Annotated in this window: 207 protein-coding genes, 4 tRNA genes, 2 pseudogenes and 4 riboswitches (1 of these 217 cut by a window edge); of the genes and pseudogenes, 85 read left to right on the top strand and 128 right to left on the bottom strand. The window is 68.8% G+C overall.

All coding sequences use genetic code 11. The features are described 5' to 3' along the window. From B141_RS0103545 to B141_RS0103505, 9 genes are all read right to left on the bottom strand, one after another. On the bottom strand, positions 1-2,111 hold the 5' portion of the coding sequence (locus tag B141_RS0103545) for an ATP-binding protein (protein ID WP_020573795.1). 1,057 nt of this gene lie to the left of the window's left edge; 2,111 of the gene's 3,168 nt are visible here — the first part of the coding sequence; its start codon is at positions 2,109-2,111; its stop codon lies beyond the left edge, outside the window. Between the two features lie 57 nt (positions 2,112-2,168). Beyond that, entirely contained in the window at positions 2,169-2,546 is a 378-nt protein-coding gene (locus B141_RS50535; RefSeq protein WP_020573794.1) for a hypothetical protein, read from the bottom strand. A 66-nt stretch (positions 2,547-2,612) separates the two neighbouring features. Then, complete coding sequence (locus B141_RS38695) at positions 2,613-7,067, bottom strand: HAD-IC family P-type ATPase (protein ID WP_020573793.1); 4,455 nt, start codon at positions 7,065-7,067, stop codon at positions 2,613-2,615. 20 nt (positions 7,068-7,087) lie between these two features. Next, positions 7,088-8,494: a glutamate decarboxylase gene (gad, locus tag B141_RS0103530; RefSeq protein ID WP_051113945.1), complete on the bottom strand. Its 1,407-nt coding sequence runs from the start codon at positions 8,492-8,494 to the stop codon at positions 7,088-7,090. Positions 8,495-8,764: 270 nt separating this feature from the next. Further along, complete coding sequence (locus B141_RS0103525) at positions 8,765-9,754, bottom strand: ABC transporter permease (RefSeq protein WP_020573791.1); 990 nt, start codon at positions 9,752-9,754, stop codon at positions 8,765-8,767. 31 nt (positions 9,755-9,785) lie between these two features. Continuing rightward, positions 9,786-10,682 carry a carbohydrate ABC transporter permease gene (locus tag B141_RS0103520; protein WP_020573790.1) on the bottom strand — a complete coding sequence of 299 codons (897 nt, stop codon included), beginning with the start codon at positions 10,680-10,682 and terminating at the stop codon, positions 9,786-9,788. Positions 10,683-10,752: 70 nt separating this feature from the next. After that, the gene (locus B141_RS0103515) at positions 10,753-12,543 is read right to left on the bottom strand and encodes a type 2 periplasmic-binding domain-containing protein (protein ID WP_020573789.1); all 1,791 of its coding nucleotides are present in this window, start codon (positions 12,541-12,543) and stop codon (positions 10,753-10,755) included. Between the two features lie 309 nt (positions 12,544-12,852). After that, positions 12,853-13,578 carry a GntR family transcriptional regulator gene (locus tag B141_RS0103510; RefSeq protein WP_026256870.1) on the bottom strand — a complete coding sequence of 242 codons (726 nt, stop codon included), beginning with the start codon at positions 13,576-13,578 and terminating at the stop codon, positions 12,853-12,855. A gap of 211 nt (positions 13,579-13,789) precedes the next feature. After that, on the bottom strand, positions 13,790-15,403 hold the full coding sequence (locus B141_RS0103505; RefSeq protein ID WP_020573787.1) for a GxGYxYP domain-containing protein: 1,614 nt from the start codon (positions 15,401-15,403) through the stop codon (positions 13,790-13,792). 199 nt (positions 15,404-15,602) lie between these two features. Next, a riboswitch (cobalamin riboswitch) is annotated at positions 15,603-15,850 on the top strand. 141 nt (positions 15,851-15,991) lie between these two features. Between B141_RS0103505 and B141_RS0103500 the strand changes: the two genes are divergently transcribed. Next, the gene (locus tag B141_RS0103500) at positions 15,992-18,883 is read left to right on the top strand and encodes a ribonucleoside-diphosphate reductase subunit alpha (protein WP_020573786.1); all 2,892 of its coding nucleotides are present in this window, start codon (positions 15,992-15,994) and stop codon (positions 18,881-18,883) included. 23 nt (positions 18,884-18,906) lie between these two features. Next, complete coding sequence (locus tag B141_RS0103495; protein WP_020573785.1) at positions 18,907-19,998, top strand: ribonucleotide-diphosphate reductase subunit beta; 1,092 nt, start codon at positions 18,907-18,909, stop codon at positions 19,996-19,998. 120 nt (positions 19,999-20,118) lie between these two features. Here the strand turns inward: B141_RS0103495 and B141_RS0103490 are convergent, their stop codons facing one another. Then, positions 20,119-21,114 carry a zinc-binding alcohol dehydrogenase family protein gene (locus B141_RS0103490; protein WP_026256869.1) on the bottom strand — a complete coding sequence of 332 codons (996 nt, stop codon included), beginning with the start codon at positions 21,112-21,114 and terminating at the stop codon, positions 20,119-20,121. Between the two features lie 55 nt (positions 21,115-21,169). On the opposite strand from B141_RS0103490, the gene B141_RS0103485 reads away from it, so the two are divergent. The 4 genes from B141_RS0103485 to B141_RS0103470 all read left to right on the top strand — a co-directional run bounded on the left by B141_RS0103485 (position 21,170) and on the right by B141_RS0103470 (position 24,662). Further along, positions 21,170-21,919 (top strand): arginase family protein, encoded by a 750-nt coding sequence (locus B141_RS0103485; protein WP_020573783.1) that lies wholly within the window; start codon positions 21,170-21,172, stop codon positions 21,917-21,919. A 12-nt stretch (positions 21,920-21,931) separates the two neighbouring features. Then, complete coding sequence (locus B141_RS0103480; protein ID WP_020573782.1) at positions 21,932-22,654, top strand: (2Fe-2S)-binding protein; 723 nt, start codon at positions 21,932-21,934, stop codon at positions 22,652-22,654. 171 nt (positions 22,655-22,825) lie between these two features. Further along, positions 22,826-23,731 (top strand): phosphotransferase enzyme family protein, encoded by a 906-nt coding sequence (locus B141_RS0103475; RefSeq protein ID WP_020573781.1) that lies wholly within the window; start codon positions 22,826-22,828, stop codon positions 23,729-23,731. Positions 23,732-23,837: 106 nt separating this feature from the next. Then, positions 23,838-24,662, top strand: coding sequence for a hypothetical protein (locus tag B141_RS0103470; protein ID WP_020573780.1), 825 nt, complete (start codon positions 23,838-23,840; stop codon positions 24,660-24,662). A 56-nt stretch (positions 24,663-24,718) separates the two neighbouring features. Here the strand turns inward: B141_RS0103470 and B141_RS0103465 are convergent, their stop codons facing one another. Together B141_RS0103465 and B141_RS38690 are read right to left on the bottom strand one after the other, a co-directional pair. After that, on the bottom strand, positions 24,719-25,525 hold the full coding sequence (locus B141_RS0103465; RefSeq protein ID WP_020573779.1) for a TrmH family RNA methyltransferase: 807 nt from the start codon (positions 25,523-25,525) through the stop codon (positions 24,719-24,721). Further along, positions 25,491-26,408 carry an AraC family transcriptional regulator gene (locus B141_RS38690; protein WP_020573778.1) on the bottom strand — a complete coding sequence of 306 codons (918 nt, stop codon included), beginning with the start codon at positions 26,406-26,408 and terminating at the stop codon, positions 25,491-25,493. Before B141_RS38690 ends, B141_RS0103465 begins: the two co-directional genes overlap by 35 nt. 110 nt (positions 26,409-26,518) lie before the next feature. Between B141_RS38690 and B141_RS0103455 the strand changes: the two genes are divergently transcribed. Both B141_RS0103455 and B141_RS0103450 read left to right on the top strand, forming a co-directional pair. Next, positions 26,519-26,929 (top strand): DUF2000 domain-containing protein, encoded by a 411-nt coding sequence (locus tag B141_RS0103455; protein ID WP_020573777.1) that lies wholly within the window; start codon positions 26,519-26,521, stop codon positions 26,927-26,929. A 26-nt stretch (positions 26,930-26,955) separates the two neighbouring features. Continuing rightward, the gene (locus B141_RS0103450; RefSeq protein WP_020573776.1) at positions 26,956-27,522 is read left to right on the top strand and encodes a YbaK/EbsC family protein; all 567 of its coding nucleotides are present in this window, start codon (positions 26,956-26,958) and stop codon (positions 27,520-27,522) included. A gap of 36 nt (positions 27,523-27,558) precedes the next feature. On the opposite strand, the gene B141_RS0103445 is transcribed toward B141_RS0103450, so the two are convergent. The 6 genes from B141_RS0103445 to B141_RS0103420 all read right to left on the bottom strand — a co-directional run bounded on the left by B141_RS0103445 (position 27,559) and on the right by B141_RS0103420 (position 32,460). Then, a complete protein-coding gene (locus tag B141_RS0103445) occupies positions 27,559-27,996 on the bottom strand; it encodes a cupin domain-containing protein (protein ID WP_020573775.1) in 438 nt (145 codons plus the stop codon). A gap of 4 nt (positions 27,997-28,000) precedes the next feature. Then, entirely contained in the window at positions 28,001-29,032 is a 1,032-nt protein-coding gene (locus B141_RS38685; protein WP_020573774.1) for a M48 family metallopeptidase, read from the bottom strand. 141 nt (positions 29,033-29,173) lie between these two features. Next, positions 29,174-29,932 (bottom strand): sulfite exporter TauE/SafE family protein, encoded by a 759-nt coding sequence (locus B141_RS0103435; RefSeq protein WP_020573773.1) that lies wholly within the window; start codon positions 29,930-29,932, stop codon positions 29,174-29,176. Further along, positions 29,929-31,107 (bottom strand): SPFH domain-containing protein, encoded by a 1,179-nt coding sequence (locus B141_RS38680; RefSeq protein WP_157180773.1) that lies wholly within the window; start codon positions 31,105-31,107, stop codon positions 29,929-29,931. The genes B141_RS0103435 and B141_RS38680 overlap by 4 nt, the downstream gene beginning before the upstream one ends. Next, a complete protein-coding gene (locus B141_RS0103425; protein WP_020573771.1) occupies positions 31,095-31,568 on the bottom strand; it encodes an NfeD family protein in 474 nt (157 codons plus the stop codon). The genes B141_RS38680 and B141_RS0103425 overlap by 13 nt, the downstream gene beginning before the upstream one ends. Before the next feature lie 109 nt (positions 31,569-31,677). Further along, on the bottom strand, positions 31,678-32,460 hold the full coding sequence (locus tag B141_RS0103420; RefSeq protein WP_020573770.1) for an ABC transporter ATP-binding protein: 783 nt from the start codon (positions 32,458-32,460) through the stop codon (positions 31,678-31,680). 100 nt (positions 32,461-32,560) lie between these two features. Between B141_RS0103420 and B141_RS0103415 the strand changes: the two genes are divergently transcribed. Further along, complete coding sequence (locus B141_RS0103415) at positions 32,561-33,289, top strand: hypothetical protein (RefSeq protein ID WP_020573769.1); 729 nt, start codon at positions 32,561-32,563, stop codon at positions 33,287-33,289. Positions 33,290-33,361: 72 nt separating this feature from the next. Here the strand turns inward: B141_RS0103415 and melA are convergent, their stop codons facing one another. Continuing rightward, the gene (gene melA / locus B141_RS0103410) at positions 33,362-34,915 is read right to left on the bottom strand and encodes an alpha-glucosidase/alpha-galactosidase (RefSeq protein WP_020573768.1); all 1,554 of its coding nucleotides are present in this window, start codon (positions 34,913-34,915) and stop codon (positions 33,362-33,364) included. Positions 34,916-35,030: 115 nt separating this feature from the next. Between melA and B141_RS48970 the strand changes: the two genes are divergently transcribed. Together B141_RS48970 and B141_RS0103400 are read left to right on the top strand one after the other, a co-directional pair. Beyond that, positions 35,031-35,261 carry a hypothetical protein gene (locus B141_RS48970; protein WP_157180772.1) on the top strand — a complete coding sequence of 77 codons (231 nt, stop codon included), beginning with the start codon at positions 35,031-35,033 and terminating at the stop codon, positions 35,259-35,261. After that, entirely contained in the window at positions 35,258-35,824 is a 567-nt protein-coding gene (locus tag B141_RS0103400) for a hypothetical protein (RefSeq protein ID WP_020573766.1), read from the top strand. Before B141_RS48970 ends, B141_RS0103400 begins: the two co-directional genes overlap by 4 nt. A 607-nt stretch (positions 35,825-36,431) precedes the next feature. Here the strand turns inward: B141_RS0103400 and B141_RS51200 are convergent. The 3 genes from B141_RS51200 to B141_RS0103385 form a co-directional block, all read right to left on the bottom strand. Then, on the bottom strand, positions 36,432-37,076 hold the full coding sequence (locus B141_RS51200; RefSeq protein ID WP_020573765.1) for an HNH endonuclease: 645 nt from the start codon (positions 37,074-37,076) through the stop codon (positions 36,432-36,434). A 90-nt stretch (positions 37,077-37,166) separates the two neighbouring features. After that, the gene (locus B141_RS51195; protein WP_020573764.1) at positions 37,167-38,135 is read right to left on the bottom strand and encodes a DUF222 domain-containing protein; all 969 of its coding nucleotides are present in this window, start codon (positions 38,133-38,135) and stop codon (positions 37,167-37,169) included. A 477-nt stretch (positions 38,136-38,612) separates the two neighbouring features. Beyond that, complete coding sequence (locus B141_RS0103385) at positions 38,613-39,356, bottom strand: DUF427 domain-containing protein (RefSeq protein ID WP_020573762.1); 744 nt, start codon at positions 39,354-39,356, stop codon at positions 38,613-38,615. A gap of 111 nt (positions 39,357-39,467) precedes the next feature. Here B141_RS0103385 and B141_RS0103380 point away from each other — a divergent pair, with 111 nt between their 5' ends. The 3 genes from B141_RS0103380 to B141_RS0103370 all read left to right on the top strand — a co-directional run bounded on the left by B141_RS0103380 (position 39,468) and on the right by B141_RS0103370 (position 42,908). After that, positions 39,468-40,220, top strand: a complete 753-nt coding sequence (locus B141_RS0103380; protein ID WP_020573761.1) for an SDR family oxidoreductase — start codon at positions 39,468-39,470, stop codon at positions 40,218-40,220. A gap of 34 nt (positions 40,221-40,254) precedes the next feature. Then, positions 40,255-41,460, top strand: coding sequence for a phosphoserine phosphatase SerB (gene serB, locus B141_RS0103375; RefSeq protein WP_020573760.1), 1,206 nt, complete (start codon positions 40,255-40,257; stop codon positions 41,458-41,460). Positions 41,461-41,654: 194 nt separating this feature from the next. Continuing rightward, positions 41,655-42,908 carry a DUF418 domain-containing protein gene (locus B141_RS0103370; protein ID WP_157180771.1) on the top strand — a complete coding sequence of 418 codons (1,254 nt, stop codon included), beginning with the start codon at positions 41,655-41,657 and terminating at the stop codon, positions 42,906-42,908. 54 nt (positions 42,909-42,962) lie between these two features. On the opposite strand, the gene B141_RS48965 is transcribed toward B141_RS0103370, so the two are convergent. Continuing rightward, positions 42,963-43,469, bottom strand: coding sequence for a SixA phosphatase family protein (locus B141_RS48965; RefSeq protein ID WP_026256864.1), 507 nt, complete (start codon positions 43,467-43,469; stop codon positions 42,963-42,965). A 180-nt stretch (positions 43,470-43,649) separates the two neighbouring features. Between B141_RS48965 and B141_RS0103360 the strand changes: the two genes are divergently transcribed. Then, positions 43,650-44,633, top strand: coding sequence for a GNAT family N-acetyltransferase (locus B141_RS0103360; RefSeq protein WP_020573757.1), 984 nt, complete (start codon positions 43,650-43,652; stop codon positions 44,631-44,633). Between the two features lie 227 nt (positions 44,634-44,860). On the opposite strand, the gene B141_RS0103350 is transcribed toward B141_RS0103360, so the two are convergent. The 11 genes from B141_RS0103350 to B141_RS0103300 form a co-directional block, all read right to left on the bottom strand. Then, positions 44,861-45,511, bottom strand: coding sequence for a LysE family translocator (locus B141_RS0103350; RefSeq protein ID WP_020573755.1), 651 nt, complete (start codon positions 45,509-45,511; stop codon positions 44,861-44,863). An 89-nt stretch (positions 45,512-45,600) separates the two neighbouring features. Further along, the gene (ribH, locus tag B141_RS0103345; protein ID WP_020573754.1) at positions 45,601-46,089 is read right to left on the bottom strand and encodes a 6,7-dimethyl-8-ribityllumazine synthase; all 489 of its coding nucleotides are present in this window, start codon (positions 46,087-46,089) and stop codon (positions 45,601-45,603) included. Then, the gene (locus B141_RS0103340; RefSeq protein ID WP_020573753.1) at positions 46,086-47,348 is read right to left on the bottom strand and encodes a bifunctional 3,4-dihydroxy-2-butanone-4-phosphate synthase/GTP cyclohydrolase II; all 1,263 of its coding nucleotides are present in this window, start codon (positions 47,346-47,348) and stop codon (positions 46,086-46,088) included. Before B141_RS0103340 ends, ribH begins: the two co-directional genes overlap by 4 nt. A 76-nt stretch (positions 47,349-47,424) precedes the next feature. Continuing rightward, on the bottom strand, positions 47,425-48,129 hold the full coding sequence (pnuC, locus tag B141_RS0103335; protein WP_020573752.1) for a nicotinamide riboside transporter PnuC: 705 nt from the start codon (positions 48,127-48,129) through the stop codon (positions 47,425-47,427). Further along, positions 48,126-48,740, bottom strand: a complete 615-nt coding sequence (locus B141_RS0103330) for a riboflavin synthase (RefSeq protein ID WP_020573751.1) — start codon at positions 48,738-48,740, stop codon at positions 48,126-48,128. Before B141_RS0103330 ends, pnuC begins: the two co-directional genes overlap by 4 nt. A gap of 120 nt (positions 48,741-48,860) precedes the next feature. Beyond that, positions 48,861-49,005: riboswitch (FMN riboswitch) on the bottom strand. A 226-nt stretch (positions 49,006-49,231) separates the two neighbouring features. Then, positions 49,232-52,582 (bottom strand): S8 family serine peptidase, encoded by a 3,351-nt coding sequence (locus tag B141_RS0103325; protein ID WP_026256863.1) that lies wholly within the window; start codon positions 52,580-52,582, stop codon positions 49,232-49,234. A gap of 221 nt (positions 52,583-52,803) precedes the next feature. Then, positions 52,804-53,490 carry a ribulose-phosphate 3-epimerase gene (gene rpe / locus B141_RS0103320; protein ID WP_020573749.1) on the bottom strand — a complete coding sequence of 229 codons (687 nt, stop codon included), beginning with the start codon at positions 53,488-53,490 and terminating at the stop codon, positions 52,804-52,806. A 12-nt stretch (positions 53,491-53,502) separates the two neighbouring features. After that, on the bottom strand, positions 53,503-54,843 hold the full coding sequence (locus tag B141_RS0103315) for an RsmB/NOP family class I SAM-dependent RNA methyltransferase (protein WP_020573748.1): 1,341 nt from the start codon (positions 54,841-54,843) through the stop codon (positions 53,503-53,505). Positions 54,844-54,917: 74 nt separating this feature from the next. After that, positions 54,918-55,844 (bottom strand): methionyl-tRNA formyltransferase, encoded by a 927-nt coding sequence (gene fmt / locus B141_RS0103310; RefSeq protein WP_026256862.1) that lies wholly within the window; start codon positions 55,842-55,844, stop codon positions 54,918-54,920. Continuing rightward, entirely contained in the window at positions 55,845-56,390 is a 546-nt protein-coding gene (gene def / locus B141_RS0103305; RefSeq protein WP_020573746.1) for a peptide deformylase, read from the bottom strand. Between the two features lie 80 nt (positions 56,391-56,470). Beyond that, positions 56,471-57,082, bottom strand: a complete 612-nt coding sequence (locus B141_RS0103300) for a hypothetical protein (RefSeq protein ID WP_020573745.1) — start codon at positions 57,080-57,082, stop codon at positions 56,471-56,473. A 95-nt stretch (positions 57,083-57,177) separates the two neighbouring features. On the opposite strand from B141_RS0103300, the gene B141_RS0103295 reads away from it, so the two are divergent. Both B141_RS0103295 and B141_RS0103290 read left to right on the top strand, forming a co-directional pair. After that, on the top strand, positions 57,178-57,726 hold the full coding sequence (locus B141_RS0103295) for an NUDIX hydrolase (protein ID WP_020573744.1): 549 nt from the start codon (positions 57,178-57,180) through the stop codon (positions 57,724-57,726). 144 nt (positions 57,727-57,870) lie between these two features. After that, positions 57,871-58,155: an isoamylase early set domain-containing protein gene (locus B141_RS0103290; protein ID WP_020573743.1), complete on the top strand. Its 285-nt coding sequence runs from the start codon at positions 57,871-57,873 to the stop codon at positions 58,153-58,155. A 42-nt stretch (positions 58,156-58,197) separates the two neighbouring features. Here B141_RS0103290 and B141_RS0103285 read toward each other — a convergent pair whose 3' ends face one another. The 12 genes from B141_RS0103285 to B141_RS0103230 form a co-directional block, all read right to left on the bottom strand. Continuing rightward, positions 58,198-58,893, bottom strand: coding sequence for an HAD family hydrolase (locus B141_RS0103285; protein ID WP_020573742.1), 696 nt, complete (start codon positions 58,891-58,893; stop codon positions 58,198-58,200). 102 nt (positions 58,894-58,995) lie between these two features. After that, positions 58,996-61,038 carry a primosomal protein N' gene (locus B141_RS0103280; protein WP_020573741.1) on the bottom strand — a complete coding sequence of 681 codons (2,043 nt, stop codon included), beginning with the start codon at positions 61,036-61,038 and terminating at the stop codon, positions 58,996-58,998. A 167-nt stretch (positions 61,039-61,205) separates the two neighbouring features. Further along, a complete protein-coding gene (gene metK / locus B141_RS0103275; RefSeq protein WP_020573740.1) occupies positions 61,206-62,402 on the bottom strand; it encodes a methionine adenosyltransferase in 1,197 nt (398 codons plus the stop codon). Between the two features lie 130 nt (positions 62,403-62,532). Further along, on the bottom strand, positions 62,533-63,540 hold the full coding sequence (locus B141_RS0103270) for an Rv2578c family radical SAM protein (RefSeq protein ID WP_020573739.1): 1,008 nt from the start codon (positions 63,538-63,540) through the stop codon (positions 62,533-62,535). A gap of 63 nt (positions 63,541-63,603) precedes the next feature. Continuing rightward, positions 63,604-63,837 (bottom strand): hypothetical protein, encoded by a 234-nt coding sequence (locus tag B141_RS0103265; protein ID WP_157180770.1) that lies wholly within the window; start codon positions 63,835-63,837, stop codon positions 63,604-63,606. Between the two features lie 157 nt (positions 63,838-63,994). After that, entirely contained in the window at positions 63,995-65,245 is a 1,251-nt protein-coding gene (gene coaBC, locus B141_RS0103260; RefSeq protein WP_040420391.1) for a bifunctional phosphopantothenoylcysteine decarboxylase/phosphopantothenate--cysteine ligase CoaBC, read from the bottom strand. 41 nt (positions 65,246-65,286) lie between these two features. Beyond that, positions 65,287-65,577 (bottom strand): DNA-directed RNA polymerase subunit omega, encoded by a 291-nt coding sequence (gene rpoZ, locus B141_RS0103255; protein ID WP_020573736.1) that lies wholly within the window; start codon positions 65,575-65,577, stop codon positions 65,287-65,289. 2 nt (positions 65,578-65,579) lie between these two features. Then, on the bottom strand, positions 65,580-66,191 hold the full coding sequence (gene gmk, locus B141_RS0103250) for a guanylate kinase (protein WP_020573735.1): 612 nt from the start codon (positions 66,189-66,191) through the stop codon (positions 65,580-65,582). 4 nt (positions 66,192-66,195) lie between these two features. After that, a complete protein-coding gene (gene mihF / locus B141_RS46985; protein ID WP_084678071.1) occupies positions 66,196-66,516 on the bottom strand; it encodes an integration host factor, actinobacterial type in 321 nt (106 codons plus the stop codon). A gap of 296 nt (positions 66,517-66,812) precedes the next feature. Beyond that, positions 66,813-67,181 (bottom strand): hypothetical protein, encoded by a 369-nt coding sequence (locus B141_RS45230; protein WP_020573733.1) that lies wholly within the window; start codon positions 67,179-67,181, stop codon positions 66,813-66,815. A 146-nt stretch (positions 67,182-67,327) separates the two neighbouring features. Next, on the bottom strand, positions 67,328-68,119 hold the full coding sequence (gene cysQ, locus B141_RS0103235; RefSeq protein ID WP_020573732.1) for a 3'(2'),5'-bisphosphate nucleotidase CysQ: 792 nt from the start codon (positions 68,117-68,119) through the stop codon (positions 67,328-67,330). A 69-nt stretch (positions 68,120-68,188) separates the two neighbouring features. Next, positions 68,189-69,220 (bottom strand): NAD(P)-dependent alcohol dehydrogenase, encoded by a 1,032-nt coding sequence (locus B141_RS0103230; RefSeq protein WP_020573731.1) that lies wholly within the window; start codon positions 69,218-69,220, stop codon positions 68,189-68,191. A 233-nt stretch (positions 69,221-69,453) separates the two neighbouring features. Here B141_RS0103230 and B141_RS0103225 point away from each other — a divergent pair, with 233 nt between their 5' ends. Continuing rightward, a complete protein-coding gene (locus B141_RS0103225) occupies positions 69,454-70,608 on the top strand; it encodes a winged helix DNA-binding domain-containing protein (RefSeq protein ID WP_020573730.1) in 1,155 nt (384 codons plus the stop codon). 12 nt (positions 70,609-70,620) lie between these two features. Here B141_RS0103225 and pyrF read toward each other — a convergent pair whose 3' ends face one another. The 7 genes from pyrF to pyrR form a co-directional block, all read right to left on the bottom strand. Beyond that, positions 70,621-71,454: an orotidine-5'-phosphate decarboxylase gene (pyrF, locus tag B141_RS0103220; protein WP_020573729.1), complete on the bottom strand. Its 834-nt coding sequence runs from the start codon at positions 71,452-71,454 to the stop codon at positions 70,621-70,623. A gap of 273 nt (positions 71,455-71,727) precedes the next feature. Further along, positions 71,728-71,862 (bottom strand): hypothetical protein, encoded by a 135-nt coding sequence (locus B141_RS52125; RefSeq protein WP_272944058.1) that lies wholly within the window; start codon positions 71,860-71,862, stop codon positions 71,728-71,730. A 23-nt stretch (positions 71,863-71,885) separates the two neighbouring features. Continuing rightward, positions 71,886-75,182 (bottom strand): carbamoyl-phosphate synthase large subunit, encoded by a 3,297-nt coding sequence (gene carB, locus B141_RS0103205; protein WP_020573726.1) that lies wholly within the window; start codon positions 75,180-75,182, stop codon positions 71,886-71,888. Positions 75,183-75,225: 43 nt separating this feature from the next. Then, on the bottom strand, positions 75,226-76,368 hold the full coding sequence (gene carA, locus B141_RS0103200; protein ID WP_026256858.1) for a glutamine-hydrolyzing carbamoyl-phosphate synthase small subunit: 1,143 nt from the start codon (positions 76,366-76,368) through the stop codon (positions 75,226-75,228). A gap of 59 nt (positions 76,369-76,427) precedes the next feature. After that, complete coding sequence (locus B141_RS0103195) at positions 76,428-77,717, bottom strand: dihydroorotase (protein ID WP_020573724.1); 1,290 nt, start codon at positions 77,715-77,717, stop codon at positions 76,428-76,430. Next, complete coding sequence (locus B141_RS38665; protein WP_020573723.1) at positions 77,714-78,676, bottom strand: aspartate carbamoyltransferase catalytic subunit; 963 nt, start codon at positions 78,674-78,676, stop codon at positions 77,714-77,716. Before B141_RS38665 ends, B141_RS0103195 begins: the two co-directional genes overlap by 4 nt. After that, a complete protein-coding gene (gene pyrR, locus B141_RS0103185) occupies positions 78,673-79,245 on the bottom strand; it encodes a bifunctional pyr operon transcriptional regulator/uracil phosphoribosyltransferase PyrR (protein ID WP_026256857.1) in 573 nt (190 codons plus the stop codon). Before pyrR ends, B141_RS38665 begins: the two co-directional genes overlap by 4 nt. Positions 79,246-79,578: 333 nt before the next feature. Here pyrR and bldD point away from each other — a divergent pair, with 333 nt between their 5' ends. Next, complete coding sequence (gene bldD / locus B141_RS0103180) at positions 79,579-80,082, top strand: transcriptional regulator BldD (RefSeq protein WP_020573721.1); 504 nt, start codon at positions 79,579-79,581, stop codon at positions 80,080-80,082. Between the two features lie 106 nt (positions 80,083-80,188). On the opposite strand, the gene nusB is transcribed toward bldD, so the two are convergent. The 4 genes from nusB to aroQ all read right to left on the bottom strand — a co-directional run bounded on the left by nusB (position 80,189) and on the right by aroQ (position 82,853). Beyond that, positions 80,189-80,599, bottom strand: coding sequence for a transcription antitermination factor NusB (gene nusB / locus B141_RS0103175; protein ID WP_020573720.1), 411 nt, complete (start codon positions 80,597-80,599; stop codon positions 80,189-80,191). Continuing rightward, positions 80,599-81,156: an elongation factor P gene (gene efp / locus B141_RS0103170; protein ID WP_020573719.1), complete on the bottom strand. Its 558-nt coding sequence runs from the start codon at positions 81,154-81,156 to the stop codon at positions 80,599-80,601. The genes nusB and efp overlap by 1 nt, the downstream gene beginning before the upstream one ends. A gap of 93 nt (positions 81,157-81,249) precedes the next feature. Continuing rightward, on the bottom strand, positions 81,250-82,335 hold the full coding sequence (locus B141_RS0103165; protein ID WP_020573718.1) for a M24 family metallopeptidase: 1,086 nt from the start codon (positions 82,333-82,335) through the stop codon (positions 81,250-81,252). A gap of 86 nt (positions 82,336-82,421) precedes the next feature. Then, a complete protein-coding gene (gene aroQ, locus B141_RS0103160; protein WP_020573717.1) occupies positions 82,422-82,853 on the bottom strand; it encodes a type II 3-dehydroquinate dehydratase in 432 nt (143 codons plus the stop codon). Between the two features lie 109 nt (positions 82,854-82,962). Between aroQ and B141_RS38660 the strand changes: the two genes are divergently transcribed. Continuing rightward, positions 82,963-83,451: a ribosomal protein L7/L12 gene (locus B141_RS38660; protein ID WP_202805645.1), complete on the top strand. Its 489-nt coding sequence runs from the start codon at positions 82,963-82,965 to the stop codon at positions 83,449-83,451. 182 nt (positions 83,452-83,633) lie between these two features. Beyond that, positions 83,634-83,894 carry a Prokaryotic metallothionein gene (locus B141_RS0103145; RefSeq protein ID WP_020573715.1) on the top strand — a complete coding sequence of 87 codons (261 nt, stop codon included), beginning with the start codon at positions 83,634-83,636 and terminating at the stop codon, positions 83,892-83,894. A 6-nt stretch (positions 83,895-83,900) separates the two neighbouring features. On the opposite strand, the gene aroB is transcribed toward B141_RS0103145, so the two are convergent. The 11 genes from aroB to B141_RS0103090 form a co-directional block, all read right to left on the bottom strand. Next, positions 83,901-85,001, bottom strand: a complete 1,101-nt coding sequence (gene aroB, locus B141_RS0103140) for a 3-dehydroquinate synthase (RefSeq protein ID WP_020573714.1) — start codon at positions 84,999-85,001, stop codon at positions 83,901-83,903. After that, positions 84,998-85,498, bottom strand: a complete 501-nt coding sequence (locus B141_RS0103135) for a shikimate kinase (protein WP_020573713.1) — start codon at positions 85,496-85,498, stop codon at positions 84,998-85,000. Before B141_RS0103135 ends, aroB begins: the two co-directional genes overlap by 4 nt. Continuing rightward, positions 85,498-86,676, bottom strand: coding sequence for a chorismate synthase (gene aroC / locus B141_RS0103130; RefSeq protein ID WP_020573712.1), 1,179 nt, complete (start codon positions 86,674-86,676; stop codon positions 85,498-85,500). Before aroC ends, B141_RS0103135 begins: the two co-directional genes overlap by 1 nt. 84 nt (positions 86,677-86,760) lie before the next feature. Beyond that, on the bottom strand, positions 86,761-87,477 hold the full coding sequence (locus B141_RS0103125; RefSeq protein ID WP_020573711.1) for a prepilin peptidase: 717 nt from the start codon (positions 87,475-87,477) through the stop codon (positions 86,761-86,763). A gap of 226 nt (positions 87,478-87,703) precedes the next feature. After that, entirely contained in the window at positions 87,704-89,230 is a 1,527-nt protein-coding gene (locus B141_RS38655; RefSeq protein WP_085944428.1) for an FAD-binding oxidoreductase, read from the bottom strand. Between the two features lie 38 nt (positions 89,231-89,268). Then, entirely contained in the window at positions 89,269-90,114 is an 846-nt protein-coding gene (locus B141_RS0103115; protein WP_020573709.1) for a shikimate dehydrogenase, read from the bottom strand. A gap of 19 nt (positions 90,115-90,133) precedes the next feature. Continuing rightward, on the bottom strand, positions 90,134-91,237 hold the full coding sequence (mltG, locus tag B141_RS38650; RefSeq protein ID WP_020573708.1) for an endolytic transglycosylase MltG: 1,104 nt from the start codon (positions 91,235-91,237) through the stop codon (positions 90,134-90,136). Then, complete coding sequence (ruvX, locus tag B141_RS38645; RefSeq protein WP_020573707.1) at positions 91,234-91,737, bottom strand: Holliday junction resolvase RuvX; 504 nt, start codon at positions 91,735-91,737, stop codon at positions 91,234-91,236. The genes mltG and ruvX overlap by 4 nt, the downstream gene beginning before the upstream one ends. Positions 91,738-91,753: 16 nt before the next feature. Then, on the bottom strand, positions 91,754-94,432 hold the full coding sequence (alaS, locus tag B141_RS0103100) for an alanine--tRNA ligase (protein ID WP_020573706.1): 2,679 nt from the start codon (positions 94,430-94,432) through the stop codon (positions 91,754-91,756). After that, complete coding sequence (locus B141_RS38640) at positions 94,432-94,731, bottom strand: DUF6167 family protein (protein ID WP_020573705.1); 300 nt, start codon at positions 94,729-94,731, stop codon at positions 94,432-94,434. Before B141_RS38640 ends, alaS begins: the two co-directional genes overlap by 1 nt. Next, on the bottom strand, positions 94,728-95,147 hold the full coding sequence (locus B141_RS0103090) for a DUF948 domain-containing protein (protein WP_020573704.1): 420 nt from the start codon (positions 95,145-95,147) through the stop codon (positions 94,728-94,730). Before B141_RS0103090 ends, B141_RS38640 begins: the two co-directional genes overlap by 4 nt. A gap of 229 nt (positions 95,148-95,376) precedes the next feature. Here B141_RS0103090 and B141_RS0103085 point away from each other — a divergent pair, with 229 nt between their 5' ends. After that, positions 95,377-95,673 (top strand): FitA-like ribbon-helix-helix domain-containing protein, encoded by a 297-nt coding sequence (locus B141_RS0103085; RefSeq protein ID WP_202805644.1) that lies wholly within the window; start codon positions 95,377-95,379, stop codon positions 95,671-95,673. Beyond that, positions 95,670-96,077 carry a type II toxin-antitoxin system VapC family toxin gene (locus tag B141_RS0103080; protein WP_020573702.1) on the top strand — a complete coding sequence of 136 codons (408 nt, stop codon included), beginning with the start codon at positions 95,670-95,672 and terminating at the stop codon, positions 96,075-96,077. Before B141_RS0103085 ends, B141_RS0103080 begins: the two co-directional genes overlap by 4 nt. Before the next feature lie 4 nt (positions 96,078-96,081). Here B141_RS0103080 and B141_RS0103075 read toward each other — a convergent pair whose 3' ends face one another. From B141_RS0103075 to B141_RS0103035, 9 genes are all read right to left on the bottom strand, one after another. After that, entirely contained in the window at positions 96,082-97,458 is a 1,377-nt protein-coding gene (locus B141_RS0103075; protein ID WP_020573701.1) for a replication-associated recombination protein A, read from the bottom strand. Positions 97,459-97,592: 134 nt separating this feature from the next. After that, a complete protein-coding gene (locus tag B141_RS0103070) occupies positions 97,593-98,711 on the bottom strand; it encodes an ABC transporter ATP-binding protein (RefSeq protein ID WP_040420419.1) in 1,119 nt (372 codons plus the stop codon). A gap of 14 nt (positions 98,712-98,725) precedes the next feature. Beyond that, positions 98,726-99,772, bottom strand: coding sequence for an ABC transporter ATP-binding protein (locus tag B141_RS0103065; protein ID WP_020573699.1), 1,047 nt, complete (start codon positions 99,770-99,772; stop codon positions 98,726-98,728). A 2-nt stretch (positions 99,773-99,774) separates the two neighbouring features. Next, positions 99,775-100,767 (bottom strand): ABC transporter permease, encoded by a 993-nt coding sequence (locus B141_RS0103060; RefSeq protein ID WP_020573698.1) that lies wholly within the window; start codon positions 100,765-100,767, stop codon positions 99,775-99,777. Positions 100,768-100,856: 89 nt separating this feature from the next. Further along, positions 100,857-102,644, bottom strand: a complete 1,788-nt coding sequence (locus B141_RS0103055) for an ABC transporter substrate-binding protein (RefSeq protein ID WP_026256856.1) — start codon at positions 102,642-102,644, stop codon at positions 100,857-100,859. Between the two features lie 41 nt (positions 102,645-102,685). Beyond that, entirely contained in the window at positions 102,686-103,600 is a 915-nt protein-coding gene (locus tag B141_RS0103050; RefSeq protein WP_202805643.1) for an ABC transporter permease, read from the bottom strand. 276 nt (positions 103,601-103,876) lie between these two features. After that, positions 103,877-105,724, bottom strand: coding sequence for an aspartate--tRNA ligase (gene aspS / locus B141_RS0103045; protein ID WP_020573695.1), 1,848 nt, complete (start codon positions 105,722-105,724; stop codon positions 103,877-103,879). Next, positions 105,721-107,004: a histidine--tRNA ligase gene (hisS, locus tag B141_RS0103040; protein WP_020573694.1), complete on the bottom strand. Its 1,284-nt coding sequence runs from the start codon at positions 107,002-107,004 to the stop codon at positions 105,721-105,723. Before hisS ends, aspS begins: the two co-directional genes overlap by 4 nt. Before the next feature lie 8 nt (positions 107,005-107,012). Continuing rightward, on the bottom strand, positions 107,013-107,837 hold the full coding sequence (locus tag B141_RS0103035; RefSeq protein WP_020573693.1) for an MBL fold metallo-hydrolase: 825 nt from the start codon (positions 107,835-107,837) through the stop codon (positions 107,013-107,015). Positions 107,838-108,090: 253 nt separating this feature from the next. Between B141_RS0103035 and B141_RS0103030 the strand changes: the two genes are divergently transcribed. Then, a complete protein-coding gene (locus B141_RS0103030; RefSeq protein WP_020573692.1) occupies positions 108,091-108,924 on the top strand; it encodes a peptidylprolyl isomerase in 834 nt (277 codons plus the stop codon). Then, on the top strand, positions 108,921-110,183 hold the full coding sequence (locus B141_RS0103025) for a DUF349 domain-containing protein (RefSeq protein ID WP_020573691.1): 1,263 nt from the start codon (positions 108,921-108,923) through the stop codon (positions 110,181-110,183). The genes B141_RS0103030 and B141_RS0103025 overlap by 4 nt, the downstream gene beginning before the upstream one ends. 348 nt (positions 110,184-110,531) lie before the next feature. Here the strand turns inward: B141_RS0103025 and B141_RS0103020 are convergent, their stop codons facing one another. From B141_RS0103020 to pgsA, 16 genes are all read right to left on the bottom strand, one after another. After that, positions 110,532-112,760, bottom strand: coding sequence for a RelA/SpoT family protein (locus B141_RS0103020; protein WP_202805654.1), 2,229 nt, complete (start codon positions 112,758-112,760; stop codon positions 110,532-110,534). 469 nt (positions 112,761-113,229) lie between these two features. Continuing rightward, on the bottom strand, positions 113,230-113,772 hold the full coding sequence (locus tag B141_RS0103015; RefSeq protein ID WP_020573689.1) for an adenine phosphoribosyltransferase: 543 nt from the start codon (positions 113,770-113,772) through the stop codon (positions 113,230-113,232). Next, complete coding sequence (secF, locus tag B141_RS0103010; protein ID WP_020573688.1) at positions 113,769-114,959, bottom strand: protein translocase subunit SecF; 1,191 nt, start codon at positions 114,957-114,959, stop codon at positions 113,769-113,771. The genes B141_RS0103015 and secF overlap by 4 nt, the downstream gene beginning before the upstream one ends. A 1-nt stretch (position 114,960) precedes the next feature. Continuing rightward, positions 114,961-116,697: a protein translocase subunit SecD gene (secD, locus tag B141_RS0103005; protein ID WP_020573687.1), complete on the bottom strand. Its 1,737-nt coding sequence runs from the start codon at positions 116,695-116,697 to the stop codon at positions 114,961-114,963. 29 nt (positions 116,698-116,726) lie between these two features. Beyond that, on the bottom strand, positions 116,727-117,080 hold the full coding sequence (yajC, locus tag B141_RS38635) for a preprotein translocase subunit YajC (RefSeq protein ID WP_020573686.1): 354 nt from the start codon (positions 117,078-117,080) through the stop codon (positions 116,727-116,729). Positions 117,081-117,233: 153 nt separating this feature from the next. Further along, on the bottom strand, positions 117,234-118,340 hold the full coding sequence (ruvB, locus tag B141_RS0102995; protein ID WP_020573685.1) for a Holliday junction branch migration DNA helicase RuvB: 1,107 nt from the start codon (positions 118,338-118,340) through the stop codon (positions 117,234-117,236). A gap of 40 nt (positions 118,341-118,380) precedes the next feature. Continuing rightward, on the bottom strand, positions 118,381-119,004 hold the full coding sequence (ruvA, locus tag B141_RS0102990) for a Holliday junction branch migration protein RuvA (protein ID WP_020573684.1): 624 nt from the start codon (positions 119,002-119,004) through the stop codon (positions 118,381-118,383). After that, complete coding sequence (gene ruvC, locus B141_RS0102985; protein WP_020573683.1) at positions 119,001-119,585, bottom strand: crossover junction endodeoxyribonuclease RuvC; 585 nt, start codon at positions 119,583-119,585, stop codon at positions 119,001-119,003. Before ruvC ends, ruvA begins: the two co-directional genes overlap by 4 nt. 156 nt (positions 119,586-119,741) lie before the next feature. Continuing rightward, positions 119,742-121,418, bottom strand: coding sequence for a serine/threonine-protein kinase (locus B141_RS38630; RefSeq protein ID WP_051113942.1), 1,677 nt, complete (start codon positions 121,416-121,418; stop codon positions 119,742-119,744). Between the two features lie 547 nt (positions 121,419-121,965). Then, complete coding sequence (locus B141_RS0102975; protein ID WP_020573682.1) at positions 121,966-122,727, bottom strand: YebC/PmpR family DNA-binding transcriptional regulator; 762 nt, start codon at positions 122,725-122,727, stop codon at positions 121,966-121,968. Between the two features lie 6 nt (positions 122,728-122,733). Next, positions 122,734-123,363, bottom strand: a complete 630-nt coding sequence (gene pdxT / locus B141_RS0102970) for a pyridoxal 5'-phosphate synthase glutaminase subunit PdxT (protein ID WP_020573681.1) — start codon at positions 123,361-123,363, stop codon at positions 122,734-122,736. 218 nt (positions 123,364-123,581) lie between these two features. Next, on the bottom strand, positions 123,582-124,538 hold the full coding sequence (pdxS, locus tag B141_RS0102965; protein WP_020573680.1) for a pyridoxal 5'-phosphate synthase lyase subunit PdxS: 957 nt from the start codon (positions 124,536-124,538) through the stop codon (positions 123,582-123,584). 155 nt (positions 124,539-124,693) lie between these two features. Further along, positions 124,694-125,224, bottom strand: a complete 531-nt coding sequence (locus tag B141_RS0102960; RefSeq protein WP_026256854.1) for a LemA family protein — start codon at positions 125,222-125,224, stop codon at positions 124,694-124,696. Further along, a complete protein-coding gene (locus tag B141_RS0102955) occupies positions 125,221-126,384 on the bottom strand; it encodes a glycosyltransferase family 4 protein (RefSeq protein ID WP_020573678.1) in 1,164 nt (387 codons plus the stop codon). Before B141_RS0102955 ends, B141_RS0102960 begins: the two co-directional genes overlap by 4 nt. Then, entirely contained in the window at positions 126,381-127,370 is a 990-nt protein-coding gene (locus tag B141_RS0102950; protein ID WP_020573677.1) for a phosphatidylinositol mannoside acyltransferase, read from the bottom strand. The genes B141_RS0102955 and B141_RS0102950 overlap by 4 nt, the downstream gene beginning before the upstream one ends. Then, positions 127,367-127,981 carry a phosphatidylinositol phosphate synthase gene (gene pgsA / locus B141_RS0102945; protein WP_020573676.1) on the bottom strand — a complete coding sequence of 205 codons (615 nt, stop codon included), beginning with the start codon at positions 127,979-127,981 and terminating at the stop codon, positions 127,367-127,369. The genes B141_RS0102950 and pgsA overlap by 4 nt, the downstream gene beginning before the upstream one ends. 332 nt (positions 127,982-128,313) lie before the next feature. On the opposite strand from pgsA, the gene B141_RS0102940 reads away from it, so the two are divergent. From B141_RS0102940 to B141_RS0102920, 5 genes are all read left to right on the top strand, one after another. Continuing rightward, positions 128,314-130,479 carry an elongation factor G-like protein EF-G2 gene (locus B141_RS0102940; RefSeq protein WP_020573675.1) on the top strand — a complete coding sequence of 722 codons (2,166 nt, stop codon included), beginning with the start codon at positions 128,314-128,316 and terminating at the stop codon, positions 130,477-130,479. A gap of 218 nt (positions 130,480-130,697) precedes the next feature. Further along, entirely contained in the window at positions 130,698-131,720 is a 1,023-nt protein-coding gene (locus B141_RS0102935) for a hypothetical protein (RefSeq protein ID WP_157180768.1), read from the top strand. Further along, positions 131,704-132,795 carry a hypothetical protein gene (locus B141_RS0102930; protein WP_157180767.1) on the top strand — a complete coding sequence of 364 codons (1,092 nt, stop codon included), beginning with the start codon at positions 131,704-131,706 and terminating at the stop codon, positions 132,793-132,795. The genes B141_RS0102935 and B141_RS0102930 overlap by 17 nt, the downstream gene beginning before the upstream one ends. Positions 132,796-132,858: 63 nt before the next feature. Further along, a complete protein-coding gene (locus tag B141_RS0102925) occupies positions 132,859-133,272 on the top strand; it encodes an HIT family protein (RefSeq protein ID WP_020573672.1) in 414 nt (137 codons plus the stop codon). A gap of 43 nt (positions 133,273-133,315) precedes the next feature. After that, positions 133,316-134,278: an alpha/beta fold hydrolase gene (locus B141_RS0102920; RefSeq protein ID WP_020573671.1), complete on the top strand. Its 963-nt coding sequence runs from the start codon at positions 133,316-133,318 to the stop codon at positions 134,276-134,278. Positions 134,279-134,366: 88 nt separating this feature from the next. On the opposite strand, the gene B141_RS0102915 is transcribed toward B141_RS0102920, so the two are convergent. The 5 genes from B141_RS0102915 to B141_RS0102895 form a co-directional block, all read right to left on the bottom strand. Continuing rightward, positions 134,367-136,415, bottom strand: coding sequence for a glycoside hydrolase family 84 protein (locus tag B141_RS0102915; RefSeq protein WP_202805642.1), 2,049 nt, complete (start codon positions 136,413-136,415; stop codon positions 134,367-134,369). Positions 136,416-136,479: 64 nt separating this feature from the next. Next, positions 136,480-137,022: an HIT domain-containing protein gene (locus B141_RS0102910; protein ID WP_020573669.1), complete on the bottom strand. Its 543-nt coding sequence runs from the start codon at positions 137,020-137,022 to the stop codon at positions 136,480-136,482. Positions 137,023-137,079: 57 nt separating this feature from the next. After that, complete coding sequence (locus tag B141_RS38625) at positions 137,080-137,985, bottom strand: carbohydrate kinase family protein (protein ID WP_020573668.1); 906 nt, start codon at positions 137,983-137,985, stop codon at positions 137,080-137,082. A gap of 7 nt (positions 137,986-137,992) precedes the next feature. Continuing rightward, the gene (gene thrS / locus B141_RS0102900; protein WP_020573667.1) at positions 137,993-139,963 is read right to left on the bottom strand and encodes a threonine--tRNA ligase; all 1,971 of its coding nucleotides are present in this window, start codon (positions 139,961-139,963) and stop codon (positions 137,993-137,995) included. Positions 139,964-140,069: 106 nt separating this feature from the next. Continuing rightward, positions 140,070-141,305, bottom strand: coding sequence for a hypothetical protein (locus B141_RS0102895; RefSeq protein WP_020573666.1), 1,236 nt, complete (start codon positions 141,303-141,305; stop codon positions 140,070-140,072). A gap of 142 nt (positions 141,306-141,447) precedes the next feature. On the opposite strand from B141_RS0102895, the gene yaaA reads away from it, so the two are divergent. Beyond that, positions 141,448-142,248 carry a peroxide stress protein YaaA gene (yaaA, locus tag B141_RS0102890; protein WP_020573665.1) on the top strand — a complete coding sequence of 267 codons (801 nt, stop codon included), beginning with the start codon at positions 141,448-141,450 and terminating at the stop codon, positions 142,246-142,248. 30 nt (positions 142,249-142,278) lie between these two features. Here yaaA and B141_RS45225 read toward each other — a convergent pair whose 3' ends face one another. Genes B141_RS45225 through B141_RS0102875 form a run of 3 tightly spaced genes read right to left on the bottom strand, consistent with a single transcriptional unit; the run spans position 142,279 to position 145,417 of the window. Next, positions 142,279-142,761, bottom strand: coding sequence for a nucleotide exchange factor GrpE (locus tag B141_RS45225; protein WP_020573664.1), 483 nt, complete (start codon positions 142,759-142,761; stop codon positions 142,279-142,281). Positions 142,762-142,763: 2 nt separating this feature from the next. Then, positions 142,764-143,861 carry a tetratricopeptide repeat protein gene (locus tag B141_RS0102880; RefSeq protein WP_026256853.1) on the bottom strand — a complete coding sequence of 366 codons (1,098 nt, stop codon included), beginning with the start codon at positions 143,859-143,861 and terminating at the stop codon, positions 142,764-142,766. An 8-nt stretch (positions 143,862-143,869) separates the two neighbouring features. Then, on the bottom strand, positions 143,870-145,417 hold the full coding sequence (locus tag B141_RS0102875; protein ID WP_020573663.1) for an Hsp70 family protein: 1,548 nt from the start codon (positions 145,415-145,417) through the stop codon (positions 143,870-143,872). Positions 145,418-145,783: 366 nt separating this feature from the next. Here B141_RS0102875 and B141_RS0102870 point away from each other — a divergent pair, with 366 nt between their 5' ends. The 3 genes from B141_RS0102870 (at position 145,784) to B141_RS0102860 (ending at position 149,776) form a co-directional block, all read left to right on the top strand. Then, the gene (locus B141_RS0102870) at positions 145,784-148,735 is read left to right on the top strand and encodes a tetratricopeptide repeat protein (protein ID WP_157180766.1); all 2,952 of its coding nucleotides are present in this window, start codon (positions 145,784-145,786) and stop codon (positions 148,733-148,735) included. A 174-nt stretch (positions 148,736-148,909) separates the two neighbouring features. Further along, on the top strand, positions 148,910-149,338 hold the full coding sequence (locus tag B141_RS0102865; RefSeq protein ID WP_020573661.1) for a PPOX class F420-dependent oxidoreductase: 429 nt from the start codon (positions 148,910-148,912) through the stop codon (positions 149,336-149,338). A 63-nt stretch (positions 149,339-149,401) separates the two neighbouring features. Further along, entirely contained in the window at positions 149,402-149,776 is a 375-nt protein-coding gene (locus B141_RS0102860; RefSeq protein ID WP_040420413.1) for a VOC family protein, read from the top strand. 57 nt (positions 149,777-149,833) lie between these two features. Here B141_RS0102860 and B141_RS0102855 read toward each other — a convergent pair whose 3' ends face one another. Next, positions 149,834-150,211, bottom strand: a complete 378-nt coding sequence (locus tag B141_RS0102855) for an ester cyclase (RefSeq protein ID WP_020573659.1) — start codon at positions 150,209-150,211, stop codon at positions 149,834-149,836. Positions 150,212-150,337: 126 nt separating this feature from the next. Here B141_RS0102855 and B141_RS0102850 point away from each other — a divergent pair, with 126 nt between their 5' ends. Then, positions 150,338-150,961 (top strand): TetR/AcrR family transcriptional regulator, encoded by a 624-nt coding sequence (locus B141_RS0102850; RefSeq protein WP_020573658.1) that lies wholly within the window; start codon positions 150,338-150,340, stop codon positions 150,959-150,961. 209 nt (positions 150,962-151,170) lie between these two features. Here B141_RS0102850 and B141_RS0102845 read toward each other — a convergent pair whose 3' ends face one another. The 7 genes and pseudogenes from B141_RS0102845 to B141_RS0102815 form a co-directional block, all read right to left on the bottom strand. Beyond that, positions 151,171-153,927 carry a bifunctional YncE family protein/alkaline phosphatase family protein gene (locus tag B141_RS0102845; RefSeq protein WP_020573657.1) on the bottom strand — a complete coding sequence of 919 codons (2,757 nt, stop codon included), beginning with the start codon at positions 153,925-153,927 and terminating at the stop codon, positions 151,171-151,173. Positions 153,928-153,930: 3 nt separating this feature from the next. Continuing rightward, on the bottom strand, positions 153,931-155,286 hold the full coding sequence (locus B141_RS0102840; protein ID WP_020573656.1) for an ABC transporter permease: 1,356 nt from the start codon (positions 155,284-155,286) through the stop codon (positions 153,931-153,933). A 64-nt stretch (positions 155,287-155,350) separates the two neighbouring features. After that, entirely contained in the window at positions 155,351-156,322 is a 972-nt protein-coding gene (locus tag B141_RS0102835; RefSeq protein ID WP_026256851.1) for an ABC transporter ATP-binding protein, read from the bottom strand. Positions 156,323-156,670: 348 nt separating this feature from the next. Further along, positions 156,671-156,928, bottom strand: a complete 258-nt coding sequence (locus B141_RS0102830) for a hypothetical protein (protein WP_169512895.1) — start codon at positions 156,926-156,928, stop codon at positions 156,671-156,673. A 271-nt stretch (positions 156,929-157,199) separates the two neighbouring features. After that, a pseudogene (locus B141_RS51190) lies at positions 157,200-157,664 on the bottom strand (DUF5946 family protein). Positions 157,665-157,745: 81 nt separating this feature from the next. After that, entirely contained in the window at positions 157,746-158,588 is an 843-nt protein-coding gene (locus B141_RS0102820; RefSeq protein WP_020573652.1) for a protein phosphatase 2C domain-containing protein, read from the bottom strand. A gap of 23 nt (positions 158,589-158,611) precedes the next feature. Next, on the bottom strand, positions 158,612-159,337 hold the full coding sequence (locus B141_RS0102815; protein WP_020573651.1) for a tyrosine-protein phosphatase: 726 nt from the start codon (positions 159,335-159,337) through the stop codon (positions 158,612-158,614). A 429-nt stretch (positions 159,338-159,766) separates the two neighbouring features. Between B141_RS0102815 and ilvD the strand changes: the two genes are divergently transcribed. Next, positions 159,767-161,617 (top strand): dihydroxy-acid dehydratase, encoded by a 1,851-nt coding sequence (gene ilvD / locus B141_RS0102805; protein WP_020573649.1) that lies wholly within the window; start codon positions 159,767-159,769, stop codon positions 161,615-161,617. Here the strand turns inward: ilvD and B141_RS48960 are convergent, their stop codons facing one another. Next, entirely contained in the window at positions 161,618-162,172 is a 555-nt protein-coding gene (locus tag B141_RS48960; protein WP_272944055.1) for a phosphotransferase family protein, read from the bottom strand. A gap of 192 nt (positions 162,173-162,364) precedes the next feature. Here B141_RS48960 and B141_RS48955 point away from each other — a divergent pair, with 192 nt between their 5' ends. Together B141_RS48955 and B141_RS52665 are read left to right on the top strand one after the other, a co-directional pair. Beyond that, positions 162,365-162,694, top strand: a complete 330-nt coding sequence (locus B141_RS48955) for a hypothetical protein (RefSeq protein WP_020573647.1) — start codon at positions 162,365-162,367, stop codon at positions 162,692-162,694. A gap of 805 nt (positions 162,695-163,499) precedes the next feature. Beyond that, a complete protein-coding gene (locus B141_RS52665; protein ID WP_420313571.1) occupies positions 163,500-163,772 on the top strand; it encodes a tyrosine-type recombinase/integrase in 273 nt (90 codons plus the stop codon). Positions 163,773-163,849: 77 nt separating this feature from the next. On the opposite strand, the gene B141_RS0102785 is transcribed toward B141_RS52665, so the two are convergent. Together B141_RS0102785 and B141_RS46730 are read right to left on the bottom strand one after the other, a co-directional pair. Continuing rightward, positions 163,850-163,921 (bottom strand) — tRNA-Val (locus tag B141_RS0102785). Between the two features lie 46 nt (positions 163,922-163,967). Next, positions 163,968-164,489 carry a TIGR02611 family protein gene (locus tag B141_RS46730; protein ID WP_020573645.1) on the bottom strand — a complete coding sequence of 174 codons (522 nt, stop codon included), beginning with the start codon at positions 164,487-164,489 and terminating at the stop codon, positions 163,968-163,970. A gap of 297 nt (positions 164,490-164,786) precedes the next feature. Between B141_RS46730 and B141_RS0102775 the strand changes: the two genes are divergently transcribed. Then, entirely contained in the window at positions 164,787-165,224 is a 438-nt protein-coding gene (locus B141_RS0102775; RefSeq protein ID WP_020573644.1) for an SsgA family sporulation/cell division regulator, read from the top strand. Positions 165,225-165,260: 36 nt separating this feature from the next. On the opposite strand, the gene B141_RS0102770 is transcribed toward B141_RS0102775, so the two are convergent. Then, a complete protein-coding gene (locus B141_RS0102770; RefSeq protein WP_020573643.1) occupies positions 165,261-166,082 on the bottom strand; it encodes an aminotransferase class IV in 822 nt (273 codons plus the stop codon). Between the two features lie 107 nt (positions 166,083-166,189). Between B141_RS0102770 and B141_RS38600 the strand changes: the two genes are divergently transcribed. From B141_RS38600 to B141_RS0102705, 13 genes are all read left to right on the top strand, one after another. After that, positions 166,190-167,389, top strand: coding sequence for a CapA family protein (locus B141_RS38600; RefSeq protein ID WP_020573642.1), 1,200 nt, complete (start codon positions 166,190-166,192; stop codon positions 167,387-167,389). A 58-nt stretch (positions 167,390-167,447) separates the two neighbouring features. After that, positions 167,448-167,520 (top strand) — tRNA-Gly (locus tag B141_RS0102760). A gap of 61 nt (positions 167,521-167,581) precedes the next feature. Continuing rightward, positions 167,582-167,652, top strand: a tRNA-Cys gene (locus B141_RS0102755). A gap of 19 nt (positions 167,653-167,671) precedes the next feature. Next, positions 167,672-167,743, top strand: a tRNA-Val gene (locus B141_RS0102750). 508 nt (positions 167,744-168,251) lie between these two features. Beyond that, complete coding sequence (locus B141_RS38595) at positions 168,252-169,823, top strand: ABC transporter substrate-binding protein (RefSeq protein WP_020573641.1); 1,572 nt, start codon at positions 168,252-168,254, stop codon at positions 169,821-169,823. Between the two features lie 90 nt (positions 169,824-169,913). Further along, positions 169,914-170,867 (top strand): ABC transporter permease, encoded by a 954-nt coding sequence (locus B141_RS0102740; protein ID WP_020573640.1) that lies wholly within the window; start codon positions 169,914-169,916, stop codon positions 170,865-170,867. After that, on the top strand, positions 170,864-171,766 hold the full coding sequence (locus B141_RS0102735; protein ID WP_020573639.1) for an ABC transporter permease: 903 nt from the start codon (positions 170,864-170,866) through the stop codon (positions 171,764-171,766). The genes B141_RS0102740 and B141_RS0102735 overlap by 4 nt, the downstream gene beginning before the upstream one ends. Next, positions 171,763-172,596 (top strand): ATP-binding cassette domain-containing protein, encoded by an 834-nt coding sequence (locus B141_RS38590; RefSeq protein WP_020573638.1) that lies wholly within the window; start codon positions 171,763-171,765, stop codon positions 172,594-172,596. The genes B141_RS0102735 and B141_RS38590 overlap by 4 nt, the downstream gene beginning before the upstream one ends. Continuing rightward, positions 172,593-173,390 carry an ABC transporter ATP-binding protein gene (locus tag B141_RS0102725; RefSeq protein ID WP_020573637.1) on the top strand — a complete coding sequence of 266 codons (798 nt, stop codon included), beginning with the start codon at positions 172,593-172,595 and terminating at the stop codon, positions 173,388-173,390. The genes B141_RS38590 and B141_RS0102725 overlap by 4 nt, the downstream gene beginning before the upstream one ends. 2 nt (positions 173,391-173,392) lie before the next feature. Then, on the top strand, positions 173,393-174,202 hold the full coding sequence (locus B141_RS0102720) for a DUF1684 domain-containing protein (RefSeq protein WP_020573636.1): 810 nt from the start codon (positions 173,393-173,395) through the stop codon (positions 174,200-174,202). 109 nt (positions 174,203-174,311) lie between these two features. Then, positions 174,312-174,656, top strand: a complete 345-nt coding sequence (locus B141_RS0102715; protein ID WP_020573635.1) for a hypothetical protein — start codon at positions 174,312-174,314, stop codon at positions 174,654-174,656. Between the two features lie 242 nt (positions 174,657-174,898). Beyond that, the gene (locus B141_RS0102710) at positions 174,899-176,449 is read left to right on the top strand and encodes a potassium/proton antiporter (protein WP_020573634.1); all 1,551 of its coding nucleotides are present in this window, start codon (positions 174,899-174,901) and stop codon (positions 176,447-176,449) included. Then, positions 176,446-177,738 (top strand): ArsB/NhaD family transporter, encoded by a 1,293-nt coding sequence (locus B141_RS0102705; protein ID WP_020573633.1) that lies wholly within the window; start codon positions 176,446-176,448, stop codon positions 177,736-177,738. Before B141_RS0102710 ends, B141_RS0102705 begins: the two co-directional genes overlap by 4 nt. Here B141_RS0102705 and B141_RS38585 read toward each other — a convergent pair. Next, a complete protein-coding gene (locus B141_RS38585; RefSeq protein ID WP_157180763.1) occupies positions 177,720-178,688 on the bottom strand; it encodes a YihY/virulence factor BrkB family protein in 969 nt (322 codons plus the stop codon). The two genes, B141_RS0102705 and B141_RS38585, sit on opposite strands and share 19 nt — an antisense overlap. Positions 178,689-178,811: 123 nt before the next feature. Here B141_RS38585 and B141_RS50525 point away from each other — a divergent pair, with 123 nt between their 5' ends. From B141_RS50525 to B141_RS0102660, 8 genes are all read left to right on the top strand, one after another. Further along, a complete protein-coding gene (locus tag B141_RS50525; RefSeq protein WP_020573631.1) occupies positions 178,812-180,506 on the top strand; it encodes a sensor histidine kinase in 1,695 nt (564 codons plus the stop codon). Continuing rightward, positions 180,494-181,141, top strand: coding sequence for a response regulator (locus B141_RS0102690; protein ID WP_020573630.1), 648 nt, complete (start codon positions 180,494-180,496; stop codon positions 181,139-181,141). Before B141_RS50525 ends, B141_RS0102690 begins: the two co-directional genes overlap by 13 nt. 109 nt (positions 181,142-181,250) lie before the next feature. Further along, positions 181,251-182,345 carry a hypothetical protein gene (locus B141_RS0102685; protein ID WP_020573629.1) on the top strand — a complete coding sequence of 365 codons (1,095 nt, stop codon included), beginning with the start codon at positions 181,251-181,253 and terminating at the stop codon, positions 182,343-182,345. Then, on the top strand, positions 182,342-183,247 hold the full coding sequence (locus B141_RS0102680) for a hypothetical protein (protein WP_020573628.1): 906 nt from the start codon (positions 182,342-182,344) through the stop codon (positions 183,245-183,247). The genes B141_RS0102685 and B141_RS0102680 overlap by 4 nt, the downstream gene beginning before the upstream one ends. Next, the gene (locus B141_RS0102675) at positions 183,244-183,651 is read left to right on the top strand and encodes a cupredoxin domain-containing protein (protein WP_020573627.1); all 408 of its coding nucleotides are present in this window, start codon (positions 183,244-183,246) and stop codon (positions 183,649-183,651) included. The genes B141_RS0102680 and B141_RS0102675 overlap by 4 nt, the downstream gene beginning before the upstream one ends. After that, positions 183,648-184,946 (top strand): hypothetical protein, encoded by a 1,299-nt coding sequence (locus B141_RS0102670; RefSeq protein WP_020573626.1) that lies wholly within the window; start codon positions 183,648-183,650, stop codon positions 184,944-184,946. Before B141_RS0102675 ends, B141_RS0102670 begins: the two co-directional genes overlap by 4 nt. 163 nt (positions 184,947-185,109) lie before the next feature. After that, entirely contained in the window at positions 185,110-186,810 is a 1,701-nt protein-coding gene (locus B141_RS0102665) for an acyl-CoA dehydrogenase family protein (RefSeq protein WP_084678062.1), read from the top strand. Positions 186,811-186,813: 3 nt separating this feature from the next. After that, a riboswitch (ZMP/ZTP riboswitch) is annotated at positions 186,814-186,921 on the top strand. Positions 186,922-186,957: 36 nt separating this feature from the next. Continuing rightward, positions 186,958-188,241: a serine hydroxymethyltransferase gene (locus B141_RS0102660; RefSeq protein WP_020573624.1), complete on the top strand. Its 1,284-nt coding sequence runs from the start codon at positions 186,958-186,960 to the stop codon at positions 188,239-188,241. Between the two features lie 424 nt (positions 188,242-188,665). On the opposite strand, the gene B141_RS0102650 is transcribed toward B141_RS0102660, so the two are convergent. Continuing rightward, positions 188,666-189,217 (bottom strand): Uma2 family endonuclease, encoded by a 552-nt coding sequence (locus B141_RS0102650; RefSeq protein ID WP_202805639.1) that lies wholly within the window; start codon positions 189,215-189,217, stop codon positions 188,666-188,668. A 389-nt stretch (positions 189,218-189,606) separates the two neighbouring features. On the opposite strand from B141_RS0102650, the gene B141_RS0102645 reads away from it, so the two are divergent. From B141_RS0102645 to B141_RS0102625, 5 genes are read left to right on the top strand one after another with little or no spacing between them, the layout of a single operon-like run. After that, positions 189,607-191,310, top strand: coding sequence for a nitrite/sulfite reductase (locus B141_RS0102645; protein ID WP_020573621.1), 1,704 nt, complete (start codon positions 189,607-189,609; stop codon positions 191,308-191,310). Then, the gene (locus B141_RS50205; RefSeq protein ID WP_020573620.1) at positions 191,307-191,453 is read left to right on the top strand and encodes a hypothetical protein; all 147 of its coding nucleotides are present in this window, start codon (positions 191,307-191,309) and stop codon (positions 191,451-191,453) included. The genes B141_RS0102645 and B141_RS50205 overlap by 4 nt, the downstream gene beginning before the upstream one ends. Continuing rightward, positions 191,450-192,175, top strand: coding sequence for a phosphoadenylyl-sulfate reductase (locus B141_RS0102635; protein WP_020573619.1), 726 nt, complete (start codon positions 191,450-191,452; stop codon positions 192,173-192,175). Before B141_RS50205 ends, B141_RS0102635 begins: the two co-directional genes overlap by 4 nt. After that, positions 192,172-193,404 (top strand): uroporphyrinogen-III C-methyltransferase, encoded by a 1,233-nt coding sequence (cobA, locus tag B141_RS0102630; protein ID WP_020573618.1) that lies wholly within the window; start codon positions 192,172-192,174, stop codon positions 193,402-193,404. Before B141_RS0102635 ends, cobA begins: the two co-directional genes overlap by 4 nt. After that, complete coding sequence (locus B141_RS0102625) at positions 193,397-194,095, top strand: sirohydrochlorin chelatase (protein ID WP_020573617.1); 699 nt, start codon at positions 193,397-193,399, stop codon at positions 194,093-194,095. The genes cobA and B141_RS0102625 overlap by 8 nt, the downstream gene beginning before the upstream one ends. Before the next feature lie 24 nt (positions 194,096-194,119). Here the strand turns inward: B141_RS0102625 and B141_RS0102620 are convergent, their stop codons facing one another. After that, positions 194,120-194,479: an ArsR/SmtB family transcription factor gene (locus B141_RS0102620; protein WP_020573616.1), complete on the bottom strand. Its 360-nt coding sequence runs from the start codon at positions 194,477-194,479 to the stop codon at positions 194,120-194,122. Positions 194,480-194,525: 46 nt separating this feature from the next. Between B141_RS0102620 and B141_RS0102610 the strand changes: the two genes are divergently transcribed. The 3 genes from B141_RS0102610 (at position 194,526) to B141_RS0102600 (ending at position 198,860) form a co-directional block, all read left to right on the top strand. Continuing rightward, positions 194,526-195,815, top strand: a complete 1,290-nt coding sequence (locus tag B141_RS0102610; protein ID WP_084678061.1) for a cation diffusion facilitator family transporter — start codon at positions 194,526-194,528, stop codon at positions 195,813-195,815. Positions 195,816-196,241: 426 nt separating this feature from the next. Beyond that, positions 196,242-197,789 carry a glucoamylase family protein gene (locus tag B141_RS0102605; RefSeq protein ID WP_020573613.1) on the top strand — a complete coding sequence of 516 codons (1,548 nt, stop codon included), beginning with the start codon at positions 196,242-196,244 and terminating at the stop codon, positions 197,787-197,789. A gap of 69 nt (positions 197,790-197,858) precedes the next feature. After that, a complete protein-coding gene (locus tag B141_RS0102600) occupies positions 197,859-198,860 on the top strand; it encodes a LacI family DNA-binding transcriptional regulator (protein WP_020573612.1) in 1,002 nt (333 codons plus the stop codon). Positions 198,861-198,900: 40 nt separating this feature from the next. Here the strand turns inward: B141_RS0102600 and B141_RS38575 are convergent, their stop codons facing one another. The 3 genes from B141_RS38575 to B141_RS0102585 are packed head-to-tail and all read right to left on the bottom strand — an operon-like array spanning position 198,901 to position 200,860. Continuing rightward, complete coding sequence (locus B141_RS38575) at positions 198,901-199,380, bottom strand: SRPBCC family protein (protein WP_020573611.1); 480 nt, start codon at positions 199,378-199,380, stop codon at positions 198,901-198,903. Beyond that, a complete protein-coding gene (locus tag B141_RS0102590) occupies positions 199,377-199,934 on the bottom strand; it encodes an RNA polymerase sigma factor (protein WP_020573610.1) in 558 nt (185 codons plus the stop codon). The genes B141_RS38575 and B141_RS0102590 overlap by 4 nt, the downstream gene beginning before the upstream one ends. Beyond that, positions 199,931-200,860: an alpha/beta fold hydrolase gene (locus tag B141_RS0102585; RefSeq protein ID WP_020573609.1), complete on the bottom strand. Its 930-nt coding sequence runs from the start codon at positions 200,858-200,860 to the stop codon at positions 199,931-199,933. Before B141_RS0102585 ends, B141_RS0102590 begins: the two co-directional genes overlap by 4 nt. 198 nt (positions 200,861-201,058) lie before the next feature. On the opposite strand from B141_RS0102585, the gene glgX reads away from it, so the two are divergent. The 4 genes from glgX (at position 201,059) to fdhD (ending at position 206,582) form a co-directional block, all read left to right on the top strand. Next, positions 201,059-203,155, top strand: coding sequence for a glycogen debranching protein GlgX (gene glgX, locus B141_RS0102580; RefSeq protein WP_020573608.1), 2,097 nt, complete (start codon positions 201,059-201,061; stop codon positions 203,153-203,155). A 260-nt stretch (positions 203,156-203,415) separates the two neighbouring features. Continuing rightward, the gene (locus B141_RS0102575) at positions 203,416-205,194 is read left to right on the top strand and encodes an MFS transporter (protein ID WP_020573607.1); all 1,779 of its coding nucleotides are present in this window, start codon (positions 203,416-203,418) and stop codon (positions 205,192-205,194) included. Then, positions 205,191-205,655, top strand: coding sequence for a MarR family transcriptional regulator (locus B141_RS0102570; RefSeq protein WP_020573606.1), 465 nt, complete (start codon positions 205,191-205,193; stop codon positions 205,653-205,655). Before B141_RS0102575 ends, B141_RS0102570 begins: the two co-directional genes overlap by 4 nt. Before the next feature lie 33 nt (positions 205,656-205,688). After that, entirely contained in the window at positions 205,689-206,582 is an 894-nt protein-coding gene (fdhD, locus tag B141_RS0102565; protein WP_084678059.1) for a formate dehydrogenase accessory sulfurtransferase FdhD, read from the top strand. A 45-nt stretch (positions 206,583-206,627) separates the two neighbouring features. Here fdhD and B141_RS0102560 read toward each other — a convergent pair whose 3' ends face one another. The 3 genes from B141_RS0102560 to B141_RS0102550 are packed head-to-tail and all read right to left on the bottom strand — an operon-like array spanning position 206,628 to position 210,969. Beyond that, on the bottom strand, positions 206,628-207,131 hold the full coding sequence (locus tag B141_RS0102560) for a GNAT family N-acetyltransferase (protein WP_020573604.1): 504 nt from the start codon (positions 207,129-207,131) through the stop codon (positions 206,628-206,630). 23 nt (positions 207,132-207,154) lie between these two features. Continuing rightward, positions 207,155-209,788, bottom strand: coding sequence for an ATP-binding protein (locus B141_RS0102555; protein ID WP_020573603.1), 2,634 nt, complete (start codon positions 209,786-209,788; stop codon positions 207,155-207,157). Beyond that, the gene (locus B141_RS0102550; RefSeq protein ID WP_237742604.1) at positions 209,785-210,969 is read right to left on the bottom strand and encodes a metallophosphoesterase family protein; all 1,185 of its coding nucleotides are present in this window, start codon (positions 210,967-210,969) and stop codon (positions 209,785-209,787) included. Before B141_RS0102550 ends, B141_RS0102555 begins: the two co-directional genes overlap by 4 nt. A 79-nt stretch (positions 210,970-211,048) precedes the next feature. Between B141_RS0102550 and B141_RS0102545 the strand changes: the two genes are divergently transcribed. The 10 genes from B141_RS0102545 (at position 211,049) to B141_RS0102495 (ending at position 222,780) form a co-directional block, all read left to right on the top strand. After that, complete coding sequence (locus B141_RS0102545; protein WP_051113952.1) at positions 211,049-211,615, top strand: phosphatase domain-containing protein; 567 nt, start codon at positions 211,049-211,051, stop codon at positions 211,613-211,615. A gap of 166 nt (positions 211,616-211,781) precedes the next feature. Then, positions 211,782-211,937, top strand: a riboswitch (cyclic di-AMP (ydaO/yuaA leader). Between the two features lie 7 nt (positions 211,938-211,944). Then, entirely contained in the window at positions 211,945-212,643 is a 699-nt protein-coding gene (locus B141_RS52120; RefSeq protein WP_020573600.1) for a LysM peptidoglycan-binding domain-containing protein, read from the top strand. Positions 212,644-213,249: 606 nt separating this feature from the next. Beyond that, a complete protein-coding gene (locus tag B141_RS0102535) occupies positions 213,250-214,215 on the top strand; it encodes an aldo/keto reductase (RefSeq protein ID WP_020573599.1) in 966 nt (321 codons plus the stop codon). Between the two features lie 224 nt (positions 214,216-214,439). Further along, positions 214,440-215,483, top strand: coding sequence for a LacI family DNA-binding transcriptional regulator (locus B141_RS0102525; RefSeq protein WP_020573598.1), 1,044 nt, complete (start codon positions 214,440-214,442; stop codon positions 215,481-215,483). Beyond that, positions 215,483-216,775 carry an extracellular solute-binding protein gene (locus B141_RS0102520; protein ID WP_020573597.1) on the top strand — a complete coding sequence of 431 codons (1,293 nt, stop codon included), beginning with the start codon at positions 215,483-215,485 and terminating at the stop codon, positions 216,773-216,775. The genes B141_RS0102525 and B141_RS0102520 overlap by 1 nt, the downstream gene beginning before the upstream one ends. Positions 216,776-216,802: 27 nt before the next feature. Beyond that, positions 216,803-217,738: a carbohydrate ABC transporter permease gene (locus tag B141_RS0102515; RefSeq protein WP_020573596.1), complete on the top strand. Its 936-nt coding sequence runs from the start codon at positions 216,803-216,805 to the stop codon at positions 217,736-217,738. Positions 217,739-217,743: 5 nt separating this feature from the next. After that, the gene (locus B141_RS0102510) at positions 217,744-218,673 is read left to right on the top strand and encodes a carbohydrate ABC transporter permease (RefSeq protein ID WP_237742603.1); all 930 of its coding nucleotides are present in this window, start codon (positions 217,744-217,746) and stop codon (positions 218,671-218,673) included. A 4-nt stretch (positions 218,674-218,677) separates the two neighbouring features. Then, on the top strand, positions 218,678-219,763 hold the full coding sequence (locus tag B141_RS0102505; RefSeq protein WP_020573594.1) for a glycoside hydrolase family 130 protein: 1,086 nt from the start codon (positions 218,678-218,680) through the stop codon (positions 219,761-219,763). Positions 219,764-219,871: 108 nt separating this feature from the next. Beyond that, on the top strand, positions 219,872-221,380 hold the full coding sequence (locus B141_RS0102500) for a TldD/PmbA family protein (RefSeq protein ID WP_020573593.1): 1,509 nt from the start codon (positions 219,872-219,874) through the stop codon (positions 221,378-221,380). Next, a complete protein-coding gene (locus tag B141_RS0102495; protein ID WP_020573592.1) occupies positions 221,377-222,780 on the top strand; it encodes a metallopeptidase TldD-related protein in 1,404 nt (467 codons plus the stop codon). Before B141_RS0102500 ends, B141_RS0102495 begins: the two co-directional genes overlap by 4 nt. 25 nt (positions 222,781-222,805) lie before the next feature. Here B141_RS0102495 and B141_RS0102490 read toward each other — a convergent pair whose 3' ends face one another. The 5 genes from B141_RS0102490 to B141_RS0102470 form a co-directional block, all read right to left on the bottom strand. Next, positions 222,806-223,423: a methylated-DNA--[protein]-cysteine S-methyltransferase gene (locus B141_RS0102490; protein ID WP_051113939.1), complete on the bottom strand. Its 618-nt coding sequence runs from the start codon at positions 223,421-223,423 to the stop codon at positions 222,806-222,808. Next, complete coding sequence (locus tag B141_RS0102485; protein WP_020573590.1) at positions 223,420-223,908, bottom strand: RNA polymerase sigma factor; 489 nt, start codon at positions 223,906-223,908, stop codon at positions 223,420-223,422. Before B141_RS0102485 ends, B141_RS0102490 begins: the two co-directional genes overlap by 4 nt. A gap of 70 nt (positions 223,909-223,978) precedes the next feature. Then, on the bottom strand, positions 223,979-224,383 hold the full coding sequence (locus B141_RS0102480) for a VOC family protein (protein ID WP_020573589.1): 405 nt from the start codon (positions 224,381-224,383) through the stop codon (positions 223,979-223,981). A gap of 60 nt (positions 224,384-224,443) precedes the next feature. Continuing rightward, entirely contained in the window at positions 224,444-225,304 is an 861-nt protein-coding gene (locus B141_RS38570; RefSeq protein WP_040420388.1) for a helix-turn-helix domain-containing protein, read from the bottom strand. A 39-nt stretch (positions 225,305-225,343) separates the two neighbouring features. Continuing rightward, a complete protein-coding gene (locus B141_RS0102470) occupies positions 225,344-226,123 on the bottom strand; it encodes a dihydrodipicolinate synthase family protein (protein ID WP_020573587.1) in 780 nt (259 codons plus the stop codon). A 156-nt stretch (positions 226,124-226,279) separates the two neighbouring features. On the opposite strand from B141_RS0102470, the gene B141_RS0102465 reads away from it, so the two are divergent. Continuing rightward, positions 226,280-228,145, top strand: a complete 1,866-nt coding sequence (locus B141_RS0102465; protein ID WP_020573586.1) for a S9 family peptidase — start codon at positions 226,280-226,282, stop codon at positions 228,143-228,145. A gap of 46 nt (positions 228,146-228,191) precedes the next feature. Then, positions 228,192-229,088, top strand: a complete 897-nt coding sequence (locus B141_RS0102460; RefSeq protein ID WP_020573585.1) for an NAD(P)-dependent oxidoreductase — start codon at positions 228,192-228,194, stop codon at positions 229,086-229,088. 19 nt (positions 229,089-229,107) lie between these two features. On the opposite strand, the gene B141_RS0102455 is transcribed toward B141_RS0102460, so the two are convergent. Beyond that, the gene (locus tag B141_RS0102455) at positions 229,108-230,091 is read right to left on the bottom strand and encodes an LLM class flavin-dependent oxidoreductase (RefSeq protein ID WP_020573584.1); all 984 of its coding nucleotides are present in this window, start codon (positions 230,089-230,091) and stop codon (positions 229,108-229,110) included. A 362-nt stretch (positions 230,092-230,453) separates the two neighbouring features. Here B141_RS0102455 and B141_RS38565 point away from each other — a divergent pair. Continuing rightward, positions 230,454-230,686 (top strand): annotated as a pseudogene (locus tag B141_RS38565) (HNH endonuclease signature motif containing protein); the annotation flags it as partial.

Here is a 230,686-nt window from a genome sequence, read left to right as displayed (position 1 = left end):
GCGGGCGGCAGTCTGCGCAGAGCGACCAGCGGGCGCACCGCGCGCGGACCCCTGATGAGCAGATCGAACGCGACGAACTGCGTCAGCGTCGTCCGGGTGACCTCGACGAACTCCGGCTCCGGGCGGTAGTGGGACAGCAGCCAGCCGGCTTCGTCCGCCAGCGCGCCCAGGCGCAGGTAGTTGCCCTCACTCGCCAACAGCCCGGCGAGCGCGGCGGACGTCGCAGCGGTCGACGGTCCGTCGGCCCGGGCCAGCGCGTGGCGGAGAGCCTGGATGAGGTTGTCCTGCTCGGCCCGGATCCGGGCGATGGGCTCGAACGGATCCGGGCTGAACAGTGCGTCGTGGTGCGCCGTCCCGAACGCCCGCGCCCACGTGAGGAAGCCGTCGATCACCTGGTCGGTGTCCCCCGCCTCCTCCCGATGGGCCGTACTGAACTCGCGGACGGTCTCCAGCATCCACATCCGCGTACCCGACGGCGTGTCGGCGACCTTGAGCAGCGACTGGTCGACGAGGTGTTCCAGGGCCGGCAGGACGTCACCCTCGCCGAGCAGATGCCGCGCGGCGTCCGGGGTGAACCCGCCGGGGAAGATCGACAGCGTACGCATCACGGTCCGCGCGGAGGGCTCGAGGAGGTTCCAGCTCCAGTCGACGACGGCGTGCAGGGTCTGATGGCGTTGCGGTGCGTCCCGCGCGCCGCCCCGCAGCAGCGCGAACCGGTCGCCCAGGCGCCGGGCGATCTCGGCCACCGACATCACCCGGACCCGTGCGGCCGCCAACTCCGCCGCGAGCGGGAGTCCGTCCAGGTGACGGCAGAGGTTCTCCACCACGTCGGCCGGCAGCTCGACACCGGGGCGGGCCGCCCGAGCGCGTTGGACGAACAACTCGACGGTGGTCGGCAGGTCCAGCTCCGGGAGCGGATAGACCGACTCGGACGACAGACCAAGCGGTGCGCGGCTGGTGGTGAGCACGCGTACGTTGTCGGTCATCGAGACCAGGGTGCGTACGAGTTCGACCGCGCCAGTAAGCACGTGCTCGCAGTTGTCGAGCACCAGCAGGGTGGGGCTGGACCCAAGTGCCTCGACTATGGCGCGCACAGCATCTCGCGGAGTTGCGCGGGCAACGGGCCAGCCCTCGCCAACGCCGAGCACCGAGGCCACCTCACCGGTCACGTCCTCGTCATTCGTCACACCCGCGAGCGCCACGATGTGCACGACCCGCTGCTCCGCCTGGCGGCTCACGGCGTACGCCAGCCGGGTCTTGCCGAGTCCGCCCGCGCCGACGATCGACGTGACCCGCGAGGACCCCACCAGCTTCGCGACCTCGGCGACATCGCCGTCCCGACCGAGCAGGGGGTTCGGCTCGTAGGGGATCCTGTGCCGGACCACCGGCGCCTCACCACGCAGCAGCTGCTGGTACGTCGCCTGGACCGCGGGCCCCGGGTCGGTGCCGAGCTCGTCGCGCAACGCCCGGCGGTAGGCGTCGTACCTCGTGAGTGCCGCGGCCGGACCGACCGTGGCCGCCTCGCACCGCAGGAGTTCGAGCAGCACCTCCTCATCCCGCGGGTGCTCACGGACCAGGTCGGCGAGCGGGCCGGTCGCCTCCTCGTGGCGGCCCAGCCGTGCGAGCGCCAGGGCGCGAGCGCGAACCAGGAAGCGGTACGCCGAAGCGCGCTCGGCTCGCAGGGCGGCCACCGGGTCGTGGAGGTCGGCGTCGTCGATCGTGGCGCCCTCCCACAGGGCGAGGCCCGCCTCGGCGTGCGCGAGCGCCGCTTCGTGATCGCCGGCACGGGCGTGCTGTGCGCTCGCCGACGCGCTGAGCTGGATGGCTGAGGTATCCACCTGGTCGTCGCGCAGCGCGAGGCGGTAGCCGCGGGCGGTGCTGGCGATAACCTCGGCGCCGACCTGTGCGCGGGCCCGGGAGACGAGGACCTGAAGCGCCCTGGTGGGGTTGTCGGGCTGCTCGTCCGGCCAGAGCCCCTCCACCAGCCGGGACGTACTACAGCCGGTCCGCAGATCACCAGCGAGCAGCGCGAAGAGGCCACGCAGCCGGGGGCCGGTGATCTCCTGGCCGGCATAAGCCACCCGCGACAGGAGGGCCAGCTCGATGGTCACCGCAGTAGGTTAGGCGGTCCCGGGCGGAAGCCGGCCGGGCGACGAGCCCGAGTCGCGTCAGGCCGCTTCCTCGATGGCCCGGCCGAAGTCCTGCAGAAGCCGGTTGTGGTGGTCCTCTGACAGCAGGTGGCCGATGCCGAGGGCGAGGACGACCGGCCACTCGACGATGCCGAACGCCGCCAACGCCGCGAGTCCCGCGTACCACGCCAGCCGCTGGGGTTCGGGCAGGCGCAGCGTGCCCATGAACGGCACGTCCACGTTGAGGGTGTTCTTATCGATCGCCCGGTCGGCCGCGGGCCTCGCCCGGCGCGCGGTCCTCGCTCTGGTCGGCGAACTGGTCTGATTCGCCGGACCGCCGGCGGCGGAGCCTCTGGTGCCACCGGAACTCCGGGCCGCCGTGCGTCGACCGCCGGCCGTCGCCGTGCGTGTGGCCACTGCTCCCACCTCCGTCATCCTCGGGTACGCGCGGATCAGTCCGGCTCCGCCGCCCCTGTCCGGAGGTTATGTCGCCGCCGCCGGCCCCGGCTTCCCCCAGAGGGGGTGAGGCCACCGCGATCGCAGCGTGGCCCCCGCCGTCCGCGCGAGGCGTTCCAGGCCACCGATCGCCGGAGCGACGACCAGCGACGCGGCCGTGCCAGCCGCGGCGGCCGTGACGGCGGTGGTCCAGCCGACCGGCCCCAGCGGCCGGCAACCGAAGAACTGACTCACACCCGGCGTCTGAACGACGGCCCCGAGGGTGAGACCGGAGACGGCACTCGCACCCACCACCAGCGGGCTCCGCCATCCGACGGCGAGCGTCTGGCCGAGCTGGGCACCGACCAGCGCGACGAGGGCGACCGTGCTCGCGTGGGTCGGCGTGCCGGTAACCCGGCCGACCAGCCAGGCGCCGGTCGCCGACGCGGCGGTGACGCCGGCACGGACGAGGATGTCCCTCGTCAAAGCCGTGCCCATCGACGCCTCAGGTCCCTCGTGGAGCACGATCTCCGGGGTGATGTTCTCCGGCTGGCGGACGGCGAGCGCCATCGACGGGAGGATGTCGGTGAAGAGGTTGACGAGGAGCAACTGCCGGGCGTTGAGCGGCGTTCCCTCACGGCTGAACAACCCGGCGCCGAGGGTGAACCCGATCTCGCCCAGGTTGCCGCCGACGAGCACCGCCACCGCGTCGCGTACTGACGCCCACATCGCGCGCCCTTCCACGATGGCGTCGGTGATCGTCTCGATCCGGTCGTCGGTGACCACGACGTCGGCGGCCTCCCGGGCGGCGTTCGTGCCGTGCCGCCCGAGCGCCACTCCCACGTCGGCGAGCCGGATCGCGGGCGCGTCGTTCGTACCATCTCCGGCCATCGCGACCGTGTGCCCGCGGGCCCGCAGGGCGTGGACGATCCGGACCTTGTGCGCGGGTGTGACCCGGGCGAAGACGGAAACCCTCGGCAGGAGTTCTGCGAGTTCGGCGTCGCTGAGGACGTCGAGCTCCGCACCGGTGACCACTCCGCGGCCGTTGACGATCCCGAGTTCGTTGGCGATGGACTCGGCGGTGATCGGGTGGTCCCCGGTGATCATGATCACGTCTACGCCCGCGCGACGCAGTGTCAAGACAGCCTTGGCAGCGGTCGGGCGGACCTGATCGGCGAACGCCAGCAGGCCGAGGAACTCCAGCCGGGCCACCCGGTCCTCGGTGAGGTCCTGCCGGCTCGACGCGCCGCGCTCGGCGACCGCGAGCACCCGGTAGCCGTGACCGGCAAGGCGGTTCACCTCGGACTCGATCGTGGCGAGCGTCGCCTGGTCCATAGCCTGGACCTCGCTCCCCCGGCGCCACGCCACGCAGGTGGGAAGGACGATCTCGGGCGCACCCTTGACGACGAGTCGTGGCCCGTCGGAGGTGTTCCCGAGCGCCGCGTGGTACCCCCGTCCGGACTCGAACGGTACGTCGTCGACAAGCTCCCATCCGTCCACTCCGGTCGCGGGGAGTACGCCGGTCTCCTGTGCGGCCGCGACGACCGCCCGGTCGGTGGGGTGCGGCGGCGCCTCGCCGTTCACCCGTTCGGGACTGGCCCGCAGCCCCGTGGCGAGGACGGCACGTCCCATCTCGCTCAGCGCGTCGACCCGCTCGACCGCCTGGCCGTCAGAGATCAGCTGCAGCCGGATCCGTCCTTCGGTCAGGGTGCCGGTCTTGTCCATGCACAGGGTGTCGACGCGGCCGATCGTTTCGATGGTCGGCGGATTACGGACGAGCGCGTTGCGTTTCGACAGCCGCCGGGCCGAGGCGAGCTGCGCGACCGTGGCGACGATGGGGAGGCCTTCGGGTACGGCCGCAACGGCGAGGCTCACCGCGGTGCCAAGCGTCTGCTGCGGCGGCTGGCCGCGCAGGAACCCGAGGCCGAGCAGGGCCGCGCCGCTGGCGATCGCCGTCGGGATGGTCGCGGTGACCAGCTTCTGAAGCCTCGCCTGGACACCGCCGACGGGTTTCGGTCCTGCCATTTCCCGGGCGCTGCGCCCTGCTTCGGTCTCCGGTCCCACCGCGACGACGAGCGCGGTGGCCCGGCCCGCCGCGACCGCCGTTCCGTCGTACAGCATGCTGCGGCGGTCCGCGACGTGCGCGGCGGTGCTTGGCTCGGCGCTCTTACGGACCAGCTGGGACTCTCCGGTGAGGCTGGACTCGTCGGTCTCCAGGCCGGTCTCGTCAAGGATCCGGCAGTCCGCGGGCACCGCATCGCCGGCCTGCACGAGGATGACGTCGCCCGGGACGATGTTCTCCGCCGTCGCCTCCTGCTCCTTACCGTCGCGGCGCAGGCGCACGCGAACGGCGCTCATGTCGGCCAGCCGGCGGATCGCCCGGTCGGTGCCCACCCGCTGCACGCCACCGATCAGGGCGTTGACCCCCATGACTGTGCCGATCAGCGCCGCGTCCGACACCGATCCGCTCGCCGCGGCGATACCGGCGCCCGCCGCGAGGGAGGGCGTCAACGGGTTGGCCAGATCCTCGAGCGTCGCCCGGAGGAGGTTGGGTGTCTCGGCCTCTGCGGCCTGCGGCCGGATGGCCAGCCGGGCGGCCGCCTCGGCCTCGGAGAGTCCGTGGGGGCCGCTGCCCAGCCGGCGGACGGCCTCGGCGCCTTCCAGCGTGTGCCAGAGGTTCGTGTCGATGCCGACAGGGGCGGGCCGGCGGGCCAACGCGAGGGCCGACCAGGTACCCGCCGCCAGGCCGGCCGCGGCCGCGGCGTTCACCCCGAGCAGAGCCCGGCTGGTCGCACCGCCTCGCGGCCCCATCAAGGCGAGCAGGGCGCCCGCCACCGAGCCGTACCCCGCCAGGAGCGCGCCCCGACGCGAGACCGTGCGTGCCGCCCCGGCCGCGTCCAGCAGCAGGCACACGTCAGCGAGATCAGGGCCGGCGAACAGATGCGCGCCCCACGGTGGCCGCCGATCCGGATCGAGTACGCCGATGCCGCAGTCGGCGGCGGCGAGTGCGGCACCGGGACCCTTGGACACAAGGAGCACCGCCCGGCCCTCTGCCTGAAGTGCCCGGACGGCTCCCGGCAGCCGTGCGCCTGAGGGCACCACCCGGTCCACGGACAGGCGCTCGGCGAGGCCGCTGGCGATTCCGGCGATGACGAGGTCGCCCGCCGACCGCGCGGCCGCGACGACCGCTCCGCTCAGAGGCGAGGCTTCCGGCTCGGCGGCGATCACCGCCTGGACGGTGCCCTGCCCGAGTAGTCCCAGAACCACCGTGCCCTGGCGCCGGAGCCGGCGGGCCGCCGCCTGCGCCTCTGGCGTGAGCGGCCGCTCGAACTCGGTCAGCGGTGCGAGCATCCAGTCGTCCGTGCTCTGGACGGCGCGGGGTGCGAGCGGGTCGAGCAGCGCGTCGGCGCGCTGGTGGAGCCGGCCCTCAGTCTCCGGGTCGGCGTCCCCGTCAACCACCACGACCGTTCCGACCACGAACCGGCCGGTGAGGAGGACCCGCGCGTCGATGACCACGGTGTCGACGCGGTCCAGACGGCGGAGAGCGTCACCGTCGAAGGAGAGGATCCCGCGGTTCGCCGCCAGCCGGCCCAGCTGGGAGGCGAACGCCTCGCGGGTCAGCCGGGCGGCCTTCGGCGTACCCGCGGTCAGGAGAGAGATCGTCCGGGTGACGCTCCGCGTCGCGGCGAACGTCGATGCGCCACCCAGCAGCGAGGCGATCCCGGAACCGTCGGCATAGCGCTCCACCGGTCCCGGCTGGAGTGGGACCACCCGGGGTTCCACCGGCAGAATCCCGGTCCGATGGTTTGCCGGCCGGCCGCACAGGTCGGGTTCCCGCTCGCGCCAGACTCGTTGCCGGGCCGCGATCTCCCCCATCGCCGAGAGGCGGTAGGCGGCGTCCACGAGCAGGCCGAGAGGCCCCTGGGCAAGGCCCTGCGCGGTCGCGTTACCGAACGCCAGCGCCACGTCCGCGCGGGCCCGGCCGAGCCAGGTCTCGAGTTCGTCCCGCACCCGTGGTGTGGAGTCCAGCAACGACAGCAAGGAGGCGGCCTCGACCGGAAGCCGGGCCAGCCGGAGCAGCCGACCGAACGCCGCGAGCCCGATCCCGGCCACGTCCGCGCCCATCGCCACAAGTTGACGCTGGCCGGGCTCGGGATCGCCCGGGTAGGCAGGCCCGTCGCTCGGGAAGGGCTCGTCTGCGACGCCGTGCCGCTCCTCGACGCGTTCGACCACCGCCACGAGATCCTCGACGCCGGCCCCGCGGTCGGTGAAGTCCACGACCACCCGGCCGAGGACGGCGTTCACCTCGGACCAGTTCACGCCGGGGACCTTCGCCAGCTCCGCCTCGAGGTCGCGTGCCTCCTCCTCACTGCGGGGCCGGCGTACCCCGCGCACCTCGATGTGCGCCCGACCGTTCCCGACCCACGTACGCCGGCTCATCCGGGCGCGGCCGATCGGGAGTGCGCGAAGGACACCTGCCAGCGGTTCGAAGACCGACGCCATCCGCTTCCATACCTTTCACGTCAGTGGTGGAACACCGCCCGCTGGCGCCCCTCCTGGGGCATGGGTGCCTGCAGCCGGTCAAGGAACTCCACGGACTTCCTCAGGTCGTCAAGGAGGAACCGCGCAAGGTCGAGGGAGAACCCGTTGCGGACGACGATCCGCATCACGACCGTCTCCTGGAGGTTCGCCGGCAGGGGGTACGCCGGCACCTGCCAGCCCCGCTCGCGCAGCTTGTTGGACAGGTCGTACAGGTCCCAGAGGCGTTCGCGGCCGTCGGCGAGCCGCCACGCGATGACCGGCAGGTCCGTGCCCGGGCCGACCAGGGAGAAGGTGTCGAGGCGGTCGATGCCTTCGGCGAGGAACCGCGCGACGTCAAGGCATTCTTGCTGGATCTCCGCGAAGCCACGCCGACCGAGCCGGAGGAACGTGTAGTACTGCAGCAGCACCTGCGCGCCGGGGCGGGAGAAGTTGAGGCTGAACGTCGCCAGATCGCCACCGAGATAGGAAACCCGGAAGATCAGGTCCTCCGGGACGTGTTCGGGCAGGCGCCACACGACCCAGCCGAGGCCTGGATAGACCAACCCATACTTGTGGCCTGAGGCATTGATCGAATGGACGCGAGGGAGCCGGAAGTCCCACGTGAGGTCCGGGCGTACGAAGGGCGCGACGAAACCTCCTGACGCGGCGTCGACGTGGATCGGAATGTCCAACCCGGTCCTGGCCTGGAGATCGTCGAGAGCCGCCGCGATCGCCGCGATTGGTTCATAGATCCCGGTGTAGGTCACGCCGAGGAGCGGTACGACGCCGATGGTGTTCTCGTCGACGGCCTGGAGTACGCCGTCCGGGTGGAGCAAGGGTGCCTCCGCACTGATCGGGACGTACCTCGGCTCGACCTCCCAGTAGTTCGCGAACTTCTCCCACACCACCTGCACCGCGGAGCTGAAGACGAGGTTCGGCCGGTCGGTGGGTTTGTTCGCGGCGCGGCGCGCCTGTTGCCAGCGCCGCTTGAGCGCCAGCCCGCCCAGCATGCAGGCCTCGGAGGAGCCCACGGTGGACACGCCGATCGTCGTGTTTGGATCAGGCGAGTTCCACAACTGGGCAAGGATGCGTGCGCACCGTTCCTCGACGGAAGCGGTGAGCGGGTACTCGTCCTTGTCGATGAGATTCTTGTCGGCGGACTCCGCGTACAACCGTTCTGCCGCGGGCTCCATCCAGGTCGTGACGAACGTCGCGAGGTTCTGCCGGGCATTGCCGTCAAGCAGGAGTTCGTCGTGGATGATCTGGTACGCCGTCTCGGGCAGCATGCCGGACTCACTGAGCCGGAACCTCGGAACCTCCCTCTCACCAGTCCGTACGAACATCGGATTGACGTGGACGTCCTCGACGCCGGTCCGATGGCTGGTGTGGTGTGGCTGCACTGGCCGCATCCCTCATTCCCCCGTGGCCGCGACGCCACCATTGCCCTCGCCGCCCGTCCCTCAGAGAAACGAGGCATTGACCCAGCCTCGGGTGCGCGGCGCTATGGCAGGTAGGGCCTAATGACCATCGAATGGGGGCCAATGGCGGTTGGGTGCGGCCTGCCGCAACCCCGAGTTGTCAGAGGTTTCTCGGCCAAGAGACCGAGAAACCTCTGACAACCCGACCAGACCAAAGCGAGCACGGGCGTCAGCCTCCACGCGGGCCAAGGCGCACGCGATCTACCAGAGGCTGGACTTGGCGAACCTGCGGGCCAGTTGGTTGGCGACGACGAGTAGCACAAGTCCCACCACCGAACGGAAGAGCCCGATCGCGGCGGCGTACGAGAACTGCGGGACCGCCGACTGGAGACCAACCTTGTAAACGTAGGTGTCGATCACCTCAGAGGTCTGCAGGTTGAGGGAGTTCTGCATCAACAACACTTTCTCGAAACCAATGCTGAGAATCGATCCGATGTTGAGGATCAGCAGGATGACGGCGATCGGCGCGATCCCCGGCAGGTCGATGTGCCACATCCGCTTCAGCTTTGACGCACCGTCCACGATCGCCGCCTCGTGCAGCGCTGGGTCGATGCTCGTCAACGCGGCCAGATAGATGATCGCGGAGAAACCCAACCCCTGCCAGGCTCCGGACCACACATAGATGTGGCGGAAATAGTCGGGGTTACCCATGAAGTCGACCGGCTCGATCCCGAAGATCCCGAACAGGTTGTTGACCATGCCGGTGCGCGGATCGAGCAACACGAAGAGCATGCCGACGATGACCACGGTGGAGATGAAGTGCGGCGCGTACGTGATCATCTGAACGGAGCGCTTGAACCACCGCAGCCGCACGTAGTTGAGCGCGAGCGCCAGGATGATCGGCAGCGGGAACGTCGCGAGGAGTTCGTACCCCTGCAGGAGGATCGTGTTACGGATGATCGGCCAGAAGAGGTAGGAGTCGATGAACCGCTCGAAGTTCTGGAACCCCACCCACGGGCTGCCGGTAATGCCGTCGACGACGTTGTAGTTGCGGAACGCGATCTGTACGCCCCACATCGGCCAGTACTGAAAGACCAGGATGTAGATCACGGGCAGCGCCAGCATGAGGTACAACTGCCAGCCGTTCTTGATCTGCCGCCGCGCCACCGCCCAACGACCCATCCTGGGTGGCCTCGGCGTACTCCCCTGCGCGCCCTGTTCGGTGCTCTGCCGGCGCAGAAGCGTGTCCATTGCTTCTCCCTCCTGTCCGTAGGTGCCGGTCTCAGCCCTTCAGGGACCCGATCATCACGCCCTTGACGAAGTGTTTCTGTACGAACGGGTACGCCAGCAGTGGCGGCACGCTGGCCACGACGATGAGGGCGTACTTCAGCAACTCGCGGATTTCCTGGCGCCGGAGCAGCTCTGCGGCATCAGTCAGCTGGGCGGGGTCGATGGAGTTTTGTACGAGGATCTCCCGAAGCACCAACTGCAGAGGAAACAACGACTCATCTGTCAGGTAGATGAGCGCGTTGAAGAACTGGTTCCAGTGCCCGACCGCATAGAAGAGTGCGTTCACCGCGATGATCGGCTTCGAGAGCGGCAGCACGATCCTGGTGAAGAACCTGAAGTCGTCGCACCCGTCGATCCGGGCCGCCTCGAGGAGTTCATGCGGGATTGTCACCTGGTAATAGGTGCGGGTGATGATCATGTTCCACACGGCCATCGCCGTCGGCAGGATCAACGCCCACCTGGTGTTGAGGAGACCCAGGTTGTGCACAACCAGATAGGTCGGGATCATGCCACCACTGAAGAGCATGGTGAACACGAACAGCAACATGAACGAGTTCCGGCCGAACAGGTCGCGTCTCGACAGCGGGTAGGCCGCCAGCAGGGTCAGCGTGACGTTGACCAGGGTGCCGACACCCGCGTAGAAGAGGGAGTTCAGGAATCCCCTGACAATCGACTGGTACTCAAAGATCGCTCGGTAGCCGTTCAGGTTGACGTCCACCGGCCACAGCCAAACCCGACCCGAGAGCACCGCCTGAGGATCGCTGAACGACGCACTGAGGATATACAACAGCGGATAGAGAACAGCGATCAGGAAGAGCCCAAGTATCACATAGTTGCAGGCGTTGAAGATCCGGTCAGTCCGGGTCTCCTTTATCGCCATCACTGACATGCGCGCCTCCTGTCAGGGATCGGCGCGGGGTGGACCCGCAGGCAGGTCGCGGGTCCACCCCGGCGAGGGCCTATTTGTACTTCGCGTCGTAGGCGTCTTGATGCAGGCGGAGATACATTTCCAGCCCCATCTGGTCGATGGTCTGTACGTACTTGTCCCAGGCGGCGTTGTCGTTGATGTCCAGCTGTCCGAGGATGAACTTCGTCTGGCTCTGCTTGACGTGGTTGGCGATCGTGAGCGACTGCTCGCCGGTCTGAGCCGCCTGATCCTCCGTCATGTAGAGCGGCGGCAACTGCTGACTCTTGTCCACCCGGTAGGGGTGGTAGTCAGCTTTGGTCTCTTCGTACAACGGCTTCTCGAACGTGGGGTGCTTCGGATCGACCACCTCGCCGAGGCGGTAGTCGTTGGAGCGGTATCCAAGGCCCAGCTGGCCCCACCACTTGCCGTTCTCAGGCGGCCAGGTTCCGAGTGTCGTCCAGATCGCCTGCTTGCCGTTGATGCCGACCTCGCCCTGCTTGGCCCACCGCCAGCCCTTGTTGGCCTCGCCGCTGTAGGCCTGCATGATGGTTTCGAGCTCGTACTGCCCGTCGGCCCACTGCACGGCGACCGCGGGATTCTTGCAGGCCTTGGTGACGACGAACCTCCCGCCGGTGACGGCACCGTAGTGGTTCCACGACGCGATCCGGGTGCTGTCCGGACCCTTCAGGGTGGGCACCGCCACGTAGTCGCGCCACCGCGCCTTCGGGTCCTCGTCGTCGATCGTCATATAGCTGCCCCAGTAGAACGCGCGGACGGCACCAAGGATCGGGTCGCCCTTGATGTTGCCGATGCGCTGCAACTGCTCGTTGTTCTGGGTGAAGCTCTGCTTGGCGATCAGGCCCTTGGCGTACAGCCCGTTCAGGTAACGCAGACCCTCGCGCCACTGCGGCTTGTTGAAGGTCACGTCGACCTTGCCGTCGTTGAGGACCAGCCACGGCTCGCCCGGGTTGTACATGAACGAGCCCATGATGAAGCCGTCGAAGAACGTCTCGGCGTCCGCCATCAGGGGAATCTCGTCGTTCTTGCCGTTCCCGTTCGGATCCTTCGTCTTGAACGCAAGGAGCGTCGCCTCGAACTCCTCGGTGCTCTGCGGCACGCCGAGCCCGAGCTTGTCCAGCCACGGCTTGTAGATCCACATGCGGTTACCAGAACAGCAGTGGAAGCAGTCGTTGACGTACGGCATCGAGTAGATGTTGCCGTCCGTCGCCGTGATCAGCGACTTGCTGTCGGGGTAGTCCTTGAAGATGCGCTTGACCTCATCGCCGTAGTCGTCGATGAGTTTGTTGAGCGGAACGAAGAGCCCCTGCGAGCCATACAACATCTGCTGGGCGTTGGTGAAGTCGATGTTCATGAACACGTCCGGGATGTCACCGGACGCGATCATCGCGTTGACCTTCGTCATGGCGTCGTCGCCACCCGCCACGACCTGCCAGGTGATGTGGACGCCCGTGCGTTCCTCGTACCACTTGCTGAAGGCGTTGGTCTTCCAGTCGCCGACCGACGCGTTCTGAGGTACGACGACCTTCAGCGTCACCTTCTCCTTGACGATCAAGGCCTTCTTGGACGCTTTGGGTCCTACGTAGCCGTCTGGGTACACCACATCGGCGTTCGGAGTCGACGTCGGCCCGCCCTTGACGGCCAACGGGTCCTTGATGTCGGGGCCCTCCGAGCCCTCGCCGCCACCCCCGCTGCACGCGGCGAGTGCCGACCCGGCGGTCGCGGCCGTGAGGCCGACTCCGACCGCCCGCGTGACGAACTGCCGCCGAGACATTCCGACCCATGGGGCCTTCTTCGCCAGTTCAGCCCTTTCTTCTGCCGCCATTGCCGCACTCCTCTGTGCCAGATAGTTCCGCTGATCGGGGGAATGCTCCGTGGGTGGGGGTGGGCCCGCACGGGCGAAGCCCGTGAAGGGCCGGATCCACACAGCAAAGCGCACGTCGATTCGCTGTTTTACGCAGGCTCGGACCACCGGCCGGCGTATATGGACCGGATTGGCTCCGGTCGAAGAACTGACACCTGCCGAGTTCTCCCGGCAGTGGAAAGCGATTACTCACCTGGTGAACGAAATCGCCCAGTCAGGACCTGGATTTTCCGTCTTCGATGAACGCTGGACAAGGGTAAATTGGTCACCTCACCCCTCCTCCGCCCCTTGCCAGGCATCGTCGTACACCGGAAGCAGGCGAGCCTGGGACGCTTCCAGGTGCGCGCGCATGGCCGCCGCCGCCGCTTCTGGATCTCCGGAGGAGATCGCTTCCACGATGCGATGGTGTTCGCCCAGCGCCGCCTCGCCCATTCCGCCCCGATAGTGCAACCGGATGATGTGCAGGTGGCAATGCGTGCGCTGGAAGGCAGCTCGCATGTGCGCGTTGCCACCCAGCGTCTGGATCAGGTCATGCAGGCGGGCGTCGTGTGACGCCATCCCTCGACTTTCGTGATACGAGGTGCCAATCGGGGCTTGCGGTGTGCTCGCCATTTCCGTGGCGAGCAACGCCCGACCTTCGTCGGTAATGGACGTGGCGGCCCGGGCCGCCGCCCACGGCTCGACGACGAACCGGAACTCGAACAAGTCCTCCAGCTCCGACCGGCTGAGCACCGGTGCCGTTGAATACCCGCGGAACGGCTCCTTTATCACCAGTCCCTCGGATTCCAGCCTGACCAGCGCTTCACGCAAAGGCGACTGTGAAACCTGTAGTTCCCGTGCGACCTCGTCCAGATTGACTCGAGAACCCTGCGGAAAGATGCCGTCCATGATCAGCTCTTTAAGCGCTTCATAGACGCCCTCGGCGAGATTTTGTCTCCGCGGCAAAGAGACACGTCCGCGTTGACCGCTGACCGGAGCACGCTCGCGTGATCTCATCTCCGCGCCTCACTGTTCCTCAGGATCCAGTACCGCGTGGACTCCCCCGATCGTCGATCCACGATCCTATATTCCATACGCGCCCGCAAGACGTTCCTGACGCGGGCGGACCCCGCTGCCCGTTTTCGGCCAGGCAACGCGGGCATGACGACACGGTTACGAAAGACCCGCACTCCGCAGCCGCACGATCATGCCCGCTGCCCCGCGCCGGTCAACGGCGTACGTTGCGTGCCACGAGCTTCACCAGGGCGTCGGGCGTCACGACCCTGACGTGCGGAGCCAGGTTGTCCACCACCGCTTTCACGTTGTCGACGGTCTTGCTCCACGCGTGCCACATCACGACGGAGTACCCCGCGGCGCTGGACGGATCGCGGACGGCGTTGTTGAGCTCTGCCGTCACGCTGGTCTCGTCGGCACCCGAAAGCCCGCTCCAGAGCATCGTGCGGGCGGAGATCACCGGCTTGTCGTTCGCCCAGACGATCCTGCCCTTGTGGGAGTCGTAGCGGGAGTACTCCAGATAGATGAGCCCTTCGATCTGCTCCTGATCGAGGTAGGCCGACCACAGCGCGGTGTCGTCGAAGGAGTCGAAGTCGATGATCTGGGCGACTCCCAGGTCAGCCCGCGCCATGGACCCGGCCAGCCGCCGTGCGTGCAGGCGGAGCTCGCCGCGCGGGTACATGCTCGGGTAGAGGTAGCCCCCACCGGACGGCCCGACGACGTACCGCTCCTGGTGCGTCCCGGCGGACGCATGGTCGTAGTACCACCGCATCACCGACGGCGCGAGGTCGACGAGGGACGGTGAGATCCCCCAGCCGAGGTCGAAGGCGCCACGGTTGGGGTTGGCGAACCAGCGGGTGCTGCTCTGGAAGTCGCCGAGCAGCCACTGGATGTTGTCGCCGTCGGTGTTCAGGAACGCGACGTAGTGGACGTCGGGTTCGACCGCGGGCGGACGGGCCGAGGCGCGCTGGGAGATCCGGTCCAGGGTGATCCCGGACAGCGGGGCAAGGTTGCGGGCATGGTCGGCCGGGATCGTCCGCGAACCCTCCTGCGAGGAGACCGACACGAACGTGTGCTCACCATGGGAGGCATCACCCCAGCCGACCACCGCCGAATCCGGGTCGAGGTCGTGGACGACCTGGCGGCGGAAGTCGGTGTTGCCGTCGAAGAACATCAACGCGCCGGCCATGGTGGCGTAGTCGCGGAGCTGGTTGGCGAAGTCCGGTTTCTGCTCGACCACCAGGTCGTGGCGGAGCCGCGGCCAGTACTCCCGCTTCAGCCAACTGTCATCCTTGCCCCGAACATCGGCGACCCGGCGGAGGCCGTGCTGGCGGGCCAACGGCTCGAGGGTCTCCTCGACGGCGAGCGCGCCGGTGATCCCGGCCAGCGAGGTCGCGACGTTGACGGAGGACTCGCCGCGACGGTAGAGGACGTAGGTGTTGATCGGTCGGCCGTACGAACCGGGCTGGCGGAACCTGTCGACCAGCGACCACACGCCGTCGGAAGGAACCAGCTCCACGCCATAGCGGTCGGCGAGGTCCGCCAGCCAGACGGCGTACCCGATTCCCGGGATATCGAGATAGATGCCGGGCGCCTCGCCGGCGTTCGAGGAGCGCCGGGCCAGCTGGCCCTGCAGCGTCGCCACGAGCACCCGCTCCTCATACGTCAGCGTCCCTTCAGCGAGGACGTAGAGCTTCGACGGACGGATTCCCTTCGGATAGAGCGCGCCGCTCGAGGTCTGCTCCGCGGCCGCCGCGGGCGTCGGTCGTAGCCACCCGGGAACGCCCCACGCGGCCAGGCCGGCGGCACCCGCGGTTCCCCACATCATCCGACTCAACGCGTGTCGCCGAGACATCCCAGGCCGGAATTCACTCATCACACACGGTCCCTTCGTCGTCACCAGGGCGAGGTCGCTCGCACACTAGTGACGGGCCGGAAGTGTCAACCATCCTTAGTCCCAACTCGGACGGCCAATCGTCACGACACACCGCATGTTGGGTTCCGGCGACTTGTCGGCCCCTACATGTAGTCTCATCTCCGCTGGTGGTTCCCACGGTCCGCCAGACCGTGGGAGGCAAGAGGGAACCCGGTGTGAGTCCGGGACTGCCCCGCAGCGGTAAACGGGAACGAACGCCATCACCGTCGGATCCCGCACGGTCGCGAACGTGCGGGAAAAGAGGGTCAAGCACTGGCATGGACGCATGCCCGGGAAGCGATGGCAACTAGGCCTCCAGTGCCCGTGAGTCCGAAGACCTGCCGCCAGTGCGCGTACCAACCGGTGCGCGCCACCCGATGGCCTCGAGGGAATGGCCAGGGCTCACCACGTACGCCGCACCCACGCGCGGCGTACGTGTCGACGCTGCCCCTTTCCTCGTGGTCTTCGGTGAGGCCTGCAAGCTCGCGAGGAGTAGAGCGCGTGTCAGCAACCCCCGTCGACCCGACACCCACCGAACCTGACGTCCCATCCGTCACCGACCGCCAGGTCGTCCGCCGTGACGGTACGACCTCGCCCTTCGCCCCCTCGAAGATCTCCGTCGCCCTGAGCAAGGCGTTCCTCGCCGTCGAGGGCCGCGAGGCAAGCGACTCCTCCCGGGTCCACGAAACCGTGGCCGAACTCACCCGCCAGGTCGTGGCCTCCCTGACCAGGCATCCCGACCTCGGCCGCGTCTTCCATATCGAGGACATCCAGGACCAGGCCGAGCTCGCCCTGATGCGCTCCGGGCATCACCGGGTCGCCCGGGCCTACGTGTTGTACCGCGAGGAGCACACCCGTGCGCGGCTTGAACGCGACCAGACCACCGCGGCCGAACACGCCGACTCCACGGTGCGGGTGAAGGGCGCCGACGGCGAACTCCGCCCGCTCGACACCGCTCGGCTCACGCGGCTGGTCGAGGAGTCCTGCGAAGAACTCGACGCCGTCTCCCCCGTTTCAGTTCTCGCCGAACTCCATCGCAATCTCTACGACGGCATCACCCTCTCCGAACTCGAGATCGCCCTGGTGATGGCGGCGCGCACCTTCGTCGAGACCGACCCCGCCTACTCCTACGTCAGTGCCCGGCTCCTGCTCGACAAGCTGCGGCGGGAGGCGTTGACCTTCGTCGCCGGCCGGCCCGACGAGGCGGGGCAGCACGAGATGGCGGACCGCTATCCGGCGTACTTCAAGGCGTACGTCGAGCGGGCCATCCAGCTGGAACTCCTCGATCCCGCGCTCGCGACCTTCGACCTCGACCGGCTCGGCCGGGCGCTTCGGCCAGAACGCGACCTGGGGTTCCAGTTCCTCGGCCTGCAGACGTTGTACGACAGGTACTTCCTCCACGGCGACGGCCTACCGGGCGACCCCAGTGGCGCGCGGTTCGAGCTGCCGCAGGCGTTCTTCATGCGGGTCGCGATGGGGCTCTCCCTGCGTGAGGACGACCGGGAGCGCCGGGCGATCGAGTTCTACGAACTCCTCTCGTCGTTCGACTTCATGTGTTCGACACCGACGTTGTTCAACGCGGGGACGACGCGTCCGCAGCTCTCCTCGTGCTTCCTCACCACGGTCGCCGACGACCTCGACGGCATCTTCACCGGGATCAAGAACAACGCGCTGCTGTCGAAGTACGCCGGTGGTCTCGGCAACGACTGGACGCCCGTGCGTGCAATGGGCGCCCGCATCAAGGGCACCAACGGCCACTCCCAGGGCGTCGTGCCGTTCCTCAAGATCGCCAACGACACCGCGGTAGCCGTGAATCAGGGAGGAAAACGGAAGGGCGCGGCCTGCGCCTATCTGGAAACCTGGCACATCGACATCGAGGAGTTCCTCGACCTCCGCAAGAACACCGGCGACGACCGCCGGCGTACTCACGACATGAACACCGCGAACTGGATTCCCGACCTGTTTCTCCAGCGGGTCGAGGCCGACGCCCAGTGGACGCTCTTCTCCCCCGACGAGGTGCCGGAGCTGCACGACCTCTACGGGCTTGCCTTCGCCGAGCGCTACCGGGAGTACGAAGCGGCCGCCGATCGCGGAGAGATCAAGGTGTTCCGGCGGGTCCGCGCCGTCGAACTCTGGCGCCGGATGCTCACCATGCTCTTCGAGACCGGGCATCCCTGGATCACGTTCAAGGATCCGTGCAATCTCAGGTCGCCGCAGCAGCACGTGGGGGTCGTGCATTCGTCGAACCTCTGCACCGAGATCACGCTCAACACCTCGGCCGCGGACGGAGAGGATGCCGAGGTCGCGGTCTGCAACCTCGGCTCGATCAACCTGGCCAACCACGTCGGCGAGAACGGTCTGGACGAGGAGCACCTGGCCCAGACGATCCAGGCCGCGGTCCGCGCACTCGACAACGTCATCGACGTGAACTTCTACACGATCCCGGAGGCTCGGCGGTCCAACCGCCGGCACCGGCCGATCGGGCTCGGCCTGATGGGCTTCCAGGAAGCGTTGTTCAGGATGCGGATCCCGATCGGCTCGTCGGCCGCGGTCGACTTCGCCGACACCAGCATGGAGGTGATCAGCTACCACGCCCTCGCCGCCTCGTGTGATCTCGCCAGCGAACGCGGTCGTTACGAGACCTTCGAGGGTTCCCTGTGGAGCAAGGGGATCCTGCCGATCGACTCGGTGGAACTACTTGCCGACGCACGCGCCGGCAAGCTGGATCTCGATCGCTCGAGCCGTCTCGACTGGGCCGGCCTGCGTCACCGCATCCAGGCGGAGGGAATGCGCAACTCCAACGTCATGGCGATCGCGCCGACCGCGACGATCTCCAACATCTGCGGCGTTGGCCAATCGATCGAGCCGTTGTACCGCAACCTGTTCGTGAAGTCGAACATGTCCGGAGACTTCACGGTCATCAATCCGTACCTCGTCCACGACCTGAAGGCGCGAGGCCTGTGGGACGAGGTGATGGTGAGTGACCTGAAGTACTTCGACGGCAGTGTCGGACCGATCGACCGAGTGCCCGCCGACCTGAAGGCGTTGTACGCAACGGCGTTCGAGATCGACGCCAGCTGGCTGGTGGAAGCCGCCGCCCGCAGACAGAAGTGGATCGACCAGGCGCAGTCCCTCAACCTCTACGTCGCCGCTCCGAGCGGGCTGAAGCTGGACGCGCTCTACCGGCTGGCGTGGCGGCGTGGCCTCAAGACGACCTACTACCTGCGGTCGCAGAGCGCCACCCACGTGGAGAAGAGCACGCTGCGCGGGACTGACGGCAAGCTCAACGCCGTCTCGCCCGTCCTCCCCGTCAGTGCGCCCGCTCCCGAGCCCCAGCTTGTCGAGGGCGCGTACTGCTCGATCGACGACCCCGACTGCGAAGCCTGCCAGTAAGGCCCGAAGGAGAAGACGAAACGATGAACGACACCACGGGCCTTGGCGAGATCGACCGCAACGCCGCCCGCGTCAACGTCGACGACAAGGCCATGATCAACGCCCGCGCCGATGTCAACCAACTCTTGCCCCTGAAGTACCACTGGGCATGGGAGAAGTACCTCGCCGGCTGCAACAACCACTGGATGCCGACCGAAGTGTCCATGCAGGCCGACATCGCGTTGTGGAAGGCGCCGAACGGCCTCACCGAGGACGAACGCCGGATGCTCAAGCGCAACCTCGGCTTCTTCGCCACCTCAGAATCCCTGGTCGCCAACAACATCGTGCTTGCGGTGTACCGCCACCTCACCAATCCCGAATGCCGGCAGTACCTCCTGCGGCAGTCGTTCGAGGAGGCCGTGCACACGCACACCTTCGAGTACATCTGCGAAAGCCTCGGCCTCGACGAGGGCGAGCTGTTCAACATGTACCGCGAGATTCCCTCGATCACCGACAAGGCGGCCTGGGCGCTCGACTACACGCAGAACCTCGAGGATCCGGGGTTCCGTACCGGCACACCCGAGAAGGACCAGGCGTTCCTGCGCGACCTGGTGGCGTTCTACGTCGTCTTTGAGGGCATGTGGTTCTACACAGGCTTCGCGCAGATCCTTTCGCTCGGCCGGCGCAACAAGATGGTCGGGATCGCCGAGCAGTACCAGTACATCCTCCGAGACGAGTCGATCCACCTGAACTTCGGGATCGACGCGATCAACCAGATCAAGATCGAGAACCCGCACCTGTGGACCGAGGAATTCCAGGCGGAGATCCGGCGGATGCTGGTGGAGGCGTGCGAGCTCGAGGTCGCCTACGGCCGCGACACCATGCCGCACGCGATGCTCGGGCTCAACGCGGGGCTGTGCGAGCAGTACATGCGGTTCATCACCAACCGGCGCTGTGTCCAGATCGGGTTGACGCCGGTTTTCGGGGTCCGGGGTCGCCCCGGAGAAGGCACTGTCCCCCAGACGGAGAACCCCTTCCCCTGGATGTCGGAAATGATGGACCTGAAGAAGGAGAAGAACTTCTTCGAGACCCGGGTGATCGAATACCAGAACGGCGGCGCGCTGTCCTGGGACTGATCGCCTGACTCCGCACCGACCTAGCTGACAGGCCCATTTCTGGGTCGGGGGCACCCGTGGCCAATAGAGCCGTACAAGGGTGCCCCCGACCCAGAACACCCGCAAGGGCTGAGGAGGCGATCAGTGCACGAGGACGGCGACGCCGTTCACCCGGTCGGCGGCGAGATCGTCCAGCGCCTGGTCGGCCTGGTCGAAGGGGTAGGGCGTCACCGCGATGCGCAGTTTGTACGCCGCCGCGGCCGCGAGGAACTCCCGGCCGTCCTCGCGCGTATTGGCGGTCACGCTGCGGAGGTTGCGTTCCTGGAAGAGCTGGCGATCGTAGGCCAACGGCGGTATGTCGGTCAGGTAGATCCCGGCGACGCTCAACGTGCCGCCCCGGTCGAGGGCGCTGAGCGCGACCGGCACCAGGTCCCCCACTGGGGCGAAGAGAATCGCCGAGTCGAGGGGTTCGGGAGGCGCGTCGTAGGCGCCGGCCGCCGAGGCGGCACCGAGTTCGCGGGCGAGTGCCTGCGCCTCCGGCGATCGGGTGAGCACGTGCACGACCGCGCCCTGGCCGATCGCGACCTGCGCCGTCAGGTGCGCCGAGCCGCCAAAGCCGTACACGCCGAGCCGGCCACCGGGCGGGAGGTCGGCCCGGCGGAGTGCGCGGTAGCCGATGATGCCGGCGCACAGCAGGGGCGCGAGTTCCTCGTCGGAGTACTCCGCGAAATCCTTCTCGGGCAGCGGATATGCGTAGGCGGCCGGCACCGTGGTGTACTCCGCGTACCCCCCGTCGGCGTCCCATCCCGTGTAGAGCGAATGGGGGCAGAGGTTCTCCCGCCCGCGGGTGCAGTACTTACACACTCCGCAGGTACGCCGCAGCCACGGCACGCCGACCCGCGTACCCACCGGGTAGTCAGGGATGGCAGCACCAGCGGCTACGACATCTCCCACCACCTCGTGCCCGGGCACGACCGGGGATTTGTGCGGCGGAAGGTCGCCGTCGCGCACGTGCAGATCGGTGCGACACACACCGCAGGCGCGCACCCGGACGAGGAGTTCGTCGGGCCCTGGCGCAGGCGTCGGCAGCTCGACCCGCTCGAGCCGGCCTGGCGTGCGTACCACCCATGCCCGCATGCCCTCAGTCTCGCACCCGCGCACGGGACTGACCGAGCCGTGGTGGAATCGGAGCATGACCGTGCTCGCTGTGCCATACCACCTCGATGATCATCACCCTGACCTGGAGTTTCCGGTCGAACCCGAGCGCACCACGGCAGCACGTCCTGGCCGGGGTACGCCGTGGGAACGGATGGCTGAGCTGTACGAAACGGTCGCCCGAGAGGTAGCCGCGGAGGTTCAGCAGGACCGTACGCCGCTGGTGATGTCCGGCGACTGCACGACCTCCCTCGGCGTCGTCGCCGGCATCCAGCGGGCAGGTATCCGGCCCGGCATCGTGTGGTTCGACGCGCACGGAGACCTCCAGACGCCGCAGTCCACCACTTCGGGCTATCTCGGCGGCATGCCGCTGCGGATGCTCCTCGGCGAGGGCAACCCGACGGTCGCCAAGACGATCGACCTGCAGCCGGTACCCGAGAGCGAGGTCGTGCTCGTCGACGCCCGCGACCTCGACCCGCCCGAGGTCGACTACCTCGCCGGATCCGCGATCCGCACCTGTGGGATCGCCGACGTGGCCGGGGATCTGCTGCCGTCGGGGGCGCTGTATCTGCACCTCGACCTCGATGTCGTCGATCCGACCTCGCTGCCGGGCCTGCTGTTTCCGTCACCCGGAGGGCCGGCGCTGCGCGAGGTCGCGGACGCGGTACGCGCCGTCCTGAGCACCGGACGGGTCGCGGCCCTCGGCCTGGCCTGCACCTGGCAGCCTGGGCGGGCGCCCGTCGAAAGCGTGCGACCGATGGTCGAGCAGTTCCTCGCCGCGCTCTGAAGACTGTCACCCATGCCAGCAGACGCCGACGTTCGCTCCCTCCTCGCCCAGTTGCCACCGCTCGGCGAGTACTTCACCGTCGTTCTCGGCGACCCGCCTGATCGGTGCGTCCCGTCGCTGGCGGAGATCTACGCGGGAGCCCCGGCGCTTCGCGACGACATCGAGCTGACCGCCGCCCGGCTGGGTACGCCGGAGCACCGCGTCGCCGGATCCATCCTCTTCCAGGGACTGGCCGCGCGGCTCTGGTCAGCCGCGCTCGCGCCGGCGCTGCTCTACGGGCAGATCCTCACCCTCGATCCGGCGACCACCTGGTGGAGTCCGCGGCACGGAGGCGGGCGCCTCCACACGGCCGACCCCCGCTGCACGGCGGGCGGCGATACCGTCGAAGGGCTCTGCCGTACGGTCATCGACCAGCACCTCACACCGTTGGTCGCCGCGGTACGCCAGCAGGTCCGGTTGCCCGAGCCCCTGCTCTGGGGCAACGCGTCCTCCGCCCTGATGGGTTCGCTCGGCATCCTCGCCAGCGCCCGACCTGGCAGCGAGCCCACCAGCTGGTTCGGCATTGCCGAGGCCCTTCTGACGGAGCCGCACCTCACCAGCACCGGCATGCTTCGGCCGGCGCACCCCGGTACGCCCCCAGCCTTTGTCCGCACCAGCTGCTGCCTCTACTACCGCGTTCCCGGCGGTGGCCTCTGCGGCGACTGCGTACTCCATCGCGACCGCCGTTCCGACTAGGAGGTCGCGCACGTGAGGACGTCGCGCGCCGCGTGCGAAATGATCACGTATACGTGGTCATTGCCTGCCTGACACGGTGTCGATGCCATGTGAAGCAGGTACGCGCCACGTATACGTGGTCATTCAAGGCGTGGGACGATCGAAACCTTCGGACAGGTAGCCGCCGAACAGATGGGCGAATTCTCGATGCTGCCCGCTGACGTGAGTGACCGATGGGCCCTCACAGTCGAGGCTGACCTGGGTGGACGGGCCAACCTGCAGTGGCTGGTTTCCGCCCAAGGCGCGCCCCTCGTTCTACGTCGATACCCCGCCGAACCACTGGGCGACGTGGCGTACGAGTTGAGCGTTCTGCGGTGTCTGGACGCATTGGGGTGGCCAGTCCCTGTCCCGGTGGACGATCCGCTCGAAGCCGACGGGCATATCTGGTGCCTGTTCACCAGGTTGCCGGGCGCGCCGCCGACGGTGACGGACCTCGAAGCGGAGCAACGTGCGCGGGGGCGTCTTCTCGCGAAGCTGCATGCCGACACGGCAACGCTGGTGGACCTGGGCCAACGGTGCGGGTGGCGGCGTGCCGAAGCCGTGGTGACCGACGCCGAGCTGGACAGCCAGCTTGGTGAGTTTCAGCGGCTGTTTCCTCGCCAGGCCCGCGTCCTCCAATGGCATGCTCATCGTGCCCGTGAATGCTTCGAAGAACTCGACCTCGAGGACCGCCAGCTCATCGTGCTGCACGGCGATTTCGTCGCACGGAACCTGCTCTACCAGGACGGGAAACTGACGGGAATCGTCGACTTCGAAGGTACCCACCTCAACCATCGCGCCTCGGAGTTCGCGCTGGCGTGGCAGGGGAAGTACGACGACGTGATCCGAGGGTATGAAGAGGTTCGGCCACTCGATGAGCTCGATGGGGCCCTCCTGGCTCCCACGCTGTGGTCGTGGATCCTGCTGGGCGTTGCGAACGACATCCGGCGTATGACCTCGGGCATCATCGCGCCGCATGGCTTTGACTGGCAGGTGGGCAGGCTGCTGCGCAGATCGCCGCTGATGGGCAGGGAGGCCGCGCCCTATCCAGGTGAATGACGCCCTAGGACTCACGACCGAGTGGCCGTCGGTCCGCGGACCGATGTGTGGGGCGCCCGGAGGCACCTAGCCTCATGGCGCGTCACCCATCCACCGGGAGGTCTTCGTGACGGTCTGGATCTGCGCCACCTGCGCTGTTGAGTACGCCGACACGGCCGAACCGCCGTCGAGCTGCCCGATCTGCTCGGACGAACGCCAGTACGTCCCGGCCAGCGGCCAGCGGTGGACCACCCTCCCGGAGCTCTCGGCGGCCGGCCATCGCACCCAGCTGAGCGAGGTCGAGCCGGGACTGTACGGCATCACGGTCGAGCCCCAGGTCGGCATCGGCCAGCGGGCCCTGCTCGTCCAGACGCCAGGCGGCAACCTGCTCTGGGACCCGGTCGGCTTCGTCGACCGCGCTGCCGTCGACCGCATCAACGGCCTCGGTGGTCTCGCCGGGATCGCGGCCAGCCACCCGCACATGTTCGGCGTCCAGGTCGAGTGGAGCCGGGCGTTCGGCGGCGTACCCGTCTACGTCGCCGAGGCGGACAAGGAATGGCTCGGCCGCACTGACGAGGCGGTGCGGTTCTGGTCAGGCACCCACGAACCGCTGCCGGGTCTCACGTTCGTCCAGGCGGGCGGGCATTTCCGGGGCAGTGCCGTGGCGCACTGGCCGGCGGGCGCTGAGGGCCGCGGTGTGCTCCTCAGCGGCGACACCATCGCGCCAGCGGTGGACCGGCGCTGGGTGACCTTCATGCGTAGCTACCCCAACTCCATCCCGCTCTCCCAGGGTGCTGTCGAGCAGATCGTCGGCAGGCTCGAGCCGTACGCCTATGACCGGCTGTACGGCAACTTCGCCGGTGTGGTGGAGATCGACGCCAAGGCCGCCGTACGGCGTTCGGCCGATCGCTACATCGGGTGGATCCGCGGCGACTTCGACGCCGACACGTGACCAATGTCAACCTTTGATTGACACATCCGATCCGTCAACCTTCGTTGGCACGTGGCTCACCGGAGTTCCCGCGTCAGGACGTAGCACGCGACCGCCGCCGCGGCGGCGACGTTCAGCGAGTCGACGGCCGGGCTGATCGGGATCCGGGCGCGGATGTCGGCCTCGCCCTGCCACCGTGCCGACAGGCCGTCGCCTTCGGTGCCGAGCACGAGGGCGAGCCGCCCGGATCCGCGCGCACACTCCTCGAGGGGTACGGCGTCATCGGCAGGTGTGAGCGCCACCGTCTGGAAACCGGCCGCACGGAGCTCGCCCAGACCGTCGTACCAGTTGGTCATCCGCGCGTACGGCACCGTGAACACCGCGCCCATCGACACCTTGACCGACCGGCGGTAGAGCGGGTCAGCGCAGCGGGGCGCGAGCACGACCGCATCGATACCGAACGCCGCCGCGCTGCGGAAGATCGCTCCGACGTTCGTGTGGTCGACGATGTCCTCGAGGACGAGCAGCCGCCGCGCACCCGCCACGACCTTCTCGACTGGCGGGAGAGGCAGGCGGGCCATCGACGCGAGGGCCCCGCGATGGACCTGGAACCCCGTCACCCGCTCCACCTGGTCGGGCGGGAGGACGAAGCAAGGCACGTCGGGCGGCAGGATGTCGCGGACGCTCTCGAGCCAGCGTTCGGTCATCAGGACCGAACGGACCGGATAACCCGCCTCGACCGCCCTCCGGATGACCTTCTCACCCTCGGCGATGAAGAGCCCGCCGGCCACCTCCAGGCTCCTGCGCAGGGCCACGTCCCGCAGATTGGTGTAGTCACGGAGCCGTGGATCATCCAGACTCTCGACCCTGACGTACGCCATCACGCGACCAGTCTCCCCGATCGCTGCCGCCCGGCGTTCCTCGGTAGGTGGCTGGTGTGATGCCGTACGTACGGCTGAACCAGCGGGTGAAGTGCGCCTGGTCTGCAAAGCCGGCAAGGCTCGCCGCCTCGGCGAGGGAGTATCCGTCCGCGATCAGCCGGCGCGCCTGCCGGAGGCGGAGCTGCCGGTGGTAGTCGCTCGGCGCCAGGCCATAGGTCGCACGGAACGCCCGATAGAGCACATACCGGCTGCATCCGGCGGCCGCGGCGAGTTCGGCCGCGCCGATCTGCTCCGTCGGGCGTTCGAGCAGTAGCGAGCAGGCCCGCTCTGCGATCCGCGCGGTTGTCGACCGCCCCGCACGGGACGAGCCGGCCGGACCCGGGGCCAACCCGCCACCCCGGCTCGCACAGCGGTGCACCATCGCGAGCACCGCCCGCACCAGCCGCTCGTCGGCGGCCAGCCGGTCCCCTCGTACCAACGCCTGGCAGAGCCCACGGAGCGCTTCGGCGAGTCCAGGGTCATGGACGACGGGCTCGGCGAACAGTGGCAGCCCCGCCACCCGTCCAGCCACTTCGCGGAGGACCTCCCGCACCACCTCCTCAGAGATGTGCAGCATGCGGTAGTGGTAGCCCGCCCCGTCCACCGCCCTTCCGTCGTGCGGATCCTCGGGGTTGAAGGCCATCACCATGCCGGCGGCACTGACCTGCCGGCCACCACGGCAGCGGAACTGCTGAGCACCTTCCTCGGTCACACCGAACGAGTAGGTCTCATGGGCGTGCAGGGGGTAGACGTGCTGGTGGAAGTGCGCGTACATCGCCTCGACGGACCGGTCGGGCGACCGCCAGTATCTGGCCCATTCGGCCGGCTCGTCGGGTTGCCGTGGCACTCCTCCATTGTGGCGAGCCACACCAAGCGTTCGATCCGTGGAGGGCAGGATCCGGTGTCCGCGCACCAGCGTTCAAGACTGGACGGTCAGCCGAACAGCAGGATCGGTCCATGCGTTTCGATACCAAGATCGCGGTGGCCATCCGTTCGGACCTCGCTGACTGGCAGAAGCTCAACGTCACGGCGTTTCTCGCCAGCGGGATCGCGCACTCGTCGGCGACGATCATGGGGGTGCCGTACGCCGATGGCTCAGGCAACGGCTACCTGCCGATGTTCCGCGAGCCGGTCCTGGTGTTCGCCGCGGACGCCGCACAGCTCACCGCGCTCCATGCCCGTGCGCTGACCCGGGGGCTGGCCATGGCGGTCTATACGGACGAGTTGTTCGTCACCGACAACGACGATGACAATCGCGCCGCGGTCGCCGGCGTCCCGTCGGAGAAGCTCAGCCTTGCCGGCGTCGCCGTCTACAGCCCGCGCAACGCGGTCGACCGGACCACGAAGGGTCTGCGCCTGCACGGATGAGCCGACCGGACCGACACAATGGCGGAGTGAACGACGAGGCTCCCACCATCGGCATCCTGAAGACCCAACCCGCGACCGACCGCCCCGACCTGCTGGCCGCTCCTGTCGCCGCCGCGCTCCGTGACTGGACTGCGCCCTCGGTTGACGCCCGGGAGGCTCGCGTCGCCGAGATCGACGCGGAGTTGGCCGACACCGCGGCGTTCTGCGCGGCGTACGACGTCCCCCTGGAGCTGTCCGCCAACTGCGTTATCATCGCCGGCCGCCGCGGTGGCGAGACCACCTACGCCGCGTGCATGGTGCTCGCGACCACCCGAGCCGACGTCAACGGCGTGGTGCGCCGGCACCTCGGCGTGCGGAAGGCGTCGTTCGCACCAATGGACACCGCGGTCGAGTTGACCGGGATGGAGTACGGCGGGATCACGCCGATCGGGCTTCCGGACGGCTGGCCCATCCTCGTCGACTCCCGGGTCGCCGAGGCCGAGGCGGTCGTGGTCGGGAGCGGCGTACGGCGGTCGAAGTTGACCGTGCCCGGCCGGATGCTCCTCGCGCTCCCCCACGCCGAGGCGCTACCCGGACTCGGCCAACCCGCCTAGCGCCTCCGATCATCCGGGCCGTCGGGCCGCGCGGACTCAGAGCATCCTGAAGTCGGCGAAGTCGAACGCCGGCGCCACCACGCAGCTCACCAGGACCGCCTCGGCACCCGCGGGTTCGGCCGCCTGCCAGACGCCGCCGGGTACGACAACCTGCGGCCGCTGCCCCGACTCGATGTCCGGACCCAAGAGGATCTCCTCGCCGGGCTCGGCCGGGGCGTCGCCCTCGCCACCGAACCGCAGACGGAGCGGGCCGCCGCGGTGCCACAGCCACAACTCGCCCGAGCGGACCACGTGCCAGCGCGACTCCTCACCCGGGTGCAGGGCGAAATAGATCGCACTCGCCGCTGCCCTGGGGCCGGGATACCCATCGGGGACGAACGACACCGGAGCCTTCCAGGTCTGGCGGAACCACCCGCCCTCCGGATGGGCCTCCAGATCGAGGAACTCCGCCAGAGCTGGGCGTTCGTCCCCCACTGCGTTAGCTCCTGGACGAGCCGGAGCGGTTGTTGCCGAACCAGCCCGTCACCTTGTCGCGTACGCCGTCCACGGTGCCCCCGAGATCGCTGAGGACCTTGGCGAGCGGGTCCTGCGACCGGGCGAAGGTCTCCTTGTAGGAATCGGCGGCCCGCTTGGCCTCCTCGCTCATCGAGGCGCCGGCGTCGTCCTCCCGGCGTGGGTAGGTGCCGGTGAGGATCTGCGAGTAGTCGCCGTTGTCGACCCAGTGCCGCAGCTCCGCGGCCCGGACCGCGAGGAACGGGTGGCTGCGCGCCTCCAGCAACAGCAGTTTGAGGACGCTGTCGCGGAGGTCGCCGGCGGCGTCGTACTCCGCCGCCTGCGCGAGGAACGACGTCGCGTCAACGTCCTCCAGGTGTCCTCCGGACGCGAGCTTCATGTGGGTGCGCAGCGCGGCGCCGGGGTCCTGGCAGGCCAGCAGCCCAGCCCGGTCGCCTGACAACTCAGCCTTGCGGGACCACTCCATCAACGCCGCGATGATCGCCCGCAGCCCGAGGGCGCCGAGCGGCATCCACGCGATGGCGCCGCTCAACCTGATCAGGAACACCAGCACCGATTGGTACAACGCGTGCCCGCTCTGGGCGTGCCCCAGCTCATGTCCCAGAACGAACCTCAGCTCCTCCTCGTCGAGGAGGTCGATCAGGCCGCTGTTGACGACGATGAACGGCTTGTCGAGGCCGATGCACATCGCGTTGGGCATCGGGCCGGTCATGATGTAAAGCTCCGGCAACTCCCGGACGTCGAGCGTGGCCGCGGCCTCGGCGAAGACCCGGTGCACCTTCGGGAACTGCCGGTCACCCGCGCGCACGGCGGACCCGAGGAAGACCAGGCGCAACGCGCGTTCGTTGATCAGGCCGGACAGCTTGCGGAGGACGATGTCGAACCCCTTGAGCTGCCGAACCGCGACCAGAGCTCCACGGTCCGCCGGATGCTCCCAGGCCCGTGAGCTGATCCCGGTGAGCGTGAGGCGGGAACGCGCCGGTCGATCTTCGGTCATGACATCTCCCCCATTCGCTGGGCTGCTCGCTCCGAGTGAACGCTATCGGGTCAACGCCCCTGGGGCGACTGGAGTTCGTCGCCGGACCGCCCACTTCGCGCGAATTTCGCCTCCCGAGGAGCCGACGTCACGTCGGCTCGCTCACCTGCGAAGCAGCATGACGATCGCAACGACACCCACCACGACGATCACGCCCCGCAGAACGGTGGGCGGGAGCTTACGACCAACGTGGGCACCGAGCAGGCCGCCCGCGATCGAACCGATCGCGATGAGCCCCGCACTCGCCCACGCGATGTGCGCGATGAGAACGAAGATCACCGCGGCCACCAGGTTGGCGAGACCGGCGAGGACGTTCTTGGCGGCGTTCACCCGCTGGAGGGTCTCGTCGAGGCTGATCCCGAGGATGGCGATCAGCAGGACACCCTGGGCGGCGCCGAAATAGCCGCCGTAGACGCCGGTCAGATAGACCAGCACCAGGGTGGACCACCCGCCGTTGTCGTGAGCCGGTTGGGTACGGCGTTCGGCCACCCACCGCGAGATCCGTGGCTGGAGCACGACAAGCACGCATCCGAGAGCGACCAGCACCGGAACGATCATGTTGAACGCGCTCGCCGGCAACCGCAGCAGAAGCATGGCGCCCGTCAGCGCCCCCAGGACCGCCGCGATACCGAGGCGGACCAACCGCCGGCCCTGTCCGGCGAGCTCTCGCCGGTAGCCCCAGGCGGCCGCACCCGATCCTGGAAAGAGCCCGACCGTATTGGAGACGTTCGCGGTGATTGGTGGCAAACCGAACGCCACAAGGGTCGGGAACGTGATCAGGGTTCCCGACCCAACGACGGCATTGATCGTGCCCGCGGCCACCCCCGCGAGGAAGGTGGCGAGAATCTCCCAAATGCTCACTCGGGACTGGTGTCCTCCGCGCCCTGTTGGGTTCCGGCCGACTTGGTGGGTACGCCCTTACCGAGCGCTCGTCCGCCGTCCGTCGACCCGCGGGAGGTGCCAAGGCCGCCCTTCGCCGCATCTTCGGCCGCCGCGATCGCGGTGGCCACCTCATCCTCCGCGGACTGCAGCGCCTCGCCGGTCTGCTCCTCCGCTTCGGCGATGGCCTTGACCTGACTGCGCGCCGCACGGGCACGACCGTCCTCGCTTGGCGGTGTGGTCAGCGGGACCTGCTCACCGAACTTGCCCACCATCGAGCCGATGCCCTCGAGCGCCTTGCCGATCTCACTCGGCACGATCCAGAGCTTGTTGGAGTCACCCTGTGCGATCTGGGGCAGCATCTGGAGGTATTGGTACGACAGCAGCGCCTGGTCGGGTTGGCCGTCGTGGATGGCGTTGAACACGGTTTCGATCGCCTGCGCCTCACCTTGGGCGCGCAGGATCTGGGCCTCCCGCTGTGCCTGCGCCCGCAGGATCTGCGACTGCCGCTCACCCTCGGCCGAGAGAATCGCCGCCTGCTTCTCACCTTCGGCGGTCAGGATCGCCGACTGCCGCACGCCTTCGGCCGTAAGCACCGCCGCGCGCTTGTCGCGGTCGGCGCGCATCTGCTTCTCCATCGAGTCCTGGATGGACGGCGGCGGGTCGATCCCCTTCAGCTCAACGCGGTTGACCTTGACGCCCCACTTGCCCGTCGCCTCGTCGAGGATCGTGCCCAGCGCGGTGTTGATCTCCTCGCGGCTGGTCAGGGCGCGCTCGAGGTCCATGCCACCGACGATGTTGCGCAAGGTGGTCTGGGTGAGCTGCTCGATCGCCTGGATGTAGTTGGCGATCTCATAGGTGGCGCGCACCGGGTCGGTCACCTGGAAGTAGATAACCGTGTCGATGGCGACGACGAGGTTGTCCTCCGTGATGACGTTCTGCGGAGGGAACGACACCACCTGCTCGCGGAGGTCGATCGTGTAACGGACGTTGTCGATGAAGGGGACGATGACCGACAGGCCCGGGCCAAGTGAGCGCGCATAGCGTCCGAGACGCTCGACGATGCCGGCCCGCGCCTGCGGGATGATCTTGACCGAGCGCGCCAGGATGATGATGGCGAGCAGGGCCAAGACTGCGACGGTAACTAGGAAAGCCACGGCTTCTCCGATTCATGGACATACGCGGTGACGCCCTCGATGGTGAGAACGTCGACGGTCTTGCCCGCCTCGATGGTCAGCTGGTCATCGTAAGGACGAGCGGTCCAGACCTCGCCCCCGATCTTGACCCTGCCACCATTCGCGTGCACCGGCTCGACCACCACTCCTGTCTTACCTACCAGCGCGGCGATGCCGGTACGCACACCGGGTCCCTGCTTCAGATGGCGTATGGCCACCGGTCGTACGACACCGAGCATGCTCAGCGCGAAAACCACGGCGACCAGGATCGAGATCACCGGTCCCGCGCCAAGGATCGCGGCACCCGCGCCCGCGACGGCGCCCGCCGCGAGCATCAGGAAGATCAGGTCGAGGGTGAGCAGCTCGATCGCAGCGAGCAGCCCGGCCACGACGATCCACGCGACCCACAGATTGTCGCCCAACCAGTTGAGCAGGTTGCTCATAGTCAGAATCTACGCGATCACGAGGTCGATCCGGGATGCCCGGAGGGCACAGAACCGCACGATTTTCCGCCTTACGCCATTCCGGCTTACATCATCCCGCCATTCGGCCTTACGCCGCGCGGGCGGTGTAACGCGTGCCCGAGCGCACAAGCTTCAGGGACATCCCGAATGTTTCGGACAACGCGGCCGAGCTGAGAACGTCGTTGATCGGTCCCGCCGACACGATCGCGCCCGCCCGCAGAAGAATGACGTGCGTGAAGCTCGGCGGGATCTCCTCGACGTGGTGCGTCACCAGGGCCGTCGCCGGGGCTGTCGGGTCAGCCGCGATCTGGTGGAGGGTGCGGACCAGGCTCTCGCGGCCCGCGAGGTCGAGCCCGGCAGCGGGCTCGTCGAGCAGGAGCAGCTCAGGATCGGCCATCAGGGCTCGGGCGATCTGAACCCGTTTGCGTTCTCCTTCGGAGAGAGTCCCGAAGGTGCGGTCGGCGTACTCCCCGACACCGAGCCAGGCCAGCAGGAGGCGGGCCCGATCATGGTCAAGATCGTCGTAACGCTCGCGCCAGCGACCGAGGACGGCGTACGACGCCGAGACGACCACGTCGTGAACGCGTTCGTGCCGGGGGATCCGGTCGGCCACCGCGGCGCTGGTCAGGCCGATGCGCGGGCGCAACTCGAAGACGTCGACCGACCCGAGCGTCTCGCCGAGGAGCGTCGCGGTCCCACTGGTCGGGTGCATGCGTGCCGAAGCGATCTGCAGGAGGGTCGTCTTGCCGGCGCCGTTCGGTCCGAGCACTACCCAGCGGTCGCTCGGGTCGACCGACCAGGTAACGCGATCCAGCAGCTTGGTGCCATTGCGGGTGATCGTGACGTCAGTGAGCTCGAGAACGGGGCCCATGGACGCACAACTTACGGCACGACGTACCAGGGCGTTCGATCGGTCGGAGCCGGCCGCCGCGCGGCGTACCTCACCATCAGACAGCCCTAGGCTGGTGAGCATGTACACGCTGCCTCGCGCCGCGCGCTTCGCCTCATGGACGAACGCCTGGCTGGCCGGCACCACCAGCCTCGACGACGCTGGCGAGGCGATCCGGGCCGACGACACCGCCCATCACCTCATCGACCTACCCGGACAAAGCGAGCCGCTGCCGCTGGTGCTCGGTCTTGGTGCGTTGCGCAACCTCGGCACCCGGGCCGTGGCGTTGGCTCTGCCCGCGCCGGGCGACCCGCTCGGTCTTGCCGGGCCCCGCGAGTTCACCGAGTTGGCGGTCGACACGGGTGAGGCGGTGGTGTGCGAGGGTTCCGCGCTCGGCCTGGTGCCACACGTCGCCGGTGCGGGAGTGCAGTGGCAGGTCTATCGTGCGAACCCGCCGGTTCCGGTGGCGTTCGCCGAAACGGCACTGGAACTCGCACACACCCTGCAAGAGGTGATTGACGCACTCGCCGGACTCGACGTGGCGCGTTGGCGGCCAGGCGTGGCCGAGGCGCTGATCGATCTCCGCGCGGTGGGCGGAGGGGCCAGCGACGGACTACCCCCGGGCTACTCGGCCCGGGCGGAGGAACTCGCCGCCCGGGCTCGACGCTGCCTTCTCGTCTGCGACCTCGCGCTCACCGACGACGGTGGCGCGACCACGCTGTTCGAGGCGGAGTCGCGGCGCCGGGCGCTTCGCCACCTCGAGTCGGCGTCCCGCCGCGCGCTCGTCGCGGCGTGCGCGCCGCCACGCTGAGGGCGCTTCCGCGCTGCCACAGCGTGGCGGCTCCTGAGGCGGGCGCCCGCGCCGCCTCCACGCGCGGAACGCCTATCCCGCCTTAGTCATGCCGGCCTTGTCAGCGGCGGCCGCGTTCGATCGGGCCGCCGCACGGTCGGCCGCCATCTCCTCCACGGACTTGGTGTGCAACCGGGCCGCTCCTTCTGTTTCGACGGTCCTGACCCGCGTGCCGTTCTTCACCGCGTCCGCCAACCGCTTCCCCGCCGCCGGAATCTCCTCGGCGTACTGCGGTAGCCAGCGCGCCTGCTCGACCAGCATCTCGTCGGTCATCTGCCACACCTCTTCGGGGTTGCAGACCGCACCCACCAGCGGGTCGTGCAGCATCGCCTGCTTGAGCAGGGTCACGTCGGCGTGAACGGCCGCCTCCTTGCCCATCTCCTGCACTCGGATGCTGGCCGCGCAGGTGGCGGCGCAGGCCAGCGGGAGATCGCCCACGACCGGAATGTTGATGCCGTTGCGGTCGACGTACCCCGGAACCTCCACCACACTCCCCTGCGGGACGTTGGTGATGATGCCGTGGTTGACGACGTTGAAGTGTCCGCGATAGACCCGGCCGGTCTCGAGCGCCTCGATGATGTACGACCCGTGTTCCTCGCTGCGGCTGTCAGCGTTGATGGATTTCGGATCTTCCTTGAGCCAGTTGGGGAAATCGGTCTCGAACCAGTTCCGGCCCTCGGTGCACACCCGCAGGTAACCACCGGTCTCACCGTTGATCCAGCTCGACAGGTCGATCCACTGCGGGATCTCCTCTGCCCGCTTGCGATACCACGGAAGGTACTCGGACAGGTGGCCGTTCGACTCGGTGCTGTAGTAGCCGAACCGCCGGAGTACGTCGATTCGTACCTTCTCGGTCTGCGGATACGTCGGATGCCCTTCGAACAACTCGAGCATGCGCGGAATCATGTCCATCCCGCGCCACTGAACCTTGACGTACCACGTCTGGTGGTTGATTCCGGCGGCGACAATGTCGACGTCGCGGCGGTGGAGTTTCTCGTCCGGGCCGATGAGTCCTTCGCGGCGCGCCCAGTGCTCGATGCACTGGGTGATCTGCCAGTGTCCTCCCTGGACGCCGTGGCAGAGTCCGACGGTGTTGACACCGCCATACTCGTTGCAGGCCCAGGTGTTCATCGCCATCGGATTGGAATAGTTGAGGAACAGCACATCCGGCTTGGCGACCTCGCGGATGTCTTTGCAGAAGTCCAGCAGGGCGGGGATGGTCCGCTGGGCGTACATCACGCCGCCGGCGCACAGGGTGTCACCCACGCACTGGTCGACGCCGTACTTCAGGGGGATGTCGATGTCCGTACGAAAGGCGTCAAGGCCACCTTGCCTGATGACGGAGAACACGTAGTCGGCGTCAGCGAGGGCTGCCCGCCGGTCGAGCGTGGGTTCGATGGTGGCCGATAGCTGGTTGGCCTCGATGTCGCGGCGACACAGTTGGGTCACCATGCCGAGGTTGCGTTCGTTGATGTCGTAGAAGGCGAACGTCGTGTCCGTGAGTTCGGGCACTGCGAGGATGTCGCGCACGAGCCGTCTGGTGAACCCCAGCGACCCGGCTCCGAGCATGGCGATCTTCACTGTCATGACAACCAGCGTCGGCAGTCCTCAGATGAGCAGACAAGGCGAGTTATCTCACTTGTCCAGTTACGGTCAGGCCCGCCGCACCGGGCTTGGCCGGCACAAATGGCAGGCTCACGGTGTGTCACCACCGCCCGCACCAACCCGGCCCGAGCAGTCTTCCCGAGGTGTTCTTGTCCGCTACGCCACCGCGGCGACGTTGGCCCGGATCGCTGACGGTAGCGCCGCGACCGCCCTCATTCTTCTTGCCCTCGAACGCACCGACAGCGCCGCGATCGGCGGGCTCCTCGCCGCGGCGACCACCTTGCCGCACCTTGTCGCCGCACTCTTGTCGCGCTCGTCGCGGGCGTGACCTCGGCGGGCACGGCCGTCGCCCTCGTGGGGGCAAGGGCGGTGCTGGCGGCCGAGGTCTTCGGCGTGCTCCCCGTCGCCCGCCTCGCGGCCGCGCCCTCGGCGATCCGGTCCCCTGACGACTCGACGCCCGGTGCCTCGACACTTGCCACCACGGTATCGTTCGTCGGAACGGCGGGCATGCTCCCCCTGGCCGTCGCATTGTTTGCCGAGGAGCTTGGCCAGCGGGCAAACGCCGGTGGCGCGCTTTGTCGGCGTTCACACTCGGTGCGCTCGCGGGTTCCGCCGTGCTCTCGGTCCGCCCCGCCCCGCGCCGAGCATGCCGTGAGAATCGTTTCCCTCAGCGTGCTCGCCACTGGTCTCCTGCTTGGTGTGGCCGCGATCAGCCCGACGTACCCGTTCGCGCTGGTGCTGTTCGCGGCGATCGGCTCGGCGGCGGCTGGTGCGATGGCGTCGCCGCTTGGAGGCGCGGGCCTTCTGTTGGTCGCCGCGGCGGTGCAACTGTTGGCGCTCGGCATCGGCTTCCTCATCGTTCGAGGTCGACCCCTGCCTGCGCGCGGCTGATCGCTGCTCGTCTCTCGCTTGGACATCACAGTACGTGCATCGAGACAGGCTCAAAAGCCCTTCCTCTCAAGGGCTTTCGAGCCTGCCGATTTGATGTGCTTGTACGTTTCCCGCACAGGTCGGCGGCGGATCAGGATCATCGGGTTCCACAGGGTCGGTGAGGCGTGGTGGGGTGATCTCGTATTGCCGGCCGTGTGGGTCGGTGTACCGGAAATGGGCCGGGCTGGCCTGCTCGACCTCCATGGTTAACCTTCTTCGTCAGGGTGACTTGCCGGGGCGGCCGCCCGGAGTTCCTGATGATGAGGTCCACCAGACCGCTAGTGTTCTGCACTCGGCCTCGCTCCGCCTGCTCCGTCGCGCCCGCACGGTCAACGGCACGATGGACCTTGGTGAGCCAACTCGCCGAGATGGAACAGGTCTCCGCACCCCCGGCGGCGCTGATCGCTGAGCTGCCCTGCTGCGGCCCGGGCCGCTCGGTGTGAGCCGGGCTGGTCGGCCGGGCCGGCTCGACCTGAGCTCCATACGCATGCTGGCAGGCTCGATATCCCTTCTCTGTAAGGGCTCTCGAGCCTGCCGGTTTGTTTGCTTGTCCCGCTTCCCGCGTTGGCTAAAAGGGTGGAGGATCGGGATCGTCTGGTTCTACAGGGTCGGTGAGGCGTGGCGGCGTCACCTGGTACTGCCGGCCGTGCGGGTCGGTGTAGGTGAGGTGTCCTGGGCTGGTCTGTTCGACCTTCCAGTCGCCCTCGGTCTTCACGCGGTCGTGGCGTCGGCATAGTGGTGCCACGTTGTTGACTGAGGTTTCGCCACCCTCGGAGTAGGGCTTGGTGTGGTCGAGGTCGCAGGAGATCGCTGGGCGTCGGCAGAGCATCCAGGTGCAGCGCTGGTTGAGCGACTGCACAAACTCTGCCGGGAGTCCGCGTAGGAAGCGTTTCGACAGTGGGTGCAAACTCAACAACTGCCCGGTCACCGGGTGGGTGACTCCGATGGCGAACATCGCATCCGGATTATCGAGATGGTTGGCGATCAACCGCCGCGCTACTTCGGTGAGCACGGGCCCGAACCCGCCAAGCTCCGCGGGCCGCTCCGCCAGCTCGAACAGTGTCGTGATCGGCACGTTCAGCTGGAGCTTCGCCTTGATCGCAGCTCTCCAGGACCGGAACGCGGCCGGGATCTCCTGCTCGGCAAGGTCATCATCGGACGGGATTTCCTCACGGGCGCTGTTGTTGCGGGGCTGCGGCCTGGTCCGGTCCAACGGGTGGGTGTAGGTGGCGGGTTTGCAGTCCTCACACGGGCAGCCCTCGACGTGAAGATCGTGGTCCCGCCCGGTGTGCCTGCACCCATCCTACTCGGTGGCGGAGTCGTCCTGCGCACCCTCAGCTTCGGAAGGGCTGTCAGCGTTGTTGTGCTCGTCGAGCAGGTCGTCAAAGGATCCTTGACGGGGGTCGGCGTCGTCGCCGTTCTCCCCGGCACCGTTCTCACCGGTGCAATCCTCGTCCTCTTTGGCAGCTTCTGGAGCGCCGTCGCAGATGATGACGTCGGCCTCGCCGGACAGCAGGGAGACGGCGATGTCGGCGCGCAGTTGTGGGAGGGTGCGTTCGTCCCCGCGTGCCTTCTCGGTGCGGGCGATGGCGTCGATCAAGGCCCAGGCTTGGGCTGCCTGATCATGGGGAATGCCGTGCAGGCGCACCGTGGAGACGTTGTCCACGTCGGGATAGACGGCCACACCGCGGTCCTCGCGGGCCTTCTTGTGCCGTTCTTTCGCTGCTTCGGGGTTGACCTTCAAGATTTCGGCCTCGATGTGCAGCCGTAGCAGCCCGCCCCGCAGTTTCAACACCTCGGGGAAGATCGCCACATCCACCGCCGCACGATCGACTGGAGGCAGGAGGGTGAGCCGGTCGACGATCGTCCGAACCTCAGAGAACTCGAGTTCCCCGCGTTCCAACGCCTGCCGGGTATTCGGCAGGTCAGACAACGCCAACGCGATGAGCATGAACTGATCACTGCGGTAGTTGGTCCACCCCAACAACGGCGACAACAACTCAGCCGCCCGCGGCTCCGGCACAGACGAGCGTTCCGCCTCACCATCCTTGAAACACGGCGGGCAGTGCGCCAACACAGCAGTCACAACAAGACTCAAAGACTCGCCCCAACAGGCGACCTTCCGCGCGGCCTGAAGCAACACCCCAAGCTCGAACCCGTTACACGCCGACCGGTCGACAGCAGCGAACGCGGCCACCAACTCCGGACCGGGAAGCATCTCAGCAAACCCAGGCGGAAGCGGTGAGATCCGCACACCATCGCCATCGCCCATACGTTCGATTTTACCCCGCCAAGATCACCAGCGCAACCAGCGGAGACCTGAAACTGTCTTATCTACAAGGCGATCCTGACCGTTTGGCTCTCCCGGTCGGATCGGGTCGACGGAGACCCTGTGTAAGTGGTCGCCGGGCCCAGATCGCTGCCGGGCAGCGGCCAGTTCGTCAGCAGCGAGAAGCTCGCGGAGATCAAGCAACTGAAGCTGGGAACGCTGAGTTCGACTGATCGGCTTGAACTCAGCGTGCTCACCCCGTGCTCAGCGACTATCCGCACGCTGCGTTCACCTAACTCAGCAGGATAAAAGGCGGACGTGTCATGAGAGTCGTCCGCCAGCGAATGAACCCCCGGACACCCCGAGACAGCTCAATTCACGGCACGGGCCACGTTGCGTTCGGGTAGGGGGACCCTCAGCCAATAGAGTCGTACGAGGGGGGCCCCGACCCACACCCGAACAAGCACACACCGCCCGCACTCAGCGGCTGGGCCGTTCCTCTCGTACTCCGTCGACGTAGATGTCGACCTTCTCGTTGTAGAACGAGATCAGCCCGGTGATCTTCTGGCTCTCCGCAAACGGTGTGGGGTACGACCAGGCCAGGTCGTCGTGGATCTCGTCACCAACCCGCACCGACCAGTACTCCGCCTGCCCCTTGTAGGGACAACGAGTCTCTGTCGTCGTAGGCGTCAGCAGATCCATGCGTACGTGCGACTTCGGCAGGTAGTAACGCACCGGCGCGCCCGTCTCGAAGAGCAGCGTCGGGCTCGAAGAATCCGCGACCGTCACGCCGTCGACCTCCACCCGGACGTGGCGGGAGCTGGCGAGGATATCGACGCGGGTGTAGGGATTCCGTGCATGGACGAAGACTTCCTCGTCCTCCTCGAACCACGCGTCCATCGCGGCCCAATCGAACCGCACGAGATCACGCAACTCCTCGACGGCGGGGCTCTCGTATCGCAACGCCGCGCCGGCCGCTTCCTTTCCGCCGGCTTTCACGGTGTAGGTATGACCGTCACCCCGGCTCGGGGAGTGAACGACGTTCCCGTCTGGCTCAATCAGATCCATTCGGACGTCCTGCACCGGAAGGTAGTACGTCGGATAGTACGGCGATTCCCAGACAAGCACCGGATGGGTGCTGTCCGCCACGGCAACGCCACCGAGGTACGTGCGTATCCGCTTGGCGCCCGGCTCGATTCTGATCCGTCCTCGATTCGTGACCATGAAAGGTCAACACCCAAGATGGCGTCCGCATTTCACCGGCCGTGCACCGATCCCACGCCAGAATGTGGGAACGAGACCAGCACACGCGCGGAGAGGACCACTCGTATCACCATGACTGACAAGGTTGCGCTCGTTACCGGCGCTGGTTCGGGAATCGGCCGGGCTGTGTCGATTGCCCTCGCCCGTGAAGGCTTCGTGGTGGTTCTGGCCGGACGCCGTGAGCAACCGCTCCACGCGGTGGCCGACGAGATCCGCGACCTTCGTCAAGACTGCCTTGCCGTGCCAACCGACGTCGCCGACCCGGCATCGGTGGAGGCTCTGTTCACGGGCGTCGGCACGGCGTACGGCCGGCTCGATCTACTGGTCAACAACGCCGGCCGAAACGCGCCACCGGTCCCACTCGAGGACCTTGCTCTGGAGGACTGGAACGCCGTCATCGGCGCCAACCTCACCGGCGCGTTCCTGTGCACACGACAGGCGTTCCGCCTGATGAAGGAACAGCGGCCACAGGGAGGACGCATCATCAACAACGGGTCACTTTCGTCCCACACGCCACGTCCACACTCCGCGCCGTACACCGCCAGCAAGCACGCGATCACCGGACTCACGAAAGCCACCGCTCTGGACGGCCGGCCATACGGCATCGCCTGTGGCCAGATCGACATTGGCAACGCCGCCACGCCCATGACTGAACGGATGGATCGGGGCGTGGCCCAGGCGGATGGCTCGGTACGCCCGGAGCCCACGATCGACGTCGAGCACGTCGCCCGTGCTGTCACCTACATGGCCAGCCTCCCGCTCGATGCCAACGTGCCGTTCATGACGGTGATGGCGACCCAGATGCCGTTCATCGGACGCGGCTGAGATCGCGTGGATGAGCCCCACTAACGTTGCGGGCGTGTCCGCAGGAGATCCAACCGTCACCACCCTTCTCGTCACGCTGACCGGCCGCGACCGGCCGGGGGTCACGTCCGCGGTCTTCGACGCGCTCGCGCCGTTCTCGGTGGAGGTCCTGGACGTCGAACAGGTGGTCCTGCGTGGCAGGCTCGTTCTGGGCGTGCTGGTGACGGCACCTCGCGACGAGATCCGTCTCCGAAAGACCGTCGAGAAGGTCGCGCGCAACCTCGGCATGGAGGTGGAGGTCGAGTCCGGTGCGGGCGACAACCTGCCGCGGCGGCTCGGGCGTAGCCACGTGACCGTCCTCGGGCATCCGTTGCCGGCGCGGGCCGTCTCCGCCATCGCCGGCCGGATCGCGGACACCGGCGGCAACATCGACCGGATCGTCCGGATCGCCCGCTATCCCGTCATCGCGATCGAGCTGGACGTCTCGGGGACCGACCCGGACATGCTCCGCAACGCCCTCGCAATCGAGGCCGCGGACCAGGAGGTCGACGTGGCAGTCCAGCCGGCGGGGCTCTACCGGCGGGCCAAGCGCCTGGTGGTTCTCGACGTCGACTCGACCCTCATCCAGGGTGAGGTGATCGAGATGCTCGCCGCCCACGCCGGCTACCTCGACGAGGTCACTCGGGTCACGGCCGCGGCGATGCGCGGCGAGCTGGACTTCGCGGAGTCCCTACGTCGGCGGGTGGCGCTGCTCGCCGGGGTGGACGCGGATGCGTTGGACGACGTACGCCGGAAGGTCCAGCTCACCCCGGGCGCCCGAACCCTCGTACGTACCCTCAAACGCCTTGGGTACCAACTCGGCGTCGTGAGCGGCGGCTTCTCCGAGGTGGTCGAGCCGATCGCCGCCGAACTCGGCATCGACTTCGTGGCGGCCAACACCCTCGAGGTCGCTGACGGCAGGCTGACCGGCCAGGTCGTCGGGCGAATCGTGGACCGTCCTGCCAAGGCGGAGGCGCTGCGGGAGTTCGCCAGCCGCGCCGGCGTACCCCTCTCCCAGACGGTCGCCATCGGTGACGGTGCCAACGACCTCGACATGCTCGCGGCCGCGGGGTTGGGGGTGGCGTTCAACGCCAAGCCGGTCGTCCGCGAGGCGGCCGACACGGCCCTCAGCGTGCCCTACCTCGACGCGATCCTGTACCTCCTCGGCATCACCCGGGAGGAGATCGAGGCCGCGGACGCCGAAGCTGACGCCGAAGTTTGACGCTGAAGCCGAGGCCGGCGAGCACGGCTAACCCATAGGTTCGCGAGCCAACACTGAGCTCCCAGGTCGCTCCCATCCGGCGGGGGTTGTCCCCACCTCGCACTCGGGAGTTGACCGCATTCTTCGCCAGCCGGCCGACTTCTAGTGTCCCTCGTGCCGAGATCAGTCGATGATCCAGAACACGAGGGGCGGACATGAAAGCGGCCAAGGAACGAGCGAGCGCAAGTCAGGATGCGACCGCGCACCCGGGCAGGATCGGGCCCCGGATCATGGATGTCGACGCACTGCGCGGCTTCGCGCTGTTGGGCATCCTGATTGTCAACATCACCTTCTTCGCCTCCGGCTATCCGGTCTTCGGCGCCAAGGACCCGGCCTTCTCCTCTGGCGTCGACCACGCCCTGCACTGGGTGCAGGCACTGCTCTTCGACACGAAGTTCTACCTGCTGTTCTCCTTCCTGTTCGGCTACAGCTTCACGCTGCAGTTGGACTCGGCGGCTCGTCAGGGCGCCGCATTCACGCCGCGCATCCTGCGCCGCATCGCCGGTCTGCTCGTCCTCGGTGCCGCGCACTCCGTACTGCTGTTCCACGGCGACATCCTGAGGCTCTACGCCGTGCTCGGCCTGATCCTGCTCGCTGTCCACCGGATCCGCCCGCGTACCGCACTCATCGTGGCCGGCGTACTGATCGGGCTCACCGCGCTGTCACTCGTTCTGTCCGGACTCGCCATGCTGGCCGATCCCGCCATGGCGACTGACCCGGCCGGCGCCGCGGCCGAGGGTGCACGGTCCACCGCGGCGCTGCAGGGCGGACCTGCCTCGGTGATCGCGGAGTACGTCCGGCTGTTGCCTCAGAACCTCCTGGCCTGGGCCTCCATGCAGGCACCGACCGCGCTCGCGGCGTTCCTGGTGGGTCTGGCCGCCGGCAAGCGGCGGTTGCTCTCTGACGTCGCCCAGCACATCGGTGTCCTGCGCGCGGTGCAGTGGGCGGGTTACCCAATTGGACTCGTGGGTGCGGTGGTGTTCACCAGCTTCGGTACGTCCTACGGCAGCGGTGCCGGGGCCGTGTTCGCGCTCGCCCTCAGTGTGATCACCGCTCCCCTGCTGACGGCCGCCTACGTGGCGACCCTGCTGCGGCTGTTCCAGTCGGAGCGAGGACAGCGCATCGCCGCGGCGCTCGCCCCCGCCGGCCGGATGGCTTTGTCCAACTACCTCTTCCAGTCGCTGATTTGTACGCTGCTCTTCACCGGCTACGGGCTTGGTCTGATTGGCCAGCTCTCCCCGCTCGTCGTCCTGCTCGTCGCGGTCGCGATCTTCTGCGCTCAGTTGGTGGTGAGTACGCGGTGGCTGGCGAGCCACGGGTACGGCCCGGTGGAGTGGCTCCTGCGGGCTCTGACCAATGCGGCCCGGCCAGCCTGGCGACGCGTTCCCCAGCTCTCTCAGCCGCGCTGATCCGCGTCGACCAGATCGGCTCCATCCGCCGTTCCCACTTGATCGGGTACCAGATCAGTGGGGACGGCGGATGACCTCGCGCAGGCGGGCAACGCCCGGCGCGACCAGCGCCCACGACACGTCGAGGTCGAAGACCGCCAAGGCACCTGTCGGATAGCCGTCGGCGAGCGGCGTACGCGCGGGACGGCTCGAATCGTCGTCCAGGATGCTCGCGAGCCCGGCGACCGACGGGTTGTGACCGACGATCAGGAGCGTGCCGATCTCGTCCGGCACCTCGTTGATCACGTCGAGGAGATCGTCCACCGTGTTGGCATAAACCCGGCGATCGATGTCGACCTCCGGTGCCGCCTTGAGTCCCGCCGCGAACCACTCCCAGGTTTCCCATGCCCGCCGTGCCGGTGAGACCACCACGAGTTCAGGGGTGACGCCGCGGGCCCGGCACTCCGCTCCGGCGTACTCCGACTGTCTCCGTCCGCGGCCGGCCAGCGGACGGTCCTGGTCGCTGACTCCGAGCGGGGACTCGGCCTTACCATGGCGCAGCAGCAGGAGTCGTCGGGTCACGTCCTCCACTCTGCCAGCCCGGTGAGCCTGCGCCTCGACCAGGCGTGCCGCCGTCCAGGCGCCGCGGAATTCTCGGTTGCCCGACCGCGGAGTCGTCCGAAGAATCTGACCCGACGACTCTCTGACCTTTGAGAGGTCGCGCGACCTCTCAAAGGCATCTCGTGACCAGGTGGAGGCTTCATGTCGTACGGCACTGGCGCGACCACGGCCAATCCCGACGTACGAATCCGGCCGTACGCCGGTCCTCCAGACCACACCGGCCTTCAGGCCGTCCGGTCGGCCGTACGCGATGGTGACGGCTGGTTCCCTGGACCGGACGACCCCGACTGCTCGCCCGACCAGCGGGCCACCTGCCTGGTCGCCGAAGTCACGGACGGGTCGGGCAAGCAGATCGTCGGGTACACCTGGCTCGACTGGTGGACCGAGGTCGACTCCACCCGGGTCTACCTGCTGTTGGGGTGGGTCGCACCGGCCTGGCTGCGGCGCGGTATCGGCGGTGCGCTCCTGACCCGGCAGGAGGAGCAGGCCTCAGCTCTCGCCCGGCGCCAGCCAGGATCTGGGCCGATCATGCTCGGCACGAACGCCGCGGAGGACGACCCGGAGACCGCGGCACTGCTCCACCGCCACGGATACCGCCTCGCCTTCACCGTCGTCACCATGACGTGCGACCCGGCCGCCGCGACCCGGCTGACCCCACCACCCACCCTCCCCACCAGCATCGACCTGCGCACCGTCGCCGAGACTGACCACCCGCGGATCCATCAGGCGATCGAAGAGTGCTTCACTCCCAGCCGGACCGGATATGTCCCGCGTTCCTTCGCCGAATACCAGCGAGATGTCAGGGAACGCCAGCACGACACCGATCTGTGGCGCGTCGCCTGGGCCGGCGACGAGGTCGCGGGGGTCGTCATCAGCGAGATCCGGCCGGACGGCACCGGGCACACTCCGTGGGTCGCGGTCCGGGAGCCGTGGCGGCGGCGCGGACTCGGCAGAGCCCTGGTGTACGGGAGCCTGTGCGGCCTGGCTGACCGCCGCGTCCCCTCGGCCGAACTCAGCACCGTCGCCGAGAATCCGCATCGCAGCGTTCGGTTCTACGAAGGTCTCGGATATCAGGTGATCGAGCGGGAGCCGCGCTATCGCAAACCACTCCCGCTTTCCTCGTGATCAGGTCCTGCGGTCTGGTTGGTGCGGCGAGCATCACCGGGCTGATGGTGGGGTTCAACGATTACCCGGCCTCGACGCCTATTCAAACTCTTCGGTGGGTGCTCGAGACGCGGGTCGAATTCGCCGCGTGAGGTGCGCAATCTGGCGCGTGAGGTCCAGCGGATGTACACAATGTGAGACACCAACCGCAGCGCACCCCGACCTGGCGGAAGAATCCCCACCTGCTCTTACGGCGTGACCGCCACGGCGCGGGACCGGTCGGCGGCGATTCGGATGGCGAGTCCGGCCAGCACCGTCCCCATGACGTAGCGCTGGACGCGAAGCCAGGTCGGCCTTCGCGCGAGGAACGCGGCGATGGAGCCCGCGGTCACCACGATCGCGGCGTTGACGCTCAACGCGATGCTGATCTGGATGAGCCCCAGCGTCAGGCTCTGGGTGCCGACGTGACCGCGGCTCGGGTCGACGAACTGCGGGAGCAGCGAGACGTACAGGATCGCGATCTTGGGGTTGAGCAGGTTGGTGACCAGGCCCATCGTGAAGAGCTTGCGGGGCGGGTGCGCCGGCAGCGGCGTAGGTGCGAACGCCGATCCGCCGCCGGGGCGCACGGTCTTCCACGCCAACCAGAGAAGGTACCCCGCCCCGGCCAGCTTGAGCGCGGTGTAGAAAGCCGGCACCAGCGCGAAGAGCGTCGCGATACCGGCGGTCGCGGCCAGCAGGTAGACGAAGAACCCAACCGCGACGCCGAACAGGGAGATAAGCCCGGCGCGGCGGCCCTGCGTCACCGATCGGGAGACCAGGTAGATCATGTTGGGCCCGGGTGTCAGGACCAACCCGAGCGCCACCAGCGCGATACCCATGGCCGCGTTGAAACTGATCACAGCACCTCCCTGGCGGGGCGGCAGGGCGCCCCCCTGGTGGCGGCAGGGCGCCGACCGACCGCCCCCGAGCCTAGGTGGTCGCGCGATCTCTAAGCGACGCGCACCGGCAGCTCGCGAAGTGTCGCGGCGGTCGCCAGCGCCGCCTGGGTCGCTTCGTACCCCCGATCCTCGGCCGACCCCGCGAGCCCGGCACGGTCGAGCGCCTGCTCCACGGTGTCGCAGGTGAGGACGCCGAACCCCACGGGTACGCCGGTCTCCACCGAGACCTGGGTCAGGCCCACGGTGGCGGCCTGGCAGACGTAGTCGAAGTGCGGCGTGCCGCCGCGGATCACCGCGCCCAACGCCACCACCGCGTCGACGTCACCGGATCGGGCCAGGCGGGCCGCCGCGACCGGCAGCTCGAACGACCCCGGCACTCGTACCACCAACGGCTCGGGTATCCCGGCCTCGGTCAGCGCTCGCAAGGCGCCGTCCACCAGGCCACCCATCACCTGCTCATGCCAGGAAGCCGCCACCACGCCGACCCGCAGGCCGTCCACCGCGCCGGGGCGAACCACCGGCGCGCCTGTACCACTCACAATGCCCTCCCAGGCAAGACGTCCAGATCCGGATGCCCGACGAGGTCGGGCAACAAGTGACCGAGCCGGTCCCGTTTGGTCAGCAAGTAGCGAACGTTCTCGGCGTTCGGCGTGACCGTGAGGGGAACCATCGCCTCCACGAGGAGACCGTGGCTTTCGAGCCCGGCCCGCTTCGCGGGGTTGTTGCTGAGCAACCGCAGCCGGCGTACGCCCAGATCGGTGAGGATCTGCGCGGCGATCCAGTAGTCACGCGCGTCCGCGGGCAGACCGAGCGCGAGGTTCGCCTCCACCGTGTCGTGGCCGCTGTCCTGCAGGTGGTAAGCCGCCAGCTTCGACAGCAGACCGATACCGCGGCCTTCGTGCCCGCGGAGGTACACGACGACACCGGCCTCGGCCCGACCCACCGTGGCGAGTGCCCGCTCCAGCTGCGGGCCACAGTCACACCGCAGGGATCCGAACACGTCGCCGGTCAGGCATTCCGAGTGCACCCGCACCACAACGCTGGCCGCGGTGGCGGGATCGCCCTTCACCAGCGCCACATGCTCCGATCCGTCGACCGTGGACCGGTAGCCGATCGAACGGAACTCGGCGTGCGCCGTCGGCAACCGTGACTCGACCACCCGCTCGACGAGGGATTCGTGCCGCCGGCGGTACCGGACGAGATCGGCGATCGACACCAGCACGAGCCCGTGCTGGTCCGCGAACGCGCGCAGCTGCGGACCGCGCATCATCGTCCCGTCGTCGTTCACCAGTTCGGCGAGTACGCCCGCCGGCGGGCAGCCCGCGAGCCGGGCCAGGTCGACGGCCGCCTCGGTGTGCCCCGGACGGACGAGCACCCCGCCGGGCCGGTAGCGCAACGGGAAGATATGACCCGGCTGTACGAAGTCCTCGGCTCCGGCCGCGGGATCGGCCAGCAACTGGATCGTGCGGCTCCGGTCGGCAGCGGAGATCCCCGTCGTCACGCCGCGCGCGGCGTCGACGCTGACCGCGAACGCTGTCCGCATGGACTCGCGGTTGTGTGCGGTCATCGGCGGGATGCCCAGCTGGTCAAGGCGTTCACCCAGGAGGGGTACGCACACGACCCCGCTGGTGTGCCGGATCGTGAACGCCAGCAGCTCAGGTGTCGCCGCGCCCGCGGTGAAGATGAGGTCACCTTCGTTCTCGCGGTCCTCGTCGTCGACCACGATGACCGGACGGCCGGCGGCCAGCTCCGTCAGGGCCTTCTCGATCGGGTCTGTACGAACCCCAACCTCGCTCATGCCCGCCCTCGCTTCGCTTCGGCCGCGCATGAGGCACCCCAGGACCTGTCTTGAATGACTCGCTCGCTGCGCTCGCTCATGCTGACTCACCTCCAGCCAGCGCCTCCGCCGGCTGCGGCGCTGGTGCCGACCGCAGACGGTGCGTGACCCGGAGCCAGGTCACCATGCCGAGGACGCAGAAGCCGCCATAGACCAGATACAGGATTGCCGAGGGGTAGTAGCCGGCCACGACGAGTAGTGGCACGCCGACCGCATCGACCGCGATCCAGATCAGCCAGAACTCCACCCAGCCGCGCGCCATGCCGTACGTCGCCAGGATGCTGCCGGTGAGGATCCACGCGTCGGCCAGCGGACCCCACGAGCCCAGCCGGTCAAGGATGTACGAGAACACCGCCACACCGACCGCCGCCGCGACCAGCATCTGCAGGCGTTCCCGCCAGGTCGCCCAACGGGGTGCGACCGCTCCCCCGTCACCCGCCTCATGCCCACTGCGGGTCTGCCGCCAGCGCCACCATCCGTAGGCGCTCACCGCGAAGAAGAACACCTGCCGACCGGCCTGGCCCCACAGGTCGAGGTTCTGAGGAGTGTGGAACACGCCGCCGAGGAACACCGTGAAGAGCAGGACGTTACCTATCATCCCGACCGGCCAGGCCCCGACCTTGCGACGCATGCCGTAGATCGCGCTGGCCAGACCGAAGCCATTGCCGATGATCTCGCGCCAGAGAATCTCCGAGCCAGCGATGTGCAGCTTGGCGTCAAGCAGCCAGGTCACGGAATTCATGCCGACACCTCTTCCGCGGAGAGCCGCTCGACGTACTTCGCGATCACGTCCACCTCGAGGTTCACGAGGTCGCCGGGCACCTTCAGGCCGAGGGTCGTCAACCTGAGCGTCGTCGGGATGAGCGCGACGGTGAACACCGGCTCCGGCTCGTCCTGGACGGCGGCCACGGTGAGCGACACACCGTCGACCGCGATAGAGCCCTTCTCCGCGACGTACTTCGACAGCCCGGCGGGCACCGCGATCTCGACCAGATCCCAGTGCGGCGTGCTCTGCCGGCTGAGGATCCGCCCGGTGCCGTCAATGTGCCCTTGCACGATGTGGCCGCCGAGCCGGCCATCGGCGCGTACGGCGCGTTCGAGGTTGACGGACACGCCGGGCCGCAGGGATCCGATGGTGGTGCGGGCGAGGCTTTCGGCCATCACGTCCACGGTGAACCGGCCCTGGTCGGGAGCCACCTCCACGACCGTGAGACAGCAGCCGTCGACGGCGATCGAGTCGCCGGGACGCGCGTCCGTGGTGACCCGCGAGCCGCGCGCGGTGAGTCGCGCGGAGTCTTTCAGGCGTTCGAGGTCGATGACCTCGCCGCGTTCTTCGACGATTCCGGTGAACACCGGCTGATCCCTGCCTTCCGGTCCCGCTCAGACGGCACCGGGGAAGGATCGAGGGTCACGACTTGCGCACCCCAGGGCTTTCGTCGCCACTGCAGGCGAGCCCGAGGGTACGGTCGCGGCCCGCGTGCTGCCTCCCATCCGGACTTTCACCGTCGGTCCAGGAGTTCCACCTGGTCAACCGTCTGCCAGCCAAGGGATCTGGCCGGCAGCCGGGTCGCGGACTGTCACCGCCGGTTCGGAATTACACCGACCCCGGAGCACGCGCGAGCTTTGCTCGTACGTCGTTCAGTCTGGCACGCCCAGGCAAATCCGGCAGCGGTCGCCGGCATGATCTGCGCCACGCCGGCCCGCCCGCCCACCGCTCAAAATGATCAACGGTCCCCGAATCGGACAGCTCCCACGTGAATGTCCGATTCCGGGACCGTTGATCATCAACGCCGCGGCCCGGTCCGGGAGAAACGACCAACGCTCCCCGGACCCAGCCCGCACGGTTACTTCCGTGGCGCCACACCGTACGACCGGATCACGGTCTGCTCGACCGCGTTGCCGCTGGCGTCCTTGCCCTTCACCCGCAGCGAGACGAACCCGCCAGCCACCGCCGACGGATGCCTGACGGACGCGGTGCCGCCATCGGCCGTACGCCCGGTTACCGGCACCGACTGCCAGCGCTTGCCGTCGTCGTACGACACCTCGAGGCTGAGGCTAGTGATCCGGCTACCACCCTCTGGGCGTTCGATCCGGACGCTGAGCGGGAACGGCTTGTTGAGCGGTGCCCGACCCAGTGCGTCGAAGGCACCCGAGACCTTCACGTTCAGCAACGGCAGATCGGCCGGCTCGTCACCCGCCGGCCGGGCGGACCGGAACGTCCAGCGGGTGTCGAGCTTCGTGGCGTACTTCCACCCGGGCATCTGCCCGGCGACCTGATAGTCGAGGGTGTACGTCGCCTCGTCGGCCGGCACCTCGAACGACCCGAAGAAGGGAATGTCGCTCTCGCCGACCTTCTTGCCGTTCCGCGCCAAGGCGAGGCCACCGGTGACGTTCGCGGGGTTGTAGAGCAACCGGTGTCCCCACTGCCCGGTCTGTGCCACCGTCGGGAAGACGTCGATCGTCGCACCGTGCGTGGCCCAGGCCGACGGACCGAACGCGGGAGTGTTCCAGGCCCGGGTGTACCGCTTCCGCGCGGCGAACCGCTCGATCGGGCCGTCCTCATAGATTTCCGCGTAGCGGCCGAGGAGTTCGTCAAGCCAGAACTGCCCGCTCCACCGCATCCGGTCGGCCGTGAAGTACTCCGTGCCCTGCGCCGGCGCCGTCACCCGATACGCGACCGCGACCGGGAAGGTCGGGAACTCGTCGAGGATCACACTGTTCTGGCGGGCACCTAGACCATCGGTCGTGCCCGGCGTGCCGTACTGCGCCGACACCTCGGCCAGGTCACGCCGAGCCGCGGTGAAGGTGAGCCGCGCCGGGATCTGGCCGCGTACCGGGAACGCCAGGTTGTAGTACGACTGCTTCGCCGCGTCGGGCCCGGCGTAGCTCTGGGCGTAGAGGAACGTGTAGGGGCGGTCCTTGGTCGCGGTGGGGCTCGGAAGGGCGAAGATCTCGAAGCCCTCGCCACCGCGCACGCTGGTGAAGGCCCTGCTCCCGGCAAGCTCCTCGATCACACCGATCCAGGGATCCCCGACAGCCTTCGCCTTGGAGTCGGGCAGCCGGGCGCCCGGTGCATGACCCTGCCGGGCGTCGAACGCCAGGTCAAGGTCGCGGTCGACGACGAGCTTCGGGTTGCCGAGCAGCGTGGCGTCCTTGGGCCAACCGTTTTCGTCGAGGCTGAGGATCAGGCCCGACAGCGAGTAGGCACCAGCTTCGATCCGGCCCCGCATCGCGCCGTCGGACCACCGAAGCTCGCTGATCTTGCCGTCGGCCAGGTCGGCCAGTCCGAGGAGCGCGCCGGTCTGCAGCCCGTCCCGGTCGGTCGCGCGGATCGTCAGGTCGTACGACTCCGGCTCGACCATCACCCCCACGCTGGTCTGGATCTGGAGGTCGCCGGACCGCGCGGTGACCCACCCGGACGCCAGGCCGGTCGGCGCCTTGGCGGGGTCGACGGTGAGGACGGCCTTGGCCTCCGCGTGCGCGGGCACGGTCAGGCTCGTCGTGTCGAGCGTGACCGCCGAGGCCGGCATCGGCCCGCCGTCGGGGCCGGTGAGGTTGAGCTCGAGCGCCAGCGTCACCGGGGTGTCACCGTCGTTGCGGTACGTCAGTGTCCTGGTCGCGGGATCCGGGTGGGGATAGCGGAGGTACGCCGAGACGCTGGCAGACGCGGCGCTGACCTGCTGGCTCACGGCCCGGCCGACGTCGAGGCGGCCGCTGCCCTGCTCGAAGACGCTCTGGCCCTGCTGGCGCTCGGCGGAGCCGGTCAACGCCGGCTTGAGCTGGCCGGCCTTCCAGGTCGGGTGCTGCTGGGCGAGGATCGCGGCGGCGCCGGCGACGTGCGGCGTCGCCATGGAGGTCCCGCTGGCCCGGACGTACCTCTCCTCCACGACCTCGCCCATGGTGGTGCCGTCCGCCCGCGCGGCGGCGATCGCGACACCAGGGCCCGTCAGGTCGGGCTTGACGGCGTAGTCGTTCAGGCGCGGACCCCGTCCGGAGAACCTCGCCAGCTGGTCGGACTTGTCGACCGCGCCGACGGTGAGCGCGCTGGTGGCCGCGCCAGGCGCGCCGACCACGCGGTCGTTGCCGGTCGCCACGACGAACAACGTGCCGGTCTCCGCGGTGAGCCGGTCGACGCCCTGGGAGAGGAGGTCGGTGCCGTCGCTGGCTTCGTACGACGACAAGCTCATGTTGACGATCTCGGCACCGCTGGTGGCAGCCCACTCCATACCGGCGAGGATCGCGGACTCCTGGCACCCGACCTCGGTGCACACCTTGCCGTCGAGCAGGGACGCTCCAGGCGCCACGCCCTTGTACTTCCCCTGCGAGGCCGCGCCGGTGCCCGCGATCGTCGACGCGACGTGAGTGCCGTGTCCCACGGTGTCTCTGGCGGCTTCGTCGGTGAAGTTGCGGGCCTGCTCGATCCGCCCGGCGAGGTCGGGGTGGCTCGTGTCGATTCCGGTGTCGAGGACGGCGACGGTGACACCCGTCCCGTCGAAGCCCGCCTCCCATGCAGACGGAGCGCCCACCTGCGGAACGCTCTGGTCCAGGGCGGGCTCAGCCATCCCGTCGAGCCAGATCTTCTTTACCCCCGCCGCCAGCGTGGTCGCGCCCGTCGCGCCATCCGACCGCACCGAAGCGCCGGAGGAGGCGATCAGCGACGACCAGAACGCCGGTGCGTCTGCCTTCTTCGTACGCACCGCGACCGCGTCGAGGGCGCCGAGCCGCTTCTGGCTGGCTCCCTTCGGCAGGGCCAAGGTCCGTGGCGTGTCGGCGTACTGCAGGATCACGGGTACGTCGGAACGCCGCGCGTCGTCGTATCCCATCGCGGCCAGCCCGGTGACGTCGAACAGCCTCGGGTCGAGCGCACCCGAGGCCAGCAACGGTGCGGCGTCAGTGGGGATCACCTGGATCCGGTCGCCGTTGCGGCGCTCCACGAACCCGATCCGAGCCCGCCCCTCCGCGGGTTCGGCGCGCGTCGTGAGGCTGCCGTCGGGAAGTTTCATCAGCCGCACACGGTCACCGGTCACGAGCGTGATGGTGGTGACCGAACCCTCGACAGCGGATCCGCCGGCTCGCGTGACCGGGGCGGGCGGTGCGGATGTTGCCGGCGTCGCGGCGCCGGCGGGCAGCACGCCGAGGCTGGCGGCGACCACCGTGGACAGGCCGGCAATCGCCAACCGGGAACGTCTCAGCATGGGCCGATCTTGCCCGAAGCTTTGTTACAACGTGAGACGGTGATCGAGGAATGGATGTTTCCTCCACCCCACGTGATCGTCGCGGTACTACCCGACGTGACGATTCCTCGTCCGCACACTGCGGTGGGGGTTGGCCCCAGACGGCCGAAGCCCGCGTGGGGCCGCCGTCCGGTGGCTCGCGGCAGTGCCAACGGCGAGGGCCGGAGCGAATCCCTGACCTCTCAGGAGGTGAGGCCCGCGTTCGAACTCGGTCCCGCACTCTCGGCCAGCCGCCGCAGCTCCTCCACCATCCGATCAGGGTCGTCGGCCCCGAACACCGCTGAACCCGCCACGAACACGTCGGCACCCGCCTCCGCGCACCGCTCGATGGTCTCGGCAGAGACTCCCCCGTCGACCTGGAGCCACAGCTCCAGCCCGTGACGTGCGATCAGCTCCCGCGCCCGCCGCACCTTCGGCAGGCAGACGTCCAGGAACTTCTGGCCGCCAAAACCCGGCTCGACGGTCATGACGAGCAGCATGTCGAGTTCGGGCAGCAGGTCTTCGTAGGGATCGACCGGCGTCGCGGGCTTCAACGCCATCCCGGCACGGGTGCCGAGCGACCGGAGCTCCCGGGCCAGCCTGATCGGCGCGCGCGCCGCCTCGACGTGGAAGGTCACGCTGCCGACGCCGACCTCGGCGTACGCCGGCGCCCAGCGGTCAGGGTCCTCGATCATCAGGTGGCAGTCGAGCGGAATCTGCGTGGCCTTGAGCATGGCCTCGACCACTGGCAGGCCGAGCGTCAGGTTGGGGACGAAGTGGTTGTCCATCACGTCGACGTGGAGCCAGTCGGCGTGCGGAACCGCCGCCGCCGCGTCAGCCAGACGCGCGAAATCGGCGGAGAGAAGGCTTGGTGAAATCTGGACTCCCATCGCGGCGCGAGTCTACTGACGCGACGTCCGCCGCAGCAGCGCGAGGTACATCGCGTCGGTGCCGTGTCGATGTGGCCACAGCTGCACGTCGGGCCCGTCACCGAGGTCGGGTACGCCGGGCAGCAGCGGCCGGGCGTCTATCCGCTCCACCTCAGCGCGGCCGGCCAGCACCGTCGCCACGATGTCCCGGGTCTCCGCCAAGTGGGGCGAGCAGGTGACGTAGGCAACCACTCCGCCAGGACGGACGGCGTCGAGGGCGGACTCGAGCAGGCCGAGCTGCAGGGGCCGTAGCGCGCGCACGTCCGCTGGCTCGCGCCGCCAGCGAGCTTCCGGACGCCGCCGCAGAGCGCCGAGGCCGGTGCAGGGTACGTCGACGAGCACCCGGTCGAAGCGTCCGCCGCGCCACGGCGGCACCGTGCCGTCGGCCACGACCGTGGCGAGTACGCCCGCACCGCCCCGGAGGTTTCGGGCCACGAGCGCGGCTCGATGGGGCTGCCGCTCCACGGCGAGGAGCCGCGCCGAGCGCTGTGCGGCGAGCCCGGCGAGCAAGGCCGCCTTGCCGCCCGGGCCCGCACACAGGTCCAGCCAGGTCGAGTCCGGGCCGTCGAGCTCGGCGTGGGCGAGCGCGAGCGCCACCAGTTGGCTGCCCTCGTCCTGGACACCGGCCCGCCCGGCCGCGACCGCGGGAATGCGGTGCGGGTCGCCCTCGTCGAGGATCGCGGCGTACGGCGACCACAGACCGGGACGAGCGCCGGCGGCCTGGAGTTCGTCGACGGTCGACCGCCCGGGCCAGGCGGCGACGGCGACCCGGGCCGGCTCGTTGTCGGCGGCGAGCAGGGCCGCTGTCTCCTCCAAAGACCCGCCCAGCGCGTCGCGGAACGCCGCCACGATCCAGCGCGGATGGCTGTGCACTGCGCCCAGATGGCTCAGCGGATCGGCCTCGTAGTCGGGTGCGAACTCGGCGAGCCAGCCCGGAAGATCGCGGGCCGCCACCTTGCGCAGGACGGCGTTGACGAGCTTCGACGCCCCGACTCCCGCGACCCGGCGCGCCAGGTCGACGCTCGTGGCCACGGCCGCGTGCGGCGGGACCCGCATGCCGAGCACCTGATGTGCACCCAACCGGAGTACGTCGAGCACCTCGGGATCGAGGTCCCGCAACTTCCGGTTGACGCAGCGCCCCAGCACCCGGTCATAGGTGCCGCGGCGGCGCAGCGTGCCGTTCGCGAGTTCGGTCGCGAACGCCGCGTCCCGGCCGCCGAGCCCCCGCTCCCGCAGCGCAGCGGCGAGCGCCAGGTTGGCGTACGCATCTCGGGTCGTCACCGCATGGACCACGTCGTAGGCGACCAGCCGCACCGGATCGACAGTGGACGGGCGCCGGCTGGAACCACCATGCCCAGCCCGGTGCGGAGTGCGCACGTGCGGCCGGCTCACGCCAGCCGCTCCCCCGAGCCCAGGTGACTACCCCGGACCCAGTCGGAGGCCGGCATCATCCGCTTGCCGCGAGCCTGCACCTGTCCGAGGACCACCGGCACGCTCCCGGTACCGACGAGAACGCGGGACTTCTCCGCGGCGATCTCACCTGGAGCCAGCTCGGCCGTATCGCTGGCGATGGTGACCGGCCCGAGCTTCAGGCGTTCGTCCCGGAACGTGCTCCACGCACCTGGGTCCGGAGTCGCGGAGCGGATCAGGCGGTCGATCGCGAACGCGGGTGCGCTCCAGTCGACGCGTACGTCGTCGACCGTCACCTTGCTGGCGTAGGTCACGCCCTCGGCCGGCTGTGGCTGGGCCTCGAGAGCGCCGGAGGCGATCCCGTCCAGGGTGTGAACGAGCAGTCGGGCCCCACTCTCGGAGAGGCGCCCGAGCAGGTCACCCGCGGTGTCGGCCGGTTGGATCGGCTCGGTGACGAACCCGAACACCGGGCCGGCGTCGAGTTCCTTCACGATCCGGAACGTCGTCGCACCGGTGAGATCGTCGCCCGCGCGGATCGCGTGCTGGACGGGCGCGGCGCCCCGCCAGGCCGGCAACAACGAGAAGTGCAGGTTGACCCAGCCTTCGGGCGGCACGTCGAGAACGTTCTGTGGCAGCAGGCCGCCGTAGGCGACGACCGGGCAGCAGTCGGGCGCGATCTCCTTCAGTCGCTCCAGGAACGCCGGGTCCTTGGCTGACGTCGGCGTGAGCACCTCAAGGCCCTCGGCCCGTGCCCGCTCGGCCACCGGCGACGGTTGCAACCTGCGTCCCCGACCCGATGGCGCGTCCGGTCGGGTCAACACCGCCACGACCTCGTGGTCACTTGCCAGGATGGCTTCGAGTGAAGCTACCGCTGGTTCTGGCGTCCCCGCGAAAAGCAGTCGCACTTACAGCGCCCGTCCCAACGTCGCGTGCGGCGACACCCGCACGTCTGGTGTCGGCTGGCCGGCCCACTCGGCCTCGCGGATCATCCGCAGGGCCTCCTTGCGGGCCTCGCGGTCAAGCCGGTCGACGAAGAGCACACCGTCAAGGTGGTCGGTCTCGTGCTGGATGCACCGCGCCAGGAGCTCGGAACCCTCCAACGTGACCGCATCGCCGTACATGTTGAAGCCCTTCGCGACCACCCGCATCGCCCGCCGGCAGTCCCAGGTGAACCCGGGGATCGACAGGCAGCCCTCCGGCCCGAACTGCTCCTCATCAGACAGATCCAGCTGGGGGTTGATCAGGTGTCCGACGACGTCATCGACGTTGTAGGTGAAGATCCGGAGCCCCACGCCGATCTGCGGCGCGGCGAGCCCGCTGCCGGGCGCCTCGAGCATCGTGTCGGTGAGGTCCTGGACGAGCTTGCGCAGCTCCTTGTCGAAGTCCGTCACGGGTTCGGCCGGCGTTCGCAACACCGGGTCACCGAACAGGCGGATGGGCTGGACGGCCACGCGGTTTCTCCTCGGTTAGGTGCGTTGACGTTCGCAGGGGCGCCCGGCCGAGCGGTCGGCGCGGTAACGCTCCGGCCAGTTTACGGAGGGCCACCGGCAGGCGGCCCGGACCGCCCATCCCAGGTCAACAGGTTGGCCGCCAGCTCCGCCTGCTCGATCGCGTCGTCCAGTGCGTGGTGGGTGTGCGGCCGGCGCGCCCGGAGGGACCTCGGCAGGCGCACCTTGCTGGCCTGGGTGATCGGAACACCCGCCTTGATGGCGTACGTCGTCTTCAGGTCGATGCAGCGCGAATGCCCGAAGGGCGAGCCCTCGTCCGCGTACCGCATGAAGTACCAGTACATCCACAGCCAGTCGAAGCTCAGCGGGAACGCCACGAAAACGGGTACGTGGTCCCCGGCCACCTGCCGGATCCACGCGGCCGCGGCGTTCATTGCCTCCGCCGGGTCTCTGCCCTCCCGGAGCAGGCGGTCTCGATCGAGGCCACTGACCGCCAGCGCGTCCGGGTTATAGCCGTCGGAGATCGGGCGCAGCTCGGCGTAGAAGGTGTGCGCGGTCGGGTCCACCGGCACGAACGACGTACCGTCGAACGTCCCCGCGACTGCCAGGCCGAAGCTCAGCATGGAGTACGGGCCCGGGATCGGCCCGTCGGCTTCTACGTCCGCGCTGAGGTAGATGTCTGGCCGGGTTGGCATGGCCGGCACCGTAGCAACCCGACCGTGCGCGCTCCGGGACGGTGGACGCTCGATGCGGTGGCGGTCCGACACTCTGGACGTCCTAGAGTGCGGGCGTGCGATGGAAGGTTCACGGCGAGCGTTCGATCTACGAGAGCGAGTGGGTCTGCCTCGGGCTGGCTGACGTCGAGCTTCCCGATGGTCGCCGCTTCGACCATCACGTCGTCCGGATGCCCGGCCACGGCGCGGGGGCCGTCGTCCACGATCCTGAACGCGGGCTGCTGTTGCTGTGGCGGCACCGGTTCATCACCGACACGTGGGGCTGGGAGATTCCCGCCGGGAGGGTCGACCCTGGCGAGACGCCGGCCGAGGCGGCCGCCCGGGAGACTCTGGAGGAGACCGGCTGGCGCCCCGGACCACTGCGTCCGCTCGCGAGCTACCACCCCAGCAACGGCATCGCCGACCAGAAGTTCCACCTCTTCGCCGCCGCCGGTGCCACGCACGTCGGCGATCCCTCCGACGCGATGGAAGCCGAGCGGGTCGCGTGGGTGCCGATGCCTGAGGTACGCCAGATCGTCCGGGACGGACGGATGCTGGACGGGCTGTCGCTGACGGCGGTCCTTTATGCCCTCGCCTTTGGAGAGCTCGACTCGTCAGGCCAGTGACCGGCGCCCGCCGTGCGCGGCCGACCGGCATGCGGCTCGGGTTACGTTTCCGCATCAGGCGCCGCGTCCCGCGCCACCGGCATCGTCGCCTGCCTAGCATCCGCGTGAGGTCCGCCAGCACGCGCGCTACAGAGGAGGCAGGCAGTGCCCATCCGCATTCTCGCCACGCCCGATCCCGGTCAGACGAAGGTCCAGCTCGTGCTCCCCGACGATATCCACGACGGACCCGTCTCGGCGGTCGGCAGCTTCAACGACTGGACACCGGGACGACACCGGCTCATCCGGCGGAACAACGGCACGCGCAGCATCACCGTGACGGTCGCCCGGGGCCAGGAGATCCACTTCCGCTATCTGGGTTCGGGCGGGCGGTGGTTCGACGACCCGGAGGCGCACGCCATCGACCACAACGGCGGCATCATCCGGGTCTGAGGCCGGGGCCCGGTCCCCAACCGATCGCGATCTGGGGGCTGCTCAGGCGAGCAGTCCCCCGGCGGCGAGTTGGCCCCGCAGCGTCGCACCGTTCACGAAGACCTCAGCGCGCATGCCCACCTGGCGGGCGGCCGTCACGTTGACGGCGAGATCGTCGGTGTAGAACGTCTGGTCGGCGGCCAGGTCATGTCGGTCCAGGAGGAGCTGATAGATCTCCGGGGCTGGCTTCGACACCCGCTCCACACCCGAGACGACGGCGCCGTCCAGCGCCCGGAGGAACTCCCACCGCTCCAGCGACACCTGCCACTTCTCGGCGGAGAAGTTCGTCAACGCGTACGTCGGCACGCCAGCCGCCCGCAGGTCAGACAGAACCTCCACCGTGTCCTCGAGCGCACCCGCGACCATCTCCGCCCAGCGTTCGTCGTACGCCCGGATCAGGTCCGCGTGCTCGGGGAAGCGTGCGGTGAGCTCAGCGACCGCCTCGGCCCAACTCCGGCCCGCGTCCTGCGCGGCGTTCCACTCGGGGGTGCACACCTCGGCGAGAAACCGCTCCACGCTCCTCTCGTCAGGAAGCAGCGAGCGGTACAGGTAGCGAGGGTTCCAGTCGAGGAGAACGCCACCGACATCGAAGACCACCGCGCTGATCGAAGCGACACGTGTGGAGGAGGAGGCGTCGGGCGTGGTCGTCGTGGTCGAACTGGTGGGGGCGGTTGGAGCGGAATCCGGAGTTTCGGTCACGGCATCCGACCCTACCCAGCCCCGGTGAGCCAACCTGACCGCCCGGAGCCACCAGAACGTCCTGATCCCCCGGATCCGCCCTGATCCGCACTGACCGCCGGATCAGCCGAGGACGACCGGATCGATGTCGACCCGGACGGCGCCAGCCGCCTTGCGCGCGCTGCGGACCCCCTGCGCGGCCTTGAGCGCCGACGCGAGGCGGGTGCCCCCGGCCCGCGGGACCCGGACGACCAGGCGTACGCCGGCCTCCTCGTCGTCGCCGAGCGGCACCGGTCCCAGGACCTCCGCCTCCTCGGGTAGTTGGGTGAGCTCCGCCAGGTCTGTCACTGCATCACTCGGACCCTCGAGAGTGGCCAGGCGTACGGCGGGCGGGAAGCCGGCCACCTGCCGTTCGGCGAGTTCACGCTCGGCCTGCGCGACCGGACTCCAGCGCACGAGCGCCTGGATCGCGGGAATTCCAGGATCCCCCATCACCACGACGGCGCCGCCATCGCCGGCGGAGCGCACCAGGCCCGCGGCGTTGAACCAACGCCGCAGCGCCTCCTCACCCGCACGCAGGTCGGCACGGGCCAGGGCCAGCCAGGTGTCGAGGATGAGCGCGGCGGCGTAGCCGCCTTCGGCGACGGGTTCGGCGCCAGGCGTCGCGACGACCAGGGCCGGCTCGGGTCCCACCGTGTCGAGCACGCGCGTGCCGCCCGAGGTGCGGACGGGGACCCGCGGGAACGCCCGGCCGAGTTCCTCCGCCGTACGCCGGGCGCCCACGACCGGCGCCCGCAGGGTCGTACCGTGACAGGTCGGGCACCGCCACGCGACGGCCGGACGGCCGCACCATCCACAGGCCGGCGGCTGGCCGGCCGCGCCGAGTTGAAGCGGGCCCGAGCACGCGCCACACCGCGCCGGCCCACGGCAGGTCTGGCAGGCCAGGGCCGGGAGGTAGCCCGCCCTCGGCACCTGTACGAGGACCGGCCCCGCGGCCAACGCCGCCCGCGCCGCTTCGAACGCACGGTGCGGCAGCCGCACGGCCCGAGCGGCCGGGTCGCGGGCCAACTCGAGGTCACTCTCCCCCGCCACGAAGACGCGCGGCGCCTCTGTGCGAACCCGCGACCGGCTGGCAGCCAACGGATGCGCCCACCCGGTCGCCAGGAGGCGGGCACCCTCCGCCGTCACCGCGAAGCCGCCGACGAGGGCGGCGCACCGGCCTTCGTGCGCCCGGAGAAGAAGCACCTCCCGAACATGGGGGTACGGCGCCCTCGGCTCGGCGTGCAGGTCGTCCCCGTCATCCCAACAGGCGACGAGCCCGAGGTCGGCGACCGGAGCGAACGCCGCCGCACGGGTGCCGACCACGCAGCGCACCGCGCCCCGGCGTACGGCAAGGAACCTCCGGTAACGCTCGGCCGGCCCGAGTTCGGCGGTGAGGACCACGTGCCGATCGGGTCCCAGAAGCTCCGCGCAGGCCTGGTCCACGCGGGCGACATCGCGATGGTCGGGAACGACGAGGAGGACACCCCGTCCCGCCGCCAAGGTCGCCGCGGCCGCGTGGGCGAGGCAGCGCGGCCAGTCCTCTCCCGGGAGCGCCGACCAGACGGCCCGCGGGGCATCTCCACGACGCAGAGCATCCACGAACGAGGGCCCGGTGTCGTACTCCTGCCAGGGACCCGCGGGCTCCGTCAGGTCGGTGGCTGGCGCGGCACCCACGGGTGGCGTGGGTTCGGTCGCCGGCTCGCCCTCGACCCGTGCGTGGCGTGGCGGCACCGCGAGGCGTACGACGTCGGCGAAAGTGCCGGCGTATCTGTCGGCCACCAGCCGGGCCAGTCGCGCCACCTCGGGGGCGAGCACCGGCTCGCTCGACACCACCCGGCGCAGCGGCATCAACCGACCTCGATGGTCGGACTCGGCGACGCGTTCCAGGACGTAGCCGTCAAGGTCCTGGCCCGCGAACCGGACGCGTACCCGACACCCGGGCACGCACGCCTCATGCATGCGGGCCGGAACGACGTAGTCGAAGGGCCGGTCGAGATGGGCCAGCGAGACATCCACCGCGACCCTGGCGATCGGTAACTCCGGCGCGGGCGCCTGCGACGGCTTGGGCGCACGACGGACCTTCGCGCGTACCAGCGCGAGCTGGCCCCCGTCCTCCTCGGTCACCCCCGAAGGCTAAGAGGTCGCACGGACAGGCACCTCGCGGGGCCAACGGTGCGACGCCCGGGAACGCCGGAAGGCCCCCAGGGTGGGTGTCCCTGGAGGCCTTCCGGCGATGCTCGAAACCGTGCTGCGCGCACAGGCGCGTGCCCGTCTGTAAGACCGGGTGCCGGTCAGCTGAGGCCGGCGGCGCTGCGGAGGGCGTCCGCGCGGTCGGTCCGCTCCCAGGTGAAGTCAGGCTCGTTGCGGCCGAAGTGACCGTAGGCCGCCGTCTGCGCGTAGATCGGCCGGCGGAGGTCGAGGTCACGGATGATGGCCGCTGGACGCAGGTCGAACACCTGCTGGACGGCCTTCTCGATCACGTCGATGGCCACCGTCTCGGTGCCCGAGCAGTCGACGTAGAAACCGACGGGCTGGGCCTTGCCGATCGCGTAGGCGACCTGGCATTCGCAGCGCCTGGCGAGCCCGGCGGCGACGATGTTCTTGGCCACCCACCGCATGGCGTACGCCGCGGAACGGTCGACCTTTGTCGGGTCCTTGCCGCTGAAGGCGCCGCCACCGTGCCGGGCGTATCCGCCGTAGGTGTCGACGATGATCTTGCGGCCGGTGAGACCCGCGTCGCCCATCGGGCCACCGACTTCGAACCGGCCCGTCGGGTTGACGTAGAGCCGGTAGCCCTCGGTGTCGACGTCGAGCGCGCTGAGCACGGGGTCGACGACCTGCGTCCTGATGTCGGGCGTGAGCATGTTGTCGAGGTCGATGCTCGCGGCGTGCTGGGTCGACACCACCACCGTGTCGACCCGGACCGGACGATCGCCGTCGTACTCGACCGTCACCTGCGTCTTGCCGTCAGGCCGGAGATAAGGGAGGGTGCCGTCCTTGCGGACGGTGCTGAGGCGCTTGGCCAGGGTGTGTGCCAGCGTGATCGGCAGCGGCATGAGCTCAGGGGTCTCGTCACAGGCGAAACCGAACATCATGCCCTGGTCACCGGCACCCTGACGGTCGATCGGGTCGGAGGATCCGTCGGCGCGCTCCTCCCAGGCGCCGTCGACTCCCTGCGCGATGTCTGGGGACTGCGAGCCGAGGGAAACCGTCACCCCACACGAGGCGCCGTCGAAGCCCTTCGCCGACGAGTCGTAGCCGATCTCGAGGATGCGGTCACGCACCAGCGACGCGATGTCGGCGTACGTCTGCGTGGTGACTTCGCCGGCTACCACGACCAGACCAGTCGTCACCAGAGTCTCGACCGCGACCCGGCTCTGTGGGTCCTCCTTGAGGAGCGCGTCGAGAACGGAGTCACTGATCTGGTCGGCGATCTTGTCTGGGTGGCCCTCGGTGACCGACTCGGAGGTGAACAGTCGTCGGGACACGGCCATCCTTTCTGTTGGGATTGCCTCTCCGCGAAGCGCGAAACAGACGATCAGGAGAGTGACAGCGCACTCGTCGTGCAGCGAGAGTCAGGGCGCTCGCGTTGTAGAGGTGGGGCCAAGACTAACGAGGTCAACCTGTCAATGGGTACCGATGGGCCATGTTTCGGGGGTTATGACGTTGCGTGCCTACTCCATGGCGTTCCGTCAAGTCGCGAACCATCGCGCACACCCGCTGTTGATAGGCACGCGGCGGATAGGAACCTCCGGAGTACAGCGACTGGTAGCGCGGCACCAGCTCGGGATGGAGCCGGGCGAGCCAGGCGAGATACCACTCCCGTGCACCCGGGCGCAGGTGCAGGACGATCGGCGTCACGCTCGCGGCACCCGCCTCCGCGATCGCCCGCACCGTCTCCTCCAGCCGCTCCGGTCCATCACTAAGGAACGGCAGGATCGGCGCCATGAGAACGCTGACCGAAAAGCCGGCGTCGGCGAGCGTCCGGCACATGCGCAGTCGCGCCTGCGGACTCGGCGTGCCCGGCTCGACCTCGCGCCACAACTCGGCGTCGACCGAGCCGATCGACACGCTCAGTGCGACGTCAGTGACCTGCGCAGCCTCCCTGAGTAACTCCAGATCGCGGAGCAACAGCGCGCCCTTGGTGAGGATGGAGAACGGATTACGGGCATCGCGCAGCGCGGCGATAATCCGCGGCATGAGTTGGTATCGACCCTCGGCCCGCTGATAACAGTCGACATTGGTGCCCATCGCGATCGGCTCGCCGCGCCAACTGGGTTTTACCAGCTCCTTGCGTAACAATTCCGGTGCATTTACCTTGACGATCACCTTGCTGTCGAAGTCATGTCCCGCATCGAGGTCGAGGTATTCGTGGGTGCGCCGGGCAAAGCAGTAGACGCACGCGTGACCACATCCTCGATACGGATTGATCGTCCACTGGAAAGGCACCCGCGAAGCCGCCGGCACCTTGTTGATGATCGTGCGGGCCCGCACCTCATAGAAGGTCATCCCGTGGAACTCGGGCGTGTCGAAGGTGCGGCCACACGACTCCATGCCGAAGAGCGTCAACTCGGCTGGTTGGTCGCCGTCACTCGACGCGCCGACGCGCTGTCCATCCCATCGCACACGCCCACCCTATCGAACGGTTGTTCGACCTTCCAGGTCCGGCCCGGCGCGGCGCCGAACCCGTCACCCACCGACGTGGATGGTCACGAACCCCGTGGCCAAGAGATAGATGAGCAGGGCGGCGGTGAAGACCACCGCGACACGGAGCGCCACCCAACGCTCGGCCCGGAACTCCCGGGCGGTCTCGCGGGCCTTCCTGTAATCGGTGCAGGTTCGGGTGAAATGCTTCCACCGCCGCCCGGCACCGAATGCGATCGCCGCCGCGACCGCCATCAATACCGCAGCAACTTCCCCCATTCCTGGATGCTAGCGACGAGCGCCGACAGATATGGAGATGATTAGCAATGTCCATGGACGCGACATCAGTCAACGAAAATTCACAAAGCACGGACCTGCTTTTTGTCAGACCGTCTGAACGCTGCGGGGCGGACTGAGGATTCGAGGTCGCTGACGCTCAGCCGGCCTGGTCTGGCCGAGCGGGGAGGCGGACGGAGACGAGGTCCCAGATGCGGTGCGCGAGTTGGTCCTTGGAGCCGCGGGAAACCACCGTCTCCGAGCCGTCGGCACCGATGATGACCGCTTCGTTGTCGAGCGCCTCGAAGCCTTTGCCCGCGCCCACTTCGTTGACGACGAGAAGATCGCATCCCTTGCGGGCGAGCTTGTGGCGACCGTGCTCGAGGACCGTGCCATGCTCGTCGCCGGTCTCGGCGGCGAACCCGACGACCACCAGGTCTGGTCGAGGACGGTGCTGGGCGATCTCGGCGAGGATGTCGGGGTTTTGCACCAACTCGACGGTCGGCGCGGACACGTCGTCGGTCTTCTTGATCTTGTGTTCGGCGTACGTCGCGGGCCGGAAGTCGGCCGGAGCCGCGGCCATCACCACGGCGTCGGCGTTCTCGGTCGCCTCGAGCATGGCGTCTCGCAGGTCGCGGGTCGAGACGACGGGCGTGACCTTGACCCCAGCGGGGTCCGGCAGGCTGGAGTTGGCGGCGACGAGGGTCACGCTCGCACCTCGCGCCACCGCGGCCCGGGCAAGCGCGTAGCCCTGCCGGCCGGAGGAACGGTTGCCCAGGAAGCGGACCGGGTCGAGGAACTCCCGGGTGCCGCCCGCGCTCACCACCACGCGTCGCCCCAGCAGGTCCTGTCCCTGACCGCCGGCCTCGCGGGTCAGGATCCCCTGACACACCTCGAAGAGTTGCTCGGGCTCGGGCAACCGGCCCTTGCCGGTGTCGGTGCCGGTGAGGCGGCCCTCGGCCGGCTCCAGCACGAACGCGCCGCGCTCGCGAAGAGTCGCGACATTGGCGCGGGTCGCCGGGTGTTCCCACATCTCGGTGTGCATTGCCGGCGCGAAGACGATTGGGCAGCGCGCGGTGAGGAGGGTCGACGTCAGCAGGTCATCGGCGAGACCGTGCGCGGCCTTCGCGAGCAGGTCAGCTGTCGCCGGCGCCACCACCACCAGGTCGGCCTGCTGGCCGAGCCGCACGTGAGGCACCTCGTGGACGTCGTCCCACACCTCGGTGTGCACGGGCTGGTGGGAGAGCGCCGCCCAGGTCGGTGCGCCGACGAACCGCAACGCACTCGCGGTGGGTACGACGCGCACCTCGGCGCCCGACTCCACCAGGAGCCGCAGGAGTGAGCACGCCTTGTAGGCGGCGATACCACCAGCGACTCCCAGCACCACCTGGGGCCGCGACCGATCTGACATCGACGGCGCTCCGAACTCGACGGCAGCTGGGAGGGGCGTCGTCAGGACGCGGCCGGCTGCCCCTCGGCGGTGGGCTCGATGTCCTCGACCGTGAGCAGGCCCTCGTTGATCTCGCGCAGGGCGATCGAGAGCGGCTTCTCCTGGACGTGGGTGTCGACGAGCGGGCCGACGTACTCAAGCAGGCCCTCGCCCAGCTGGGCGTAGTAGGCGTTGATCTGGCGAGCGCGCTTGGCAGCGAACAAGACCAGTTTGTACTTAGAGTCGGCCTTCTGAAGCAGGTCGTCGATGGGCGGGTAGGTGATGCCCTCGGCAGCGGGCTGGATGCCAGACAAGCTCAGGCCTCCGGAGAGTTGGAATGGGAGCGGGTCAAGGCTACCAACTCCTCGGCAGCCGTATGCACATCGGTGTTGACGATCGTGACGTCGAACTCCTTCTCGGCCGCCAACTCAGCGCGCGCGGTCTCGAGGCGGCGTTCCTGCTCCTCCGCGGACTCGGTGCCGCGCCCGACCAGGCGGCGGACGAGCTCCTGCCAGTCGGGTGGCGCGAGGAAGACGAACAGCGCCTCAGGCATGGTCCGGCGTACCTGCCGCGCGCCCTGGAGGTCGATCTCGAGCAGGGCCGGGCGCCCCTCGGCCAGCTTCTCCAGCACCGCACGCCGGGGTGTGCCATACCTGCTCACCCCGTGGACAACCGCCCACTCGAGGAGTTCGCCAGCGGCGACCATCCGGTCGAACTCCTCATCGGAGACAAACCAGTAATGAACGCCGTGGACCTCACCTGGACGTGGGCGGCGCGTGGTCGCGGACACCGAGATCCACACCTCAGAGTGGTGCGTACGGATATCCGCGGCCACAGTGCCCTTGCCGACCGCCGTCGGCCCCGCGAGCACGACGAGCCGCGTGGTCGCGGGCTTCGACGTCGCGGGCGTCGGCGGCGCGTCGTACACAGTCTCAGGATTCGCCGAACTCACGCTTCAGCGCAGCCACTTGGTTGTCTCCGAGGCCTCGGACACGGCGAGTCTCGGAGATGCCGATGCGTTCCATGATCTGACGCGCGCGCACCTTGCCGACTCCTGGCATGGCGCACAGGAGGTCGAGGACGCGCATCTTGCCGATCACTTCGTTGGAGTCACGACCGGCGTTGACGACCTCGCCAAGGGAGGCGCCAGAGTTCTTCAAGCGGTTCTTCACCTCAGCGCGCTCGCGACGGGCCTCCGCGGCTTTCTTCAACGCGGCCTGGCGAGCTTCGGGGGTCAGGTGAGGTAGCGGCACAGACGGTCACCTCGTGGCTGTACGACAGGTCTTGGGTGCAGCGATTCTTGCTCGGCGGACACGGCGGCAGGTAGCCGGGGTCTCGTAACGCCCGTGCCCACCCAACACGCACGATGAGGGCGAACCTATCCAGCCAGCATCGCCGTATCAACACGGGGTGCCCTGTGTCGGATCCGGCCCCCAACTCCGTTGGGGCCCACCCCCGCCGCGCTCACGCATGCACGGGGTACTCGACGGGGCCCCGGGCGCCAGCGCGACAACCCGAGGCCCCACGAAGCGAACCAGCCGACGAAGCGTCAGCTGCAGCGCTCCTTGACGTCATCGGTGACAGCCTTCAGGGACTCCTGCATCTTGCTGGACGTCTCCTGGGCCTTGCTGGCGTCCATGTTGGCGGGATCCTTCAGCAGGTCACCAAGGTCCTCCATCGCGGTCGCGAGCACCTTCCAGTGCTCCTTGACGTCGCTTGGGGCCACGTCGGCGATCTCGCGGTAGTCGGTGGAGACCTGGGAGAGCTTGGTCGGGTCGGTAGCCGAGGCGTTGCCTGCCAGCGCTTCCTCTCCGACCGCGCGCACCTTGTCGCAGTACGCCTTGTCGCTGCTCGAGCACGCGGTCAGGCCGGCCAGGCCGAGACCAACAGCGAGGACCAGTGCCCCCGTACGTCGCATCACACATCTCCTTCGGGATCTCGCCAACGGCGTACAAACGGAGGTTCCGTCGACGAATGGATGGCTCCCGGGGTCGTCACCGGTCCAAGGAGACGCCGAACAGGCGCGGTCAACTGCGACTTGCCGAGCGCGTGTTCGGTATCGGCTCAGGTCGCCGTCAGCGGCGGAGGGGATGCACCATATGCCACAAACGGCGGATTGGTGAAGCCGGGCTTGCCGTAGCGTAGCGGTGCCCCGGAGACCGTCCGCACCGCCCCACCCGCGGCCTGCAGCACCGCCTGCCCGGCGGCGGTGTCCCACTCCATCGTGCGGCCGAACCTCGGATACAGATCAGCGGCGCCCTCGGCGATCCGGCAGAACTTCAGTGAACTGCCAGCCGCGACGAAACTCGTGACGCCCACGCCCGCGAGCCACCGCTCCGTCTCGGGATCGAGGTGGCTCCGGCTGACCAGCGCCCGCGAGCCCCCAGCCGGCTCCGACACGACACCGAGTGGACGGACCGCACCAGCGGCGGTCACCTCCGCCAGGCCCGGTCCTCCGACGTAGGTCTCAGAGATGGCGGGTGCGTGCACGACGCCCAGCGTCGGAACGCCGCGCTCGACGAGGGCGATGTTGACCGTGAACTCGCCGTTGCGGGAGAGGAACTCCTTGGTCCCGTCCAGCGGGTCGACCAGCCAGAACCGCTCGCCGAGATCGTCAGGAATCCGCCCGGCCGCGACGCTCTCTTCGGCGACGACCGGGATGTCGGGCGTCGCGTCCGCGAGGCCGGCGAGGATGAGTTCCTCGGCCAGGAGGTCGGCCTGGGTGACAGGCGTACGGTCGGCCTTCTCCCGGGCGCCTGGGTCGTCGGCGGCGTAGATCTCCATGATCGCCTCGCCGGCTTTCTCGGCGAGCGTACGGATCAGATCGGCGAGCGGCGGCGCGGAGGCATCGGGCATACGGACCATCGTGTCAGAAGCCGTCGAAGCCCGGCCGGTCGCTTCCGGCGGCAGAGCGTGCCGCCTTGGTCAGCGCGGGACGAGAATCCCGCGACCGGGCAGCCGGCCTGCCTCGAGGTCAGCGATCGCGTGGTTGACCGCGTCCAGCGGATACGTCTGCGTGTGGAGGCGCACCTTGCCGTGGGCGACCAGGGTCATCAACTCGTCGAGATCGTTGTAGGTCCCGACCAGGTTGCCGATGAGGTTGATCTCGGAGTAGATGATGTCGATGGTCGGGATGCTCACGGAGCCGCCGTACCCGATCACGAAGTACGAACCCGCGCGCCGCAGCATGGCGACCCCCTGCGTCTCCGTGCCACCCTCCCCCACGAAGTCGAGCACCACGTGCGCACCCGCGCCATGGGTGAGATGCCGGATGGCGACCAGGGGGTCCTCGGTCATCGCGTTGACCAGGTGGTGCGCTCCGGACTCCTTTGCCAGTGACAGCGCTGCCTCGGAGCGGTCGACGACCGTGACCTCCGCGGCGGTGATCGCGAGCAGGCACTGGATGCCGATGTGTCCGAGGCCGCCAGCGCCGATCACCACGGCATGCGTACCCGGGTACAACAGCGGCACCGCCTTACGGACCGCGTGGTAGGCGGTGAGCCCCGCGTCCGCGAGGGCCGCCACGTGGACTGGCTCGAGGGACGGGTCGAGCTTCAGCACCGACCGGGCGCCGGTGACCATGAGTTCGGCCATGCCGCCGTCGCGGTCGATCCCTGGGAAGGTCGACGCCGTGCAGTGCACGTCGTCGCCCGCGCGACAGGCCCGGCAGAGTCCACAGGTGACGAGTGGGTGCAGGATCACGGGATCGCCCGGCGTGACGTTGGTGACCGCCGAGCCGGTGTCGCGGACCCAGCCGGCGTTTTCGTGCCCGAGGGTGTACGGGAGTTCGACCCGGGACTTCTGCGCCCACTGTCCCTCGACGATGTGGAGGTCGGTGCGGCAAAGTCCCGCGCCGCCGATCTCCACCAGCACGTCCCAGGGGCCGGCCACCCGGGGTTCGGGGACGTCCAGCACGACGGGTGGCTGGTGGTACTGCTCCAGGCGTACGGCTTTCACGTCAGACTCCTTCCGTGCGCCGTCAGGTCGCCTTACGACCATGGTTCTGCTCGCTGGCGCGCGACTCAAGGGGTATGAGGCTTCGACGCCGTTGATCAGCGCCGCTCGCTGATCAAGGACTCCTGCTATTGCGGACAGCTTCTGACCGCATGAGCCTCTAGTGTTCCCACCGTGACGACCGCCCGGCCAGTTCCAGGAGACTTGCCGCGCAGGAACGTGGACGAAGGAGACGGATGCCCACCGGAGCGTTGACGAAGGCCGCCGGACGAGGTGGCGACGTACTCAGCCAGCGGGCGCTCAACCGCGCGCTTCTGGAACGCCAGCTGCTGCTACGGCGAGCGAGCCTGTCGGTCGCCGACGCCGTCGAGCACCTGGTCGGTCTGCAGGCGCAGGCACCCATACCGCCCTACTTCGGACTCTGGTCCCGGCTGATGGGATTCCAGACGGATCAACTCGCCGACCTGCTCACGAGTAGGCAGGCCGTCCGCATCGTCCTCATGCGGGGGACGATCCACCTGGTCACCGCCCGGGACTGCCTGGCGATCCGCCCGGTGACACAGGCGATCCTGGACCGCGATCTGTACGCCAACACCACCCATGGCCCCGCCCTTCGGAGAATCGACCTCGGCGAGTTGGTGGCCGCCGGACGGGCCCTGCTCGAGGAACGACCGCGTACGGCGAAGGAACTCGGCGGGCTGCTCAACCAGCGCTGGCCGGACCGCGACCCTGCCTCTCTCGCGCATGCGATCCGCAGCCAGCTTCCGCTCGTCCAGGTGCCGCCGCGAGGAATCTGGGGCGCCAGCGGACAGCCCACGCACACGCCGGCCGACGCGTGGCTGCGCCGGCCGCTCAGCGAAGACCGCTCACCCGACGACCTGCTGCTGCGCTACCTCGCGGCGTTCGGTCCGGCCACCGTCGCGGACATGCAGACGTGGTCCGGGCTGACCGGCCTGCGTGAGGTGATCGAGCGACTGGCACCACGACTGCGTGCGTTCCAAACCGAGAGCGGCCGGCAGATGTACGACCTGCCCGACGCGCCGCGCCCCGATCCGGACACCCCCGCTCCCCCGCGATTCATCGCGGCGTTCGACAACCTGCTCCTCTCCCACGACGACCGCACCCGGGTGCTCGCCGATGAAGATCGACGACGGGTCTTCGGCACCCGTAACGCGGTGATACCAGGAACGCTGCTCGTCGACGGCTACGTCCGGGGAACGTGGAAGATCACCCGTGCCCGTGCCCGTGGCACGGCCACGCTGCTGGTCGAAACCTTCCGCCAGCTGTCCAAGAGACACACGGCCACGGTGTCGAGCGAAGGTGCCCGGCTCCTGCGCTTCGCCGCGGCGGACGCCGGCACCCACGACGTACGAATCACCGTGACGGACTGAGAACTCGAACTCTCACCGAAGCACCGCGGACAGGGACTCGATCGTCCGGTCGGCGGCGTCCTGGAGGGCCCGCACGGACGGGCCGGCGCTCAGGAGCTCGCGGGACGTCGCGGGTACGACGTTGCGTACGGCGGCTCCGAACACCCGGCGCAGGTCGTCTGCCGTCGCACCCTGCGCGCCCAGTCCGGGAGCGAGCAAGGGCCCGTTGACCCGCGCGAAGTCCTCGCCCGTCTCGCCGACGGTGGCACCGACCACCGCTCCGATCGAACCCAGCGGTCGGGCGTCCGCGTTCACCTCGGCGAGGTGGTCGAGGACGACACCCGCGACGGTCCGGCCGCCCAGGCCCTGCGCGGCCTGCACTTCAGGCCCCTCCGGATTGGACGTCAGCGCGAGCACGAACACCCCGCAGCCGTGTTTCGCGGCCGTGTCAAGCAGGGGTTGCAGGGATCCGAAGCCGAGGTACGGGCTGGCCGTCAGCGCGTCCGCGAACAACGGCGAGCTCGGGTCGAGGTAGGCATCGGCGTACGCCTGCACCGTCGAGCCGATGTCGCCCCGCTTGGCGTCGAGCAGCACCAGCGCGCCGGCCTCCCGCCCGGCCGCGATCACGCGCTCCAGCACCGCGATGCCGCGGCTTCCGAAACGTTCGAAGAACGCCGACTGCGGCTTGAGCACCGCCACCCGGGGACCGAGCGCCTCGACGGCGGTCAGGGCGAAGCGCTCCAGACCAGTCACGTCGTCAGGCAGGTCCCAGGCTCTGAGAAGTGCCGCGTGGGGATCGATCCCCGCGCACAGCGGTCCCCGCGTGTCGAGCGCTGACCGCAACCGGGACCCAAATGTGGTGTTCACGAGGTGCTCTTGCCTTCCTTCTCGCCAACAGCGTCCAAGTCGTTGCCGCCGGCATCGTCGGCGTCCTCGCCAGCGGTGTTCGAGGCGTTCTCACCGGCTCCGTCGGCGTCTTTGCCACCGGACGGTTCTGGGTCCTTGCGAAGGATCGGGATCCGCTCCTTCAGCTCTGCCAGGCGCTCGCGTAATACCTCCGCCTGGCGGAGTGCGTCCTCCGCGCTGTTTCCAGGCCGAGGGCCCTGACAGCGATCTTCGGGACCTTGGGGAGCTTCCCAATCAGCGCCGCCAGGGACACCTCCCACGGCTCTGTCGCGTGCGGGTGGGCGCCGGGAAGAGATCCTCCAGGTGCTCGGCGAGTTCGGAAAACTCCGGCATCTCCAACCCGTCGAACGCGTCCAGCCGCACGGACACCGCCACCCCCCTCTGAGACCTCGTTACGGCCGGATCTGGGTGGCCCAGCCCTGGAGGGAACGCACTCCGATGTCACCGGCGCGCATCGCCTCGATGGCCTGAACCGCGGCCGCGAGCCCCTGGGTCGTCGTCATACACGGGATGTTCGCCATGATCGCGGCGGTCCGGATCTCGTAGCCGTCCACCCGCGGGCTCCCTCCCGAGGTCTGGCCGCGCGGTGTGTTGATCACCAGATCCACTTCGCCGGCGATGATCCGCGTGACGATCGTCGGCTCCCCGTCTGGTCCGGGGCCCTGTGTCGCCTTGCGGACGACCGTCGCCGCGACGCCGTTGCGGGCCAGCACCGTGGCGGTCCCTTCGGTGGCGAGGATCTCGAACCCGAGGTCGGCGAGCCGTTTGACCGGGAAGATCATGTGCCGCTTGTCGCGGTTGGCGACGGAGACGAACACTCGACCCTTGGTGGGAAGGACCCCGCCGTACGCGCCGGCCTGGGACTTGGCGAACGCCACCCCGAACCCGGCGTCGATGCCCATGACCTCACCGGTCGAGCGCATCTCCGGGCCGAGGAGCGTGTCGACGACCTTCCCGTCGCCGGTACGGAAGCGGTTGAACGGCATGACCGCCTCCTTCACCGCGATCGGCGCCGTTGACGGGAGCACGCCGCCGTCACCCGTCGCCGGAAGGAGCCCTTCGGCCCGAAGCTCGGCGATCGACGCGCCCAGCATCACCCGGGCCGCGGCCTTCGCCAGCGGGGTCGCGGTGGCCTTCGACACGAACGGCACCGTGCGCGAGGCTCGAGGGTTCGCCTCCAGCACGTAGAGCACGTCGCCGGACAGTGCGTACTGGACGTTGAGCAAGCCGCGGACACCCACGCCCCGCGCGATCGCTTCGGTGGAGGCCCGAATCCGGTCGATCTCCTCCCGGCCGAGCGTGATCGGTGGCAGCGCACAGGCCGAGTCGCCGGAGTGGATGCCGGCCTCCTCGATGTGCTCCATCACTCCGCCGAGGAACAGATCCTCGCCGTCGTAGAGCGCGTCGACGTCGATCTCCACGGCGTCGTCGAGGAACCGGTCGACCAGCACCGGGTGCTCGGGCGAGATCGCGGTGGCGCGGGCGATGTAGGACTCCAGCGCCCGGTCGTCGTACACGATCTCCATGCCCCGACCGCCGAGGACGTACGACGGCCGGACGAGCACGGGATACGCGATGCCGTCGGCGATCCGCTTCGCCTCGGCGAACGACGTGGCCGTGCCGTGCTTCGGTGCCGGCAGCCCGGCCTCGGCGAGAACGCGTCCGAAGGCGCCGCGTTCCTCCGCGAGGTGGATCGCCTCCGGCGACGTGCCCACGATCGTGACGCCGGCGTCCTCGAGCCCCTGCGCGAGTCCGAGCGGCGTCTGGCCACCGAGCTGGCAGACCACACCCACCACCGGACCCGCCTGCTGCTCGGCGTGCACGACTTCGAGGACGTCCTCGAGCGTGAGCGGCTCGAAGTACAACCGGTCGCTGGTGTCGTAGTCGGTCGAGACCGTCTCGGGGTTGCAGTTGACCATCACGGTTTCGTATCCGGCGTCGTGGAGCGCCAGCGCGGCGTGGACGCAGGAGTAGTCGAACTCGATGCCCTGCCCGATCCGGTTGGGGCCCGAGCCGAGGATGAGCACCGCCGGCTTCGTGCGGGCGACGACCTCGGTCTCCTCGTCGTAGCTGGAGTAGTGGTACGGCGTCTTCGCGGCGAACTCCGCCGCGCAGGTGTCGACGGTCTTGAACACCGGGCGGATGCCGAGCGCCCAGCGGACCCCGCGTACGACGTCCTCCCGCATCCCACGGAGCGCACCGATCTGGGCATCGGAGAAACCGTGCCGCTTCGCGTGCCGCAGCAGGCCGGGGCTGAGCTCAGGCGCCTCCGCCAGCCCGATCGCGACGTCGTTCAGAAGCGTCAGCTGGTCGAGGAACCACGGGTCGATCCTCGTCGCGGCGTACAGCTCCTCGACGCTCGCCCCCGCTCGGATCGCCTCCATCACCACGCCCAACCGGCCGTCGTGCGGCGTTCCCGCGCGCGCCAGCAGCTCCTCCTTGGGCCGCGGCGTGCCCGACCAGGAGAAGACCGCCGACCGCTTCTCGATCGAGCGCATCGCCTTCTGCAGCGCCTCGGTGAAGTTGCGGCCGATCGCCATCGCCTCACCCACGCTCTTCATGTGCGTCGTGAGCGTCGGGTCGGCGGCGGGGAACTTCTCGAACGCGAACCGCGGGACCTTCACCACCACGTAGTCCAGCGTCGGCTCGAAGCTCGCCGGGGTCTCGGCGGTGATGTCGTTCGGGATCTCGTCCAGGGTGTAGCCGAGCGCGACCTTCGCCGCGATCTTGGCGATCGGGAAGCCGGTCGCCTTCGACGCGAGCGCACTCGACCGGGACACCCGGGGGTTCATCTCGATCACGATCATCCGGCCGTCGTGCGGGTTGACCGCGAACTGGATGTTGCAGCCGCCGGTGTCGACGCCAACCGCTCGGATGACACCGATCGCGACATCCCGCATCCGTTGGTACTCGCGGTCGGTGAGCGTCATCACCGGGGCGACCGTGATGGAGTCGCCGGTGTGGACGCCCATCGGGTCGACGTTCTCGATCGAACACACGATGACCACGTTGTCGGCGCGGTCGCGCATGACCTCGAGTTCGTACTCCTTCCAGCCGAGCACCGACTCCTCGAGCAGCACCTCGGTGGTCGGGCTCGCCTGCAGACCCGCGCCGGCGATGCGACGCAGGTCGTCAGCGTCGTACGCCATACCCGACCCGGCGCCGCCCATGGTGAACGACGGCCGCACCACCACGGGGTAGTGCAGGTCCTCCGCCGCGGCGAGGCACTCCTCCAGCGTGTGGCAGATCCGGCTCCGCGCCGACTCCGCGCCGAGGCTCTCGACGATCCGCTTGAACGACTCGCGGTTCTCGCCCCGCTGGATCGCCTCGATGGACGCGCCGATCAGCTCCACGCCGTACTTCGCAAGTACTCCGGACTCGTGCAACGCCACCGCGACGTTGAGCGCCGTCTGTCCACCCAAGGTGGCGAGCAGGGCGTCCGGACGCTCGGCCGCGATCACCTTCTCGACGTGCTCGGGCGTGATCGGCTCGACGTACGTCGCGTCCGCGAACTCCGGGTCGGTCATGATCGTCGCGGGGTTGGAGTTGACCAGCACCACCCGCAGGCCCTCGTCCCGCAGCACCCGGCAGGCCTGGGTGCCCGAGTAGTCGAACTCGCAGGCCTGCCCGATCACGATCGGCCCGGAGCCGATGACGAGGACCGAGTTGATGTCAGTCCGCTTCGGCATCAGGCACTCCCCTTCCGCACGGCCATGAGGTCGGCAACTGTGCTCATCGTTCGCCTCCCATGAGGTCGGCGAACCGATCGAACAGGTACGAGGCGTCGTGCGGACCGGCCGCGGCCTCGGGGTGGTACTGCACGGAGAACGCCTTCACAGTCCCGCTCTCGTCACTGAGCGAGAGCCCTTCCACAACGTTGTCGTTGAGGCAGACATGACTCACTTCGGCCCGCCCGAACTCCGTCTCGACGGCCCCGTCGAGCCGATCAGCCGGCCACTGCACAGCGAAGCCGTGATTGTGCGCCGTCACCTCGACCTTGCCTGTCAACCTGTCCTGGACAGGCTGGTTGATGCCGCGGTGGCCGTACGGCAGCTTGTAGGTGCCGAACCCAAGGGCACGACCGAACACCTGGTTGCCAAGACAGATCCCGAAGAACGGCTTCCCGGCACGGAGAACCCCCTGGAGTACGCCGACCGCGTGGCGCAGCGGCTCGGGGTCGCCTGGCCCGTTGGACATGAACACGCCGTCGGGGTCGAGTGCTAGGACCTCCTCCAGCGTCGTCGTCGACGGGAGTACGTGCACCTCGATGCCGCGTTCAGCCATCCGGTGCGGCGTCATCGCCTTGATCCCGAGGTCGATCGCGGCGACGGTGAACCGCTTCTCCCCCAGCGCGGGTACGACATACGCGTCGGGCGTCGTCACCTCGTCGACCAGGGCCGCACCCACCATCGACGGCGAGGCCAGCACCCGCTCCCGCAGCGCGTCAGGATCGCTCTCGACCGTCGAGATGCCGACCCGCATGGCACCCCGCTCGCGCAGGTGCCGGGTAAGCGCCCGGGTGTCGATGCCGCTGATCCCGACCACGCCGTCGGCCCGGAGGTCGTCGTCGAGCGAACGCCGCGCCCGCCAGTTCGACGGCCGCCGGGCGGGATCTCGTACGACGTAACCCGCGACCCAGATCCGCCGCGACTCGGGGTCCTCGTCGTTGACCCCGGTGTTGCCGATGTGCGGCGCCGTCTGGATCACCACCTGGCGGTGGTACGACGGGTCGGTCAGGGTCTCCTGGTACCCCGTCATGCCGGTCGCGAAGACCGCCTCGCCGAAGGTCTCGCCCTCGGCGCCGTACGCCTGGCCGCGGAACACCCGGCCATCCTCCAGAACCAGCAGAGCCGCTGGCCGGGTACCACTCGACAACCGTCCTCCTTCTTCGCTGTGCGGTTCCGGCCCCACCCCGGCGTTGACCACGCCGTGGCTCACTGGGGCTTTCCGTCCAGGACCGTGGCGTGTCCGCGCAGGAACGTCGCCACCACCCGACCCGGCAGCGTCCTGCCGGCGTACGGCGTGTTGCGCGAGCGGCTCGCCAACTGCGCCGGATCGACGTCCCAGGACGCAGCCGGGTCGTACACCGTGACATTCGCCGGGGCTCCGACATCCAGACCGCATCCGTGTCCGGCAAGCCGGCCGATCCGAGCCGGGCGGGTGGACATCCGGTCGGCGACCCCGGCCCAGTCGAGGAGTCCGGTGTCAACCATCGACTGCTGGACCACGGCGAGCGCGGTTTCGAGCCCGACCATGCCCATCGCGGCCGCGCTCCACTCGCACTCCTTGTCCTCGACCGGGTGGGGTGCGTGGTCCGTGGCGACCACATCGATCGTGCCGTCCGCGAGTGCGTCGCGCAGCGCCGCCACGTCCTCAGCGGACCGCAAGGGCGGGTTGACCTTGTAGATCGGGTCGTAACTCGCGACCAGCTCCTCGGTCAGCAGCAGGTGATGGGGCGTCACCTCGGCCGTCACGGGGTAGCCCTTGGCCTTGGCCCAGCGCAGGATCTCAACCGAACCTGCCGTGGAGACGTGGCAGATGTGGACCCGGGAGCCGACGTGTGCGGCCAGCAGGACGTCCCGGGCGATGATCGCCTCCTCCGCCACTGCGGGCCAGCCGGCCAGCCCGAGCGTGGCCGACAGCGCGCCTTCGTTCATCTGGGCGCCCTCGGTCAGCCGCGGCTCCTGGGCGTGCTGGGCGATCAGGCCGTCGAACGCCTTGACGTACTCCAGCGCCCGCCGCATCAGCGCCGCATCTGACACGCAGTCGCCGTCGTCGCTGAACACCCGGACCCGCGCGGCCGAGTCGGCCATCGCCCCGAGTTCGGCCAGCTGCCGGCCGGCCCGACCGACCGTGACGGCACCGATCGGCTGGACGTCACAGCGGCCGGCCTCCTGGCCGAGGCGGTAGACCTGCTCGACGACGCCAGCGGTGTCGGCGGCGGGATCGGTGTTGGGCATCGCGAACACCGCGGTGAAGCCGCCGAGCGCCGCCGCCAGCGTGCCGGTCTCGACCGTCTCCGCGTCCTCGCGGCCAGGCTCGCGCAGATGCGTGTGCAGGTCGACCAGGCCGGGCAGGAGGATGAACCCCTCCGCGTCGACAACCTGCGCGCCACGGCCCGACAACCCGGCGCCCATCTCCGCGATCACGCCGTCGCGCAGGATCACGTCGGTGGGCTCGCCGCCGAGCGGCCGGACCCCCTTCAGCACAAACTTTTCCGTCACGCTCGTCCCCTTCGCTGCTCCGGAACCGTGTCGTCTACCGCCGATCCGGCACCGGCGAGCAGGAGGTAGAGCACCGCCATCCGGATGGCGACGCCGTTGGTGACCTGCTCCACGATCACCGAGCGGGTGGAGTCGGCGACGTCCGCCGAGATCTCCATGCCGCGGTTCATCGGCCCCGGGTGCATCACCAGCGCGTGCTCAGGGAGTGCCGCCATCCGGGCGGCGTCCAGGCCGTACCGACGGCTGTACTCCCGGGCACTCGGGAAGAACGCGGCGTTCATGCGCTCCCGCTGGACCCGCAACATCATCACGACGTCGGTCTTGGGGAGGACCGCGTCCAGGTCGTACGACGTCGCGCACGTCCACCGCTCCACCCCCACCGGGAGGAGCGTCGGCGGCGCCACGAGCGTGACCTCGGCGCCCAGAGTCGAGAGCAGCAGCACGTTGGAACGCGCCACCCGGCTGTGGAGCACGTCCCCGACGATCGCCACCCGGCGTCCGTCCAGGGCACCGAGGTGGCGGCGCATGGTGAACGCGTCAAGAAGCGCCTGCGTCGGGTGCTCGTGCGAACCGTCACCGGCGTTCACCACGCAGCTCTGGATCCAGCCCGAGTGGGCCAGGCGGTGCGGCGCGCCACTCGACTGGTGGCGTACGACCACAGCGTCGGCGCCCATCGCCTCCAGCGTGAGCGCGGTGTCCTTCAGGCTTTCGCCCTTCTCGACGCTGGAGCCCTTGGCGGAGAAGTTGATGACGTCGGCCGACAGGCGCTTGGCGGCCGCCTCGAAGGAGATGCGGGTGCGGGTGGAGTCCTCGAAGAACAGGTTGACGATGGTACGCCCGCGCAGAGTCGGCAACTTCTTGATCGGGCGGTCGGCGAGCTCGCGCAGCTTCTCCGCGGTCTCGAGGACCAGCAGAGCCTCGTCACGATCGAGATCACCGGCTGACAGCAGATGCTTCACGAGGTGCCCTCCCCTACGGGCTCGCGTTTGGCGATCACGACCGACTCGCCACCGTCGGATTCGCGCAGGGAGACCACCACGCGCTCGTCGGCCGCCGTCGGGAGGTTCTTACCGACGAAATCGGCTCGGATCGGCAGCTCTCGGTGCCCGCGGTCGACAAGGACCGCCAACTGGACCGCGCGGGGCCGACCGATGTCGTCCAAAGCTGTGAGGGCGGCTCTGATCGTCCGTCCGGAGAACAGCACGTCGTCGACCAGGACGACCACCTTGCCGTCGATCCCGGACTCGGGAATCTCGGTGTGCCCGAGGACCCTGGTGGGACGCAGCCGCAGATCGTCGCGGTACATCGTCACGTCGAGGGCGCCGACGCCTCCGAACGAACCCTCGACGGCGGAGATCCGCTCGCCGATCCTCCGGGCCAGCTCGACCCCACGGGTCGGAATGCCGAGGAGGACGACCTCGCGGGCCCCCTTGTTGCGTTCGAGAATCTCATGGGCGATCCGGGTCAACGCCCGGGCGATATCAGCCTCGTCGAGGACTGACCTCGCCGCTTCGCCCTGAACGGTCACGGCGCGGGATGCGCCGACCGCCGCCTTGGCCTTACCTGGTGGATCGTGAGCAGGAGTCACCTGCCGGACCTCCTTCCCCGCCTCTCTGGACGGATCTTTAAAGGACGTCAGACTTGCCAAACCGCCCTTGACACTAGCAGTCGAGCGCACGTCGGCTGGCGTCGCCCACCGTCTCGCCGGGGGTCTGCCGGGGGCCTGCTGGACGCCTGGAAGGGTCCAGTTCCGACGCGTCGGCTTGACGTGGGAGTCGCGCCGAGTTACCGTCACGCTCCGTGACCACGGTGGACATGGCGTTTTGCGTGTCCCTCTTAGACCAAGGATGAGTGAGCACGGATGCCGAGCGACTACGCCAGGTCCCTGGGTGCGAAACTCCGCGCCATCAGGCAGCAGCAGGGACTCTCCCTCCACGGTGTGGAGCAGAAGTCCAAGGGACGGTGGAAGGCGGTGGTGGTCGGCTCCTATGAGCGCGGCGACCGGGCCGTAACCGTGCAGAAGCTGTCAGAACTCGCGGAGTTCTACGGCGTACCCATCACCGAACTCCTACCAGGCGTCGGCCCCATCGGCGCCGCCGCCGAGCCGCCACCGAAGCTGGTTCTCGACCTGGAGCGCCTGGGCGAGTTGGAAGGCGTCGAGGTGGCCCCGCTCGCGAGGTACGCCGCGACGATCCAGGCCCAGCGCGGCGACTACAACGGCAAGGTCCTGTCCATCCGCAAGGAGGACATGCGCACCCTCGCCGTGATCTACGACGAGCGGCCGAGCGTGCTGGCCGACCGGCTCGTCGCCTGGGGCGTCCTGAACGCCGACGCGGCCGAAGCCGTGTCCGACGACGAGGCCTGAGTACTCCCGTACCACGCCCACAGAACAACATCCGGGCTGGGGTGTCTCGGGGACGCCCCAGCCCGGACAGGTGCTCCGGACGGCTACTTCCGCGGCCGGCTCCGCGTCAGGCCAGCAGGGTCGGCTTGAGGTCGAGCAGCCGCGCCAAGAGGCCGTTGACGAACGCCGGCGCCTCGTCGCTGGAAAGCTCCCGCGCGAGCCGCACCGCCTCGCTGATCGCCACCACGTCGGGCACGTCGTTGGCATACAGAAGCTCGTACGCGCCGATCCGCAGGATGTTGCGATCAACCGGGGCCATCCGGTCAAGGCTCCAGCCTTGGGAGTAGGCCTCGAGCAGCTCGTCGATGCGGTCGGCATGCTCGTCGACGCCCTCGACCAGCCGGACGGTGTATTCGGGCACGGGCGGGTCGGCAGCGGCGATGCGTTCCGCCAGCGTGGTCTGCCGGGGCCGCCCGCGCAGCTCCGATTCGTACAGAACGTCGACCGCCCGCTTACGCGCCTTCGCCCGCGCGGGCACTAGACCCGCCCGAGGTAGTCGCCGGACCGGGTGTCGACCTTGACCTTCTCGCCGGTGCCGATGAACAGCGGCACCTGGATTTCGTACCCGGTCTCGAGGCGGGCCGGCTTGGTGCCGCCGGTGGAGCGGTCGCCCTGCAGGCCCGGCTCGGTGTAGTCGATGGTCAGCTCGACCGACGCCGGAAGCTCGACGTAGAGCGGAGTCCCCTCGTGGACGGCCACGACCGCTTCCTGGTTTTCCAACATGAAGTGGGACGCCTCACCCACCACGTCGGGGGTGATCGGCAGCTGGTCGTAGGTCGTGGCGTCCATGAAGATGTACGACTCACCGTCGTTGTAGAGGTAGGTCATCTCGCGCTTGTCGACCGTTGCGACCTCGACCTTGACGTCGGCATTGAACGTCTTGTCGACGACCTTCCCAGAAAGGACGTTCTTGAGCTTGGTACGCACGACGGCGCCGCCCTTGCCGGGCTTGTGGTGCTGGAACCACACGACGCTCCAGAGCTGCCCGTCGAGGTTGAGCACCATGCCGTTCTTGAGGTCGTTCGTGGTTGCCACTGCAGTTTCGCCTCTCAACTCCGTTGGCGTTCCTGAGGAGGACGGGCTTCGACGGGGCCTTCGTGGCACCACCCGCCGACGGCCGTCGCCCCCTCAGTCGACGACAAGGAGATCTTTGGTAGTCGTGGTGAGCAACTCCGCCTTGCCGTCGCGGACGATCAGGGTGTCCTCGATGCGCACACCGCCTCTGCCGGTGAGGTAGATCCCAGGCTCGACGGTGACCGGAGTGCGACCGCCGAGTTTACCCTCCGCCGTCTTGGCGAAGAACGGGTCCTCGTGGATCTCCAGACCCACTCCATGGCCGAGTCCGTGCGTGAAACGCTCGCCGAAGCCGGCCTCGGTGATCACGTCCCTTGCCGCCGCGTCGACGGCGACCAGCTCCGCGCCGGGAGCCAGGGCGTGTCGACCGGCCCGCTGCGCCGTCCGCACGACGGCGTACACCTCGCGCTGCCACTCGGCCGGCTCCGCACCCACGACGAACGTCCGGGTGCAGTCGGCGTGATAGCCGGCATACTTCGCACCGAAGTCGATCTTCAGGAAGTCCCCGCGGTCCACCGGCCGGTGCGTGGGCTGGTGATGCGGGATCGCCGAGTGTTCCCCACCCGCCACGATGGTGTCGAACGCCGTACTCTCCGCACCGTGGGCGAACATCCGCGCCTCCAGGTCCCGGGCGATCTCCCGCTCCGTGCGGCCGAGCAGCGGCGTCGTGAGCAACTCCTCCAGGGCCTGGCAGGAGATCGCGCAGGCCTCCCGGATGTGGTCCAGCTCGGTGTCGTCCTTCACCAGCCGCAGCGACTCGACCGCCCGGCGAAGCGACGGCGTTTCGAGCGTGCCGTGCCCGGAGCGCACCGACTCGAGGGCGTCCACAGTGAGCACGTGCGTCTCCAACGCGAGCCGCCCGATGTGCTGCTCCGCCGCACGGCCGGTGAGGGTCAGCAGCAGCTGCCGGTCGACGACGCACTCGACGTCGGGGCACTGGGCGGCCGCCTGGTCGCCGTACCTCCCGTCCGTCGCGAGCACCGCTCCGCCGTCGGTGGTGACCAGCAGCGCGGCGTTGGACCCGGTGAAACCGGTCAGATAGCGGACATTGAGGAGACGGCTGATCAGAGCGGCGGGGATGTCTCTGCCGGCGAGGACGCCACGAAGGCGGTCGCGGCGGGCGGCATGAATGTCGGGCACGCCACCACCCTTACGCCCGCCCGGAGCCACCGCAAGTCGACCATGATCATGACGCCGGGATCCGGGTGGCGGGCCGGCTCACCCGGTCAACTGGTCAGCGCGGCGATGGCACGCAACGCCAGGCGGTAGGACTCCAGGCCGAACCCCGCGATGGTCCCCGTCGCCACGCCAGCGACGACGCTCGTGTGCCGGAACGTCTCGCGGCGGGCGGGGTTGGTGAGGTGCACCTCGATCAGGGGAGCGGTGAGCTGCGCGCAGGCATCCCGCACGGCGTACGAGTAGTGGGTGAACGCCGCGGGATTGAGGACGACAGGGGTCGAGGCGTCGGCCGCCTGGTGCAGCCAGCGGAGGAGTTCGGCCTCGTCGTCCGTCTGGCGTACCTCCACCTCGAACCCGAACTCCGCGCCCGCCTTGCCGCATTCGGCCACCAGATCGGCGTACGACATGGCGCCATAGACGTCGGGCTCTCGGGTGCCCAGGCGGCCGAGATTCGGTCCATTCAAGACAAGTACACGCACGTTCCTACCCTAGTGGCCTGGGACAGGGGCCTCCTGCCGGCGTTCTGAGCGTGATATCCGGCCGCTGGTGGGACGGCCGCACACGGCGTCCGGCCGCTACCATCCTCTCGTGAACGACGTGCTGTACGTGATCCTCGTGGGGCTCGTGATTTTCGGCGTGATGTTCGCACTGCGATCCCGTGACACGAGCCGTCAGGTCAGCCCGGCTCCCCCGGTATCGCCGGCAGCGCACCTTGCCTCCCACCCGGTCGACCCGATGGTGGTCTCGACCGTTCTCGCCCTTCTCGGCCAGCGCAAGAAGATCCAGGCCGTCAAGGAGTTGAGGGATGCCACCGGTCTCGGCCTCGCCGACGCCAAGGCGCTCGTCGAGGCGATCGAGGCTGGGCATCGGCCCCCCGCCGTCGTCCTCCGTGGTGAGGCCGTCGACGTCACGCCCGCGGCACCTCGGCCCCAGCCGGAGACGACCCGATCCGACCTCGCCGTGCGGGCCCTCGCCCTCCGCAGCCAGGGACGGGAGGTCGACGCCATCCGCCTGGTCTGCGACGAGACCGGGATGGGGATCCTCGACGCCCAGAAGTTCGTTCGCGCCCTCAGCTGACCCCGCACCACGGCCAAGTCAGCCGCCAGCTATCCCGTCCCCTGCCGACTCCATACCCGGCGGGGTGTGCGACTCGACCTGGATGGGCAATCTCGACCCTGACGAGAGAGTCGCCCGCGAGCCTTGAAGCCGCCACTTTGCGCGGCACCCCATCCGTGCGGGCGAGCGGGGGAGGTACCACCATGGCGGTTTGTGAGGTATGTGGCAACGACTACTGGCTGGCGTTCGAGGTACGCGCCGCCAGCGGTGACACGCACACCTTCGACTCGTTCGAGTGCGCGATCCACCGGATGGCCCCGACGTGCGAGCACTGCCAGTGCCGGATCGTCGGACACGGCGTCGAGGTCGACGGCAGGTTCTTCTGCTGCGCCCACTGCGCGCGTTCGTCAGGCATGGCGCGCGGTCACGAGATCAAGGACACGGTGGGCGCCCACCCCTCCTGAGGCCTCTCAGGAGGAGATCGCGTGATAGGCCGCCACGAGCAGGTCGGGATCGGGCCCTTCCAGCAGACCCGGTTTGGCCAGGCCGTCGAGGACGATGAAGCGCAACAGGTCGCCTCTGGACTTCTTGTCCACCCGCATCCCGGCCAGCAGCGTCGGCCAGGCGTCGGCGTGGTAGGACGTCGGGAGGCCAAGGCTCTGGAGGACCTGTCGATGGCGGTCGGCCGTCGCGTCATCGAGTCGACCCGCGCGCCGGGCCAGCTCCGCGGCGTACACCAGACCGACCGACACCGCGGCGCCGTGCCGCCAGCGGTAGTGCTCGGCCCGCTCCAAAGCGTGTGCGAGGGTGTGGCCGTAGTTGAGGACCTCACGACCAGGGCCGGCGTCGCGGCTCGCCGCCGTCTCGGTCAGGTCACCAGCCACGACTGACGCCTTCACCTGGATCGAGCGCTCGACAAGCTCCTGGGTGATGTCACCAGCAGGGCTGAGCGCGCCTGCCGGGTCGGCTTCGATCAGGTCGAGGATGGTGGGATCGACGATGAAGCCGCACTTGACGACCTCGGCCAGGCCACTCGCGTAGTCGGCCGCCGGCAGCGACCGCAGGGTCGTGAGGTCGCAGAGTACGCCGGCCGGCTCATGGAAGGCACCGACGAGGTTCTTGCCTTCGGCGGTGTTGATGCCGGTCTTGCCGCCGACCGCGGCATCGACCATCCCGAGCAGCGTCGTCGGCACCTGCACGACCCTGACGCCGCGCAGCCAGGTCGCCGCCACGAACCCCGCCAGGTCGGTGGTCGCTCCCCCACCCACCCCGACGACGGCGTCAGACCGGGTGAAGCCCCACTGTCCCAATGCCGACCAGCACGAGGCCGCGACCGCCGCGGTCTTGGCCTCCTCGGCGTCGGGAACCTCCAGCAGGTGCGCGTCGTACCCTCGTGCCGCCAGGTCGTCCCGGATGGCGGCTCCCGCGCTCGCGAGCGCGGACTGGTGGACGACCGCCACCCGCCGGACGCCAGAGCCCAGCAGCTCGGGGAGCTCGCCGAGCACGTCCGTGCCCACGACCACGTCATAGGGCCGGCCGGTCTGGACCCGGATCCTCGTCGGCGCGCTCATCGGATGGTCCTCATGATTTCGGCCGCGACGTCCTCTGGCTCCCGCCCATCCGTCGAGACTATGAGCATCGCGACCTCGCCGTAGAGCGGCCGCCGGGCGTCCATGAGCTGCTTGAGCTGGCCCCGGACGTTGCCGAGGAGCAGTGGGCGAGAAGTGTCGAGCCCAACCCTGCGCGCCGCGTCCGCCAGCGAGACGTCGAGGAAGACGACCCGGTGACTGCAGAGGTCCTTGCGGGTCTGCGCGTCGAGGATCGACCCGCCGCCCAGGGAGAGGATGCCGTTGTGCTCGGTCAGGGCCCGCGCCACCGCCGCGCGCTCCAGGGCGCGGAAGTGCGGCTCCCCGTGTTCGACGAAGATGTCGGCGATCGCCGATCCAGCCTCAGCCTCCACGTCGGCGTCAGTGTCCCGAAAACCGAGACCGAGGCGCTGCGCGAGGATCCCGCCGACCGTGGTCTTGCCCGACCCCGGCGGACCGACGAGAACTACCCAGGGCGCCATCACCGGACACTCAGGTGTTGGAGGTACGCCTGCGCGTTGCGGCGGGTCTCGGCCACCGAGTCGCCGCCGAACTTCTCCAGCGCGGCCTCGGCGAGGACCAGGGCCACCATCGCCTCGGCGACCACACCGGCGGCCGGCACCGCGCACACGTCCGAACGCTGGTGGTGGGCGCGAGCCTCCTCGCCGGTGGCGACGTCGACGGTCCGCAAGGCGCGGGGCACCGTCGAGATCGGCTTCATCGCGGCCCTGACCCGCAGGACCTCGCCCGTGGTCATGCCGCCCTCCGTGCCCCCCGATCGACCGGACGTCCGCCGGATCCCGTCGGGTGTCGGCTCCATCTCGTCCTGGGCGGCCGACCCACGGGTGCGGGCCAGCTCGAACCCGTCACCGACCTCGACGCCCTTGATCGCCTGGATCCCCATCAGGGCGCCGGCGAGCCGCGCGTCGAGCCGGCGGTCCCAGTGGACGTGGCTGCCGAGCCCGGGCGGAAGGCCCCACACGACCACCTCGACGACACCGCCGAGGGTGTCGCCCTCCTTGCGGGCGGTGTCGACCTCGGCGACCATCGCCTGGCTGGTCTCGGGGTCGAGGCAGCGCAGCGGGTCGGCATCGATGGCCTCGAGGTCGTCGGGCGTGGGAACCGATCCCGCCGGCGCGCGTACCGTACCGAGCTCGACCACGTGGCTGAGGATCGTGAGGTCGTACGCCTGACGGAGGAACGCCTGGGCCACCGCTCCGAGGGCGACCCTGGCCGCCGTCTCGCGGGCGCTGGCGCGCTCCAGGACGGGGCGGGCCTCGGTGAAGCCGTACTTCTGCATGCCGGCCAGGTCGGCGTGACCGGGGCGTGGACGGGTGAGGGGCGCGTTGCGCGCGAGGTTCTCCAGCTCCGCCGGGTCGACCGGATCGGCGGACATCACCGTGGACCACTTCGGCCACTCGGTGTTGCCGACCCGCAGCGCCACCGGACTGCCAAGGGTCACGCCGTGCCGAAGGCCGCCGGTGAACTCGAGCTCGTCCCGCTCGAACGACATCCGGGCACCCCGGCCGTAGCCGAGCCGACGGCGCGCGAGCTGCCGCCCGACGTCGTCGGTGGTGACGTGGACGCCTGCGGGAAGGCCTTCGATGATCGCGACGAGGGCGGGGCCATGAGACTCCCCCGCGGTGAGCCAGCGGAGCATGGCGGAAAGTCTTTCACGCGGTGGGCGCGGGTCTTGCGGCGGTCCAGCCACGACCGCGGACGGGCCCCAGCTGGGATCAATCCCTCAGGACCGGGACAGATACCACCGGACGACCTCATCGCCGTACATCACGGCGAGCAGGAAGCCCAGGATGAGGAACGGGCCGAACGGAATCGCCGAGCGCCGGGTCGCCCGCCTGGCCACGATCAGGACCAGACTCACCAGCGCACCCAGCACGAACGCGAGGACAGTGCCGACCAGCACCTGCCCCATCCCGAACCAGCCGAGCCCCAAGCCCAGAACGCCGCCCAGCTTGACGTCCCCGAACCCCATTCCCGACGGCGACAGCAGCCCGAGGAGCGCGAGGAACGCCCACAGGGCCGCACCACCAAGCAGCGCTCCGGCGAGGTGGCGCCACTCCCCCGACACGAGCGCGGCCAGCGTGAGCAGGACGGCCACCACGGCGTACGACGGGAGCACGACGGCGTTCGGGAGCAGCCGCACCCGCAGGTCGACGTACCCGAGGAGGACACCGGCGAGGGCGAGATACAGCATCGCCGGCAGCGCCACGTCGGGGCCGACGCGCCAGGCGAGCAGCCCCCACACGACGCCGGTCACGAGCACGGCCACCGCCCGTAGGGGCGGCCATCCGGCCAGCACGGCGTACGGCGGCTTCTCGGGGTCGGCGCTGTCGACGGACGCCGGCTCGGGAAGCCTGGCCACCCAGGCCGGGATCAACCCACCGGCGAGGCCACCCAGCGCGGCACTGCCGAGGATCACACCGAACTCCCACGCCGTCACGAGCCGCGAGCCTAGTGGCCGAGGGCACGCGTTCGCTGCTCGGCCGGGACTGGCGGCCATCCGCTCGCCACGTCACGCCGCGAGGCGAAACAACCGTCACCCGCCTGCCGGAGGTGGCCAGCCCCCCAAGAACCGGCCCACCCCCGACAGGCTGCCCGCGGCCTCGCGGAACCATCCCGGTCGCGCTCCGCACGGTACGCCCGCGGCACGTCGTCTGGCGCGTGCCTCAGAGCGTGTAGGGCAGCTTGAAGACGTCCTTCGGGTCGTACTTCGCCTTCGCTGCCCGCAGCCGTTCGACGTTGCCGTCGAAGTAGAGCGCGCCGTTCGTACGGTCGGCCTCGAGGTAGTTGACGTATCCCCCGACAGCCCAGGTGGCAACCGCGCGATGGCCGGCGTCGATCCAGTCCCGGGCCGCCTGGGCGGTAGCGCGCCCGCGGGTGGCGTACCACTGGATCGACGCGAACGACTTCCGCCACGGGAACGCCGTCGCGTCCACTGCGAGCCGACCGACCGCGCCACCCAGGGGGTCCCAGATCGCCGTCGCCGCGAGCCGGGACGCCGCCGCCTTGTTCATGGCGGCCACCACCGCGTCGATCCCGGCCTCGGGGAGCGGGTTGCCGAGGATGTCGGTGCCCGCATAGAAGACGGTCCGCTGGTCGGTGCCCGAGGGCCCGAACCTGCGGTTGAGGGTGTACGAACTCGAGACTGGATCGCGTCCGACCGTACGCAGCAGGCGCGCCAGCTGCGGCGCCGGATCGTTGTCGGTGGTCAGTCCGAACACCGTCGCCGACTGGCTGCCGTCGGGATTGGCCTGGAGGAGCAGGTCGGCCCACACCTCGTCGGAGGACTCCTCGATGAAGCGCTGCCAGCCGCGCAGCACCTTGGCGGCGTTGGACCATGCCCACTCGGCACGGAAGGTGCCGATGAGTGGCGACGCCTCGGTCTTGAACCAGAACGCCGTCACCACGCCGAGCGTGCCGCCTCCGCCGCCTCGGCAGGCCCAGAAGAGTTCGGGGTTCTGGTCGGCGTTGGCGATCCGGATCTGACCGTCCGCGGTGACCACCTGGACCTGCTCGATCACGTCGCAGGTCAGGCCGAACGCACGGTTGGCCAGGCTCAGGCCGCCACCCAGGGCGAGGCCCGCGATGCCGACGGACGGACACGAGCCGGCCGGGATCACTCTCCCCTCGGCACCCAACGCCTTGTAGACCGCGCCGAGCTCCGCACCACTGCCGATCCGGGCGACGTGCCCGGGTTCGAAGGCGATCTTCGCGATCGGGCGTACGTCGATCATGATGCCGCCATGGGTGGTCGACGCGCCGATGTAGGAGTGCCCGCCGGACCTCCCAACGAGCGGGAGACCGAACCGTTGCCCGAATCCCAACGTCACCCCCACGTCCGCCGGCCGGACGCACTCGACCACCGCGGCCGGCAGGACGCTGTCGTAGACGGGGTCGAAGAGCTGGTGAGCCGTGGGGTATCGCGGATCACCCGGCCGGATAACGGTGCCGGCGATGCTCTCGGCGAGCGCCCTCCAGTCCGCGGGTGTCGGCCCGCTCCCGGTGCCTTCGGGTAACCGCTGCGCAGGTATCGACGCGACCGGCGGCGCGGTCGATCCACCGCCTCCGTCCGCGGGTGCGGGACCCACCGCACCGTTCAGGTCTGACTGGCGGCCGCATCCCGCTACCGCACCCACTCCAGTGAGCAGCGCCGCGCCAAGCAAGGCACGCCGCTGGACTACTCTCCCCGTCATCTTTCCCCCGTGACGCGGTTGTCGTTTGGTTTTCTGGCCTAGGGCACAGCTCCCCGGGCCCGCAAAGCCTTCTCTCCGGCCGCCCGCATGGCCGCGACGGGCGCGAGGGGACGCCTCGTCATCTGCTCCACCTGCAATGCCGCCTGGTGGACGAGAAGGTCGAGCCCACCGATGACCAGCCGGCCGGCGTGCTCGGCTGCCGCCGCGAGCCGAGTCGGCCACGGATGGTAGAGCACATCGAACACCACCTCCGCCCGGTCAACGAGTGGTCCGGCAAGCGGTGCCACGGCGTCCTCCGGAACCGTCGACACCACCAGATCGAGGTCCGACAACGTGGCCGCCGCGTCCCACGGCAGGACGTCCAGATCGACACCGAGCTTGCCCGCCAGCGTACGCAGGTCACCTGCCCGTGACGGATCCCGCGCAATCGCACGGACGCCGCCAGTCCCGAATTCAGCGAGTGCCGCGAGCGCCGAACCTGCTGTCGCACCAACGCCGACGAGCAGCGGGCTCCGCACCGACGTCACACCGCGCGCGCGTAGCGCCGCGACAATCCCCGGCACATCCGTGTTGGTGCCGGTCCGCCGTCCCTCCTCCAGCAGCAGGGTGTTGACCGCACCGACGAGGGCGGCCTGCTCAGAAACCTCATCGCACAAAGGGAGAACCACCCGCTTGAGCGGCATGGTGAGTGACAGTCCGCGCCACTCGGGGCCGAGCCCGTCCACGAAGTCCGCGAGCCCGGCTTCGTCGACCTCGAAGGCGTCGTACCGCCAGTCCAGGCCGAGTTCGGCATAGGCGGCGCGGTGCAACACCGGCGACAGCGAATGCGCGATGGGCGACCCGAGGACGGCACACCGGCGAGTGACCGCGGGATCTGGAGTCATAGCAACAGACCTGTCCGTGTCAGCAGCGGTCGGCGTTGGCACGACACCACCGCTGGAACTCCGCGACGAACCTCTCGTGCTCGGCGTACGTCCGCGCGAACTTCGTCGCCCCCGTGTCGGGGTTGACGGTCACGAAGTACATCCAGTCGCCGGGGGTGGGGTTCAGTGCCGCCTCCAGCGCACGCTTGCCTGGGGAGTTGATCGGGCCCGGTGGCAGGCCCTTGTGCACATAGGTGTTGTACGGCGAGGGGTTCGAGCGTTCCTTCGCGGTCGTCGAGACGCGACCTGAGACGTTCGCGGCGTAGTGCACCGTCGAGTCGAACTGCAGTCGCTGGCCCTCCTCGATCCGGTTGTAGATGACCCGAGCGACCTTGCCGAAGTCCTCGGGCCGGCGCGCCTCCGCCTCCACCAGACTCGCCACCGTCAGCACCTCCAGCGGTGTCCGGCCAAGCTCCTTGGCGCCCTGCACAAGACCGAGGCTTTCGGTGACGTCGGTGTACCGCGTTGTCATTTCCTGTAGCAGGGAGGTCGCGCTAGTGCCGGGATCGATGTCGTACGTCTCGGGGAACAGGAAGCCTTCGGCCTTGCCCTTCGCGTACGGCGGAAGCCCGAGGTCCTGCGGGGCTTTGAGCGCCGCGGTGAACTCCGACTCGGGGATCTTGGTCTTGTCGGTGAGAATCTCCAGCGCCCTGGAGAGTCGCCGGCCTTCCGGGACCGTCACCCGGTCGAGGATGCGGGAGTTCGGGTCGAGGATCAGGCCGAGCGCTTCCTTGGCGCCCATCTGGGAACGCAGGCGGTAGAAGCCGGGCTGGATCGACAGCGCCCGACTGTCGCGCCGCGCGGCCTGGGTGAACGCCTCCGAGCTTTTGACCACATTCTTCTGCTCGAGCGTGGCGGCGATCTCGCGACTCGTCTCACCCTGGTTGATCTGGACGACGACCTCGCCGGCGCCCGAACCTGAGTAGTCGGGAACGGTGAACGCCCCAGCCAGGAGGGACTGCCCCTTCACGGCAACGAACGCGGCGGCTGCGCCAATGACTACCACCGCCGCCAGGACGGCGAAGCACCCGCGTCCACGCCTGTGCCGTACGCGACCGGAAGTGCGGAACCCGAGCTCACTCACTGGTGGTCCTTCCCTTTCACATCCGTGCGCGCCCGGCTCCTGCCTCTGCGCTGACCGACGATGATCCCAGGCGGCTTGCCGGTCGAACGCTCGGCGTCCAAGGCGCTCTGGAGGATGATCGCAGCCGCGGCCTGGTCGATACGTGACCGCGTTCTGCGGATCGACAATCCCTGCTCCCGGAAGCCCTGCTGCGCGCTCACCGTGGACAGCCGCTCGTCGACCAGCCGGATCGGGACCGGTGCGACGTGCACGGCGAGTTCGCGGGCGAAGTCTCTCACCTTCTGCGCGGCAGGTCCCTCGCCCCCCGAGAGAGAGACGGGGAGGCCGACGACCACCTCAACGGCCTCGACCTCCGCGACGAGCGCCGCGAGCCGGTCGAGGTCACCCTCGCCGCGAGGAACCGTCTCGACGGGCACAGCCAGCAGACCGGACGGGTCGGATCGGGCCACCCCGATCCGGACCTCGCCCAGGTCGACTCCGAGCCGGACGCCGCCACGCATCGCCCGCGCCTGCCCGTCAGCTACTCGTGACCCGCGTCCCTACGGCGTGCTCGACCTGTCGCAGCGCCTCGTCCGCCTTCGCCGGGTCGGTACCACCGCCCTGAGCGACATCGTCCTTACCGCCGCCACCGCCGCCCAGCACGCCGGCGGCCAGCTTGACCAGCTCGCCCGCCGACAGCCGCCAGTTGCGTGCCTCGTCGTTGAGTGCGACAACGACGGACGGACGGCCGCCAGAGGCGCCGACGAGTGCCACGACGGCAGGCTTGTCAGACGGCAGCCGGCCGCGCACGTCCAGGGCCAGCTTGCGCAGGTCTCCGGCGGACGCGCCCTCGGGAAGCTCTCGCGCCACCATGGAAACCCCGAAGACGTCCTTGGGGCTGGCCGCCAGCTCGCCGGCCGCGGCCAACACCTGCTGGACGCGGATGCGCTCGAGCTCCTTCTCGGCGACCCGGAGCCGGTCGACGATGCCCGCGACCCGCTCCGGCAGCTCCTCCGGCCGGGCCTTCAACGCCTCCGCGAGTTGCCCGAGCAGGACGTGCTCACGGGCGAGGAAGCGGTAGGCGTCGGCGCCGACCAGCGCCTCGACCCGGCGCACGCCGGCACCGATCGAGGACTCCGAGAGCAGCTTCACCACACCCAGCTGGCCGGACCGGCCCGCGTGCGTGCCGCCGCAGAGCTCGCGCGCCCAGTCACCGACCGAGATGACACGTACCTCGTTGCCGTACTTCTCGCCGAACAACGCCAGCGCGCCCAGGTCCCGGGCGTCGTTGATCGGCATCACCTCGGCCGTCACCGGCAGGTCGGCCAGCAGGAGGTCGTTGACGCGCTCCTCCGCCTCCGCCAGCACGCTCGGCGGCACTGGACCGGTGGCGTTGAAGTCGAAGCGGAACCGGCCGGGTGCGTTCTCCGAACCCGCCTGCGCCGCGGTCTCGCCCAGCGCCTCGCGGAACGCCTTGTGGACCATGTGGGTCGCGGTGTGCGCCCGCGAGATCGCCCGGCGGCGCTCGATGTCGACCAGCGCGTGCGCCGGCTGGCCCAGGAGGACCTCGCCCTCGAGGACCTTCGCCTGGTGGACGATGAGCCCCGTCAACGGCGACTGGACGTCGTGGACCACGAGCCGCGCGCCGTTGGCCAACTCGATGACGCCCTCGTCGGCGAGCTGCCCACCGCCTTCGGCGTAGAACGGCGTGCGGTCGAGCACGAGCTCGATCGTGTCGCCCTCATGGGCCGCCGTGGCTGGTTCGCCGTCCCGGATCAGGCCCGCGATCTGCGCGTCGGAGACCACCTCGTCGTAGCCGGTGAACTCCACGGACCGGCCCAACGTGTCGGCCACACCGCGGTAGGCGGACAGGTCGGCGTGCGCGGACTTCCGTGCGGCCGCGTCCTGCTTGGCCCGCTGGCGCTGCTCCGCCATCAGGCGGCGGAAGCCCTCCTCATCGACGGCGAGCCCGCGTTCGGCCGCCATCTCCAGGGTCAGGTCGATCGGGAAGCCGTACGTGTCGTGCAGCTGGAACGCCTTATCGCCGGCCAGCACGGCACCGCCGTCACGCCGGGTCTCGTCGACCGCGAGGTCGAAGATCTGCGTACCCGTCTTGAGCGTCCCGAGGAAGGTCTCCTCCTCCGCGTAGACGACGGAGCTGATCCGCTGCCAGTCCCGCTCCAGCTCGGGGTAGGACAGCTTCATCCTGGACAGGCTGACCGGCAGCAGCTGCGGCATCGTGCTCTCGTCGACGCCGAGCAGCCGCATCTGGTTGACCGCCCGGCGGATGATCCGGCGAAGGACGTAGCCGCGACCCTCGTTGCTCGGGGTGACGCCGTCGCTGACCATCATCATCGCCGAGCGGACGTGGTCGGCCACCACGCGTAGGCGTACGTCGGAGTCGTGGTCGACGCCGTACTTACGGCCGGACAGCTCGGTCGCCCGCTCGAGGACCGGCCGGATCTCGTCGTTCTCGTAGATGTTGTCGACGCCCTGGAGGAGGTAGGCGACCCGCTCGAGACCCATCCCGGTGTCGATGTTGCGGGCGGGCAGCTCGCCCAGGATCGGGTACCCCTCCTTGCCGGGCCCTTCACCGCGGACGTACTGCATGAAGACCAGGTTCCAGATCTCCATGTAGCGGTCGCCGTTGGTCCAGTCGCCGTCGGCGCCGTAGTCAGGGCCGAGGTCGAAGAGGATCTCGGAGCAGGGGCCGCAAGGACCAGGCACACCCATCGACCAGAAGTTGTCCCGCATGCCAAGGCGGGGGATCCGGTCGTCTGACATGCCAGCGATCTGCTTCCACAGAGCGATCGCCTCGTCGTCCTCGTGGAAGACGCTCGGGTAGAGCCGCGCCTCGTCGAAGCCGAGCCCGCCCTCTGACTGGGGCTTGGTGACCAGCTCCCAGGCCAGCTCGATGGCCCGCGCCTTGAAGTAGTCCCCGAACGAGAAGTTGCCGTTCATCTGGAAGAACGTGCCGTGCCGGGTGGTCTTGCCGACCTCTTCGATGTCGCCGGTCCGTACGCACTTCTGCACGCTGGTGGCCCGGGGGTACGGCGGCGTCTGCTGCCCCAGGAGATAGGGCTTGAACGGCACCATGCCGGCGTTGACGAACAGCAGGTTGGGATCGTCGACCAGCAGAGAGGCCGAGGGTACGACGGTGTGCCCGCGTTCTTCGAAGAAGCGCAGGAAGCGTCGGCGAATTTCCGCCGTCTCCATCAGCGAGTGTCCCTCCACGTCGAGTTGGGGTCGCGGGTCAGGCGAGCGGCGGCGTCCGCGTCCAGCCCCGGGTGTCCGTTGGGTTGGCGGCCATCGAGCGCGAGCGCGTCGCGCAACTCGGCCTCACGTGCGTCCATGCCTGCCCGAACCTCCTCCCCGAATGCCCTGATCGCCGTGCCCAGCCCGGCGACCTGCTTCGCCACACCCTGTGGCGTGAACTGCTCGGCCTTCTGGGAGACCTTCCGGACGACGAGCACGCCGACAGCGGCTCCAACCACCACCCAGAACAGGCGCTTCATCGTGCCTCGGCTCCCTTCTTGCGCCGGCCGCCCCGCATCTCGGACCTGACCTGGCGTTCGATGTCACGACGGTCGTGCGCGACCATCGCCCGGCGTACGCCGTAGGAGAACGCCGCGATCTTGACCAGGGGGCCGCCGAGGGTGGCGGCGAACAACGACGACAGGCCAGCGACATTGTCGGAGACCGTCTCGGCCCGCGATGTGATCGCGTCCACCCTGGCGAGCTGTGCGTTGGTGGTCGTGACCGTGGTCGTGACCTCTCCGAGCAACGGTACGCTCTGGTCGGATACGCCGCGTACCAGCAGGCGGGTCTCGTCGAGCACCTTGCCCAGCTTCAGGATGGGGTAGGCCAGCAGCCCCACGAGCAGCAGCAGGGCAGCGGCCGCGATCAACCCCGCGATCTCACCGGCAGTCATGGCGTCCAAACCTATAACGGTCGGGAGCGCGACGTACGTTGCCCCTACGCGCCGTGTCGCGGCGATGACATCGTCCTTGCTCCGGCAGGTCGACGGCCGCGATTTCGTCCACAATGCCGCGGTTGGCGTATCCGTCCACAGGTACGCCGCCACGCGCGGGCCGAGCGCTCCGCGGCTGTCACCGTGGAGATTGTCGATTGCTTGATCCGCCGACCCCAAGGAGGCGTGCATGTATAGTGCATGCATGGTCGCGCTCCAGATCCGCGATGTGCCTGACGAGGTCCGCGACGCCCTCGTCGCGGCTGCCAGGGCGCGGGGGCAGTCACTCCAGGCGTACCTTCTCGCACTCCTCGAACGCGAAGCCGGCTACGCGCGCAACCTGGCGATCCTCCGCGAAGCCGAAGGTCGGACCGACGGCTCACGACTCACGGCCGCCGAGGCGCGGCAACTGATCGACGAGGCTCGTGCCGAGCGGGACTCGCATCACGACCCAGACGCCGGGGAGAAGGGGCACAGCACTCCGTGATCGTCGTCGATGCCTCAGTGCTCACCGAAGCGCTCACCGGCGACGGACCCGGCGGTGTCAACAGCCGCACCGAACTCGCTCGAGACAGCCAGTGGGTGGCACCCGAGCACCTGATCGCCGAGACCTTCAACGCCATCCGCGGCCGACACCGGTGCGGCAAGCTGGACGAGGAGCGCGCCCACTGGGCGCTTGACGCCTTGCGATCCTTGACGATCGAGCTCCTCCGGGTTCAACCGTTCCTGACGCGGATGTGGTCTTTACGCGACTCCCTGAGTGGTTACGACGCCGCCTACGTCGCGGTCGCCGAACACTTCGACGCCCCCCTCGTCACCTGTGACGCACGTTTGGCCCGAGCCGCCAATCGACTGAAGTGCGGCGTGCGTCCGGTGTGGCCGGCGACGTGATCAACTACTCGTCGCCGGCGAGGATCTTGCGGATCCGCTCCAGGCGTTCGGCGTACGCCTTCTCGGCGCCGCGCTGCGTCGGCTCGTAGTAGGTCCGACCGGCCACCTCGTCAGGCGCGTACTGCTGCGCGACGATCCCACGCGGATCATCGTGTGCGTAGCGGTAGGCACTCCCGTGGCCCAATCGCTTGGCCCCGCTGTAGTGGGCGTCCCGCAGGTGGGCGGGCACGGCGCCGATCCGCCCGGCGCGTACGTCCTCCAGGGCGGCACCGATCGCCTTGACGACGGCGTTGGACTTGGGCGCCAACGCGAGGTGGATCGCCGCGTGGGCGAGATTGATCGCCGCCTCAGGGAAGCCGACGAACTGCGCGGCCTGGTGTGCCGCGACCGCGACTCCGAGTGCGGTGGGGTCGGCCATCCCGATGTCCTCACTCGCCGAGATCACCAGGCGCCGGGCGATGAACCGTGGGTCCTCCCCCGCCTCCACCATCCGGGCGAGGTAGTGCAGCGTGGCGTCGACGTCGCTACCCCTGATCGACTTGATGAGCGCGCTCGCGACGTCGTAGTGCTGGTCACCGTCCCGGTCGTAGCGGACCGCCGCCCGGTCGACGGCCACCTCGAGGGTCTTCAGGTCGACCTCGCTGTCCGCCTTGGCCAGCGCGGCCCCCGCACCGGCCTCGAGGTAGGTCAGTGCCCGGCGCGCATCACCCCCGGCCATCCGGACCAGATGCTCCTCGGCCGCGGGGGCCAGCGTCACCGCTCCCGCGAGGCCACGCTCGTCCGCAAGCGCTCGGCGTACCAACCCGCGAATGTCTTCTGCCGACAGCGGCTCCAGGCGAAGAAGCAGCGATCGGGACAGGAGTGGAGAAATCACCGAGAAGTACGGATTCTCCGTCGTCGCGGCGATCAGCGTGATCCAGCGATTCTCGACACCAGGTAGGAGGGCATCTTGTTGAGCCTTGCTGAACCTGTGCACCTCGTCGACGAACAGCACCGTCTCGCGTCCGCGGCCGAGGTCCCGGCGGGCCGCGTCGATCACGGTGCGAACCTCCTTGACACCCGCGGACACGGCCGAGAGCTCGACGAACACGCGGTTGGTCTGCCGGCTCACGATCGAGGCGATCGTGGTCTTGCCGGACCCGGGCGGTCCCCACAGCAGGATCGACATCGGCTGGTCGCCCTCGATCAACCGGCGCAGCGGCGCACCGGCGGCAAGGAGCTGTCGCTGCCCGACGAGATCATCAAGGGTCTGCGGACGCATGCGGACCGCCAAGGGGGCCGCGCTGTGGTCAGCGTCGGCAAGGCTGCCCGAGCCACGGCCGGTCGTCGGAACGTGGCGTCCACCAGTAGTGGGTACGTCGAAGAGACCCTCGTCCGTCACGGCCCGAGACTATCCACGGGGTACCCCCAAGCCCTTGACGGACCAGCCTCAGGTGTCCGCGCGACGTCCTACTTCACGGTGGCTCAAAGGCTCAGGGCGAACACGGGGACACCAGCCGGAAGGACGCAATCGCGTCAGGCGTCGGCGACCGCGCCCTCCGACTCCAGAGTCACCGCCTCGGCGGCCGCGGCCTGGCTCGCCCGGGCATCCTCGATCGTCGGGGGCGCCGCGAAGTGGCAGGCAACCCGATGGCCGTTCGCCAGCGCCTGCAGCGGGGGTTCCTGGGTGGCGCAGATGTCCTGTGCCTTCCAGCAGCGGGTACGGAACCGGCAGCCCGATGGCGGGTCGATCGGGCTCGGGACATCGCCGAAGAGCCGGATGCGTTCCCGCCGACCACCGACCTGTGCCTGGCGAACGTCGGGAACGGCCGACAGCAGCGCCTGGGTGTACGGGTGGTGCGGCTGGGTGTAGAGGCTCTCCCGGTCGGCGACCTCCACGATCTTGCCGAGGTACATCACCGCGACCTCGGGGCAGAAGTGCCGGACGACCGCCAGGTCGTGGGCGATGAAGAGGAAGGAGATCCCGAACTCCTTCTGCAGGCTCTCGAGGAGGTTCATCACCTGCGCCTGGATCGAGACGTCCAGGGCGCTGACCGGCTCGTCCGCGACGATCAGCTTGGGGCGGACCGCGAGCGCCCGGGCGATCCCGATCCGCTGGCGCTGCCCACCGGAGAACTCACCCGGATAGCGGTTGTAGTGCTCAGGGTTGAGGCCGACGACCTCCAGGAGCTCCTGGACCCGCGACAGCACTTTGTTCTTGGGCACGATGTTGTGCACTTGCAGCGGCGTGCCGATGATCGAGCCGACGGTGTGCCGGGGATTCAGTGAGGAGTACGGATCCTGGAAGATGATCTGGATTTCCCGCCGGAACGGCAGCATCTGCTTGGGCCGCAGCGAGGCGATGTCGTTGCCCTCGAACCGCACCTCACCGCTGGTCGGGTCGAGCAGCCGGGTCACCAGGCGCCCGGTGGTCGACTTACCGCAGCCGGACTCCCCCACCAGGCCGAGCGACGAACCGCGCTGGACGGTGAACGAGATGTCGTCGACGGCCTGGACCTGTCCGACCACCCGGCGTACGACACCGGTGGACCGGACCGGGAAGTGCTTGACGAGGTTGCGGACCTCCAACAGCGGCGTCGAGCCGGAGCCCTCCGATATACGAGCCGGCGCTGTCGTCGTCGTGCTCTCCGTCATGACGTGTAACCCCTTCACCCGATCCGAGGCTGGATCTCGTCGACGAAGATCTCGTCGGGATTCGGCAAGTGACAGCGCACCAGGTGCCCGGCACCTCGTCCGCCGGGCCGAAGCTCCGGCAGGAGCTCGACACAACGGTCATCCGGCAGGCGCGAGGCGTAGGGGCATCGCGGGTGGAACGAACACCCACTCGGCAGATTGACCAGACTTGGCGGCGAACCCTTGATCGGAGTCAGGGGTTGCCCGGGATCGCCGGTCAGGTGGGGCGCACTGCTCAGGAGTCCCCAGGTGTACGGGTGCTCCGGGCGCGTCAGGATCTCCTTGCCCTTGCCGTACTCCACGCACCGGCCGGCGTACATCACCAACACGTCGTCAGCCATTTCGGCGACCACACCGAGGTCGTGCGTGATGATGATGATCGCCGAGCCGAACTCACGCTGGAGGTCCTGCAGCAGGTCGAGGATCTGGGCCTGGACTGTGACGTCAAGGGCCGTGGTGGGCTCGTCGGCGATCAGCAGCTGCGGGTCGTTGACGAGAGCCATCGCGATCATCGCGCGCTGCCGCATACCCCCGGAGAACTGATGGGGGTAGTCGTCGACCCGGCGGCCCGCCTGCGGAATGCCGACGCGCTCCAGAAGCTCGATCGCCCGCTTACGGGCCTGCGCCTTCGAGGCCTTGTTGTGGGCGAGGTAAGCCTCGGAGATCTGGTCCCCGATCGTGTAAAACGGGTGGAGACTCGACAGCGGATCCTGGAAAATCATCGAGACGACGTTGCCGCGGATCCGCCGCATACGGTCGTCGTCGACATCCACGAGATCGGTGCCCTGAAGCCGGATACTGCCACTGATCTTCGCTCGGCGTCTGTCATGCAGGCCCATGATGGCCATGCTCGACACGCTCTTGCCGGAGCCGGATTCGCCGACGATGCCTAGGGTGCGACCAAGCTCAACGTTGTAGCTGAGCTCGGTGACCGCGTTCACGACGCCGTCGGGCGTCGGAAAGCGAACCGTGAGGTCCTCGACCGCGAGGAACGGCTGCTGGGAGTTCGTGGTTTCGTTCATGCTCATCCGAGTCGGACCCGCGGGTCGAGGAAGCTGTAGACGATGTCGATCACGATGTTGAGGCCCACCAAGAGGAAAGACGCGTACATCACAGAACCCATGATGACGGGAAGATCGCCGTTGTCGAAGGCGTTGAGGGCCAACAACCCAAGTCCTTGGACTTCGAAGATACGCTCGGTGAAGATCGTGCCCGCCAGGAGTCCCGCGAGGTCGAGGCCGAGGATCGTGACGACCGATGTGAGGCCGGCTCGCAGCGCATGGCGGAAATGAACGCGGCGCGGGCTCAGCCCCTTGGCGCGGGCGGTGCGGACAAAGTCTTCACTGAGTGCTTCGACCATCGCCGCTCTGGTGTAGCGGGCGTAGGCCGTCGCATAAACCGCCCCAAGAACAGCCCACGGCAGGAGCAGCCCCTTGAACCATTCCCATGGATTATCAGTTAAGGGGTGATAGCCACTACGCGGGAAGACCTCAAACTGGATGGTTAAGTAAATCGCCGCCAACAACGCGACGAGGTAGTACGGAAATGACGTGAGGATCAACGAACTGCTCACGAGCGCCCGGTCCCATATGGAGCCTCGATGAATCGCGGCCAAGGCTCCGATCGTGACGCCCAGCGTGGTGAAGATCACCATGGCGCCCAGGGCCACCGAGATAGTGACCGGTAAGCGTTCCACGATCAGTTTCGTCACCGGCTCGTTCCGGATGAACGACCAACCAAGACAGGGAACGTCGCATTCTTTGACGAAACCACCGGAATGGATTTCGCGCCCGGTGAAGATTCCACTGAAGTATTCCGTGAACTGCTCGGACACCGGTTTGTCGAGGGACAGGCTGGCGCGAATGTCGGCGAGCCGGGACGGCGTGCAGTTACGGTCCCCACAGATTGCGTATTCAGGCTTTGCCGGGCCTATGAAGAACAGAAAGAACGAGATCACCATGACAACGAGCACTACGGAGAGCCCGGCAGCAACCCGTCTAATCACATAACCAAACATCGCTGGACCAATCGTATGTCATGGATAAACAGACAAGAACCCCTGCGACCGAAGGGGCGGGGCGCCTGGCCCCGCCCCTTCGATACCTGCTACTGCTTCACAAAGAGCTTCGAGTAGTCAGGTCCACCGCCGTAGACGTCGAGGACGACGCCACCGACCTTCGAACCGTGGATGAAGTTGGTCTTGCCGTAGTTGTCGGGGATCACCGGCTGGTACTTCTCGGTGACCAGCTTGTCGAGCTTGGCCCACTCAGGCTGCTGCTCCTCGACCGGCATGGCGCTGATCCGGTCGATCTCGTCGTTGACTTCCTTCTCGTTCAGGAACGACTTGTTAGGAGCAGAGGTCGGGTTGAGCGCGATCAGCCGGCCGTCGAAGATCGCCGGGAACACCGTGGTGCCCGACGGCCAGTCGATGCACCAGCCCTGGTACCGCAGGTTGACCTTGGAGTTCGGGTTGTCGGTGTCAGCACGACGCTGGTCACGCGGCATCGGAATCGCCTTGACCTTGAAGCCAGCGGCCTTCAGCTTTTCCTCACGCATCGCCGAAACCTGCTGGGCGATCGGGTCGTCGTTGGCGTAGGACCACACGATCTCGAAGCCGAGCTTGCCGGCGTCCTCGAGCATCTTCTTGGCCTTCACCGCGTCGCCGTCGCCCTTGGAGCCGTCGCCTTCCACGTCGTAGTCCTGCCAACCCGGCGTGATCTTCGGGAGGATCGTCGTGGCGGGCTCGTAGGTGAACGGGTTGTCACCAGCGGCCTTGTGCAGCGCGTCGTGTGGCCACGCCACCGCCAGCGCCCGACGGACCTCCAGCGGAATACGACGGGTGTCGAGGTAGGCGAAGAAGGTGCAGGTGCCGTCGCCGGTCAGCATCCGCTTCTCCGGCTCCTTGCCCTGGATCTTCGGCAGCAGCGAGGAGTCAACGCCGTCGTAGGTGAGCGCCGTCTGGTCAGGGCCGTTGTCGGCGATCAGCTGCTCCTGCAGCTTCAGCGGGTCCTGACCGAACTTGAACTCGAACCGGTCGACGTACTGCTGCCGCGCCGGGTCGCTCGCCGCGTCCCAGTTCTCGTTCTTGGTGAGAACGAGGCTCTTGCCCTTGGCGTAGGACTCGAACTTGTAGGGGCCCGTGGCGAGCGGGTGGTTGCCGTAGTTGTCCTTGGTGTCCTTGGCCTCGGGGATCGGGCTGTACACCGGGAACGTCAGGTAGTACGGCAGGTCCGGGAACGGCTTCGCCATCTTCAGGATGATGGTCTTGTCGTCCGGGGTCTCGACACCGGCGTAGTCCTTACCGCCGCCCTTGGCCGCGGACTTGAACGGACCCTTGTACTTGTCGCCGTCGAGGAAGTAGCTCTGCTGGTACGTCGGACCACTCGGGAGTTCCTCGGTGGCGAAGGAACGCTTCACCGCGTAGGCGAAGTCCTTCGACGTAACAGTGGAACCGTCTTCGTACTTCAACCCATCCTTGATGGTGAACTTCCACTCGGTGAAGTCAGCATTAGCCTCACCAAGGCTGGTCGCCATGTCGGGGACGAGGTAGTACTTACCGTCGTCCCGCAACGTCATCGCGGTGAGGCCGCGCGTCACCACCCGCAGCACGGAAAGCACGTCGATGTAGTAGGCCCGGGTCGGGTCAAAGGTCTCGGGAGCCTGCACCGTCAGCGTCGTGACGGTGCCGCCCTTCTGGGCGCCCGCCACTTCCTTGGCGGGACCCTTGGCGTTCTCGTCCAGCATGACTTCGTAGCCACTGCTGGAGCTGGCCGACGCGCTGGGCGACGCCTTCTTCTCTTCTTGCGCACGTTCGGAAGGCGTGCCGCCTCCACCGCACGCAGCAGCGCCGAGCGCGAGCACGCCCGCCGCCGCTACGAGCCTTGTCCATCGCATGGAATCTCTCCCTTGCCTTTCTTGTGGTCTCGCCGGCCGTGCTACCGACGGGTCTTGGGGTCGAACGCGTCGCGAATCGAGTCACCCAGGAGATTGAGCGCCAACACGAGAACCAGGATCCCCAGAGCCGGCTGCCAGAAATAGATTGGGTACGTCTCGTAGTAATTCAGGGCTGCGTTGATGGTGAGTCCCCACGACGGTGTGGGTTCGGTGAGGCCGACGCCCAGATAGGACAACCCGGCCTCAGCCGTGATGTAGCTCGGAATCGCGAGCGAGAGAAAGATGATGATCTGCCCGGTCAGATTGGGCAGGAGTTCCCGGAAAAGGATCTGCCGGGTGGGCACCCCGATCGCCCGTGCCGCCTGGATGAACTCACGCTCCCGCAGGGACAGGACTTCGGCGCGAATCAGACGTCCGAGGCCGGTCCAACCGAAGAACGCGAAGATCACCACGAGGGTCCACAGGCGCACCATCGAAACCGTCTCGTTGTTCGTGTTGAACCACGTCTGGACCACGGGAGCGATCGCGATCACCACCAGGATCAGTGGCAACGACAGCAGCAGGTCAATCAGCCAGGAGATCGCGCGGTCAACCCTGCCACCCAGGAAGCCGGCCAAGAGGCCCATGGCCGTACCGAGGGCCGTCGAGATCACGGAAGCCGAGATAGCGACGATCAGAGAAGGTCGCGCCCCATGAACCCAACGAGCGAACAGGTCTCGACCAAGCCGGGGCTCAATGCCGAACGGATGCTCGGCGCTCGGATTGACCGTGGGAAAGCCGTAGTCGTCGATGAGCTGCTGATTACTCTGGCCGGGATCGGTGTGGGTGATCGCGGTAATAACGTTGGCGAAAATCGCGATCAGAATGAAGGCGAGCACAATGATCGCGCAGATGATGGCGACCTTGTCTTTGCGCAGTCGCTCGAGCGCGATCTGGGTGGGCGACTTGCTTCTCAAGGGGCTGCCTGCCGACGCCGTTGGAGACGCCGGTGGTTCGCTTGCACCCGTCTCGAGCAGGGTCGGGTCCGCCATAGAGTGCCCGTATGCCTTCCTGACGTGGGTTCACGCACGGTCTGCCGCCTACAGGGGGTGCCCTGCAGATTGCGACGCTTGACAATAAACGACAGGATCCGGCCGTGACACGCGGCCGAGATCACGATTTGTAAACTCTTCGAATTACAATCCGTGCTCGTTATGCCACGGCCCGCAGTAACGCTGCGTGAAGCCGGGTTCTCAGCCCTGCTTCGCCGGCTTGTCGGGCCGAGCGTCGATCCCGGCCTCACGCCGCTGAGCGGGCGTGATCGGCGCCGGTGCACCCGTCAGAGGATCAGATCCCGACGCGGTCTTGGGGAACGCGATGACGTCCCTGATCGACTCGACGCCGCCAAGCAGGGCGCACAGCCGGTCCAAACCGAGTGCGATACCTCCGTGCGGAGGCGCCCCGAAGCGGAACGCCTCCAACAGGAATCCGAACTGACTGGTGGCTTCCGCCTCCGTGAGCCCCAGGACGTCGAACACCCTCTGCTGAACGTCGCCGCGGTGGATACGAATCGACCCGCCGCCGATCTCCGTGCCGTTCAGCACGATGTCGTACGCCTGCGACAGCGCCTGTCCGGGCTTCTCGTGGAAACGGTCGAGCCACTCCGCGGTCGGCGCGGTGAAGGGATGGTGGATCGACGTCCAGCCGCTGCTTCCGTCCTCCGCATCCACGCGTTCGAACAGCGGAGCATCGACCACCCAGCAGAACTCCCAGCGAGAGTGGTCGATCAGACCACAGCGCTCCCCCACCTCCAGGCGAGCGGCCGCGAGCAGACCGAGCGCCTCCGACCGCGGACCCGCCGCGAAGAAGACACAGTCGCCCGGCTTCGCGCCCGCGTGCTCGGCCAGCTTGGCCCGCTCCTCCTCCGAGAGGTTCTTTGCGACCGGCCCACCAAGCTCGCCGTCAGGACCGATGAGGACGTACGCCAGGCCTTTCGCGCCGCGCGAACGCGCCCACTCCTGCCAGCCGTCCAGCTCCTTGCGCGCCTGCCCGGCTCCCCCGGGCATGACGACCGCGCCCACGTGGAAGTCCTCGCCCTTCGTGGCACCGTGGCCTTCTGGAGCCCGGAAAATCCGGAACGGCGTGTTGGCGAAGTACTCCGTGAAGTCGACCAACTCACAGCCGAACCGCAGGTCGGGCCGGTCGATACCGAACCTCCGCATCGCCTCGGCGTACGTCATCCGCGGGATGGGCGTCGAGATCTCGTACCCCAGCACGTCCTTCCACACCCGCGTCAGCACCTGCTCGGTCAGCGCGATGATGTCGTCCGGTGAGGCGAACGACATCTCGACGTCGAGCTGGGTGAACTCCGGCTGGCGGTCAGCGCGGAAGTCCTCGTCCCGGAAGCAGCGCGCGATCTGGTAATAGCGCTCCAGGCCCGCCACCATGAGCAGCTGCTTGAACAGCTGCGGTGACTGCGGCAGCGCGTACCAACTACCTGGCTGCAGACGGACCGGCACGAGGAAGTCCCGCGCGCCCTCGGGAGTCGAGCGGGTGAGGTACGGCGTCTCCACGTCGACGAAGTCGTTCTGGCCCATGACCTCACGGATCAGGTGGGTGACCCTCGACCGCATCCGCAGCAGGTTCGCCATCTCCGGACGGCGCAGGTCGAGATAGCGGTACCTCAGCCGGAGCTCTTCGTTGACCGAGGCCTGGTGGTGCTCCTCGACCGGGAACGGCAGCGGGTCGGCCGCACTCAGAACCTCCACCTCGCTGGCCACCAGCTCGATCTCCCCCGTCGGAAGGTGGGGGTTCTCGTTGCCGGCCGGGCGGCGGCGCACCTCGCCGACGAGTCGCAGGCAGTACTCCTGCCGGAGCCCGTGCGCGGCCGAGCCAGCCTCGTCCGCCGAGGCCAACTCCTCGCCAATCTGCTCGGTGAGCTGCTCATGCCGGATCACCGCCTGCACCACGCCCGACGCGTCGCGAAGATCGATGAACGCGACTCCCCCGTGATCACGCCGCCTGGCCACCCAGCCGGTCAACGTCACGGTCTGGCCAACGTGGTCGGCACGTAGCGTGCCGGCTTCGTGCGTGCGGATCACCCGGGGTTCTCCTTCGTTGTCTGTGTCTGCACCGCCTGGACGAGCCGCTGGACAACCTCGTCGAGGGGTACCGCCTGCTGGTCACCACTGCGCAGGTCCTTGACCTGCGCAGTCTGCTGCTCCAGGTCGCGGTCACCAAGCACCACCGCGAACGCCGCCCCCGAACGATCGGCCGCCTTCATCGCACCCTTGAGCCCCTGACCGCCGTACGCCGTGTCACTGCGGACGCCAGCCTGCCGGAGGTCACGGAGCAAGGTGACGGTACGCCGCCTGGCCGCCGCGCCCAGCGGCACGACGTAGACGTCGCACCGGCTCCGGTCTCCGACGGTCAGCCCTTCCGCCTCGACGGCGAGGATGGTCCGGTCGAGCCCGAGTCCGAAACCCACCCCGCCGAGGTCGGGGCCACCGATCGTCGCCATCAGCCCGTCGTAGCGACCACCGCCGCCGATGGACGACTGGGCACCGAGACCGTCGTGGACGAACTCGAACGTCGTACGCACGTAGTAGTCCATACCTCTGACGAGGCGCGGGTTGTCTTCCCAGTGGACGCCGAGATCGGAGAGGTACGCGCGTACCTCGTCGTGGTGCTCCTTGCAGGCGCCGCACAGGTGGTCGGTGATCAGGGGAGCGTTCGTCAGCTGGGCCTGCACCTCCGCCCGCTTGTCGTCCAGAACGCGCATCGGGTTGATCTCGACCCGGCGGCGGGTGTCCTCGTCCAGGTCGAGGCCACGGAGGAAGTCCTGCAGCAACTCGCGATAGGCCGGCCGGCAGTCCCGGCAGCCGAGGCTGTTGAGGAGAAGCCGCACCTTCGTCAGCCCGATCCGGCGGTGCGCCTCGACCGCCAGCCAGATGACCTCGGCGTCCAATGCCGGGTCATCGCTGCCGATCGTCTCGACCCCTACCTGGGTGTGCTGGCGGTAACGACCGGACTGCGGCTGCTCGTAGCGGAAGTTAGGCCCGACGTACCACACCTTCACCGGCAACTGACCGCGGTGCAGGCCGCGCTCGACCACCGCCCGGAGGACGCCCGCGGTGCCCTCGGGCCGCAGCGTCAACGAGCGACCTCCGCGGTCGTCGAAGGTGTACATCTCCTTGTTGACGACGTCTGTCGACTCCCCGACGCCGCGGACGAACAACGCGGTGTCCTCGAACATCGGCGTCTCGACGTAGTCATAGCCGGACAGCCGCGGCGGAAGCGCGAGCGCCTCCCGGACGGCCAGCCACGCTGACGACGCCGGCGGAACGATGTCATAGGTGCCCTTGGGCGCCTGGAAACTCATGAAAATCCTCACCCGCTCTGGTTCGGGCCAGGGGCGTGACCCCCTGGCGCCCCTGTCCGCGCGTCGGACGCGGACCCGGCGGTCGCCGAAGCCGACGCCGAAGGGGCAGGGCCGGGCACGAGGCCTTGAAGGAAGGGATTGGTCTGGCGTTCCCGGCCGATGGTCGTCTGGTCGCCGTGGCCGGGCAGGACCACGATCCGGTCATCGAGTGGGAGCACCTTGTCGGCGAGGCTCCGCAGGATCGTCTTGTGGTCGCCGCCCGGCAGGTCGGTGCGCCCGATGGAACCCGCGAAGAGGAGATCACCCGAGAACATCAGCTCAGGAGCGTCCTCCGCCGGCACCGTCCGCGAGAACCCATGCGGCTCCCACGCGGACCCCGGGTCAGAGGGGGTCCGGAACGTCACCGACCCGCTGGTATGGCCAGGAGTGTGGTCGACCGTGAAGCTGAGTCCGGCCAGCTCCAGGCGCATGCCGTCGGCGAGCGGGCGTACGTCGTCGGGTTCGGCGAACGTCGCGCCAGCGCCCAGGAGCGCGGACGCCCACTCACGCGGGAGCCCGGCGAGCGGATCGGCGAGCATCGACCGGTCCGCTGGATGGACCCAGCAGACCGCGTCATAACTCCCGCATACCGGAAGGACCGACCACATGTGGTCAAGATGTCCGTGGGTCAGCGCGACGGCGACCGGCTTGAGCCGGTGCTCCCTGACGACCTCCGCGACCGCGGGCGCGGCATCCTGGCCCGGATCGATCACCACGCACTCCGCGCCGCGGGCCGCGGCGACGATGTAGCAGTTCGCGGCGAACACTCCGGTCGGAAAGCCGGCGACGAACACTGAGGAGTCCTTCTGGCGACGTACAACGGTCGGGAGAGCGGTTCTGGAGCTTCGAAGAGTACCGGCGTGCCCTGCCCGCCCGCGAACCGCCCGACGGCAGGCCGCCACCCCGTCTCTCGCGGGCGGGGCACAGGGCCCATCGGGCCGCCGCGGGTAGGCGCCTGTGCCGGGCATTACCCCAGCGCGCTTCGGCCACGCTCCATCTAGACTGGCTCCCCGGTCGTCGGATACCCGAGCGAGAGACGGTCTTTCGGTGGTCACGAAGAAGCAGCGCCAGCGCCAACTCGCCCGGCAGAAGCTGGTCCGCCAGCGGGCTCGCCGCCTCGAGCGTCGGCAACGTGTGCGCCGCCGCGGCGTCATCGCCGGCGTCGTGCTGGCGGTCCTCGCCGTGATCGCGGGTGGGTACGCTGTTTCGCTGCTCTTCAAGGGCGACAAGCCGGCCAGTGCAGCGGCCACACCGACCGCCACGCCGTCGGCATCTCCCTCCCCCACCGCGACCGGTGCACCCCGCCCGACCAAGGCAGGTGAGTGCACCTACGTCGCGCAGGAGGGCAAGGACCAGAAGTCCTTCGGCCTGCCGCCGGCGAAGGCACCGCTCAAGGATGCCGTCGCCACGATCAAGACCAACCAGGGCACGATCACGGCTGACCTCTTCGGCGCGAACGCCGGCTGCGCGGTCAATTCGTTCACGTTCCTCGCCAACAAGAACGCCTTCGACAAGACCACGTGCGACACCCTGTCAACGAAGCCCGCGACGGCGGAGTATCTCGGATGCGGTGACGTCACCGCATCCGGCGGCGGGCCTGGCTACATCTTCGGTAACGAGAACGACGGGAAGAAGACGTTCGAGCCCGGCTGGCTCGTGATGGCCGGTGCGGAAAACCACGCCGGAAGCAGGTTCTTCATCACCTCCGGCGACTCGTCGACCTTCGAGCATCCCGTCACCGTGTTCGGGAAGGTCCGTGATGGACTCGACGTCGTACAGAACGTAGCCAAGGCCGGTCTCGCACCGAACTCCGGATCCAAGGGGGTCGGTCGTCCGGCCACATCGGTCATCATCCAGGATGTCAAGGTCACGACGAAGTGATCTCCGACCAGGAGCGAGTAGTGAGCGGAACGGCAGAAGAACCCTGGGGCAGGGTCGCGGACGACGGGACCGTCTATGTCCGCACCGAGTCAGGCGAGCGTGCCGTCGGGTCCTGGCAGGTGGGGGATCCAGAAGGCGCGCTGGCGTTCTTTCGGCGCAAGTACGACGCGATCGCCCTGGAGGTTGACCTCCTGGCATCCCGGGTCGAAAGCGGCATCCTCGCCCCCGACGAGGCCCAGAACGCGCTTCGACGCGAGCGGCGCAACCTCGAGAACGCCCAGGCGGTCGGCAATCTGGCGGCCCTCGCGGCCCGCCTCGACTCGCTCGAGGCGACCATCGCCGAACGCCGCAACCAGCGCCGCGCCGAACGCAAACGCCAGCTTGACGAGGCCAGGACCGTGAAGGCCGCGATCGCGGACGAAGCGGAATCTCTGTCCACCGGATCAGACTGGCGCCACGGGGTTGGCCGGTTCCGCGAGTTGCTCGACCAGTGGAAGGCACTCCCCCGGCTCGACAAGGCCACCGACGACGAGCTCTGGCACCGGTTCTCCAGCGCCCGCACGGCCTACACCCGCCGCCGCAAGCAGCACTTCGCCGAGCTCAACGCCCGGCGGGAGGACTCCCGGCAGGTCAAGGAAGAGATCGCCGGCGAGGCTGAGACGCTCGCCGACTCTACTGACTGGGGCCGGGTGACCTCGCGATACCGCGAGCTCATGCAGCGGTGGAAGGCCGCCGGGCCAGCCAACCGGGACGTCGAGGACCAGCTGTGGAAACGCTTCCGCGCCGCTCAGGATCGGTTCTTCACCGCCCGTAACGCGACGTTCGCCGAGCAGGAGGCGGAGTTCCAAACCAACCTGGAGCGTAAGGAAGTGCTCCTCCAGGAGGCCGAGGCGCTGGTGCCGGCACGCGACCATCGGGCGGCGCGCGACTCGTTCCGCGACATCCTGCGCCGTTGGGACGAAGTGGGGCGGGTCCCCCGGGATTCGGTGCGGGCGGTCGAAGCGCGCCTTCGCCGCGTGGAGGAGGCGATCCGCAGCGCCGAGGGTCAGGAGTGGCGGCGGACCAATCCCGAGACCCGGGCCCGCGCCAACGACACGCTGTCCCAGCTCCGGGCCTCGATCGCCGACCTCGAACGCGAGGTCTCGCGTGCGCGCGCCAAGGGCGACACGTCGGCCGAGCGCAAGGCTCAGGAAGCCCTCGCGGCGCGGCAGGCCTGGCTTGCCGAGGTCGAAAAGACCCTCGACGAGTTCTCCGCCTGATCGCCCAGGTGCGTCGGCTTACTTGCGACGGGCCTCCCGCCACAGTCAGGGCGACCTCGGTGGCCGATCTTCTCCGCGGCGACGTCGGCGCAGATCTCGCGTCGGTGGCCGATCTCGCATAGTGAACGACCCTCGAGCCGGTTCATGATCAGCTAGTCGCATGCCCATCCTGTCGGTGAAACAACTCTCCGCCGCGGGAATCGGCACCTTTTGCGTGCCGACACATCAAGGGAGCCTGCAAGCAGACCGGCACACAGGTACGCGGGTTTTGAGCGCTCTTATGCGCGCCGAGCCATCAAGGGAGCCTGCGAGCAGTCCGGCGCGCATAAGAGCGCTCAAAACCCGCCCTCAGTTGGTCACGCGGTAGGCGTCGAAGACACCATCGACACCTCGAACCGCCCGCAGCACGTGTCCGAGGTGCTTGGGGTCACCCATCTCGAACGTGAAGCGGCTCTTCGCCACGCGATCCCGGGTCGTCGTCACCGATGCAGACAGGATGTTGACGTGCTGGTCTGACAACACCCGGGTGATGTCGCTGAGCAACCGGGCCCGGTCGAGTGCCTCCACCTGGATCTGGACGAGGAACAGGCTCTGGGCCGTCGGCGCCCACTCCACCTCGAGCATGCGGTCGGGCTGGGCGGTCAGGTGATCGATGTTGACACAGTCGCCGCGGTGAACGGACACCCCCGCGCCCCGCGTGACGAAGCCGATGATCTCGTCACCGGGCACCGGCGTACAGCACTTGGCCAGCTTGATCCAGACGTCGGAGGCGCCCTTCACGACCACGCCGGAGTCGCCGCGAGGCATCCGCTCGCGGCGCCGCGTCTCGGTCGAGAGGATGACACCCTCGGAGACGTCCTCGGCTTCCTCCTCGGAGGCGCCGAAGCTCTGCATGAGCCGGCGTAGCACAGACTGCGCGGTGATGGTGCCTTCGCCGACGGCGGCGTAGAGGGAAGAAACGTCGCTGTACTTCAGCTCCCGTGTGACCGTGGCGAGCGCCTCGTGGGTGAGCATGCGTTGGAGAGGCAAGCCCTCCTTGCGCACCATCCGGGCCAGCAGGTCCTTGCCCTGGTCGATCGCCTCTTCGCGGCGTTCCTTGGTGAACCAGTGCCGGATCTTGTTGCGCGCCCGCGGGCTCTTGACGAACGTCAGCCAGTCGCGGCTCGGCGCGGCGCCTTCGGCCTTGGAGGTGAAGACCTCGACCAGGTCGCCGTTCTCCAGCTGGCTCTCGAGCGGCACCAGCCGGCCGTTGACCCGCGCGCCGATACAGCGGTGACCGACCTCGGTGTGGATGGCGTACGCGAAGTCGACCGGCGTGGAGCCGAGGGGCAGAGCGATGACGTCGCCGCGCGGTGTGAAGACGTAGACCTGTGTGGAATTGATCTCGAACCGCAGCGACTCGAGGAATTCGCCGGGGTCCTCGGTCTCGCGTTGCCAGTCGAGGAGTTGCCGCAGCCAGGCCATGTCATTGGGGCCGCCCGACCTGTCGGTCTCGCGTCCGGCGTTGGGGTCTTCTTTGTACTTCCAGTGCGCCGCGACGCCGTACTCCGCCCGCCGGTGCATGGAGAAGGTGCGCAGCTGCATCTCCACCGGCTTGCCCTCAGGCCCGATCACTGACGTGTGCAGCGATTGGTACATGTTGAACTTCGGCATGGCGATGTAATCCTTGAAGCGCCCCGGAACGGGGTTCCAGCGCGCGTGGATCACACCGAGGGCGGCGTAGCAGTCGCGGACCGAGTCGGTCAGGACCCGGATGCCCACCAGGTCATAGATGTCACCGAACTCGCGGCCACGGACGATCATCTTCTGGTAGATCGAATAATAGTGCTTCGGCCGCCCGGTGACCGTCGCCTTGATCTTGGCGGCCCGCAGGTCGGTCTGGACCTGGTCGATCACCTTCGCGAGGTATTCGTCGCGCGACGGCGCGCGCTCGGCCACGAGACGCACGATCTCGTCGTACAGCTTGGGATGCAGTGTCGCGAACGCGAGGTCCTCGATCTCCCACTTCAGGGTGTTCATGCCGAGCCGATGGGCCAGCGACGCGTAGATCTCCAGGGTCTCCCGGGCGATCCGCTCCTGGCTCGCCTGCTTGAGATAGCGCAGGGTGCGCATGTTGTGGAGCCGGTCGGCGAGCTTGATGACCAGGACGCGGATGTCCTTGGCCATCGCGATCACCATCTTGCGGATGGTTTCGGCCTGGGCGTTTTCGCCGTACTTGACCTTGTCGAGCTTGGTGACGCCGTCGACCAGCATCGCGATCTCGTCGCCGAAGTCGCCCCGGAGCTCCTCCAGGGTGTACGGCGTGTCCTCGACCGTGTCATGCAGCAGCGCCGCACAGAGGGTCGGCGGCGTCATGCCGAGCTCGGCCAGGATGGTGCTGACGGCGACCGGGTGGGTGATGAACGGGTCACCGCTCTTGCGGGACTGCCCGCGATGCCAGCGCTCGGCCGTACGGTAAGCCTTCTCGATCAGCGCCAGGTCGGCCTTGGGGTGGGTTGTACGGACGATCCGGAACAACGGCTCGAGGACGGGGTTGCCCTGGGGCGACCGACCGAGTCGGGCGAGCCGCTCGCGCATCCGGCGGGACGATCCAGAGAACGCGCCGCCGACGCCCTGCCCCTGACCGCGGCGACCGCTTCCGCCTCGGTTCCGGCGGTGCTCAGGCCCGGTGGCCGGCGCACTGGCGGCGCCGTTGGCACTCGAGGCACCGTTGGCGCTGGAGGCGCTGGAGGCGCTGGGGGCGCCGTTGGCGCTGGTGGCAGCCGCACTCGTGACTCCGCCAGCCGCGGAGCCATTCTTGGACGCGCTCACAGAGCGTCGCTGCGTGCGGTCGACCTCTCCGCGCGCCGACGGGGTCGAGACGGTCTCCTCGGCCACAGGATCTCCTCCGGGGCGGCAAGACACCAGTTTACGGGCACCGACAGTGGAAGCTGCCGGCAGCGTCCACAACATGATCCCCGAATTTCGACCGGTAGGCGGTGACGCACCGCAGTCACCGCCTCCGCCAGCGTGCGTGGGCGCCGCCTCACCATTCCGCTGGCGGCGGTCAGACCGGTAGCAGGGAGTGGAGTGGGAGGTCGCCGAGCCTGGCCCGGGGCTCGAGGAACGTAAGCTCCAACAGCACCGAAACGCCTACGATCTGGGCACCGGCTGCCCGGATCAGGCTCGCGGTGGCGTCGACGGTGCCGCCCGTCGCCAGGACGTCATCGACCACGAGGACCCGCTCCCCCGGGGCGAACGCGTCCCGGTGCACCTCCAGAGTCTCCTCGCCGTATTCCAGAGCGTACGACTGGGAAAAGGTCTGGCCGGGCAGCTTGCCGGCCTTGCGAACCGGGACGAACCCGGCGCCCAGTGCGAGCGCCACCGGCGCGGCGAGGATGAACCCGCGCGCCTCGATCCCTACCACCTTGTCGATCCGCGGCTGGGAGTTCTGCCAGGGCGCTCCCAAGGCGTCCACCGTGCGGGTGAACCCCTCCGGATCGCCGAGGAGAGGCGTGATGTCCTTGAAAAGGATGCCGGGCTTGGGGTAGTCGGCGATATCCCGCACCAGGCCCCGGATCAGTTCGTCGACTCCGCGAACCTCACTCATCGCCGCCGTCCCTTCGACCGGCGGGACGAGCGCGTACCCCGCTGTGGCTGTGCGCGTCCCGCGCTGGACGACACCGAGACCGGCCCTCGCGAGCGCGCGGCGTTCGACGACCCCTCGCGCTCCTCGGCCGGCACGGTCGACGTGCCTTCGGTGACCGGCTCGTCGTCGATGCTCGGTGTCGTGGTGGGTGTGGACCGCTGGGCCGTGCTGAGGCGGCGTTGTCCGACCCGCTTCGCAAGAGCTCGCATCGCCGGCTCACGCTCCTTGAGATCGCAGAGCAGCGGGGTGGCGATGAAGATCGAGGAGTACGTACCGACCGCGATACCGACGAACAGCGCCAGCGACAGGTCCTTCAGCGTGCCGGCGCCGAGAAGACCGGCACCGACGAAAAGGATTCCGGCCACGGGCAGGAGCGCGATGACCGAGGTGTTGATCGATCGCACCAGGGTCTGGTTGACCGCCAGGTTGGCCGCCTCGCTGTAGGTCCAGCGGCTTGATCCGGCGATCCCTCGGGTGTTTTCACGAACCTTGTCGAAGACGACAACCGTGTCGTAGAGCGAGTAACCGAGGATGGTGAGCACGCCGATGATCGTGGCCGGAGTCACGTCGAAACCCACGAGGGCGTAGATGCCGACGGTGACCACGACGTCGTGCAGGAGCGCGACCAGGCCCGCCACCGACATGCGCCACTCGCGGAAGTACAGCCAGATCACGAGCATCACCAGCACCAGGAACACCGCCAGGCTGGTCGCTGCCTTGCTCGTGATCTGTTGTCCCCAGGTCGGACCGACGCTGGAATAGGCGATCTGGCTCTCGGCGACGCCAAGCTCCTTGGCGATCGCCTGCCGCACCTTCGGAATGTCGTTCGTGCTGAGCGGTTGGGTCTCCACGTTCAGCTGGTTGCTGCCGACGGCCGTGACCTTTGGATCGCCCGCACCGCTGGCGTCGGTGACTGCCGTACGGACACCCGGGATGGCGTCCTGCGCCGTGCCCGACGACACCGGCGCCTGGAAGTCGACACCGCCACGGAACTCGATGGAGAAGTTGAGTCCACGCACCAGCACGGCGGCGATTGCGATCAGGACGAGGACGGCTGAGATGGAGTACCAGAGCTTGCGCCGTCCGACGAAGTTGATCGAGACCTCGCCGGTGTAGAGCTTGTGCCCGATCGAACCCACACGGGACATGTCAGGCCTCCTTCGTACGCCGGGAGATGCCGGGCAGGAGGCGCTGACGCGACACGCCCAGACGGGTCGGGTCGAGGCCTGAGAACCGATGGCCTTCGCCGAAGAAGCGGGTGCGGGCAAGCAGCGTGAGCAACGGCTTCGTGAACACGAACACGACCACGATGTCGATCAGAGTGGTCAGGCCCAACGCGTAGGCGAACCCACGGACGTTGCCGACCGACAGGGTGTAGAGCACCACCGCCGCCAACAGCGAGATGGAGTCCGCGGCCAAGATCGTGCGACGCGCTCGGGCCCACCCGGTCTCGACAGCTGTCCGCAGGCTCCGTCCCTCACGGACCTCGTCTCGGAGGCGTTCGAAGAAGACCACGAACGAGTCCGCGGTGATACCGATCGCGACGATCAGACCCGCGATACCGGCCAGGGTCAACGTGAATCCCTGCGACGCACCGAGAAGCACCACCGAGGCGTACGTGATCGCCGCCGCCACCACCAGGGACAGCACGACCACGAGGCCCAGGCCGCGGTAGTAGAGGAACGAGTAGAGCACGACGAGGGCCAGGCCGATCGCGCCCGCGACCAATCCACCGGTGAGCTGGTCGCTTCCGAGCGTGGGCGAGACGTTGGAGACCTGGCTGGTCTCGAAGGTCAACGGCAGCGCGCCGTACTTGAGAACGTTGGAGAGCTCGGTGGCCTGCTGCTGGCTGAAGTTACCGGTGATGCTGGCGTTTCCGTCAGTGATCGGCTGGATGATCTGCGGGTAGGAAACGACCTTCCCGTCAAGCACGATCGCGAACTGGTTGAGCGGCGACTGGAGTTGGTACATCTGCCGACTCGCGTCGGCGAACGCGTTCTTGCCGGCGCCCTTGAGCCGCAGCCCGACTTCCCAACTGAGTTGGTTCTGAGGCAGCTGCGCGTTGGCGTCCGCGATCTCCGAGCCACGCACCAACGCGGGACCGAGGACGAACTTCGCGTTGTCCTCGCGGTTGCACGTCAGGAGCGGAGCATTGGGGTTGTCCTTCGCGGCCGTGTAGTCGGCGCACTTGAAGGACTGGAGAGCCGTCAGCTGCTCGGCGGTCGCACCGGTCGTCGACACGCCCACCTTGCCCGGCTGTGGCGTCGGGCTCGGGCTGGCGGACGGAGCAGTGGGGCTGGGCGAAGTGGGCGAGGGCGTGGGCGACGGAGCGTTCGCCCGCGACAGGGCCGACGGCACAGCCCGACCACGGTTGTCGGGTGAGCCGCTGGGGGACGCCGACGGGCCCGGGCTCGTGGAGGGGGAGGATCCCGGCGTCGGGCTCGAGGTCGGCTTGGACGACCCGGACGGCGACGGAGTAGGCGACCCGGTGGGCGGCGTGGGCGCCGCCGCGGCGGCCTGCTGTACCCCGAGCACCTGGCGGAACCTCAGCTCAGCCGTCGAACCGACCAGGCGGACGATCTCATCCTGTCCGACACCAGGGACATCCACCACGATGTGGTCGTTGCCCTGCGTCGTCACTTCCGCCTCAGTCAGCGCGCTCACGCGGTTGCGGATGATGTCGACGGCTTCGTTCAGCTTCTCGGGGGTGACCTGCCCCTGGCCGGCCGACGGGCGGGCCGTCAGCGTGATGGAGGTGCCGCCGCGAAGGTCAAGGCCCAGCCTCGGCGTCCACGCACCAACCAGCGCCATGGTGCCGAAGCCCACGACGATCACCAGCAGCAGGATGCCGAGGGCACGCCACGGGTGCGGCCTCTTAGTCGCCACGCCGCCTCACTCCCCTCGTGAGTCCGTGCTCACGAGGCGGGTCCGTCCGTCGAGGGGGTGTTGTCGCCACTGGACGACGGCGAGTCAGACGAGGAGGTCTTCGGCTCCACGATCCGGACGATCGCCTGGCGGACGTGTCGCGCGTAGACGCCGGGGGCGATCTCGAGGACGACGACGTCGTCTTCGACCGCGTGCACGGTCGCCAGCAGACCGGCGCCGGTCATGACCTGCTGCCCCGGCTGGAGCTGGCGCTGCATGTCCGTCGTTTCCCGCTGGCGCTTGCGTTGCGGGCGAATCGCCACAACCCAGAACAACACCAGCAGAAGGATCGGGAGGAGCAGTGCCCAAAGGCTGGACCCGCTGGCAGCCTGGCTGAGGAGCATGAGGGGGTCGTTCCTTCCCTGGCGCGCCGATCAGTCGGGCGCCTTTTCTTGGTTTGGGCCAGTTTTGGTAGAGCCAGGGCCGTGAAAGTACGGCCACCGGCGGAGTTTAGCCGCGTCGCCTGGGCCGGGTGGCGTGTGCCTGGCCGTGATGCGTCAGTTACCTCGATCTTCGCTCGTGTCGAGCTCATCGTCGAACAGGCTCGGGGTCTGGCCGAACGCCGTGTCGGGTGGGACCGCGAGGCCGAGCTGGCGCCATGCCGCGGGCGTGGCCACCCGGCCCCGGGGAGTGCGGGCGAGATAGCCCTTGCGGACCAGGAAGGGCTCGGCCACCTCTTCGACCGTCTCGCGTTCCTCGCCCACCGCGACCGCAAGAGTCGAGAGACCGACCGGTCCCCCGCCGAAGCGCCGGCACAGCGCGTCGAGAACCGCACGGTCGAGCCGGTCGAGGCCGTCCTCGTCGACTTCGTACAGCAGGAGAGCGGCTCGGGCGGTGTCCTGGCGGACCACGCCGTCGGCACGCACCTGAGCGTAGTCGCGGACCCGTCGCAGGAGGCGGTTGGCGATCCGGGGGGTGCCCCGGGAGCGGCTCGCCACCTCCCGCGCTCCCTCGTCGGTGATCGACACCTCGAGCAACCGCGCGGTACGCCGGACGATCAGCTCGAGCTCGGGAACCTCGTAATACTCCAGGTGCCCGGTGAAGCCGAAGCGGTCGCGCAACGGTCCGGGCAGCAGTCCCGACCGGGTGGTCGCCCCGACCATCGTGAACGGCGGAATCTCCAGCGGGATCGCCGTCGCGCCGGGCCCCTTGCCGACCACGACATCGACCCGGAAATCCTCCATCGCCATGTAGAGCATTTCCTCGGCGGGACGGCTCATCCGGTGAATCTCGTCGACGAAGAGCACCTCGCCCTCGGACAGGCCGGACAGGATCGCCGCGAGATCGCCCGCGTGCTGGATCGCCGGGCCGCTGGTGATGCGCAACGGCGCGCTGAGCTCAGCAGCGATGATCATCGCCAGCGTGGTCTTGCCGAGGCCGGGAGGCCCGGACAGGAGAACGTGATCGGGCGGGCGACCACGGCTGCGGGCCGCTTCGAGAACGAGGCCAAGCTGATCCCGGACCCGGGGCTGACCGATGAGTTCGTTCAGAGTGCGTGGACGGAGGGCCGCTTCGACGGCGCTCTCGTCACCGGTCGCCTCGGCGGCCACCAGGGCCCGCCCCGCCATCGGCTCGCGATCGCCGTTGTCGGCGTACGACGTCATCGACCAACTCCTCGCCCCGATTGACCTGACGGTCGCGTGCTCACGCTCGGGACAGAGTACGGAGCGCCGCGCGGAGCAGGGCGGAGGCTTCCGGTGGGTTGCCGTCGGCCGCCTGCTCCTCGGCCTGCGGCGCGACCGCGTCGAGAGCGGTTTCGGCTTCCCGCACGGACCAGCCGAGGCCGAGCAGAGCGCCACGGACCTGCTCACGCCATGGTGCGGCGGTCGAGCTGAGGGCCGGGGCCGCCGCGCTCTGACCCCCGGTCGGGGCGCCGAGACGGTCCTTGAGCTCCAGAACGATCCGCTGGGCGCCCTTGCGGCCAATGCCCGGGACCTTCGTCAACGCCACGAGGTCCTCCGTGGCCACCGCCCGCCGCAGGTCATCGGGGCGGTGCACCGCGAGCATCGCCTGCGCCAACCTCGGCCCGACTCCGCTCGCGGTCTGCAGCAACTCGAAGACCACCCGCTCGTCTTCGTCGGCGAAGCCGTAGAGCGTCAACGAGTCCTCACGAACGACGAGGCTGGTCGCGAGGGTGGCCGGCGCTCCCGCGCGAAGCTCCGCCAGCGTGGCCGGGGTGGCCCGCACCTCGATGCCGATACCGCCCACGTCGACGACGGCGGCGTCGAGCCCGACCGAGGCGATCTGTCCACGAACGAAGGCGATCACGGGCGGCTCCTTGAAGGGTCGGTGGCAGCGCGTCCAGGAGTCTGCCAGCGGCCACTGACAGGCCGCCCGGCCGACACCAGACGGCGGGCCGCTTCGAGCCGCGCGGCCGCCGGGCCCCGCCACAGGTGACAGATCGCCAGCGCCAGGGCGTCGGCCGCGTCGGCGGGGCGAGGCTTGGTGGACAGGGAGAGGATGCGGGTCACCATGGTGGTCACCTGCTGCTTGTCGGCGCGCCCGCTACCGGTGACGGCCGCCTTCACCTCGCTCGGGGTGTGGAGCGCGACGGGTATGCCGCGCCGGGCGGCGGCCGCGAGGATCACGCCGCTCACCTGGGCAGTGCCCATGACCGTGCGGACGTTGTGCTGACTGAAGACGCGTTCGAGGGCAACGGCATCGGGTGAGTGTTCGTCCAGCCAGGACGTCACACCGCGTTCGACCTCGAGAAGTCGCTCACCGAGCGGGAGTTCGGGATGGGTGCGGACGACGTCGACGGCCACCAGGGTCAGCCGACGCGGATCCCCGCTCTCCACGAGCCCGAGCCCGCAACGGGTGAGCCCTGGGTCGACACCGAGCACACGCACCGCCTTGCGACCCTCCGCCTTCTCCGAACTCCGAACGTCTGTTCGGAGGCTATCGGGCAGTCGGGCGAACCTGGCGTACGACGCGCCGTGCGCGGGCAAGATCGCGATCTTTTATGACCGTTGAGTCGGTCCGCCTCGCCTTGGCCAACCAGTGGATCAGCCGGGCCAGTTGAACCTCGACAGCGGCGCCTTGTCCAGTGGCCACCACCACACCGACTCGCTGGTCGCCGCGGTCAGGAACAGCAGGATCAGCATCACGAGCACGGCGGCGGCGCCCACCGCGACCCATCGTCGTCTGAGGACGAACCCGAGAGTCCGCCCGCTCCCCCGCTGCACACCCTCGCCCTGGACGCCCCACCAGGACAGCACGGCGGTGACGAGCCCCGCCCCACCACAGATGACATCCCAGCGCGGGCCGATCCCGCCGGCGTAGAGGAACAACGTGACGACTCCGACCAGGAGGCTCGCACCCACCAAGGCGACCGGGAGCGCGAGAACGGTGACCAGAGCCGAGCGAGCGAGATGCCACGGGAGAGCCATCGTCGCCGCGACCGGATCCAGCCGGCGGCGTCCCCGCACGGCGTGCCGGCGTTCGACGAACGACGCGGAACGGTCGACGGTCCGGGCCAACAGCAACCACCCGACCAGTCCGGCCGCCGCGACCAACGGGACGAACGCGGCAAGAGCGCCGAGTGTCCCGAAGGCCAGCACCGTCACGATCCAGTGCGGCTTGGACTGGGCGTCGCGCTGCGGGGCGAACGTGCTGGTGGCCTCCACCTCGTCCGCCTGGACCTCGTCGAAGTCGCGCTCGTCGTCGTACTCCTCGGGATGCCGAATAGGCACGAACTCCTGGGGGTACTCCGCGGGTGCGTGGTGGGGGTACGCGCCGTCGAACGGGATCTCGTGGCGCTCGGACTGGGTGGCGAGTGCGGCTGTCACGGGTTCGATGTGCGGATGCGGCTCGGCGACGACGAAGCCACGTGCCGGAACGCCGGGGACCTGGTGGTACGCCGGAGGTTCGCCGGTCTCCAGCCAGCGGAGCAGCTCCGGCGCGGTGGGGCGCTCGGCGGGGTTCTTGGCGAAGCATCGCTGAAGGACCGGCAGCAGCCAGTCGGGGCATCCGGCGAGGTCCGGCTCGTCACGCAGGACTCGGAGAGCGACCGCCTCCAGCGGGCCCTTCCCGAACGGCGCCCTGCCGGTGACGGCGTACGCCACCGTCGCCGCCCAGGCATGGATGTCGGCGGCTGAGGTGACCTCGCCACCACCCAGGATCTCCGGTGCGACGTAGCCGGGGGTGCCGTACACCAGGCCCGGCATCGTCAACCGCGTGTCGTCGGCGATCTGGGCGATGCCGAAGTCGATCACGACGGCGATGCCATCCTCGATCAGGACATTGCCCGGCTTGAGGTCGCGGTGGACCACACCCGCGGCGTGGATCGAGCACAGAGCGTCGGCGAGGTCGCCGGCGAGATCAGCGAGTTCGGCGCCCGTCAGCGGCTGGTCGCTCTCGACGACCTCGTGCAGCGAGGGTCCCGCCACGAAGTCGGTCACGAGATAGGGCGTGGCGGCGGCCACGTCGGCGTCGAGGACCTGCGCCACGTGCCGGCCGCGGACCCGGGCGAGTACCCGGACCTCGCGCGCGAACCGCGCCCGCGACTCGGCATCACTTGCCACGTGCGGTCTGAGCAGCTTCACCGCGACAGTCCGCCCCCGCGCGTCGGTGGCGCGGTGGACGACACCCATGCCGCCTTCGCCGATGCGTTCGCCTAGCGCATAACCGTCGAGACGAGCTGTCTCGACGGTCGATGCGTCTTCGGCCAGGTCCCCCTGCACGTCAACACCGTAACTGGCGTACGCGCGGAATGTCCGGCACAACCTGCGGATACGGGTTCGACTCAGTGGCGGGACACCCCGGATTGAGGCTCAATGACCTGAACATCCGAGTCCTGCCGGGACAACCTGATGCGTGGCCGGCTCGTGCTCCATGGCGGCAAATCGTCAGCATTTTGGGGACATGAGGTCCTACGCGGCCAGCCTCAACCCCGATCAAGATCATGAACCAACCGCAGGCCGTCCGATCCGTGAGACAACCGGCAGTCTGCCGGGAGGCCTGTTCAAGACTCCTAGTCGCCGCGTCGCCGCGCTGCCGTGTGAGGGGCCAAATGACCACGTAAACGTGATCATTTGGGTCCCCAGCCAAGGGGACCTGGAACTTGCAGGGAGGTTTGGAGCTGGACCATGATCAACTTGTAGAAAACGCCCAGGGCCAACGCGAGGCCTGGACGTTTTATGCAAGTTGATCATGAACCAGCCGCCAGCCGTCCAGTCCGTGAGACGACTCACCACTGGAGAGGCGGAGGCGTATCGGCGAGGTAACTGGCTAGCCGACCTTCTCCATGATCTCGTCGGAGACGTCGAAGTTGGCGTAGACGTTCTGCACGTCGTCGCAGTCTTCGAGGGCCTCGATGAGCCGGAACACCTTGGGCGCGGTGTCCTCGTCGAGCGGCACTGTCACGCTCGGAACGAAGCTCGCGTCCGCCGACTCGTAGTCGATGCCGGCATCCTGCAGGGACGTGCGGACCGCCACCAGGTCGGTGGGCTCCGAGATCACCTCGAACGACTCGCCGAGGTCGTTGACCTCCTCGGCTCCGGCGTCGAGCACAGCGGTGAGCACGTCGTCCTCGCCCAGGGCCTGGCCGTCCTGCTCACGCGGCACCACGACGACGCCACGCCGGCTGAAGAGGTAGGACACGCTGCCCGCGTCGGCCATGTTGCCGCCGTTGCGGGTGATCGCCGTGCGGACCTCGCCGGCGGCGCGGTTGCGGTTGTCGGTGAGGCACTCGATCAGGATCGCGACACCCGCCGGGCCGTAGCCTTCGTACATGATCGTCTGGTAGTCGGCGCCGCCGGCCTCAAGGCCCGCTCCGCGCTTGACCGCCCGGTCGATGTTGTCGTTGGGGACCGACGATTTCTTCGCCTTCTGGATCGCGTCGTACAGCGTGGGATTGCCGGCCGGATCGCCACCGCCGACCCGCGCCGCCACCTCGACGTTCTTGATCAACTTCGCGAAGAGCTTGCCCCGCTTGGCATCTATGACGGCCTTCTTGTGCTTCGTGGTCGCCCACTTGGAGTGGCCAGACATGAGGGGCTACGCCTCCTTCACGAGTTCGACGAAGTAGTCATGGACGCGAACGTCGCCAGCCAACTCGGGGTGGAACGCCGTGGCGAGCAGGTGATCCTGGCGAACGGCGACGATCCTACCGGCGGCCTCTCCGGACGCGACGCGCGCGATGACCCGACACGACGGACCGACCTCTTCGACCCAGGGCGCACGGATGAACACGGCATGGAACGGATGCGAGCTCTCGCCCGGATGGAACCCTTCGAGCGACACGTCGGCCTCGAAGGAGTCGACCTGGCGACCGAACGCGTTGCGGCGCACGGTCATGTCGATACCGCCGATGGTCTCCTGACCCTCGATGCCGTCCCGGATACGGTCGGCGAGCATGATCATGCCGGCGCAGGTGCCGAACGTCGGCATCCCGTCGGCCACCCGCTTGCGTAGTGGCTCCAGCAGGTCGAACGCCGTGGCCAGCTTGACCATCGTGGTCGACTCGCCCCCGGGAATCACCAGTCCGTCGACGGCGAGCAACTCCTCGGGACGCCGGACGGTCACCGGCACGGCGCCGCAGTGGCCCAGCATGCGATGGTGTTCGCGTACGTCACCTTGGAGTGCGAGTACGCCGATGGTCGGCTGGCTCGTCGACTTGCTCAACACGGGTCCCTTGACTGTCGGGGCAAAGGCCCAGTTTACGGGCCGCGGCATGCTGGCCCCGCCCGCGACGTTCGGCGCCGTCGACAGCCCTGCCGGGAATGATCACGTTTACTCGGCAAGTCCCCACCATGCGCGGCGAATTCACCTTGCGTGGTGGCGAATGATCACGCAAACGTGATCATTCCCCACCCGGGCAGGGCGCCACGGGTGTGCCCGGGGTCCTACCAGCCGCGGGTGGCGAGACGGGCGCTCTCGGGGAGCTCCGAGACGTTGATGCCGACCATGGCCTCGCCGAGTCCGCGGGAGACCTTCGCGATCACGTCGGGGTCGTCGTGGAACGTCGTCGCCTTGACGATCGCGGCTGCCCGCTTGGCCGGGTCACCGGACTTGAAGATTCCCGATCCCACGAAGACGCCCTCGGCACCGAGCTGCATCATCATCGCCGCGTCGGCCGGGGTCGCGATGCCGCCGGCGGTGAAGAGGACGACGGGCAGCTTCCCGGCCTGCGCCACTTCCTTGACGAGGTCGTACGGCGCCCGCAGCTCCTTCGCCGCCGCGAACAGCTCCTCCTCGCCCAGGGTGGTGAGGCGACGGATCTCCGACCGGAGCTGGCGCATGTGACGGGTGGCCTCGATGACGTTGCCGGTGCCCGCCTCCCCCTTGGACCGGATCATCGCGGCGCCCTCGGCCAGCCGGCGCAGCGCCTCGCCGAGGTTGGTCGCGCCGCACACGAACGGCACGGTGAACGCCCACTTGTCGATGTGGTGCGCCTCGTCGGCCGGGGTCAGCACCTCAGACTCGTCGATGTAGTCGACACCGATCGCCTGCAGTACCTGCGCCTCGACGAAGTGCCCGATGCGGGCCTTGGCCATGACCGGGATCGAGACGGCGTTGATGATCCCGTCGATCATGTCGGGGTCGCTCATCCGCGCGACGCCGCCCTGGACCCGGATGTCCGCGGGCACCCGCTCGAGCGCCATCACCGCGACAGCGCCGGCATCCTCGGCGATCTTGGCCTGCTCGGGCGTGACCACATCCATGATCACCCCGCCCTTGAGCATCTCCGCCATGCCGCGCTTGACACGACCCGTTCCCGTCACCGGAGTGGTGTGGGCGGCCGGCGTCGGCTGCTCAGCGGGTGTGGTGGCCTGGTCCTGCGCGTGCTCGGTCACGGTCATCCTCACGGAGGGGTCGGGTGCGGTCCCTCAATGGTAGGTCCCCCGCACGGCTCGCCGGCCAGTGCCACCTGGAGGGAAGTGGCCCTTCCCGTGGCCTGGCCTCACCGCCGTACGCCAGGGAGCCGTCCGCCAGGGATCGGCGCCGGAAACGTCCGTCACGGCAGCAGGCCCCCGGGCGGCGTCGCCTCCATCTCCACCGTCTCGGGCATCTTCGCCCGGCCGGCCAGCCGGAACCACCGGACCAGCCGCCGGCCCCGAAGAGACCGCGTCATGGCCACCGTGTCGTTGTGGAACCTCCGGGCCATCTCGACCCGCCGGCAGGCCGCACCCAACTCACCGAGCAGGTCCTCGGCCCCAGGCTGCGCGCTGAGCGCCCGGCTGGCATCGGCGTCAGGGAACGCCGCGGCCAGCGCCTTGGACAGGTCGGATTCCGCGACCTCCCGTTCGTCGTCGTCGGCGGAGCGGGCGCGGTGCGCAGCGTCGGCCACCAACAGGGAGGTCGCCGGGTCGAGCATCCCCGAGGTGGCGACCTCGAGCGCGACGGCGACCCGGCGGAAGAGCTGGGCGTCCAGCGCGGCCCGGGCGGCGTCGAGGCGGGCGTGCAGCCGGTCGATCCGGCCCGCCGTCCACGACAGGTAGACACCAGCGACGGCGAGCACGACGAGGACGATGAGCAGGGTGTTCATCCGGACCACCCGTTACCGAAGGCGCCGCCCTCGACCTTCGCCTCCCCCACGCCGGTGAGGCCTTCGGCGACCATCTCGTACACCGCGACGATCTCCTTCGCGACACTGCTCCAGTCGTAGCGGCGTACGGCGAGCCGGGCCGCGTCGCGGAGTTCGGCCCGCTGGTCGGCGTCGCCCAGCAGCGCGATCGCGCCGTCGGCGAGGGCGGCGCTGTCTCCCACGCCGAACAACCGACCCAACCGGCCGCCGTCCGCCACGAGCCTGAACGCGTCGAGGTCGCTGGCGAGCACCGGAGCACCGGCCGCCATCGCCTCGACGAGCACGATGCCGAACGACTCCCCGCCGGTCTGCGGCGCGACGTAGATCTCGGAGCTCGCGAACATGTCGGCCTTGCCCTCGTCGTCCACCATGCCGAGGAACGTCACGGCGTCCTGGCACTCGGGCGGCAACTGGGCGCGCGCCTCGTCGACATCCCCGAAGCCGGCCACCAGCAGGCGGACGCCGGGGCGGGCCCGCCAGATCGTGGGGAACGCCCGCAGCAGAACGGCGAGCCCCTTGCGCGGCTCGTCCAACCGGCCCAGGAAGCAGATGGTGCCGCCCTCGCCCTGCCACTCCGGTCGGGCGCGGGCGCGGGCGAACCGGTCGACGAACAGGCCGTTCGGGATGACCACCGGCTCGCCGCCGAGGTGCTGAACGAGCGTCGCCCGAGCCGGCTCGCTGACCGCGATCCGGGCGCTGATCTTTTCCAGGGCCGGCCGCAGGATCGACGAGGCGGCGGTCATCACCCGCGAGCGCGGCATCGCGGTGTGGAACGTCGCGACGATGGGACCTGTCGCGGCCCAGAGCGCGAGCAGCGACAGGGACGGCGTCGCCGGCTCGTGGATGTGAAGGACGTCGAACCCGCCCTCCCTGATCCACCGCCGGACCCGCGCGGCCGACAGCGGGCCGAACGCCAGCCGGGCCACCGAACCGTTGTACGGCACCGGCACGGCGCGTCCGGCCGGGACGACGTACGGCGGGACCGGCGTGTCGTCGTCGGCAGGTGCCAGGACGGAGACCGAGTGCCCTGCCTCCAGGAGCACCTCCGCGAGGTCCCGGACGTGGTTCTGGACCCCGCCGGGCACGTCGAGGGAGTAGGGGCAGACGACCCCGACCTTCATCCGGCGGCTCGCGGGCGGGCGAGAGCGGCCTGATGGGCGGGGGTGAGATCAGCGATCCAGAGCCGTTGCAGCATGTGCCAATCCTCGGGGTGGCGGGCGATCCCGGTGGCGAACGCGTCGGCGAGTCGCTGCGTGAGGTCGCGGATCGCCTGCCGGCTGCCGGGCGGTTTCTCCAGCGGGTCGTGGAAGCGGAGATGCATCTGAGGTCCGTCGTACCACAACGTCACCGGAAGGAACGCCGCCCCGGTGCGTAGGGCGAGCGCGGCCGCACCGGCCGGCATCCGGGTCGGCTCGCCGAAGAAGCTCACCTCGACGCCGCGGGCCGACAGGTCCCGGTCGGCGACCAGACACACCAGGCGCCCGGCACGGAGGCGTTCGGCCAGGATGCTCATGGGATCGGGGCCGCCAGATGCCGGAAGGACCTCGATGCCGAGGGCCGTGCGATAGGCCACGAACCGGTCGAACAGGCGTTCCGGGCGTACCCGCTCGGCGACTGTGGTGACCGGCACGCCGTGCGTGGTCGCCCACAGGCCCGCCAGGTCCCAGTTGCCCATGTGCGGCAGGGCGGCCACGACGCCGCAGCCCTGGTTGTAGGCCTTCCAGAGCACCTGCTCGTCGTGGATCACCACGCGTTCCGCGACGTCCTCCGGACGCATGTCGGGGAGCCGGAACGCCTCGCACCAGTAGCGGAAGTACGACCGCATGCCGGCCCGGGACAATGCACGGAGCTCATCCTGGCTGGCATCGGGACGGACCCGCGCGTAGTTGCGTTCCAGCTGCCGGACGCCGCGGGTCCGGCGCCGCCACGCGACGTCGGCGACCCGGCCGAGGAGGTCCAGCGCGAGGCGCTCGGGCAGGCGGCGTAGGAGGGCCCAGCCCGCGGAGTAGGCCGCGTCGGCTCCCGCGTCTTTCAGCCGGATCGGCAGCGACTCGCGGTCGGTGTCGTCCCGGGCATCCCCGCCTGGCGGGCGTCGCTTTGCCGTCACGAGGATCTCTCGAGCGCGAGGGCCTGCCGGCGTACGGCCATCATCCGCTGCACCACGGTCACGGTGCTCGCCACGGCCAGCGCCCACAGGACGAGCGGAAGGAGGAAGGGTACGCCGAGACCGGCGAGCCCCGTCGCCACCAGGACGGCCACCAGCCGGTCGGCGCGCTCCGCGATCCCGACGTTGGCCGTCATCCCGAGGCTCTCGGCCCGTGCCTTGGCGTACGACGTCACGCTTCCCATCACCAGGTCGTACAACGCCACGCAGGCCAGCAGGTAGCTCTCGCCGCCGGAGGCGAACCACAGGGCGAGGGCGCCGAAGATGGCGGCGTCTCCCACCCGGTCGAGCGTGGAGTCGAGGAACGCGCCCCACTTCGACGAGCGGTTGGACATCCGGGCCATCAGCCCGTCGACCATGTCAGAGAACACGAACGCGGTGATGACCACAGTGCCCCAGAAGAGCTCACCACGGGGGTAGAACGCGAGCGCTCCGGCGCACACGCCCAGGGTGCCGACCAGCGTGACGATGTCGGGGCCAATACCGACACGCAGGAAGAACCTCGCGACAGGGGTCAGTAGTCGTATCCAGAATTGGTGGAACCGTCGCAACATGTGGTGTTCGCCGCCACCTTCTCCGCTGGCCTGCCGGGCGCTGGGATCCGCTCGCCGTTCGAGCCCGACCCCCGGTGCACGCCCCTTCTTCGAAGACGCGCCGATGCTACTCAGCGCGTGGGGGTTGTGCGGTGGGCGGGCCCGGGTGAATGGTGGAAAGCCACAAGCCAGGGCGCCGCCCGGCGATGGGGCGGGCCTCCTGGGTAAGGGTGTGTGGGCCGCCACGCGGTGCGGCGCGCGACGCCCGCGCCCACGGGCCTGACCACCGTGTCGGCGGCCATCCGTCCGGGCGCGTCCGGCGATTTCGCTCGCGCGCGCAAGGAGGCACGCCCATGGCGGACAGACACAGCAACTCCGGCGGAGCCGCCGTCACGGCACCAACGGCCGACCGGCCCGATCTCGTCCGGAACATCGCACTGGTCGGCCCTTCCGGTTCGGGAAAGACCACCCTCGTCGAAGCGCTCCTCGAAAGCACCGGGACGATCTCTCGGCCCGGCCGGGTGGAGGATGGTACGACGGTCAGCGACTTCGACGAGGTCGAACACCGCCAGCAACGCTCGATCGGGCTGGCGCTGGCGCCCCTCGTCCACGATGGCGTCAAGGTCAACTTGCTCGACACGCCCGGGTATGCCGACTTCGTTGGCGAGTTGCGGGCGGGCCTGCGGGCGGCCGACTGCGCGTTGTTCGTCATCGCCGCGAACGAAGGCGTCGACGGCGCGACCGAGGCGCTCTGGCACGAGTGCGCCGCCGTGGGGGTACCCCGCGCGGTCGTCGTCACCAAGCTCGACCACCCGCGTGCCGACTACGCCGGTGTCCTGACCCAGGCGCAGGCGGCGTTCGGCGAGAAGGTCCTCCCGCTCTACCTCCCGGTGGACGGGGCGGGCGCGGTGACCGGCCTGGTCGGCCTGCTGTCGGAGCGTCTCTTCGACTACTCCTCCGGTGAGCGGGTGGAGAAGGAACCAACCGCGGCGTACGCCGAACAGGCGGCCGAGGCCCGCGGGACTCTCATCGAGGGCATCATCGAGGAGTCCGAGGACGAGGGCCTCATGGACCGTTACCTCGGCGGCGAGGTCCTCGCCGCCAAGGAGCTGATCGACGATCTGGAGAAGGCGGTCGCGCACGCGTCGTTCTTCCCGGTCCTCCCCGCCTGCGCCAGCAGCGGCCTCGGTATCCGTGAGCTCCTCGAGGTGATGACCAGTGCGTTCCCGTCACCACTCGAGCATGCCCAGCCGGAGGCGACGACGCTCGACGGTCGGACGACCCGACGACTCAGCTGCGACCCGAACGGTCCACTTCTCGCCGAGGTTGTAAAGACCTCCTCCGACCCCTACGTCGGCCGGATCAGCCTGGTCCGGGTCTTCTCCGGCACCCTCCGACCCGACGCGGTGCTGCACGTGTCCGGTCACGTGTCGTCCTTCTTCGGCCCGGCCCGTGGCCACGAGGACCATGACGAGGACGAGAAGGTCGGTCCGCTTTCGTCCCCGCTCGGCAAGACGCAGCGAACCCTCAACCACTGTGTGGCAGGCGACATCTGCGCGGTCGGCAAGCTCTCCCGCGCCGAGACCGGCGACACCCTTTCCGACAAGGATCAACCGCTGCTGATGAGGCCGTGGTCGATGCCCGAGCCGCTCCTGCCGATCGCCGTCACCGCCCACGCGAAGGTCGACGAGGACAAGCTCTCGCTCGGACTCACCCGGCTCGCCGCCGAGGACCCGACCCTGCGGATCGAGCACAACGCCGAGACCCACCAACTGGTGCTGTGGTGCATGGGTGAGGCCCACGCGGACGTCGTACTCGACCGCCTCGCCAACCGCTACGGCGTCCAGGTCGACCAGGTCCCGCTCCGGGTGCCGCTCCGGGAGACGTTCACCGGCAAGGTCACCGGACACGGGCGGCACGTCAAACAGAGTGGCGGCCACGGGCAGTACGCCGTCTGCGACATCCGCGTGGAGCCGCTCCCGGAGGGCTCGGGGTTCGAGTTCGTCGACAAGGTCGTTGGCGGCGCGGTCCCACGGCAGTTCATCCCGAGCGTCGAGAAGGGTCTTCGTACCCAGATGGAGCGTGGTATCTCCGCGGGCTATCCCGTGGTCGACATCCGGGTCACGCTCTTCGACGGCAAGGCACACAGTGTCGACTCCTCCGACCTGGCGTTCCAGACCGCTGGCGCCCTCGCCCTGCGGGAGGCCGCCAAGGAGTCCCAGGTGAGCCTGCTCGAACCCGTCGATCTGGTGTCAGTGCTCGTCGACGACGACTACGTCGGCACGGTGATGGGTGACCTGTCCAGCCGGCGCGGCCGGGTCCTGGGCACCGAACCTGTCGGCGTGGGCCGCACCCTTGTCAAGGCGGAGTTGCCCCAGATCGAGATCACGAGGTACGCCACCGACCTGCGCTCCATGTCGCACGGGACGGGCGGGTTCACCAGGGAGTTCGCGAGGTACGAACCCATGCCGCCGAACGTCGCGCAACGGGTCGCGCAGCAGCAGGCGGACGAGACGTAGCGGAGGTTATCCACAATCCACAGGCCGGCGAGCGGAGCTCGACGAGGCCGCCATGATCGGCGCTAAGGTCCCCGTTCATCTTCTCCTTGCGAATGAGATGAACGGGGACCTTCATGTCGGATCCGCTTGCACCACCGTCGTCGCAGGCACCGTCGTCACAGGCTTCGCGGTCAGCGCCCCGGCGGCGATCTTCGCGGTCCCGATGGGCGGTGCCGCTGGTGATCCTGGGGGCCCTGGCCTTCGTGGCGGCGATGGTGATTCCCGTCGTCGCAATGGCCGGTACGTTCTCGGAGATCCTCCGCGTCGCGGGCGCGGCAATGGACGACGGGGAGCCACCACCTGTCGCCCCACCAGCGACCTCCTCCAGTGCGCCGGGGTCACCGACCTCCTCCGACGCGGTGGACGTCTGTGCGTTGGTGACGCCGGCCGAGACCGAGCCACTGATGAGCCGGCAACCGCATGACACCGAACCCATGGCAGTGACCGCCCGAACGGTCGAGGTCGACACCGGCGTGCCGCTCGACATCTGCCACTACAACGCCGGTCGGGCCAGCATCATGAGCCTTGACATCAGCACGGTCTCGGTGACCGTCTCTGCGATCCCACGGACCAGCCGCAATGTCCTCCACGGCGACCCTGAGCCGGTGCCGAACCTCGGCGACGAGGCCTACCTTCAAGCGGGCACGGCCACGACCGAGGTGATGGTCCGGCGCGGCGATGCTCAGCTCGTCGTCAAGGTCATCAACCCCACACTGGCGACCGCCAAGGCGAGCCACCGCGAGGCCGTCCTGACGCTCGCGCGGACGGCCGTGAGTCGGCTTCCTTCAAACGTCGCCGTCGCCGGACCGGTTGCCGACGGTCTGTGCGCGCAGCTCAACAACGCCCCGATCGCCGCTACTCTCGCCCAGCCCATCGCCCTCAGTCGTCGCTTCGAGAGTGACTACGGAGTGATGTGCGTCTACTCCGCGACCCATGATGCCCAGGTGAGGATCTTTCTTGAACGCGCCGCGTCAGAGAGCAGGACGCGCATCACGGGCATGGCCGCCCGCAACCTTGGTATGAAGCTGCGCGAGCCCGGTCTGGATGCCGTGTGGGTCTATGGGCAGATCTTCGCCTTTTCCGGCGACCGGATGCTCAGCATCGAAGTGGATGGCATCGACGGGGCGCGCAGCACCCGTGACGGACCAAGCGCCGAAGAGGTAGCGCTCACGAAGGAGGCCGCGCGTGTCTTCTTCGACTGAGCGTCGTTCGATGCGAGCCCGAAGCACAGGTTCTCCGAGGACTGGTCAGGCGCCACGCCTGGCTCGGCGGCTACTCGCCGTTGCCACCGTGGGAGTCCTGCTCCTCCTCAGCGCCTGCGGCAACACCGACGGGAAGGACGGAGGGGCACAGTCGGCACCCCGGTTCGCCAAGGCGGGGACGTTTGACGAGTGCGGCCTGTTGCATCCCGACGAGGTGGCCGAGGCCGTGGACGAGAGCGACTACACCGTCACGACCCGGAGCGCCCGGCCCCGCGGCAAGGGCTGGGAGGTGGGGTGCGGCTACGGCCCCGACGGCAGCGTGGGTTCGGCCCGGGTGACCATCCTGGTCACCACGCACCTCGGCCAGGCCGCACTCGGCTCGGCATCCCCAACCGCTCAGGACCGCCGCGACCGCACCCCGCCCGTGGGTTCGGCGCCCACGCCGCTTCCGCAGCTGGGCGACGAGGCGTGGTACGACGTCGACCACCACCCGGCCGTTGACGGCAAGGCTCCCGTCCCGTCGCGCGTCCGGGTCACGGTCCGGCAGGGCTCCGCGATGCTCACCGTACGGCTCCCGTTGTACGAAGACGGCGTTGCCGAGCAGGTCCGGACCGCGATCAAGCTCGCCCGCACTGCCGTCCGCCGGCTGCCGACGTCGTTCCACGTCACACCACGCCGGATCGAGGGGCAATGCGCCAGGGTCGACCTCGACGTCGCGAGCACCGTTCTCAAGGAGAAACTCTCGGGAGCGCGCTCGGTGACCACCGGCGACGGTGACATGTACTGCTCCTTCAAGGGGCGCCGGGCGAGCCTTGAGGTGATGACCACGACCGCTGAAACCAGCGTCACGCGCTTTGAGGCCGAACGCGTCGGCACACCCATCCGCGGGCTTGGCGATGCCGCGAGGTTCCGCGGGATGAGCCCGATCCAGAGCCTCGACATCCGCGTAGGCGAGCGGGTCATCAGTGTGTCGGGGATCAGTAGCGATCTGGAGGAGCTCACCCTTACCAGGCCGCGACCGCCGTCGACTGGCGAGCTCGCCCTCTTCCGCTCCCTGGTCGAGGCAAGCCAGTGATCGGCTGGCCAGCTGAGGAAACCTCCCGCGGGCGCACGGCGACCGGTCACTACGCTGCTCGACATGTCTGTCGACGCCTGTGTCTTCTGCCGGATCCTCGCGGGGGAGCTTCCGAGTACGACGGTGGCCGAGGAGGACCGGGCAGTGGCGTTCATGGACGTCAACCCCGCGACGCCCGGCCACCTCCTCGTCGTGCCGCGTACGCACGCTCCTGACCTGTTCACTGTCGACCCCGCCGATCTCGCGGCCTGTGCCACGCTCGCCCAGAAGATGGCCCGGCGGGTGCGCGAACGCCTCGGCGCGGACGGTGTCAATCTCATCCAGAGCTCCGGTGCGGCGGCCTGGCAGACGGTCTTCCACCTGCACGTCCATGTGATCCCGCGTTACGACGGTGACCCGCTGATCCTTCCCTGGCAACCAGCGCCTGGCAACGCGGCCGAGATCGCGGCCGTGGCCACCAAGCTCACCGGCGACTGAACCCGCATCGTTTCCGCGACTGGACACTTGAAGGGATTGCCCCATGCCGTTGACGTTCGACATGCCCCGAGAGAAGCTCGCGACCTACCAGGGCACAAATCCTCGACCCGCTGACTTCGACGAATACTGGGACGCCGGAATCGCCGAAATCGCGGCCCTGGATCCCAAGGTCGAGCTGGAGCCAGCGAAGTTCCAGACGCCGTTCGCCCAATGCTTCCATTTGTGGTTCCGGGGTACTGGCGGCGCGCGGGTCCACGCCAAGCTCCTCCGCCCCACGAACGCCAGCGGCCGGCACCCCGCCGTCGTCCACTTCCACGGCTACTCGGGTAGCTCGCCGGACTGGTCGGATCTCCTCAACTACGTCGCCTTGGGGTACACCGTCGCGGCCCTCGACTGCCGCGGGCAGGGTGGCCTCTCCGAGGACGTCGGAGGCGTGACCGGTTGGACCCTTCGCGGCCACATCGTGCGTGGTCTGGACGACGAACCCCACAAGCTCTACTACCGGCACGTGTTCCTCGACACGGCGCTGCTTGCCCGGATCGTCATGGAGATGGACGACGTCGACGAGGACCGCGTCGGCGCCACCGGCGGAAGCCAGGGCGGCGGGCTCACACTCGCCTGCGCGGCCCTCGAACCCCGGATCAAGCTGGCCGCCCCGACCTACCCGTTCCTCACCGACTACCAGCGGGTGTGGGAGCTCGACCTCGCCAAGGACGCCTACCACGAGCTCTACGAATGGTTCCGGAAGTTCGATCCGCTGCACGAGCGGGAGGCCGAGATCTTCACCCAGCTCGGTTACGTCGACGTCCAGCACCTCGCCCCCAGGATCCGCGCGGAGATCCTGATGGGCGTCGGGCTCGGCGACACCGTGTGCCCACCGTCCACGCAGTTCGCGGCGTACAACAAGATCAGTAGCAACAAGCAGCTCCGGATCTACCCCGACTTCAAGCACGAGGGACTGCCCGGCCACGTCGACACGATCTTCACGTTCCTGTCGGCGCTCTGAGCGCGAGAGGTCGCGAACTGTAGAAGGAGCCAGCTCCCTCTACAGTTCGCGACCTTTCGACGACTACCCCGCCACACGCGTCGCGGGCTTACCTCAACGCCGGCGCCTCGGCGACAAAGACGTCGAGGACGCCGTCACCAACCCGTACCTTCCCGTGCGGCCGGGTCTCTCCCGGAATGGTCTCGATCGCGGCTGCCCGGGTAGCCAACTCCGCGGCCTCCTCGAACAACCGGGTCGCGCGGCGTTCGTCCTCGTCGAGTCGCGCCTGCAGCCCGTCAACGGAGCGGACCAACGCATCACCCCACAGCGTGAGCGCGTCCAGCCAGGGACCACAGTCCGCGACGAATCCCGCGTCCTGGACGCCAGTCCAGATCTGCGCGGGCGTCTCTGCCAGCAGCCGGGCGTAGGACCGAAACTCACGCAGGGCCGCCTCCTTGTCGCCGGCCGCCCACGCCGCCCGGAACTCCCCCAGCCGCCGCGCGAGCTCTGGCGCCTGCGGCTGCCACGGATGGGTCCCGAACGTCGGTGCCAGGTGCTCGAGATCGAAGAACGCGAGCAGCGCGCGTTCAGTCCGCGGGTCACCCTTGGCGAGATAGGACGCGGCCGCTCGCCACGCCCGTGCGGGGTCATACGCCAGGTCGTTCCAGGTGAAGTCGGCGCCGCCGAAGAGCGCCACCTTGCTGGCCGCGGCCTGGTTCATCGGATTGAGGACGATGCCGGACAGCTGGGTGTGCAGGCCAGGCTCGCGTTCGGCGTACGGCGCGAGCAACAGCCGCCCGGCGGCCTGGCCATAGTCGTTGACCGGGTAGTTGTCCCAGACGAAGACCTTCCGGCCCCAGACCGCGGCGGCCTTGCTGGCGTCCTCGACCGTGATCTTCGGTGGTACGACGTCAGTGCCCGTCCACATCACCTCGATCCGCGCGTCCAACTGGGTGCGGATCGTCCTCTTGTACGCCGTCTCCGCGACGTCGCCGTACTCCGTCGGCACCATCTGCAGCGGCTTCGTCCCCTCCCGCGCGTCCAGGAAGTCCCGCTGGACCGCGTTGAGGAGGTCGACCTGCGCCTGGGCGGCCGCGGCCGCGGATGGTGCGCCGTACGCCGCCCGGTCACTCTCGCAGTTCCACCTGGTGTAGCTGATGTCGTCCAGCGGCACGGAGAAGCTACGGACACCCAGGTCGTACATCGATCGCAGCTTGGCTTCGAGCGCCTGGAGGTCGGCCGGGTCGCTGTAGCAGATAGACACACCGGGCGAGACGGCGAAGGTGAAGCGTACGTGGTGAGCGGTCGCCTGGCGTACGAGCTCACCGAGCTGGGCGAGCTTGTCCGCCGGGTAGGGCTCGCGCCACTTCTCCCGGTGGTACGGGTCGTCCTTCGGGGCATAAATGTAGGAGTTCAGCTTGACGTCGCCGTAGAACGCCAGCTGGTCCATGCGTTCGGCGTGCGTCCACGGACTGCCGTAGAAGCCCTCGATCGCGCCGCGCAACGGCATGGACGGGTAGTCCACGACCGAGACCGCCGCGATCCGCTGCCGACCGGCGAGTTGTCGCAACGTCTGCGCGGCGTAATAGGTGCCGTCGGAGTCGGCACCCGCGAGGACGATCGAGCCACCGCCCGGTGCCGCCCTGCCGGCCACGGCGTACCCCTCGGCCGGCAACTCCGCTGGCATCTCCCCACCCGCGGCTCTCAGTGCCTTGGTGACCTTTGGGTCATCGGCCGGGCCGACCACCACGGTCAGGGGGCGCTCCGACGGGGATGCCTCGTCGAGGTCGAGCACGTCCACCTGCTTGGCACCCGCCGCGCGCAGTGACAAGACGAGGAGTTCTCGGGTGGGCTGGTCCACCTCGCTGGCCAGGAGTGCCCGGACCCTGCTGCTCACCACCAGGTCCGTGCCGTTCCGCCGCAGCTGTTGGGGTTGTGGGGTGACCGACGGCAGCGCAGCGCTGGAGGAGGGCGCGGTGGGTGGTCCGTCAGCGGTCCTGGCAACCGCTGGATCGCTCGGCCCGAGCAGGCCGAGCACCGCGACTCCGGCGATGAGTGGCCAGATGGTCCTGCGCGTACCCGGCATGGAGCCCTCCACGAGAACGACGGCGACGAACGCCGCCCACCATCGGTGACGGCGTTGAGATCCATCTGCCACCCTCGGCTCAGGGCCGCCGATCGGTCAAGATCATCTTGATGATGTCGTCCTCTTCAGGACCGGCTCAGTCCGCCGGCCACGCTCCGGCCAGCAGCTCGCGGGTGTCGCGGAGAAGCTGCGGCAGGACCTTCGTCCGGCCGATCACCGGCATGAAGTTGGTGTCACCGCTCCACCGCGGAACCACGTGCTGGTGGAGGTGCGCGGCGATGCCGGCGCCCGCAACCGGCCCCTGGTTGATGCCGATGTTGAACCCGTGCGCACCGGAGGCGGTACGGAGGGCGGTCATCGCCTGCTTGGTCAACTCCCCCACCTCCAGCGTCTCCTCCCCGGTGAGATCGGGGTAGTCGGCGACGTGGCGGTACGGGCACACCATCAGGTGCCCGGGGTTGTAGGGGTAAAGGTTGAGGACGACGTACGCATACTTCCCCCGAGTCACGACAAGGCCATCCTCATCGGATCGCTGGGGGATCTCGCAGAAGGGACAGCCCTCGTCGCCAGGTCCGCTGGGTTTGTTCTCGCCCAGGATGTAGGCCATCCGGTGAGGGGTCCAGAGGCGTTCGAACGCGTCCGGACTCCCCGCGCCACTCTGGCGTACGGGTTCGTCCACGCGCTCGATCTTACGGATCCGCGTCGCGACCCTTGGACTGGACGTACTGACGTTCGCTCATCCCGTCAGGTGGGCGGCGGCCAGGGATTCGAGGCTCGCAAGGTCGAGGAAGCCGGTCGCGCCACCTGACTCCCCGATCTTCCACGACGCGAAGACGCTGCCCCGGCGCAACGCCGGCAGCGGCTCGAGCCCCCTGGCCCACCCGTCGACGTACGCGCTGAACAACGCGTCACCAGCGCCCAGGGTGTTGACGACCGGGCGGGTACGAACGGCCGGAACCCGCACCGCCTCCTCGCCACGTACGCCCAGCAGCGCACCGTCCGCGCCCATGCCCAGCGCCACCACCGAGGGTGAGTACCTCGTCAAGATCTCCTTGACGAACGGCCGGGGCCCGAGATCGAGGCGTTCATGGGAGGCGAACAACACGTCCGCGGCGGCGAACCAGTCCTGGTTGTAGGAGTCGGAGAGCCCGCTCACGGCGTGTACGTCGGTGGCGATCGGGATGCCATGCGCCCGCGCGACCGGGAGCAGTGGGCGGCCGTACCCGATGTTGCAGATCACCGCGAGGTCCACGCCGTCGAACAACGCCGGCACCAGGTCATCGGGGTACGCCGTGCGCTGCACATCCTTGAGATCCACCAGGTTGCGCCGCGAGCCGTCGGCCTCGAACCGGCTGAGCGACTGCGCGGTCGCGGGCGTACCTCGCACCACGAACGACGGGTCCAGGCCGCGCGCCGCGAGGTCCGCCACACACATCGACCCGAGCGCGTCGCGACCGATCACCGTGGCGAACCGCACCTCGTTACCGAGCCCGCGTAGCGCCAAGGCGACGTTGACGCCAACGCCGGAGACCGAGGTCGAGAGTGCGTGGTCGTGGAAACTGTCGGAGACCGTGGTGTCGAGGTGATCGGCCGCCACCGTCGTCTCGACGTTCGTGTGCCCGACGATCGCGATCCGAGCCACCGTCGGGTCAGATCTGGATCCGGCGGGCGACGGCGTCCGCGATCTCCGCAACCGCGTCATCGACGGGTACGCCGTTCTTCTGTTCGCCGGAGCGGTACCGGAAGGACACCGCGCCTTCCTCGATGTCCCGGTCGCCGGCGAGCAGCATGTACGGGATCTTGTGCGTCTGGGCGTTCCGGATCTTCTTCTGCATCCGGTCGTCGGAACGGTCGACCTCGACCCGGATCCCGCGCTCCCGCAGCTTCGCCGCCACCTGCTCGAGGTAGGCCTCGTGGCGTTCGGCGATCGGGATCGCGACCACCTGCACCGGCGCGAGCCAGGGAGGGAACGCACCGGCGTAGTGCTCGAGCAGGATGCCGAAGAACCGCTCCTCGGACCCGAACAGCGCCCGGTGGATCATGTACGGCCGCTGCCGGGTGCCGTCGGCGGATTGGTACTCGATGTCGAACCGCCCGGGCAGCTGGAAGTCGACCTGCAGCGTCGACAACTGCCACCTGCGCCCGATCGCGTCCTTGACGTGGATGTCGATCTTCGGGGCGTAGAACGCGCCCTCCCCCTCAGCGATCGTGTAGGGGATGTCGGCCCGCTTCAGCGACTCCTCGAGCGCGGCCTCGGCGGTGTTCCACTCCTCGATCTCGCCGACGAACTTCTCCGGCCTGGTCGACAGGTCAGCGGTGAAGTCCTCCAGCCCGTAGTCACGCAGCAGCCCGACAACGAACCCCAGCAACGACGACAGCTCGTCCTGCAGCTGGTCAGGCGTACAGAAGATGTGCGCGTCGTCCTGGGTGAAGCCGCGCGCCCTCGTCAGGCCGTGCACCACGCCGGACTTCTCATAGCGGTAGACCGTGCCGAACTCGAACAGCCGCAGCGGCAGCTCGCGATAGGACCGACCGCGGGAGCGGTAGATCATCACGTGCATCGGGCAGTTCATCGGCTTCATGTAGTAGCGATGGCCCTCGTCGAGCTCCATCGGGGGGTACATCCCGTCGGCGTACCAATCCAGGTGGCCCGAGGTCTGGAACAACCCCTCCTTGCTCAGGTGCGGGGTGTAGACGAACTCATAGCCCGCCTCCTCGTGCCGGCGGCGGGAGTACTCCTCCATGACCCGCCGGATGATGCCGCCCTTCGGGTGCCACACCGCGAGGCCCGAGCCGATCTCCTCGGGGAAGCTGAAGAGGTCCAGCTCGACACCGAGCCGGCGGTGGTCGCGGCGTTCGGCCTCGGCAAGCATCTCGAGGTACGCCTTCAGGGCGTCCTTGCTCTCCCAGGCGGTGCCGTAGATGCGCTGCAGCTGGGGGTTCTTTTCACTGCCCCGCCAGTACGCCGCGGCGACCCGCATCAGCTTGAACGCCGGGATGTGCCGGGTCGTGGGCAGATGCGGCCCGCGGCAGAGGTCCTTCCACGCGAGCTCGTCACCGCGGAGATTGTCGTAGATCGTCAGCTCTCCCCCGCCGACCTCGACGCTCGCACCCTCGGCGGCGCCAGTCGCCTGGCTCTTGAGGCCGATCAACTCCAGTTTGTACGGCTCGTCGGCCAGCTCCGCCCGAGCCTCGTCGTCGGTGACGACCCGGCGGGAGAACCGCTGGCGTTCCTTGATGATCTGCCGCATCCGGGTCTCGAGGCGTTCGAGATCGTCGGGGTGGAACGGCTTGGGTACGTCGAAGTCGTAGTAGAAGCCGTTCTCCACCGGCGGGCCGATGCCGAGCTTCGCCTCGGGGAACAGCTCCTGGACAGCCTGGGCCAGCACGTGCGCGGTCGAGTGCCGCAGGATCGCCCGGCCGTCCTCGGAGTCGATCGCGATCGGCTCCACCTCGTCGGCGTCCGACAACGCCCACGCCAGGTCACGCAGCTCGCCGTTGACCCGCGCCGCGATCACGGCCCGGTCGCCCTGGAACAGCTCCCCGGCTGTCGTACCCGTCGTCACCCCACGCTCGGCACGCTCGCCGGTGCGGACGACGGTGACGATCATCTCGGACACTGGGGGCTCCCTTGACCTGGGCACGGATGACAGTGCTGACCCGCCGATCGTAGCGACCGGCCATGCTCCCCTGTGCGGTGAGCTGACCCGGCGGGCGGGAAGCGGGTCACCAGACCGAAAGCTCCTGAAACAGGTTCCCGCTGAACGAACCGCGCAGGCAGACGATCCGTGCCGTGCGCTGGGGCTTCACCTCGATCGGCACGATCTCCTGGTCGTTCTGACCCGCTCCCACCGTGACGAAGTGGCGCCCATCGCGGGAAACCTCCGCACGTATCTCATCTGACCCCAAGGTGAACGGCGTTCGGAACACGATCAGGCTGACTTGCCGCGGCGTACCAAGGTCGACGCAGAGCCGGCGGTGCGAGGTGGCCTCGCAGGTGCGGGTGTCGACCGAACACTCACCCGGAGCGAGCACCTCCGCGTGGTTGTCGAACTCGCCGTCGGTCAGGGGACACGGAGCCTTCGCCGGCCGTAACCCACCGTCTGGGTCATCGACCAGGCACGGTCGCTCTCGGGACGGCGGCGCTGTCCCGAGCGGCAGATCGTGGCCTGCCGATCGGTAGGCGAGCTCGACCTCCTCACCATCGACCGACGCCTTCGTGCCCGCCGCCACGATGAGTTCCGTCGGCTCGTCTTCGTACGGGCGCAGATCGAACGACGACGTGGTGCGAGTGGACTGGGCGCCCAGCTGTTGAAGCTCGCCGCTGCCACTGCTCTTGCGCCGGACGCCGACCGTGTAGGTGATCCTCGGACCGTGCGGCGCATCGCCCAGTCGCGACCAGCTGACGCTGGCTCGCTCGCCGCTGGTCTCAACCTCCACCCGCGGCTGCCAGAGGACGAGATCGGGTGCCCGCTGCGGCGCGGACCGGCGCACGAAGCTGACGCTCGTACTCATGGCGCTTGTGTCGTCGTCGCTCGACGGCTCGGTCGCCGTCACAGTGAGGTCGCGCGTCTCCTTCATCACCCTCGTCGGGAAGCTGTACGCCCCCTGCGAGGAGACCTTGGCGTTGACGGGCGTAGGGCAGAATCCGGGCGCCAGGCAGAAGAGTCCGAGCGAGAAGACCGCCACGCCGGTGCGGACCTTGTCGTCTCGGGTCATCTGGAACATCCGGACCTCGGCGTCAGTCGCGGGGCCGCCGTCAGCCGCGATCACCTGGCCGTAGAGAGCGCCGGACGGGCCGGTGGATCGGGGCGCCGGCACCGTCTCTCCCGTACACGCGGCGAGCATGAGCGCCGCCAGCATCAGAGCGACGAGGTCCCGGACCGTGCGGGCTCGGCCCCGCGCGGGCCTGGCCGGGCTCACCGCCACTGCCAACCGCCGCCGCCCGTAGTGGTCGCGCACGACGCCTCCCCTCTCGGCCCCTCCTGACCTCCCGGGGCGTGAAGATCGACGCATGGACGAAACGGGCGGTTCCCGTTCATACCGTGATGGCCTGCCGCCCCGGACAGTCGCCGGGAGTCGCGGCCTGTGAGGATTCGTCGCTGTGCACATCCTTCTCCCACCCTCGGAGGGCAAGGCCACGCCGAAGTCTGGCCGGCCGGTCGACCTGAGCGGTCTCTCGCTTCCGGCACTCACTCCCGCCCGCGCCCGGGTTCTCGAATCCCTCGTGGCGCTGTGCGCGGAGCCGGCCAGCGACCAGGCCCGCGAGGTGCTCGGCCTCGGCCCCACCCAGGCCGAGGAGATCGCGCGCAACGCGCGAGTGCGGGACACGCCCGCGATGCCCGCCCGGAAGCTCTACACGGGTGTGCTGTACGACGCGCTGGACCTGGCCTCGCTGAGCACACCCGCCCGCCGGCGCGCTGATCGGGCCATCCTCGTGTTCTCCGGACTCTGGGGTGCGGTGCGGCTCGGCGACCGGATCCCGGCGTACCGCTGCCCCGTCGGCAGCACCCTGCCCGGAGTCGGCGCCCTCGGCGCGTACTGGCGTACGGCGATGCCCGAGGTACTGGCGGAGGTCGCCAGGAAGGGACTCGTGCTGGACCTTCGCTCCTCGGCGTACGTCACGATGTGGACGCCGCCCCGTGGCGAGGTGGCGCGGCGTACCGCGGTGGTTCGCGTCCTTCACGAACGCGAGGTCAACGGCGTTCTCAAACGCAGCGTCGTAAGTCATTTCAACAAGGCGACCAAGGGCCGGCTGGTGCGCGACCTGCTGACGTCAGGCGCCCGGCCGTCCTCACCGGCCGCACTCGTCGAGGTCCTCCAGGACCTGAAATACACGGTGGAATCGCATCCGTCGCGCGGCGACCGGCCAGTCCAGCTCGACCTCATCGTCACCGAACTCTGACCGGTCACCCGGCCGGGATCGCGCCAGTCCTCATTCCTGGGCGAGATAGCCGACGCCGACCTGGGCCGGACGCAGCAGCCGATCCTCCAGCGCGTACCCCGGCCGCCGCACCTCGACGACCCGACCGACGTCCTCAGGTGAGGTCACCGGAACCCTCGCGACCGCCTCGTGCACCCGGGGATCGAAGTCCAGCCCCGTCGCATCCACCTCGCGCAGCCCCCGCCGATGCAGCACCTCCAGGAGCTCCGCCCGCACCGACTCCAGCACGTCCGTGTCGCCGCTGGCGAGGTGCGCGGCCAGCGCGTCGACCCGGTCGACCACCAGGAGGATCTCCCGGGCCATCGGCGCGATGAACTGCTCGGCGAGTCCCTGCTGGGCGAACCTCAGCTGGCGGTACAGCTCGTCGTACATCCCCTGGCGGGACTGGTCTTCAAGAAGCCGGCGCTGGAAGAGATCGCGCAGTTGCGCCACCTCCTCGGCCAGCTGGGCAACGTCGGCCGACGTCTCGGTCATCGCTAGAGCCCTTTCCTGAACAGCGTTCTCGCCCGCCCGCGCGAGCCGGTCTCCCTGCGGTGATACTTCCAGCCGGGTTGACGATGGCGTACGACATAAACGCCCGCGATCACCGCCATCCAGAAGTACCCCATCACCCGGAACGCCGGGAAGTCGGTGAGGAACGCCATGACAACCGCGCCGATGAACGGAATCGCGTAGTAGCGCAGGTGTCCACTCCGGACCCACACCGCCTTTCGTGCCTCGGCGAGCAGGTCCTTGAGCTCCTCGACGTACATCCTGGTGTGGCCGTCTGACAGCCCGAGCCGCCGCAGCCGGCGCAAGTGATCCTTGACAAGCCGCAGCTGCCGGCGCGACAGGATGATCGGCCGGGATCTCTGGTGGGAACCGACCTCACTGAGTCCGGCGATCGCCGTCTCGTAGAGCGCCGTTGCCAACGCGAGCTTGACGTCCTCGTCGTCCGGGTGGTCGGCCACCGCCTGCTCGAGGACTGCCAAGCCTTCCTTGACGCGACCGGATGCCGCGTGGACGGCGCCCAGCCCGGTCGTGGCCCCCAGGTGATCGGGCGAGCGCTGGAGAACGTATTCGAACTCCGCCTCGGCCAGGCGCCAGCGGCCCTGCTGGAAATAGCGTTCCGCCCGATCGAGGTGATCGTCCAGGTCATCGTGCCGGGGCACACCGCGGGGACCAGCGCCCACAGGATCGGGGGTTCCGGACCCGGAAGAGCCGGAACGTCCTGAGCCCCATCCGCCACCTGAGGCCGCCGGCCCGGAAGGACTCGACGACGCAGGAGGACGCGAAGACGCCGGAGACCGTGTCGGCGACCCGCCCGGCGACTGCGACGACGCCGAGGGCTGTGCACCCGAGCGGCGTTCCCGCGCCCGCCGGTCGTCATAGGCCCGCCGCGCCGCGGGATCGAGCAGCGTCCTTTCGGCGGCGTCGATGTCGCGCACCCGCTGCTCCGCGTGCGTACGCCGCTCCGGATCCGGGCTGGACTGCCGGCGTACCCAGATCCGCCGTTGCCGGGTGATCGCCGCGCGGATCTCCTCCGGTGCCGCCCTCGGGGCGACCTCGAGGAGTTCGTAGTAGTCGACGGTCATGGCCGGCGTCAGCTGATGTCGAGTACGCGAACCCGGTCAGTCGCGTCGACCACCGCTGCCTCGTCCATGGTCGCGACGTTGCGGACCTCGAAGGTTCCGATCGGCTTTCCCGCCGTCTTGTCGTGCACCTCGATGAAGACGGTCTGGTCGATGTCGTAGGCGTAGACGACCTCGAACGGCGCGCCCGCGGGATACGCGGGAATGTCGAACGTCTGCTCGCCGATCGCCCGGACGTACGCCGGGTCATCGTCGTCGCCCTGGGTGACCTCGACCTTGAGCTTGGCCTGGTTGTCCTGGATCGTCTCGAAGACCTGGGAACGCTTGGCCGGGATCTTGGTGTTGGCCGGGATGATCACGACGTTCTCCACGTCGTCGTCCGACCCGCCACCCCGGCGGACCGCGATGGCGCCCAGGCCCTGCGAGGTCACGTCGCGGATCCGTGGCCTGGTGATCGCGGACGCCAGCACCGGCAGGTGGGACTCCCCCGACCCTTCGCCGGCCTCGACGTCGACCAGATGCGCCTGGATGGCCGCGCCCAGCGCCACCACCTCATCGGGGTTGACGGTGCGTACGACCTCCCGCCCCGCGACCTGCTCGATCATCGTGCGGATCATCGGCATCCGGGTCGATCCGCCGGCGAGCAGGATGTGGCTGATCTTGGACCAGTCCAGGCCGGCGTCACCCACCACCATCTCGGCGACGTCCCGGGTGCGGCTCCGCAGACTCGACGTGACGTCCTCGAACTCCGCCCTGGTCAACGGTAGGACCTTCGTCGTGCCCGCGGTCGCGAGCACCACCCGGGTCTGCTCGACCGTCGTCAGGCTGCGCTTGGCGATCTCCGCCTTCTCTCGCAGGTCGGCCTCGGTCTCGGGATTGTCGAGGAGGCTCGGCCCGCCCGCCGCCTGGAAGCGTTCGTCGAGCAGGCGCATCAGCGCGTTGTCGAAGTCGAACCCACCGAGGTTGCGGTCGCCATGCGTGGCGAGGACGTCGAACTCACCGCCCTCGACCCGCATGATCGTCACGTCGAAGGTGCCGCCACCAAGGTCGTAGACGAGGACGTTGCCGCTGACCTCGGTCTCGATGCCGTACGCCAGGGCCGCCGCGGTCGGCTCGTTGAGCACCCGCCGCACGTTGAGACCGGCGATCCGGCCGGCGTCCATCGTCGCGCGGCGCGGCGCGTCGTCGAAGTACGCCGGCACCGTGATCACGGCGTCGGTGACCTCGTCGCCGAGGGCAAGCTCCACGTCGTCCTTGATCCGCTTCAGGATGATCGCGGAGATCTCCTCCGGGCGGTACGACGTGCCGCCGGACGTCTCGAACTTCCAGGTCGGGTCGCCCATCGACCGCTTCACGAACTGCACGACGTCGAGCGGTGCGGTGGCCGCCGAGCGCTTGGCCATCGTCCCCACGATCGGTAGCTCGTCCTGGAAGAGCACCACCGAAGGGGTGAGGCGCTCGCCGTCGCGGTTGACGACGATCTCCGGCTTGCCCAGCTCGTTGACCCGCGCTGCCGCGGAGAAGGTGGTGCCGAGGTCGATCCCGATGGTGTGCCCCACGCCCTGCGTCCCTCCGCCGTACGACGACATCTACGCCGACCGACACAAGGTAGCCGAACGCTCACCAATCTGGCGCCCGCACCGGTCCCGGCGTGGCGGCCGGCGGGCGTCAGGACGGGGCCGGTGGAGTCCACACCTTTTCGGGAAGCTGCGGCCGGGAACCTCCTGGTTGGCAGGGCATCACCCCAGATCGCAGGCCTGTGAGAGAAAAACGCGGCATTCGCCTCGTCCGGAAGTACCCGGCCCGCTTTAGGTGGAGCGGGTTTCCGATTGTCGATGGAAGTTCTGAAAAGCGGGCCATACATGTGCTTACGCTGAACGAGGTCCTCCAGCTGACCTCGACTGGGGACCCAGGGGGGTGGGTTTGTGGCGGGGGGGCAGGATGACTCGACGAAGCCGGCCGCGCCTCGCGGCCGGGGGTGGACGCGCTCGCTGGCGATATTCGGCCTGCTCGTGCTCGCCTTGGCGGCACTGACCGAGACTGTCACGGCGGGTTCGGCGCGGCGACTCGTTGGTGGGTTGTTCCTCCTCGCGCTGGCCGCGTTCGCGGTCGCCGGGCTGGGCTGGCTCTTCGAGCCCAAGGGGCAGCGCGCCGAACGTGAGGCTGAGCAACGCCAGCAGCACGAGCAGCGCCAGCAGGAGCAGAGCCGGCAGCAGGGACAACGAACCCCCGGCCAGGGCGACCAACCGGAGCGGCGGACTGACTCCGGCCAGTCGGCAGCGCCCCGCGACCAGCGGTCCTGGACGGACTCGAGCCGGACGAGCCAGGAGGCTCCGCGTACCAACCTCCCCCGGCTCTCCGAACTCGCCGACGTCGCGCTCGGCCCGACTCCCACGCGCTACACGCTGCGCGGACACACGCCCTACGTGAAGCGGCCGGCCACCGACAGCCGGCTCGCCACGCTCCTCACCACCGGCGGGCCGCCGTACCCTTTCGTGGTCGTGGTCGGTGCGTCCAAGGCGGGCAAGTCTCGGACGGCCCTCGAGGCGGTCCGGACGGCCTTCGGCAGCCGGGATCCGAGCGTCGTCATTCCCGAGAACGGCGAACAGCTCGCGGAGCAGCTGCGTTCTGAGCCGCGGTCGGGTGAACGCCTGCCCTGGGTGGTCTGGCTGGACGACGCGACCGCCGCCGAGCTGACCTTCCTGTCGACCGACGTCCTCGATCTCGCGTCCGACCGGGCGGTCCTCGTCGCCACGATGACCGAAGGTCGCTGGGACCAGATCACCGGCAGCCGCAGCGACGTCGCGGCGACCGCGAGGGCGGCGCTGCGGCGGGCCACGCGGGTCCCGCTGGACTTCGAGCTCACCCGCTCCGAGCGCGCCGAGGCCGAACAGCTCTACCCGCAGGAGCGGATCCTGGCGAGCCTCGCCGAGGCACTCGTCGGCGGCGAGCAGCTGGTCGAGAAGTTCCAGGCCGGTCGGGAGGCCGAGCCCGCGGGCTACACGATCGCGCAAGCCGCGGTTGACGCCCGCCGGGCCGGGCTCAACCGTCCTATTACCGAGTCCGAACTCCGCAGTCTTTATCCGCTGTACCTGCGGCGGGTACGGATCGACCTCGACCCGACCACCGAACTCTTCGAAGCGGGCATGGCGTGGGCGAAGGAGCCGGTCGACTCAGGCGTCGCGCTCCTCCGGCCGGGATCCGCGCCCGGAACGTTCGAGGTGTTCGACCATGCCGTCGCCGTCGAGGAGAGCCCCGGAAGCGAGCTGGCCGGACCGGTCCTCGACGCGATGTGGCGGGAGCTGATCGCCGCCGTACCAGCCCAGGACGCGTTCGAGATCGGTCTCGGTGCCTGCGTGAGCGACAACCCCGACGCCGCCGAGAGCGCGTTCCGTAAGGTCGTCTCCGCTGACCACGCGGTGCAGGCACCACGGGCGACCCTGCACCTGGGGCAACTGCTCCGCGAGCGGGGCGACATCCCCGGGGCCCGCTCCGCCTACCAACGCGCCGCAGACTCCGGACACACCGACGTCGCGCCCCGAGCCGCACTCAGCCTCGGCTCACTCCTACGCGAACAAGGCGACATCGCCGGAGCCCGCTCCGCCTACCAACGCGCCGCAGACTCCGGACACACCGACGTCGCGCCCCGAGCCGCACTCAGCCTCGGCTCACTCCTACGCGAACAAGGCGACATCGCCGGAGCCCGCTCCGCCTACCAACGCGCCGCAGACTCCGGACACACCGACGTCGTACCCCGAGCGTCCCTCAACCTGGGCACCCTGCTGCGCGAGCAGGGCGACGTCGCTGGCGCGGAGGTGGCCTACCAGCGGGCCGCTGACTCCGGGCACCCCGAGGTGGTACCCACCGCCGCACTGAACCTCGGCACGCTGCTGAAGGAACGCGGCGACCTGGTCCGCGCCCAGGCGGCCTACCAGCGAGCCGTCGACTCCGGTGACTCCGACGCCGTACCCCGAGCGTCCCTCAACCTCGGGTTGCTCCTGAAAGAACGCGGCGACCTGGTCCGCGCCCGGGCGGCGTACCAGCGGGCCGTCGACTCCGGCCAGCCTGAGGTCGTACCCACCGCGGCCCTCAACCTCGGCGTGCTCCTCGCCGAGCAGGGCGACGTTGCCGGGGCGGAGGCGGCGTACCAGCGCGCCATCGCCTCCGGCGACTCCGACATCGTGCCGATGGCGGCACTTCACCGCGGCTCGCTGCTGAAGGAGAACGGCGACCTCCACGGTGCGCGGTCCGCCTACCAGCAGGCGATCGACTCCGACCATCGGGATGTCGCGCCGCGAGCCGCGAACAACCTCGGCGTACTCCTCGCCCAACAGGACGAGGTGTCCGACGCCAAGGCCGCGTACCAGCGGGCCATCGACTCCGGGCACAGGGAGGTGGCACCAATGGCGGCGAACAACCTTGGTGTACTCCTGGCGCGGATGGACGACGTTCCTGGTGCGAAGGCGGCATACCAACGCGCCATCGACTCGGGCCACTCCGACGTCGCGCCGCGCGCGTTACTCAACCTCGGGATGCTCCTGAACGAACAGGGCGACCTGATGGGCGCGCGGGCGGCATACCAACGCGCCGTCGACTCAGGCCACAAGGAAGTCGTGCCGATGGCGTCGGTCAACCTCGGTGTCCTGCTCGCCAAGCAGGATGACGTGGCGGGCGCCCGCGCGGCCTTCCACCGGGCGATCGACGCGGGGTACGTCGACATCATGCCGGTCGCCTCCGACAACCTTCGGATGTTGATGACTGGTCAGGGGGACGCGGTGACCACCCAGCAGGCGCAACCCCTGCCTGTCGACGCGAGCGCACCGGAGACGGCTCCGCTGGCCGCCAAGTCCAGCGCCGACGCTGACCAGGGCGGCTGACCGTCAGGGCTCCGGCAGGGAATCCGCACTGCGGTCCCGCCCTTCGTGTGTCGATCTGGGCGGGCGGCGTTCGTATGGATGGTGAGAACGCTGTCCGTGCCGGGGTATGGACGAGCGGGTCCCGGCGCGGGCCCGCTCAGCGCCCCGCCCAGATGCCTCACGAGGAGCTGCCGCATGTCGTTCACCGATGCGGAAGTCGCCTACCTGCGATCCCAACCGGTCGCGCGCGTGGCGACGCTTTCCGGCGGCGGGCAACCCGACGTGGTCCCGCTCGCCTTCGAGTACGACGGAACGTACTTCTGGGTCGGGGGTACGGGCCCGACGGTCGCCCACACCCGGAAGTTCCGCAACGTCCGGGCCGGGCGCCAGAAGGTCGCGCTCGTCATCGACGACCTGGTGTCCTTCGACCCGTTCATAGCACGCTGTATCCGGATCTACGGCCGAGCCGGCCAACCGATCGAGCGGACCGGCATGGTCGGGCCGGGCCTTTACATGCGCATCACTCCGACCATCTCGTGGAGCTGGAACATGGCTGGTGAACCAGTCGGCGAGCGGTGGTACGAACCACGGCGGTCGATCCACCAGATCCCGGCGGAGAGTTGACGCCGGAGCTTCGTCGCGCTGCCGCGAGCCGGCGCCATGGCGCGGCCCATTAGGCTCCGCGTCATGATTCTTCGCCACGTGACCATCGACTGTGCAGACCCCTACCAACTCGCGACGTTCTGGAGCGCAGTCACCGGATGGCCCGTGTCTGGCGAGGATGCGCCGGGCGACTCCGAGGTCCTCGTCGAGGCTCCTTCACCGGTGCCCGGGATGCTGTTCATCCGGGTGCCCGAAGGCAAGACGGTGAAGAACCGCATCCACTTCGACTGGATGCCCACCGAGCGGACCCGCGACGAAGAGGTCGAGCGCACAATCGGCCTAGGCGCGAAGCTGTACGAGGACCACCGCACCGCCGAAGGAATGGGCTGGGTCACCTTGCTCGACCCGGAAGGCAACGAGTTCTGCGTCGAGCGGAGCGCCCTCGAGCGCGGCCTTTAGCGTTCGTGGTTTCGCGCGGGGCGGTCAGTGGATCGAGGTCGGCGGTAACGAGCAGCCCTACTGTCCCAGCTCAAGAGCACTCTTCTGCGGCCCTTCGCTGATCCCCCACATCTCCGCGAGCCGGCCGTCGTCGACGCGGAAGATCTCGATCAGCATGGGCCGCGCGTCACCGTCCGGGGTCATCCCCTCGACGTAGGAGCGGACGGCGACCTTGTCGCCGTCCACGAGAATGTCCTCGGCGACGACGCACATGTCGGGAAACTGGGCAACGACCTTGCGCCAGGCGTCCTTGCCGGCCTCGAACCCAGTGGTGCCAAGCGGGTGGCTGAAGAAGTCGGGGGTGAACAGATCGTCTGCTTGGTCGAACTGTCGGGTGTTGAAACACTCCTGCATCCGCTGCACCAGGGCAGCGTTCGCGGCGACGCGTGTGGTCATCGGCGTGACCTCCTCGTGGCTGGTGGATCGGGTCAGGATGAGCGACGTGGCCCCGTAATCGGTGCGTCGCCCCGGTTACAATGGCAACTGTATCCGGTGCGACGCCCCGGTTATGCTGATACCGACATGTCCAGCCAACCGCGTAAGCCCGCACCAGCGCAGCCGCCGGCAGCTCACGGCAGTGACCGGGGGCTGCGAGCTGACGCACGCCGCAATCGCGAGCGGGTCCTGCGGACCGCACAGCAGCTGTTCGCCAAGGACGGCCTTGGCGTCTCGCTCGACGAGATCGCCCGCCGCGCGGGTGTTGGCCCCGGCACCGTCCACCGGCACTTCCCCACCAAGGAAGCGCTGTATCTCGCCGTCGCGGTCGATCAGTTCAAGCAGCTGGTGGCGCAGGCGGAGGTTCTCGCCGCCACCGGCGGTCCCGCAGCCCTCTTCACGCTGCTATCCCGAATGATGGCTACGGGCGCCGAGAACGCGGCTGTGAAGAGCGCGCTCGTGGCCGCCGAGTTCGACTTGCGCACCGCGGCCCCGGACGTCGCAGCGGACCTCACCCGCCATGTCGGAGACTTGCTTGATCGCGCGCACGCCGCCGGCGCCGTGCGCCACGACCTCACCGTCGAGGAGCTGATGGCACTCGTCGCCGGGGCCTTCGCCGCGATCCGCCACGCCAACGCAGAGACCAGCCGCAAACGCTCAGCACACATCGCCCAGCTCATCCTCGACGGCCTACGACCCCAGCCCCGGTAAGCAGGACCCGCACCGAACACCGGGGATCCACGATCCGACGGACGACAACCCTTAGCTTGTTGTTTAACCCTTGCTCGTTCCGTCATGGGGTTGGTTTGGCTGTCGAGCGCGGTCCCCTGCCATTGACCGGCGACTGAAGGCAGGACAGGAACTGTGGGCAGGCGGCCCGCCGGGAATCCCGGCGGGCCGTCAGGTGGGTTGTGCGGAGCTCAGCCGTCGGAGTCCGTCGGCGGGAGGTAGGCGCCCGGCACCTGGTTCGGCGCGTAGATCTTGGTTTCACCCGGGTAGGGCTTCTCCCACTCGTGCGCCTCGTACCACGAGAAATGGTTCATCTGTACGGGATTGACGGCGTCGACCCTGCCGAGGGTCCCGTCGAGGTGCTTCTGCGCTTTCCATGCCTCCCACTTCGCCGCGATCTCCTTCTTGTCCGCCGGCACCTTTCCAGTCGGCGCGGCCGCGGCCTTCGGGTTCTGTGCCGCCGGTGTGTCCAGGCCACAGGGCGGCGGGGTCGACAGACCCAAGGTCAGCGGGGTGCGGTTCGGCACGGCGTTGAACGGTGTGTAGTCAGGCGTGTCGTTGAACGCCGCACGCATCGGACTGGCCGCGCTGTCCTTCTGGTTCATCGGGTGGATCCCGAGGATCTGCTCGATGGTCCGGATCATCGTGATCTGCGTGTAGTAGTGGCTGTCGACGGTGCCGTGCTTGGCCCAGGGGCTGATGATCTGGATCGGGCCACGGTGGCCGTCGACGTGGTCGATGCCGTTCTGGGAGTCGTCCTCGACCACGAAGATCGCGGATTCCTTCCAGTACGGGCTGTGCGAGATCGCGTCCACGATCTTGCCGGTCGCGAGGTCGTTGTCCGCGACCTGAGCGGCCCCGTTCGGGGGACCACCGGTGTGGTCGCTGGAGAGCCAGAACATGTTGAGGTTCGCCGGCCCGTTCTTCTCGAAGTCACGCTTCCAGATCTCGTACCTGTAGATGTCCGGGACGCTGACGTCGTACTTCGGGAAGCCGGGTACGGACACCGCGTTGAGCGACGGGATCGGCGAGCTCGACTTCATCGGGTAGGCGGTGTCCTGCCCGGTCGCCGCCATGTTCTTGGTGTCGCAGTACAGGTTCTGCCAGGTCGCACCGGCGGGCTTGGTCAGGAACTGGTGGAACTCGCCGAAGTTGCGCACGGTCTTTCCGGCCGCCTGCGCGCCGGTCCAGATGAAGCCGGTCCGCTGGTGGCCGAGAGCGTCGTCTTCGGTGTCGTAGCTGCGGATGTACTCACCGGCCGTGGACTCGGTGTATTCCGGGTTGTCGGCCTGCATGAGCCAGTTGTGACCCTCGGCGGAGTTCGTACCGACGTCGTAGACGTTGTCGTACAGCCCGAACTGACGCGCCAGCGCGTGCATGTTCGGCGTCACGTTCTCGCCGTACTGGGCCAGCGACGGGTCGCCGTTGCCGCGCGGGTCGTCGCCGAAGACCTGGTCGTAGGTCCGGTTCTCCTTGACGATCAGGAAGACGTGCTTGATCGTCGACGGGTCACCGATCCGCTGCGGGACCGGCACCGGCGCGACGTCGCCCTTGCCAGTGCTGAACTGGACCGAGTTGGCGATCCAGCCGTTCTGCTTGAAGACCTTGGCCGTGTAGCCGTTGATCGCGTTGTCCTTCGGCAGCCTGAACCGCTGCAGGCTCGACGTCGTGTCGTGGGTGCCGTGCCCGCGGGGGTTGTTAGGGCGACGGGCGTCGATACCGCGGGTGTTGGAGACCAGTACGTCGTTGCCGATGGTGGTGATCTCGGCGGGGTAGTAGTCCGTCGGGAGCAGGCCGAGGTAGCTGACCGGCTCCAGCGGGGTCGTGTACCGGTAGACGGCAACCGCGTTGGCGCGGCCGAGCGTCACCAGCAGGTGACCGTCGTCGGTGAGCGTCACCGCCCCGGGCGCGTAGCCCACCGAGGCCTCTGGCCACGGTTGGGTGGCGATGGTCTGGACAACCTTGTCGCTGGTCGTGTCGATGACCGACACGTCGTTGCTGGCGGTGTTGGTGACGAACAGCGCCCCGTCCTTGGCGTACATGGCGGTCGGGTGCAGACCAACGTCGATGCTCGTGGCATCGGCAGCCGGGTTCGCCAGGTCGATGACGCTGACCGTGCCGGTGGTGGTGGCAGCGGTCACCGGGTCGGCCGGCACCTGGGTGTTGTAGGAGTTGAGCGTGGCGTCGCCGGGCTTCGCCTTCCGCCCGCCCTCGTTGCTGACATAGAGCTTGGTCCCGACCTGGGCCATGTCACGTGGGGCGTTGCCCACGGCCCAGCTCTGCTCGATGGCCCCGGTCTCCGCGTCGATGGCGACCACGCGGTTCTGGCCGTTGACGGCGGAGTACACGGTGGAGCCGTCGGGCGAGAACACCGCCTCAGCCACCAGCGCGCGCCTGGGCCCGTCCGCCGCGATCCGGACGAACGTCGGGTTGGCGAGGGAGCCGTCCGGGTTCACGGTGAACCTGCGGTAGCCGTCGGCCTGGCCCAGCCACAGCTGCGAACCGTCGGGCGAGTACGTGGGGCCTTCCTGGCCCACGTCGTTGCCGCTGATACGCAGATCCGCCGCCGCGTTGTTGCCGACGAGCTGCTGCACCTTCGAGTTCCTGAGGTCCACGATGGCGAGCGCCATCCCACCGTCGGTGACCGAGGCCGCGAGGTGGGTGCCGTCCGGGCTGACCGAGGACGACATGATCTTGCCGTTGTTGATGACGAGGCGCTCGCCGATCGGGTTGACGTACTGGTCGCTGGACACGACCAGTCCCTTGTCGGTGGTCTGACCTACTTGGTCGGTGCCGAAAAACTCGGTCGAAGCGGCGGCGATGCCCCCGCCGGCGAGAGCGAGAGCGGCAGTGCCGGCCGCGAGGATGCGGATCCGGTGGCCGGCGCGTCGGCCGAGGAGCCCGAGACGGGCCCCCGGGGCGCGTCGGCGCTGGCGCGTGACGTGCATGCGTCATCCCTTCCGACTGCTGACGAGCAGGTCGACGTTCCCGTCGAACTGCCACAGGGGATTAGGTGCGTCACCGGTCGGGGTGCGCACCTGGAAGTAGCCGTTCACCTCCTTCGGCCCGTCCCCGTCGGCGACGTACCGCCCGTCCGCGGTGACGTCGAGCTGGTAGATGGCGGTGCCCACGGCGTCCACTCCGGGCAGGTGCCAGGAGACGACGCAGCGCCAGTCGTTGCCGGGCCCCTCGTCGACCACCCGGCTGCCACCCTTGTCACAGGACGCGCTGGCTCTCAGCTGCGCCTCGGTGACGTCGGGCCGGCGGAGCTCTCGAGCCTGCAGCCGGTAGAGATGGGCGAACGCCGTGGCGAGCGAGTCCTGCAGCTTGGCCCGCTCGATCCCCGACCCCCTGGCCGGCGTCGTGCCGCCGACCACCACGACCGTGAGGACGACCAGGCCAACCAGCGGGGCCACTCCCGCCACCAGGACACGGCGGCCCGATCCGTCGTACGTCACGTCGGTGAAGTCCCTGCGCAGGAACAGCCTGTACGCGAGCGCGGTGGCGGTCACCGCCCACGCCAGGCTGACCGCGAGACCGATGAGGAGCGGGCCCGTCTGCGCCGGACTAGTGAACAGCCCACGCCAGGCAAGGAAAGCGTGGCTTGGCAGGGCCAGCCGCACCGCGACCGGCAGCGGAAGCATCTGCGCCAGCTGCAGCGTGAAGGCGAGAAGCGCGGGCATCAGCAGCCCCATCGGCGAGCGCCCCAGCGCGACCGAGCCGAGCAGCCCGACGGCGGCGAATGCCAGCGTCGGCGCCAGTACGCACGCCCACGCGAGCAGAGCCGTTGCGGCCGCGTCCGTCGGGGCGAGGATATGGCCGTCCAGGCCGACGAGCGGGCGGTTGCCGACCACGGCCAGGCCCCCGGCGACGCTTGAGGCGGCCAGCCCGACCACCAGCAGCAGCAGCACGGTGAGACTGGCAAGGCCTTTCGCCGCGAAGATCCGGCTCGGCGAACGCATCGCCACCAGGAGGTGGCGCCAGGTGCCCAGCCGGTCCTCGATGGCGAAGACGTCGCCGGCGACCAGCGCCGTCAGCAGCGGGAGCGCCCACGTGCCCGAGAAACCCAGCACCACCAGCGACCCCGCCCAGCCGGTCGTGTGCATCAAGCGGCCGAAAACCGTGTCGGCGGGCAGTGAGCTCTGCAGGCTCACCGCGGCGACGAAGAGCGCGGGCGCGATCCAGCACGCCCCGAGCAGTACGCGGATCCGCCACTGGGAGAGCAGCTTGACCAGCTCGAACCGGTAGCCGTGCATCACTGGCACCGGCCGTGCCCTGACCTGGGGTGGCGCGACGGTCGCGGTCATGAGGCCTCCTTCGTCGGCCTCATGACCGAGGTGCTGTGCTTGTCGGCTCCCTCGCTTCGCTCGGTCACGTCAGGACCTCCATGTTCTGCCCGGGCACCGTGTCGGTGCCGGTCAATGCCAGGAACGCGGCCTCCAGCGGCGCCACCACAGGTCCCAGCTCCCGTACCGCAACGCCGGCCCGCACCAGCCGCACCACCAACTCGTCGAGGGCCGGCACCGGACCGCGGACGACGAGCACGTCGGCGTCGAGCCGTTCACCTGAGCCGCGATCGGACAGCACACGGAGACCAGGCGTCTCTGACGCCACCCCGCGGGCAGCCGCCGGGTCCGACGTGAGCAGCCGGTAGTCGAGCTCGCCGCTCTCGGCGGCGAGCTTTCTCACCGGGCCGGTGAAGACGACCCGCCCGGTGGCGAGGATGGTGACCTCGGAGCACAGCACCGCGAGCTCGTCCATGTGGTGGCTGGAGAGGACCACCGCCGTCCCGTCCGCGGCGAGCTCAGTGATGACGCGGTGCACGTGGTGTTTGCCGGCAGGGTCAAGACCGTTGGCCGGCTCGTCGAGCACGAGCAGTCGCGGCTTGGTGAGCAGCGCCGCGGCCAGCCCGAGCCGCTGCCGCATACCCAGCGAGAAGCCCCGGACCCGGTCGTCAGCGACATCGGTGAGCCCCACCTGCTCGAGCGCTTCATCGACGCCGCCAGTGCCCACCGCGTTTTGCTCGCGCAGTAAGGCCAGGGCGGAGAGGTTCTGCCGCGCGGTAAGCGAGGGATAGAGCCCGGGCCCGTCCACGAAGCCCGCGACACCGTCGGGAACGGCAAGCACCCGCCCGACCGGCGTACCGAGGATCTCGAGGCGGCCGCTATCCGCGACCGCAAGGCCCAACAGCAGACCGAGGAGCGTCGTCTTGCCCGCACCGTTCGGGCCGACCAAGCCGTGCACCTGGCCGCTTTCGACATCCAGGTCGACACCGTCGAGTGCGACCACTTCACCAAAGGACTTCCTGACCCCCCGTGCCCGAACTGCGTTCGTTCTATTCATCTCGGGCACCTTTACGTTGTAGGCAAACCAAAATGAATGTAAGGATCTTGCTTTACCTTGGCAAGACTTGTAGGCAAACGTTCGGAAAAGCGCGACCGACCAGGCGGTGTGTGGCCACACTTGGTCAACGCAGCTGATCAAAAACCCTTGTAATGCGAGAGATTCTTCGACCGTTTCGGCGGCAGCCAAAAGTCGCGGTCACATTCAGCCACGCGTGCTACCGAGGGTCACGTAGCTCGCGTGTTTGCCTACGCGGATGTGGGCGATGCGAGGCATGCTTCGGCCCCAGCATCCATCGCGCTCAGACCGCAGACGGCGAGGGCCCGCCTCGTCCAGGAGATGCTGCGACTATTCGCCAATGACAAAGGGCTTAGGAGTCCTAGTGTCCCGCGTCAGAAGTTCCTTGTCGCCGTCTCTGATGCCCAGGCGGCGCCTCGCCGCGTTGTGCTCATGCGCGTCAACGTCGTGAATGGATCGGAGCCGAACCGCTTCAACCTTCGCGGCCAGCTTTTGCGCCAGCTCCACCGCTTCGGCGAGATCAGTGTCCGTACACGACCAGGTGGGCAACCCCAAGATGTCGTCGAGCATGGAATCGACCGCACCCATCAAGCCCAGCACAGGTGCGTGGGCGGGGAGCCGGTCGTGATCTCCATGACCGGAACACTATCGGCGACCACCGACAAAACCCCGCCCGAAAGAGCCCACTCCAAGGTCCTCCAAAAGGTAATTTTCCGTAACCTCGATAGCACCAAGTAAGCGAGCCGGTGGCCTGAAGAATGAACCGAAACCCTATTCCGAGCCGACCGACGTAAATCGCATAATCGCATGAGCGCGGGTTCAGCTAACGTGGCGACTACTCATTGATAGGCAAGGAGCTTTAGAGGTTACGCCAGGCGCGGACGGTCGCCGCTGCCCACGCTGTGACGCGTTCAGGAAAGCCGTCGGCACCGAAGTCACCACCCTGGGCCACATCCGCGATGGTGACAGCAAACCTGCTGGGCGGTGGTCCGGGCGGCGCCGGCGGCACGGGCTCAGCGGTCATGGAAGATCCGCGATGTGCAGAGGCATTGTTGCGATGCGAGTTGGCCCGGCGGGCTCGGTTGGTCAGCTGGGTGACCGCGGGCAAACCGTCACGCAAATAGGTGTGCAGGATGGCCCGGGGCCTGTCGGCACCTGATGCCGGAAGACGGGCCGGATGCTGGAGCAGGAAGCAGGAGACCGAGACGGCGTGCAACGGCCCTCAAGGCTCCTGCCGGGAGTGGTCGAGTGCGAGCAGGACCTGGAACAGCTCGTCACACGAGAGTGATGGCAGAGCCGCGCCGCATTCGGGGCAACGGGTCATGTGAAGGCCTTCCCGATCGGCGTGCCGACCAAATGCCCCCTCGGAAGCCGGGCGAGTCCATTCATCTCCGTACCAACTAAATCACGTACCAGGCAGACCATCTGCCAGGGCCATGCAGTGGGCGATCGTCGCATCATCCGGGTCGAGGGCCCTTGGCAGGGAAGCGCCGTTTGGGCCGCCCATCTCGGCTTCGCGAACGCGACGGATGATCTCGGCTGGTCCGTGTGCCCGAAGGAGCGTCAGAACCTCAGGCCAGTCGGCGAGCCCGAACCGATCTACGATCCGGCTGGCTCCGTTGCTGAGTAACGCAGCGCCCGCGAGGTCTGAGATCCGGCAGCTTCCTGTGATGGCTTCGAGCGCTGCCCGTGGATCACCCTTGGCCAGCCAGAAGCCACCGGGCTGGTTGCGGTTGGCCCGCAGTCCAGCGATGTAGTCACTGAGGGCTCGGTCGTACTCCGCACTGCCCTCCTTAGCGGCATCGAACGCGGGGCGGTAACGCCGGCGGACCATTTCCTCGCGGCGATCATCGACGATGAGAGGTTTACCTTGGACCTGATCAAGTATGAGGACAGAATCGCCGAGTACGAGGTAGTCAGCGCGGCCGCCGCATAGGCGCAGAATGGCAACTGTCGCAGACGGACTGCGCGGGTTGGCGAGGTCGCAGGTGTTTCGGTGGGCATCGGCTACGCGCTCGATGGCCTGGGCAAGCAGAGTCGGAAGGTCCTGATCAGGATCAAGCCACAAGCGGCCGAGGAGTTCTCCTCCAAGCCGGCCGGTGTACCACGCAACGCCATGCGAGCAGATCGACTCGATGCCGGACATGCCAGCGCCATCGAGGAGCACCGCGGCCGTCGGCACCGTGCCGAAGAAGTCCTCATTCACCCGGTCCGGCCTCGCCGCCACGCTTGCCACCGCCACCTGCATACCTGAGGCCTCCTCGATCCCAGCTAGCTGACGAGCCGGCCTCTCAGCGCGTTGACCTGATTGTCGCTCAGACCTCCGTAACGAAGGTACTGCTCAACACCGCCGTATCTGTCGTTGAGATGCTTGAGTACCGCGAGCATGGTCTCCGGTCGGGCGGTGAAGAGCTCCGCCAGTTGGTTCCGCTCAGTGGGGTCGTCGATGAGGGCAAGCTGTTCGGCGACGTGGTCGCGCATACGGTCGCCCAGGACGGCGTAGTCAGCGGCGACAGATTCGGCGTCTACTCCGGCGAGGCTCAACGCGAGTGCTACCACGTTCCCGGCCCGATCCTTTCCCCAGTGGCAATGGACGACGACTCCTCCGGCCGGTGCATCCGCGATCGCTCCGACCGCTGCGGCGAGCAGGTCGGGGTTGCGGTCGAGCATCACGATGTAGTCCTGGTCGATGCTCAGGGTCGGGTCGTAGATGTCGCCGGGTCTGGACAGCGGCAGGTTTCGATAGAGCGGGTCGCTCGCGAAGGGGGATGGATACGCTTCGCATTCCTGGGGCGTTCGTACGTCGATGATCCGCCTCACCGAAGCCTTGCGGACCGCGTTGACGCCGGCTTCGGTCAACCGGTTGAGATTGTCAGACCGAATCAAAGCTCCGCCAGCGATCTGGCGACCGCCACTCGTGGGTAATCCACCAAGGTCACGGACATTGAGGCAGTTCGGCCACTGCAGATGGATGCGTCCCGTCCCAGGCACCTGCACGTCTCTCCTTTCCGCTGCCGATCGGGTGAGTCGCTGAAGGAGCTACGCGGGACAGAGTCTGCTCGACTGGGCGCCTTGCCCGCGCCCAGATTCTGGGTACGCCGAACCGATGGGTGAAGAACCCGTGTCGCAAACTGGTCGCATCGGGCGTGGCGTGCGGTGGCTGCGTTCGGCCAAGACGACGATCCCATCCGCATGCGACGCCTCATCGAGGCGTATCAGGAGGCCGGCAGCACCATCGCCTGCCTGATGAACTGAAGAACCTGGCCGCTCGGGTTATGCCTGCCGCGTCGGAGGGCTGACGTACCCCGCCTTGCAGGGGCGTATCCGCAACGGGCCCGAGCGCGGGCCACGTCCGTGGGTCGTCCAGAGAGCGCGAGAAGTCTGCGGGCTAGGCTCAGCGCACGACCACCGAAGGAGCGAACGACGATGCCCGAGCTGAGGTCCCGTACAGTCACCCACGGCCGCAACATGGCGGGAGCCCGCGCCTTGATGCGCGCCTCCGGGGTAGCGAGTGAGGACATCGGTAAGCCGATCATCGCCGTTGCCAACTCCTTCACGGAGTTCGTCCCTGGGCACACCCACCTCCAGCCGGTTGGCCGGATCGTGAGTGCCGCCATCAAGTCCGCTGGGGCCGTACCCCGCGAGTTCAACACGATCGCCGTGGACGACGGCATCGCGATGGGCCACGGCGGCATGTTGTACTCCTTGCCGTCTCGCGACCTGATCGCGGACAGCGTCGAGTACATGGTCGAGGCGCATTGCGCCGACGCCCTGATCTGCATCTCCAACTGCGACAAGATCACCCCGGGCATGCTGATGGCCGCCCTGCGGATCAACATTCCGACGATCTTCGTCTCCGGCGGGCCGATGGAGGCAGGCAAGACCACACTGACGGATGGCACCGTCCGCAAGCTGGACCTGATCAACGCGATCAGCGATTCCGTCAACGAGAGCGTCTCGGACGAGGACATCCTGCGTATCGAGGAGAACGCCTGTCCGACCTGCGGCAGCTGCTCGGGCATGTTCACCGCCAACTCGATGAACTGCCTGACCGAGGCGATCGGGCTCGCCCTTCCGGGCAACGGCTCGGTCCTGGCTACCCATACAGCCCGCAAGGCGCTGTACGAGAAGGCGGGAGAAACGATCGTCGCACTGGCTGAGCGTTACTACGAGCACGGCGACGAGACGGTCCTGCCACGCACCATCGCCACCCGAGATGCCTTCGACAATGCCATGGCGCTCGACATCGCCATGGGTGGCTCAACCAACACGATCCTGCACCTGCTGGCGGCCGCTCAGGAAGCCGAGCTGGACTACGGACTGGAGGACATAAACGAGGTTTCGCGCCGGGTTCCGTGTCTGGCCAAGGTCGCGCCTAACGTCGCTCCCAGGGGCACGTACTACATGGAGGATGTGCATCGAGCTGGCGGCATCCCCGCGATCCTCGGCGAGCTGTACCGCGCCGGCCTGCTCAACGAAGGCGTGCACACCGTCCACTCCCCCTCCCTTGCCGCCTGGCTGAAGACCTGGGACGTGCGCGGCGGGTCCCCATCCGCCGAGGCCGTCGAGCTGTGGCACGCTGCCCCCGGCTGCCGGCGCTCCGCGACCGCCTTCTCCCAATCCGAACGTTGGGACAGCCTCGACACCGATGCCGTGGACGGCTGCATCCGTGATGAAGCCCACGCGTACTCCAAGGACGGTGGACTCGCAGTCCTGAAAGGCAACCTGGCCGTCGACGGCTGTGTCGTGAAGACAGCTGGCGTTGACGTGTCCATCTTGACGTTCGAAGGTCCAGCCGTCGTCTGCGAGTCGCAGGAGGAGGCCGTCGACAAGATCCTCCGGAAGGAGATCAGTGAAGGCGACGTCGTCGTCATCCGTTATGAGGGCCCCAAGGGCGGTCCGGGTATGCAGGAAATGCTCTACCCAACTTCCTTCCTGAAGGGCCGCGGTCTCGGCAAGGCCTGCGCTCTCGTCACCGACGGGCGCTTCTCCGGCGGCACGTCTGGCCTGTCCATCGGTCACGTCTCCCCAGAGGCCGCCTCCGGAGGCACAATCGCCCTCGTCGAGGACGGCGACCTGATCCGCATCGACATCCCCAACCGCAGTATCGAACTCCTCGTCGACGACGACATCCTCGCAACCCGCCGCCAGGCTCTGGGCGGCGTCTACGCTCCCAAGGACCGCGACCGCAAGGTCTCCCAGGCACTCCGCGCCTACGCGGCGATGGCGACCAGCGCCGACAAGGGCGCCGTCCGCGACGTGACCAGGCTCGGCTGATCACACTGCCCTAACTAATCCTGACACCACGGCCAAGGCGGGCTCGGCTCTGCGAAGTCGACCAAGGTAGCCATCGACGTCCTGCTTGGTGGCCACGGCTCTCGAAGCCCGCGAGACGGCGATCAGCGCCGCTGTGTGGATCGTGGCTTTTCGGACCATTGCCCGGTCCGCCTGTCGGGCGCCCGCTAGACCGTCGACGTAGGCCTCCACAAGGTTGTCGATCTCGACAGACGAGTACAGGGCGAGACTCGCGAGATCGGCGCCAACCGTGTTATAGCCGAGTTGGCCCCAGTCGACCGCCACCACCTGGTCCTGCTCTTGGCGAATCATGTTCTGCGGTAGTGCGTCACCGTGAGACAAAACCAGCGGTAGTCGGCCCAAGACATCCAGAATCACGTAGCGGGCCCGCCAAACGCTCTCCACCTTGGCCTGTTTCGCCACGCTCTCCGCTCGCCACCCGGGCAGCGTAGCCAAGAACGGCAGGCGGACCCCAGCGACGAGAAACTCGTCTGAGTGCTCATCTGTCCCACCTCTGTGTCCCAGAACTGTGCACATTGTCAGCAGTAGTCGGACGGCCCCGGGCCACAAGCCCGGCTCGGCGCCCCGGGTCGCCTCCGAACGGATCTGAGCTTGTGTTGCCGCGCAGCTGGGCAGGGGTGTGACGACCCGTGCGATCGGCGACGCAGTCGGGCTAAGGCCCGCCGCGATCCGCGCCGGCCTGTACCGCACCCAACAGAAGGACGCACAGTGAACCTGACCCAGGTGGACGAGTGGTTGTCCAGCGCGGTGCGGCGGTGGGGGAGCCCAACCGTCCAACCGCCACCCCCCAGCCCCGACCACCCGGACGGGTGGATTGAGGTGTCGACCGGCTGGCGCAAGGCGTGGGTGTGGATGCTGGGCGGGCACACCGCCGGCCTTTCCATCACCGAAGAGTTCTGCTCCTACACGACAACCGTGTGGCATGACGGCCAGCCGATCCGGTCCGTGGCGTTGAAGACCCTGCGCCCACCCACCGCCTACCACCTCGCCGCCCTCACCGCCTTGACGTGGGGTGCCGGGTCAGCACAGCCCGGTTGAAAGTTCCCGGGGTTCGTCAGCCATCTGTCCACTCCCATGTGTCCCAGAAACGTCAACGACGCCTTGCTCGGGCGCGCATTTCCGCAAGCCTCAGAACGGTCGGATGACGACAGTGCCGTCCTCCCGGCGGATGGCGACGTTGCGCGGTGCGCGCGGGCTGGGACGCTGGACCCACTGAACGATGTCCGGGCGAGGCTGGCCTTCTCGGCTGCCCGCTTGTTGCGCTCTCGCTCGCGTTCCTGCTCGCGTTTCTTCAACTGTGCAAGGAGTCCCTGTTTCACGACGTGGGGATGGTGGGTGATCACCCACGCGTCGCCGTCGTCGCGCCACATGCCACGTTCGAGCAGTTCGACTATCGCTTGCTCCCGGTGTGCTGTGCCGGCGAATCGTCGGACCATGATAGTCACCAGCCGACTGGGCTGGAAAAGGGACGACACGCCTCGAACGCGGGCTGGGAACACAGCCATGGGCACACCCCCGATCGTTGATCGGACAGCACCGGAGGGTCGGCAACCTACGCGCCAGAAGATGGTCCGACGTTGCCGCGGAAGCGGGGCAATGCCCAGCGTCTACGAGGGATCCCGTCGTCCACCCATTTCGTTCGCTCGTTCGGGTCGAAACGGAATCCAGACCGCCTGGTAAGCGTTCCATGACCGGACAGCCTCATCGCTGACTGCCATCGGGTGATCACGGAGTGCCCGTATGACCCGCCCGGCTTCCGGTGCCCGGATGGGTGCGTCATACGCAACAGCGACGCCTCTTACTCGTCGTCGGTTTGGAGGTTGTCGGGTAGCGGGCCGGATTGGTGTTCCCAGGGTGGAGGGAACGGGTTGCCGACTGGTTGCTGGAAGAGTGCGCCAGATCGTCTGGTGGGGTGTTCGCGACGCGGAACGGGACAGCCTTAGATGCCGGTAACGTTCGCCGCGCCTTTCGCAACGTGGTGAGGAAGGCAGGGCTAGAGGCTGAGAACTGGACACCGCGCGAGATGCGGCACAGCTTCGTCTCGCTGCTGTCAGACAGTGGTATGCCGATTGAGAACATCTCGCGCCTGGTCGGGCATGGCAAGTCACTCATTTAGTCACTCAAACAACGACGAGGCCCCTTCTCGGCTACCGGGAAGGGGCCCTTTTCGCGTTTGACCTGCGGAAACGTGGGTGGGCGATACTGGGATCGAACCAGTGACCTCTTCGGTGTGAACGAAGCGCTCTCCCGCTGAGCTAATCGCCCAACTCAGCTGCCCGGACGGGCGACAGAAACCCTAGCGCATGCGCGTTCACCGCCACGAGCGGACCCAGTTGATCGTCCTCACCAGTGGTTCCGGCCAGCCGAAGCTCGCAACCCACCACCAACCGGCGAGGGCGAGCACAATCACCACGGTCAGCGCGATGAGGATGTTCCGCTTGCGCACCCGCGGGTCGAGTGCCTTCGCGCTCGCTTGCTGAGCCTTCTGCTTCGCCCAGTCAAGCGTGCGGCGAGCCCAGGCGAACTCCGTGGCGAGGATCGCGAGCCCGACGATCACCGTCACCCAACCGGGCCCGGGCGTGATGAACATGATCAGGCCGGCCACGACGAAGGCCGCGCCCACGATGAAGGTTCCAACCCGCCAGGTGGCGTCGAGCGTGCGGTTACGGCGGACTCGACCGCGTACCCGGTGGTGCCAGCGCGACTCACGGGCGGGGGCGGGAGGCTTGTGCTCGGTCGCCGGGTCGTCCACCACGGCTCCGCGCACGGATTCGGCGGCCTCGCCAGCCTCAGTCTGCCGGCCGCCGGAACCGCGAATGTCCTCGTCGCTCACATATCCTCCCGAGTGGTCCCCTCCGCGCCGGTTCCGCTACGGTCTTGGGGCGCCGGCCGCGTCGCAAGTCTTCAGTCTCCGCTCTCGAAAGAGCCTAAGGCCTCTCGACATGCCGCCTCTGACGTCCCAGACTTCGCGATCTTGTCTCAGATACCGAGATTATTCCTGGGGCGAATCGGCCAGACCGGGACGCATTTCCCCACCGGGTTTTGGGACTGGGGCCTTCGTAGAGCAGACTCTCGCGCTATGGCCCTACCGCCGGTTCCGCACCACCCACGGAAAGGCCCCCGCCCCCCGATGGATGCACTTCCCGCCTCGGTGACTCACGCACTCCCACTCCGTCTGATTGACGGGACGGGCGCCGCGCTGAAGCTCACCGCTGAGCTGAGATACGACGCCGCCGACCCGTATGCGGTCGACGCGGTGTTCCACACTGGCGAACCCCGCGGCGTCCGCTGGGTCTTCGCCCGCGACCTTCTGTCCGAAGGCCTCTTCCGCCCGTCCGGCGACGGTGACGTCCACGTGTCGCCGCTGGTGGACGAGAGCGGGCAGGCGATCGTCCTCATCGAGCTCCGCTCCCCCGACGGGGAAGCGGTGCTTCACGCCCCGGCTGACGGTCTCGCGGCGTTCCTCCAGAGCACGTACGCGATCATCGCGCCGGGCCAGGAGAGCAGCCACGTCGACCTCGACGTCCTCGTCGAGACGCTGCGCCGCAGCCCTGGGTCCAGCCTCTAGACCTCGCGGACGGCGGCGCGCCACGCCATCATCCGCTCAGGGATCAGTCCGCTCTGCGGCCTGCCGTGCGAACGTCTCCATCGCTCGTACCGTCACCGGTCCGGGGGCGGTCAGAGCGCGCCCGTCGAGAGCGTGCACCGCTTGTACGTCACGCGTCGTCGAGGTGAGAAAGATCTCTTCGGCATCCTCGAGCGCGCTCATCGGAATGTCCTTCTCGATGCCACCGAACCACTCGAGGACGAGTGCGCGGGTCACGCCGGCCAGGCAGCCGGCCGTCAGCGGCGGCGTGTAGAGCTCCCCGCCGAGCACCACGAAGACATTCGAACCGGTTCCTTCAGACACGTTTCCCACGGTGTTGGCGAAGAGCGCCTCTGACGAGCCGCGCTCCTGGGCGTACGCCAGGGCCAGGACGTTCTCGGCGTACGACGTCGTCTTGACCCCGGCCATTGCCCCGCGCTCGTTTCTCACCCACGGCACCGTGGTGAGCGCTGTCGTCGCCGGTCGCTCGGCCAGCTCCGCGACCGCCACCATGACCGTCAAGCCATGGTTGCCGCGTTCCGAACCCAACGGCGCGGGCCCGCCCGTCACGGTGATCCGGAGGCGTCCCGTCGGCTGGTTCCAACCATCGAGGACCTCCGCCACGGCGTGGCGTACCTGATCGAGGTCGGGCTTGGGGAGATTCAGTCCGAGCGCCGACCTGGCGAGTCGCTCCAGGTGGCGGGTGAAGGCGAACGGCTGCCCGTCGACCACCTTCAGCGTCTCGAACACACCGTCACCCACGGTGACTCCATGGTCGAGCGGAGCGAGTGCCGGTGCGTACGGATCGGCTACGAGGCCGCCGTTGACCCACAACCTCATGGCGCCTTCATCCCTTCTGTCGTCCAGTTTTCGTCGCACTGGTCCTGAAATTCCTGTATTACCGGACCAGGCCGACAAGCCCGATTGCGGCGCCTACGGTTCGTTACATGCGGCACCTGCACGTTCGTATTCTCCTGGTCGTGGTCCTTGTCGCCGGAGCCGCGTCCGCGGGTTGCGGCAAGAACTTCTCTGCGCATGTCGTACCCACTCCGACGCCCCCACCAGCGTCGGCGGTGACCACCGTGACAAGCACACCACCCGCCCGCGCGACCAAGGAGACCAGGGAGACCAGGGAGACCCCGGAGACCGGGCAGACCTGGGAGACCGGGCAGCCGGTCTCTCCCGAAGCGACGGCCGCGGAGCGCCCGATCACGCTCGCCTTCGCCGGCGACATCCACTTCGAACGACACCTGCGGCGATTGCTCGACCAGCCGGCGACCGCGCTCGCGCCGCTGCGGGAGCAGCTGGCCGCGGCGGACCTCACCATCGCCAACCTCGAGACCTCCGTGACGACCCGGGGCCGGCCCGAGGACAAGTCCTACAACTTCCGCGCCCCGCGGTCCGCACTCGACGCCCTCGCCGCCGGCGGCGTCGACGTGGTGTCCATGGCGAACAACCATGCCGTCGACTACGGCCCTGTCGGGTTGGCCGACAGCCTTGCGGCGAAGGCCCGCGCTCCCCTGGCTGTCGTGGGGATCGGCGCGAACGCGGCCGAGGCCTTCGCGCCCCACCTGGTGACGATCAGGGGTACGACGATCGCGGTGATCGGCGCCGACGCCGTCGTGGACCCGACCACGCGGAACTTCTCGGCCACCGAGTCCAGCGCCGGGGTCGCCGCGTCGCTCGACCCGCAGCGTCTTCTCGCGGCGGTACGTCAGGCGCGCCAGGAAGCCGATGTCGTAGTGGTCTACCTGCACTGGGGTGTCGAGCGGGAGGGCTGCCCGACCGGCGACCAGCGGTCGCTGGCCCGCGCACTCTCGGCTGCCGGCGCCGACATCGTGGCCGGCACCCATGCCCACGTCCAGCTGGCAGCGGGTCAACTGACCGGCACCAGCGCCTTCGTCGCGTACGGGCTCGGCAACTTCGTTTGGTACAACCGCAGCTCCACCGAGACCATCACGACCGGCGTCCTGACGGTCACGCTCTCTGGGCGTACCGTCGCGAAGGCCCACTGGGCGCCTGCCCTGATCGGGTCCGACGGACTGCCCGATTTCGCGGCCGGCAGGCAGGCGCGGGAGATGCGCCGGGACTGGGTTCGGCTCCGCTCGTGTGCGGATCTGAGCGACGTACCGGAACCCCCAGTTTGAGTCGGGCGAAGGATCGGATAATGTTCTCTGCGCGTCGAGGAAACAGCGCGGCGCACATGCGGACGTAGCGCAGCTGGTAGCGCATCACCTTGCCAAGGTGAGGGTCGCGGGTTCGAATCCCGTCGTCCGCTCGGAGCGGGCCTGGGGGGTCTGGGGTTTGCCCCCAGGTCTCACACTTGCAGGCCTGTCGTCGGTGGAGTGGCCGAGAGGCGAGGCAACGGCCTGCAAAGCCGTGTACACGGGTTCAAATCCCGTCTCCACCTCGAACCCCTCGCAACACGCGGGCGATTAGCTCAGTGGGAGAGCGCTACCTTGACACGGTAGAGGTCACTGGTTCAATCCCAGTATCGCCCACCCCGCATTTCCGCAGGTCAGGCCCCGTTTCGGCGGGGCCTTCCTCATGTCCTGAAGCACCCGGTCTCATGTCCTGAAGCACCCGGACAGCCTCGACGCATCCGGACGATCTCAGCAGGTCCCTGACTCGGCAGGGTCACCCGTTCTCGGCAGATTCCGTACAGATTCCGTACAGATCCCGGCACGTGATGAAGCGCACTCCCACTGAATCACTAGGAATTCCCGCCCGTCAGGTACTCTCGCCTGCGTGAGATTCCCGCCGCCGCTCGACCGCTCCGCTCCTTCGATCGGTGCCGGGACCCGCGGTCGCTGTTGTCGCTGACGCCAACATCCGACCAGCGATCCGTGCCTCGCCGGGCCACGCGGTGCCCATGAGGATCCGGCGCGTGGGGTGAGACGCCGCGGAATATCCCGGCCACTCCCCATCACTTACATATCGGTAGTTCACCGGCGGGGGCCGAGAGAAAGCCACTTCAGAGTCCGACCACGTGTGTCTTGGAGCAAGTACATGCCCACCTCAGGCTGGTCGCGGGCCGTCCGGTCCGTCACCCCCCTCCGCACCCTCGTCGCTGCCGCCGCGGTCGCTGCCCTCGCGCTCTCGGCCTGCACGACGAACGCCGGCACGACCGACGCAGGAACGCAAGCCGGCGCGAAGCCCGGCGCCGTCAACCCGGACGCGACCATCACGGTGGGCTCGCTCAACGAACCAACCACTCTCGATGTGGTCAAAGGTGGCAACACCGGCCACGCCCAGGTGTTGCTCCGCAACGTCGTCGAGGGCCTCACGGTGCTGACGGATGACGGCAAGGTCGAGCCCCTGCTGGCGAAGTCGTGGGACGTCTCCCCCGACGGCAAGGTCTACACCTTCCACCTCCGCCCAGGGGTCACCTTCTCTGACGGCACGCCTCTCAAGGCGAGCGACGTCCGGGCGACGCTCGAGCGGGTGATCTCCGAGGAGTCGACCAGCGCCCGTAAGAAGAACCTCCAGGTCATGAAGGACATCGAGGCGCCGGACGCGAGCACCGTCAAGGTCACCTTGTCGGAGCGTTCCCAGTCGTTCCTCTTCTACCTGACCGCGACCGGAGCGGCGGTGACGAAGCAGAGCGCCGGCAAGCCCGACACCACCGTGATCGGGACCGGGCCTTACACCGTTGCCGATTGGAAGCAGGGTGACTCCATCACCCTGGACCGCAACGAGAAGTACTGGGGCACCAAGCCGGCCAACAAGCAGGTCGTCTACCGGTTCTTCAAGGACGCCACCGCCGAGAACAACGCCCTTCTCAGCGGGCAGCTCGACCTCGTGACGCAGGTGACGTCGCCCGACATGCTGACGCAGTTCGAGAACCGCCCCGACTTCACCATCGTGGAAGGCACCTCGACGACCAAGGAGTTGTTCAACTTCAACGACGCGAAGGCGCCGTTCACCAATGTCGACGTACGCCGGGCGATCCGCCAGGCGACCGACCGTAAGGCACTGTTGACGGCCGTCTGGGCTGACCGTGGCCAGGTCATCGGCTCGATGGTGCCGCCGACCGACCCGTGGTACGAAGACCTCACCAGCATCGACGCGTACAACCCGGCGAACGCGAAGAAGCTGCTGGCGAAGGCGGGATACCCGAAGGGGCTTTCGTTCACCGTCGACTACGTGCCCTCGGACGCGACCAACATCATCGCGCAGGGTCTGAAAAGCCAGCTGTCGCAGGCCGGCATCACCATCAGGCTGAACCCGATCGACGACGCCACGTGGACCGACAAGGTGTACAAGAACCACAACTTCGCGGCCACGATCATGACGCACGTCAACCAGCGCGACCTGGTTTGGTACGGCGATCCGGAGTTCTACTGGCAGTACGACAACAAGCAGGTCCAGCAGTGGGTGAAGCAGTCGGAGTCCGCGGCCACGCAGGCTGAGCAGACCGCGCTGCTGAAGAAGGTGGCCCGCAAGATCTCCGAGGACGCGGCCAGCAACTGGCTCTTCCTCGACCCGGCGATCAAGGTGGCCTCGAGTTCGGTCAGCGGCTACCAGAAGAACAACACGACAGACAGCTTCTATGTGGCGCCGATCGCCAAGCGGTCCTGATCTGTCGCCCGCGCACGTGGCCGGCGCCTGCTTCGGCGGGTCGCCGGCCAGGTGCCGGTCTATCGACCACGTGACCGGCGGGAGGTAGGCGTGCTCGGGTACCTCCTCCGGCGGGTCACCTGGCTGCTGGGTTCACTGGTCGTCGCGGGTTCGGCGATCTTCTTCCTGCTCCGGGTGCTTCCGGGTGACCCGGCGGTGACGCTGCTCGCGGTCGGCGCGTCACCTGACCAGCTGGACGCGATCCGGCACCAGCTGGGTACGGACCGGCCGCTGCTGGAGCAGTTCACCGGATGGTTCGGCGGACTGCTGAGCGGCCAGCTGGGCGAGAGCCTCTTCACCAGGCTGCCGGTCCTCGACCAGATCGTGGGCCGGCTCCCGGTGACGCTTCCGCTGGCCCTGAGCGCGTTCGTCCTGTCGTTGCTGGTCGCCGTCCCGATCGGGATCCTCGCCGCCGTACGCCGGCGCGGGGTCGCCGGGATCGTCGTTTCCGCCCTCGCGCAGCTGGGCATCGCGCTGCCGGTCTTCTGGGTGGGGATCATCCTGGTCTGGTTGGTGGCCGTGGACTGGCGCCTGCTCCCACCCGGCGGCTTTCCGCGCGATGCCTGGCTGGAGCCCACGCTCGCGGCACGGTCGCTGGTCCTGCCCGTGATCACGCTGACCGTCGCGCAGACCTCCGTCCTGGTGAGGTACGTCCGGTCGGCGACGTTGGACGTGCTCAACCAGGAGTACATCCGGACCGCGCGATCCCTCGGCTACAGCCTGACCCAGGCGCTGTGGCGGCACGGTCTCCGCAACGGCGCCGCGCCGGTGGTCAACGTTCTCGGTGTGCTGTTGGCGAGTTCCCTGCTCGGAACGGTCGTCATCGAGAGCGTCTTCGCTCTGCCCGGCCTCGGCACGCTGCTGCTCACCAGTGTCAAGGCGCGCGACCTGCCGGTGGTCCAGGGCACGGTGTTCCTCATGACCGCCACTGTCCTGGTGGTGGGTCTCGTGGTGGACGTCGTTCAACGGCTGATCGATCCACGGCTGCGGGGTGGTGCGGGATGAGCGTGCCCACACTCGAGTCGACCGCTGTGGAGGCGGGGCCGACGCCAGGTGTCCGGACGCGCCGTGGGGTGCGCTCGCCCGCCTTCGTGGCCGGCGTCGTGGTCGTCGGCGCCATCCTCGCGCTGGCCCTCGTGTCGCTGATCTGGACGCCGTACGGCCTCGACCAGGCATCCCCCGGCGCCCGCCTGTCCGGGCCCTCGGCACTCCACTGGGCCGGCACCGACAGGCTGGGACGTGACCAGTTCACCCAGCTGATGCTGGGCGCGTGGACCGCTGTGTGGGTCGGGTTTTCCTCCGTCGTGGTCGCGTCCGTGATCGGCGTGCCCCTGGGTCTGGTGGCGGCCGCGGCCGGACGGATGGTCGACGACGCGATCGCTGGGCTGATCGACATCGTGATCGCGTTCCCGACACTGCTGCTCGCGATGCTGCTGGTCACGGTGTACGGCGCGTCGACGGGGGTCGCGGTCACGGCGATCGGCATCGGCCTGTCCGCCGAGGTGGCGCGGCTGACCCGGATCTCCGCGAGCCGGGTGTTCACGCAGGACTTCGTGCTCGCCGCCCGGACCTGCGGAACCCGCCCGGTGATGATCCTTGTCCGGCACGTGCTTCCGAACATCTGGCACACGCTCGTGGTTCAGGCGACCCTGGCCTTCGGCATCGCGGTCGTCGCCGAGGCGTCGCTGTCGTACCTCGGGCTGGGCACGCCGCCGCCGGCACCGTCGTGGGGACGCATGCTGCAGGAAGCGCAGGCGACAGTGAGCGTGGCGCCCTGGAACGTCGTACTCCCCGGCCTCGCGGTCGCGGCGACCGTGATCGGCGTCAACCTGCTGGGCGACGGGCTGCGCGAACTCCTCGACCCGCAGCTCCGCGAGCGTTCTCGCCAGGGAGCCGACCGATGACGGTACTCGCGGCCACGAACCTCTCCATCGCTCTGGGCGGTCGCTCGCTCGTCCGGGACGTCACCCTCGAACTCGCCGCGCACGACCGGGTCGGGCTGATCGGGGAGTCCGGCTCTGGCAAGTCCCTGACCGCGCAGGCGCTCCTTGGCCTGCTGCCCGACGGCATGCGAGCCACCGGCCGGATCGTCATCGACGGTCGGGACTACCTCGAAGCGCCAGACCGCGCGTGGCGGCGGGTGCGTGGCAGCACGGTGAGCATGGTGTTCCAGGAGCCGCTGACCGCGCTCGATCCGCTGATGCCGGTCGGCCGGCAGATCGCCGGCCCGCTCCGGCTGCACCACGGACTCAACCGGGCTGACGCGCAGGCCCAGGCGCTCGAGTGGTGCCGGCGGGTCCACCTACCCGACCCCGAACGCATCGTGCGCGCCCTGCCCCACCAGATTTCCGGCGGCCAGCGGCAGCGGGTGGCGGTGGCGATGGCGCTCGCCTGCCGGCCGCGGGTCCTGATCGCCGATGAGCCGACGACGGCCCTCGACGTCACCGTGCAGAAGCAGATTCTCGCGTTGCTGGACGAGCTGATCGAGGAGACCGGCGTGGCCCTGCTGTTCATCAGCCATGACCTCCCCGTGGTCGCCGGCCTCGCGCGGACACTGCTGGTGATGCGTTCTGGCGAGGTCGTCGAGTCGGGCCCGACCGACGATGTGCTGCGCCGCCCGAAGTCCAGCTACGGGCGCGAACTCGTGGCCAGCGCCCGCGAGGTCACCCGGCTCGCGAGCCCGCCCGCCGTGGTGACGCCCGGCGCCGCCGGCACAGAGCGCGGTGACGCATGACCGAGCCCCTACTGGTGGGAGAGCACCTGACGCGTCGCTACCCGCGGCGGCCCCGGCCCGCGCTCGACGACGTGAGCGTCACCGTCCACGCGGGAGCGAGCCTTGGCATCGTCGGCGAGTCCGGCGCGGGCAAGACGACCTTGCTCCGGCTCCTTCTGGGTGTCGACCGTCCGAGTGCTGGTGAGGTGCGGTTCGCTGGTACGCCGCTCGACCGGGTCCCGGAGCGGGATTTCCGGCAGCAGGTGCAGGTCGTCTTCCAGGATCCGCGTTCGTCCCTCAACCCCCGGATGCCGGTCGCGTCCATCATCGCCGAACCCCTGCGCTCGCTCCGGATCGGCGACAGCCGTAGTGATCGCGCCGACCGGGTCGCCGAACTACTGACCGCCGTCGGGTTGCACCCTGACGACGGCCAGCGATACCCACATGAGTTCTCCGGCGGGCAGCGCCAGCGGATCGCGATCGCCCGCGCGCTGGCGCCGGCACCTCGGGTGCTGCTCGCCGACGAACCCGTCAGTGCGTTGGACGTGTCCGTACGCCGGCAGATCGTGGAACTCCTCCAGGAACTCGTCGAACGCCTCGGGCTCACGCTCGTCCTTGTCTCCCACGACCTGGCTATCGTGAGCCAGCTCTGCCAGCAGGTCACGGTCATGCGAGACGGCCGGGTCGTCGAGACCGGCCCGACCTCGACCGTGCTGGCCACCCCGACCGACGACTACACGCGCGCACTGCTGGCGGCCATTCCACGGTTGCCAGCCGACCTCGAAGAAGTCCCTCCCCAGACCACGGAGGCATGACTATGACCGGAACCCCCACCACCCAGGCGGTCACCGACGACAGCACCGGCTTCGCGGCCGAGTGGCAACGGTGGCACGCGCAGCGTGATGTAACCGTCGCGGCGCCGGGCGGAAGCCTCACTCTCACGGGAACCCACTGGCTGTCGGCTGCGACCCGGATCGACGGGCTGCCGGGCACCTGGTCGGAGGAGGGCTCGGACGTACGCGTGACAGGCGCACAAGGCCTCACCGTGGACGGCGAACCCGTGAACGACGGGCTCCTGCACGCCGGGCAGCGACTCGCCGTCGGCGACGTCGAGCTCGCGATCATCAAGCGGGGCGAGGACATCGCGGTCCGAACGTTCGACCCGAACGCCGCGGCGGTCGCGGCATTCGGTGGCATCGACGCCTTCGCACCAGACCCGGCCTGGATGGTGGCGGGAGAGTTCCGCCCGGCGGACCCCGACGGGACCATCCACATCAACCACAGCAACTCCGAGCGCGAGGCCGACTATCCGATCGTCGGGACCTTCGCGTTCTCCGTGGCCGGCGCGGACGCCGAGCTGGTGGCGATCCACACCGGTAAGGAAGGCCAGGCACACATCACGTTCAGGGACGCCACGAGCGGGCGTTCGACGTACGGTCCGGCCCGCTTCCTCTTCCTGCCGCTCCCGCCGGCGGCCGGGCCGGTGACGCTGGACTTCAACCGGACGGTCCTGCCGCCCTGCGCCTTCTCTGACGCGTTCATCTGCCCACTCCCGCCGGCCCAGAACGTGCTGCCGTTCGAGATCAACGCCGGAGAGAAGCAGGTGCTGACCCGCTGCGCCCGGTAAGGTAAAGGATCGGCAAAACGATCTGAGGAGGTGCCGCATCATCACGCGCACCTCATCACGCCCGTTCGGCGTTCCTCGGATTCTCTCTGCCTGCTTTCTCACCCTCCTGTTGCTGCTCGGTGTGCACCTTGCCGGAGTCGAGGCGCACACCCGCCAGCAACACCCGCTTCCGGCCCTCCAGGCGGGCGCCGGCCCGTGCGTGTCCGCTGACCCGGGTTCCACTCAGATGGCCCACCCCCAGTGGCCGGCCGGGAGCAAGCACACCCCCAAGCTCACCGCCGGATCCACCATCGGTTCGGCGATCCACGGGCTCGACTCCACTCCGCAGGACCTGCTCAGCACCACCGCTCCGGCCGGCGTCAGCCAGGCCGAGCGCGACGCGATGGTGCCGGTCCTCACCAACGACCTACGGGTCTACGCGAGCCGCGCACCACCACGCCTTCTCGGTCCCTGACCTGTCCGTCTGAGGTCTCCGCACGTTCCCGCGTGCGAACCACCCGGAGGTCCTACCGTGAACCGCGCTCCCGCGGTCCACGGCGTGGTGGCGTCTACTCTTCGGCCCTCTTCAGGTCCGCCGTTCGAGCGTGGTGTCAGCGCCCGCCCGAGCCTCGCCGCATTCGCCGTGACCGACTCTTCCGCCACAACCATTCCGCGTACACCAGAACCGCTGTCCCACCCGGCTGGGGGGTGTACGCCATGACAGCCAACGAACTCAACCTCGTCCTCTGCGGCGCCATGCTCGTCCTGCTCGCGGCCACCGCGGCGGTCCGCCTGTCTGTCAAGGCGGGCTTGCCCACCCTACTGGTCTATCTCGCCATCGGCCTCGCGATCGGCGAAGCCGGGCTCGGCCTGGAGTTCGAGGACGCCCAGCTCACCCAGAACCTCGGGCTCGTCGCCCTCGCTCTCATCCTCGCCGAGGGTGGCCTCACCACCCGCTGGAAGGTGATCCGCCCCGTCGTCGGCATGTCGATGCTGCTCGCGACCCTCGGAGTGGCGGTGAGCGTCGCGGTCACCGCGTTCGCCGCCCATGCGGCTCTCGGGTTCGACTGGCGTACGTCCATCCTGCTCGGTGCCGCGGTTGGTTCGACCGACGCGGCTGCGGTCTTCTCCGTCCTTCGCCGGCTGCGGATCCGGGCCCGACTCGGCGCGACGCTCGAGGCCGAGTCCGGGTTCAACGATCCGCCGGTCGTCATCCTCGTCGCCCTGGTGGTGTCCGACGCATGGACGAACGCCAACCCCTGGGCGGCTCTCGCACAGGTCGGCTACCAGCTGCTGGTCGGCGTCCTGGTCGGACTGGTCGTGGGCCGGCTCGGCGAATGGGTCCTGTCCCGCAGCGCCCTTCCGGCAGCGGGCCTCTACCCGATCGCCACGATGGCCCTTGCCCTGCTCGGGTACGCGTCGGCGGGCCTGGTCGGGGCCAGCGGGCTCCTGGCCGCCTACGTCGCGGGGCTGTGGCTCGGTAACGCCCGGCTCCCCCACCAGCGCGCGACTCTCGGCTTCGCCGAAGGCACCGCCTGGCTGGCCCAGATCGGATTGTTCGTCCTGCTCGGACTTCTCGCCAGCCCGGGCCGCCTGCCTGACGCGGTCGCACCCGCCCTGGTCGTCGGTGGCGCGCTGCTCCTCCTCGCCCGCCCCCTGACCGTTTTCCTTTGCACGGTGTGGTTCCGCGTGCCCTGGCGCGAACAGATCTTCATGTCCTGGGCGGGCTTACGTGGTGCCGTACCGATCGTCGTGGCCACAATCCCGTTGAGCGTTGGGTTTCCCACCGCGACAGCGGTCTTCGACATCGTGTTCGTCCTCGTCGTCGTCCTCACCCTGATCCAGGGACCGACGCTGCCCTTCCTCGCCCGGCAGCTCGGCGTCGCCGAACCAGCAGAGCCCCGCGAGCTGTCGGTGGAGTCCGCACCGCTCGGCGAGGCGCACGCCGAGCTCCTCCAGGTAAGCGTTCCGGCTGGCTCCCGCCTCATTGGCATCTACCTGGAGGAGCTACGACTGCCAACCGGTGCGGCCCTGAGCCTCGTCGTGCGAGACGGACGAACGTTCGTACCCAACCAGCACACAGCCGTAGCCGCCGGCGACCACCTGCTCGTCGTCACCGAAGCCGGAGCCCGACGAGCGGCGGAGCGTCGACTGCGGGCGGTCGGTCGAGCCGGACGGCTCGCTCGATGGTTCGGCGAACACGGCGACGAGCAACCCGCCATTCCCACAGACATCCGCCACCCCTCCAGGACGGAGGTCCGCTCATGACCACCGCGCTTGCCCTCTCGATCTTCGTCCTCGCCTATGTGTTCATCGCGACCGAGAAGATCAATCGAGTCGCGGCCGCGCTCGGCGGCGCCGCACTGATGGCTCTCGCCGGGATCGTCAACGCTCATTCGGCGTTCTTCGCCGAGGAGACCGGCATCGAGTGGAACGTCATCTTCCTGCTGCTCGGCATGATGATCATCGTCAGCATCCTCAAGCAGACGGGGCTGTTCCAGTTCCTCGCGATCTGGGCGGCCAAGCGGGCACGGGGCCGCCCCTATCGGTTGATGGTGCTGCTGGTCCTCATCACGGCGGCACTCTCGCCGGTGCTCGACAACGTGACGACGGTGCTGTTGGTCGCTCCCGTCACCGTGCTCGTGTGTCGCCGGCTGGGGCTGCCGGTCGCGCCGTATCTCATCGCCGAAGCCCTGGCCTCCAACATCGGTGGAACCGCCACGCTCATCGGGGACCCGCCGAACATCATCATCGGTACCCGAGCGAACCTGTCCTTCAACGACTTCCTGTTCAACCTGGCACCCATCGTCGTCGTGCTCATGGCGGTCTTCATTCTGATGTGCCGGTTTCTCTTCCGGTCCACGTTGCGGCTGCGGCCCGAGCATCCGGTCGAGATCATGGACCTGGACGAGAAGGAGGCGATCACCAACCCGGTGGTCCTCATCCGATGCCTGGTCGTCCTCGCCGGAGTGGTCCTCGCGTTCAGCCTGCATTCCGTCCTGCATCTCGAGCCGTCGATCGTGGCTCTTCTCGGCGCCGGCGCGATGATCCTCGTCTCCGGTGCCTCGCCGGCGGAGTTTCTGGAGGAGGTGGAGTGGCAGACCCTGGTCTTCTTCATGGGCCTGTTCATTCTCGTCGGAGGCCTGGTCAACGTCGGCGTGATCGAGGCGCTCGGGAGGGCCGCTATCAACGCCGTTGGAGACGAGTACGTCGTCGCCGCGGCCGCCCTGCTGTTCGGCTCGGCGATCCTCGGCGCGTTCGTCGACAACATCCCCTACGTCGCCACCATGGTGCCGATCGTGGAGGGACTGGTGGAGGCCGCACCTGACCCTGAGCAAGGCACGGCGTTGTGGTGGGCCTTCGCGCTCGGCGCGGACCTGGGCGGCAACGCGACCGCCGTGGCGGCGAGCGCGAACGTCGTCATCATCGGGATCGCCGCCCGCAACGGGGAGCCGATCAGCTTCTGGAAGTTCACGAAGTACGGCGCGGTGGTGACCGTCGTGACCGTCATCCTTGCCTGGCCGTACGTCTGGCTGCGTTACTTCGCCTTCAGCTGATCGGCCTCGGGGAGACGCGGCATCGGGGCTTCGGCCTCGGTGTCGCGTCTCTTCACCCCGGCACGTTCCTCCAGGAACGTGTGGAACGTCGCGTTGAACGCCGCCCCGATCAGTAGGGAGATCACGATGACGTAGAGCCAGAGCAGGACGACGATCGGCGCGGCGAGCGGCCCGTAGATCGAGGTGCTCCCGATCGCGTGGGAAAGCGTCCACCGCAGGAGGTAGCTACCGCCGAGCCACAGGAGCATCGCCATCACCGCACCCGCCAGGTCGTGCCGCCAGGGCGTGCGCTCGGGCACGGCGAGGTGATAGAGCGTGGTGAGAAACCCGGTCGACAAGACGATGACCGTCGGCCAGTAGAGCACGTGCAGGAAACTCAACCCACGCGGGAGGAGGGCATCAACCAGCGCCGGTCCGGCGAGGACGAGCGGGATGACCACCACGCCCACGGCGAGCGCCACGACGTAGAGCGAGAACGACAGCACCCTGGTCTTGACGATCCCACGCCGGCCGCCGAGGCCGTACATGATCGTGATCGTGTCGATGAAGACGTTCAGTGCCCGCGATCCGGACCACAGGGCGAGCACGAACCCGATCGAGATGACGTCCGCGCGTCCACGGTCGAGCACTGCGTCCAACGTCGGGACGATGACGCTCTGGACGCTCTGCTCGGTGAGGGCGCGCCGGGCGACCTCGAGGAGCTCGGACTTCACGCTTCCGACCGTCTGCGCGCCGAACACGCCGACGACGTATCCCAGCGATCCGGCGAGCCCGAACACCAGTGGTGGCAGTGAAAGTACGGCGAAGAACGCGCCTTCGGCCGCGAGTCCGGTGACGCGGTAACGCATGCAGGCGGCCACCGTGCCCTTGAGGAGTCGCCAAGGAGCGGGTCCACCAGACCATCGACCGGTCCGGTTGACCAGGCGCGCACTCGGCGTCCGAACTGCCATGCGGCCTACCGTAACCGGATGATGCCACGTGGTGCCCGACGCCACAGCGGCCCACGACGCCAACGCCGCACGTACTCTGGCGCCACCCCGGTCACCATCGGGGACCGGCCGAGGGGGGTACGCATGACCGGTAGGCGGCGCGCCCTCGCCCTCGTCGCCGCGTCCATCATGGCCGGCATCCTGGCGATCGCCTCACACGACGACCAGCCTCGCCTGGTCGCGCTGCTCGGCGTCGTCGTGGGTGCGTCGTTCGTTGGCGCCGGACTCGTCGCGTTGAGCCGCTCCAAACGCAACCGGATCGGCCTGCTCATGGTGGGCATCGGCCTGGCCTGGATTCCTCAGCAGTTGGCGGGCAACTTCGAGCCACCGCTGCAGTGGATCGTCATCGGATTCTCCTCGCTCTGGGTCGGAGGCCTTGCCCACCTTGCCCTCGCGTTTCCCACGGGGCGCCTCGGTGGGCTCCTGCCGCGCCTGCTGGTGACCCTCGCCTACCTGGAAACGACCCTGGTCTCGGTCAGCATCGCGCTGGAGATGGCGGGCGACTTCGCGCCGCCGACAGCTCTTGCGTTCCTGATCGACGGCATTCGCCGCACCCAGGCTGTCGTGGCGGTGGTGATCGGTGCCGCGGTGCTCAGCGTCGTCGTCATGCGCTGGCGGCGAAGCAGCGTGACCCAGCGGCGGGCGACAACGCCGGTCTACGCGGCCGCGGCTCTGGTCACCGTGTTGTTCGTCTCGCTCAAACCGGTCGAGGACCTCGGCCTCAACCCCACGCCCGTCTACGTCGCGACCCTCGCGGCGCTCGCGGCCACACCCCTTGCCTACCTCGCCAGCCTGGTGCGGCGACGGATCGACCAGGCGGGTGTCGCCGACCTCGTGGTGGGCCTGTCGACCACCGTGCCCACCGCCGACCTGCAGGCAGCGCTCGCCACGACGCTGCACGATCCAACCCTCCGGGTCGGGTACTGGCTACCCGAGCATGAGCACTACGCGGACAGCCAGGGCGAACCCCTCGCCTTACCCCCGCCCGGAGCCGAACGGGTCGTGACCCGGGTCGACCGGGCCGGGGCACGGGTCGCCGTTCTGATTCACGATCCGGCGCTGCTGGACGAACCCGAACTCGTGGACGCCGCCTGCGCGGCCGCCGCGCTGGCGCTGGAGAACGAACGCCTCACCGCGGCGCTGCGGGCGCGACTTCGGCAACTCGCGGAGTCTCGGGCCCGGCTCGTGCAGGCCGGGGAAGCCGAACGCCGCCGGCTCGAGCGGGACCTGCACGACGGCGTACAACAACGGCTGCTCTCCGCCGCCATGACCCTCGGCCTGGCGGAGACGACGCTCGCGACAGACCAGGACCGGGCCCGTCCGCTGGTGGGTGAGGCGAAGGAGGCGGTGCTGCACGCGCTCGACGACCTCCGCGCGCTGTGTCAGGGGATCCACCCGCCCGTCCTCACCGAACGCGGGCTGCGGGGAGCCGTCCAGGAGCTCACGTCAGTCGCGGCCGTACCCCTCGACGTCAGGCTGGACCTGCCCGACACCTTGCCACCAGAGATCGAGTCCTCGGCCTACTACATCGTGGCGGAGGCACTGACCAACCTCACCAAGCACGCCAACGCCGCGCGGGGCTGGATCCGGGTCGCCCAGCGTGGAGGAGACCTGGAGGTCGAGGTCGGCGACGACGGATGTGGCGGCGCGGATCCCACACAGGGCACCGGTCTCGCCGGGCTGGTCCACCGGGTGGAGGCCACTGCCGGCACGCTGGCGATCAGCAGTTCGCCCGGCCAGGGAACGACAGTGAAGGCGGTGTTGCCGTGCGGGTCGTGATCGCGGAGGATTCCACGCTGCTACGCGAGGGTCTGGTCCGCCTGCTGCAGGAGGCCGGCTTCGACGTGGTGGCCAGCGTCGAGGACGCCAGTGAGCTGCTCGGTGCCGTCGGCCGCCATCGTCCCGACGTCGCGATCGTCGACATCCGGCTCCCACCGACCCGCACTGACGAGGGCCTCCGGGCCGCTCGCCTGCTGCGTCAACGCCACCCTGACACCGGCGTTCTCGTGCTCTCGCAGTACGTCCGGGTGAGCTACGCGGTGGAGCTGCTCGACACCGGAGCCGAGGGCGTCGGCTACCTCCTCAAGGACCGGGTGTCAGACCTCGAGGAGTTCACGGCGGCGATCCGGCAGGTGGGCTCACGCGGATCGGCGTTCGATCCCGTCGTCGTTGACCAACTGGTCGGCCGGCACCGCCAGCAGGACGATCCGATGACCACCCTGACCGACCGGGAGCGCACGATTCTGGGCCTGATGGCGGAGGGCCGCACCAACCGCGCCATCGCCGAGCGCCTGCACATCGCCGAACGCACGGTCGAGAAACACTGCACCAACATCTTCACCAAGCTGCGCCTGTCGGCAGGTCCGAACGACCACCGCCGGGTCCTCGCCGTCCTGCGCTACCTCAACGCGTGACCCGAGGTACGGCTAGCACGTAGACCCCTGCGTGCTGGCTCGCTTCCGCCCGCGTCCAGATCGGGCGAAGATCCCTTCCACAGCACCACTGTCGAGGGAGGGAACACGCATGGCGATCGTGGCGAACCGGCCCGGTGTTGGCATCCGCGCATGGCTCGTGGATTCGGGAGAGCCGCGCTCAGCGCCGACGTACCGCGCCGATCTGGTGACGAGCCTGCTCGGTGTGTGGTTCGGTGTCGGGCTCTTCCTCGACGCGTGGGCGCACAGCAACGTCCCGGAACTCGAGTCGTTCTTCACCCCGTGGCACGGCGTGTTCTACTCTGGCTTCACCGCCACCGCGATTTGGATCCTGTGGCTCGTCTGGCGCAACCTGGCGGCAGGTCGCCGGGGGCTCGCCGCGATCCCCCTGGGATACGGGCTCGCGGTCATCGCCCTGCCGGTGTTCGCGGCCGGCGGTGTCGCCGACTTCATCTGGCACACGCTGCTCGGCATCGAGCAGAACATCACGATCCTCTTCAGCCCGAGCCACCTCGTACTGATCACCTCGATGATCGTGATCCTCACCGCGCCGCTGCGGTCGGCGTGGTCGAACCCCACCACGGGGACGGCGCCGTCGTTCCGCCGGCTCCTGCCGGGGCTGCTCGGGCTCGCCTTCGCCGCCTCGCTCATCCTGCTCTTCATGTCGTACGGCAATCCCCTGCAGTGGGGCGGGATCCACATCGTGACGGCCTTCTCCAACCAGGAAGGCGACGCCGGCGGCGCCCAGCTGGCCATCAGCATCGTCGCCGCCAACCTGCTCCTGCTCGCACCGATCCTGCTGCTCGCCCGCCGCTGGCAGGTGCCACCCGGCTTCGCCACCCTGCTGTATGCCGTCTGCGCCATTGTTTCCGGCGCGCTCACGGCGTTCAGCAATCTCGCGACGCTCGCGGCGATCGTGGTCGCGGGGGTGCTCGTCGACCTGCTGCTGCTCTGGCTCCGGCCCGCGGCGGAGCGGCGTACGACGTTCATCGGGTTCGCGATGCTGGCGCCGTTCGTCACCTGGACCGTTTACCTTGGCTTCGCCTCCGTCTCCGTCGGACGGCTGCCATCCATCGTGGAGCTGTGGACGGGCGTACCGATCGTCGCCGCTCTCCACGGGTTGCTGCTCGCCGTTCTCTGCGTCCCTGGAGTGGTCGCCGGACAGCGTCCGGTCGTACGGACGTGAGGGCACGCCGGTCGCGGCGGGTCGGTCTGGTGGCGGCGATCGTCGTGATGGTGCTCGCGCCGGCGTCACCCGCCTTCGCCCACGCCGGAGGTCTGACGCCGCGCGACCACCGGGTCGAGGTCACCGGGATCACCCCGCCGGTGACCGGACTCAGCGCCCGCATGGTCAACAACGGCACGCAACTCCAACTCCGCAACGCTGGAACGGCCGATGTCACGGTGCTCCCGGATCGGGCGGGTGACCCATCGCGGGTGGTCCGTGCGGGCGACACCGTGCGTCTCACCGACCCGCGCACCCAGCCACCACCGCTGGCAGACGGCCGCGCCGCCGAGGGTCGCTGGCGGATTCCGGTCCGTACGACGGAAGGGACCTCCGCGGTGGTCGGCCAGATCGAGTGGCGGCCAGGACCCTCGCCGCTGCCGTGGTGGCTCCTCATCGCCGGCCTCGCGATCACCGGAAGCCTGCTCGGCCGGGTCCCGTGGTGGCGCGCGGGCCTGGCCGCCGGCGTGGTCGCGGTGACCGGCGCGCACGTCGCACACGTCGCGGGCTCGGCGTTGGCTGTCACCGGGCAGCCGTTCGTCTCACTCTTCCTCGGTGCCAGCGGGGTGGGACTGGTGTGCTGGCCGCTCGGGGCCGCGACCGTGGTCGCCGCCGCCCGCCGTTCCACCCACACCGCCTTCGTGGCCGCCGTGGTGGGAGCCGCCCTCGTCGTCGCCGCGCTCCCGGACTTCGGCAGCTTCGGCTACTCCGAGCTTCCGTTCGCCTGGCCAGCCAGCACTGACCGGCTGCTCCTGGCCAGCACCCTTGGCGGGGGCGCGGGGCTCGCGGCCGGCGGGTTCGTCGGCATGCGCCGGCAGTTGAGTGGTTCCGAACCCCTGCCGGGCGCGACGGAGTCGACGTGAGCGTGCCTGCCGTCCGCCTTGTGGTTCACCGATTCCGGCTCGCCCTCGCGCTCAGTGTGGTCGCCCTGCTGGCCGGTTGCGCGGCCCCCGCGCCAGCGACCGGCGAGGGTCCGTCAGCGGGTCCTGCCATCACGACCTCCACAACCACCACGACCATCACCGTCTCCGTCGACCAGGGGCGGGTCAGTCCCCCACCACGCCGGGTGGAGCTACCCCGTGGCCAACAGGTGCGGCTCACCGTCCACAGCTCGGAGCCCACGGACATCCACGTCCACGGGTACGACCTGGAGGGCCAGGCGCGCCCCGGTCAGCCCGCGGTGTTCGCGTTCACCGTCGACCGGGCCGGGCGCTTCGACGTGGAGGCGCACCCTGAGACGCTGCTGCTCCAACTGGTCGTCCGGTGAGGTGGGAGACAGTCCTCGCCCACGGCATCGGCGAGCGTACGGACCTACCGCTGCCGCTCGACCTGGTCCTCCAGGGTGCCGCGCTCGCCTTGCTCGTGTCGTTCCTCGGCCTGGGCGTGCTGTGGCGGACGCCGCGCTTCCGGGGCTCCGCCGCCGGTCGGCCGCTGCCCGGCGTACTCCAGGTTCTCGGCGCCAGCGCCCTAATCCCCCAGGCGGTGCGGGCCTGCGCCCTGGCACTGGCGGTGTTCACCGGCCTGGTCGCGGTGGCCGGACCCGACGATGACCGCAACCTCGCGCCGTACGTCGCGTACGTGCTCTTCTGGGTCGGCATCCCGGTCGCCTCGATACTGGTGGGCCCGGTGTGGCGGACCGCGAACCCACTCCGGCTCGTGCACCGTCTCCTCGCCAGCCTGCCCGGACTACCGGCGGCGTCGGGTCTTCGGCCCTATCCGGAACGGCTCGGCCACTGGCCGGCGGCCGCGGGGCTCCTCGCCTTCGTCTGGCTGGAGCTCGTCGCTCCCGGGCGTACGTCGCCCCGGGTCATCGCACTCTTCTTCGTCACGTACGCCGCCTGCCAACTGGTCGGGGCGCTCGTCTACGGGGACCGGTGGTTCGAGCGGGCTGACGGCTTCGAGGTCTACTCCACCCTGCTCGGGCATCTGGCGCCGCTTGGTCGGCGCGACGACGGTCGGCTTGTCGTACGCAATCCGTTCGACGGCCTCGCCGCTCTGGCGGTACGCCCGGGCCTCGTCGCGGTGATCGCCGTCTGCCTGGGCTCCACGGCGTACGACAGTCTGGGCGCGACGCCGGCCTGGGCGCGCCTCACGCAGGCCCTCCCGCTGCCGGTGCCGGTCACGGCGACCGCCGGGCTCCTCCTCATGTGCGGCGTCGTCGCGGCGAGCTACCTGAGCACCACCTCCCGGTCGGGGCTCTCGGGCGGGCTCGCCCACTCGCTCGTGCCCGTGGTCGCGGGGTACCTGCTTGCGCACTACTACTCGCTGCTGGTCGTCGAAGGGCAGCGAGCGTTGATCCTCGCCTCCGATCCGTTCGGCCTCGGCTGGAACCCCCTCGGTCTCGCCGGCGCGACACCGGACGAATCCCTCACCACCGCGGCCATCGTCGCCGCGTTCCAGCTTGGTGGGGTGCTCGGCGGTCACCTGGCCGGTGTGACGGCGGCCCACGACGGCGCGCTACGCCTCCTGCCCAGGGATCAACAGCTCGCCGGCCAGGTTCCGCTGCTCCTGGTGATGGTCGGCTACACGGTCGGCGGCCTGTTCCTCCTCTTCGCCAGCTGACCCCACACCGACCACCGCGCTCACTGACCACGGCGCTCGCTGACGACGGCGAGGGCTGCGAGGGATTCGCTCGACGAGACATCAAGGGAGCCTGCGAGCAGTCCGTCGAGGGAATCCCTCGCAGCCCTCTCAACCCTCGGTCAAGGGGGCCTACGGTGGCCTCATGGACGCTGGACAGCCCGCTACCTCGCCCCAACGCCCACCCGTCCGGCACGAGCAGGGCGAGACGCATGCCGTGACCAACCAGCCGCCACCGCTGGAGCCGTACGACGCGCTGTCGGCTGACGCCGCGCTCGGCGAGGCGCTGCACCGTTGGGCGCAACCCGCCCTTGACGGTGCGGCCGGGTCTCGGCTCGCGGAGATCGGCGCGCTCGCCGGGTCCGCGCGGGCGCGGGCCTGGGCGTTCGACGCCCACCGGCATCCGCCGCGGCTCGTCAGCCACGACAGGTACGGCCGGCGCGTCGACGAGGTGGAGTTCCATCCGGCCTGGCACGAACTCCTCGGACGCGCTGTCGGGTGGGGGCTCCACGCCACCCCATGGACGTCGGACGAACCCTCCGCGCATCTCACCCGGGCGGCCGGCTTCTATCTCTGGAGCCAGGCCGAGGCCGGCCACGGCTGCCCCGTCTCGATGACGTACGCCGCCGTTCCCGCGCTGCGCACCGACCCCGGTCTCGCGGACGAGTGGGTACCCAAGCTCGCCTCGACGGCGTACGACCCCGGTCTCCGCCCGGCCGGCGAGAAGCGCGGCGCGCTCGCCGGGATGGCCATGACCGAGAAGCAGGGCGGTTCGGACGTACGCGCCAACACCACGCGGGCGGATCCGGTCGGGTCGCACGGCGACTACGTCCTCACCGGGCACAAGTGGTTCTGTTCCGCGCCGACGAGCGATCTGTTCCTCGTGCTCGCGCAGGCACCCGACGGGCTCACCTGCTTCGCTGTCCCCCGCGTCCTGCCGGACGGCAGCCGCAACGTCTTCCGGCTGGTCCGGCTCAAGGACAAGCTCGGCAACCGCTCCAACGCGTCGGCTGAGGTGGAGTTCGCGTCGACCTGGGCGCGGCGCCTGGGCGAGGAGGGGCGTGGCGTGGCGACGATCATCGCGATGGTGGCGGCGACCCGGCTCGACTGCGTCATCGGCTCGGCCGCGCTCATGCGGCGGGCACTCACCGAGGCGATCTGGCACGCCCGGCACCGGCAGGCGTTCGGCGGACCGTTGGTCGACAAGCCGGCGATGACGAACGTGCTCGCCGACCTCGCCGTCGAACAGGAGGCGGCCACGCTCCTCGCGCTGCGGCTCGCCCACGGTGTCGACGCCGCGTCGAGTGCCCGCGAGCAGGCCCTGCTCCGGATCGCCCTGCCGGCGGCGAAGTACCTCGTCTGCAAGCGGGCGCCCGGGTTCGCCGCCGAAGCCCTGGAGTGCCTCGGCGGCAACGGCTACGTCGAGGACTCCGGCATGTCCCTGCTCTTCCGGGAGTCGCCGCTCAACTCCATCTGGGAGGGGGCAGGCACCATCCAGGCGCTCGACGTCCTCCGGGCACTGCAACGCGAACCCGCCGCCGTCGACGCCTGGCTCGGTGAAGTGGCCCCGGTGCGGGGCGCCGACCCGCGCCTCGACCGGGCCGTTGAGGACGTCCTCACCTCGCTGGCCGACCTGGAGCAGCCAGAGGTCGCGGCCCGCCGGTTGGCCGAACGCCTGGCGCTGATCCTGCAGGGCGCACTGCTCGTACGCTTCGGTCCGCCCGCGGTGGCGGACGCATTCTGCGCGACCCGCCTCGGCCGGGACTGGGGCACGACCTACGGCACGCTCCCCCGCGGCATCGAGACGGCGGCCATCGTCGACCGGGCCTTCGAGCCGGTGCACTAGGCTCGTGGCTGCCGCGACTGGCGCGAGCAAGGTGGAAGTAACCACCGGGGAGCGGCGTACGCACGCAGTCCGTACGACCGAGCAGGGGCACCGCGCGCCTGGGTGCCTGGGTCAGCACAGCCGCCCCACATGACCCAGGAGGAGACGATGACAGACCGCACGACCCCGCTGGATCTCACCGCCCGGCTGGCCGAGTCCGACCCGCAACTCGCCGAGCTCATCGACGCAGAGGGTCGCCGGCAGTTCGAGAAGATCCGGCTGATTCCGAGCGAAAACTACGTGTCCCGGGCCGTTCTCGACGCGACCGGCACGCTCCTCACCAACAAGTACTCCGAGGGGTACGCCCACAAGCGCTACTACGAGGGCCAGCAGTTCATCGACGAGGTCGAGGAGCTGGCCATCTCCCGGGCCAAGTCGTTGTTCGGTGTCGACCACGCCAACGTCCAGCCGTACTCCGGATCCCCGGCCAACCTCGCGATCTACCTCGCGTTCATGCAGCCGGGTGACACCTTCCTGTCCCTGGAGCTCGCGCACGGCGGCCACCTCACCCACGGCTCTCCCGTGTCGGCGACCGGCACGTGGTTCCGGCCGGTCCACTACGGCGTCGGCCACGAGACCGGCCGGATCGACATGGACCAGGTGCGCGACATCGCCCAGAAGGAACGCCCCAAGCTGATCTTCTGCGGTGGCACCGCGATCCCGCGACTGATCGACTTCCCGGCGTTCTCGGCGATCGCCCGTGAGGTGGGCGCGCTGCTCGTCGCCGACATCGCCCACATCGCCGGCCTTGTCGCCGGTGGGGTGCACCCGACCCCAGTTGGGCACGCCGAGGTCATCTCGACCACGACACACAAGACCCTGCGTGGCCCGCGCGGCGCGATGCTGATGACCACCGAGGAGCACGCGAAGGCGATCGACAAGGCCGTCTTCCCCGGCCTGCAGGGCGGTCCGCACAACCACACCACCGCGGCGATCGCGGTGGCGCTCAAGGAGGCGGCGACCGAGGAGTTCCGGCTGTACGCCAGCCAGATCGTCGCCAACGCGAAGGCGCTGGCCGAGGCGCTCGCCGAGCGGGGCTTCGACCTCGTCTCTGGTGGCACCGACAACCACCTGATCCTCATCGACCTGACCAACAAGGACGTCGCTGGTAAGCCGGCGGCGAAGGCCCTGGACCGGGCCGGCATCGAGCTCAACTTCAACACCGTGCCGTTCGACCCGCGCAAGCCCTGGTCCCCGTCCGGCATCCGGATCGGCACGCCGGCCGTCACCACCCGCGGCATGGCCCCCGAGCACATGCCCCGGATCGCGGCCTGGATGGACGAGGCGGTCGAGGCGGGCAAGAAGGACGACGGTGACAGCCTCGACCGGATCGCCGCCGAGATCCGGGAGTTCACCAGCGCGTTCCCCATCCCGGGCTGGCCGACGCCCTGAGCCGGGCAGCGGCCTCACAACGGAGTGCCGCTTTCGGAGCTCAAGATCGACACGCAGAAACGGTCCACGATTCGCGCGAATCGTGGACCGTTTCTGCGTGTTGATCTTGATCGGGGTCGAGGACCGCTCGCTCGCGTCGGGAAAGTCGAAGCCTGCCGCGCGCCGGATCAGCCGGCGGTGAGCGCGCCCGGGTCGACCGTCACGCCGAAGGGCAACGACGCCCACCATCGGTCTCCCGGCTTCACCACAGTAAGGACGGCGTACTCCCCCTCATCGGCGAGGACATGGACGGTCGTGGTGCCGTCAGATGCGACCCGCGCCCCCCGAGGTACGCCACCCGCGGCGGGCCACGACGAACGCCTGATCGAGGTCCCTGCGAGCGGGGCCTCGAACGAGGCGCGGCGAAGCGGGCGTGAAGAGCGGGTCAGACGATCAGGGCGTCGGGGTCGAGGACCACCGGGAACGGGACTGCGGCCTCCCACGCCTGACCCGGCTTCACCTCTGCCACGATGCCGTACTGACCAGGAGCGACCAACGCCTCGACCGTGACCGAGCCATCAAGAGCTACCCGCCAGTACGCCGGAATCCCCGCCTTGGCGTACTTGATCGCCTTGCTCCCGCGATCGAAATCCTGCGTCGACCCCGACGCCACCTCCACGACCAACCCCACATCGCTGGCCTCATGCCAGACGTCGAGCACCGCACCAGGCCGGAGGGCCACGAGATCGGGGATGAAGTTAGCCCCCGGTAGCCGCACGCCGACCGCTTGGAGGATCCGCCACCCCGGCGGCGCCGCGGTGTGCAGCAGCACCATCAGATTGGTCGCGATGTTCTGATGGCGTCCATGGGGTGGTGGGGTCACGACCAGGCTCCCGTCGATGATCTCGTACCGGTGCCCATCGTCAGGAAGGACGGCGAGATCACCTTCGGTCCAGAAATCTGGCCAAAGGTCCACAGCGAACGCCGGGTGGGTCACGGGACACCCCCTCTTCTTCGGCATGAAGTCTAGCGATGCGACCACCCGCGCCGCCGCCATCCAATTCCTACGATGCTTGTCGGAATTCGAGACGGTCGTCTCGCATCTCGGGCAAGGGAGTTGCCTTTGGAGACGTCGGTCACGCACCCTGATCACCATGACTGCGCCGGTGACCCCCCTGCTCGTGGGCCGGCGTCATCTCGATTTCGGACGCATGCGCAGCATGCTCTGTCTCCAGGCGCGCTGAGGCGCCCCCTTTTGTCTGCCAGCAGGGCCCGTTCCTGCGCGCAGGAGCGGGCGCCCGGTTGCGCCGGCATCCTCACTTCTCGACCTGACGCCGCGGTCGTCCATCCGCGACCGTGCCCTTCGACCGAGGAATCGCACACCATATGGCCACCCAAGGGTCCCAGTCCTCTGCCGCCACTCCGGCTCGCACCCGCGCCGTTCCCCGTCGTAAGCGCGGCGAGGGGCAGTGGGCGCTCGGCTACCGCGAACCCCTCAACAAGAACGAACAGGTCAAGAAGGACGACGACGCCCTGAACGTCCGGGCCCGGATAGAGAACATCTACGCCCACCGTGGCTTCGACTCCATCGACCCGGCCGACCTGCGCGGCAGGTTCCGCTGGTGGGGCCTCTACACCCAGCGCCGGCCCGGCATCGACGGCGGCCGCACCGCCACCCTGGAGCCTGAAGAGCTTGATGACGAGTACTTCATGCTCCGGGTCCGCATCGACGGTGGCCAGCTGACGGTTGCCCAACTCCGGACGATCGCGGAGATCTCCACGACGTACGCCCGCGACAGCGCGGACGTCACCGACCGGCAGAACATCCAGCTGCACTGGATCCGGATCGAGGACGTGCCAGCGATCTGGGAGCGCCTGGAGGCGGTGGGCCTGCAGACCCAGGAGGCCTGCGGCGACTGCCCACGGGTGATCATCGCCAGCCCGGTCGCGGGTATCGCCGCCGACGAGATCATCGACCCGACGCCCGCCATCCACGAGATCGCCACGCGCTACATCGGGAGCAAGGAGTTCTCCAACCTGCCCCGGAAGTACAAAACCGCCCTCACCGGGCACCCCCACCACGACGTGGCGCCCGAGGTCAACGACATCGCGTTCGTCGGCGTCGTACACCCCGACCATGGTCCGGGCTTCGACCTCTGGGTCGGCGGTGGCCTGTCCACCAACCCGATGCTCGCCCAGCGGCTCGGTGCGTGGGTGCCACTCGAGGAGGTCCACGAGGTCTGGTGGGGCGTCACCAGCGTCTTCCGCGACTACGGCTACCGCCGGCTGCGGCACCGGGCGCGGATCAAGTTCCTGGTGGCCGACTGGGGTCCGGCGCAGTTCCGCGAGGTGCTGGAGAACGAATACCTCAAGCGGAAGCTCATCGATGGCCCCGCCCCCGAGGCGCCGGCCGTGCCCGGCGACCACGTGGGCGTCCACGAACAGAAGGACGGGCGTTACTTCGTCGGCGTCGCACCGGTGGCCGGTCGGGTGTCCGGAACGCTGCTCGGCAAGGTCGCCGACGTGGTGGCGGCGCACGGCTCCGACCGGATCCGCACCACCCCACACCAGAAGCTGCTCGTCCTCGACGTCGAGGAAGCCCAGGTGGAATCCCTGGTGGCGGCGCTGGCCGACCTCGGCCTGCAGGCCCGGCCTTCTGGATGGCGGCGCAACACGATGGCCTGCACCGGCATCGAGTACTGCAAGCTCGCGATCGTCGAGACCAAGGCCCGCGCCCAGACCTTGATCGACGAGCTCGAGCAGCGGATTCCCGATCTCGATGTCCCCATCACCGTCAACATCAACGGTTGCCCCAACTCCTGCGCCCGCATCCAGGTCGCCGACATCGGGCTGAAGGGCCAGATCGTGCTCGACGGCGACGGCCAGCAGGTCGAGGGCTTCCAGGTCCACCTCGGCGGCGGGCTCGGGCTCGACGCCGGCTTCGGACGCAAACTGCGTGGCCTGAAGGTGACCTCCAAGGACCTTGCTGACTACGTCGAACGCGTCGTACGCAGCTATCTCGATCAGCGCCAGCCAGGTGAGCGATTCGCCCAATGGGTGACCAGAGCCCCCGAGGAGGCCCTGTCGTGACCGAACGCGCTACCCCCTTCTACTGCCCCTACTGCGGTGACGAGGATCTCCGTCCCGCCGAGGACACCCATGGTGCCTGGGAGTGCCGCGCCTGCACCCGGGTCTTCTCGTTGAAGTTCGTCGGACTGGTGGTGCGGTCATGACCCGTGCACAGGCCCTCCCCCGGCCCCACGGCTGCGAGGGCCGTGACCTGGAAAGCCTCGCCACCCGGGCGGGTCGCGACCTCGAGGAGGCTTCGGCGACCGAGATCATCCGCTGGGCCGCTGAGACGTTCGGACCGCGGTTCTGCGTCACGTCGTCGATGCAGGACACCGTGCTGGCGCACCTCGCCTCGGAGGTCGTTCCCGGCATCGACGTGGTGTTCCTGGACACGGGCTACCACTTCGCCGAGACGGTGGGCACCGCGGACGCGGCGTCTGTCGTCATCCCGATCAACCTGGTGACGGTACGCCCACGGCAGACCGTCGCGGAGCAGGACGCGACCCTCGGGCCCGAGCTGTTCCGCCGTAACCCCGAGCTCTGCTGCCAGCTCCGCAAGGTCGCACCGCTCGAGCGGGCACTCCAGGCCTACGACGCCTGGGCGACTGGTATCCGCCGGGACGAGGGGCCGACCCGGGCCAGCACACCCGTCGTCGGCTGGGACGGCCGCCGCGGGAAGGTGAAGGTCGCGCCGCTGGCGCGGTGGACCGAGGACGATGTCGACCGCTACATCGCCGAGAACGGCGTCCTCACCAACCCCCTCCTCTCCGACGGCTACCCCTCGGTCGGATGCTGGCCCTGCACACGACGGGTCGCCGACGGTGAGGATCCGCGCAGCGGTCGCTGGGCGGGCTCCACCAAGACCGAGTGCGGCATCCACACATGAGCCCGCGCTATCCCCTCGTCCTCGACGTGTCCGGCCTCCGGACCGTCGTGGTCGGGGGTGGCCCGGTGGCCGCCCGGCGTACTCGCGGACTGCTGGACGCCGATGCCACCGTCCTCGTGATCGCCCCGGAGCTCTGCGAGGACCTCGCCGTCCTCGTGTCAGACCCGCGGGTGACCTGGCTGGCGCGCGCGTACGCCACCGGCGACCTCGCGGGTGCGTGGCTGGCGCAGACCGCGACCGGCGACCTGGAGACCGACGCACAGGTGGCCGCGGACGCCGAGGCGGCCGGGATCTGGTGCGTCCGCGCCGACGACGCGAGCCACTCAGCGGCCTGGACGCCCGCCACGGCCCGGGTCGACGACGTGACGGTCGCGGTCTCCGCCGGACGCGACCCGCGCCGCGCCCGCGCCATCAAGGACCGGATCGCCGTCCAGCTGGAGACCGGTGAGTTGCCTGTACGCCGGCGCCGCCGCGACCATGGCGGCCACGTCGCCCTCGTCGGAGGTGGCCCGGGCGATCCGGGCCTCATCACCGCTCGGGGGCGCCGGTTGCTCGCCGACGCGGACGTGGTGGTGGTCGACCGGCTCGCACCCCGGGCACTGCTCGCCGAACTCGACGCAGACGTCGAGGTCATCGAGGCGGGCAAGGGCCCCCGGGCCCACACGCTGACGCAGTCCGAGATCAACGACCTGCTCGTCGAACGCGCCCTGGCCGGGCAGCGCGTCGTACGCCTCAAGGGAGGCGACCCGTTCGTCTTCGGGCGGGGCGCGGAGGAGGCGCTGGTCTGCGCCGAGGCGGGTGTTCCGTGCGAGGTGGTGCCCGGCGTGACAAGCGCGGTGGCGGTGCCTGGGTACGCGGGAATCCCGGTCACGCATCGTGGAGTGGCCCGGCAGTTCACCGTGATCTCCGCCCATCACGCCCGCGACGGGGCCGAACCCGACTGGTCCTCGCTCGCCGCGATCGAGGGCACGCTGGTGTTCCTCATGGGGGTTGGTCAGCTCGCCGGCCTGGTCGACTCCCTCCTCGAGCAGGGGCGTCCGCCGGCGACACCGGTCGCGATCGTCGAGCGCGGCACCCTGCCCGACCAGCGCACGACGACCGGTACCCTCGAGACGATCGTCGCCATCGCCACAGCACACGAGGTCCGCTCCCCCGCCGTCATCATCGTGGGCGAGGTGGTCACGGTCGCGGCGGAGTTGGCGAAACTACGAGGGCGCTCTCTTGGGTGATGGTCTGCTCCTGGTGGCACACGGCAGTCGGGATCCTCGTGCCGCCGAGGTGGCCCACGCCGTCGCCGCCGAAGCTCAGGCGGCCGTCCCGGGTCTGACCGCCGTCGCCGCGTTCCTCGAACTCGCCGAGCCCAATCCCGGCGCCGCCCTCGACACGCTCGCCACGCAGGGCGTCGATCGGGTGAGGGTGCTGCCGTTCCTCCTCAGCCACGCCTACCACTCCAAGGTCGACCTACCGAAGGTCGAGGCCCTGGTCGCCGGCCGAGGCTGGGAGGCCAGGACGTGTGGAGTCCTCGGGCCAGACGATCTCCTGCTGGACGCGTTGATCCATCGGCTCCGCGCCGGCGCGTTGGCGTACGACACCGTCGTGCTGGCCGCGGCGGGTTCGACCGACCCGGATGCGAACGTCACGGTGGAGGGCATCGCCCAGGCTCTTAGCGCGCGTACCGGTGTCCGCGTCCTCTGCGGATTCGCCTCGGCCGCCAAGCCGACGGTGGGTGAGGCGGTCGCCCAGGCCCGGGAGTCAGGCGCTCAGCGCGTGGGCGTGGCGATGTACCTCCTGGCACCAGGCTTCTTCGCCGACCGCGTCCGGACGGACGCCTTGGAGGCGGGCGCCGCCGGCGTCGCCGCACCGCTCGGCGCGTGTCCTGAGATCGTCGAACTCGTGCTGCGCCGCGCGGGACTCCGGTAGCGGCTACCTGCCGAGGACCGCCGGTCAGTCGTGGTCGGGCTGCCCGCTGAGCTGGTGGTCGGTGTGGAACAACGCCTCGGCCAACAGCCGCCGAAGGTGCCCGCCCCGCACGCGATAGAAGACCCGGCGGCCCTCCTTGCGGGTGGTGACGAGACCGGCGAGCCGGAGCTTCATGAGGTGCTGGCTGGCGGCCGTCGCGCCGACGTCCGCGTGCTGGGCGAGGGACGTGACGTCAAGCTCGGCGCCATCGCGTAGGACCCAGAGGATCCGCAACCGGGTCGGATCGGACAGCATCCCGAACACCGCCGTCGCCGCGCGTACCTGATCATCAGAGGGTTCGACCGCGACGGAGTGCGGTTCGATGTGCGGCGACGTGGCCTCCATACCAATCCCTTCACATCTGACTAGGTAAGAAGCTATCCTGCCGTGCATGTCCACCAACGCGCCAGGTTCCGCGAACGATTCGCATCGCCAGCACGCCGCTGACGAGCATGTCACAGGCCATCACCACGACCACGGTCCCGATGGCCACGATTCCCACGAGACTCCCCACGGCGAGCATCACGGGCACGGCCATGGCCACGGTCACCAGGACGAAGCCGGCCACGGTGGCGAGCACGGCCACGGGCACGGTGGCGAGCACGGCCATGGTGATGGCCACGACGACCAGGCCGAGCACGGCCACGGCCATGGGCACGGGCACGGGCACGGATCGGAGCGCGGCCTGCGGCGGGTCTGGGCCGCCGTACGCCACGTTGTCGTACCCCACTCGCACGACTCGGCGGACCGCATCGACTCCGCACTGGAATCCAGTCGCCGCGGCCTGCGGGCACTGTGGATCTCCTTCGCCGCACTGATGGTGACGGCGGTGGGCCAGGCGATCGTTGTCGTGTTCACCGGCTCGGTGGCTCTGCTGGGCGACACGCTGCACAACTTCGCCGACGCCCTGACCGCGGTGCCCCTCGCCATCGCCTTCCTGCTCGGACGGCGGGCGGTCACCCGGAGGTTCACCTACGGCCTCGGCCGCAGCGAGGACCTCGCCGGGATCGTGATCGTCGCACTCATCGCTCTGTCGTCCTTCGCCGCGGGGTACGAGGCGGTCAAGCGGATCCTGGATCCGCAGGAGATCAACAACCTGGCGCTGGTCGGAGCGGCGGGGGTCATCGGGTTCATCGGCAACGAACTGGTCGCGAGGTACCGCATCCGGGTCGGTCGCGAGATCGGCTCCGCCGCCCTGGTCGCCGACGGCCTCCACGCGCGCACGGACGCCCTCACCAGTCTGGTGGTGGTGCTCGCCGCGGTGGGTACCTGGCTGAGGATTCCGTACGCCGACCCGATCGTCGGCCTCGGCATCACCATCATGATCGCCTTCGTCCTGAAGGACGCGGCCAAGGAGGTGTTCTCGCGCATGCTCGACGCGGTCGACCCCGCCATGGTGGAGCAGGCCGAGCAGACCCTCGCCGAGACAGAGGGGGTACGCGAGGTGACGAACGTGCGCATGCGCTGGGTGGGGCACGCGCTCCACCTCGAGGCCACCCTCACCACCGCGGCGGATTCCAGTCTGCTCAGCGCGCACGCGGTCGCGGTGGACGCCGAGCATCGACTCCGGCACGCGCTCCCGCGCCTGGCCAGCGCCACCGTGCACGTCGACCCGCACCCGGTCACCGCGGCCGGTGAGGTCGTCGACCATCACGCGAGCCTCGCGCACCACGTGCACTAGGGCACGTCTCGTAGATCAGGCGTTCGCGGTGGAGGCCAGCCCCTGAATGATCACGTAAACGTGGTCATTGCCCGCCTCGCATGGTGTCGATGCCATGCAAGGCAGGTAATGACCACGTATAGGTGGTCATTTGGATCCTCACACAGGCTCGAGCGAGTCCCACTCACACCACCGACCAGCTACCTCACAAAGCACAAAGAGGTCGGCGGCGCACCCAAGCGCAGGGCACGCGATCAAAGGTCGCGGACTGTGGACCTTCCCGGGTCAGCAGTCCGCGACCTTTGTTCATGCGCGCCACCTGGCCCACGTGCGGTGTGACGTGCCGCCTGTACAAAGTCGGCAACCACCCGGCCGCGACGCGACCTTCACAACCTCGCCTCCACCCGCTACTCCTTATGTAATCGCTTTCATTTAGAGGAGCAGCCGATGCGTAGACGGAGACGACTCGTCCGGGCGTTACTCGCCCTCGCGGTCACCACGGCGGCTATGGCAGGCAGCCTCGCGGCGCCCGCGACCGCCGAACCCACCGAGAAGGCGACCCTGATGCGGTACGCCAAGGACACCTGGAAGTCGTTCGTCGCGATGGTCGACCCGGCCACCGGCCTGCCCGCGGACAACATCGGCGGCAGCCTCGCGGCGTCCACCCGGAGCGCGTACACGTCGCCGACGAACATCGGCGGCTACCTGTGGAGCACCGTGATCGCCCGCGACCTCGGCATCATCGGAGCTCGCGACGCCCAACGCCGGGTCGCACAAACGCTGGACACCCTCGCCCGACTCGACCATCACGAGCGTTCCGGCATGTATTACAACTGGTACGACCCACAGACGGGTGCCGTCCTGCGCAAGTGGCCCGACTCCGGCGACCCGATCCAGCCGTTCCTGTCCAGCGTCGACAACGGCTGGCTGGCCGCGTCGTTCATGGTGGTGCGGACCGCGATGCCGGGCTCGACCGCGCGCAAAGCGGAGAAACTGCTGGCCGCGATGGACTTCGGCGTCTTCTACAACCCGAACCCGCCGGGTCAGCACAACGCCGGCGGCGGGCTGATCCATGGCGGCTTCATCGACGAGCCCGGCCAGGGCTGTCACAACGCCAAGGAATACAAGGGATCCACGATCTGGATGACGTGTCATCACTACGACGTCTTCAACACCGAGGCGCGGATCGCGAGCTATATCGGCATCGCGCGCGGCCAGATTCCGCGCGAGCACTACTTCGGGGCCAACCGCACGTTCCCGGCCAGCTGCGACTGGAGTTGGATGGAGCAGAAGCCGGTCGGATTCAACGCGACGTACCTCGGTGTGCAGGTCTTCGAGGGCGCCTACCAATATCGCGGCATGCGGTTCGTGCCGAGCTGGGGCGGCGACATGTTCGAGGCGCTGATGCCCGCGATGTTCGTGCCGGAAGAAAAATGGGGCAAGCGCAGTTGGGGCGTCAACCATCCGCTGTACGTACGCGGCCAGATCGAACACGGGCTGAAGGAAGCAGGGTACGGCTACTGGGGCTTCTCCCCCGCCAGCAACCCCAACGGCGGGTACGCGGTGTACGGCGTTGATGAGCTCGGCATGGATCCTGGCGGTTACCCGTCCGACCTCGAGGCCACGAACGTCGACCGCGGCTTCGAGGGCTGCCGGGACGCCCAACCTATGCCGTCCTTCGGCGACGGTGTCGTGACGCCGCACGCGTCCTTCCTCGCCTTGCCGTACGCCCGCGGGGCGGCAGTCGCCAACCTGACCAAGCTGGAGCGCGATCTCGACTCCTACGGCCCGGGCGGTTTCTACGACGCGATCGCGGTCAAGAGCGGTCGGGCCGCGCAGCGGTACCTCTCGCTCGACCAGGCGATGGTCCTGGGGCCCATCGGTAATGCCCTGCTCGGTGATCGGCTGCGGGCGTACTTCTCCCATGGTGAAGCCGAGCGCAACCTGGCGCCCCTGATGGGTATGGAGCGGTTCAACGCCGGAGCGGCCGACTGACCGCTACTCGACCACTGGTCCGAATTACCATAAGCGCTTTCAGCCGGCGCGGAGGAGTAGCTGGACAGCATGGGGGCGGAGGATCGGCGGCCGGCCACCATCTACGACGTGGCTGAACGCGCCGGCGTCTCGATCGCGACCGTGTCACGCGCCCTGCACGGGTCTTCGCTGGTGGCGGCGAAGACCCGTGACCGGGTGGTCGAGGTGGCCCGCACCCTGCGATACAACCCGAGCCAGGCGGGCCGCCAGCTCGCGCAGGGCAGGTACATGGCGATGGGCATCGTGTTCCCCGACCTGGCCGGTCCCTACTACGCCGAGGTCATCCTGGGGTATGAGGACAGGGTCGCGGCGCACGGATGCAGCGTGCTGATCCTCGCCACCCACCGCCGCCCGAACGCCGAGGAGCTCGCGATGGACCTCGCCGGTCGGGTCGACGGGATGGTGATCATGGGCCGGACCATCGCCGACCGGGTGGTCGCGCGGATCGCCGACCAGCGGCCGGTCGTACTCCTCGCCCGTCCACCCGTCGGCGAAATCGAATCGATCAATGCCGACAACACCGCGAGTGCCGAGCGCCTGACCGAACACCTGCTCGGGCACGGCTACCAGCGTTTCGCCTTCCTCGGCGACCCGCGGGAGTCGCCCGACGTCGGCGGCAGGTACGCCGGGTTCCGTTCGGCGCTCGCGGCCGCCGGGCGGCGGGTTCCGCGGCCGATCCGCTGTGGGTTCTCCGTGGCGGCCGGCCATGAGGCGGCGCTCGCCCTGCTGCGAAAGCCGCACCGGCCACAGGCACTCGTCTGCGCCAACGACGAGGTCGCCCTGGGCGTGCTCAGCGCGGCGGACGAGCTCGGGTTGTCGGTGCCGGCCGAGGTCGCGGTGACCGGGTGGGACGACATCCTGGCCGCCCGCCCGGCCCGGTTGACGACCGTACGCCAACCGATGCGGGAGCTCGGCGCGACCGCGGCCAGCTGGCTGCACGAACGCATCCTCGGCGAGCGGGTCGGCGGACGTCACGAGGTGCTGGCGACCGAGCTCGTCACCAGGGCGAGCTGCGGTGAACACCCCGGCTGACAGGTGTGCGGCGAGCACCGGGAGACGCGCCCGAGCACGCTCATCCGGAACGCTCGGCCACCCGGTCGCGCAGGCGCCTGAGGATCCTTCCGGCCACTACCGGATGCAGCGGCCGGAGGAGCGGTCCCAGGACACCGCGCCCCGAGCCACGCGGCGCGGCCATCACCGCGAACCGCGTACCCCCCACTCCTGGACTCGCCGCCATACCGCCCATGACCCGGGCGTCCTGCATGAGACACCATCCGGGGCGGAGCACCACGTCGAACCCCGAGCGCAGCCCGAGATAGCCGCGCGCTTCCGCCCGGAGCCGCTCGCCGTCCCGGGACAACGTCCGCCAGGAGCGGAAGTTCGGGAGCAGCCGGGGCAGCTCGCTGTCCATGTCCTCGACCACCTCCCACACTGTGTCGAAGGGCGCGGCCACGACCTCTTCCGCGTACATCGCGCCCGGCATCGAGGCGGCCAGCACCTCAAGCCGGCGTACCGTGTCCAGCTCGGCGACGGGCCAGAGTTCTTCGGTCATTGCTCCCAAGCCTTTCGAAACCGGGCGCGGGCCCGCGCCAACCTGGACTTGACGGTGCCGGCCGGGATTCGGAGCAGCTCGGCAGCGGTCTGCTCGTCCATGCCTTCCAGGTCCCGGAGGACCAGCACCGCGCGGTGCTCCGGCGACATCCGGTCGAGTACGTCACGCACATCGGTGGCGAGCTGCGGGTCCCCGCGTGCGGGCACCTCGGCCAGCTCTGCGGGGCGGGTCCGGGCGGCGGCGCGGGCGATGCGGACCGCTTCCCGCACAGCGATCGCGCGCGCCCACCCAAACACCGCCGCGGGTTCCTTCAACCGCGGAAGGCTCCGGAAGATGATGATCAGCACCTCCTGGGCGGCGTCCGGGCCGTCGGTCAGGGCGATCGGTCCCACCAGGCGTCCGACGTGCGGCGCCAGCAGCTCCAGGAGCCGGTCCATGGCAAGCCCGTCACCTCGCTGGGCGGCGCGCACCAACACGGCGAGCTCGGCGTCGCCGGCCGCACAGACCGGACTGCCCGCACCCCGTGCTGCCAGGTCGCGGTCGGTCGGCCTCACTTCGCACCCGCGAGGAACTCCGCCAACAACGGGTTGACACGCTCGTCGCAGTCGATCATCGGCGAGTGGGAGCACTGGTCGAGCACCCGGACGCGAGCGTCTGGCAGGCGGCGGCCGAAGATCGCCGCCCGCTCGACCGGGTACACCGGATCGGACCGGCCCCAGATCACCAAAGTCGGCGTACGAGTCCGCGCCAGGCCGCGATCGGTCTGGGACCAGTCCAGCCCGCGTTCGCCCTCGTAGATCGCCCGGAGGTTGTCGCGGAAGGTCATCGGTGCGTACATCTCCCGGACGAGTTCGTCGGTGATGACGTGCGTGTCGACCACTGACCGTCTGGCGTAGCGGGCGACTGTCGACCGGCTGGTCGTGAGCTTGGTGAGCAGCTCGCCCAGGACCGGATACTTCACGATCTCCCAACTCGGCGGGTCAGGCAGATCGAGCCCGCTCGCGTCGATCAGCACCAGCCTGCTCACCCGATCGGGGAACCGCTGCGCGAAGCCGAGCGCGAAACCGCCGCCCCACGAATTGCCGACCAGCGCCGCCCGCTGGACGCCGACGGCATCGAGAAAGCTCCGTAATGCGCCCGTAATGCTGGGTAGGTCGAAGCCAAACCGCTTGTCCTTCAGCTGTGTGTAGCCGGTGTTCCCGGGAAGGTCGACGGCGTACACCGTGTGATCGCGGGCAAGCGCCCTGATCTGGCTGCTCCACAGGATCGCCCATCCCGGTGAGGGCGCGAGCAGCACCACCGCCGGGCCAGACCCGGCCCGCACGTAGTGGAACCTCGCGACCGGGGTGTCCACGAACCTCGAGTCGACGCTGGCGCGCCAGGCTGAGCGATACGACCGGTCCTCGGCCGGCCAGTAGGCGTACGCCGTCGAGACGATCAGCACCGCCAGCGCCACCACCAGAACCCCGAGCCCGCTCACCACCCTGCGCAACCATCGGTACCGAGCTTTCCTGCCTTGCCGTAGCATTCCGATCCCTCCTCCGCCGCGTACCCGCGGTCTTCGCAGGGAGGAGGTAGCGCGGGCCCGAAACGTTCCCTGGGTCTTCGAGGAGGTGCCGCGCCCGGCACGGACAGACCTGGCAGGATTCGACCAGAGCGGGACCAGAGAGGGACGTGGATGGTAGAGGTGTGGCCGGGGACGCCGTACCCCCTGGGTGCGACGTTCGACGGCGCGGGCACCAACTTCGCGCTGTTCAGCGAGGTCGCTGAGGCCGTCGAGCTCTGCTTGTTCGACGCCGACGGCACCGAGACGCGAGTCGAGCTCACTGAGCGGGAGGCCTCGGTCTGGCATGGTTACCTCCCCCGGGTCGGCCCGGGCCAGCGCTACGGCTTCCGCGTCCACGGGCCGTACGAACCCGCCACCGGCCACCGCTGCAATCCGGCGAAACTCCTGCTCGATCCCTACGCCAAATCGGTCGAGGGCGAGATCGACTGGCACGAGGGGCTCTTCTCTTACCACTTCGGCAACCGCGACAAGCTCAACACGCTCGACTCCGCGCCGCACATGATGAAGTCGGTCGTGGTCAATCCGTACTTCGACTGGCAGGACGACCGGCCGCCGCGACACGCCTACCACGAGACGGTGATCTACGAGGCCCACGTCAAGGGTCTGACGATCAACCACCCCGACATCCCCGAGGCGGCGCGCGGCACCTATGCGGGGCTCGCCTCACCCGCCGTGATCGACCACCTGAAGTCGCTCGGCGTCACGGCGGTCGAGTTGATGCCCGTCCACCAGTTCGTCCACGACAACGGGCTCGGGCAGAAGGGCCTGCGCAACTACTGGGGCTACAACACCATCGGCTACTTCGCCCCACACAACGCCTACACCTCCGCTGGCCAACTCGGCGAGCAGGTGCTGGAGTTCAAGGCGATGGTGCGGGCGCTGCACCGGGCCGACATCGAGGTCATCCTCGACGTCGTCTACAACCACACGGCCGAGGGCAACCACCTGGGCCCGACACTGGCGTTCCGTGGCATCGACAATGCCGCCTACTACCGCCTCGTCGACAACGACCCGCGCTACTACACCGACACGACGGGCACCGGCAACAGCCTGCTCATGCGGCATCCGCACGTCCTGCAGCTGATCATGGACTCGCTGCGCTACTGGATCACCGAGATGCACGTCGACGGGTTCCGGTTCGACCTCGCGGCGACGCTGGCCCGGCAGTTTCACGAGGTCGACCGGCTGTCGGCGTTCTTCGACCTCGTCCAGCAGGATCCGATCGTGTCGCGGGTCAAGCTGATCGCCGAACCCTGGGACGTCGGGCCGGGCGGCTACCAGGTTGGCAACTTCCCGCCGGTCTGGACCGAGTGGAACGGCAAGTACCGCGACTGCGTACGCGACTTCTGGCGGGGTGAGCCGGCGACGCTCGGCGAGTTCGCGATGCGGCTCACCGGGTCGTCCGATCTGTACGAAGAGGATGGGCGCAAGCCGTACGCTTCGATCAACTTCATCACCGCCCACGACGGGTTCACTCTGCGGGACCTGGTTTCCTACAACACCAAGCACAACGAGCCGAACGGCGAGAACAACGCCGACGGCACCAGCGACAACCGGTCGTGGAACGCCGGTGTCGAGGGCCTCACCGACGAGCCCACCATCATCGCGTTACGCGACCGCCAGCGGCGCAACTTCCTCGCGACGCTGTTCCTGTCCCAGGGCGTGCCGATGATCCTGCACGGCGACGAACTCGGACGCACCCAGCACGGCAACAACAACGCCTACTCCCAGGACAACGAGATCTCCTGGGTCGACTGGGCGGCCGCCGACTCCGACCTCCTCGCCTTCACGCGTTCCGTCAGCCAACTCCGCGCCGAACACCCGGTCTTCCGGCGGCGCCGGTTCTTCGACGGGCTGGGGCGTGGCGACAAACTCGGCGACGTCGCCTGGCTCAAGCCGGACGGCATGGACATGACAGGGCGGGACTGGACCGCGGGGTTCGCCAAGTCGCTCACCGTCTTCCTCAACGGCGAGGCGATCAAGGAGCCCGGCCGGCAGGGCGAGCGGATCCTCGACGATTCGTTCCTGCTGCTGTTCAACGCCTCCGAGGACGACCTGGAGTTCACCATCCCGCCCGAGAAGTACGGCTCTGCGTGGGAGCCGGTGCTCGACACGGCCGACGACGACCTGCGGGATCGGCTCGCGGTGCTCGCCGGTGAGCGGGTCAAGCTGATCTCACGGTCGTTGCTGGTGCTCAAGCGGGTCTAAGTCCGGTCAGTCTGGCTCCTCGAGCGGCGGAGTTGATCAACGGCGGCCGAATCGGACAATGCACGTACGAGGTGTCCGTTTCGGCCGTCGTTGATCAACTCCGGTGCCTTGTGGGGGGCGTACCGGCCTTCGCGAGAAGCAGGAGTGGGAATAGCGGGCGGCGAGGCTCGGGTTTAGGTTAGTTAGCGACAAGCAAGTATTTGGGTCCGCGTCCACGCCCACCCACCCACGTTCCCGCAAGCCAGCAGCGAGGCAGTTTCGTGTCAGCCAGGGCCAGCGCACATCAGGTCCCCCCAAGCGCCACGAACGGGAGGTTCCGCTACGAACGGGACCACCCGCGTTACAGGTGGGTCGCGCTCTCCAACACCACGCTCGGCGTCCTCATGGCGACGATCAACTCCTCGATCGTGATCATCTCGCTGCCGGCGATCTTCCGCGGGATCCAGCTCAACCCCCTCGCACCGGGCAACGTGAGCTACCTGCTCTGGATGATCATGGGCTTCCTGCTGGTCTCGGCCGTACTCGTGGTGTCCATCGGCCGGCTGGGTGACATGTACGGGCGGGTCCGGATCTACACCTACGGTTTCGTCGTCTTCACGGCGGCTTCCATCGCGCTCGCCCTTGATCCGTTCATCCACAGCTCGGGGGCACTGTGGCTGATCGGCTGGCGGGTGGTTCAGGGCATCGGCGGCGCCATGCTGTTCGCCAACTCCACCGCCATCCTCACCGACGCGTTCCCTTCGGATCAGCGGGGTACGTCGCTCGGCATCAACCAGGTCGCCGCGATCGCGGGTTCGTTCCTCGGCCTGCTCATCGGCGGGCTGCTTTCGGAGTGGAACTGGCGGGCGGTCTTCTGGGTGAGCGTGCCGTTCGGAATACTCGGCACGATCTGGTCATATCGCTCGCTCCACGAGCTCGGCGTCCGTACCCGTGGCTCGCTGGACTGGGCGGGCAACCTCACCTTCGCGCTCGGGCTGACGGCCCTCCTGGCCGGGATCACGTACGGCATCCAGCCGTTCGGCGGTCACACGATGGGATGGACGAACCCGTGGGTTCTCGCGGCCCTCATCGGCGGCGTGGCGCTGCTGGTCGCGTTCTGTGTCATCGAGTCCCGGATCGCTGACCCGATGTTCCATCTGGGGTTGTTCCGCAACCGCGCGTTCAGCGCCGGCAACCTCGCCGGGCTCCTCGCCTCCATCGGGCGCGGTGGCATGCAGTTCATGCTGATCATCTGGCTTCAGGGCATCTGGCTGCCGCTGCGCGGCTACGACTTCGCGTCGACCCCTCTGTGGGCCGGCATCTACCTGGTGCCGCTCACCATCGGCTTCCTGGTCGCCGGGCCGATCTCGGGGTACCTGTCGGATCGGTACGGCGCACGCGCCTTCGCGACCGGCGGGCTGCTCCTCGTCACGGTGACGTTCGCGGGGCTCCTGATGCTCCCGGTGGAGTTTCCGTACTGGGCGTTCGCCGCCCTCATCGGGCTCAACGGCATCGGATCCGGGCTCTTCTCCTCCCCCAACACCTCGGCGATCATGAACAGCGTGCCGGCCAGCCAGCGGGGCGCCGCCTCAGGGATGCGCGGGACGTTCTTCAACTCGGGTACGTCGTTGTCGATCGGGATCTTCTTCTCACTGATGATCATCGGGCTGGCCAGCACCCTGCCGGGCACGCTCACCTCGAGCCTGAAAGCCCAGGGCGTTCCCACCACGGTCGCCGAACACGTGGGCCACCTGCCGCCCGTCGGAAGCCTCTTCGCGGCGTTCCTCGGCTACAACCCGATGGCGCAGCTTCTGGGTCCCACGGGCGTACTCGATCACCTTCCCAGCGCGAGCGTCGCGACCCTCACGGGCAAGGAGTTCTTCCCCAGGTTGATCTCGGCGCCGTTCCACCATGGACTTGTCATCGTGTTTCTCGCGGCTGCGATGATGACTCTCGTCGGCGCGTTCGCCTCGCTGTTGCGCGGCCAACGCTACGTCCACGACGAACGCCTGGCCCACCCCGCCAGGGACCTGCCTGATGACCAGGGAGCGGCCGTATGAACGCGGAGACTGTGACCGGAGCCGCGACCGCCGTCCAGCGCGAGGAAGCCACCCGCCTCTACCTCGCGATCGCCCGGACGTCCCGCTGGCTGCGCCGCCAGGGCGCCCCCGAACGCGGCGACCTCGGCCATGGCGGCATCTCCGCCCTCGCCACCCTGGCGCATGCGGGTCCGATGCGGCTGAGCGAGCTGGCCGCCCGTGAACAGGTCGCGCCGCCCACCCTCTCGCGGGTCGTGGCGTTCCTGGAGCAGGCGGGGTACGCGGTCCGTGAGGCCGACCCCAAGGACGGGCGGGTCAGCATCGTGCGCGCCACCGACGAGGGACGGCAGATCGCGCAGGGCCTGCGATCGGCCCGCACCAAGGCCCTCCAGGACCGGCTCGGGCGCCTGTCTGCTGAGGAGTACGCCACACTGCTCGCCGCCCTGCCCGCGCTCGAGGCGCTGGTCGGCGACGACGGCTAGTCGCCGTCGCAGGCGAGGAACAGGAACGCACCGATGAGCCACACCAGGCGCCGGCCAGGTAGCACTGTGCGGGTCCGCGTTCGCGAGGTCGACGGCACGCAGGTGCGCTACCGCGATGACGTGGTGGCCACGGAGGAGCCGCTGGAGATCCGGGTGGCCTGGCCGGGCCAGCCTCCCAGGTCGCTCGTGGTCACGATGCGGACCCCGGGTTCGGACTTCGAGCTGGCCGCCGGCTTCCTGCGTTCCGAAGGCCTTCTTCAGTCCCCCGACCAGGTCGTACGGATCGCGTACTGCACCGATCCGACCCTCTCCTCGGAGCAGTTGTACAACGTCGTGACGGTCGATCTGGCGGCTCCGCTGGTCAACCCGCCTGCCGCGCGGTACGCCGCTGCCACCGCGGCCTGCGGCGTCTGCGGTAAGGAGAGCCTCGACGAGCTCGAACTCCGTGGCTGTCAACCCGTGCTTGCCGGTCCGGTGGTCGACGCCGCGATGCTCTGCGCGCTGCCGGACCGCCTTCGCGCCGCCCAGGATGTCTTCAGTCGTACCGGCGGGCTCCACGCGGCCGGGTTGTTCTCCCCCGACGGTGAGCTGCTGTGCGCCCGCGAGGACATCGGCCGGCACAACGCCGTCGACAAGGTGGTGGGTTGGGCATTCCTCGATGGGCGGCTGCCGTTGTCCGGCTGCGTCCTCGTCACCAGCGGCCGCGCGGGGTACGAGATCGGCCAGAAGGCGCTCGCCGCGGGTATCCCCTTGGTCGCGGCAGTAGGGGCACCGTCGAGCCTCGCGGTGGATCTGGCCGAACGCTTCGGTATGACGCTGGTCGGCTTCCTACGTGGTGAACGCTTCGTCACCTACACCCATCCCGAACGCATCGAGTCGCCGCGTCAAAGCACACCCGCGAGCGAGACGATCGCCGAGTTGTCATAGGTTTCGCGGTCTCTAAGCCGAGAAACCTCTGACAACCCGGGCAGGCTACGGATGGGTGCCAGCCACCGAGAACCGCAGCTGCCGGCACGGGTGGTCCACCTCGGGTGGACACAGGTCTTCCGCCTCGACAGAGCCCGACGCCACCTCCTTCGCGGCGGCCGGCCAGAATGCCGCGGCCCCAGCGTTGGCATGGTCGAACTCCAGCCGCCACCGTCCTGGGAAACGCCGGAACAATGCCCGCGCCGCCGCCCGACCAGCGCCCTGGCGCCGGTGAGCCTTGAGGACAAAGAACTCCGCGACCTGGTTGGTGCCATCCTCGCACCGACGCATCAGCGCGAACCCGGCCAGCCGGTCGCCATCGAGAATGAAGAACGCCTGCCGGCCAGGCTCGACGAAGTAGTGGTCCAGGTAGCGGTAGGGATAGGTGCCGTGCGGGGTGAGCTCGAGGTCCCGAAACTCGGTGTAGTCATACCGGTAGAACTGCACCAGGTTGGCCAGCACCGCCTTGTGCCGCTCGGCCACCCGCACCAACTGGACGTGGGAGTTCACGAGGACACCCTGCCAGACCCGCGCTAAACCCGAATGATGCGGGCACCGGCGACCGTGCCGGCGTACCGGTCGGGTACGCAGGTGAGCAGGACGACCTGGCTGGACGCACCAGCGCGAGCAAGCAGCGACCCCATCGCGCCCAGCCGGCCCGGATCAGACCAGCCGAGCGCGTCGTCCAGCACCACGGGCACGCCGCTACCGTCGGTGGCCGTGAGCGCGGCGATGGCCAGGCGTACGACCGTCGCGAGCTGTTCGCGGGCGCCGGTCGACAGGGACGACACGGGAAGCTGGTGGTCGTGCAGGGTCCGGGCCCGCACCTCCAGGTCGTCGCCCAGAACCACCCCGAACGACGGGCCGTAGACGAACCGGCCGAGAGCGTCGATGCGTTCTCGGAGCGGCGCGGCATAACGCCGGCGCGCCTCCGCCCGATGCCGGGCCAGCGTGTCCCGCAGGCGGCTCGCGGCCAGTGCCCGGCGCTCGAGGGTCTGAAGCCGTCCCTCCACCTGGGCAAGGTCGGCACGTGCTCGCTCCACCGCTGAGGCGAGACCTTGGACGCCGGCCATCTCGAGCCGACCCTCGACCCGCCGGAGGTCGTCGTGCAGCTCCTCGACCTGTGCGGCGAGTTGCTGGCGCAGGGCGGCCGCCTCGCTGATGCGATCGTCGAGCTGCTCGATCCCGCTGGCCGCCAGTGTCTCCTCGACCTGCTCGAGATCGCGTACGACCGTCACCACCACGGCCTCGGCGGACACCACCGCCGCGGCGAGGGTCTCGTCGGAACGCGCCGAACGCGCGGCCACCAGCGCGGCCTGCGCGTCATCCCGGCGTTCTGTCTCCTGCTCGGCGCGGACCCGTGCTTCGGTGTCCGCGCCGCTCGCGGTCTCGAACTCCTTGCGGTGCTGGGACTCGCGAGCTTCGGCGTCGGCGAGCAGCCGGGCGGCGGTGGCCTCTTCCTCCTGTGCCCGCACGAGAGCGGCCCGGGTTTCCTCGACCGTGCCGGGCAGCGGGGACTGCTCGTCGAGCGAGTCGGCGGTGGCTTCCGTCTCAGCTACCCGGTCGGCCAGGAGGTCGCGGCGCGCGACCAGCTCGTCCGGCGACGCACCATCGAGCCGGCGGGTCAGAGTTTCGCGCGCGGTGTCGAGCGCGCGCACCGCCTCCGCCCGAGCCCGGCCGGCCCGGCGTACCTCCGCGACATCGGCGACGCCGAACTCGGCGAGCAACTCCCGCTCGGTGTGTTCGGCCCGCGCGTAGGCGGCGGCCAGCTCGGTCGCGCCCGCGCCGGGCCGTACGGTCACCTCGACCACGCCGGGCACCGCGATCGTGGTGTCGCGTTCGGCCCGCAGCTCGGCCTCGGCCTCGTCGAGGACGGATCCGCCGACCTCCACCTGAGCTGACCCGAGTTGGCGAACGACGATGCTGGGCGAGCCCGCGGCCAGCGCCGCGCGGGCCAGGAGCACCTCCCGATGAGCTGCCTCGGCCGCATCGACCGCGGCGTCGTCGATGGTCAACCGGGTGAGTTCGGATGCCGTACGGCGTTCCTGGACCCGCGCCTCCTCGACGTCGACCAGCCGCGCCGCCAGCTCGGCGAGGTCGGCCTGGTCGCGCAGCCGGGTGAGCTGGCCGTCGAGCCGGCGTACGGCAGAGCGGCGTTCGGTCTGGGCTTCCCGGGAGGTACGCAGAGCGGCGGTGCACGCCTCCAACTCTCGCTCACTGGAGCGGAGCGCGGCCGCGGCGGACAGGGCGGCTTCACTCGCGGCTGCCGCGCTGTCGGCCCGCTGCCGCGCCTCGGCCACCAGAAGCTGGCGGCGCTCCAGCTCACCGCGTTCGGCCGTCAATCGCTGGTTGGCGAGGTCGGCGTCGCGGCGGAGACGGTCGACCCGGGCGATCAGCTCCTCCCCCGCGTTCCGCTCCGCCTCCAGCTCGGCCGCCTTACCGGTCTGCTCGTCGAGGCGGGCGGAGAGGACGGCGAGGTCACGACCGAACCGCTCGGCGCGGGCGATGTCCTGCTCGAGGGCGGCGAGTCGGTCCTCTGCTTCGATGACCTGAGCGCGTACGTCGTCGCGGCGGGCCTGCGCTTCGGAGTATTCGCCCGTCGGCCGGCCGGTCCGGGTGAAGTAGCGGAGATACTCCCGCTCGACCGCCTCCACCAGCGGCACCGACGCACCGTGGTCGACCTCACCGCCCGCCGCCTCGTCGAGCGCGGTGAGGACGGCCGCCACCGAACCGGCCGCCGGCACCGAGAGCGCGTGCTCCTGTCCGACGATGAGCGCCGCCCACAACGTCTGGTCGACGTGCTCGGCGAACAATCGGCCGGCCTCGTCGTGCGCCTCCCGGCCGGTCCAGGTCTGCCCGCCCGGCTCCAGGCGCAACTCGGTCGCCCGCTGCCGGAACCACTGCTTGCGGTAGTGCAGGCGCACGTCGCCGAAGCTGACCTCCGCCCGCACCTCGGTGGGGACGTCCTGCCCGGCCGGCTGGACGGCACGCAGCTTGGCCGCCTTCGAATCGTCGGGCAGCTCGAACACCAGCGCCAGCGCCTCGAGCAGGCTCGACTTGCCGGTCTCGTTGTCACCGACGACGACCGTGACGCCGTTGGTGTCGAAGGTGACCTCGCGTTCGGCCACACCGCGGAAGTGACGCAGCACCAGCCGGTGCAGTCTCACGCCGCACCCCCGGCGAGCCGGTGCAGCAGGGCCAGCGCATCCGCCGCTTCGGAGTCGCCGGCGCCGGTCGCCGCGCGGAGCTCGTCCAGCGCCGCGCGGGCCGGGCCACTCACCGGGAGCGCGTCGAGCGCGGCGTCGTCGGGGAGCAGGCCGACGTCCCAGTGGCGGGTCCAGCGCTGGATCGCGGCGTACCGCTCCTCATGCGCGTCGAGCAGCATCTCCAGGCGGGTCAGGGCGCTGACGGACAGGCTCCCCCGCACCCCGAGGCGGACAACCGTGCGGGCCTTGTCTGGTTGGTCGCCGAGCCACGCGGACAACTCGTCGAGGGCCGCGTCACCGTCGACCTCGACCACCCGGGACAGCAGACGCCAGGTGCCGACGCGTACCGGTGTCACCGTGCACGACGAACCGTCCGGCCCCGCGCTGAGCTCCACGGTGAGGGCCTCGCCGGGGCGTTCCTCCTCCGGCCGGGTGGGTTCGGTAGTGCCGGAATACCAGATCCGGCCCGTCTCACCGACCGACGTACACGAATGCCGGTCGCCCAGGGCCACGTAATGCAGCCGTCCGTCGGCGATCGCCCGCTCCAGTGGCGCCGCGCGGATGAGCGCCGGGTCACCGACGTCGGGCGCGAGTGAGTCGACCTGGCCGTGGCCGACGAGGACGCGCAGCATGCCAGGAGGCAGTGGATCGAACGCCGAGACGTCGCCCAGCGGATCGGCGAGCAGCCGCCGGGTGCGCCAGGGAACGCCCACCACCTCGACTCCCGGCACCGGGGATCTCGGCCGGCTGTCGAGAAGGACGTCCACCTGGCTCGGAAGGTGCGGAGCGAGGGACGGGCTGGTCCAGACCGTGCCGGGCTCGAGCGAATCGTGGTTACCGGGCAGAAGAAGGACCGGGCAGTCGACGGCCCGCAACGCCTCACATGCCCGCAGGACGACCTGCCGGTCGACCTGGTTGGCGTCGAACACGTCGCCGGCCACCACCACGAAGTCCGCTCTGGCGTCCCGGGCGACCGCACCCAGCCGCTCGATCGCGTCGATGCGCGCCTGACCGTAGCGAGCCTGGGCTTCAGGCCCGAGGAAGCGGCGCATCATGCCAAGCTGCCAGTCGCTGGAGTGCACGAACGTGACCCGCGCGCGGCTCGGCGCGGCGGTCGGGGTCATCGCGGCGGTGGCGGCCATGGTGCTCCGCACGCTAGCGGGCGCTGCCGACAATGCTGGGTTGCCACGCCCGGCGCCGCCGTCCTGGGAGGCTTGTCACATGCCGGACCCGACCAACGACGTCTCGACCCGCCGTGACCCGGCCAGCCGCGGCCGCGGTTCGAGCAACCACACGGTCGCGGTCGTCGACATCGACGGGGTGCTTGCCGACGTACGCCACCGCCTCCACCACCTGGCGGTGACGCCCAAGGACTGGGACAGGTTCTTCGCGGCCGCGCCGTCTGACCCTGCGTTCGCGGAAGGCTTCGCCGTCGTCCGCGAACTCGCCGATCGCTACGGCATCGTCTATCTCTCCGGCCGCCCCGAACGTTGCCGGCAGCCGACCGAACGCTGGCTGACCAGGCATGACGCACCACCCGGTCGGCTGATACTCCGGCGTGCTGGCGACCGCCGACCGGCCCGCCAGGTGAAGGTCGGTGAACTCCGCCGGATCGCCAAGGCCTCCACCGTCGCGGTCCTCGTCGACGACGACCCGGCCGTCTGCGCCGCGGCCCGGGCAGCTGGCTTTCCGGTCTTCGAGGCTCAGTGGGGTACGTCACGTGACGACACCGGCCCCGCCGTCAGTGAGACCCTCTTCGACGCCCAGGAACGTGAGGGCCGGACATAGTTGCCCGTTTACCGGCTGACCTGCGTTTATGCCTGTGAGATCAACGTCGCGAGCGGTCCATATGTCCGGGAACCGGTTGTTAACGAATCAGACACGTCGTAGAGTCTGTCGCGGTCGCGTCACCTTGGTGCGGCTACGACCCGCATCGCCTAACTCCGCCCAGCGGTGTCGTATTACCCGGAATTTATCGACTGGGCGGAGACGGAGGACCCAATTGCGGGCTCCACACTGTGGAGTCCTGGGGTGAAGCCACATTTCGTGGCCGGGCAATTCCTCTCGCCCGAACCCGACAGCTAACTCCGCCGGCGACGGGAGGGAATCAGATCAGCATGCCCTACAAGGCAAAGCATCGCGGCGCAAGTCGACCACGCAAGGCCGCCAAGACGCTCACCAGGACCGCAGCACTGACCGGCGTCGCGGCCGCGGTTCCGATCGTCGGCATGTCCGCGCCCGCGCAGGCCGCGTCACTCGACACCTGGGACCGCCTGGCCCAGTGCGAGAGCAGCGGCAACTGGAGCATCAACACCGGCAACGGCTTCTACGGCGGCCTGCAGTTCACCCCCTCGACCTGGCGAGGTTTCGGCGGCACGCGGTATGCCGCGCGCGCTGACCTCGCGACCAAGGCAGAGCAGATCGCGACCGCCGAGAAGGTCCTGGACGTCCAGGGCTGGGGTGCCTGGCCGGCGTGCTCGGCCAAGCTCGGCCTCGGAGCCGCCGACAAGGGTGGCAGCCCCGGCACTCCGCCCGACGCGACCCAGGAACGCGAGCGCAGCGACGCCAAATCCCGCACGTCCCGCAGCAGCGACCGCGCCAAGACCAGCACCAGCACCAGCACGCGGACCAGCAGCACCGTGCGCAAGCCGGCGGCCGGTGCGATGTACCTCATCCGTCCTGGCGACACGCTCTCCACGATCGCCGCGGCCCAGAACGTCGACGGCGGATGGCGCGCGCTGTGGAAGCTCAACCGCAGCCTGGTCGGCGCCAACCCCGACCTCATCTTCCCCGACGAGAAGCTCCGCCTGGGCTGATCTCGACCACTTCGCGGCGTCCCATCCCCCCATTGTCATGCGCGGGGCGCCGCGGAGTGGTGAGCGTCGTAAGGTCTATCGCATCGGGAATTCCCAACGAGACACCGCGAATTCCGCGCAGCTTGCTGCGGAATATGTGCGGGCACAATAGTCCGGCGATCCTGGGCAGGTATTTCAGAAACCTCAGGGCCGGGAAATACTCTCTGGCGAGACGGAATTTCGGTCACCACTCAAGGCATGGAGACTTATCCGGGTCTGAGAGCCTGTTGCTTAATGCGCGCCCTTTTGTAAAGAGTGGGGAAAGCCCGCGGATTCCAGCGTTGGACGAGCACTCAGTGGAACCCTGCGCTCAGAGCAGCTCGCCTGCTGAGCGTGGGGCTGCGGCCTCCGGTAGACCTCAGGGATGAACATCGTTCTCATCTATCAAAAAGCAACAGGCTCCTGAACACGGGAAAGTCTCCACTGTCTGGAGGACGCCCTTGCCACGGGCAAGTTTTTGGACGACCCATGCAACCCCGGACTCCAGGCTGACTCAGCAGCCAGAGTGCTGAATGTGAGCGAATCTTTCTGTTGGACGGCCGCTGGGTCGGCCAACAGGATGGATGCATGGACTTCACTCACCTTGGCCGGACGGGCCTCCGCGTCAGTCGGCTCTGTCTCGGCACGATGAACTTCGGACCGCTCACGTCCGAAGCTGACTCGTACGCGATCATGGACGCCGCGCACGACAAGGGCATCAACTTCTTCGACACGGCCAACGGTTACGGCGGTGAGGGTCACCGCGGCCGGACCGAGGAGATCATCGGCCGGTGGTTCGCCCAGGGTGGCGAGCGCCGTGAGCGGACCGTCCTCGCCACCAAGGTCTACGGCGACATGGGCAACGACTGGCCGAACTCCGGCCGGCTCTCCGCACTGAGCATCCGCCGTAACCTCGACGCCAGCCTGAAGCGGCTCCAGACCGACTACGTCGACCTGTATCAGTTCCACCACGTCGACCGGGACACGCCGTGGGAGGAGATCTGGCAGGCCCTGGAGGTGGCTGTCGCGCAGGGCAAGGTTTTGTACGTCGGCAGCAGCAACTTCGCCGGCTGGCACATCGCCCAGGCGCAGGCCGCCGCCGCCCAGCGCGACTTCCTCGGCCTGGTGAGCGAGCAGTCGAAGTACAGCCTGCTCACCCGCGACATCGAACTCGAGGTGATCCCGGCCGCTGAGCACTACGGCCTCGGCATCATCCCGTGGTCGCCGCTGGCAGGCGGCCTGCTCGGTGGCGTCATCCGTAAGGCGAACGAAGGCAGCCGGCGACAGCAGGCCGACGCGATCGAGCGGCACCGGGCGGAGTTGGAGCAGTTCGAGAGCCTCGCCGCCGACCTCGGCCACGAGCCCGGCGACGTCGCACTGGCCTGGCTCCTCGCGCAGCCGGCGGTCACCGCACCGATCATCGGTCCGCGCACCATGGACCAGCTCGACGCGGCCGTCCGCGCTCTCGACGTCAATCTCGACGAGAAGGCGCTGGCCCGCCTCGACGAGATCTTCCCCGGCTACAAGACCGCTCCGGAGCACTACGCCTGGTAGAGCACGACGCGGCGTCCGGCTCGGAGTTTCGCCGGCGCCAACACCTCGGAACCCGCGGTTGTCAGGGTCACCTTGACAACCGCGATTCCATGCCCAGGCACACCAACCTGAACCCTCGCTGACTCCGACACGTGTTGACATCCCGACCCAAAACCGGTTTAGTTCTAAACCGGTTTTGTTACCAGCTGGTTAAGCGACGAGCGGGTCTGGGCCAGGGAGGCGCGATGGCAGGGCGACGTCCCACGATCGCCGATGTCGCGCGCCACGCGGGCGTCTCGAAGGGAGCCGTGTCGTTCGCGCTGAACGGCCGGCCAGGCGTCGCTCCGGCGACGAGGGAACGCATCCTCGCCGCCGCGGCCGAGCTCGGGTGGCGACCGAATGCCCGAGCCCGCTCACTTTCGGTGTCTCGGGCGTTCGCGCTCGGGTTGGTTCTCGCCCGCGATCCCGTGCTCCTCGGATCCGATCCGTTCTTCCCGTCGTTCATCGCCGGTGTCGAGACGGTCCTCGCCGAACGCGGTCATGCACTGGTCCTCCAGGTGGTCGCGGCTGGGGCGGCCGAAGAGAACGGCTATCGACGGCTCGCTGAGGACGCCCGCGTCGACGGTGTGATCCTGAGTGACCTACGGCGCCATGATCCGCGGGTTCCGCTGGTCGAAGACCTCGGCCTACCCGCTGTCACCCTCAACCGGCCGGACGTACCCTCGCCGTTCCCTGCCGTGTGCCTTGACCACCGGCCGGGCATCCTCGCCGCGGTCGAACACCTGGTCGGTCTCGGCCACACCGACATCGCACACGTGGCCGGTCCAGACGACTTTCTCCATGGCCACGAACGCAAGCAGGCGTTTCTCGACGCGCTCGACGCCGCCGGTCTTCCCGCCGGTCGGGTCGAGGACGCCGACTTCACCGCCGCCGGCGGCACGGCCGCCACCCGCCGGCTGCTCTGCCAACCCAGCCGACCGACCGCGATCGTCTACGCCAACGACCTGATGGCGATCGCCGGCATCAGTGCGGCGCAGGATCTCGGTCTCCAGGTGCCGGGCGATCTCTCGGTGACCGGATACGACGACACCGAGTTGGCCGCGCACATCCACCCAGCGCTGACCACGGTCCGTACGAACGTGTTCGGCTGGGGTCAGGTCGCCGCCCGCGCGCTCCTTTCCCTGATCGACGGCGAAGCCGTAGGTGACGTCAAACTCGAACCCGCGCAGTTGGTCGCCCGTCGATCAACCGCACAGCACCGCGTGCAGTCAAGCCCCTCGGAGAAGTAATGAAACGCACCCTCACGACCGCAGCCCTCGCCGTAGTACTGGCCACTGCCGCCGCAGCCTGCGGCGGCAGTGGCGATGGCACCGCAACGTCCGACGCGGCCAAGGCGCGCGGACCGATCAAGATCTGGTATTCCAACAACGAGCAGGAAGTCGCCTGGGGTAAGCAGATGACGGCGGCCTGGAACGCCGCGCATCCCGACCAGAAGATCACTGCGCAGGAGATCCCGGCGGGCAAGAGTTCTGAGGAAGTGATCGGTGCCGCCATCACCGCCGGCAACGCACCGTGCCTGATCTTCAATACCGCCCCCGCGGCCGTACCGCAGTTCCAGAAGCAGGGCGGTCTGGTCGCGCTCGATGACTTCCCGGACGCCAAGAAATACCTCGAGAGCCGCACCGGCACCCGGGCCAAGCAGTACGTCTCGCCCGACGGCAAGTATTACCAGGTGCCCTGGAAATCCAATCCGGTGATGATCTTCTACAACAAGAAGGTGTTCGCCAAGGCTGGAATCAGCACCGCCAAGCCGCCCTTGCAGACTTATGACGAGTTTCTCGCGACCGCCCGCAAGGTGGTGAAGAGCGGCGCCGCTCCACGTGCGATCTGGCCGGCCCCGACGAGTGAGTTCTTCCAGTCCTGGTTCGACTTCTACCCCTTGTACGCCGCGGAGACCGGCGGCAAGCAGTTGGTCGAGGACGGTAAGTCGCAGTTCAGTTCCGCCGCTGGGTTCGAGGTCGCGGACTTCTGGAAGACCTTGTACGCCGAGAAGCTCGCCTCGCAGGAGGCCTACAACGGCGACTCCTTCGCCGAGGGCAAGGCCGCGATGGCCATCGTCGGACCGTGGGCGATCGCGTCGTACAAAGACAAGGTCGACTGGGGTGTGGCACCGATCCCCACCTCCAAGGGCGCGCCGGCCGGCGACATCCACACCTTCAGCGATGCCAAGAACGTCGCGATGTACTCCTCCTGCAAGAACCGCGCCACCGCGTGGGACGTCCTGAAGTTCGCCACCAGCAAGGAGCAGGACGGCAAGCTGCTCGAGCTGACCGGCCAGATGCCGATGAGGGCGGATCTCGCCAGCGCCTACCCGGACTACTTCGCCAAGAACCCGGAGTACCAGAACTTCGCGGCCCAGGCCGACCGCACGGTTGAGGTTCCGAACGTCCCGAACTCCATCGAGATCTGGCAGACGTTCCGCGACGCGTACGCCCGGTCGGTCATCTTCGGCAAGCAGGGCGTCGAGCCCGCATTCGACAGCGCCGCATCGAAGATCGACGGCCTGGCCGGACAGTCCTGAGGTGCGAACCATGCCTGAGGTGCGAACGTGACAGCCACCTTCCAGCAGCCGGCCCGCCCACCAGCGGGCCGGCTGGCCGGCCGGGTCGCCAGCAAGGTGTTCGGGAGCCAACCGCTCGGGGCCTTCTTCGTCGCGCCGTACCTGCTCTTCCTCGCCGCGGTCTTCGCCTATCCGCTCGGCTTCGCGGTCTACATGTCGTTCCACGACTATTTCTTCGCCGCCCCCGGCGCCATCGTGGACCGGCCGTTCGTCGGGTTCGCCAACTACGCGGCCGTGCTCGGGGATCCGACGGTGTGGCAGGCGTTCCGGAACATCCTGGTGTTCCTCGTCATCAACGTTCCGTTGACAGTGGTGCTGTCGCTGCTGCTGGCCACGGCGCTCAACGCGGCGATCCGGCTTCGCACGTTCTTCCGCGTCAGCTACTACGTGCCGTACATCACCGCCAGCGTCGCGGTGGTCGGAGTGTGGCTGTTCCTTTTCAACTCGAACGGCTTGGTCAACTCCCTCCTGGGCCCACTCGCTCCAAGTCCTTCGTGGCTTGTCAACGAACACTTGGCGATGCCCACGGTGGCGGTCTATGTGACCTGGAAGCAGCTCGGCTTCTTCATCCTGCTCTACCTGGCGGCGTTGCAGAACGTGCCGAAGGAGTTGTACGAGTCCGCCGCGGTCGACGGTGCCGGCCGCTGGCAGTCGTTCCTGTCGGTCACCGTGCCAGGCGTACGCCCGGCAACCACACTGGTCGTGCTGCTCGCGACGGTCACCGGGGCGAACCTGTTCACTGAGCCGTACCTACTCACCGGCGGCGGCGGGCCTGACGGCGCGTCCACCTCGCCGGTGTTGCTGATGTACCAACGCGGAATCGAGCAGGGCAACCCCGACATCGCTTCGGCCATCGGGGTGATTCTCGTGATCGGTGTACTCCTCGTCGCGCTGCTCCAACGTCGACTGCTGGAGAGGGAGTGATCCTGGTGGCGCTGACCCCTGACACCGACATCGCAACCGCCCGCGCTCCCGGCCGGGCCGCACCAAGGCGAGCAGAGCAGCCAAGGCATGCCGGGCAGCCACGTCGCCGACACGCACCGGTCTTTCGTTTTCTCACGCTGCTGGCCGGAGCATTCGTCTTTCTTTTCCCCTTCTATTACATGCTCATCGGCAGCTTGCAGGCCGAGCCGGACAGCTCTCCGGGCGGAGCGTTCCCCAATCCCGGCAACCTCACGTTGCACAACTACCGCGAGATCAACGGAGCGATCGACCTTCTCCAGTCGCTGATCAATTCAGGAATCTTCACCGGTGGGGTGATCCTCGGCACCGTGGTGTTCGGCGTTCTCGCCGGATACGCGCTCGCCCAACTGGAGTTCCGCGGCCGCGGCGTCGCCTTCAATGTCATGGTGCTGGTCCAGGTCGTGCCGTTCCAACTCCTGACCGTCCCGCTGTATGTCCTGATCGTGCGCAACTACGGGCTGGCGGACAGCTACCTGGGCATGATCCTGCCGTTCGCGATCAATTCGACGGCGGTGTTCGTCTTCCGGCAGTATTTCCTGCAGCTGCCGCGTGAGTTGTTCGACGCGGCCCGGATCGACGGTGCGAGCGAGCTGACCATCCTGCTGCGGGTGGCGGTTCCCCTCGTCAAGCCGGCCTTGCTGACCGCGGTACTCCTGACCTTCATCGGGCCCTGGAACGAATTCCTCTGGCCCTTCCTGATCACGAAGGAAGCCGGCATGCAGCCGCTCGCGGTTTCCCTCGCGAACTACATGAACAACGTCGCGGCGCGAGCGGCGAACCCGTTCGGCGCGATCCTCGCTGGCGCGTGTGTGCTGGCCGCGCCGGCGGTCGCGCTGTTCCTTCTCTTCCAGCGCCACTTTGTGTCCACGAACCTCGGAAGCAGTGTGAAGGGTTGATCCGTTGAGCGATCCATCGACCAAAGTCGCCACCACCGTGCCTTACACGCTTACCCGGCTCGGTGTCGTGATGGCACCCGAGCCCGGTAACGAGTGGGAGGCTGAGGGCGTCCTGAACCCCGCGAGTGGGCGTACACCCGATGGGCAGTTGTATCTGCTCCCCCGGCTGGTCGCGCCTGGAAACGTGTCGCGGGTCGGTCTCGCCGAGATCGTCGTCCGCGACGGTGTACCGGTCGGAGTCGAACGCCGAGGTGTCGTCCTCGCACCAGACGCCGGCTGGGAACGCGGGCTCAACAACGCTGGGGTTGAGGACCCGCGCACGACGTGGGTGCCCTCGCTGGGCGTCCACCTGATGACGTACGTCGCGTACGGCCCGCTCGGTCCCAAGCCCGCGCTCGCGGTGTCGGAGGACCTGCGGACCTGGCGCCGCCTCGGGCCACTCCACTTCGAGTATCAAGCCGACCTTGACACCGACGTGAACCTGTTCCCCAACAAGGACACGGTGTTCTTCCCGGAGCCGGTGCCGGGACCCGACGGCGAGCTGGCGTACGCGATGCTGCACCGCCCGATGTGGGACCTCGGCTGGCTCCGTCCCGGCGAAGGGACGCACCTCCCGGCCGGTGTCACCGATGACCGTCCCGGCATCTGGGTGTCGTACGTCTCGGCGGCGGCGGCCCAACGCGACCTCAGCGCGCTGACCCACCTGCACGACCATCGGCAGGTCGCCATGTCGGAGTACGCCTTCGAGGAGCTCAAGATCGGTGCGGGTCCGCCGCCGATCCGGGTCGACGAAGGCTGGCTGCTGATCCACCACGGGGTCAGTGGACACATCCCTCCGGGCTGGGACCCGACCACGCAGCAGGTGAGGTACGGCGCCGGCGCGATGCTGCTCGACCCCGAGGACGTCGCGCGCGTCATCGCGCGTACACCCGAGCCGATCCTCGAGCCGGAGACCGACGACGAGCGCACCGGGACCGTCGCCAACGTCGTCTTCCCGACCACCATCGAGGAGATCGACGGCGTACGTTTCGTGTTCTACGGCATGGCCGACGCCAAGATCGGTGTGGCCCGGCTCGACCGGATCTCCTGAGAGGTCGCGCACACAGGGGCGCCCTCTGCCATCAGCAGAGGGCGCTTTCGGTCACGACTTGAGCATGATCACCACAGCAATGGGGTTCGGACCGATAAGGTCGTCGGCGTGCCGCACGAGATCGATGAGAACTTCCTCACCCTCCCGCTCCGCACTCTCGCTGACGCCGCGCTGAGCCGCGCCCGCGACCTGGGTGCTGAGCACGCCTCCTTCCGGCTGGAGCGGATCCGCACCCAGAACCTCTCCCTGCGTGATGCCCGGCTCGTCGGCAGCCACGACGGCGAGGACACCGGGTTCGCGGTCCGGGTCATCCACAACGGGACCTGGGGGTTCGCGGCGAGCGTCGTCCTGACGCCGGCGGAGGCGGTCCGCGTCGCCGAGCAGGCGGTCGAGGTCGCCCAGGTCGCGGCCGGCATGAACGCCGAACGCATCGAGCTGGCCGACGAGCCCCTCTATAACAACGTCACGTGGGTGTCGGCGTACGACGTCGATCCCTTCACCGTCGACGAGTCCCAGAAGGTCGAGCTGCTGGCCGACTGGAGTCGCCGGCTTCTCGCGGCTGAGAGCGTGGCCCACGCGACGGCGACGCTGCGGCAGGTCAAGGAGCAGAAGTTCTACGCCGACAGCAAGGGCACCGTCACGACCCAGCAGCGGGTGCGGCTCAACCCCACCCTCGAGGCGTTCGGCACCGATCCCGAGTCGGGCCGGTTCGACTCGATGCGCACCCTCGCGCCGCCGGTCGGGCGCGGGTGGGAGTACCTCACGGGCACCACCTGGGACTGGAACGCCGAGCTCGCCGAGATCCCCGACCTGCTGGCCGCCAAGCTCAAGGCGCCGGGTGTGGAGGCGGGTTCGTACGACCTGGTGATCGACCCGTCGAACCTCTGGCTCACCATCCACGAGTCGATCGGGCACGCGACCGAGCTCGACCGGGCCCTCGGCTACGAAGCCAACTACGCGGGCACGTCGTTCGCCACCCCCGACAAGCTCGGCACCCTGCGCTACGGCTCCGGCATCATGCACGTCACGGGTGACCGCACGGTCCAGCACGGTCTGGCGAGTGTCGGTTACGACGACGAAGGCGTGGCCGGGCAGTCCTGGGACATCGTGAAGGACGGCACCCTCGTCGGCTACCAGCTCGACCGCCGGATTGCCCACAGCTTCGGCTATGACCGCTCCAACGGCTGCGCGTTCGCCGACTCGCCGTCGCACATCCCGGTGCAGCGGATGGCGAACGTCTCGCTCCAGCCGGCCGCCGACGGCCCCTCGACCGACGAGCTGATCAGCGGGGTCGAGCGCGGCATCTACGTCGTGGGTGACCGGTCATGGTCGATCGACATGCAGAGATTCAACTTTCAGTTCACTGGGCAGCGGTTCTACCGCATCGAGGGCGGCAGGCTCGCCGGCCAGGTCCGTGACGTCGCCTACCAGGCCATCACCACCGACTTCTGGGGTTCGATGGAGGCCGTGGGCGGGCCGCAGACGTGGGTCCTCGGTGGGGCCTTCAACTGCGGCAAGGCCCAACCCGGCCAGGTCGCGCCGGTGAGTCACGGCTGCCCCTCGGCGCTCTTCCGCGGTGTGCGCATCCTCAACACGACCCAGGAATCAGGACGGTGAGCAGTCCCTTGAGCAGCGAGCTGACTCTTCAGGAGACCGTCGAGCGGGCACTGGCCCGGTCGAAGGCCGACGGCTGCGTCGTCCTTGCCACCGAGTCCTCGAGCGCCAACCTTCGCTGGGCCAACAACACCCTCACCACCAACGGCGTGATGGTGACGCGTTCCCTCACCGTCATCGCGACGATCGCCGGCAACACCGGCGTCTCGTCCGGTGTCGTCAGCCGCAACGTGCTGACGAACGACGACATCGACGCGGTCGTCCGTGCCGCTGAGGAGGTCGCGCGGGACAACGAGCCCGCCGAGGACGCCCGCCCCCTGATCGAGGGTGACGCCGCGCCCGGCTGGGACACCCCGCCGGCCGAGACGTCCATCCACGTCTTCGACACGTTCGCGCCAGCACTCGGCGAGGCATTCGGGCGCGCCCGTGACACCGGCATCCACCACTACGGGTACGTCGAGCACGACCTGACGACGACCTACCTCGGCACCTCGACCGGCGTACGCCTCCGGCACGTCCAACCCACCGGCTTCGTCACCATGACGGGCAAGTCCCCTGACCTCAGCCGCTCAGCCTGGGTCGGTAAGGCGACCAGGGACTTCCAGGACGTCGACGTGACGAGCCTGGCGGCCGACCTCGACCGCCGCCTCGCCTGGTCAGAACGCAAGGTCGACCTGGCGGCGGGCCGTTACGAAACGGTCCTACCGCCGACGGCCGTCGCCGACCTGCTCATCTACGCCTACTGGACAATGTCGGCCCGCGACGCTCACGACGGGCAGACGGTCTACTCCAAGCAGGGCGGCGGCACCCGCGTCGGCGAGCGCCTCTCCCCTGTCAACCTCAACCTGCGCTCCGATCCGGCATACACCGGTCTGGAGTGCGCGCCCTTCGTGGTGGCGCACGCGTCGTCCGGCACCCAGAGCGTCTTCGACAACGGTCTGTCGCTCGCGCCGACCGAGTGGATCCGCGACGGCGAGTTGGCGGCCCTCGCGACGACCCGCCATTCGGCCGAGCTCACCGACCTCGCGGTGACGCCGTTCGTCGACAACCTCATCCTGGACGTGCCTGACACGCAAGCTTCCCTTGACGACCTGGTCGCGGGCACCAAGCGGGGCCTGCTCCTGACCTGCCTGTGGTACATCCGCGAGGTCGACCCGCAGACGCTGCTGCTCACCGGTCTGACCCGCGATGGCGTCTACCTGGTCGAGAACGGCGAGGTGGTCGGGGAGGTCAACAACTTCCGGTTCAACGAGAGTCCGGTCGACCTGCTGAGCCGCTTCTCCGAATCGGGGGTGACCGTGCCGGCGTTCTCTCGCGAGTGGGGTGATTACTTCCCGCGGGTGGCCGCGCCGGCGTTGCGGGTGCCCGACTTCAACATGTCGAGCGTGAGCCAGGCCAGCTAGCCGGCAGCCTTCGCCGGGGGACTTCTCAGGCTGCCTCCAGCGTCAGCAACGCCTGCTTGACGGCCGCGCCGCCCGCGTACCCGCCGTACGAACCATCGGCCCGCACCACCCGGTGGCACGGAACGACGATCGGCACCGGGTTGGTCGCGCACGCGGTGCCCACCGCGCGTACCGCACGTGGGCTACCCGCCGCCGCCGCGACCTGCGTGTAGCTTTCCGTCGCGCCGTAAGGAATGTGCGGCAGGTGGGCGAGCACCGCCTGGCGGAAGCCGCGGGACAGCCGTAGATCCACCGGCACGTCGAACACCCGCCGGCGGTGTGCGAAGTACTCCTCGAGTTGCCGAGCCACCGCGTCCAGCCGAGCGGGCGCGTGGAGAACGCGGGCACTCACCAGTTCGGCCAGCTGAGCCAGTGCGGCATCGTGGTCCTGGTTGGGGTACGCGACCCGCACCAGTCCCCGCTCGGTGGCAGCGAGCAGCAGCGTCCCTACCGGAGTGTCCACCGTCCGGTACGCCACATCCAGCAGGCCCTCCCGGTCAGCCATGGAGGCCAGGCGGGCGTGCAGCCGCTCGGCGGTCTGCTCCTCGATCTCGAACAGCGGCCCGAACAGGTGTCGGGCTTCTGACTCGTTGGTCACCATCATCGGTCCGTCCCTCCCCTCGCCGGCGCCAGGTAGGTGGCACGTAGCGTCTTGATCCCGTCAAAGGCGGCGCGGCGGGCCGCGTCCGTGCTGCCGCCGGTGAGGGCGGCGATCTCGGAGTACGGCAGTCCGGCCAGGTAGTGGTACGCCACCGCGATGCGCTGCTTGGTCGGCAGTGCCGCCAGCGCCGCCCACAGGTCGCCGTCCCAGTCTTCTGGCTGGCGAGTGCGGGCGGCGCGGTCCGGCAGGGACTCCACGACCAGCGGCCGGCGGGCCGTGGCCCGGGTGGCGTCGATCGCCTTGCGATGCGCGATCGTGACCAGCCACGCCTCCACGTTGGCGTCCTCGGCCAACTCCGGGTAAGCCCTCAGTGCTGCCAGGAACGTCTCAGACCAGGCATCCTCAGCCTCGTCGGGGCCCAGCACGGCACGGCACACCCGTAACACCATCGGCCCGTACTCGACCACCACCCGCTCGAACGGTCGCATGCTCACACCACGTAGACGTCCCGAACAACCCAAACGTGAGACCCGACCGGCAAGAGCACGCTCCGAGTTGTCAGGACCTTAAGAGGTCGCGCGGTTTCGGGCGGTAGGTGCCAAAGCACCACACATTTCCCTCGGGATCGCGGGCGGCGTATTCGCGCGAGCCGTACGGTTGGTCGGTCAGCTCCATCACGATCTGTGCGCCCGCTGACCTCGCCCGCGCGTGGTGCCCGTCAGGATCGTCCAGCGCGACGTAGATCGTCGTCGGGCCGCTGGGGAAGCGCTCCTCGGAGTCGGAGTCCCCGATCCGTGATCCCAGCATGACCACCCCACCGTCCAGGTCCAGCTCAGCGTGCGCCACTCGACCATCGTCGTCCGTCATGACGGCGATCTCTTCGAAGCCGAAGGTCCTTTTCAGGAAGTCGATCGCTGCCCGGGCGTCCGCATAACGCAGGGCCGGATAGATGTTCTGTGTCATCCCTGCCTCCTTTCCTGATGAGGCTAGGAAATGCGTCGCGGTAACGTCTTGGACGAAATTTCAACTGGCCGAGACGCCACCACCGTCGGGCAGGAGTTGATTGGCGTACGCACCGGGCGTGGTGCCGGCGAACTCCCGGAAGTCGCGATTGAGGTGCGCCTGATCGAAATACCCGCAGTCCATCGCGATCTGGGCAAAGGAGCCGCCGCCCTCCGCGCGTAGCCGGCGTACGACCTGGTCGAAGCGGAGGACCCTGGCGAGCGTCTTGGGTGGCAGGCCGATCTGCTCACGGAAGTCCGCGATCAGGCGCCGGTGACTCCAACCGAGTTCCTCCACGAGGTCCCGGATCGCGACCCGGCCGTGCGACTGACGGAGCTCTCGCCACGCCCAGGCGACCTCACCCGAAGGCTCGCGGGCCGATGCGACGCGCCTGGCGAAGAAGGCGTCGAGGAGGTCGAACCGCGCATCCCATCGGCGTACGCCATGAAGCCGTTCGGCCAGTGACTCGGCATCGCGGCCCCAGACATCCACGAGATCGACGACCTGGTTGGTGAGCTCATGCATCGCGACGCCGAAGAGTTGGTACGCGCCGAGCGGGGTGAGGCTGACCTCGACGCCGTGCTGATGCCCGGAGTACTCCGTGACAACTGCCGACTCATGCAGGCTCGCCACGAACGACCCGAGCGTCCGACCTGACGAGGCTGGTGTGGCAACGTCTCGTACGCGGAGTGTCGGACCCAGGCTGAGGATCAGCGTCACATCGCCTGACGGCACCTCTCGCCGGCTCAGCAGTGCCGGCGAGATCTCCTCGTAACCGCAGTAGTGACGGACCAGCGGCAGCAGGACCCGAGCCGGTAGCCCGTAGGCCATCTCCCACCGCGCGAGGACGGAGTGGTGCCGATCGATGCGCACGTTTCGCACACCAGGAGCCTAGGTCGGAACTCTGGAACGCGGGCGCGGTCAGGAGAGGGCGGACCGGCGGACGGTCGAGGTGCCGTACTTCGCGGCAGTCGCCTCCTTCAGCGCCCGCATCCCGCCCTTGCGGACCGCCTCCACCAGATCGGTCAGGAACCGCTGCGCTCCAACATGGCCGGCGAACGCCTGGATACAGGCCTCGGGTTCGGCGTTGGCGAACGCCAGCAACGCGCCCGCGGCCCCGAGCGGCCCGGCGAAACTGAGGATCGCCGCCGAGCCCACGTAGATCCGGCCGTTCCAGCTGCCCAGCTCCTGCAGCAGCCGAGCCGGATCCGCCGAGGAGTCCTTGATCGCGCCGATGGGCAGATCGGCGAGCGCCTCGACCTCGATTCCCGGGACGCCCAGCGGACCCGGATTGTGGTAGCCGATCACCCGGCTTGCGTCACCGACCGCCTCGGCCACCGCGCCGTACAGCACGCGAGTGTCGACGCCGCCACGCGCCGGGCTCACGAGCACCGCGTCAGCGCCGGCCTTGCGGGCGGTCACCGCGCGCGCCCCCGCTGCCCGCGGCCAGGATCCGCTCGCGCCGGCGATCACCGTGATGTCCTTGGGAAGCTCCTGGCGGGCGGCGGCGATGAGGTCTTCGCGTTCGGGTTCGGTGAGGGTCTCGGCCTCACCGGTCGTCCCCGCCACGAGCACCGCACGGACGCCCGCGTCGACCAGCCGCTTGGCGTGGCCGATCGTGCCCCGCACGTCGACCGCGCCGGCTTCGTCGAAAAGCGTCAGCAACGCAACGCCGACTCCGGTGAACGTTGGTTCTGCCATCCGTACGCTCCTCACCGTCGATCCGGTTTCTCCCATTCTCTCCTGATCTTCGCCCCAGACGTGCCGCCCGCCCTTTCGGTTCCTGCGCGGCGGTGACCTGCTTCGGCCGGCAGGACACCACCTCCCGGTGAAACGGAGGATTGTTACGGTCCTTCCATGACGACTTGCGTCCTTCCCACAAACGCGCTCCTGATCAACCTCCTCAACACGCAGGTCGTCGTGGCCCGCGACGTCGACGAGGCGGGTCGACTGCTCGTGGGCAACGACGCGTCGGGCTCGATGCAGCTCTACGAAGCCGGCGCCGACGGCTCGTGGCGACAACTCACCGACCTGCCAGGTGCTGCGACCGGCCGCTACCTGCCGGGGAGCCGCACCGTCGTGGTGGAGCACGACGCCGGCGGGAACGAACGCGCCCAGCTGTCGCTGCTCGACCTCGATGACGCGGGCCTTGATGACGCGGACGCTGGTTCCGCCGACGCTCTCCCGCCGCTGCGCCCCCTCGTCCACGATCCCCGCTGGATCCATCGCCTCGCCGGAGTCCAACCCGGCCGCGTGCTCTACCTGACGAACCGTCGCAACGGCGTGGACTTCGACCTCGTGAGCCGTGAGCCGGCGACGGGCGAGGAGCGGGTGTTGTACGACGGAGGTGGGTACGTCGTCGCCGCCGAAGCCTCGCCGGACAATCACTGGATCGCGCTGACCCGGCCCAACGCCCCCGCGAACTCCGTCCAGCTCGTCCTCGTCTCCACCACCGACGGCCGCGTCGAGGAACTCACGCCCTGGGGCGACGACGCCTTCCTGACCACGCCGTCCTGGCTACCGGACTCCTCAGGCTTCCTCATCTCGAGCAATGCCGGCCGGGAGATGACCGCGGTCATGAGGTACGACCTGGCGAGCCGTACCTGGACCACCCTGGTCGAGGACGACCACCACGACCTGGTGGGCTGGGCAGCACCGGACGGCGAGCACCTCCTGATCGCGACGAACGCTGACGGTGCGACGTCCCTCGCGCTCCATCGACTCGCGGACGGCGTCCTGCTTCGTACCCTGGACCTGCCCTCCGGTGGCTGCGCGGCGTTCCACCGACACCCCGACCCGGTGTGGTCCGGATCGGGGTCGTCCCTGGCGCTGACCTTCTCCTCGCCCGTCGAGCCGCCGTACGCCGTTCGCTGCGACCCGGCGACGGGTGCGCTCAGCCCGGTCCGCGCTCCGGACGCACCCGAACTCCCCGACGGTCTCGTCCAACCGTCCTCCCACCGCGTACCCACACCTGACGGCGAGCGCATCCCGACGTTCGTCTTCCGCCCGGCCGACGGGGGCGACGGGTCAGCCGTGCTCGTCGTCCATGGCGGTCCTGAAAGCCAGTCGGTTTTGCAGTGGAGTCCAGTCGTCGCCGGGCTGGTCGCCCAGGGGCACACCGTCCTGGTGCCGAACGTGCGCGGGTCGACGGGGTACGGCAAGCGGTGGTACTCCCTCGACGACGTACGGCGCCGGCTCGACTCGGTCGCGGACCTGGCGGCGCTCCACGACTGGCTGCCCAGCATCGGCCTCGATCCGACCAGGGCCGCGCTCTACGGCGGGTCGTACGGCGGCTACATGGTGCTGGCCGGCGTGGCGTTCCAGCCCGAACGCTGGGCCGCGGGCGTCGACATCGTGGGCATCGCGTCGCTGGTGACGTTCCTCGAGAACACCTCCGACTACCGCCGCACTCACCGGGAACGCGAGTACGGCACGCTCGCGCACGACCGGGCGTTCCTGCACGAGGCCAGCCCGCTCACCCGAGTCGACGAGATCCGGGCGCCGTTGTTCGTCATTCACGGAGCCAACGACCCGAGGGTTCCGTTGTCGGAGGCTGAGCAGGTGGTCGCGGCGCTGCGGGAGCGCGGCGTGCCGTGCGAGCTTCGGGTGTACGCCGACGAAGGGCACGGTCTGGCCAAGCGGGCGAACCAACTCGACGCCTATCCGCAGGCGCTGGCGTTCCTCGCCGAGCACCTGTCCGCCGACGAGAGAGGACGCGCATGAGCAAGCGAAGCGAGCGAATCAATCGACACAGTGGGAAGGGTGCCGCATGAGCGCGCGGGTGGGATATGTCGGGCTGGGGATCATGGGCGGCGGGATGGCCGCGAACCTCCTCCGCGCCGGCTTCGACGTGGTGGTCCACAACCGCACCGCGGACCGCGCGGAGCCGCTCGCCGCGGCCGGCGCTGAGGTGGCGGACTCACCACGGGGCGTCGCCGAGCGCTGCGACGTGATCTTCACCTGCGTGAGTGACACCCCGGACGTTGAGGACGTGGTGTTCGGGACGGACGGGATCGCCGAAGGTGCCCGGGCCGGCTCGCTCATCGTCGACACCAGCACGGTGAGTCCGGAGGCCACCCGCGGCTGGGCGGCCAGGCTCGCTGAGCAGGGCGTGGGGTTCCTCGACGCGCCGGTGTCAGGCGGCAGCGAGGGCGCCGCCAAGGGCACCTTGTCGATCATGGTCGGTGGTGACCCGTCGAACGTCGAGCGGGCACTCCCCTACCTCGAGGCGATGGGGAGCACGATCACGCACGTCGGCCCGGTCGGGGCCGGGCAGACCTGCAAGCTCGTCAACCAGATCCTGGTCGTCACGTCGATGCTGGGTGTTGCCGAGGCGCTGGTCTTCGCCAAGGCCGGCGGGCTCGATCTTGAGAAGACGATCGCCGCGGTCGAGGGCGGAGCGGCTGGTTCGTGGATGCTGGCGAACCGTGGACCGCAGGTGATCCGCGACGACTGGCGCCCCGGATTCACAATCGACCTGCAGCAGAAGGACCTCCGACTGGTGCTGGAGGCTGCCGACGAACTCGGCGTACCCACGATCGCCACCAGCACGATCTTTCACCTCTACCGCACACTGCAGCGCGCGGGTCTCGGGAGCGAAGGCAACCACGCCCTGGTCAAGGCACTCGAACGCCTCGCGGGGATCGAGGCCCGCCAGGACGCATGACCGCTTTCGCGCGCGGGGTTCAGCGCAGTGCCGGGAGCACAGTCGGACTCACCTCTTCGAGTTGGCGCAGCGCTGAGTCGGGGGTCTTGGCGGTAGGAACGAGGACCACCGTGTCGGCTCCGGCCGCATGGAGGTCATGGAGGGCCTTCGCACAACTCTCCGGCGGCCCGGTCACGGCCACCTGTTCGACCCACTCGCGAGGTAGCGCGCGGGCGAGTTGGTCGTGATCGGGTGTACGTCGCGCCAACTCCGACGCGTCTGCCGCGAAGCTCAGCTCGGTGAGCTGGACGGACGGGCTCTGACTGAGCAGGGTTGCCGCGAGTGTCTGGCGTACCTTCCACTCCCCTTCCTCGTCGAGCGCCAACCACGCGTACACGGTGACCTGGCAGGCATCAGTGCGGCCTGCGTCAGCCCGACCGGCAGCCATCCGCTCCCGCGCCCACCGGACATAGCCGGGGCCTGACATCTCGGACAGGAGGATGCCGTCTGCCACCTGTCCGGCCAGTCGCAGGGACTTCGCCGCGCGTACGCCCAGGAAGATCGGTGGTGGCACCGTTGCGGGAAACTCGAGGCGTACGCCGTCCAGCCGGACATGCTGGCCGCTGACGGTGACTGTCTCACCCGCGAGCAGCGCGCGCACCGCCGTGGCGGTCTCGCCCAGCGCGGCAAGCTGGGACGCGGGCAGCGCACCGATCTGCTCCATCCAGCTCGCGACCCCATGCCCGAAGCCCGCCAGCACGCGTCCTGGAAAGAGCCGAAGCAGCGCTGACAACTCCATGGCCGCGGTCGCGGCGTTGCGCATCACCGCCGGCATGACGCCCAACCCAACCGCCAGCCGGCCAGTCGCAGCGAGCGCCGCCGTGGTCGGCGCGATCGCGCCGGTGTAGAAGCAGTCCTCAACGATCCACAACTCGCGGTAGCCAAGGCTCTCGACCCGGCGCGCATAGTCCGGAAGAGCCTCGGGTGCGAAGGCACACGGGAACAAGGCACCAACAGCCGGCATCGGGTCTCCTCACCTCGGCGTCACACTCGCCCGGACCCTACCCCGCGGGACCGACAAGCCCTCCGACCCACCCTCTCCATGATCATGTTCGTGATCATGATCTTCTTCGTGAAGGGTTTCGGGACTCATAGCCCTTTCTGGCTTCATGATCATGGAACGCGGGCCTGGCGGTGGGCGGCGCGGTGGGCGGCGCGGTTGGCGCCGTGATGGCGTGCCGTTTTTGGGTCGGGGCACCCTTGTACGGCTCTATTGGCCAAGGGTGCCCCCGACCCAGAACGGTGGTCTGGTCGGATGCCGGATGGCCTTGTTTTGTTGGGCTTTCGGGGCCGGAGGTTGTCGGTGGTCGCCGCTAGTGTTCGGGTATGGATTCGACCTCGGCGGACGCGGGCCGGCACCGGTTCTCGGTGCTGGTCGAGCGGGCGCGTGCCCGGTTCGCTGAGGAGTCCGGTGCGCTGTTGTGGTCGACTCCCGGCCAGGAACTGATCGACCTCCTGGTCAGTCTTGAAGCTCTCTCGGCCCAGATCGACGCGGTCCAGCTCCAGGTGATCCGGGAGGCGGACCGGCGAGACCTCGGCCGCACAGCCGGCGCGACGAG

It is taken from the genome of Actinopolymorpha alba DSM 45243 (assembly GCF_000373925.1).
Taxonomy (GTDB): Bacteria; Actinomycetota; Actinomycetes; order Propionibacteriales; family Actinopolymorphaceae; genus Actinopolymorpha; species Actinopolymorpha alba.
The sequence above is the reverse complement of the archived record's forward strand: the minus strand, read 5'-3'. Positions and strand labels throughout refer to the sequence as shown.

Excerpts from the sequence above, each read along its gene's own strand:
- B141_RS38695 (WP_020573793.1), bottom strand. The coding sequence starts at position 7,067 with ATGGCGTCGGTCTTCGAACCGCTGGCAGGTGTCCTTCGCGCACTCCCG.
- gad (WP_051113945.1), bottom strand. The coding sequence starts at position 8,494 with ATGCGGCCAGTGCAGCCACACCACACCAGCCATCGGACCGGCGTCGAG.
- B141_RS0103525 (WP_020573791.1), bottom strand. The coding sequence starts at position 9,754 with ATGGACACGCTTCTGCGCCGGCAGAGCACCGAACAGGGCGCGCAGGGG.
- B141_RS0103520 (WP_020573790.1), bottom strand. The coding sequence starts at position 10,682 with ATGTCAGTGATGGCGATAAAGGAGACCCGGACTGACCGGATCTTCAAC.
- B141_RS0103515 (WP_020573789.1), bottom strand. The coding sequence starts at position 12,543 with ATGGCGGCAGAAGAAAGGGCTGAACTGGCGAAGAAGGCCCCATGGGTC.
- B141_RS0103510 (WP_026256870.1), bottom strand. The coding sequence starts at position 13,578 with ATGAGATCACGCGAGCGTGCTCCGGTCAGCGGTCAACGCGGACGTGTC.
- B141_RS0103505 (WP_020573787.1), bottom strand. The coding sequence starts at position 15,403 with ATGATGTGGGGAACCGCGGGTGCCGCCGGCCTGGCCGCGTGGGGCGTT.
- B141_RS0103495 (WP_020573785.1), top strand. The coding sequence starts at position 18,907 with ATGAACGACACCACGGGCCTTGGCGAGATCGACCGCAACGCCGCCCGC.
- B141_RS0103490 (WP_026256869.1), bottom strand. The coding sequence starts at position 21,114 with ATGCGGGCATGGGTGGTACGCACGCCAGGCCGGCTCGAGCGGGTCGAG.
- B141_RS0103485 (WP_020573783.1), top strand. The coding sequence starts at position 21,170 with ATGACCGTGCTCGCTGTGCCATACCACCTCGATGATCATCACCCTGAC.
- B141_RS0103480 (WP_020573782.1), top strand. The coding sequence starts at position 21,932 with ATGCCAGCAGACGCCGACGTTCGCTCCCTCCTCGCCCAGTTGCCACCG.
- B141_RS0103475 (WP_020573781.1), top strand. The coding sequence starts at position 22,826 with ATGGGCGAATTCTCGATGCTGCCCGCTGACGTGAGTGACCGATGGGCC.
- B141_RS0103455 (WP_020573777.1), top strand. The coding sequence starts at position 26,519 with ATGCGTTTCGATACCAAGATCGCGGTGGCCATCCGTTCGGACCTCGCT.
- B141_RS38685 (WP_020573774.1), bottom strand. The coding sequence starts at position 29,032 with ATGACCGAAGATCGACCGGCGCGTTCCCGCCTCACGCTCACCGGGATC.
- B141_RS0103425 (WP_020573771.1), bottom strand. The coding sequence starts at position 31,568 with ATGAGCAACCTGCTCAACTGGTTGGGCGACAATCTGTGGGTCGCGTGG.
- B141_RS0103420 (WP_020573770.1), bottom strand. The coding sequence starts at position 32,460 with ATGGGCCCCGTTCTCGAGCTCACTGACGTCACGATCACCCGCAATGGC.
- B141_RS0103415 (WP_020573769.1), top strand. The coding sequence starts at position 32,561 with ATGTACACGCTGCCTCGCGCCGCGCGCTTCGCCTCATGGACGAACGCC.
- melA (WP_020573768.1), bottom strand. The coding sequence starts at position 34,915 with ATGACAGTGAAGATCGCCATGCTCGGAGCCGGGTCGCTGGGGTTCACC.
- B141_RS51195 (WP_020573764.1), bottom strand. The coding sequence starts at position 38,135 with ATGGGCGATGGCGATGGTGTGCGGATCTCACCGCTTCCGCCTGGGTTT.
- B141_RS0103385 (WP_020573762.1), bottom strand. The coding sequence starts at position 39,356 with ATGGTCACGAATCGAGGACGGATCAGAATCGAGCCGGGCGCCAAGCGG.
- B141_RS0103380 (WP_020573761.1), top strand. The coding sequence starts at position 39,468 with ATGACTGACAAGGTTGCGCTCGTTACCGGCGCTGGTTCGGGAATCGGC.
- B141_RS0103370 (WP_157180771.1), top strand. The coding sequence starts at position 41,655 with ATGAAAGCGGCCAAGGAACGAGCGAGCGCAAGTCAGGATGCGACCGCG.
- B141_RS0103360 (WP_020573757.1), top strand. The coding sequence starts at position 43,650 with ATGTCGTACGGCACTGGCGCGACCACGGCCAATCCCGACGTACGAATC.
- B141_RS0103340 (WP_020573753.1), bottom strand. The coding sequence starts at position 47,348 with ATGAGCGAGGTTGGGGTTCGTACAGACCCGATCGAGAAGGCCCTGACG.
- pnuC (WP_020573752.1), bottom strand. The coding sequence starts at position 48,129 with ATGAATTCCGTGACCTGGCTGCTTGACGCCAAGCTGCACATCGCTGGC.
- B141_RS0103325 (WP_026256863.1), bottom strand. The coding sequence starts at position 52,582 with ATGCTGAGACGTTCCCGGTTGGCGATTGCCGGCCTGTCCACGGTGGTC.
- rpe (WP_020573749.1), bottom strand. The coding sequence starts at position 53,490 with ATGGGAGTCCAGATTTCACCAAGCCTTCTCTCCGCCGATTTCGCGCGT.
- B141_RS0103300 (WP_020573745.1), bottom strand. The coding sequence starts at position 57,082 with ATGCCAACCCGGCCAGACATCTACCTCAGCGCGGACGTAGAAGCCGAC.
- B141_RS0103265 (WP_157180770.1), bottom strand. The coding sequence starts at position 63,837 with ATGGGGGAAGTTGCTGCGGTATTGATGGCGGTCGCGGCGGCGATCGCA.
- coaBC (WP_040420391.1), bottom strand. The coding sequence starts at position 65,245 with ATGTCAGATCGGTCGCGGCCCCAGGTGGTGCTGGGAGTCGCTGGTGGT.
- B141_RS45230 (WP_020573733.1), bottom strand. The coding sequence starts at position 67,181 with ATGCGACGTACGGGGGCACTGGTCCTCGCTGTTGGTCTCGGCCTGGCC.
- cysQ (WP_020573732.1), bottom strand. The coding sequence starts at position 68,119 with ATGCCCGATGCCTCCGCGCCGCCGCTCGCCGATCTGATCCGTACGCTC.
- B141_RS0103225 (WP_020573730.1), top strand. The coding sequence starts at position 69,454 with ATGCCCACCGGAGCGTTGACGAAGGCCGCCGGACGAGGTGGCGACGTA.
- carB (WP_020573726.1), bottom strand. The coding sequence starts at position 75,182 with ATGCCGAAGCGGACTGACATCAACTCGGTCCTCGTCATCGGCTCCGGG.
- bldD (WP_020573721.1), top strand. The coding sequence starts at position 79,579 with ATGCCGAGCGACTACGCCAGGTCCCTGGGTGCGAAACTCCGCGCCATC.
- B141_RS0103145 (WP_020573715.1), top strand. The coding sequence starts at position 83,634 with ATGGCGGTTTGTGAGGTATGTGGCAACGACTACTGGCTGGCGTTCGAG.
- aroB (WP_020573714.1), bottom strand. The coding sequence starts at position 85,001 with ATGAGCGCGCCGACGAGGATCCGGGTCCAGACCGGCCGGCCCTATGAC.
- B141_RS0103135 (WP_020573713.1), bottom strand. The coding sequence starts at position 85,498 with ATGGCGCCCTGGGTAGTTCTCGTCGGTCCGCCGGGGTCGGGCAAGACC.
- aroC (WP_020573712.1), bottom strand. The coding sequence starts at position 86,676 with ATGCTCCGCTGGCTCACCGCGGGGGAGTCTCATGGCCCCGCCCTCGTC.
- B141_RS38655 (WP_085944428.1), bottom strand. The coding sequence starts at position 89,230 with ATGACGGGGAGAGTAGTCCAGCGGCGTGCCTTGCTTGGCGCGGCGCTG.
- B141_RS0103115 (WP_020573709.1), bottom strand. The coding sequence starts at position 90,114 with ATGACTCCAGATCCCGCGGTCACTCGCCGGTGTGCCGTCCTCGGGTCG.
- ruvX (WP_020573707.1), bottom strand. The coding sequence starts at position 91,737 with ATGCGTGGCGGCGTCCGGCTCGGAGTCGACCTGGGCGAGGTCCGGATC.
- alaS (WP_020573706.1), bottom strand. The coding sequence starts at position 94,432 with ATGGAGACGGCGGAAATTCGCCGACGCTTCCTGCGCTTCTTCGAAGAA.
- B141_RS38640 (WP_020573705.1), bottom strand. The coding sequence starts at position 94,731 with ATGAAGCGCCTGTTCTGGGTGGTGGTTGGAGCCGCTGTCGGCGTGCTC.
- B141_RS0103090 (WP_020573704.1), bottom strand. The coding sequence starts at position 95,147 with ATGACTGCCGGTGAGATCGCGGGGTTGATCGCGGCCGCTGCCCTGCTG.
- B141_RS0103085 (WP_202805644.1), top strand. The coding sequence starts at position 95,377 with ATGTATAGTGCATGCATGGTCGCGCTCCAGATCCGCGATGTGCCTGAC.
- B141_RS0103070 (WP_040420419.1), bottom strand. The coding sequence starts at position 98,711 with ATGACGGAGAGCACGACGACGACAGCGCCGGCTCGTATATCGGAGGGC.
- B141_RS0103065 (WP_020573699.1), bottom strand. The coding sequence starts at position 99,772 with ATGAACGAAACCACGAACTCCCAGCAGCCGTTCCTCGCGGTCGAGGAC.
- B141_RS0103060 (WP_020573698.1), bottom strand. The coding sequence starts at position 100,767 with ATGTTTGGTTATGTGATTAGACGGGTTGCTGCCGGGCTCTCCGTAGTG.
- B141_RS0103055 (WP_026256856.1), bottom strand. The coding sequence starts at position 102,644 with ATGCGATGGACAAGGCTCGTAGCGGCGGCGGGCGTGCTCGCGCTCGGC.
- hisS (WP_020573694.1), bottom strand. The coding sequence starts at position 107,004 with ATGAGTTTCCAGGCGCCCAAGGGCACCTATGACATCGTTCCGCCGGCG.
- B141_RS0103020 (WP_202805654.1), bottom strand. The coding sequence starts at position 112,760 with ATGCGCGAGCGGCTCGCCCGACTCGGTCGGTCGCCCCAGGGCAACCCC.
- B141_RS0103015 (WP_020573689.1), bottom strand. The coding sequence starts at position 113,772 with ATGAGTGAGGTTCGCGGAGTCGACGAACTGATCCGGGGCCTGGTGCGG.
- secF (WP_020573688.1), bottom strand. The coding sequence starts at position 114,959 with ATGTCCCGTGTGGGTTCGATCGGGCACAAGCTCTACACCGGCGAGGTC.
- yajC (WP_020573686.1), bottom strand. The coding sequence starts at position 117,080 with ATGCTCCTCAGCCAGGCTGCCAGCGGGTCCAGCCTTTGGGCACTGCTC.
- ruvB (WP_020573685.1), bottom strand. The coding sequence starts at position 118,340 with ATGACGTCGTACGCCGACAACGGCGATCGCGAGCCGATGGCGGGGCGG.
- B141_RS0102975 (WP_020573682.1), bottom strand. The coding sequence starts at position 122,727 with ATGTCTGGCCACTCCAAGTGGGCGACCACGAAGCACAAGAAGGCCGTC.
- pdxS (WP_020573680.1), bottom strand. The coding sequence starts at position 124,538 with ATGACCGTGACCGAGCACGCGCAGGACCAGGCCACCACACCCGCTGAG.
- B141_RS0102960 (WP_026256854.1), bottom strand. The coding sequence starts at position 125,224 with ATGAACACCCTGCTCATCGTCCTCGTCGTGCTCGCCGTCGCTGGTGTC.
- B141_RS0102955 (WP_020573678.1), bottom strand. The coding sequence starts at position 126,384 with ATGAAGGTCGGGGTCGTCTGCCCCTACTCCCTCGACGTGCCCGGCGGG.
- pgsA (WP_020573676.1), bottom strand. The coding sequence starts at position 127,981 with ATGTTGCGACGGTTCCACCAATTCTGGATACGACTACTGACCCCTGTC.
- B141_RS0102940 (WP_020573675.1), top strand. The coding sequence starts at position 128,314 with ATGGCGGACAGACACAGCAACTCCGGCGGAGCCGCCGTCACGGCACCA.
- B141_RS0102925 (WP_020573672.1), top strand. The coding sequence starts at position 132,859 with ATGTCTGTCGACGCCTGTGTCTTCTGCCGGATCCTCGCGGGGGAGCTT.
- B141_RS0102920 (WP_020573671.1), top strand. The coding sequence starts at position 133,316 with ATGCCGTTGACGTTCGACATGCCCCGAGAGAAGCTCGCGACCTACCAG.
- B141_RS45225 (WP_020573664.1), bottom strand. The coding sequence starts at position 142,761 with ATGACCGAGACGTCGGCCGACGTTGCCCAGCTGGCCGAGGAGGTGGCG.
- B141_RS0102880 (WP_026256853.1), bottom strand. The coding sequence starts at position 143,861 with ATGACCGTCGACTACTACGAACTCCTCGAGGTCGCCCCGAGGGCGGCA.
- B141_RS0102865 (WP_020573661.1), top strand. The coding sequence starts at position 148,910 with ATGTCGTTCACCGATGCGGAAGTCGCCTACCTGCGATCCCAACCGGTC.
- B141_RS0102860 (WP_040420413.1), top strand. The coding sequence starts at position 149,402 with ATGATTCTTCGCCACGTGACCATCGACTGTGCAGACCCCTACCAACTC.
- B141_RS0102855 (WP_020573659.1), bottom strand. The coding sequence starts at position 150,211 with ATGACCACACGCGTCGCCGCGAACGCTGCCCTGGTGCAGCGGATGCAG.
- B141_RS0102850 (WP_020573658.1), top strand. The coding sequence starts at position 150,338 with ATGTCCAGCCAACCGCGTAAGCCCGCACCAGCGCAGCCGCCGGCAGCT.
- B141_RS0102845 (WP_020573657.1), bottom strand. The coding sequence starts at position 153,927 with ATGCACGTCACGCGCCAGCGCCGACGCGCCCCGGGGGCCCGTCTCGGG.
- B141_RS0102840 (WP_020573656.1), bottom strand. The coding sequence starts at position 155,286 with ATGACCGCGACCGTCGCGCCACCCCAGGTCAGGGCACGGCCGGTGCCA.
- B141_RS0102835 (WP_026256851.1), bottom strand. The coding sequence starts at position 156,322 with ATGAATAGAACGAACGCAGTTCGGGCACGGGGGGTCAGGAAGTCCTTT.
- B141_RS0102830 (WP_169512895.1), bottom strand. The coding sequence starts at position 156,928 with ATGGGTGCGGTCGATTCCATGCTCGACGACATCTTGGGGTTGCCCACC.
- B141_RS0102820 (WP_020573652.1), bottom strand. The coding sequence starts at position 158,588 with ATGCAGGTGGCGGTGGCAAGCGTGGCGGCGAGGCCGGACCGGGTGAAT.
- ilvD (WP_020573649.1), top strand. The coding sequence starts at position 159,767 with ATGCCCGAGCTGAGGTCCCGTACAGTCACCCACGGCCGCAACATGGCG.
- B141_RS48960 (WP_272944055.1), bottom strand. The coding sequence starts at position 162,172 with ATGTGCACAGTTCTGGGACACAGAGGTGGGACAGATGAGCACTCAGAC.
- B141_RS0102775 (WP_020573644.1), top strand. The coding sequence starts at position 164,787 with ATGGATGCACTTCCCGCCTCGGTGACTCACGCACTCCCACTCCGTCTG.
- B141_RS0102770 (WP_020573643.1), bottom strand. The coding sequence starts at position 166,082 with ATGAGGTTGTGGGTCAACGGCGGCCTCGTAGCCGATCCGTACGCACCG.
- B141_RS38600 (WP_020573642.1), top strand. The coding sequence starts at position 166,190 with ATGCGGCACCTGCACGTTCGTATTCTCCTGGTCGTGGTCCTTGTCGCC.
- B141_RS38595 (WP_020573641.1), top strand. The coding sequence starts at position 168,252 with ATGCCCACCTCAGGCTGGTCGCGGGCCGTCCGGTCCGTCACCCCCCTC.
- B141_RS0102735 (WP_020573639.1), top strand. The coding sequence starts at position 170,864 with ATGAGCGTGCCCACACTCGAGTCGACCGCTGTGGAGGCGGGGCCGACG.
- B141_RS38590 (WP_020573638.1), top strand. The coding sequence starts at position 171,763 with ATGACGGTACTCGCGGCCACGAACCTCTCCATCGCTCTGGGCGGTCGC.
- B141_RS0102725 (WP_020573637.1), top strand. The coding sequence starts at position 172,593 with ATGACCGAGCCCCTACTGGTGGGAGAGCACCTGACGCGTCGCTACCCG.
- B141_RS0102720 (WP_020573636.1), top strand. The coding sequence starts at position 173,393 with ATGACCGGAACCCCCACCACCCAGGCGGTCACCGACGACAGCACCGGC.
- B141_RS0102710 (WP_020573634.1), top strand. The coding sequence starts at position 174,899 with ATGACAGCCAACGAACTCAACCTCGTCCTCTGCGGCGCCATGCTCGTC.
- B141_RS0102705 (WP_020573633.1), top strand. The coding sequence starts at position 176,446 with ATGACCACCGCGCTTGCCCTCTCGATCTTCGTCCTCGCCTATGTGTTC.
- B141_RS38585 (WP_157180763.1), bottom strand. The coding sequence starts at position 178,688 with ATGGCAGTTCGGACGCCGAGTGCGCGCCTGGTCAACCGGACCGGTCGA.
- B141_RS50525 (WP_020573631.1), top strand. The coding sequence starts at position 178,812 with ATGACCGGTAGGCGGCGCGCCCTCGCCCTCGTCGCCGCGTCCATCATG.
- B141_RS0102685 (WP_020573629.1), top strand. The coding sequence starts at position 181,251 with ATGGCGATCGTGGCGAACCGGCCCGGTGTTGGCATCCGCGCATGGCTC.
- B141_RS0102665 (WP_084678062.1), top strand. The coding sequence starts at position 185,110 with ATGGACGCTGGACAGCCCGCTACCTCGCCCCAACGCCCACCCGTCCGG.
- B141_RS0102660 (WP_020573624.1), top strand. The coding sequence starts at position 186,958 with ATGACAGACCGCACGACCCCGCTGGATCTCACCGCCCGGCTGGCCGAG.
- B141_RS0102645 (WP_020573621.1), top strand. The coding sequence starts at position 189,607 with ATGGCCACCCAAGGGTCCCAGTCCTCTGCCGCCACTCCGGCTCGCACC.
- B141_RS0102635 (WP_020573619.1), top strand. The coding sequence starts at position 191,450 with ATGACCCGTGCACAGGCCCTCCCCCGGCCCCACGGCTGCGAGGGCCGT.
- cobA (WP_020573618.1), top strand. The coding sequence starts at position 192,172 with ATGAGCCCGCGCTATCCCCTCGTCCTCGACGTGTCCGGCCTCCGGACC.
- B141_RS0102620 (WP_020573616.1), bottom strand. The coding sequence starts at position 194,479 with ATGGAGGCCACGTCGCCGCACATCGAACCGCACTCCGTCGCGGTCGAA.
- B141_RS0102610 (WP_084678061.1), top strand. The coding sequence starts at position 194,526 with ATGTCCACCAACGCGCCAGGTTCCGCGAACGATTCGCATCGCCAGCAC.
- B141_RS0102605 (WP_020573613.1), top strand. The coding sequence starts at position 196,242 with ATGCGTAGACGGAGACGACTCGTCCGGGCGTTACTCGCCCTCGCGGTC.
- B141_RS0102600 (WP_020573612.1), top strand. The coding sequence starts at position 197,859 with ATGGGGGCGGAGGATCGGCGGCCGGCCACCATCTACGACGTGGCTGAA.
- B141_RS38575 (WP_020573611.1), bottom strand. The coding sequence starts at position 199,380 with ATGACCGAAGAACTCTGGCCCGTCGCCGAGCTGGACACGGTACGCCGG.
- glgX (WP_020573608.1), top strand. The coding sequence starts at position 201,059 with ATGGTAGAGGTGTGGCCGGGGACGCCGTACCCCCTGGGTGCGACGTTC.
- B141_RS0102570 (WP_020573606.1), top strand. The coding sequence starts at position 205,191 with ATGAACGCGGAGACTGTGACCGGAGCCGCGACCGCCGTCCAGCGCGAG.
- fdhD (WP_084678059.1), top strand. The coding sequence starts at position 205,689 with ATGAGCCACACCAGGCGCCGGCCAGGTAGCACTGTGCGGGTCCGCGTT.
- B141_RS0102550 (WP_237742604.1), bottom strand. The coding sequence starts at position 210,969 with ATGGCCGCCACCGCCGCGATGACCCCGACCGCCGCGCCGAGCCGCGCG.
- B141_RS0102545 (WP_051113952.1), top strand. The coding sequence starts at position 211,049 with ATGCCGGACCCGACCAACGACGTCTCGACCCGCCGTGACCCGGCCAGC.
- B141_RS52120 (WP_020573600.1), top strand. The coding sequence starts at position 211,945 with ATGCCCTACAAGGCAAAGCATCGCGGCGCAAGTCGACCACGCAAGGCC.
- B141_RS0102535 (WP_020573599.1), top strand. The coding sequence starts at position 213,250 with ATGGACTTCACTCACCTTGGCCGGACGGGCCTCCGCGTCAGTCGGCTC.
- B141_RS0102525 (WP_020573598.1), top strand. The coding sequence starts at position 214,440 with ATGGCAGGGCGACGTCCCACGATCGCCGATGTCGCGCGCCACGCGGGC.
- B141_RS0102520 (WP_020573597.1), top strand. The coding sequence starts at position 215,483 with ATGAAACGCACCCTCACGACCGCAGCCCTCGCCGTAGTACTGGCCACT.
- B141_RS0102490 (WP_051113939.1), bottom strand. The coding sequence starts at position 223,423 with ATGATGGTGACCAACGAGTCAGAAGCCCGACACCTGTTCGGGCCGCTG.
- B141_RS0102485 (WP_020573590.1), bottom strand. The coding sequence starts at position 223,908 with ATGCGACCGTTCGAGCGGGTGGTGGTCGAGTACGGGCCGATGGTGTTA.
- B141_RS0102480 (WP_020573589.1), bottom strand. The coding sequence starts at position 224,383 with ATGACACAGAACATCTATCCGGCCCTGCGTTATGCGGACGCCCGGGCA.
- B141_RS0102470 (WP_020573587.1), bottom strand. The coding sequence starts at position 226,123 with ATGGCAGAACCAACGTTCACCGGAGTCGGCGTTGCGTTGCTGACGCTT.
- B141_RS0102465 (WP_020573586.1), top strand. The coding sequence starts at position 226,280 with ATGACGACTTGCGTCCTTCCCACAAACGCGCTCCTGATCAACCTCCTC.
- B141_RS0102460 (WP_020573585.1), top strand. The coding sequence starts at position 228,192 with ATGAGCGCGCGGGTGGGATATGTCGGGCTGGGGATCATGGGCGGCGGG.
- B141_RS0102455 (WP_020573584.1), bottom strand. The coding sequence starts at position 230,091 with ATGCCGGCTGTTGGTGCCTTGTTCCCGTGTGCCTTCGCACCCGAGGCT.